The 169,716-nt window shown below is 57.9% G+C and carries 157 protein-coding genes, 2 rRNA genes and 1 pseudogene (2 of these 160 running past the window's edge); 55 read left to right on the forward strand and 105 right to left on the reverse strand.

Annotated features, from left to right (window positions below; all coding sequences use genetic code 11):
* Positions 1-1,300: the 5' portion of a ShlB/FhaC/HecB family hemolysin secretion/activation protein gene (locus JFT81_RS06100; protein WP_201226518.1), read on the reverse strand. 428 nt of this gene lie to the left of the window's left edge; the window shows 1,300 of its 1,728 coding nt (coding positions 1-1,300); the start codon lies at positions 1,298-1,300; its stop codon lies off the left edge, out of view.
* 421 nt (positions 1,301-1,721) lie between these two features.
* Here JFT81_RS06100 and JFT81_RS06105 point away from each other — a divergent pair, with 421 nt between their 5' ends.
* On the forward strand, positions 1,722-2,840 hold the full coding sequence (locus tag JFT81_RS06105) for an HlyD family secretion protein (protein ID WP_201226519.1): 1,119 nt from the start codon (positions 1,722-1,724) through the stop codon (positions 2,838-2,840).
* The gene (locus tag JFT81_RS06110) at positions 2,837-4,429 is read left to right on the forward strand and encodes a DHA2 family efflux MFS transporter permease subunit (RefSeq protein WP_201226520.1); all 1,593 of its coding nucleotides are present in this window, start codon (positions 2,837-2,839) and stop codon (positions 4,427-4,429) included. Before JFT81_RS06105 ends, JFT81_RS06110 begins: the two co-directional genes overlap by 4 nt.
* A 116-nt stretch (positions 4,430-4,545) precedes the next feature.
* On the opposite strand, the gene JFT81_RS06115 is transcribed toward JFT81_RS06110, so the two are convergent.
* Positions 4,546-4,986 carry a carboxymuconolactone decarboxylase family protein gene (locus JFT81_RS06115; protein WP_129391721.1) on the reverse strand — a complete coding sequence of 147 codons (441 nt, stop codon included), beginning with the start codon at positions 4,984-4,986 and terminating at the stop codon, positions 4,546-4,548.
* A 186-nt stretch (positions 4,987-5,172) separates the two neighbouring features.
* Here JFT81_RS06115 and JFT81_RS06120 point away from each other — a divergent pair, with 186 nt between their 5' ends.
* The gene (locus JFT81_RS06120; RefSeq protein WP_201204866.1) at positions 5,173-5,472 is read left to right on the forward strand and encodes a hypothetical protein; all 300 of its coding nucleotides are present in this window, start codon (positions 5,173-5,175) and stop codon (positions 5,470-5,472) included.
* A gap of 142 nt (positions 5,473-5,614) precedes the next feature.
* On the opposite strand, the gene JFT81_RS06125 is transcribed toward JFT81_RS06120, so the two are convergent.
* Both JFT81_RS06125 and JFT81_RS06130 read right to left on the reverse strand, forming a co-directional pair.
* A complete protein-coding gene (locus tag JFT81_RS06125; protein ID WP_201226521.1) occupies positions 5,615-7,186 on the reverse strand; it encodes a GGDEF domain-containing protein in 1,572 nt (523 codons plus the stop codon).
* 372 nt (positions 7,187-7,558) lie between these two features.
* Positions 7,559-8,224 carry a ribonuclease T2 gene (locus JFT81_RS06130; protein WP_201204870.1) on the reverse strand — a complete coding sequence of 222 codons (666 nt, stop codon included), beginning with the start codon at positions 8,222-8,224 and terminating at the stop codon, positions 7,559-7,561.
* 165 nt (positions 8,225-8,389) lie between these two features.
* Here JFT81_RS06130 and JFT81_RS06135 point away from each other — a divergent pair, with 165 nt between their 5' ends.
* Entirely contained in the window at positions 8,390-8,860 is a 471-nt protein-coding gene (locus JFT81_RS06135; RefSeq protein ID WP_201204872.1) for a hypothetical protein, read from the forward strand.
* A 6-nt stretch (positions 8,861-8,866) separates the two neighbouring features.
* On the opposite strand, the gene JFT81_RS06140 is transcribed toward JFT81_RS06135, so the two are convergent.
* Positions 8,867-9,721 carry a LysR family transcriptional regulator gene (locus JFT81_RS06140; protein ID WP_201204874.1) on the reverse strand — a complete coding sequence of 285 codons (855 nt, stop codon included), beginning with the start codon at positions 9,719-9,721 and terminating at the stop codon, positions 8,867-8,869.
* Positions 9,722-9,822: 101 nt separating this feature from the next.
* Between JFT81_RS06140 and JFT81_RS06145 the strand changes: the two genes are divergently transcribed.
* Together JFT81_RS06145 and JFT81_RS06150 are read left to right on the forward strand one after the other, a co-directional pair.
* A complete protein-coding gene (locus tag JFT81_RS06145) occupies positions 9,823-10,464 on the forward strand; it encodes an NAD(P)H-dependent oxidoreductase (protein ID WP_201204876.1) in 642 nt (213 codons plus the stop codon).
* A gap of 137 nt (positions 10,465-10,601) precedes the next feature.
* Positions 10,602-11,387, forward strand: coding sequence for a transporter substrate-binding domain-containing protein (locus tag JFT81_RS06150; RefSeq protein ID WP_201226522.1), 786 nt, complete (start codon positions 10,602-10,604; stop codon positions 11,385-11,387).
* A gap of 279 nt (positions 11,388-11,666) precedes the next feature.
* Here the strand turns inward: JFT81_RS06150 and JFT81_RS06155 are convergent, their stop codons facing one another.
* Positions 11,667-11,882, reverse strand: coding sequence for a hypothetical protein (locus JFT81_RS06155; protein WP_201226523.1), 216 nt, complete (start codon positions 11,880-11,882; stop codon positions 11,667-11,669).
* Between the two features lie 145 nt (positions 11,883-12,027).
* Here JFT81_RS06155 and pseH point away from each other — a divergent pair, with 145 nt between their 5' ends.
* Positions 12,028-12,579, forward strand: a complete 552-nt coding sequence (gene pseH / locus JFT81_RS06160; RefSeq protein ID WP_201226524.1) for a UDP-4-amino-4,6-dideoxy-N-acetyl-beta-L-altrosamine N-acetyltransferase — start codon at positions 12,028-12,030, stop codon at positions 12,577-12,579.
* Positions 12,580-12,585: 6 nt separating this feature from the next.
* On the opposite strand, the gene JFT81_RS06165 is transcribed toward pseH, so the two are convergent.
* The 3 genes from JFT81_RS06165 to JFT81_RS06175 all read right to left on the reverse strand — a co-directional run bounded on the left by JFT81_RS06165 (position 12,586) and on the right by JFT81_RS06175 (position 16,375).
* Positions 12,586-13,365: an EAL domain-containing protein gene (locus tag JFT81_RS06165; RefSeq protein ID WP_201204884.1), complete on the reverse strand. Its 780-nt coding sequence runs from the start codon at positions 13,363-13,365 to the stop codon at positions 12,586-12,588.
* A gap of 133 nt (positions 13,366-13,498) precedes the next feature.
* Positions 13,499-15,433: a methyl-accepting chemotaxis protein gene (locus tag JFT81_RS06170; RefSeq protein ID WP_201226525.1), complete on the reverse strand. Its 1,935-nt coding sequence runs from the start codon at positions 15,431-15,433 to the stop codon at positions 13,499-13,501.
* A 441-nt stretch (positions 15,434-15,874) separates the two neighbouring features.
* Positions 15,875-16,375, reverse strand: coding sequence for an Lrp/AsnC family transcriptional regulator (locus JFT81_RS06175; RefSeq protein WP_201226526.1), 501 nt, complete (start codon positions 16,373-16,375; stop codon positions 15,875-15,877).
* 119 nt (positions 16,376-16,494) lie between these two features.
* Between JFT81_RS06175 and JFT81_RS06180 the strand changes: the two genes are divergently transcribed.
* The 3 genes from JFT81_RS06180 (at position 16,495) to JFT81_RS06190 (ending at position 20,194) form a co-directional block, all read left to right on the forward strand.
* Positions 16,495-17,529: a histone deacetylase family protein gene (locus tag JFT81_RS06180; protein WP_201226527.1), complete on the forward strand. Its 1,035-nt coding sequence runs from the start codon at positions 16,495-16,497 to the stop codon at positions 17,527-17,529.
* Positions 17,530-17,580: 51 nt separating this feature from the next.
* Positions 17,581-18,633: an ornithine cyclodeaminase gene (locus JFT81_RS06185; protein ID WP_201226528.1), complete on the forward strand. Its 1,053-nt coding sequence runs from the start codon at positions 17,581-17,583 to the stop codon at positions 18,631-18,633.
* A gap of 145 nt (positions 18,634-18,778) precedes the next feature.
* Positions 18,779-20,194: an amino acid permease gene (locus JFT81_RS06190; RefSeq protein ID WP_201226529.1), complete on the forward strand. Its 1,416-nt coding sequence runs from the start codon at positions 18,779-18,781 to the stop codon at positions 20,192-20,194.
* An 86-nt stretch (positions 20,195-20,280) separates the two neighbouring features.
* Here JFT81_RS06190 and JFT81_RS06195 read toward each other — a convergent pair whose 3' ends face one another.
* Positions 20,281-20,643: a DUF6124 family protein gene (locus JFT81_RS06195; protein WP_201226530.1), complete on the reverse strand. Its 363-nt coding sequence runs from the start codon at positions 20,641-20,643 to the stop codon at positions 20,281-20,283.
* 481 nt (positions 20,644-21,124) lie between these two features.
* Here JFT81_RS06195 and JFT81_RS06200 point away from each other — a divergent pair, with 481 nt between their 5' ends.
* The 3 genes from JFT81_RS06200 to JFT81_RS06210 all read left to right on the forward strand — a co-directional run bounded on the left by JFT81_RS06200 (position 21,125) and on the right by JFT81_RS06210 (position 24,974).
* Positions 21,125-21,577 (forward strand): hypothetical protein, encoded by a 453-nt coding sequence (locus JFT81_RS06200; protein ID WP_347340478.1) that lies wholly within the window; start codon positions 21,125-21,127, stop codon positions 21,575-21,577.
* A gap of 367 nt (positions 21,578-21,944) precedes the next feature.
* Positions 21,945-22,154: a hypothetical protein gene (locus JFT81_RS06205; protein ID WP_150592446.1), complete on the forward strand. Its 210-nt coding sequence runs from the start codon at positions 21,945-21,947 to the stop codon at positions 22,152-22,154.
* Positions 22,155-22,472: 318 nt separating this feature from the next.
* The gene (locus JFT81_RS06210) at positions 22,473-24,974 is read left to right on the forward strand and encodes a tetratricopeptide repeat protein (protein WP_201226531.1); all 2,502 of its coding nucleotides are present in this window, start codon (positions 22,473-22,475) and stop codon (positions 24,972-24,974) included.
* Positions 24,975-25,221: 247 nt separating this feature from the next.
* Here JFT81_RS06210 and umuC read toward each other — a convergent pair whose 3' ends face one another.
* On the reverse strand, positions 25,222-26,499 hold the full coding sequence (gene umuC / locus JFT81_RS06215) for a translesion error-prone DNA polymerase V subunit UmuC (RefSeq protein WP_201226532.1): 1,278 nt from the start codon (positions 26,497-26,499) through the stop codon (positions 25,222-25,224).
* Positions 26,492-26,917 carry a S24 family peptidase gene (locus JFT81_RS06220; protein WP_201226533.1) on the reverse strand — a complete coding sequence of 142 codons (426 nt, stop codon included), beginning with the start codon at positions 26,915-26,917 and terminating at the stop codon, positions 26,492-26,494. The genes umuC and JFT81_RS06220 overlap by 8 nt, the downstream gene beginning before the upstream one ends.
* A 96-nt stretch (positions 26,918-27,013) precedes the next feature.
* On the opposite strand from JFT81_RS06220, the gene JFT81_RS06225 reads away from it, so the two are divergent.
* A complete protein-coding gene (locus JFT81_RS06225) occupies positions 27,014-27,694 on the forward strand; it encodes an SOS response-associated peptidase family protein (protein ID WP_201226534.1) in 681 nt (226 codons plus the stop codon).
* A 698-nt stretch (positions 27,695-28,392) separates the two neighbouring features.
* Here the strand turns inward: JFT81_RS06225 and JFT81_RS06230 are convergent.
* The 34 genes from JFT81_RS06230 to JFT81_RS06395 form a co-directional block, all read right to left on the reverse strand.
* A complete protein-coding gene (locus tag JFT81_RS06230) occupies positions 28,393-29,187 on the reverse strand; it encodes a DNA adenine methylase (protein WP_201226535.1) in 795 nt (264 codons plus the stop codon).
* A gap of 150 nt (positions 29,188-29,337) precedes the next feature.
* The gene (locus JFT81_RS06235; protein ID WP_201226536.1) at positions 29,338-29,880 is read right to left on the reverse strand and encodes a lysis system i-spanin subunit Rz; all 543 of its coding nucleotides are present in this window, start codon (positions 29,878-29,880) and stop codon (positions 29,338-29,340) included.
* Positions 29,862-30,425, reverse strand: coding sequence for a glycoside hydrolase family 19 protein (locus JFT81_RS06240; RefSeq protein ID WP_201226537.1), 564 nt, complete (start codon positions 30,423-30,425; stop codon positions 29,862-29,864). The genes JFT81_RS06235 and JFT81_RS06240 overlap by 19 nt, the downstream gene beginning before the upstream one ends.
* Before the next feature lie 48 nt (positions 30,426-30,473).
* Positions 30,474-31,523, reverse strand: a complete 1,050-nt coding sequence (locus tag JFT81_RS06245; protein ID WP_201226538.1) for a contractile injection system protein, VgrG/Pvc8 family — start codon at positions 31,521-31,523, stop codon at positions 30,474-30,476.
* A 90-nt stretch (positions 31,524-31,613) separates the two neighbouring features.
* On the reverse strand, positions 31,614-31,820 hold the full coding sequence (locus JFT81_RS06250) for a tail protein X (protein WP_201226539.1): 207 nt from the start codon (positions 31,818-31,820) through the stop codon (positions 31,614-31,616).
* Complete coding sequence (locus tag JFT81_RS06255) at positions 31,795-32,640, reverse strand: phage tail protein (RefSeq protein ID WP_201226540.1); 846 nt, start codon at positions 32,638-32,640, stop codon at positions 31,795-31,797. The genes JFT81_RS06250 and JFT81_RS06255 overlap by 26 nt, the downstream gene beginning before the upstream one ends.
* 10 nt (positions 32,641-32,650) lie before the next feature.
* Positions 32,651-35,461, reverse strand: coding sequence for a phage tail tape measure protein (locus JFT81_RS06260; protein ID WP_201226541.1), 2,811 nt, complete (start codon positions 35,459-35,461; stop codon positions 32,651-32,653).
* Between the two features lie 151 nt (positions 35,462-35,612).
* Positions 35,613-36,212, reverse strand: a complete 600-nt coding sequence (locus JFT81_RS29575; protein ID WP_201226542.1) for a phage tail assembly protein — start codon at positions 36,210-36,212, stop codon at positions 35,613-35,615.
* Positions 36,213-36,226: 14 nt separating this feature from the next.
* A complete protein-coding gene (locus JFT81_RS06270) occupies positions 36,227-36,730 on the reverse strand; it encodes a phage major tail tube protein (protein ID WP_201226543.1) in 504 nt (167 codons plus the stop codon).
* Positions 36,731-36,743: 13 nt separating this feature from the next.
* Positions 36,744-37,910, reverse strand: a complete 1,167-nt coding sequence (locus JFT81_RS06275; RefSeq protein WP_201226544.1) for a phage tail sheath family protein — start codon at positions 37,908-37,910, stop codon at positions 36,744-36,746.
* Between the two features lie 105 nt (positions 37,911-38,015).
* Positions 38,016-38,441 (reverse strand): tail fiber assembly protein, encoded by a 426-nt coding sequence (locus JFT81_RS06280; RefSeq protein WP_201226545.1) that lies wholly within the window; start codon positions 38,439-38,441, stop codon positions 38,016-38,018.
* Positions 38,442-38,450: 9 nt separating this feature from the next.
* Positions 38,451-40,052: a phage tail protein gene (locus JFT81_RS06285; protein ID WP_201226546.1), complete on the reverse strand. Its 1,602-nt coding sequence runs from the start codon at positions 40,050-40,052 to the stop codon at positions 38,451-38,453.
* On the reverse strand, positions 40,045-40,653 hold the full coding sequence (locus JFT81_RS06290; RefSeq protein ID WP_201226547.1) for a phage tail protein I: 609 nt from the start codon (positions 40,651-40,653) through the stop codon (positions 40,045-40,047). The genes JFT81_RS06285 and JFT81_RS06290 overlap by 8 nt, the downstream gene beginning before the upstream one ends.
* Before the next feature lies 1 nt (position 40,654).
* Positions 40,655-41,542 carry a baseplate J/gp47 family protein gene (locus tag JFT81_RS06295; RefSeq protein ID WP_201226548.1) on the reverse strand — a complete coding sequence of 296 codons (888 nt, stop codon included), beginning with the start codon at positions 41,540-41,542 and terminating at the stop codon, positions 40,655-40,657.
* Entirely contained in the window at positions 41,539-41,865 is a 327-nt protein-coding gene (locus tag JFT81_RS06300; RefSeq protein WP_201226549.1) for a GPW/gp25 family protein, read from the reverse strand. The genes JFT81_RS06295 and JFT81_RS06300 overlap by 4 nt, the downstream gene beginning before the upstream one ends.
* A 5-nt stretch (positions 41,866-41,870) precedes the next feature.
* Positions 41,871-42,122, reverse strand: coding sequence for a hypothetical protein (locus JFT81_RS06305; RefSeq protein ID WP_123451158.1), 252 nt, complete (start codon positions 42,120-42,122; stop codon positions 41,871-41,873).
* Between the two features lie 56 nt (positions 42,123-42,178).
* Positions 42,179-42,760: a phage baseplate assembly protein V gene (locus JFT81_RS06310; RefSeq protein ID WP_201226550.1), complete on the reverse strand. Its 582-nt coding sequence runs from the start codon at positions 42,758-42,760 to the stop codon at positions 42,179-42,181.
* The gene (locus JFT81_RS06315; RefSeq protein ID WP_201226551.1) at positions 42,757-43,269 is read right to left on the reverse strand and encodes a hypothetical protein; all 513 of its coding nucleotides are present in this window, start codon (positions 43,267-43,269) and stop codon (positions 42,757-42,759) included. Before JFT81_RS06315 ends, JFT81_RS06310 begins: the two co-directional genes overlap by 4 nt.
* Positions 43,262-43,927, reverse strand: a complete 666-nt coding sequence (locus JFT81_RS06320; protein ID WP_201226552.1) for a hypothetical protein — start codon at positions 43,925-43,927, stop codon at positions 43,262-43,264. Before JFT81_RS06320 ends, JFT81_RS06315 begins: the two co-directional genes overlap by 8 nt.
* On the reverse strand, positions 43,924-44,244 hold the full coding sequence (locus JFT81_RS06325) for a hypothetical protein (RefSeq protein WP_008087648.1): 321 nt from the start codon (positions 44,242-44,244) through the stop codon (positions 43,924-43,926). Before JFT81_RS06325 ends, JFT81_RS06320 begins: the two co-directional genes overlap by 4 nt.
* A gap of 2 nt (positions 44,245-44,246) precedes the next feature.
* Positions 44,247-45,242 (reverse strand): major capsid protein, encoded by a 996-nt coding sequence (locus tag JFT81_RS06330; protein ID WP_201226553.1) that lies wholly within the window; start codon positions 45,240-45,242, stop codon positions 44,247-44,249.
* Between the two features lie 62 nt (positions 45,243-45,304).
* A complete protein-coding gene (locus JFT81_RS06335; protein WP_008087650.1) occupies positions 45,305-45,649 on the reverse strand; it encodes a head decoration protein in 345 nt (114 codons plus the stop codon).
* Positions 45,646-46,800: a head maturation protease, ClpP-related gene (locus tag JFT81_RS06340; protein WP_201226554.1), complete on the reverse strand. Its 1,155-nt coding sequence runs from the start codon at positions 46,798-46,800 to the stop codon at positions 45,646-45,648. The genes JFT81_RS06335 and JFT81_RS06340 overlap by 4 nt, the downstream gene beginning before the upstream one ends.
* Positions 46,797-48,278 (reverse strand): phage portal protein, encoded by a 1,482-nt coding sequence (locus JFT81_RS06345; RefSeq protein ID WP_201226555.1) that lies wholly within the window; start codon positions 48,276-48,278, stop codon positions 46,797-46,799. Before JFT81_RS06345 ends, JFT81_RS06340 begins: the two co-directional genes overlap by 4 nt.
* Entirely contained in the window at positions 48,278-48,484 is a 207-nt protein-coding gene (locus JFT81_RS06350; protein ID WP_201226556.1) for a hypothetical protein, read from the reverse strand. The genes JFT81_RS06345 and JFT81_RS06350 overlap by 1 nt, the downstream gene beginning before the upstream one ends.
* 1 nt (position 48,485) lies before the next feature.
* Entirely contained in the window at positions 48,486-50,510 is a 2,025-nt protein-coding gene (locus JFT81_RS06355; RefSeq protein ID WP_201226557.1) for a phage terminase large subunit family protein, read from the reverse strand.
* 4 nt (positions 50,511-50,514) lie between these two features.
* Positions 50,515-51,105 (reverse strand): terminase small subunit, encoded by a 591-nt coding sequence (locus JFT81_RS06360; RefSeq protein WP_201226558.1) that lies wholly within the window; start codon positions 51,103-51,105, stop codon positions 50,515-50,517.
* 167 nt (positions 51,106-51,272) lie between these two features.
* Positions 51,273-52,274, reverse strand: a complete 1,002-nt coding sequence (locus JFT81_RS06365) for a hypothetical protein (RefSeq protein WP_201226559.1) — start codon at positions 52,272-52,274, stop codon at positions 51,273-51,275.
* A 206-nt stretch (positions 52,275-52,480) separates the two neighbouring features.
* Positions 52,481-52,819 carry a phage holin family protein gene (locus JFT81_RS06370; RefSeq protein ID WP_201226560.1) on the reverse strand — a complete coding sequence of 113 codons (339 nt, stop codon included), beginning with the start codon at positions 52,817-52,819 and terminating at the stop codon, positions 52,481-52,483.
* 190 nt (positions 52,820-53,009) lie between these two features.
* Positions 53,010-53,492: a hypothetical protein gene (locus tag JFT81_RS06375; protein ID WP_201226561.1), complete on the reverse strand. Its 483-nt coding sequence runs from the start codon at positions 53,490-53,492 to the stop codon at positions 53,010-53,012.
* On the reverse strand, positions 53,485-53,823 hold the full coding sequence (locus JFT81_RS06380) for a hypothetical protein (RefSeq protein ID WP_201226562.1): 339 nt from the start codon (positions 53,821-53,823) through the stop codon (positions 53,485-53,487). Before JFT81_RS06380 ends, JFT81_RS06375 begins: the two co-directional genes overlap by 8 nt.
* Positions 53,820-56,519: a DUF5906 domain-containing protein gene (locus tag JFT81_RS06385; RefSeq protein ID WP_201226563.1), complete on the reverse strand. Its 2,700-nt coding sequence runs from the start codon at positions 56,517-56,519 to the stop codon at positions 53,820-53,822. Before JFT81_RS06385 ends, JFT81_RS06380 begins: the two co-directional genes overlap by 4 nt.
* A complete protein-coding gene (locus JFT81_RS06390) occupies positions 56,516-56,722 on the reverse strand; it encodes a TraR/DksA C4-type zinc finger protein (RefSeq protein WP_201226564.1) in 207 nt (68 codons plus the stop codon). The genes JFT81_RS06385 and JFT81_RS06390 overlap by 4 nt, the downstream gene beginning before the upstream one ends.
* A complete protein-coding gene (locus JFT81_RS06395; protein ID WP_201226565.1) occupies positions 56,715-57,203 on the reverse strand; it encodes a phage regulatory CII family protein in 489 nt (162 codons plus the stop codon). The genes JFT81_RS06390 and JFT81_RS06395 overlap by 8 nt, the downstream gene beginning before the upstream one ends.
* Positions 57,204-57,621: 418 nt before the next feature.
* Here JFT81_RS06395 and JFT81_RS06400 point away from each other — a divergent pair, with 418 nt between their 5' ends.
* The 8 genes from JFT81_RS06400 to JFT81_RS06435 all read left to right on the forward strand — a co-directional run bounded on the left by JFT81_RS06400 (position 57,622) and on the right by JFT81_RS06435 (position 61,778).
* Positions 57,622-58,320, forward strand: a complete 699-nt coding sequence (locus tag JFT81_RS06400; RefSeq protein WP_238344752.1) for a S24 family peptidase — start codon at positions 57,622-57,624, stop codon at positions 58,318-58,320.
* A gap of 333 nt (positions 58,321-58,653) precedes the next feature.
* The gene (locus JFT81_RS06405; protein ID WP_201226566.1) at positions 58,654-59,220 is read left to right on the forward strand and encodes a deoxynucleotide monophosphate kinase; all 567 of its coding nucleotides are present in this window, start codon (positions 58,654-58,656) and stop codon (positions 59,218-59,220) included.
* A gap of 10 nt (positions 59,221-59,230) precedes the next feature.
* Positions 59,231-59,509: a hypothetical protein gene (locus tag JFT81_RS06410; protein WP_201226567.1), complete on the forward strand. Its 279-nt coding sequence runs from the start codon at positions 59,231-59,233 to the stop codon at positions 59,507-59,509.
* The gene (locus JFT81_RS06415; RefSeq protein ID WP_201226568.1) at positions 59,506-59,889 is read left to right on the forward strand and encodes a hypothetical protein; all 384 of its coding nucleotides are present in this window, start codon (positions 59,506-59,508) and stop codon (positions 59,887-59,889) included. The genes JFT81_RS06410 and JFT81_RS06415 overlap by 4 nt, the downstream gene beginning before the upstream one ends.
* Positions 59,886-60,128 (forward strand): pyocin activator PrtN family protein, encoded by a 243-nt coding sequence (locus JFT81_RS06420; protein WP_201226569.1) that lies wholly within the window; start codon positions 59,886-59,888, stop codon positions 60,126-60,128. Before JFT81_RS06415 ends, JFT81_RS06420 begins: the two co-directional genes overlap by 4 nt.
* 60 nt (positions 60,129-60,188) lie before the next feature.
* A complete protein-coding gene (locus JFT81_RS06425; RefSeq protein ID WP_073473053.1) occupies positions 60,189-60,539 on the forward strand; it encodes a hypothetical protein in 351 nt (116 codons plus the stop codon).
* A 41-nt stretch (positions 60,540-60,580) separates the two neighbouring features.
* Positions 60,581-61,393 (forward strand): DUF2303 family protein, encoded by an 813-nt coding sequence (locus JFT81_RS06430; RefSeq protein ID WP_201226570.1) that lies wholly within the window; start codon positions 60,581-60,583, stop codon positions 61,391-61,393.
* A 118-nt stretch (positions 61,394-61,511) separates the two neighbouring features.
* Positions 61,512-61,778 carry a pyocin activator PrtN family protein gene (locus JFT81_RS06435; protein ID WP_201226571.1) on the forward strand — a complete coding sequence of 89 codons (267 nt, stop codon included), beginning with the start codon at positions 61,512-61,514 and terminating at the stop codon, positions 61,776-61,778.
* Between the two features lie 36 nt (positions 61,779-61,814).
* Here the strand turns inward: JFT81_RS06435 and JFT81_RS06440 are convergent, their stop codons facing one another.
* From JFT81_RS06440 to JFT81_RS06450, 3 genes are all read right to left on the reverse strand, one after another.
* The gene (locus JFT81_RS06440) at positions 61,815-62,414 is read right to left on the reverse strand and encodes an HNH endonuclease (RefSeq protein ID WP_201226572.1); all 600 of its coding nucleotides are present in this window, start codon (positions 62,412-62,414) and stop codon (positions 61,815-61,817) included.
* Positions 62,401-63,798, reverse strand: coding sequence for an AAA family ATPase (locus tag JFT81_RS06445; RefSeq protein WP_242485557.1), 1,398 nt, complete (start codon positions 63,796-63,798; stop codon positions 62,401-62,403). The genes JFT81_RS06440 and JFT81_RS06445 overlap by 14 nt, the downstream gene beginning before the upstream one ends.
* Before the next feature lie 88 nt (positions 63,799-63,886).
* Positions 63,887-64,987: a site-specific integrase gene (locus JFT81_RS06450; protein WP_201226573.1), complete on the reverse strand. Its 1,101-nt coding sequence runs from the start codon at positions 64,985-64,987 to the stop codon at positions 63,887-63,889.
* A gap of 102 nt (positions 64,988-65,089) precedes the next feature.
* Here JFT81_RS06450 and dusA point away from each other — a divergent pair, with 102 nt between their 5' ends.
* Together dusA and JFT81_RS06460 are read left to right on the forward strand one after the other, a co-directional pair.
* The gene (gene dusA, locus JFT81_RS06455) at positions 65,090-66,109 is read left to right on the forward strand and encodes a tRNA dihydrouridine(20/20a) synthase DusA (RefSeq protein ID WP_201226574.1); all 1,020 of its coding nucleotides are present in this window, start codon (positions 65,090-65,092) and stop codon (positions 66,107-66,109) included.
* 75 nt (positions 66,110-66,184) lie between these two features.
* Entirely contained in the window at positions 66,185-66,556 is a 372-nt protein-coding gene (locus tag JFT81_RS06460) for a DUF2388 domain-containing protein (RefSeq protein ID WP_201226575.1), read from the forward strand.
* Here the strand turns inward: JFT81_RS06460 and JFT81_RS06465 are convergent, their stop codons facing one another.
* Positions 66,557-67,390, reverse strand: a complete 834-nt coding sequence (locus JFT81_RS06465; protein WP_201204893.1) for an undecaprenyl-diphosphate phosphatase — start codon at positions 67,388-67,390, stop codon at positions 66,557-66,559.
* Positions 67,391-67,962: 572 nt separating this feature from the next.
* On the opposite strand from JFT81_RS06465, the gene JFT81_RS06470 reads away from it, so the two are divergent.
* The 3 genes from JFT81_RS06470 to JFT81_RS06480 all read left to right on the forward strand — a co-directional run bounded on the left by JFT81_RS06470 (position 67,963) and on the right by JFT81_RS06480 (position 71,417).
* Positions 67,963-68,703, forward strand: a complete 741-nt coding sequence (locus tag JFT81_RS06470; protein ID WP_201204895.1) for a winged helix-turn-helix domain-containing protein — start codon at positions 67,963-67,965, stop codon at positions 68,701-68,703.
* Between the two features lie 271 nt (positions 68,704-68,974).
* Positions 68,975-69,631 (forward strand): helix-turn-helix domain-containing protein, encoded by a 657-nt coding sequence (locus JFT81_RS06475; protein WP_201204897.1) that lies wholly within the window; start codon positions 68,975-68,977, stop codon positions 69,629-69,631.
* Positions 69,632-70,022: 391 nt separating this feature from the next.
* A complete protein-coding gene (locus JFT81_RS06480) occupies positions 70,023-71,417 on the forward strand; it encodes an undecaprenyl-phosphate glucose phosphotransferase (protein WP_201226576.1) in 1,395 nt (464 codons plus the stop codon).
* 575 nt (positions 71,418-71,992) lie between these two features.
* On the opposite strand, the gene JFT81_RS06485 is transcribed toward JFT81_RS06480, so the two are convergent.
* The 6 genes from JFT81_RS06485 to galE form a co-directional block, all read right to left on the reverse strand.
* Positions 71,993-74,071, reverse strand: coding sequence for a YjbH domain-containing protein (locus JFT81_RS06485; RefSeq protein WP_201226577.1), 2,079 nt, complete (start codon positions 74,069-74,071; stop codon positions 71,993-71,995).
* Positions 74,068-74,826: a capsule biosynthesis GfcC family protein gene (locus JFT81_RS06490; RefSeq protein ID WP_201226578.1), complete on the reverse strand. Its 759-nt coding sequence runs from the start codon at positions 74,824-74,826 to the stop codon at positions 74,068-74,070. The genes JFT81_RS06485 and JFT81_RS06490 overlap by 4 nt, the downstream gene beginning before the upstream one ends.
* Entirely contained in the window at positions 74,826-75,491 is a 666-nt protein-coding gene (locus JFT81_RS06495) for a YjbF family lipoprotein (RefSeq protein WP_201226579.1), read from the reverse strand. The genes JFT81_RS06490 and JFT81_RS06495 overlap by 1 nt, the downstream gene beginning before the upstream one ends.
* A gap of 11 nt (positions 75,492-75,502) precedes the next feature.
* Entirely contained in the window at positions 75,503-76,564 is a 1,062-nt protein-coding gene (locus JFT81_RS06500) for a polysaccharide biosynthesis/export family protein (RefSeq protein WP_242485558.1), read from the reverse strand.
* Between the two features lie 144 nt (positions 76,565-76,708).
* On the reverse strand, positions 76,709-76,945 hold the full coding sequence (locus JFT81_RS06505; RefSeq protein ID WP_201204907.1) for a hypothetical protein: 237 nt from the start codon (positions 76,943-76,945) through the stop codon (positions 76,709-76,711).
* Between the two features lie 230 nt (positions 76,946-77,175).
* The gene (gene galE, locus JFT81_RS06510) at positions 77,176-78,192 is read right to left on the reverse strand and encodes a UDP-glucose 4-epimerase GalE (protein WP_201226581.1); all 1,017 of its coding nucleotides are present in this window, start codon (positions 78,190-78,192) and stop codon (positions 77,176-77,178) included.
* Positions 78,193-78,583: 391 nt separating this feature from the next.
* Between galE and galU the strand changes: the two genes are divergently transcribed.
* Complete coding sequence (galU, locus tag JFT81_RS06515) at positions 78,584-79,417, forward strand: UTP--glucose-1-phosphate uridylyltransferase GalU (protein ID WP_008087693.1); 834 nt, start codon at positions 78,584-78,586, stop codon at positions 79,415-79,417.
* Positions 79,418-79,464: 47 nt separating this feature from the next.
* Positions 79,465-79,875 carry a mannose-1-phosphate guanylyltransferase gene (locus JFT81_RS06520; RefSeq protein WP_201204913.1) on the forward strand — a complete coding sequence of 137 codons (411 nt, stop codon included), beginning with the start codon at positions 79,465-79,467 and terminating at the stop codon, positions 79,873-79,875.
* Positions 79,876-79,895: 20 nt separating this feature from the next.
* On the opposite strand, the gene JFT81_RS06525 is transcribed toward JFT81_RS06520, so the two are convergent.
* The 8 genes from JFT81_RS06525 to JFT81_RS06560 form a co-directional block, all read right to left on the reverse strand.
* Positions 79,896-81,017, reverse strand: coding sequence for a GDSL-type esterase/lipase family protein (locus tag JFT81_RS06525; protein ID WP_201226582.1), 1,122 nt, complete (start codon positions 81,015-81,017; stop codon positions 79,896-79,898).
* Positions 81,018-81,125: 108 nt separating this feature from the next.
* Positions 81,126-82,172 carry an acyltransferase gene (locus JFT81_RS06530; RefSeq protein WP_201226583.1) on the reverse strand — a complete coding sequence of 349 codons (1,047 nt, stop codon included), beginning with the start codon at positions 82,170-82,172 and terminating at the stop codon, positions 81,126-81,128.
* 12 nt (positions 82,173-82,184) lie between these two features.
* Entirely contained in the window at positions 82,185-83,288 is a 1,104-nt protein-coding gene (locus JFT81_RS06535; protein ID WP_201226584.1) for a hypothetical protein, read from the reverse strand.
* Positions 83,279-84,511 (reverse strand): phosphoribosylaminoimidazole carboxylase, encoded by a 1,233-nt coding sequence (locus tag JFT81_RS06540; RefSeq protein WP_201226585.1) that lies wholly within the window; start codon positions 84,509-84,511, stop codon positions 83,279-83,281. Before JFT81_RS06540 ends, JFT81_RS06535 begins: the two co-directional genes overlap by 10 nt.
* Positions 84,508-85,620, reverse strand: coding sequence for a polysaccharide pyruvyl transferase family protein (locus tag JFT81_RS06545; protein ID WP_201204923.1), 1,113 nt, complete (start codon positions 85,618-85,620; stop codon positions 84,508-84,510). The genes JFT81_RS06540 and JFT81_RS06545 overlap by 4 nt, the downstream gene beginning before the upstream one ends.
* A gap of 15 nt (positions 85,621-85,635) precedes the next feature.
* Complete coding sequence (locus JFT81_RS06550) at positions 85,636-86,718, reverse strand: glycosyltransferase family 4 protein (protein ID WP_201204925.1); 1,083 nt, start codon at positions 86,716-86,718, stop codon at positions 85,636-85,638.
* Positions 86,719-86,758: 40 nt separating this feature from the next.
* Positions 86,759-88,987 (reverse strand): polysaccharide biosynthesis tyrosine autokinase, encoded by a 2,229-nt coding sequence (locus JFT81_RS06555; RefSeq protein ID WP_201226586.1) that lies wholly within the window; start codon positions 88,985-88,987, stop codon positions 86,759-86,761.
* 39 nt (positions 88,988-89,026) lie between these two features.
* On the reverse strand, positions 89,027-89,467 hold the full coding sequence (locus tag JFT81_RS06560) for a low molecular weight protein-tyrosine-phosphatase (RefSeq protein WP_201226587.1): 441 nt from the start codon (positions 89,465-89,467) through the stop codon (positions 89,027-89,029).
* Positions 89,468-89,760: 293 nt separating this feature from the next.
* Between JFT81_RS06560 and JFT81_RS06565 the strand changes: the two genes are divergently transcribed.
* Both JFT81_RS06565 and tal read left to right on the forward strand, forming a co-directional pair.
* Complete coding sequence (locus tag JFT81_RS06565; RefSeq protein ID WP_201226588.1) at positions 89,761-90,717, forward strand: cellulase family glycosylhydrolase; 957 nt, start codon at positions 89,761-89,763, stop codon at positions 90,715-90,717.
* 202 nt (positions 90,718-90,919) lie between these two features.
* The gene (gene tal, locus JFT81_RS06570; RefSeq protein WP_201149666.1) at positions 90,920-91,846 is read left to right on the forward strand and encodes a transaldolase; all 927 of its coding nucleotides are present in this window, start codon (positions 90,920-90,922) and stop codon (positions 91,844-91,846) included.
* Positions 91,847-92,043: 197 nt separating this feature from the next.
* On the opposite strand, the gene rssC is transcribed toward tal, so the two are convergent.
* Together rssC and rssB are read right to left on the reverse strand one after the other, a co-directional pair.
* The gene (gene rssC, locus JFT81_RS06575) at positions 92,044-92,526 is read right to left on the reverse strand and encodes an anti-sigma factor antagonist RssC (RefSeq protein ID WP_042560140.1); all 483 of its coding nucleotides are present in this window, start codon (positions 92,524-92,526) and stop codon (positions 92,044-92,046) included.
* On the reverse strand, positions 92,526-93,707 hold the full coding sequence (gene rssB / locus JFT81_RS06580) for a two-component system response regulator RssB (RefSeq protein WP_201149668.1): 1,182 nt from the start codon (positions 93,705-93,707) through the stop codon (positions 92,526-92,528). The genes rssC and rssB overlap by 1 nt, the downstream gene beginning before the upstream one ends.
* 275 nt (positions 93,708-93,982) lie before the next feature.
* Here rssB and JFT81_RS06585 point away from each other — a divergent pair, with 275 nt between their 5' ends.
* Positions 93,983-94,282: a PilZ domain-containing protein gene (locus JFT81_RS06585; protein ID WP_201226589.1), complete on the forward strand. Its 300-nt coding sequence runs from the start codon at positions 93,983-93,985 to the stop codon at positions 94,280-94,282.
* Positions 94,283-94,336: 54 nt separating this feature from the next.
* On the opposite strand, the gene JFT81_RS06590 is transcribed toward JFT81_RS06585, so the two are convergent.
* Entirely contained in the window at positions 94,337-95,026 is a 690-nt protein-coding gene (locus JFT81_RS06590; RefSeq protein ID WP_201226590.1) for a VacJ family lipoprotein, read from the reverse strand.
* 184 nt (positions 95,027-95,210) lie between these two features.
* On the opposite strand from JFT81_RS06590, the gene JFT81_RS06595 reads away from it, so the two are divergent.
* Both JFT81_RS06595 and JFT81_RS06600 read left to right on the forward strand, forming a co-directional pair.
* Positions 95,211-95,831: an HAD family phosphatase gene (locus JFT81_RS06595; RefSeq protein ID WP_201226591.1), complete on the forward strand. Its 621-nt coding sequence runs from the start codon at positions 95,211-95,213 to the stop codon at positions 95,829-95,831.
* A 108-nt stretch (positions 95,832-95,939) separates the two neighbouring features.
* On the forward strand, positions 95,940-96,203 hold the full coding sequence (locus tag JFT81_RS06600; RefSeq protein ID WP_201149674.1) for a DUF4404 family protein: 264 nt from the start codon (positions 95,940-95,942) through the stop codon (positions 96,201-96,203).
* Positions 96,204-96,287: 84 nt separating this feature from the next.
* Here JFT81_RS06600 and queF read toward each other — a convergent pair whose 3' ends face one another.
* Complete coding sequence (gene queF, locus JFT81_RS06605) at positions 96,288-97,118, reverse strand: NADPH-dependent 7-cyano-7-deazaguanine reductase QueF (protein ID WP_201226592.1); 831 nt, start codon at positions 97,116-97,118, stop codon at positions 96,288-96,290.
* A gap of 61 nt (positions 97,119-97,179) precedes the next feature.
* Positions 97,180-97,713, reverse strand: a complete 534-nt coding sequence (locus JFT81_RS06610) for a cupredoxin family protein (RefSeq protein ID WP_201226593.1) — start codon at positions 97,711-97,713, stop codon at positions 97,180-97,182.
* A 153-nt stretch (positions 97,714-97,866) separates the two neighbouring features.
* Here JFT81_RS06610 and JFT81_RS06615 point away from each other — a divergent pair, with 153 nt between their 5' ends.
* Both JFT81_RS06615 and JFT81_RS06620 read left to right on the forward strand, forming a co-directional pair.
* Positions 97,867-98,547, forward strand: coding sequence for a heavy metal response regulator transcription factor (locus tag JFT81_RS06615; protein ID WP_201226594.1), 681 nt, complete (start codon positions 97,867-97,869; stop codon positions 98,545-98,547).
* Complete coding sequence (locus JFT81_RS06620; RefSeq protein ID WP_201226595.1) at positions 98,547-99,896, forward strand: heavy metal sensor histidine kinase; 1,350 nt, start codon at positions 98,547-98,549, stop codon at positions 99,894-99,896. The genes JFT81_RS06615 and JFT81_RS06620 overlap by 1 nt, the downstream gene beginning before the upstream one ends.
* 108 nt (positions 99,897-100,004) lie before the next feature.
* Here JFT81_RS06620 and JFT81_RS06625 read toward each other — a convergent pair whose 3' ends face one another.
* From JFT81_RS06625 to JFT81_RS06635, 3 genes are all read right to left on the reverse strand, one after another.
* Complete coding sequence (locus JFT81_RS06625) at positions 100,005-101,249, reverse strand: lipoprotein-releasing ABC transporter permease subunit (RefSeq protein WP_201226596.1); 1,245 nt, start codon at positions 101,247-101,249, stop codon at positions 100,005-100,007.
* Between the two features lie 63 nt (positions 101,250-101,312).
* A complete protein-coding gene (gene lolD / locus JFT81_RS06630; RefSeq protein ID WP_201226597.1) occupies positions 101,313-101,996 on the reverse strand; it encodes a lipoprotein-releasing ABC transporter ATP-binding protein LolD in 684 nt (227 codons plus the stop codon).
* 7 nt (positions 101,997-102,003) lie between these two features.
* Positions 102,004-103,254 carry a lipoprotein-releasing ABC transporter permease subunit gene (locus tag JFT81_RS06635; protein WP_201226598.1) on the reverse strand — a complete coding sequence of 417 codons (1,251 nt, stop codon included), beginning with the start codon at positions 103,252-103,254 and terminating at the stop codon, positions 102,004-102,006.
* Between the two features lie 94 nt (positions 103,255-103,348).
* Here JFT81_RS06635 and JFT81_RS06640 point away from each other — a divergent pair, with 94 nt between their 5' ends.
* Positions 103,349-103,930 (forward strand): PilZ domain-containing protein, encoded by a 582-nt coding sequence (locus tag JFT81_RS06640; RefSeq protein ID WP_201226599.1) that lies wholly within the window; start codon positions 103,349-103,351, stop codon positions 103,928-103,930.
* Between the two features lie 13 nt (positions 103,931-103,943).
* The gene (locus tag JFT81_RS06645; RefSeq protein WP_201149038.1) at positions 103,944-104,666 is read left to right on the forward strand and encodes a glycerophosphodiester phosphodiesterase; all 723 of its coding nucleotides are present in this window, start codon (positions 103,944-103,946) and stop codon (positions 104,664-104,666) included.
* A 42-nt stretch (positions 104,667-104,708) separates the two neighbouring features.
* On the opposite strand, the gene sthA is transcribed toward JFT81_RS06645, so the two are convergent.
* Positions 104,709-106,103 carry a Si-specific NAD(P)(+) transhydrogenase gene (gene sthA, locus JFT81_RS06650; protein ID WP_007907752.1) on the reverse strand — a complete coding sequence of 465 codons (1,395 nt, stop codon included), beginning with the start codon at positions 106,101-106,103 and terminating at the stop codon, positions 104,709-104,711.
* A gap of 197 nt (positions 106,104-106,300) precedes the next feature.
* A complete protein-coding gene (locus tag JFT81_RS06655; protein WP_201226674.1) occupies positions 106,301-107,287 on the reverse strand; it encodes an FAD:protein FMN transferase in 987 nt (328 codons plus the stop codon).
* Between the two features lie 135 nt (positions 107,288-107,422).
* Here JFT81_RS06655 and JFT81_RS06660 point away from each other — a divergent pair, with 135 nt between their 5' ends.
* Positions 107,423-108,724 (forward strand): MFS transporter, encoded by a 1,302-nt coding sequence (locus JFT81_RS06660; RefSeq protein WP_201226600.1) that lies wholly within the window; start codon positions 107,423-107,425, stop codon positions 108,722-108,724.
* Positions 108,725-108,896: 172 nt separating this feature from the next.
* On the opposite strand, the gene JFT81_RS06665 is transcribed toward JFT81_RS06660, so the two are convergent.
* Positions 108,897-110,360, reverse strand: coding sequence for a glyceraldehyde-3-phosphate dehydrogenase (locus JFT81_RS06665; protein WP_201226601.1), 1,464 nt, complete (start codon positions 110,358-110,360; stop codon positions 108,897-108,899).
* A gap of 354 nt (positions 110,361-110,714) precedes the next feature.
* Here JFT81_RS06665 and mfd point away from each other — a divergent pair, with 354 nt between their 5' ends.
* Genes mfd through JFT81_RS06680 form a run of 3 tightly spaced genes read left to right on the forward strand, consistent with a single transcriptional unit; the run spans position 110,715 to position 117,443 of the window.
* On the forward strand, positions 110,715-114,164 hold the full coding sequence (gene mfd, locus JFT81_RS06670; RefSeq protein ID WP_201226602.1) for a transcription-repair coupling factor: 3,450 nt from the start codon (positions 110,715-110,717) through the stop codon (positions 114,162-114,164).
* 10 nt (positions 114,165-114,174) lie between these two features.
* Positions 114,175-114,741, forward strand: coding sequence for a CsiV family protein (locus tag JFT81_RS06675; RefSeq protein WP_201226603.1), 567 nt, complete (start codon positions 114,175-114,177; stop codon positions 114,739-114,741).
* Positions 114,742-114,752: 11 nt separating this feature from the next.
* Positions 114,753-117,443 (forward strand): DEAD/DEAH box helicase, encoded by a 2,691-nt coding sequence (locus JFT81_RS06680; RefSeq protein ID WP_201226604.1) that lies wholly within the window; start codon positions 114,753-114,755, stop codon positions 117,441-117,443.
* A 127-nt stretch (positions 117,444-117,570) separates the two neighbouring features.
* On the opposite strand, the gene JFT81_RS06685 is transcribed toward JFT81_RS06680, so the two are convergent.
* From JFT81_RS06685 to JFT81_RS06700, 4 genes are all read right to left on the reverse strand, one after another.
* A complete protein-coding gene (locus JFT81_RS06685) occupies positions 117,571-120,864 on the reverse strand; it encodes a DEAD/DEAH box helicase (RefSeq protein ID WP_201226605.1) in 3,294 nt (1,097 codons plus the stop codon).
* Between the two features lie 16 nt (positions 120,865-120,880).
* Positions 120,881-121,618, reverse strand: a complete 738-nt coding sequence (locus JFT81_RS06690; protein WP_201226606.1) for an S-methyl-5'-thioinosine phosphorylase — start codon at positions 121,616-121,618, stop codon at positions 120,881-120,883.
* A 12-nt stretch (positions 121,619-121,630) separates the two neighbouring features.
* On the reverse strand, positions 121,631-122,641 hold the full coding sequence (gene nagZ, locus JFT81_RS06695) for a beta-N-acetylhexosaminidase (RefSeq protein ID WP_201226607.1): 1,011 nt from the start codon (positions 122,639-122,641) through the stop codon (positions 121,631-121,633).
* A gap of 158 nt (positions 122,642-122,799) precedes the next feature.
* Positions 122,800-123,507: a TetR/AcrR family transcriptional regulator gene (locus tag JFT81_RS06700; protein WP_007910473.1), complete on the reverse strand. Its 708-nt coding sequence runs from the start codon at positions 123,505-123,507 to the stop codon at positions 122,800-122,802.
* A gap of 229 nt (positions 123,508-123,736) precedes the next feature.
* Here JFT81_RS06700 and lexA point away from each other — a divergent pair, with 229 nt between their 5' ends.
* A complete protein-coding gene (gene lexA, locus JFT81_RS06705; RefSeq protein WP_016775490.1) occupies positions 123,737-124,345 on the forward strand; it encodes a transcriptional repressor LexA in 609 nt (202 codons plus the stop codon).
* A 10-nt stretch (positions 124,346-124,355) separates the two neighbouring features.
* The gene (gene sulA / locus JFT81_RS06710; protein WP_201226608.1) at positions 124,356-124,829 is read left to right on the forward strand and encodes an SOS-induced cell division inhibitor SulA; all 474 of its coding nucleotides are present in this window, start codon (positions 124,356-124,358) and stop codon (positions 124,827-124,829) included.
* Between the two features lie 104 nt (positions 124,830-124,933).
* On the opposite strand, the gene JFT81_RS06715 is transcribed toward sulA, so the two are convergent.
* The 7 genes from JFT81_RS06715 to JFT81_RS06745 all read right to left on the reverse strand — a co-directional run bounded on the left by JFT81_RS06715 (position 124,934) and on the right by JFT81_RS06745 (position 133,343).
* The gene (locus JFT81_RS06715; protein WP_201226609.1) at positions 124,934-125,167 is read right to left on the reverse strand and encodes a hypothetical protein; all 234 of its coding nucleotides are present in this window, start codon (positions 125,165-125,167) and stop codon (positions 124,934-124,936) included.
* Positions 125,168-125,273: 106 nt separating this feature from the next.
* A complete protein-coding gene (locus tag JFT81_RS06720; protein ID WP_201226610.1) occupies positions 125,274-125,798 on the reverse strand; it encodes a DUF6586 family protein in 525 nt (174 codons plus the stop codon).
* A 144-nt stretch (positions 125,799-125,942) separates the two neighbouring features.
* Positions 125,943-128,576 carry a type I DNA topoisomerase gene (topA, locus tag JFT81_RS06725; protein ID WP_201226611.1) on the reverse strand — a complete coding sequence of 878 codons (2,634 nt, stop codon included), beginning with the start codon at positions 128,574-128,576 and terminating at the stop codon, positions 125,943-125,945.
* Positions 128,577-128,690: 114 nt separating this feature from the next.
* Positions 128,691-128,927 (reverse strand): DUF1653 domain-containing protein, encoded by a 237-nt coding sequence (locus tag JFT81_RS06730; RefSeq protein WP_092270764.1) that lies wholly within the window; start codon positions 128,925-128,927, stop codon positions 128,691-128,693.
* A gap of 97 nt (positions 128,928-129,024) precedes the next feature.
* Positions 129,025-130,200: an acetyl-CoA C-acyltransferase FadA gene (gene fadA, locus JFT81_RS06735; protein WP_007910465.1), complete on the reverse strand. Its 1,176-nt coding sequence runs from the start codon at positions 130,198-130,200 to the stop codon at positions 129,025-129,027.
* A gap of 32 nt (positions 130,201-130,232) precedes the next feature.
* Positions 130,233-132,380 carry a fatty acid oxidation complex subunit alpha FadB gene (fadB, locus tag JFT81_RS06740; protein WP_201226612.1) on the reverse strand — a complete coding sequence of 716 codons (2,148 nt, stop codon included), beginning with the start codon at positions 132,378-132,380 and terminating at the stop codon, positions 130,233-130,235.
* Positions 132,381-132,905: 525 nt separating this feature from the next.
* Positions 132,906-133,343 carry a hypothetical protein gene (locus JFT81_RS06745; RefSeq protein WP_201149028.1) on the reverse strand — a complete coding sequence of 146 codons (438 nt, stop codon included), beginning with the start codon at positions 133,341-133,343 and terminating at the stop codon, positions 132,906-132,908.
* 103 nt (positions 133,344-133,446) lie between these two features.
* Here JFT81_RS06745 and JFT81_RS06750 point away from each other — a divergent pair, with 103 nt between their 5' ends.
* Entirely contained in the window at positions 133,447-133,884 is a 438-nt protein-coding gene (locus tag JFT81_RS06750) for a universal stress protein (protein ID WP_201226613.1), read from the forward strand.
* A gap of 191 nt (positions 133,885-134,075) precedes the next feature.
* Here JFT81_RS06750 and JFT81_RS06755 read toward each other — a convergent pair whose 3' ends face one another.
* On the reverse strand, positions 134,076-135,998 hold the full coding sequence (locus JFT81_RS06755; RefSeq protein ID WP_201226614.1) for an ATP-binding cassette domain-containing protein: 1,923 nt from the start codon (positions 135,996-135,998) through the stop codon (positions 134,076-134,078).
* Positions 135,999-136,212: 214 nt separating this feature from the next.
* Here JFT81_RS06755 and JFT81_RS06760 point away from each other — a divergent pair, with 214 nt between their 5' ends.
* Positions 136,213-138,141 carry a transglycosylase SLT domain-containing protein gene (locus tag JFT81_RS06760; RefSeq protein ID WP_201149027.1) on the forward strand — a complete coding sequence of 643 codons (1,929 nt, stop codon included), beginning with the start codon at positions 136,213-136,215 and terminating at the stop codon, positions 138,139-138,141.
* Positions 138,142-138,323: 182 nt separating this feature from the next.
* On the opposite strand, the gene JFT81_RS06765 is transcribed toward JFT81_RS06760, so the two are convergent.
* Positions 138,324-140,108, reverse strand: coding sequence for an ABC transporter transmembrane domain-containing protein (locus JFT81_RS06765; RefSeq protein WP_201226615.1), 1,785 nt, complete (start codon positions 140,106-140,108; stop codon positions 138,324-138,326).
* Positions 140,109-140,364: 256 nt separating this feature from the next.
* On the opposite strand from JFT81_RS06765, the gene JFT81_RS06770 reads away from it, so the two are divergent.
* Positions 140,365-140,544, forward strand: a complete 180-nt coding sequence (locus JFT81_RS06770) for a PA1571 family protein (protein ID WP_201226616.1) — start codon at positions 140,365-140,367, stop codon at positions 140,542-140,544.
* Between the two features lie 156 nt (positions 140,545-140,700).
* Here JFT81_RS06770 and pdxB read toward each other — a convergent pair whose 3' ends face one another.
* Positions 140,701-141,843 carry a 4-phosphoerythronate dehydrogenase PdxB gene (pdxB, locus tag JFT81_RS06775; RefSeq protein ID WP_201226617.1) on the reverse strand — a complete coding sequence of 381 codons (1,143 nt, stop codon included), beginning with the start codon at positions 141,841-141,843 and terminating at the stop codon, positions 140,701-140,703.
* Between the two features lie 215 nt (positions 141,844-142,058).
* Between pdxB and JFT81_RS06780 the strand changes: the two genes are divergently transcribed.
* Positions 142,059-143,468 carry an MATE family efflux transporter gene (locus JFT81_RS06780; RefSeq protein ID WP_201226618.1) on the forward strand — a complete coding sequence of 470 codons (1,410 nt, stop codon included), beginning with the start codon at positions 142,059-142,061 and terminating at the stop codon, positions 143,466-143,468.
* A gap of 136 nt (positions 143,469-143,604) precedes the next feature.
* Here the strand turns inward: JFT81_RS06780 and tusA are convergent, their stop codons facing one another.
* Both tusA and rlmM read right to left on the reverse strand, forming a co-directional pair.
* Positions 143,605-143,856 carry a sulfurtransferase TusA gene (gene tusA / locus JFT81_RS06785; RefSeq protein ID WP_201226619.1) on the reverse strand — a complete coding sequence of 84 codons (252 nt, stop codon included), beginning with the start codon at positions 143,854-143,856 and terminating at the stop codon, positions 143,605-143,607.
* A 182-nt stretch (positions 143,857-144,038) separates the two neighbouring features.
* The gene (gene rlmM, locus JFT81_RS06790; protein WP_201226620.1) at positions 144,039-145,112 is read right to left on the reverse strand and encodes a 23S rRNA (cytidine(2498)-2'-O)-methyltransferase RlmM; all 1,074 of its coding nucleotides are present in this window, start codon (positions 145,110-145,112) and stop codon (positions 144,039-144,041) included.
* Between the two features lie 222 nt (positions 145,113-145,334).
* On the opposite strand from rlmM, the gene acnA reads away from it, so the two are divergent.
* Positions 145,335-148,076 (forward strand): aconitate hydratase AcnA, encoded by a 2,742-nt coding sequence (gene acnA, locus JFT81_RS06795; RefSeq protein WP_201226621.1) that lies wholly within the window; start codon positions 145,335-145,337, stop codon positions 148,074-148,076.
* Positions 148,077-148,439: 363 nt separating this feature from the next.
* Here acnA and JFT81_RS06800 read toward each other — a convergent pair.
* Positions 148,440-148,589, reverse strand: a pseudogene (locus tag JFT81_RS06800) (3'-kinase); the annotation flags it as partial.
* Between the two features lie 84 nt (positions 148,590-148,673).
* Positions 148,674-149,162 (reverse strand): SRPBCC family protein, encoded by a 489-nt coding sequence (locus JFT81_RS06805; protein WP_201205004.1) that lies wholly within the window; start codon positions 149,160-149,162, stop codon positions 148,674-148,676.
* Between the two features lie 197 nt (positions 149,163-149,359).
* On the opposite strand from JFT81_RS06805, the gene JFT81_RS06810 reads away from it, so the two are divergent.
* Together JFT81_RS06810 and JFT81_RS06815 are read left to right on the forward strand one after the other, a co-directional pair.
* Positions 149,360-150,280 (forward strand): ADP-ribosylglycohydrolase family protein, encoded by a 921-nt coding sequence (locus tag JFT81_RS06810; protein ID WP_201226622.1) that lies wholly within the window; start codon positions 149,360-149,362, stop codon positions 150,278-150,280.
* A 55-nt stretch (positions 150,281-150,335) separates the two neighbouring features.
* Positions 150,336-150,740 carry a lysozyme inhibitor LprI family protein gene (locus JFT81_RS06815; RefSeq protein WP_201226623.1) on the forward strand — a complete coding sequence of 135 codons (405 nt, stop codon included), beginning with the start codon at positions 150,336-150,338 and terminating at the stop codon, positions 150,738-150,740.
* Between the two features lie 99 nt (positions 150,741-150,839).
* Here JFT81_RS06815 and peaD read toward each other — a convergent pair whose 3' ends face one another.
* From peaD to JFT81_RS06840, 5 genes are all read right to left on the reverse strand, one after another.
* Positions 150,840-151,958, reverse strand: a complete 1,119-nt coding sequence (peaD, locus tag JFT81_RS06820; RefSeq protein WP_201226624.1) for a quinohemoprotein amine dehydrogenase subunit beta — start codon at positions 151,956-151,958, stop codon at positions 150,840-150,842.
* Between the two features lie 40 nt (positions 151,959-151,998).
* Positions 151,999-152,322 carry a quinohemoprotein amine dehydrogenase subunit gamma gene (gene qhpC / locus JFT81_RS06825; protein ID WP_064117830.1) on the reverse strand — a complete coding sequence of 108 codons (324 nt, stop codon included), beginning with the start codon at positions 152,320-152,322 and terminating at the stop codon, positions 151,999-152,001.
* A 1-nt stretch (position 152,323) separates the two neighbouring features.
* Entirely contained in the window at positions 152,324-153,754 is a 1,431-nt protein-coding gene (gene peaB, locus JFT81_RS06830) for a quinohemoprotein amine dehydrogenase maturation protein (protein ID WP_201226625.1), read from the reverse strand.
* An 82-nt stretch (positions 153,755-153,836) separates the two neighbouring features.
* Positions 153,837-155,417, reverse strand: a complete 1,581-nt coding sequence (gene peaA / locus JFT81_RS06835) for a quinohemoprotein amine dehydrogenase subunit alpha (protein WP_201226626.1) — start codon at positions 155,415-155,417, stop codon at positions 153,837-153,839.
* 467 nt (positions 155,418-155,884) lie between these two features.
* The gene (locus JFT81_RS06840) at positions 155,885-156,085 is read right to left on the reverse strand and encodes a hypothetical protein (protein ID WP_201226627.1); all 201 of its coding nucleotides are present in this window, start codon (positions 156,083-156,085) and stop codon (positions 155,885-155,887) included.
* A gap of 411 nt (positions 156,086-156,496) precedes the next feature.
* Between JFT81_RS06840 and JFT81_RS06845 the strand changes: the two genes are divergently transcribed.
* Positions 156,497-157,987, forward strand: coding sequence for an aldehyde dehydrogenase family protein (locus JFT81_RS06845; RefSeq protein ID WP_201226628.1), 1,491 nt, complete (start codon positions 156,497-156,499; stop codon positions 157,985-157,987).
* A 97-nt stretch (positions 157,988-158,084) separates the two neighbouring features.
* Here the strand turns inward: JFT81_RS06845 and JFT81_RS06850 are convergent, their stop codons facing one another.
* The 4 genes from JFT81_RS06850 to JFT81_RS06865 are packed head-to-tail and all read right to left on the reverse strand — an operon-like array spanning position 158,085 to position 163,666.
* The gene (locus tag JFT81_RS06850) at positions 158,085-159,380 is read right to left on the reverse strand and encodes an FAD-dependent monooxygenase (protein ID WP_201226629.1); all 1,296 of its coding nucleotides are present in this window, start codon (positions 159,378-159,380) and stop codon (positions 158,085-158,087) included.
* Entirely contained in the window at positions 159,377-160,054 is a 678-nt protein-coding gene (locus JFT81_RS06855; RefSeq protein WP_201226630.1) for a S8 family serine peptidase, read from the reverse strand. Before JFT81_RS06855 ends, JFT81_RS06850 begins: the two co-directional genes overlap by 4 nt.
* Positions 160,044-161,762, reverse strand: coding sequence for an ABC transporter ATP-binding protein (locus JFT81_RS06860; RefSeq protein ID WP_201226631.1), 1,719 nt, complete (start codon positions 161,760-161,762; stop codon positions 160,044-160,046). Before JFT81_RS06860 ends, JFT81_RS06855 begins: the two co-directional genes overlap by 11 nt.
* Positions 161,762-163,666, reverse strand: a complete 1,905-nt coding sequence (locus JFT81_RS06865; RefSeq protein WP_201226632.1) for a sigma-54-dependent Fis family transcriptional regulator — start codon at positions 163,664-163,666, stop codon at positions 161,762-161,764. The genes JFT81_RS06860 and JFT81_RS06865 overlap by 1 nt, the downstream gene beginning before the upstream one ends.
* Positions 163,667-163,931: 265 nt before the next feature.
* Here JFT81_RS06865 and JFT81_RS06870 point away from each other — a divergent pair, with 265 nt between their 5' ends.
* The 3 genes from JFT81_RS06870 to JFT81_RS06880 all read left to right on the forward strand — a co-directional run bounded on the left by JFT81_RS06870 (position 163,932) and on the right by JFT81_RS06880 (position 165,508).
* Entirely contained in the window at positions 163,932-164,537 is a 606-nt protein-coding gene (locus JFT81_RS06870) for a hypothetical protein (protein WP_201226633.1), read from the forward strand.
* Positions 164,538-164,546: 9 nt separating this feature from the next.
* A complete protein-coding gene (locus JFT81_RS06875) occupies positions 164,547-164,753 on the forward strand; it encodes a helix-turn-helix transcriptional regulator (protein WP_201205025.1) in 207 nt (68 codons plus the stop codon).
* An 83-nt stretch (positions 164,754-164,836) separates the two neighbouring features.
* Positions 164,837-165,508, forward strand: coding sequence for a hypothetical protein (locus JFT81_RS06880; protein WP_201205026.1), 672 nt, complete (start codon positions 164,837-164,839; stop codon positions 165,506-165,508).
* Positions 165,509-165,595: 87 nt separating this feature from the next.
* Here JFT81_RS06880 and mrdA read toward each other — a convergent pair whose 3' ends face one another.
* The 3 genes from mrdA to JFT81_RS06895 form a co-directional block, all read right to left on the reverse strand.
* Positions 165,596-167,488, reverse strand: coding sequence for a penicillin-binding protein 2 (mrdA, locus tag JFT81_RS06885; RefSeq protein WP_201226634.1), 1,893 nt, complete (start codon positions 167,486-167,488; stop codon positions 165,596-165,598).
* 222 nt (positions 167,489-167,710) lie between these two features.
* Positions 167,711-167,826 (reverse strand): 5S ribosomal RNA (gene rrf, locus JFT81_RS06890).
* 157 nt (positions 167,827-167,983) lie between these two features.
* A 23S ribosomal RNA gene (locus JFT81_RS06895) occupies positions 167,984-169,716 on the reverse strand; it runs 1,161 nt beyond the window's last position.

Consider the following 169,716-nt stretch of genomic DNA (forward strand, 5'->3'; position numbering starts at 1 on the left):
GGCCGGCGCGGTACTTGCGGAACTGTGCCTTGGGCAAGTTGTTGATCGACTGTTGCGAATCATCGTCGGCACCGAACCAACGCAGGCCTTGAGCGTAATTGATGTCCAGGTTCCACACCGCGCGGTCGAGCCAGAACAGATTGAGCCCGGCCTCGGCCACGGTCAGGGTCGGGCTCTGAATGCCCAGCCGAACATTTTCCAGATAGCTGTCGACGTCCTTGTGTGCCAATTGCAGGTTGGCGCTGAGCTGGCGGCTCTGGTCGCGCCACAACACGCGGTCGGCGCGCAGGCTGAGCTGGTCGGTGATGCCGGCGCTGTGAAAGGTAATGCTCGGCAACTTGAACGGTGCGCGGTATTCGGCATGGCTGGCGAATACGCTATAGGTCCAGTAACCGTAGGGGATCGCGTAATACAGGCTGGCGTTGCGGCTGTAGCGATCGCCCTGATTGAGCGTGTCACTGGCGCTGACGCTCAGCAGGTCATTGAGTTGCAACGGGCTGTCGAGGCTCAGGCTGACGGTGTCGCGATCACGGCCGGTGCTGGCGCTGCCGAGGTTATCGAAACCCGCGTTCAGGGCCCAGCGCGACGGCGTAGCACCACGACTGCGCAGGATGATTCGCGAGGCGCCGGGTTGGCTGCCGGGAGCGATGTCGGCGGTGAGATCGACCGAGCGCAAGCGGTTCAACTGATCGAGGCCCTGCTCCAGATCGCGCAGGTTCAGCGGTTCACCGAGCATGTTGGGGAACGCCCCGCCAAGGGACACTGGCAGGCTCTGATCGGCCAGTTCGATGGACTCGATGTAGCCTTCGTCCACCCGAATATCCAGCGACTGCCCCGCCGCCGGGGCGCTGACCAGGTACGGCCGGCTGGCAATGTAGCCCTGCTCGACGTAGATCGCGGTGATGGTCGCCAGCAGATGATTGATCTGGCCGACGCCCATGCACGGCGCCAGCAGCGGTTTGATTCGCGCGTTGAGTTTGTCGCTGTCGATCAAGGTGACGCCGCCGATGCGCGTACCGCTCAATGGCCAGCAACGCTCATCGGCGGCAACGGTGGCCGGGGTCGCCGGAGTGACGGGCGCCGCACCGAACGCGCCGCGCTCCAGTTGCCGGCGGCGCTGTTCCAGTTGCAGCTCTTGCAGATCGCGCTGCTGTTGTTGTTGCTGGCGCAGCACCTCCTGACCCGGCGCAGAAGGTTCGGCAGCTTCAATCGAGGAGGCACACACACTCAACACAAAGGCCGCCAACAGCGGGCAACGCGTGAAACGACGACGAAAAACAACGCGAAACGGATACGGCACGCAACTTCCTTGCGATCATCAAATGGCGTAATGCCATGTCATCAATAATCGTGATAGTCGGAGCCCTCCTACACAAATGCAAGACGCTTCCTACAGTGCTTACATTTCTTAAACAATTGCTTTCACAGGCTTTATTGCCCGCAACAAGGCCACGGCGCTGCACCCTATCAGGGTTTCCCCGAGGGCCCGAGACCCACCGGCGAGCATCAATCCCGCGCCAAATAAGCTGCATTGGCGCAACCCTGCCGGCAACAAACGCTTGTTGCACCATGCTCCAAAACCTGAGCCCTGCGCGCGAATCGTGCCGCTGCAGCGGCTCAAGCAAGCAACTGACGACCGGCGATATAAATAAATTGCCAGCAAATATTACCTGCGTCATATTACGTCCGTAATAACGACTCGTTTCCGCAGGTATTACGCCATGACCAGCATGCCCACCCTCGAACCCGATCTCGCTGTTGCGGCCAAGACCCGACCTCCCCTGCTTAAACGCCTGCTGATTGCCGCCGCCGTTTTGATCGCGTTGATCTTCGCCGCTGTGTACGCCGTGCATTGGTGGGGCACCGGGCGTTTTCTCGAAGAAACCGACGATGCCTACATCGGCGGCGACGTCACGGTGATCGAACCGAAAGTCGCCGGTTACATCGACGAAGTGCTGGTCAGCGACAACCAGTCGGTGAAGGCCGGAGATGTGCTGATTCGCCTCGACGCTCGTGACTATCGCGCCAATCTGGCCAAGGCTGAAGGTGCGGTCGCGGCCGAAGAAGCGCTGCTGGCCAACCTCGACGCCACACAACAATTGCAGCAAGCCGTGATCGGTCAGGCCCGTGCCGGTATTGATGCGGCGGGTGCCGAAACCTCTCGCTCGCGCGATGACAATGCTCGCTACAAACGCTTGGTGACGACCAATGCCGTGTCAGTCGAAAGCGCGCAACGTGCCGACGCCACGTTTAAAACCGCGCAAGCGCTGAGCGCCCGCGCTCAGGCCGAACTGCTGGCCGCGCAACGCCAACTGGCAGTGATAGATACACAGAAACAACAGGCCCGCGCCGCCCTCCAGCAAGCCCGCGCCGAGCGAGACCTGGCGCAGTTGAATCTCGGCTATACCGAACTGCGCGCCCCGGTCGACGGCGTGATCGGCAACCGCCGCGCACGGGTCGGCGCCTATGCGCAGGCGGGTTCGCAGCAACTCTCTGTGGTGCCGGCCAGCGGCTTGTGGGTCGATGCCAACTTCAAGGAAGACCAACTGGCGCGGATGAAACCCGGGCAACGCGTGAGCATCCGCGCCGACGTGCTGTCCGGGCAGGAATTCCACGGTCGTCTCGACAGCCTGGCCCCGGCCACCGGCTCGCAATTCAGCGTGCTGCCGCCAGAAAACGCCACCGGCAACTTCACCAAAATCGTTCAGCGTGTACCGGTGCGCATCCTCCTCGATCCGGCCGATGGCGTGCTCGGTCACTTGCGCCCAGGGCTGTCGGTGACCGCTGAAGTCGACACCCGCGCCCAGCCTGAAACCAGCGCCGTGGCTGTCGCGCCATGAGCGCCACCCTCACCGCCCCTGCGCAACCGTTCAACGCGGCGGACATGGCGACCGCGACCAAGGTGTTCGCCTTTGCGACCATGTGCATCGGCATGTTCATCGCCCTGCTCGACATTCAGATCGTCTCCGCGTCGTTGCGCGACATCGGCGGTGGATTGTCTGCCGGCACCGACGAAACCGCGTGGGTACAGACCAGTTACCTGATCGCCGAAATCATCGTGATTCCGCTGTCGGGCTGGCTGTCGCGAGTGTTTTCGACGCGTTGGTTGTTCTGCGCCTCGGCGGTCGGTTTTACCCTTGCGAGCCTGCTCTGCGGCATTGCCTGGAACATCCAGAGCATGATCGCTTTTCGCGCACTGCAAGGTTTTCTCGGCGGCTCGATGATTCCGCTGGTATTCACCACGGCGTTCTTTTTCTTTACCGGCAAACAACGGGTGATCGCGGCGGCGACCATCGGTGCGGTCGCGTCACTGGCGCCGACCATGGGCCCGGTGATCGGCGGCTGGATCACCGATGTATCGTCGTGGCACTGGCTGTTCTACATCAATCTGGTGCCGGGGATTTTCGTCGCCGTGGCGGTGCCGATGTTAGTGAAGATCGACCAGCCGGAGCTGTCGCTGCTCAAGGGCGCGGACTATCTGAGTATGGTGTTTCTCGCGCTGTTTCTCGGCTGCCTCGAATACACCCTCGAAGAAGGCCCGCGCTGGAACTGGTTCAGCGACAGCACGATCCTCACCACTGCGTGGATCAGTGGCCTGGCAGGTCTGGCGTTTATTGGCCGGACATTGTCCGTGGCCAATCCGATTGTGGATTTGCGCGCATTGAAGGACCGCAATTTTGCCCTCGGCTGCTTCTTCTCGTTTGTCACCGGCATCGGCCTGTTCGCAACGATTTACCTGACGCCGCTGTTTCTCGGCCGGGTGCGCGGTTACAGCGCGCTGGACATTGGCCTGGCGGTTTTCTCCACCGGGGTGTTCCAGATCATGGCGATTCCGCTGTACGCCTTTCTGGCCAATCGCATCGATTTGCGCTGGATCATGATGGTCGGGCTGGGCTTGTTCGCGGTGTCGATGTGGGAGTTCAGCCCGATCACCCACGACTGGGGCGCGGGGCAATTAATGCTACCGCAAGCGCTGCGTGGGATTGCTCAGCAACTGGCCGTACCGCCGGCCGTGACGTTGACCCTGGGTGGGCTCGCACCGGCGCGGCTCAAGCATGCATCGGGGCTGTTCAACCTGATGCGTAACCTCGGTGGGGCGATTGGCATTGCTGCGTGCGCCACCATTCTCAATGACCGCACCAACCTGCACTTCACGCGATTGGCCGAGCATTTGAACAGCAGCAATGAGGCGATGAATCAGTGGCTGGAGCAGGTCGGCGGCAACCTCGCCGCGCTGGGCCAGAGCGGCGATGTCGGCGTCACCGCCGGTCTGCATCAGCTGTGGTTGCTGACCTATCGCGAGGCGCAAACCCAGACTTACGGCGATACGTTTCTGATGATCATGGTGTGCTTCGTCATCGCCACGGCGATGGTGCCCTTGATGCGCAAGGTGCAACCACCGCCAGGGCCGAGTGCTGACGCCCATTGACGCTTGTGACTCTCGTAGGCGCTGTCGAGTGCAACGAGGCTGCGATCTTTTGATCTTGGGTTTTAGCAAGCCAGATCAACAGATCGCAGCCTCCGGCAGCTATCTACAGGGGTGGGTCAGGCCTGTGGGGTTTTGCGGAAGCCGACGGCCAGGCGGTTCCAGCTGTTGATGGTGCTGATGGCGACGGTCAGGTCGACCATTTCCTTGGGGCTGAACTGCGCGGCGACAACTTCGTAGTCTTCGTCCGGGGCGTGGGTCAGGCTCAGTTGGGTCAGGGACTCGGTCCACAGCAATGCGGCGCGTTCACGGTCGCTGAAAAACGGTGCTTCGCGCCATGCCGTCACGGCGAACAGGCGGCGTGGCGTCTCGCCGCCCTTGATTGCGTCGGCGGTGTGCATGTCGATGCAGAACGCACAGCCGTTGATTTGCGAAGCGCGCAGTTTGACCAGCTCAACCAAAGTCTTTTCCAGCGGCAGTTTGGAGACCGCCGTTTCCAGCGCGATCATGGCTTTCAGAGCGTCAGGGGAAGCGGTGTAGAAATCGGTACGAGCTTTCATGGTGGGTTTCCGGGGCGAGTGAATGTGTGACTACGTTAGTCCTCACCTCGGGTTCATCAAATAGCCAATATTGCCGAAGATCAGGAGGCCACTCGCGAACACCCGCGACCGCTCGTCAGCCGACCGGCACCAAGGGTTCTGCGCGTCAGACCAATATCAGGTAAATCCCCTTTCTGGAGACGTACCATGATGACGCGCAAACTCACCTCGATATTGCTCGCCGGCCTGCTGGCTACGGCATCGGCCGCCAGCTTCGCCGCCAATGACGGCGCTGATGCGACCGGCACCAAATCCGGCGCAACCAGCGGCTCGACCATGCCGCCGGACAACACCCCCGGTGCACCATCGGGTGGTAACAGTTCCGACGGCGCCGGTTCCGGCACTGGCACCAATGGCGGCGCCAGCGGCTCAGGTTCGGGGGCGGGTGGCGGCACCGGTTCGGCCGGCGGTGGCACTGGCGGTGCAGGCGGTGGCACGGGTGGCTGAACGAATAAGAGTCATCCGTGGTAATGCCTTCCTGTAGGAGTGAGTTTGCTCGCGATTGCGCAGTGTCAGTCACTGATGTGTTGAATGGGCTGACGCCATCGCGAGCAGGCTCGCTCCTACAGGGGGTTATGTTGAGTTTTGATCAGCGATCGGAGCGCAGCAGCTCGGCGATGCCACCGTCCATCGACAACACCGCGGCGCGGTTACGCCCGGCATTTTTCGCTTGATACAACGCCGCATCGGCCCGCTGGATAAACACTTCCAGACTGTCATTGCCGCTCGGAATAAATGAATAACAACCCAGACTCACCGTCAGATAACCGGTCGGCGAGCCACTGTGCGCAATGTGTTTGTCGATCACGCTGCGGCGAATCTGCCCGGCAATCGCCAAAGCACCGTTGATGTCGGTGTCCGGCAACAGCACCGCAAACTCTTCGCCACCGTAACGCACCGCCAGATCAGCCTTGCGCTGGCAACACGTCTTCACCACCTGCGCGACCTGCGTCAGGCAGTGATCGCCGGCCACATGCCCATAGGCATCGTTGTAGCGTTTGAAAAAATCGATATCGAGCATGATCAGACTGACCGGGCTGACCTGCCGCGCGCCCCGGGCAAACTCAATTTCCAGCGAACGCTCAAACAAGCGTCGATTCGCCAAGCCCGTGAGGCTGTCATGCGTCGCAATCTGCTCCAGCGCAAGCTGTGCCTTGCGCAGGTTCTTCTCGATCCGCTCGCCGTTGCGCACCTGATGAATGAACACCCAGCCGAACAGACCGACACCGAGGATCAGCAGCGCAACGATCACACTGGACTGAAACGCGCGCGCGTACCAACCCTTGAGAATGGTGTTTTGCGAGGTTGCAGCGGACACCACCAGCGGATACGAGGCCAATTGCCGATAGCCATACAAACGCGTAACACCATCGACCACCGAACTGATCATCGCTGTGCCGGCCGTGGCTTCGGGCAGCAACTTGCGATAAATCCTGCCATTGGCCAACGAACTACCGATCAGGTTTTCTTCGAACGGGCGACGCGCCAGCAGCGTGCCGTCGGTCAAACCGAGGAACATGATGCCGTCGTCATCGAGGCTGAAGCTCTTAAAAAACTGGTCGAAATACGACATCTTGATCCCGGCCATCAACACGCCCTGGAAGTTGCCGGCGCGGTCGTTGATACGTTTCGAGATCGGAATGATCCACTCGCCGTTCTCACGGCTGCGGATCGCCGGGCCAATGTGCGCCACGGTCGAGACGTTCTGCTGATGGAACTTGAAGTATTCGCGGTCGGCCACGCCGTTGCCGTGAGGCAAGTCCGAGTAGGACGTAATCACCCACTGGCCCTTGTTGTCGAACAGGAACATGCCGTGCAACTGCTCGAGTTGCTGCACTCGACGGGCGAAGGTTTTCTGCAAACGCGGCCGTTGTGCGGCGCCGTAACCATCGTCCTCGACCCAGTCGACCAGACTGGTCAGCACCAGATCCGCCGCCAGAAACGTGTCTTCGGCCTGCTGCGCCATCGCCCGCGTCAGGTTGCTCGATGCCACCTGCGCCACCGCCAGATCCTGGCGCCGCGACTGCTCCAGTTGCAGGTACAGCAAACCAAACAGGCACAGACACACCGCGACGATGAACAACGCCGCGGCTTTGCGCAGCGGCAGCCGTTTAAGGGAGCCTCCGGGAGCCTGGTGCGGATCGTGAATGGGGATTGGCAAAAGCGTGTCCTGAGCAGGTACGACAAGGGCAAAGGCCCGAAACCCTTAGTTTTTGTGAGCGTAGTTCACCGAGATGCACCGGGCAAACGCCAGCGGCCCGCCAAGTTGTATCGGCGCGCGGCGAATTTGGATGATTGTTTGAAGAAAATATTTTCGAACGCCGTATAAACAGTCATAAACCGCACGAGCGCAGACGCGAAGTCTGCCGAACTCGAGACTCAGCAAGATCTGCAAAGATGCAAGCAACGCTAGCGTGATCAAGCCAGGCCGCCAAAACCCTGTGGCGAGGGACAAGCGCCCCTGCCACAGGTTCAGTCTTCAGTCTTCAGTCTTTTCAGCCTTTAGTGCTCAGCCGATTGGCTGTGGGCCATGTCAGCGCGAAGGCGGCACACGGATATCGCCCGCCCGGCACTGGGTTTTCACGCCTTTGCCGCACGCGCCGAACTGCAGATCCTTGCCCATGCACACGCGCACTTCCGACAGTTCCGGGCCGCTGCATATCACTGCAATGCCGTTGGCCGGAATTCCCGGATTGGCCTTACGGAACAGGTCTGCAATCTCCTGCGCCTCGAAGTAGTACGAGGTGCTGAACGGTTGCAATTCATCAGGGATTTTCACCGCCGCGACGGCTTTATCCGCTTCGTCCAGATAGCCCATCGCGCCGAGGCCGCTGCACGTGCCGTGCTTGGACCATTCGTGATCAAGCAGTTTTTTGGTCGGGAACAACGTCAGGCCTTTTGCGGTTTCCGCTGCCGACAGCGTAGTCAGCGGCGGGCAGGATTCCGGCCAGCCACCACCGGCGTATTGCGGCCACAGGCCATGCAGGACAAAGCCATAGCCCTTGCTGGAACACTGCACATCGTCCTTGTGGGTCAGACAAAATGTCGGCGACCACGACAGCGTCAGCAAGTAGTAATCGAATACCCCCGCCACCGCTTCCGCTTGCACTTTGCTCGACTGCGATTGCCGCGCCGAACTCAAACCGATGCTACCGACCGTCAGCGCAATCACTGCCAAAATTGTAAACAGCTTTTTCATCTACCCGCTCCTTGGGACGCCTGCGTCCGTGGTTTTCGATCCTGACCAGTCTTGGTCAGAGGTGATTTGGACATGCTTGTGTTGCAAGTGCATGACGCAAGGCAAGGCCCTACGCCGTTGAAAGGTCTACGATTAATAAGCAGACATCAAATACAGGGATCCGAAATGAGTAAAGCAGACGAACTCGCCGCGAAGCTCAAGCAAACCCAACCTGCCCATGCGGACGCGGCGCTGGAGATCGATTGCTGGCCGGCGCAAGTGTATGCCCTTTACCACCGCATCGAAGGGTGGCTGCTACCGGTCACCGAAGTTGGCCTGAAAATCCGGCGTAATCCGACCCACGTTTGCGAAACATCGCCGGATGGCGAAGCGCATGATTACGCCATCGACCAATTGGTCATCGAGGCGAATAACCAAAGCCTGACATTTGATCCCATCGCACGGTTTACCGAGGATGGCGCCGGACGGGTGCAAATCACCCTGCCGGACCGCAACACTTACCTGTTGCGAACTGTCGATGAACACCAAGAAAGCCACTGGTGGCTGCAGACCGTTGAAACCGGGCAACAACTGGATGCCATCGCGTTGACCGAAAATAACTTGCTGCAGGCGGTGCAGGAAGGTCTCGGTTTGTAGGTGCGATTACTGGCGCCGTGCCGAGCAAAAATCGACGATTGCCCGTGATACCGCGTCGATCATCTGCGGGTCGGCGTGGCCCGCGCAAAATAGACGAAACTGTGCATCCGGCAACACCGGCAAGCCATGCTCTTCACCCAGCGCAACCAAACCCTGACCCAGTTGACTTGCCGCCATCGGTGCCAAGGCAAACCCCGACAAGGCTGCCGCGCGCAACCCGGCCGTGCTGGAACAGAGCATGGCGGTACGCTGCGTGAGGCCGGCCTGAGCCAAACGGGTCAACGCTGCTTCACGGTAAGGACACGGCTCGGGGAACAATGCCAGCGGTATGGGGTTGGGCAGTTGCGTGACCGGTTGTGCCGCCCACGCCCACACCAGCGGTTCCTGCCAGAGCAGCAGCCCCGACTCACCGGTGTCACACAGCGAGCCCAGCACCATCTCCAGATCACCCTGTTTCATCAGGTTCAATAACGTTGCGGGGATGTTTACCTGCACATCGATTTCCATGCCCGGATGTTGCGCTGCGCACTCCTGCAACACCCGCAACAGCCGTGCCTCGACAAAATCCTCGGAAATGCCAATCCGCACCCGCCCCTGAAACGGCGTACGTGTGAGCTGCGCCCAGGCGTCGCGGTTCAGCGCGAGAATCGTCCGCGCATACGCCATCAGGCGCTCACCATCCGGCGTCAGTCGTTGTGATCGCGTCGTGCGTTTGAGCAGCGGCTTGCCGACCTGCTCTTCCAGACGCCGCAAATGCCCGCTGACCGCCGATTGCGTCAGATGGAGTTTCTCGGCGGCACGACTGAAACCGTCCTCGTCGACGACGGTGACAAAAGTCTTGAGTAATTGCGCGTCAAACATAGTGAGATACGTGATCAATGGCGGGTTTATTTACGATTTATAGTTAGTAGCGCGCTATGTTGCAATGCCTCGCACTTTCTCCCCGTCTGCCGAGGCTCAACGTGACCACCCTTCTGCACATCGAATGCTCACCGCGCAAACAACGCTCTGCCTCGCGGGAGGTCGCTCGGAGTTTTATCGAGCGCCATCAACAACACCACCCGCAGACACGCGTCGAAACCCTGGATCTATGGAGCCTGCACCTGCCGGAATTCGGTGAAGAGGCGATGAACGCCAAGTATGCCGGCCTCAGCGGCGTTGCCCGGACAGCGACCCAACAATCGGCCTGGGAGGAACTCGAAGCGCTCGCCGCTCACCTGCACCGCGCCGATATGCTGGTGTTGTCGGTGCCGCTGTGGAATTACAGCATTCCGTACAAACTCAAGCACTTCATCGATCTGGTGTCGCAGAAAGACATCCTCTTCAGCTTCGACCCCGAGCGTGGCCCGCAAGGTTTGCTGCAAGGCAAGACTGCCGTGGTCACCTACGCCCGTGGCCTGGATTTTTCCGCGCAATCGACCACACCCGCCGAGCGTTTCGACTTTCAGAAACCCTATGTGGAGGCGTGGCTGGAATTTATCGGGATCCGTGATGTGCACGCGGTGATTGTCGAGAAGACCATTCTTGGCGCAGAGATGGACCGCGACGCGCGGCTTGGCGCCGTACAACAGGCGCGGGAACTGGCCGATCGCCTCGCTGGATAAAGCGGCTGCGCAACCCGCCAGCGACGAGACACCGTGTGCAGCGCGACTCGTCCCTGGCGTTCGGTGACGGCCCTGATGACACCTGCGCAAACCATTCACTACACTGGGCCACCTTCCTTTTCAGAAGCCCGAGCGCAATGACAATTCTAAAAAGCACGACGATTCTTTGCACCGCGCTGGCATTCGCCACCGCCGTTCATGCCGAGGAAAACACTTCGCACCTCGACAGCATCCAGCAACGAGGTCAACTGCGCGTCTGCACCACCGGCGACTACAAGCCTTACACCTTCAAGCGCGCCGACGGCGACTTTGAAGGCATCGACATCGCCATGGCTCGCTCACTGGCTGACAGCCTCGGGGTCAAGGTGCAATGGGTGCAGACAACCTGGAAAACCCTGATGCCGGACATGCAGGCTGGCAAGTGCGACATTGGCATGGGCGGCATATCGGTAACCCTGGAACGGCAGAAAAAGGCGTACTTCAGCAACACCCTCGACACTGACGGCAAGATCCCGCTGGTGCGCTGCGCCGAGCAAGCCAAATACCAGACCATCGAACAGATCAACCAGCCCAACGTGCGCCTGGTGGAACCGGCCGGCGGCACCAACGAAGCCTTCGTCCACGCCTATCTGCCCAACGCGCAACTGGCTCTACACGACAACGTGACAATCTTCCAGCAACTGCTCGATAACCAGGCCGACGTGATGATTACCGACGCCTCGGAAGCGCTGTACCAGCAGAAACTCAAACCGGGGTTGTGCGCGGTGAATCCGCACCAGTACATGCAGTACGGCGAGAAGGCTTACCTGCTGCCGCGCGATGACATCAGCTGGAAACTGTATGTCGATCAGTGGCTGCACCTGAGCAAGGTCACCGGCAACTATCAGAAGGTCATAGGTGAGTGGCTGGCAGTGCCGCAGTAAGGGTTTTCAGCGCTGCGCTGGCCTCGCTGTCGGGTGCGGCGGACATGACGATGAGTCTGCGGGTCGACGTTGGTGCGCCTCTGCTCCAGAGGCGTGTAGTGGTCGAGAAAATGGTCGGGGTCTTCAACCTGATATTAACCTTAGGCCCGCCACTAAAGCTGTGGCGAGGGAGCTTGCTTCCGCTGGGTTGCACAGCAAGCCCCGCTCTTTTTAAAAGAATGGGACTGCTACGCAGACCAACGGGGATAAATCCCCTCGCCACGGGTTATGCGTCACTGGTCAATCGTCATGCAACATCCCGGAGCTGTACTGGTTGAGGCTATTGCCAATACTGTTCCCGCCAAACTTCAGCGTCGTCGCATTACTGCGCCCGTCCGGTGACTGACAATCAGCCGAAAAACAACTCGTCGTGGTCAATCCACCGGCGCCCGAACAAGCGCTCAACACCGATACAGCTGCAGCAATCAACAGCACTTTGACGACATTGGCGCTCATGGGCACGGCTCCCCTCGGGATGAAAAAGCAAGACAACACGACCTTATGCCACCATCCTAGTACCACGCCCAAAACGGCAACATGAAACTTCACCGACCGACAGCGCGGGTTCAGCTTGAGAAAAACCGCGAGACCAGGACAGCCCATGCAATTCCTTCCCCTGACCGAAGCCAGCCCCGACATCCAGGCTCACGTGCGCACCCTGCGCAATCAGCCGGACGTGCGCAAATACATGTACACCTCTCACGAAATCAGTGAACAGGAACATGCCGATTGGCTGACGTCCCTGCACGGCAATCCGGGCCAGCAAGTGTTCGTGGTGATCAAGGATGAGCAAGCGGTTGGGGTTGTTTCGCTGAATGCGATCAACGTTTTGCAGAAAACCGCTGATTGGGCGTTTTATCTGGACGTTGGCTTACAGGGCAAAGGCCTGGGCAGTGTGGTCGAGTTCTGGATGCTCGATTACGCGTTTGATGTCGCCGGGTTGGAGAAGCTCAATTGCGAAGTGCTGTCGATGAATTCGGCAGTGGTGAAAATGCATCAGAAGTTCGGGTTTGAGGTCGAGGGTGTCCGGCGCCAGAACGTGGTGAAGGATGGCGTGCGAATTGATGTAGTTTTGTTGGGCATCACCAAGCCTGAATGGCAGAGCAGACGCCCGGCGCTAGCCGCTGTTATCGAACGAATCACGGCGGGCTGAAGGAGATCAGCCCTTCAGCCACGCCCCCGAAGGAATCTGAGCCAATGCCTTGAACGCAGGCTTGGCAAACCAGAAACCCTGCATCAGATAAATCCCGCAATCGGCGAGAAAGTCTCTTTCCTCCGCCTCTTCGATGCCCTCGGCGATCACCTCCACGCCCAGTTCTCGGCACATGGTCACAACGTTTCGCACGATCACCTGGCGAACACGATCACGGTGAATATCGCGAATCAGTGCCAAATCCAGTTTGATCAGATCCGGCTGAAAATCCGCCAACAGATTCAGGCCGGAATAGCCCGCGCCAAAATCGTCGATCGCGGTCTTGAAACCAAACTCCCGGTACTCACGCAATATCGTCATCAAATGCTTATTGCTTTCAACGTGCTCGCCCTCAACCGCCTCGAAAATCAGCCGATCCAGCGGAAAACCGTGAACGCGCGCCGCTTCCAGCGTGCTGCGAATGCACAGCTGCGGACGGTAAACGGCGTTCGGCAAAAAGTTGATCGACAGATACTCGGCCATCCCTAACTCGGCAGCCGAGGAAATAGCCCGCACCCGACACAGTTGATCGAATCGATAACGGTTTTGATCGTCTATGCGCTCAAGGACAGACAACGCCCCTTCACCATTCACACCACGAACCAGGGCTTCATGGGCAAAGATCGATTGGTCGCGCAGGTCGACAATGGGCTGAAAAGCGAAAGCGAATTCCATATCCGGTTCGCCGGTATCTTTACAGCCCTGGCAGCCTCGGGGAGCGCCAGATGGTTTTGCAAAGTCGGTCATGACACCCCCTGAAAACGAGTTACAACCTTCCATGGTCGTAAATTATTGAACCGAGTTACCGGCAAACGCCACTTGAATGGTAATCCTCGGCGCTTGGAACTTTGAATTCAGCGCAGGCTCATCGTTCACTTGATCAGGTGCGAAAATGCGCGGTCATTCGTTGCAGGTCCTGCCCCAGCGACGCCAGCTCGATCGTCGCTGTCGCACTTTCTTCGCTGGCGACCGCCGACTGGTCGGCCACATCACGCACACTGACGATGCTGCGATTGATTTCGTCGGCCACGGCACTTTGCTGCTCGGCAGCGGCGGAGATCTGCAGGCTCATTTCCTGGATCGTCCCGATGGACTGATTGATCTCGGTAATTGCCAACTCGGCCTTCTGCGCCAGCACCACCGTATCGAGCGTTCGCTCGCGGCTGGAGACCATCAGCGTAGCGGCCGCTTGCGTGCGTTGTTGCAGAGTGATGATCAGCGCTTCGATTTCCTTGGTCGAGTCCTGTGTGCGCTGAGCCAGCGAACGCACTTCATCTGCGACCACGGCGAACCCGCGCCCCTGCTCGCCCGCCCGCGCCGCTTCGATAGCGGCGTTCAACGCGAGCAAATTGGTCTGCTCGGCGACGGCTTTGATCACGTCGATCACTTTGCCGATCTGCTCACTGTCCTGAGACAGCACGTTCATCGCAGTGCCCAACTCTTCAATGGCCACAGACAATTCACTGATCTGCACAGTCGCCTGCTTCACCACTGCACTGCCGTGACGAGCCTGTTGATCGGCCAAGGTCGCGGCAGCGGATGCATCGGTGGTGTTGCGAGCCACTTCCTGCACGGTCGAGGCCATTTCGTGCATCGCCGTGGCAACTTGATCCACTTCACTTTTTTGCTGACGCACACCCGCGCTGGTCTGCTCGCTCATGGCCGAGAGTTTTTCCGCAGAAGTGGAAATATGCGTCACGCCATTGCCGATACCCTGCACCAGCATGTTCAGGTTTTGCGCCATGTCCTGCATCGCATTTTGCAGATCGCCCAACTCATCTTTACGGTTTGATTTGGCCTGTACCGTCAGATCGCCTTTGGCAATACGCCGGGCCAGATCAACCGTCAGCGCCAGCGGCGCAGTGATCTGGCGCGAAATGACCACCGAAGCAAACAGCCCGACCACCAGCGCCAACACGGTCAACAGCGCAATCTGGATAAAGGCTGAGTGCTGATCTTCACGCGCCAGGCGCTGCTGGGTGTCCATCAGGCCGTTCATGATGCTGTCCATCGCCTTGCTTTCCTGATCGACCTGCTGGCGCATGCTTTGCTTCTGCTCAAACAGCCCGGTCACTTCTACCAATACTTCGCGATAACGACGCATACCGGCGTGCGCTTCTTCCAACTGACTCGACAGAGTCGCCGGCAGGCTGGCACGCGCTTGGGTGATATCGCTCAGGAACGTATCGATGGTCTCCAACAGCACTTTTTTGTTCACCTCGTCGGGCACCGCAATGTAACGACGCAACATCAGGCGAAACGTGGTCATGCCGTAGCGCAAGTCGGCCACGCTGCGCAGTTCCCGAACGCGCTCGCTATCGGCAGACACCAAGGCACTGCTCGTGGTGCCTTCAAGCATGCCGGCAAAAGTCTGCGCGTACTTGTCAGACAGCGCACCCAGCGGTTTCAGGGCATCCGTCGTCGACTTATCGGCATCGATCAGCCGCTTTACCTTCTGATCATAGGCAACAATCGTGGATTGCAACGCCTTCAAGGCTTGCTGGTTTTCAGCGCGCGTCAGTGTTTCGAGCGCTTTGCTCACAAGGCCCTGCAAAACATTCAGCTGAACGCGATAAGCGTCGGCGAAAGCTGCATCGGCGGCCGCTTCGTACTGTTTCTCGGACAGACGCATATTTTGCGTAGCGTCATTCAGCGTGCCGATCAGACGCGTCGTGCTCAAGCGATCCACCAGCACGTTGTTACTGTTATAGCCAATGAAGGCTACCGCCAGAACAGCCAGCAAAAGAATGCCGAAACCGGTTCCCAGCTTGCGGGAAACTTTCATGTCACCCAGGAAATTCGATGCAACTGCCATATTCAGCCTCAAACGCCCTGACGCTAAACGCCAGGCACAAAAAATAGATCTCCGGCAACCGCAGTCACCGTCCAGACATTCAGGGGTCGTCATCCAAGGCGTGCTACGGGACGCTCCAGCTGTCCCGGAAATGCAAAATGCGCCTGCTGGTTGTCACGTCCGTAAGAGCCCGGCGCGAACATCGACAGACAACGCCAACACATCGCAGAAAGGAGATCTGGATGCAGGGTTTATCGATTCAGCAGAGGTGTCTGGGAGGGATGCTATTAACTTTGCGAAAACTTGTACAACTTTTTATTTTTGTACAATCGTTGAACTTTTGGAGCTGCGTGATGACGCATTGCCATCACGATTTGTGGCACATCGCTACTGGTGTAGGACGACGCTGAAAATACCGTTGAAAATGCCCGTCCTGCTGAGTAGATGACGGCCCCCGGCCGCTCAATCCCTGGTCGATTTGGGTATCGCAATTCGGCTACTGGTCTTGACCTCACGCAAAGCCAGGCTGGACTGAATGGACGCAATCCCCACCTGACGCCTGAGCACTTGCTCGATGAAGTCACTGTAGCTATCAAGATCTTCCGCCAACACTTGCAACACATAGTCGGCATCACCGGTGATTTTGTGACAGGACAGCACCTGCGGCAATTGCGCAATCACCGCCTCGAAAGCGTCCGGCGCGTGATCGGCATGCGTGGAAAAACGGATGTGCACGAACGCCATGATATCCAGCCCGAGCATGCGTCGATCAAGGTTGGCCTGATAGCCTTTGATGACTCCCGCCTCCTCCATTCTTTTGCGCCGCCGCCAACAAGGGGTAAGGCTCAACGACAGCCGCTCACTGAGTTCGGCGTTGGAAATGCTGGCGTCCTCCTGCAATAACTCAAGAATCGCCAGGTCGGTCTCGTCAAGGCTGATGCGTTTGGATATTTTTTTCTGCATGACGCCATTCCTGAGTAAAAACGCCCGAATAATCCACCAAACCGCGAACACAAAGCAAAGAAAGCGCAGCCCGGCCGGAACAGAATATTTGCACTGGCTCACATTAACGGATGCGCAGAATGTTTACAGTTTTCAGTGATTCCCACCGTTTGCACCACGGCACCGAATTGAAAGACGGAGTGATCAAGCCGTCGTTCGAGCAACCGAGTCGGGCCGACACCGTGCATAACCGCGTCAAACAGGTCGGCCTTGGGCAAATCGTCGAACCGCGCGCGTTTGACCGCTCGTGTTACGTCAACGCGCACAGCGAGCGCTACGTCAGTTTTCTCGAAAGTGCCTGGAGCGAATGGTGCGTAACCGGTCGCACTCACGACGCCTTGCCGCTGGTCTGGCCAGTGCGCGATCTGGCCAACGAAGAGGTGCCGACGTTCATCGACGGCAAGCTCGGGTTCTATGCCATGGACGCCGGCTCGCCCATTACCGCGACGACCTGGCAAGCAGTGAAAACCAGCGCCGACATCGCCCTCACCGGCCTGGCGCTGATTGATGAAGGCCACGACAGCGTCTTTGCCCTGTGCCGCCCGCCCGGCCATCACGCCGCGCGGGAATACATGGGCGGTTATTGCTACCTCAACAACGCCGCCATTGCCGCGCAACAAGCCGTCACCCAAGGCGCCAAACGTGTCGCGGTACTGGACGTCGACTTCCATCATGGCAACGGCACCCAGAACATTTTTTATCAGCGCAGCGACGTCATGTTTGTGTCGCTGCACGGTGAACCGGCGGTGTCCTATCCGTACTTCTCGGGTTACAGCCACGAAGTCGGCGCGGGTGTTGGCGAGGGTTACAACCTCAACTACCCACTACCGAAAAACACCACGTGGGAGAGCTATCGCAACGCCCTGCTCCACGCCTGCAAAAAACTCCAGCAATTCGCGCCTGAGGTACTGGTGATTTCCCTGGGCGTCGACACGTTCAAGGACGACCCCATCAGCCACTTCCTGCTGGAAAGCGATGACTTCATCGGCATCGGTGAGCTGATCGCCAGCGTTGGCTGCCCCACCCTGTTTGTGATGGAAGGGGGCTACATGGTCGATGAAATCGGGATCAATGCGGTCAACGTGCTGCATGGATTCGAGAGCAAACGCGCCTGACTCAGCCGTTTGCATTACAGCCTTTGAATGACAGAACCGGAGAATAAAAACATGACACTTTTTATTGATGTCGACGATGCTGCACGCCTGTTCAACCAGGTCGGGATCCGCCGCGCCCTCCGTGAAATGGCCGGCTACATCGAAGCGGACTACGCACGCTGGGCGCAGTTTGATAAATCGCCGCGTACGGCCAATCACTCAACCGACGGCGTGATCGAGTTGATGCCCACCGACGACGGCCAGCAATACTCGTTCAAATACGTGAATGGTCACCCGGACAACGGCCACAGGGATTTGCTGACGGTCATGGCGTTCGGTCTCCTGGCCGATGTCGACAGTGGTTATCCAACCCTGCTCAGCGAACTGACCTTGACCACCGCCGTGCGCACCGCCGCAACCTCCGCACTGGTTGCGCAATCTCTTGCTCGTCCTGGCGCAAGCTCGATGGCAATCATCGGTAACGGTGCCCAGAGTGAGTTCCAGGCGCTCGCGTTTCATGAAATGTTGGGCATCAGCGAAATCCGTATCTTCGATATTGATCGCGACGCATCACTCAAGTTGAAGCACAACCTCGCGGCGTTCCCTGACATCAAAGTGATTCTGTCCAACTCCGTGAAGGACGCGGTCAAAGGCGCGGATATCGTCACCACGGTCACCGCCGACAAAGCCTACGCAACGATTCTGACGCCTGAAATGATCGAGCCCGGCATGCACATCAATGCGGTCGGCGGGGACTGCCCGGGTAAAACCGAACTGCACGCCGACATCCTGCGCAACGCCCGGGTCATCGTCGAATTCGAACCGCAAACACGCATTGAAGGCGAGATTCAGCAATTGAATGCCGATTCTCCGGTAGTCGAGTTTTTCCGGATTGTGCTGGGTGAAGTGGCCGGACGCGAAAACGATACGCAGGTGACGGTATTCGATTCGGTGGGCTTTGCCCTGGAAGATTTTTCGTCACTGCGCTACCTCAACGACTTGGCTCAGGCACAGCAAATCGGTCAGCACATTCACTTGGTGCCGACGCCCGCCAACATCAAAAACCTTTTCCAACTGCTGGATCCGCAACCAGCCAAAGCCTCGCGTCTGCGCACCGTTAGCTAATCAGTAATGACCGCCCCCAAACCACTTGGCGAGGGGGCCATTCACCCTCCAGGCACCGCTGTGATTGGCCGCTGCCTCTCTAACAAGAACGCTCGCCACCTACTTTCTGCCAAAACTCAAAAACATAAAATCAAGAGGTTTTGCAATGAAATCGAATCCCTCCGGGCTGCTTGAACAGCCCGCGCTGCAGCGCACGCTCAGCAATCGTCACATCCAGTTAATGGCCATGGGCGGTGCCATCGGGACCGGCCTGTTCATGGGCTCCGGAAAGATCATCGCCCTCTCCGGGACGTCGATCATCCTCATCTACATGATCATCGGTCTGTTCGTGTTTTTCGTCATGCGCGCCATGGGCGAGATGCTCCTGTCCAATCTCAACTTCAAAACCTTCGCCGACTTCGCTGGCGCCTACCTCGGCCCACGCGCGGCGTTCTTCCTCGGCTGGTCGTACTGGCTGAGCTGGAGCGTGGCGGTGATCGGCGACGCCGTCGTCGTTGGCGGATTCTTCCAGTACTGGTTCCCCGACGTACCGGCGTGGCTACCCGCCGTCGGCATGCTGGCAACCCTGTTCGCCCTCAACGTACTGACCGTCAGGCTGTTCGGTGAGGTGGAGTTCTGGTTCGCGATCATCAAGATCATTGCCGTCGTGACCCTGATCAGCGTCAGCACCGTACTGATCGCCAGCTCCTTCGTCTCCCCCAGCGGTGTCACCGCGTCCCTGAGTCACCTGGTGGACAAACAGGCGGCGTTCCCTAACGGCTTGTTCGGCTTCTTCGCCGGATTTCAGATGGCGATTTTCTCCTTCGCCGGCACCGAGCTGATCGGCACCGCCGCCGCCGAAACCCGCTCGCCAGAGAAGACCTTGCCGAAGGCAATCAACTCGATTCCGCTGCGGATCATCCTGTTCTATGTACTGGCACTGACCTGCATTATTGCCGTGACCTCATGGCAACAGGTCTCCCCGGTCAAAAGTCCCTTTGTCGAACTGTTCCTCGTCGCCGGGTTTCCCGCAGCGGCCGGCATCGTCAACTTCGTGGTCCTGACCTCAGCGGCCTCCTCGGCCAACAGCGGCGTGTTCTCATCAAGCCGCATGCTGTTCGGGCTGGCCAATCAGGACAACGCGCCCGGCATATTCCGCCGACTGTCGAGCAACAGCGTGCCGCTGCTGAGCCTGGCGTTCACCACGTTATTGATGCTGGTGGGTGTGCTGGTGCTGTTCATCGTCCCGGAAGTCATGACCGCCTTCACCATCGTCTCCACCGTGTCGGCGATTTTGGTGATTTTTACCTGGTCGACGATCCTCGCTTCTTACATCGCGTACCGCAAAAAACGCCCGGACCTGCACGCGATGTCGGCTTACAAGATGCCCGGCGGCGTGCCGATGGCGTGGTTCTCGCTGGCGTTCTTGGGGTTTGTGCTGTGTTTGCTGGCGTTGCGGCCTGATACGCGGATTGCACTGATGGTCATGCCGGGGTGGTTTGTTTGGTTGGCGATTGCTTATCAGTTGACGCGGTTGAGGAAGCCTAAATCTGCGGTTGAGTCGGCGAGTCAGTTTGGCTAGATCTGCGAGCGAAAGCCGTCACCTGAAAAGTGACGGCTTTTGTTCCCAGTGAAAGAGCATTTCACCTGCCCATGGCGGGACAGGCTTTACGCCTTCACCTCAACGCTATCCAACGCCTGATTCACCGCCAACTCCCCCAACATCACCACCTGCGCAATGCCCAGCGCGGTTTTTCGGTGTGAAAGATCGAGCGTTGCGGCAAAGTTGATGAGCATTTCCGAGGCAGAACCGAGGGTTTCGCTGGCGTTGGCCAGCAGGGATTCCGTGTCGTACTTCGGATTGGCGAAGTACATGCGCTCGGGTTCATTGACGCTGCCCATGATGTGGCCGGGCGGGAGGAGATAGTGATCGAGGGCGCGCTCGGCGGCTTCGTGGAGTTTTTTCGAGTTGAGGGATTCGTAGGGGGATGCGGGATCGGTTTCTGGTGGGTTGGGTGTTGGTTTGAACATAGATGGAACCTCTAGCGCGATTACTAAAAGAAGCCATCACCCACGCTACCAAACGATGGGTGGCGGCCATACGCGGGTTGGTAGACCGGTCGCACTAGAACCCGGCGCCCACGAATGGGCCCCACGCATGACCACCATGAAATCCGAGTCCTGGCAAAGCGACTGAATATGGTGACACATGCATCTAGACACGAAGCGGGCTACCAAACCCGATCACTGGTTTGCAGTGATGCGGGGACGATAGAACGTGCGGGCTAGACGTACAAGCCGGGGGATTCTGTCTTACGTGTAGGGGGCGGCGCAAGGTTGTGTAGGGCTAGGGTTGTGCCAACCTGATTCATTTAAACAAGTACGAGCATTGCTGTTTAAATCGACGAAAAATGTCGTGTGCATAGTCGCCAGTCACTGACCAAAGCAAGTCTGATACAGTCGGCAGCGGTTAATTCGATGACAGGAAGTCAAACATGGCAAAGCCAGCCGCATGTATCACATTGAAACCCCAGCCCCTCATGTACGAGCAGAACTCAAAGTCGTTGACGGCGTTTTCACGATGAAAACGAGCAAAGCCAATTTGAATCGCACAATGACTGCAAAAGATCGATATGACATCTACTGGGCATTGTCCGATGCGTTTGTCGACAATGAGGTGGACTACGAATCTATCGCCCGACAGACCGAAGATTACGACCCGCTAGAAATAAAACGAATGCTCTACGAGGAAGTCGCCCCTGTCTGCCACACGAATTTTGACTGCGTGATTCCAATCATCTGGTTGGCATTTAACCGAGAGCAATTAAATTCAGACATCGCGCAAATGTTGGAAGCCCGAGCAAGTAGTCGCTTTCGGCGACAGATAGACAAACTGTTAATCCGCTGGCTTGAGTTCCGATACAAATACATCTGGAGAGAGATCTCCGCGCACTATCGAAAATGAACTGTTTTAGGCACGATCCGGTGTAGACCACGATACTCAGCCGACCAGCGTCGGCGTGTCATCACTAAGCATGGCCACATCGATCAAAGTGCGTAAGGCTCGCCCCACCTCATTCCTGATAAACTCCCCCACCTTCGCCCCTCTGATCCAGATTCCCCCAATGCCTCTACAACCCGCCCCACTCTCCCGTCGCTTCTCCGTCGCCCCGATGATGGATTGGGCGTAGCCCCTCGTTTGCCCCCCGGCCAGCCTGACTCATCCCTACAGCACATAATGCTTTGTAGCAATTTTTAAGCATGCAGCAACTACAGCCCACCACAAGCACTAACGGTACTATGCTATTTCTTTTTCGAAAGGAGGCGATGCTATGGCAAACGAATATTCGTTGTCGGATGTGCTGGAGAGGATTTACCAGAATCAGCTCGGCTTGGAAGCAGCCTTGATGGAGCTAACGCTACATGCTGAACAACAAGGTTTGGCCGAAGTCGGGGACAACGTTCGAGGGGCTCTGTGGGTGATCGGTGAAAATGCTGGCCATATCAAACAGGGGCTTGCCCGGCTCAGAGGCAAAGCTTAGCTAGATAATCAGCAACGCTACGCTGCGCACTGACCACGAAGCCCCCACTAACTCAGTTTCCCGGGACCAATCACTACGTTTGTACCTATTTTATAAGATTGACTCGGAATCCTCGAGCACGGGCTCCAGCCTACCTACAGCTGTTCAACGTAGGCAACACACCTAGTCGATCAATCTGCGTCAATTAGACAAAAGCAGTGTATTTGGTACATATAGCTTCACTGCAAGCACCTTCAAGTTGGTGATATCGTGTGGCCACTGCCATAGGATGCACAGGCACCTTTCAAATCGAGCAAAACTATTGATGGAGCAATATCAATGAAGAATATCTATATTAATGAGATTGTTAATATAGAGTCAATGGACTCTCAAGTTGCTCAGTTCACGCACCTTACCTCTTGCATACGATCTATACTTCAAATAGCCGCCATATCCTCTTTAGAACTGATAAAGAACCATTCAAAAACAGCAGATGAATTTCAAGACTTTGAACATCTAGCTGTGCGCTTCCAACATCCATCAGATGGTTTACCTGTAGAAGTATTAGACAAGGCTATCCCACTTATAAGAAGCCTGATATGCCCTGAATTTTTGCACGGTTGGTATGAGCGATCTAAAAGCAATGAAACTCCTTTTGTTAAACTAATAGATAGCTGGGTTCAGTTCAGAAACAAAGTATTTCATGGTGCGCCAGACCAAAATGATATCAGAGAATGGCAACCAAAAATGCTTTCAATATTAAAAACAAGCGTCGAAGTTTTCGCAGATGCAATACCAATTTTCTCCGGAGAAAAAAAAGAATTGGCGCTAGGCTCAAATTACGCCAACTTAGCCATTAGCACACCATTACAATATGAAAACAAACCGATTGTTATCACAAAAGTATCCGCAAAAAAGGGCGTATGGAAAATACAGGCTAAGCAGGTATGCTGGACGCAATCGCTAGACATACTACTCGACATTGAAAGCTCTAATGTATTCAGAGAACAAAGCATCGACCGCGGCAGCAAATTCAATTATACAACATTATTCTTAAATAACCGTCGGCACGGCATCTTACAGAATATCCCAACGAGGCAAACTAGAACTTTTGAGGGCAGAAAGAAAGAGCTCGACACACTATTAGAATGGATCAATGAACCTGAAGAATCGAAATCCTGTTTGATTTATGGAGATGGTGGCTACGGAAAAACAACGTTAACACTAGAGTTTCTAAACAACATCCTCGACGGCCATACACAAATAATATCACCACCCGAAATCATTAGTTACCACACAGCCAAAATGACAAAATGGACCGATCAGGGCATGGTCCACTGCCGTGGCATTTCTAGTGCTATGGGTGAAAGCGTTAGAGAGCTAATGTACTGCTTTCAAGATGTACTTGGTAAAGAGTGGTACAAAGTCGACGGCCTAGAATTGATCAACAAAGTGCAAACAGAGCTTTTAGCACAAGGTTATAAAAGGGATGACATCCTATTAATCCTAGATAATACAGAAACACTTACATCGTCTACCTCTGACACCGAGGAGCTAAACCGCTTTTTTGAGCAGGTCGCTAAAAGAATAGGGCGAATCATTATTACCTCCCGACGGAGAGAAGACCTTGGCGCCAAGCCGATAAAGGTTACTCAACTCGCAGAGTCCGAATCCTTGCTTCTCATTACTCGGCTTGCGAAAGAGTATGATGCAAAACCTATTAAACAAGCAGGCGAGCCTAAACTCAGAAAGGCTTGTGCACAATTAATGCATAAACCGCTCCTTATAGATGCACTAGTAAAATACATCGCCAGAACTCCCATCAGCATAGATGAAGCTCTTAACAATGTTCTCCGCAAAACAAACGACCAGCTATTAGAGTTTCTTTACGAAGATGCTTGGCAACGAATGAATGAGGGACAAAGAAACGTATTTTTTATATTAGTCCTAATAACCTGCCCAGCAGATGAATTTTCTGTGGGATATGCATGCCAAGAAGTCGGTATTCCTCACGACGAATTTATCAACGGTCTTGAAGAGACTTACTTTGCAAATCAATCGAAAAGGGGTAACACCTACCAACTTGAAATAGTTGATTTGGCTCGTCAATTTTTCCAGCAGCAATTAGGAAAACTTTCAAAGGAAACTCTTGACAGTGTGAAAGCCCATGCAGAATCGGTTGACAACTTCGCGAGAGAAAAAGAGACTATAGAGCGAGAATATAAAAACGATCGGATCTCTCAGGCTTTCAAGGTTCAATATGCCAAAGCAGCAAAAGTCGCTTCCGAAAAAGGCCAAATTGAAGATGCCAAAGATTACTACGAACTCGCGATCCAGGAAGACCCACTCAATTCTGCCTTACATGACAGATTCGCCTGGTTCCTACTTCACAAGGCACATAATATTGATGCAGCGTTAGCAATTTCGGAAAAATCGATTGAACTTGACCCAAAAAATCCTGACGCACTTATTACTATAGCTATTATCCATTATCGCCGACATGAGTTAGAAGAGGGTGATAGCTACATAGCCAGGGCTTTCGCAGAAGGAAAATCAGAATCTCTCTGCTTCCTAAGGATGGGGATCGGTCGTTATCACTCTGCACGAATCTCACAAGATCCTAAAGTTGGACTTGCTCTATTAGCGAAAGCGATTGAATACCTGAGAAAAGCGGATCGATCTTTAAACCCAGCAGATAACTACTCAATGAAAAACGCGAGTGATATTAAAAGATTTCTTGCAATGGCACAAAATCTCACTTATACGCTTCAAAGCGCAAAACCGATCCCCCTTAACAGGGCAATTCGCATTAAAGACCTTGGGGGATTTGACCCAGCTTAATAACCAGCCAATATTTATACATTGGCATCAAGCGCTTACCCTTACCCTCGTTATCAGCTCCCAAGCTAATAACGAGGGTTCGGTTCCCTTCACCCGCTCCATTATTTTCAGGGCCTCCAGCCTACCCCGCGTCAACAAGCTGCCTGTTTCGAACTTGCACAGCATCCGAACAGCCTGAAACCGCCACCAGCGCTTAGACGCCCTCCATCTAATTCGCGCCCCCTGTAACTGGCCGTAAACATCATCACTATTTACACGACACGACCCAAAGCTGGTCCAGATTTGTCGTGTAACTCTGGCTCATAATCTCTCGCCGCATGCCCCAATCTGGATTGCTAGGCACACTCGCGGCCCGGAGCGTCCCTCTACCCCATCGTCCGTTGATTTCGTCCAACACCGCCATCACCCTAGTCGCCTCAATCGGCTGAGATGTGGCGAACAGGTCGTCCGTGTATTCACCCGGCTGGCATAGATTCAGCAGCATGACTTCCGCTTTGCTGTAACTGAATCCAGGACTGAACACGCGGTCAAGCGCATCGACTGCAGCAGTCGTTAGGAGCCGAACGTCATCCGTTGGATAAGGCAGATCCACCACGACACCATTCGCATATTTAGCCTCATCGGGGTTAAACATTCCGGTACGGATGCTGACCCGGATCTTCTTGCATAGTGACTTTTGTGCCCGTAGCTTTTCCGATGCCCGCATCATGTAGGTTGCCACGGCCTCCTTAATCGGCGGCAGCTCCTTCAGTCTTTTGCCGAACATCCGGCTGCAGCAGATCTCCTGCTTTGGCGGATCCGGTTCATCCAGCTCCAGGCACGGCGTGCCGGCCAATTCCCGGGCAGTTTTCTCGATCACCACGCTGAAGTTTTTTCTCAATGTCCACGGGTCTGCCTTAGCCAGATCCATGGCGGTTTTGATCCCCATGCCGTCCAAATGCATTTTCATGCGCCGGCCTACTCCCCACACCTCCGCTACATCCGTGTTGCGCAGCACCCAGTCGCGCTTGATGGTGTCGCAAATATTCACGACACCACCGGTTTGCGCCTGCAGGCGTTTGGCTGTGTGATTGGCCAGCTTGGCCAAGGTCTTCGTGTGCGCGATACCGACACCGACCGGGATGCCCGTACAGCGCAGCACCTGGCTGCGGATCTTGCGGCCGAGAGCGTCTAGGCCACCAATGCCGGTAAGGTCGACGAAAGCTTCGTCGATGCTGTAGACCTCAACGGCTGGCACCATCGCTTCGATCAGCGTCATGACACGTTCGCTCATGTCGCCGTAAAGCGCATAGTTCGAAGAGAACGGGACGATGCCGTGCTGCTTGAGCTTGTGCTTGATCTTGAAGTAGGGCTCGCCCATTTTTACGTAGGGCTTTGCATCATAGCTCCGCGCGATGACGCAGCCGTCGTTGTTCGACAGCACCACGATAGGCACCCTGGCCAGGTCCGGGCGGAAGACGCGCTCACAACTGGCGTAGAAACTGTTGCAATCGATCAGACCGAATACCGGCGGCACTTTAGACATGGCTGCGCACGCTGCCGATGATGACGCCCCAGATAGCCAGCTCATCACCCTCCAACACATATCGAGGCGGGTACTTGGGGTTTTCTGACAAAAGGATCACGTCCTTTCCCCGAATGCACAGGCGCTTGCACAGAGGATCGTTGTTCAACAGCGCCACGACGATGTGACCATGGGCCGGCTCCAGCGAGCGATCTACCACAGCCAAGTCGCCGTCAAAGATTCCTGCCCCTTGCATGCTTTCCCCGGTGATTTTCACCAGGTAGACATGCGGGGCGCGGATGTTCAGCACCTCATCCAAGGAGATGTGTGCCTCAATGTGATCCGCCGCCGGCGAAGGAAAACCAGCCGGCACTTGGAACAGACATAAAGGCAGCTTCCGGCCACCCCCTGCAATACGGCCTAAAATGAAATAGCTCATGACGCACGACTTCCGACACTGTACGAATGTACAGTTAACTTTCAGATAGCCTTGCGGTCAATTTTTGTAAGAGATATCTGACAGGCGGGCGAAGCGATGTGCGGACGACTTACGCAGTACGAAGGCATTCATGACTTTGTGGCGGCGCTGAGCATGCCCAACGCATTGGTGAACAACACCGGCGATCAACCCTTCGAGCGATACAACGCAGCGCCGAGTATGCAGCTTGCCATCTTCCATCAGGAAGGTGAGCACCTCCACGCGGACATGGTGCGTTGGGGGTGGCGGCCACACTGGGCCAAAGACCGCGCTCCGCCAATCAATGCCCGTGTTGAAAAGGTGGCTCACGGTCCATTCTTCCGAGCGATTTGGCCGCACCGGGCGATTATTGCCATCAATAACTGGTTCGAGTGGGTCGACGAAGGAGGCCCGAAAAAGCAGCCTTACCTCATTCGACGGAAGGACAGAACACCGATTCTGTGTGCCGCAATTGGACAGTATCCCAGTGCCGAACATCCACCAGCAGAGCACGACGGCTTTGTGATCATCACGGCAGACAGCGCCGGCGGCATGGTGGATATTCACGACCGACGTCCGGTGACGCTTTCGCCGGAAATGGCTCGCGAATGGCTCGACCCGGCCACGCAAAAGGAGCGCGCCGAGCAGATAGCGCTGCTTCAAGGTGAGCCAACAGAAGCGTTCGAATGGTTCAAGATTGACCGTGCAATTGGAAACGTTCGAAACCAGGGCGCCGATCTTATACGTCCCATTCAATAGTAAGTGCTATCCGGCTAAACCTGCACGCTTCCAAACGTTACGCGTAACGATAATAACTATGTCAGTTTACCTGCGCATTTTTCGAAGCGTTACGCGCAACGATAATAACCATGTCAGTTTACCTGCGCATTTTCCGAAGCGTTACGCGTAACGATAATAACTATGCCAGCTTACCTGCGCATTTTTCGAAGCGTTACGCGTAACGATAATAACTATGCCAGCTTACCTGCGCATTTTCCGAAGCGTTACGCGTAACGATAATAACTATGTCAGTTTGGCTGCGCTTTTTTTCGAAGCGTTACGCGTAACGATAATAATTATGCGACCCCCGCCGGGGAAAACATTGTCTCGACCCATCATAAAAACCGACAACCGGTTGTTTTGTATGGAATTTTACAAAGCCAATTCCCAACAACAAAAATAATGAATATCCAACCTTTCCACCACAAACAAAAAATGCAATGGATTTTGCTAAAATTTCAATTCAAAGCTTGACGCATACTCCATTGAACCACTAACTTAAATACAGCATCACTCCACGCCTCCTAACACCGCGCAACTCGGCACGGCATGTTTCTTTGCGAGATTGAAAAATGAATATAGTTTTTCTTTTGACGATAATAGTTGAGCTACTTATCAAACTCACCGAACTTTTACAGCTCTGGGGAACAGGCTGCCCAGGATTCACATCGTGGTAGTCAAAACAATCCTCCCAACGACTCTGGCGCCCAGTTCATGATCACCAACTCGCCGCTCACCTCGGCTTTGCCTTGCCGCTGGTTGGTATTGGAGTAACGGATGTCCAGTGTCTCGAAGTGAAAGCCTTCGAACACACGGCGGATGTCGGGGTGGTCGTTGATGCTAACCATCACTTTGCCTTTGCATCGGCGCATGAAATCAGCCATCCGTTCGTAGTTCTCAAAGGGAAAGTCCACGCCGTACCCGGCGGTCTGCCAGTAAGGCGGATCCATGTAGTGGAAGGTGTGGGCACGGTCGTAGCGTTCTGCGCATTCAAGCCAGGGAAGGTTTTCGACGTAAGTTCCGGACAGGCGCTGCCACGCGGCCGAGAGGTTCTCCTCGATGCGCAGCAGGTTGATGGCCGGGGCAGTCGTCGCCGTGCCGAACGTCTGACCGGAGACCTTGCCGGCAAAGGCATGGTGCTGCAGGTAGAAGAACCGGGCGGCGCGCTGGATGTCGGTAAGGGTTTCGGGGCGAGTCATTTTCTGCCATTCGAACACCTGCCGAGAACTGAGCGCCCATTTGAATTGGCGCACGAACTCTTCGAGGTGGTTCTGCACGACGCGGTAAAGCGTGACCAGGTCGCCATTGATGTCATTGAGGACTTCGACCGGCGATGGCTGAGGCTTCATGAAGTACAGCGCGGCACCGCCGGCAAAGACTTCAACGTAGCATTCGTGTGGCGGAAAAAGCGGAATGAGGCGGTCGGCCAGGCGGCGTTTGCCGCCCATCCAAGGGATGATGGGTGTAGACATAAAAAGCAAGACCTTTACTGTATGGATAAACAGGTGCTAGGCTCGCCGCGCTTTGTGCACGGAGCAAGAGCCTTGGCTGGACTTGCAGGGACCATCTGCAGGGACGGCGGTCGATCCGGATGTTGACGCATCCGGATCGACCGCTCTTTTTCACTTCGGTGTTGAGACTTCTTTGGCGTAAGCCTGACAGGCCGCGAGGGCAATCAGCCCCCGGTCACCGTCATCGGTGATGCCGATAACTCGTTGAGCATGCGCTGGGTCAAGTTCGGCTCTTGTGGGGCCATGAACCACGCCGCCGGTGGCGGTGGTGGCAGGCATCGATCCATTGCCGGCGCCGGTGGTGGCGTCGAGTAGGACTGACAGGCGCAGATCAGCAGTGGCAAGACGGTCGCGCAGGCGACCTTGATCACGTTGGACATCGCTCAAGGCTCGGTAATGGGTTTGTTCACTGGTCGCCAGGCGCTGCTCGAGCGCGAGGCGTTTGTCATGTTCGGCACGCTGCTGCGCGGCCGAGGCCAGATTCAGTTGGTTGAGGGTTTCGGTGTGTAGTCGGGCCTGCTCTGCGAGCTGTTTGCCGTAGCGCCAATCCTGGACATGCCAGGTGATGGCCGTGGAACCACCGACCAAGACGACCAGCAGTACACCTTTGGCGACCAGTCGATACGGCGTCGGCATCAGTTCGCCGAGACGCATAACACCGCCCTCGCCCGTCCCCACAGTTCCAGACGATCCTGCAGGCCGTTGAGGCCGCCGTTGATCTTGCGGGTGATGGCATTGAATTCGTTTTGATCTGCCAGTGCGTTCAACCCGTTCACCGACCAGAACCAAGCGGCCGACTCGGCAGCCCACTGCGGCAGCTCAAGCAGCTCGGGAGTGCGCAGCAATCGCTCATCGCCGAACAGCGCCAAGCTGCAGCGCAGATAGTTGTCGTGACCGGTCACCTGGATCAGACCGCGACCGCGATACCGCTGGCCATCGCCGTCCGCAGCGGGAGTGTTGCCCAGTTTCGCGGCCAGGTTGCCGGTGTCGTATTTGCTCAGGTACTGGTCGCCGCCCAGTTCCCGTACGTATTGCAGCTGTCCCGACTCGTGACCGACTTGCGCCAGAAACGCAGCTTGCCGCTTCGGCGTGTTGATCTGCCGATGCGCCATGGCTGCGTTTAGGGCGGATACAAAAACGCCCGCTTGGCGGCGGGCGTTCGGCATGATGCGTTGTAGCTGTTGTTCCGTGATCGACATAAACACTCCAGACATAAAAAAGCCGCTCGATGGCGGCGATGGGTTGGGTTACTGCTTCTCGACGTTGACCACCTTCAGCGGCGGCTTGGCGCCCTTCTTTTTCTTGCCCTTGCTCTTGCCTTCCTTGCCGGCATTGCACTCGACCGTCGTCGACCAGCCGGATTGGGTGAATACCTGCTCCACCGAATCGGCGAGGTACTCGCCATCAAGTCCGACCTTGAAACCCTGGGCGATGATTGGCCGCTCGGCGAAGATGTCTGTTCGGCCTGTCATCTCGAAACGCACATCAGCGGTCGAACGATTGAACGCCGCAAGACGGGCTTTAGCCGCCGCCTTGGCCGCGCTCTCGTTCGGGTAGATATGCCGATCGGTATGCACCGCCGGCAGGCCATCCGGCGAGTCGTCGTTATCGACGTTGACGACCGCGAGCTTGCCGGTCTTTTTGTCCTGATGCTTGGTCGCAACAGCCTTGTGTGAGTTGCGATCGCCGAGACTGAATTGCCAGCGGCTGAGGTCGCTTTTTGTCAGGGTGATTGCACCGAAGGCCTTGCCGCTTGCCGTCTGCCCAGCTTGGCGCGGCATCACCAGCAGCTTTCCGTCGGCCACCTTGGCGGTGCAGTCGTATTGCTTGGCCAGCCGAGTGATGAAATTAAAATCGGACTCGTTGAGCTGATCTACTCGGGGCACCTTGGTCGACACCGGGCACACCGGTTGCCAGCCATTGCGCGCGGCAATGTCCGCAACAATCTTCGACAGCGGCACGTCCTCCCAGCTTCCACTGCGGATGGTCTTGCCGCTGCCGCGCATGTCGCTGGCCTTGCCCTTGATCACGATGGAATCCGGTGGGCCGGACACCTCGACCGAGTCCACCATGTAACGGCCCATGCGCGCCAAGCCTGTTTCGGTATAGCCCAGATAGACCTCGATCGAGCTACCGCGTCTTGGCAGTTGCACCTGACCGTCGCGGTCGTCAATGCGCAGCTCAAACTCGTCGGACTCCATCCCGGGTTTGTCCGAGGTGCGCAGCAACAGAAGCCGATCGTTGATCTTGGCCGTGACGTCGGCACCATCGGCGACGATTCGAAACATCGGGGTCATGGATTCTTTCCAAAAAAAAACCCGCACAAGGCGGGTTTTGAAGGGGTGTAGCTGCAAGTGTCGCAAGTGCAACACCATAAATGTAGCTCATTAATCCCACAGCGAGATGCCTTCTTGAGTCGGAGTTGGCAGATCCGGCAACGTGATCAGCACCCCGACCCGGTAGGGCTGAGGCTCATCGGCCAGCCCCTGATTGGCATCAAGCACCGCCTCGGTGCTGCCGTTGAGGTGGCCGTAGTAGTTGTGGCAAATGACATCGAGCATGTCTCCGTCAGATGTCCTGCATGTCATCGCCATAGCGCACAAACTCCAGAGTAAAGCCCTGCTTGCGAGGGATGCCGCCGTGCAACAGCGCGCTTTGTTCTTCGTTGATGTTCTTCAGGCACCACGTCCCGATCACCTCGCCGTACCCCGTGGTCAGGGTCAGCGGCTGAAGCCTGGCGCCGATCGAGCGCAACGTGTCGAGCTGCTTAAGCCCCCCCTTGAAGCCCGGGTAGATCGTGCCCTTGAGCGTCATTTTTTCTTCACCCATGCCCACGGCCTGCTGCGCCGGCCGGCGCGACAAACGCTCCTGCGAGGCCCAGCGGAATTCGGTCGAGCGGCTCAGCTCGTCGAATGCGGCCGTGTCCAGGTTGAAGAAGTACGGCTGAAGTTTCGGGTCGCGCGGCTGGATGATCATCAGGTGCGGGAACGGCTTCACCGCCTCCGGCGCCGGCGTGGCGTCCACGGCAAAGGCGCTGGTCGGCACGATGTTGGCCAGCTTTGGACTGACCTTGCCGGCGACGTTGTTGATCGCCGTCGCCGCCTTGCCCGCCTGTTCCTTCAGTGTGCCTAACCGCTCCTGTACCTCAGTGGCGGCGCGGGTCGCTCGACCGTACACCGCCACCACCTGACCGACCTTGGCTTGCGCGGCATCCACACTGCGCATCACCCGCTGAAGCTTGGCGCCGATCGCTGGCCCCACGAACGGGATATTTTCCAGCTCGGACGCCGCGCCGGTCAGCTCGCTGATGGCGCCGTTGACCGGCGTCAACATGCCTTCAGCGCTGCGCCGGCCGGTCTCGGCCGCCTCGGTCAGGTACTTGAGGCTTGATTGCATCTGTTCCATGTAAGCCATGAAAGCCCCTTTAAATATGCGGTTCGTCGTACAGCTTGGCGGCATTCTGTTTCGCCGCGTCGGCCATCATTCGCTGCATGTGCGGCATCAGATCCTGAGCCATTTTCTGCGGGTCTTTGACATCACCCTGCACCGTGACCGGCATGTTCAGCGAGTATTGAAACTGCTGATCGACTTTCGCCGGTACCGGCTTTTCTGGCTCCTTGGCCTGGATCGCCAAGGCCACCGATTTCAGCGGCTCGGTGATCGCCATCGAGCGCGCGGCATCTCCAAGCACCGGGCCTTGCGGCGGCACCTGCGCCATCATCAGCGGGGTCGTCGGTACCGGGGCTTTTTCCTCGGGCTTTTCATCCTCGCCACCGAACAACGACTTGCCCAGGGAACCGCCCAGCGCGGCGCCGCCCTGGCTGCCGAGGTAAGCCCCGATCAAGCCGCCGATCGCTGTGCCGATGATCGGCACCACCGAACCGATGGCCGCCCCTGCGGCGGCGCCGGCCATGGTGCCCGCCAGATTGCCGGCAGCCGCGCCGTAACCCTCGGCCTTTTCGTCCTTGGTCTTGGCGTTCTCGAAGGTGTCATAAGCCATCGAACTGGCTTCCATCAGCGAACCGCCGGGAATGAACTTCCCGACCTTGCCGACCTTGCCGGCCATCTTCATCACGGTGCCCAGCTTGGACGCCGCCGCCCCGGGAACCGGCGGCACTGGCGGAATCGGCGGCCGTGGCACGGGCACCGGCGGACGGGGTACGGGCGGACGCGTACCACCGGCACGGCGGCGGGAGCGTCTCGACCCACGCGAACGTCGACGCGATTCACCCGGCCCGTCCGCACCACCCGCACCGCCGCCGCCCATGGCACTGGCGTTGACGACAAACACCTTTTTGACTTCGTCGCCGCCTCCGCCTGACTCGCCGTCACCGTCGCCATCATCGCCACCTGAGGCCGCTTCCTTGGCCAGCGAAACCACTTTGAGGCCGGTGGCGATCAGGTTGAATTTGCCAGCTTTCTTGTCTTCGCCCTCGCCGCCCTCGTCGTCGCCATCGCCTTCGCCGTCGATGGGCACGCCCTTGTACGCGGCCACGGCTTTGAGGCCGGTTTCTACCAGCGACAGCGCCTTGCCGGCCTTGCCCTTAGGTTCGGCCTCCTTGTCGTCGCCATCGCCGTCACCGTCCTTGGCGTTGGTCACAAAGACCTTCTGCACCTCGCCGGACTTGCCGCCGCCCAAGGATCCGCGCGCCAGATTGAACAGGCCTTTGCCGATCTTGAACGAACTGAACAAGCCTTTTAGGGCGATCAGGCCACCGCCGACCGCGACAACGCCCGTCACCACCCCGGGCGCGCTGTCAGACAGCGACGTGATGCCCTTGGTGACTTTGGTTAGCGAATCGGCCACCAGATCCGTGACCGGCCGCAACGCGTCCCCCACGCTGCGCATGGCGTCGTCCATCGACTGGGCCATTTCGGCCCACTTCTGCGAGGACGATTGACGCCGCTCGGCAAGGTTCTTGTCGAGGATCCCGGTCGCATCGCGCGAATCGTTCTTGAGCTGCGCATACAGCGCCTTGTTCTGCATGTAGGCCGACAGCGCGGCCTTGACCTGCATGTCAGCGAACAGGTCGCCGGTGCGCAAGGACTCCTCCAGCGAGGCCATCATGGCCTTGGCCTTGTCCGGGTTGGCTTCCTTGCTGATCTTCGACGTCGCTTCAGCCATGGCCGCCGCGCGCTTCGGATCCGTCGCCTGAATGTACTTCTGCGCCAACGCCATGCTGGTTTCGAGCGTCGACATGCCGTTCTGCAAACCGGTCTGCATCGAGCCCTTATAGTCGATACCGGCCTTCTCGTACGCCTTCACGGTGTCGGTTGAGCCGATTTTACCCATCCAGTTTTTCAGGTTGTTGGCCGCCTCGTCCGAGCTGCCAGCCTGCTTCATCTGCACTTGCAGCATGGCGCCCAATTGCGTCACCGCGTCCATGCCGGTGATGCCGTTGCTCGCCATGTTGGCCAGCAGCTCGGGGAACCACTTGGCCATATCGGCCGCTTCAAAGCTGCCCGCCTGACCTTGATAGGCGATCGCTTCAAGCGCCTGCTGCATCTCTTTGGCGTCGGTGATCTTGGCGTTCTGTCCCAGGGCATTGATCATCTTCGCCGTGTCGACACCGCTGGAGCCCTGCCCGACGACAAACTTGGCCGCGACCGGCGCGTATTCCAGCGCCTTGCTAAGCTCCATACCGGCGCCGACCAACTGGTTAACCACGTCGGCCACGTCGTTGCGCGCCATGCCGGTGTCGCGGGAAGTGTCGATGATCTTGCGCGACATCTCCTGTTCTTGTGGCTTGTTGGCAATGCCGGCCTTGATCGCGATGTCCCGCACGATCGCGCCAAAATCAGCGCTAACCTTCGTCGGCACCGCCAGGGCACCGATCCCCACAACCGCCGCACCGGCAGCGCCATTCATGCCTTTAACGCCGGCATCAAGCTGCTGCTGCCCCCGGGCTTTCTGCTCGGCCTTGTTCGCCGCCCGGCCCATCGACTGATAGGCCTTCTCCAGCCGACCGACTTCAACACCCTGCTTTTTCAGGCTGTCGAGATTGGAATTCAACCGGCCCAGCAGTTTCGACGCGCCAGCCGAACCACTGTCATGCGCCTTTTTCCACTCATCGCGCAGGCGGATGGTGTCGCCGATCGCACGTTGCAAAACGCGCGCTTTCTTGCCTTCTTCTTCAAGGCGCTTGATGCGCCCGGTGACGTCCTTGAACGCGGCGCCGACCGTCGAACTGACAGCCCCGCCAATGACCAGCCCGAGGGCGAGTTTGTTCGCCATGTCATGGCCCCCATGTGCCCAGCCTTATCGGAAAGCGGCTCAGTCCGTGAGCCACCACACCATTTCCGCGAAGGGCATTGCCTGGATTTCGGCGGCAGAGAATCCAGTCTCCGCCGCCAGACGTTTTGCCGCCCCCTTGATCACGTTGGGGTTAAAGCCCGTCGTCGTTGTCCATGCGAAAATAGCCGGCCTGCAAGCGGCTGAAGTCCACCAGCTTGAGATTCTCCAGATCCGCCACCGGCGCACCGGACAACGCCGAGAACAGCACCAACTCGCGCTGTTCTGCGTCGCCGCCGGCCTCGCGGTTGGCTTCGCGCACGTCACGCACGGTCGGCGAACGTAAGGCGAGCTTGTCGACCAGCACGTCGTTGATCTTGCTCGGGCTCGAAAACGTCACCAGCGCCTGATCGGTGGTAACCGACAGCCACGCCGGTTTCGATGCGGAGTAATCGGTGTCAGGCGCCAGAGTCGAATAGGCCGTTTGCACACGGCGATAGTCCGTCAGTTTGAGCCCTTCCAGATCCTTGAGCCCGACCTCAGTCAGGCCGGCGAACATAATCAGCTCGCGCTGCTCGTCGTTGCCGTTCGACGCGTGATCAGCGGCACGCACCGCGCGTACCGAGGGTTCGCGCATGGTCAGCGTTTCGACGTTGACGCCGTTGGCCTCACTCGGACGCGTGAGCGTGATCACGGCGCCGTCAGCGGTGATCGACAGCCAGGCCGGCAGTGGTTTATCAGTTACGTGAGTCATGTGGTTCTATTCCCTTAGAGGCCGAGCGCGGCGCGTACTTCCGCCAGTTGATCTTTGCCGTCGACGATTTGAATGCCGGCGACCATGTCGATTTCGTACATCAGGCGTCCGTCGATTTCGAGCTTGTAATAGGTGACCGCGACGGCGTGCTTGATCTCGGCCGCATCACCGGCCTTCCAGTCGCCCAGGTCGACCTCTTTGAGCAGGCCGCGCAAGGTGGCAACGACTGCCGTCACCGCGCCCTTCTGGCCACGGAAGGCACCCCGGAACGTCGCATTGAAGGCGGTGCCATCGGCGAGGCCGAAGTACTTAAGCGACTCACGGCGAACGCCCTTGGTGACAAAGCTCGCCTCCATCTTTTCAAGACCCTGATTCATCTCGATCGAGCCGGCCATGCCACCGCCGCGATACTCGTCGGTCTTGGTGGTCATCTTGGGCAGCGTCAGGCTCGGCACGTCGCCGGCAAAGTTCACGCCGTCGACAAACAGGTTGGTGTTAAACAAAGTCTGAGGAATCATTTGCTAGGCCCCCTTAGGCTGCTTCAAGCACTTCGGTCATCCATTGATCGGTGACCTCGAAAAGGAAATTCGGGTTTTCTGCCGGCGGCACGTCGGTGAAGCGGATGCGCCAATACACCTTGCCTTGGGCGATCTGGCTGGCCGTGTTCAGCTCGGTGTCCGGGAACACCTCAAAGTTGATGATCGCGCCCTGGGCTTTCAGGTCGGCCATAAATGCGTTGAGGCCGTTGGTCACGTCGCTGACGTAGGTCTTGGTGATCGAGCGATCGACCGCCCACTTGTGCCCGGCCTGTACCGCATCCATCAGGATGAACAGCGTGCGCACGCGGGTGACGAAAGCCCATTTCGGATCGCTCGACAGCGTGCGGTTACCCCACAAGCGATAACCGTCGTCACGGATGATCGTGGCAATATTGGCGTTATTGAGCAGGTTGGCCCGGCACGTCTCGTCGCCGTCCAGGTACTCGACCGCGCGGCCGGTGCCGGTGATGCCGGCGAACTCTTTGTTCGACGGCGAGGCCCAGAATCCGTACTCGGCATCCGTCCACGCAAACAGGCCCGCCGCCCAAGCCGAGCCGGGCGCGTCGATCGTCGCGCTGGTGACGGTGTCCCAGAACTGCACGCCCGGGTCGACCATGTACAGGTTGCGGCTGCCGAAGTTCTCGGCGTAGGCCATGGCGGCCTCATCGGTGGTACCCGGGCCGTCGAGGATGGCGATGGCTCGCAGCTTCTGCGCCACGCTGTCGATCGCCGTGGCCACCGCTTGAGTTCTGGTATGACCCGGCGCAATCAACAACCGAGGCTGTGCGTTGTACAGGCTCTTGCCGTCGATCAGCGCTTGCAGGCCGGTACGCTGGCCCGAGACCAGAACGCCGCCGATGATCGCCGAGGTTTGCAGTGCAGCGTCTTCAAGCTTGGGCACGCCGATGGCGACGATCACCGCCTTGGCTTTGACGTAGATCGCCTGACAGGCCTTGGTGATAGCCGAGTCAGCACCAAAGGCGGCGATCGCTTCGCGCTCGGTGGTGATCAACTTCAGTTCGCCGGCCTTGGCCGTACCGCCGCCGAGGATGCCCGGGGTGAAGGTGTCGCAAAGACCGATGATCGAAGACGACGGCAGCGAAATGGTGCGCGCGCCCGTCTTGATTTCGGTGGTCGTAACGCCGTGAAAGAAACTCATAAAGTCCAATCTCCAGAAACGAAAAAGCCCCGCATCCGCGAGGCTGTTGTGGGGTGTTCGTGTTACGCGTAACGGAAAAGAAAACGCCCCGTCAGTGCGGGGCGTCTATTGAGGCGGCTCGGTCACCCACAGCGGGGCAATCGGGCGATGATCAGCGAGCGGAAATTGCTCCCCTTGCGGCCAGTCGCGCAACTGCCGACGGTACGCCTGCAGCTCGGTATATTGCTCGGCGGTGATCGAGGTCGGATCACCCTGCTCGATCTCGTCGCGATTGCGGACCACCAGCGGATCAGTCAACGCCAATTGAACATCACGCCACATACGCTCAGCAGCAGCCAACTCATCAGAGGTAGGCAATTGCGGATTAGCCAACACGGGGACGCCATCATCTCCCCACTCAATAACCTTGCCCTCGCCCTGCCCAGCGAGCAGCTCGGCGTGATACTTGGCCGAGATTTCAATCACGTCCGCCGGCATGACGGCGTGAACTGCGGGGTCATAGAAACCGCGCTTTAGCTTCGAAGAATACATACCTACCCCTTAGTAGCCGATGGCAAGCCAGTTATGCACCAATGTGGCGGCCTGCGGGTTGTAGATGTTGAACCCGGTCAGCGTCTGCGTATTCACGCCCGTCATGTAATAGTTGGCTGGAGATGTCAGCCAGAACCCCAGAGTCACGCCCAGGCATGCATTAGGGAACGCCGTGTAAAACACCACCGGGTTGTTGCCCACAGTCGTCGACGCCGCTTTCACCCCCCACTGAATAATCAGTCCGCCGAGCCAACTCGGAAACGCGATATACCCATTGGCCCCCCGATTCACGGAGAAGCCGAATCGCAGTTTTTTCGGCGTGACGATCGTGGCGTCATCAACGCCCGCGTCTGTCAGCGCCTGCGTCGCGATCTTGGCTGTGCCGAGCTTGATCTCGGTGGCCTGCGTCGCCAATGCAGCGAGCGCCGCAATGTCGATGTTTCCCTGATTGATTGGCGCGTTCCAGGCCTTAAGACACCAGACCACCGCCAAGTTGCGCGGGCGGGTTTCGGTGCCGCCTTTTGCTGCTCCCGGCCCGAACACATTGGACGTAACAGTGGCCGGCAACACCCCGGCCCCAGCGGCTCTATTAGTCGGACTCAAATTACTGACTGCACTACCAACCACGTTGCCAGCTGTAGGGTTAGGCGTTGACCCAGACTCAGCAGAGAGGACCGCGTGAAAGTGGTCGACGAATGACTGATCTTGATAACTCCCGATCCCCCGCCCGGCATCCACACCGCGCCCATGATCCCAGCCACGCAGGAACTCGCCGCGCGATTCCGGCAAGCGGAAATTGCCGGCGCCCTCGTCGCCTTTGTTGAAGGCCGTGCCGAGGAATGCCGCCAGATCGGGATAGGCGGCAATGCTCTTGACGCTGCCGTCTAGCTCCAGAAACCCGGGCGCGACCTTGTCCACCGGAAACGCGACCATTGCACCCACCGGCAACGCCGAAGCCTGGGCAATCATCGCCTCGATCTCGGCCTTGGTGTAGCTGTCCTTGATCCCCATTTTCGCCAGCGTGTCGGGGTTGTCGCCCGAGACCACAATCCCGCGATCGTTGACCTTGACCCGCGTGTATTCGCCGGGCGTCTTGTTCTTCGGCAGCACTTCCAGAATGGCCGCGTCGACGTAGGCGCGCGAGGCCAGGACAATCGCCGGATCGATCTTGAGCGTGATGTTGCCGGTGCTGGTGACGATGAAATTCATCCGCACGATTTGCGTGCGGCCCGAGCCTTGCGACAGCAGCGGCTTGAAGCTCGGCGCGCAGTTGGCCACCGCCACCAGATCGCCGTCCGCATCGTACAGGCCGATTTCGCGGATCCACTTACCGCCCTCGTCGGCCGGGATAACCTGCTCGGCGATGATCACCGCCGGATTCACCGGGTCGATCTTCAATTGGTTCAGCGGCTTGCGGCGCCACTCGTTGATCAGTTTGGTTTGACCGACTGACGGCACCGGATTGGGCGGGTTTTCCAAGCCGGCCGGGTTGGCATCGCCAACGCCCATTTGGGTGATTAGCCAGGGAATGCCGAGCGCGTCGGCGTTCGCCTGCTTGGCCATCCCCACGTTCGTGAGGATCGCGAGAAACTGCGAATTCGCATCAATCATAATAAACGTCCAGGGTGTCTATGGTGTGTTCGCGACCGACCACGCCGAAGCTGCCGGTGACCTCGATGTCACGCATGACGGGTGGGTAAACGTCGATTTCGTCGCCTTCGTAGAGGGACACGGCGATATTCAAATCACCTTGTGTTTCGAGGCTGATCGCCAATCCGGTCAGTTGCCGCGTGACGGGCTTGGCGTCGTCGATCAGGCGTTCAAGCTCCTGATACATTTCCTCAGTGATACCGGTGTCGAGCACGCCGACCTTCAAGGCGAAGGTGCCCGGTACGCCCTCGGGCACGGTCTGGAACCACTCGATAATCTCGATCAGATAGCCCAGCGGTTCGACCACCCGACGCAGCGCGCCGATCGTGCCCTTGTGCTTGTGGATGTAGAACGATGCCTTGATGGCCGCGCGCTTGGTCGCCTCAGGCCATCGGTAGTCCCAGCGATCGACCGACCACGCCCACGCCAGATGCGGCAGCAGATGAACCGGACAGGTTTCGGCGTTGTACAGCTCACGCAGCGGGACAATCGTCTTCTCGAAAAAACCGGCCTCCATGGCCCGTTCCAGTTGCGTGCTGTTGATCGGCAGAAAGCTCTTCATGTCAGCCCGCCATCGTCAAGTTGTAGCCCGCGCAGTACGCCGCCTGCTCTTTGGTCGGGGCCAGATCCACCCAGTCGGGCAACTCCACCCGGGAAACGCCGGCAACGTGCAATTGCGCGTCGATCGCGGAACGCGCGACCTCCACACCCAGGCGCTTGCGGGGATTGATCCACGCCGCGAGCCGGGCTTTGGCTTCCGCCAGACTGGCATCCATTTCGGGGCCGGCGCCAGCCATGTGCAGAATGGCGTCAATGCGGTAATCAATGATTTCCGCACTCTTGACCGTGACCCGATCGCCGACCGGGCGCACGTCGTCATCGTTTAGCTCAGCCCGCACCGTGGCCAACAACTCAGGACTGGCCACACCGCGCCCATCACCCTCAGAACTCAGCACCGTTACCGTAACGTAGCAAGGCGCCGGGCTTTCGGCTGACGCATCCGCCACCAGCCCCGAGGCATTGCGTGCGTGCAGGATGTAGCTGTTACGCGGGCCGGCCGTGGTCAGGCCTTCATAGGCCAACTGGATGCGCTCGCGAAACGGGTCGTCTTCTTCCTTGACCTCGGGCACCGGTGGTACCGCTTGCAGATCCGCCGCCTGAATAACCAGGCGCTTCAAATTGACGTTGGCCCCGAGGTGATCGAGGTCGCCGGCAATGGCGTACGCCAGCAACAGGCCCTTGCCGGCGTCGTTGACCCGGGCGCGATTGCCGACCTTGATATAGGCGCCGGTCTCCAGAACCTTGACCACCGGATCACTCTCCAGCGAGGCCGTCCAGTTGTCGCCCATGTACCCGCGAAAGACCCCTAGCGTGTCTTGATAGGTGTCCTCGAAGTCGAGCGGCTCCAGAACGGTCGGCGCCGGCAACGCCGACAGATCCACGATATTCATACGGCCACCTCTAGCGTGACGCTGTCGCCCAGGTACTGACCGGCGATTTTCAGATTGATTTGCCCGCCGATCACCGAAACGACGCTCACCCGATCCAGCTTCAAACGCGGCTCCCAGCGGCCCAGCGCGCGCGCGACTTCCGCCTGCACGGAGCTGATCCAGCCCTTGTTAACGGGCAAGTCGATAAACCGCCGTATCTTGCTGCCGTACTCGGGACGGTGCCGCCGGCTGCCCAGCGGCGTGCCCAGAATGTCGGGGATCGACTGGCGCAAGTGAGCGATGCCGGAAATGGGTTGGCCGGTGTGGCGATCCATTCCGATCATCTATGTCACTCCAACGGTTCAAGTTCGGGATGCGCCTTCAGGAAGCTGACAGCCTGCTCATCGGACGCCGACACCTCGACCTCGTGCTTGGCCACCGCCAGCGTGCGATCCGTTCCAGGGATGCACAGCGTGCGCGAGGTATAGACTTTGTCGCGAAACTTCAGCAGCAAATCCGGCGCGCGCAGTGGAGCGGTAACAGGCTGGCGAATCGTCGACGGTAATTGCTCCTCGACAGACTGGTCATTGATCTTGGCCATGGGTTTTCTCCAGGTACAAAAAAGCCCGCACGCGGCGGGCTGGATGAATGTTTGGGTTAGTGCTTGTGGTGGTTGTCACTGTCGCCGACGGCCATTATGTTGCCGGCGCCGTCGATGTTGCCCGTTACGCGTAACGGGCCATCAATATTGACCGGACCCTTGATGTTCACGGTGCCCTCAAGATCGATCGTTCCCGACTTCACTGTCACCGCGTTATCCGTTACGACGACGTCCGTGCCGCCGACCTTGATCGTCACCGTGCCACTCGGCAGGGTGATGGTGTAGGACTTGGCCTGCCAGTCGTAGACCAGCGAGCCGCCATCATCGAACCGCCAAACCTCGACGTGATCGCGATTGTCCGGTGGTGGACCGGCATTGCCGTATAGGCCAGGCACGAACGTGCCTTGCGAGACGTCCCCGCTGGCACTGATCAAGGTGCCCTGCTCGCCCATGCTTGGCGCGCGCCAGTGGCGTGCCTTGCCGGCGGCGATGCTGTGCCAACGCACCCAGGCGCTTGTCCACTCGCCATCCGACACCCGACACGCCGGTGGGGAGGCGGCCAGATCCACCGCCACCACATAACAAGCCTTGACCACCCCTGCCAGCATGCGGTCATGTTGGGCCGATGCGTAACTCACGGTTCTTGCTCCGCATCGACAACCACCTCAACGGCGTAGTCTTCCAACAGGAGTTCACCCGGATGATCATCTGGCCATGGCCATTGTTCGGTGCCGAGGTAAATCTGTTGGTTCCACTCCACCAGCCAGACCGTATAACCATCGAGCTGCGGCTGGGTCCAGTCCTGCACTGCCTGGACAAACTCGGCGGGTTCGACAGCCAGGCCCCACGTCTGGGCGCGCAGCAGCACGGCCAATTGAGTCACCAATTGCACGGCCTGTTGGTGATGGTTCGGCTTGATCGGGTCGACGATGACGCGCGCCTCGAACTTGCAGACCAGCGAGGTTTCGCCGGTGCCGATATCCGTACCCGGCTCAATCTCGGCCAGTTCCAGAAATACCGCCGGCAGCACCACGCGATCCGCGATGTTCGGCCAGGCAGTGACGGCCTGCACGCCCGGCAAGTGGGTACGCAGATGCTGTTCTACCGCCCGATAAAGCTGGTCCAGGCTGAACGGTTCGTCAGACATTGCCGATCCTCTTAAGGTACTTCTGCAGCTCGTAGTTGAGTTCCTGCTTCAGGATTTCCAACAGACGTTCATCTGCCTTTTTGACCCAACTGTCGAAATGCGGCCGGGCTTGCTCCAGCGACACTTTGGCCTTAGCCAGTGGGAAACGACTGCCGTGTTCGGCGACCCAGCCAGAACTCGCCCCGCGACCGGGGGAGACCGTGCTGTCGGGATAGTCGTCCCCGTTGAAATGCTTGCTGGCTGTGCGGATCCAGATGTCGGGTTTGTTGCCGTAGACCTTCTTGAGGAAAGCTCCTTGGTAACGCCGCCCCGCCACTGACACGCCGCTACCGGTTTGCCGCGCCCGACCTATCCGGCTGGACTCGATGGCGTTCAAACCGAACCACAGTTTGCCGCTCGCGGCACCGCCGGAAACCGGATAGCTGCGCAAGCGTTGACGCACCGCCGCGACAGCAATGCGCTCTGAGCGGCTAACAGCCCGGGCAATGTGCGTGCGTAACCAGCCAAGCGTCTTGTTGATCGCACGCCGATGCGCCGCCGCTGCTGCCTTAGGCACCACCGCCGCGAAGTCTTGAAACGCCTGAAAGTCTGTGGCCGAAGACTGGATGGAGATCATCCCGCCGCCGGCCGAGGGTTTGAAATAGCTGCCGACGCTCATGGACGCAACCTCAGAATCAAGGCGACCAGACCGTCGCCGCTCGGTTCGAGCTGAATCAGGTCGTAGTCGCCGCCGCCATCCAAAGCCGGCAACTCGACGCTGACCAGCATGCCCTGTTCCAGACCTTGCGAATCACTGACGCGGATCTCGAAGCGAGGCTCGCGCAGCCCGGTGTTGAGCTTGCCGAACTTGGGTTGCAGCCAGGGCGCGGCAAACATGCCGAACACTGGCTCTTCGCGACCCTCGATCCGTGCGGTATCACCCAGCGTCTCGAACACCACCGCGTCTACCTCGGCGACCAGGTCGCGAAAGCCCATGGTCAGAGTTCCAGCAGGATCTGGGCACGCGGTCGAGTGCACAGGTGCAGTGGGTTGGACTGGGCTTCACCGGCCATGCCTTTGTTGAAGGGCAGCGGCTCGATCATGCTGTAGTACGGAATGCCCTGAGTGTTGACCGTTTCCATGTAGTCGGCAGGTGCAAACACGGAGATATACAAGTCCGGCACACCTTCGGGAACCAGCAGCGCCTTGTCGTCGTGGACAAAGGAAACGCCGGCGACCTTGCCACGGTAGCGCTCCCAGATGATGCCGCCGAACTCGAAGCTTTCCCGGGCGTCGCCACGCAGCGCTGCCGCTTGCTGACTGTTGAGGTAGGTCTCTTTGACCGACTTGTGAACAATCAGCTTGTTCCAGAAGTTCTTGCCGCAGAAAGCGCGCGAACCGGTACTGGTCACGCTACCCAGCGCATCCTCCTGCATGTCCAGCGCCTCACCGCACATGACGCGCAGCTCGGTATCGGCCTTAGTCAGCCCCATGGACATCTTCTGACGCTGCACACCGAAGCGCTCATAGAGATCCAGCAGTACGGTCTGGCCATCGGCGTCGAGGATCTGGCCGTTGAGTGCGCCCATGCGCTGGAACTCATGCGTCGCGTCCAACTGACGACGCGCCTTAGCCAGACGCGCATTGACCACGTCCTGCACCGCCTGCAGCTCAGTACGAGTGCCGAAGGCGCGGATGCCTTGGATCTCATCCGCCTTGATGGTGAAGCGCTCCGGCAGGTGCACGGTGTTAAACGGGATCAGGTTGCGCTTGCTCGCAGCAACCACCAGGCCAGAACCACCGCGCTCACCGGCCGGCACCAGTGCCAGGGTGTCACCATCCTTTTCAATCTGCACGGTCAGCGTGGTAATGCCTTCCTCGCGGAACAGGCCCAAGGCGCTGATGCGGCCAGGCAGGTAAGGTTGATCATTGAGTGCAGCGGTCAGCGAGGTAACGGTGAATGCTTCGTCATCAAAAATGGCGATATCGGCCATGGGTACTCTCCAGAAACGAAAAATCCCGCACGCGGCGGGATGCATAAAAAAGAAGGATCGACTTAGCGGACGATCACGAAGTGAGTGGCCAGGGCTTTCTCGGCAGCCAGATCGAGGCCGGTCAAATGCGCTTCGCTGACTTCGGCCAACCGCACCACCGCGCGACCGCGACGCACCACATCGGATTCGCCAAGCGGGCCGTAGAGAATGGCGACTGCGTTTTCAGTGCCGTCCTCAGCAGTCGGCTCGTAGGGTGCGAATTCGCCGGAGGCGGTCACCAGCCCGAGGATTTGTCCGGGCCACAATTCTGGACCGGCAGCGACGTTGATCGCTTCACGCGAAATATTGCCGGCGCCTTCGGAAAGCAGGAATTCACCTGCGTGGATCGGTTCCTGTTTGATGGTCATGCTCGTGCTCCTTTCGCGCTTTGCGCGGTTCCAGTTTGGGCCGCTTGGCGAGCAGCCCAAATCGAGTTGGGATCAGGTTGTTTGGCCAGCACCTTGGGCGCCAGGTCGTCCGCCAGCGGCAGACTGTTGTCGATTTCGAAACCCTTACCGCTGGTGACAATCTTGTCGAACAGACGCGCCCGCACCGCCGGCGCATCCAGACCTGCCGCGACATACTCGGCGCTGAATTCAGGCAGCCGCGCGGCCACGCAGAGGTCGTTAATCGTTTTGGCGCGTGCCAGACCCGCCAAAACGATCTCTTCACTTTCAAGCTGGGTGGACTTGAGCAGCGGCTCGATCAGGTTGCTGATGCCCGCCGCCGTGCAGCGCTGACTGACCATCAATGCCAACTTGGCCGAGTCTACGACGGGCGGCACCGGCGGCGGTTCGACAGGATCAAGATCCGGATCCGGTTCGGGTTCCTCGTCGAGCTGGGCCAGCAAATCAGCCGGTGCGTTCTGGAATCGTTGCAGCACCGCGCCCTGACCGAGGCACGCTTTGACCTTGACGCCGTCGCCCACTTCATCGGCCAGCCCCAATGCCACCGCTTCGTTGGCGGTCAGCCAGGTTTCAGCCGCCACCAAACGCCGCAGCTCCACCTCATCAATGTCGGGCGCTTTGGCCTTGTACGCCGCGATGATCGCTTCCATGGTCTGGTCGAGAACGTCGGCCACCTTGCGGAAGTCATCAGCATCACCGGCGGCGTAAGTCCATGGGTTATGGATCATCAACATCGCGTTGGAAGCGATCACCACGCGATGGGCACCGCACACAGCCACACTGGCCGCACTCGCTGCCAGTGCATCGACCCGGCCGGTGCAGCGCTCGCCCAGCCGCGACAGCGCGTTGTGCATGGCCAGACCGTCGAACAGGTCACCGCCGATACTGTTGAACGCGGCGACCACCGGCGACACACCATCATCCATGGCGCGCAGATCCTGCACGAACTGATTGGCGGTGATACCCCACGCGCCGATCTCGCCATAGACAAAGACTTCGATCACTCGCTCGGCGGCCTCGCCGCTGGCATGAACGGCGTACCAGGTCTTGTCCTTGACCTCGACGCGTTTGCCGGCGCGGTTGTAAATACGCGGTTTCGCGTTCTTGCTCATGGTTGCTCCTTGTCGTCGGTGTCTTCGACGGCATCCAGGGTGTTGTAGTTGAGGCCCAGCTCTGTGGCCCGCTTCAGATCGGCGGCGTTTTCCAGATCGACCGTTTCGGCGTCATAACCCGTGCGCAGGACCATCTCGCTGCGCGACGAAAAACCGGCTCTCACCTCCATCGCTCGTGCTTGTACGTCCTGAACCGGCTGGATATAGGCCCAGCCTTGCGGTACCCAGCGAGTGCGAAGGTACTGGCGGCGCTTCTGTGTGTAATCGTCCAGCACCAGAACACCCGACAGCACCGCCATGTCCATCCACGCGGCCCGTACCGGGCGGCAAAGTTGATGCACATACACGCTGAATTGCAGTTGTTCCAGGCGGCGCCGAAACTCGTTGAGCACCACACGCAGCGCCCGGTCATTGATCCCGCGCATGTCACCGGTGAGAATTTCGTAAGGCGTGCCGGACCCCGCTGCAGCAGCCATCAGTTGCTGCCGCATGAAGTCCGGGTAGTTGTTGCCGGCGTCTGGTGGTTTGGAGAACTCAACCTCCTCACCTGCCCCCAGCTCCTGCATGGTGCCGGGTTCGAGCGCGACCATAGGGGTGAAGCCGTCGCGGTCCAGATCCAACAAGGCGCCGGTGACTGGATCGCGTGGTGTCTGCCCCGACTCCGGCGCCGGCCGCTTGATGAAACCGGCAAACAGGTTGGCCACCTCTTGGCGGAACAGCACCGCGTCGTCGTAGTTGTCGAGACTGCGCAGGCGCTTGAGCACCGGCGACAATCGCGGGACACCGCGCAGTTGGCCAGGCTCGACCGGCTCAAAGATGTGCAGCACCTGCGCGGCTGGTACACGCACAAGTTGGTTGTAGCCAGCATTCAGCGAGGCAGCATCGCGCGGATGCGAAAGGTACATCCAGTACGCCACCCGCTTACCACCGGGGGTGAACTCGATGCCGGCGCGGATGACGTTACCGTTTTTGGTGCTCTCGAATTTGTCGTGCGGCACAAATTCCGGTGCGAGGATCTGCAGCTGCAGCGGTACCGCCAGACCTTCATCCAGACTGCGAGGACGCAACCGAACGAAGCATTCGCCCGATGTTTCCACAGTGCGCGCCACTAGCGCCTGCTGGCCATAAAAGTCGGTGCGGTCATCCGCATCAGACTCATCGACCCAATCTCCCCACAGCTCCTGCAGTAGTTTGCGCAAGGCATCATCGTCGGTCGTCGGCCGAGGGGTGATCCCGGTGCCGATCAGGTTGCTGACGCGCTTGTCGATGACGTTGAAGGCATACGGATCATTGCGAACCGCTGCCCGGGAGCGCGACCGCAAATTGCGCAGTGCCGGGGTGTTAATGCTGTTGATCCCGTTGTCGGGAGCGTCCCAGCCAGCGGATCGGCGGCCTTCACCAGCGCCTTCGTAACTGGCCTTGATGTTGGACGGCAGCACAAATCCGTTACGGGTCAGCGTTGGAAATTGTCGGGCCATCAGACCCCCTTCCCTGCATGGTACAGCCGGACCACGCGCGAACGTGGTCCGGCGGTGCTGGCCAGCGACGAGCGAATTTCTTCGCGCGCCTTGAGCAGTTCATCGACCGTGCGGTACTCCACGGTACGGTCGGTGTAGCGCACAGTTTTCTCACCGCGAGCAATGGCCGCCTCAACCGCGTCGAGGTGCTTTTTTGTAAAGGACATATCAGCGTCTCTTCAGGTAGCCGCTGGCAGAGCTGCGGCGTTGAGGGGATGCAGCAGCCGGTCGCGGAGTCGCGACTGGTGCGGCAGGTTGCGGTGCGGGTTGCGCAGTCGCTGCGACCGGAGTTGGTTGCGCTGATCTGGCGACACGTTCGCCCTGAACGGGCTTGATGCCTGTGGCGTCATCAAACAAACCGGCCTGTGCCAGTGACTGTCGGACCCGCTCCCAATCGTGTTCCTGATATCGATTGATGCCCAAGTAGTGAGCCATGGCCAGGCAGTACACCATCAGGTCGAGCGCTTCGTTGCGCTCGGCCTTGCCCTTGACCCACTCTATGCGCTTGTGACCGCGCACGTAGCGGGCGACCTTGCGTTCGGCCACGCACTGGGCGAAGAACTCGTCCGGCAGGTCGTTGGCAAAGTGCAGTGACCCCGGCCCATCCGGGAACGGGTAACGGTTGTAGATCCAGTCTTTGGCGGTGTCGGTGCCGACGAACCACAGCTCGGCGCCGTTGCGTTCGGTCTGGCCTTTCCACGTCACGTCGACCATGGACGGGCGCTGAGCGATCACCGGTCTACCCGGCTTGCTTGCGCCCTTGATGGCGAAGACGTTGCGCCAGCGACGGACGCGGCAGAACTGATAAACCTCGTCGGTGTGGTGACCGCCGGAGTCGACGCCGGTGGCGAGGATTGCCAAGCCGACGCCACAGGGATGCCGGTACCGCGCCTTGAGTTTTTCGTCCAACACCGCCCAGGTGCGCTCGTCGGCCGGGTCGCCCCAAATGATCTGGTGATCCACAACCCAGCGTTCCATGCCGACGCCGAAGCCCATCACCATCAGTTCCAAGCGGTTGGCCTGGACGTCGACAGCGCCGGTAAGCATCAGTACACCGACCGGCATCGCGCCGAGGGTGTAGGTTTCGAGACGCGCCCGAGCGATCAGCACTTCCGCCTTGGTCTGCTCGAGCGCGCTGTCCCAAACCTTGGCCAGACGAGTGTTGTAGAACACCTGCATAAGGCTAGTGTCGCCTTGTGACTGGGCTTTCTTCGCGTCCTCGAACTCGACGGCGAGCGAGGCCCAATCCATCCAGCCGGTCGGCGAATACAACGCACTGAGATGAAACCCGACGGTCTTACCATCGCCACGACCATGCGCACGCCATTCACCTCGGGCGAGCATGTCGCTTTTGTGGTGCTCCTCGATCAGCACGTCACACTCAGGGGCGGCGCACTCGTAATGCACGGTGGCGTAGTCCGCGCTGTAGTGCAGCCGTTCCCACTCCAGTACCTGCATATGACCGCAGGTAGGACATGGCACGTAGTAGTGACGCTGGTCGCTGGACTCGAACAAATCGGCGATACGCGAGGCGCCTTTGATCGTCGGCGAGCTGGAGAAATAGATCTTGGCGTTGCGACCGAAGTTGGTCGCCCGAGTTTCGGCCAGCCGGATGGGATCACCCTCCTGGCCAACATCGTTTTCCCAGCGATCGACTTCGTCGCCGTAGATGTATCGTGCCGACAGCTCCGACAGGTTGGCCGCAGAACCGGCGGTGGTGACGTACAGCGAACCACCTTCGAATTCCTTGGTGTCCATCGTATTGCGCGCATCCCGTGAGCGGCTCGTTGCCACGCGCTCGCGCAACACCGGGGTGGCCTTGATGGTCTTGCTGATCCGCCCCGAAACCCGCTTGGACAATCCAAGGCTGGGCAGCAAGGCCAGGATGTTCGATGGGGCCATGTGGATCAGCCCACCCATCCAGTTCAGCGCGATCTGGGTTTTCATCAACTGCGAGGCCACCATGGTGACCACCCGCCTGCAGGGGTGAGCCGGTGACAGGCAGCGCATCGGCTCGCGGGCATAAGGTGTGCGTGAGGTGCGGTACTGGCCGGGCTCCGGGGCGCCAGTGTCTCGCGGTATTCGCATGTACTCGTCGGCCCACTCATCAATCCAAAGATCTGGATCGGGGCGCAGTCCACGGAAGTAGTTCTCACGGTACACCTTTGCACCGTCAGAAAATTCCGTGTGCATGGTTTCAATCCGATGTCAGGGCATGTTCAAGATCTGCTGAGGAGAGGCGCTCGGCCTCTTCCAGCGTTCGTCGAATTGTCGCGGTTAGGTGCTTTTCGATCTGCCAGGGATCCGTCATTGCCGCCAGGTCATACGACAGCTGAGGCAGCGGGCCGAACAACTGATCGCGCAACAAACGGCCGGCGTCGTAGGCGCCGGTCTCCACGGCCTCCCTTGACACCAAAGAACCTTGCGCTTTGCCCAGTTCGATCTCGGCCAGTTTGGCCATGTTGTGCTCGCGTAGCGCGCGGGACTTTTGGTAGTCGGGATGCTTGCCGTCGACGGGTATCAGTTGCGGCGGCGCAGCCATGGAAGTCGGCTCGGTCAGAGGGGACAGTTGGCTGTAAACGTCACGCTGAATCCGATCCTGCTGGTGACGTTCGGCGACGGCGGCCTTGCTAGGGTCGCTGGTTTTATCGAGCAGCGCCTCCGTTGCCTCAAGATCGATTTTGCCGTTTTCGGTAAGCACCAGCCGATCTTGGCTGGCCAGTTTGGAAACATAGGACTTGGCCCAACCGCGCCGGGCCGCAAACTCCGTTTTGCTGATAACAGTCATGGTTAATTTCTCCAGTTCACCCCGCGAGTTCACCTGTTCACCCCCAGTTCACCTCAGTTCACTAAGCTGGTGAACCGCCCGCTAACACAATCCCGCGGGTTTCCGACCCCGTACCATGCAGATATCCCTAGGGTCCCCAGCCAATTTTCGCGCTCTACTAACAACAATTATTTGAAACCTTTCGCTTCCCTTTTCAGGCAAAAGCGCTCTTCAGCATCTCCTATCACTTGGGCGAAGTGCTCATCAAAAAACCCTCTCATATACAGCTTCATGTCGGGAACCAGTGGCTTTGGGAATCGAATGCACTTTTCCAACATGACGGTAAACTCTTCACACATCAAAATTGTTCTGTACACAACCATACCAAGAGCGGGCATAAGTGGAACCAGAATATTTGCATTCTTCTCATTTTCCGTCCAAATATCCATCTGATCGAAAGGCTTCAATGAACTATTAACTAGATAACCATCATCCGATGAGAATATTGTCTGCACTTGAGAGCCGTTGTGAATGATGTTATCTCGAAAACTCTTTACCAGTAAAAAAAAATCAATATGTTGCAAATAGAAATCAGCCCATACCGGCGGCAACCCAAATCTATACTGCAAGTCATGTAAAGTCGTTCGACGACCTTCATACCAAATCATGTCACCAAATGATTTCCGCAGTTTTTTCTTAGGAGACACGAAAGTTTCAAGCAGCTCAATCATCTCCCAAAGTTTCGCCGCAATCTCCTGTAGCAAATCCATCATGCTCCGACATACAGAAAAAAGGTACTCAATCTCAGTTATCACCATACGACCATCGCCAGATCCCAAGGAAGCTTTGGTCGCATGAATATGGGAAATTTTTGCAAGGCTCGCCGACACGTTGAAAAAATCATCCCGTAGCCCCATCAGAGGTTTTTGGATTTCTAAATAACTGGCTCTTTGCGCAATAAAATCCAAAAAATGCAAATGCAAGTCAGTCTTGAGCTCTGCGTGGCGTCCATAATAAAACCCTTCAGCAGGCCAAGCCTTAGTTTCGATAAACTTACCTTCGCCAATGGACATCCACATCCGCCAATCACCTGCGTCATAGAACATGGCAGAGCTGAAAAATCTTCCCGTTGCTTCGGACAGATCAAAAAAAGGGATTTCGTTCAGCCCAACAATCGATCCCATTGCCATATTGCTTCTCCATAAGCCAAGTGAGTGAACTGAATATGATCGCCATCCCACTTAAACCTTCATGATTCGTAGGTTTTTTATCGCGAACTAAAAGACAGACATCAGCATACAAACCTCGTGAGGGAGAAACCAGAAGTTCCGTAAACAGTGTAAGGGGCGGTTCTCGCGGAGGATCCGGAAAATCGGCCCCCTGGACGGCCTCGCTTCTAGGTGTGGTCGGCCGACGCCGACTCGGAAACACCCAACCTCTTGGCGACCCAGCGCTCGTACAACCCGATGGCAACATCCGCGCCGGCCATTGCCGTCAGGCAACCCAAGGCGCCGGCCGTCCAGAGCGTCATGCCCCCCGCGATCATCAGCATCATGGCCGAGACTCCGCAGACAATGCAGGCACCGGATCGAAGCGCAAGCCGGCGCATCAACACCCAGCCCCGGGCACCATCCTTATCTGCTCGCCACATCTCACCGGATACGCCGCCGACCAGAGCCAGGACGATCACCAACCAGATCGGCATTTCTGCCAGCGCTTGCTGCTCATTTGTCATGTTGTGCCTCACGTGAAGGAGCATGCCGAACACAAAAAGAAAACCCTGCCATAGGGCAGGGTTTTCAATGTCGCGGCATACGCCAGGACGAAGTGCACAGCACGTGCTCGGGGAAGCGCCAAGGCGCAGAATCCATATCTTGGGGACTTTTTACCCCCTGAGTACGGAACCGAAAAGGGGGCATTTTCGGTTATCCAACTTGACGCAACTTTGACGCAACTTTGAGGAGACCTTGAGGTAAAGCGCCCCGACCAACGGTAAGCCACTTGCGTGCGTCCTTGCGCTCGGCCAGTACCTCAAAGAGTCGGACATGAAGGCGGTGCACAAGATCGTAGTAGGTTTGCTTCGCCTTTGAGACGTAGCCCAGTTCGTGCATCTGCGCTGCCCATGTCGGTGCAGGGTCAAAGCCATAACGCATAACCGCCAACTGTTGCAGCCTTTCACCCCGACCATCTTGCCGGGCAATCTCGGAAAGGGCGGCTCCGATTTCCTGCGCAATTGCATCTGGACCCGCACCAGCGCCAAGAAGGATCCGGGAACCGGGTGTGCCCCGCGGCGCACAACCGCCCCACTCCATGATCGTCGCCATCGGGCTACCCATGCCTCCGGCTTCACCGGCATGCCGGCATTGCTCGCCCCAATGGTTCAGCAACAACTCCATCGTCTCAATCATTGCCCTGCCCCCGTAAAACCCAACCCGACACAGAAAATCCGCAACCCGACACAAAGCCAACACAGATAAATACCTTTAAATTCAATGCTTCAATCAAGCTTGAGTTGAGTGTGTTGGGTTTGTTGGGTTTATCAGTCTTCGCATAAGAAAAAATTCCCTCCGTTGAATTCGTTGCAAAGAACGTCATGCATGCGCGTGCGCGACACAAAACCCAACACACCCCACACAACACCCGCGCAGGCATGTAATTCGGGCACTCAAATTGTGCGGGGTATTCAAAATCAACCCGACACACACCCAACACACCCAACACACTTTTGAAAATAGTCATGCTGCAAGCGCCTTGATGTGATCCCAGCTGTCCACGTGCCAGCCCGCCAGCTTGGCCTTCGCCCGCCAGTTCTCCACCTGTTTGCCCAGCTCTGCCGCCTTGAGTGATGGGGGCGGGGAAGCATCCAGATCCACAGGAAAGAAAAACGCGCCGAAGCGACGGTTATTGCCGTCAGTCCAGGGTATCGCCCGCGTTTTATCCACCTCGGAACTGATGAATAGAGAGAACTTGGTCTGACTCATCACGTGCTCTTTGTTGCGCTGGCACCATTCGAGAAACAACGAATAGAGGTCAGTCGAAAGACACGGCCCCCAAAGCCCATGCCCCAGCTCGCTGTACTTCCACAGATGCAAGAATGTTTGCCAGCCGGCCCGACTCAAGGCCACCAAACGCTCACGCGCCTCGGTCGATGGCGGCCGCGTGCGCTGGTTGAAGTCCCCTAGATCGATCGACAATAACCAACCGTAGAGCGCCGCCACCCCACCCTGCTCCAGTTCACGACCAATCGCCTTTTGCCTTGCGACTGGCAGGGTCTCCATAGGCCACATGACCAGCATTCGTCGATCACTGTCGCTGATTGGCCACGGAAGAATCTCGTTGCTGAGAAACACCGCATTCATATGGTTGGCTTCTTCCCAGCCATTAATGAATTTCGACTCCATCCGCACCGTTTTACCAGTGATCAAGTGCTTGATCTTGCCCACCTGGTTGTAACGTTGATCGCGACTGACGACCTCTTCAAAGACCGACCACAATTTGCGGCTTTGCCACGCGTTGAAACTGCTTTCCAACTGCGTCTGACCAACAGTCGCCGCGTATTGGCCATAAAGCATGCCGAGCGCGTCAGCGAACAACAGGCTCTTGCCCGAACCTTCCATAATCGAATGCATCAACACAGCGGTGTCCATCTTGGCGCCCAAGTGCTGCAGCGGATACGCCAGCCAGCGAGTTAGCCAATCGGTTGCCGCTTCATCATGGTTACAAAGAAATGAGATCAGCCAACGCAGGTTGGCACACGCTGCATCATCCCTGACTGGCTCAAGCGGCAACCCATCAAAGGTATTGATGTACACCGCAGGATCCTTCGTCATGGTCGGATCAAACACGATGTGTTCAACATCGACGGTGCGGCGCTCGCTGCTGTTCAACCACAACGGATAAGTGTCTCCCAGAGCCATCTTCACCGCGCCCTCGGCTATGCGCCGCTTCTTTTCGCGATCCCAAACGTCTTTGGTGCCATCGATGTAAACGTAGCGATCAGTTGGAGACATCCCGAATGCGCCGCCTTTCTTCCCAGCCATGCGGCGCGCCTGCTCGATGTCGCGAACATGGTCGTCAGATATCAGCCTCTTTCCAGTGTCGTCCAACCAGGCTTTGGCCAGAGGCTTGCCCACACGAGCTTCGAAGGCGGACTTCTTCATTACCTTCGATTGTTCGCAATCCCACACGTGCGTGGTGCCCTCGACCAACGCAAAACGACGAAGAATATGGTCCAGCGTTATAACCTCCCCCGCCCCCCTGTCAGGAGCAGGAGCGGCCTCGCTGGACGGACATGTTTCGTTGGAGATAGGCCCGCTCAATTCGCCGGATGGGGTCTGGGGAAGATCATACGGATCTGGACGGGCAGCGTGCTGCATGCCCAACATTCGCGCAGCATCCTTCACAGCCTTCGACTGGTCGCCGCCGTGCTCGAGTAAGCAGAACACTTCAAAGGCATCGTTCTGATGTCCGTTCGCGAGAGGATCAGCACCGTGGTGCGAGTAAACCTTGCCCTCACTGATCGTTACCCCTGGCAGACCGGTGCTGCTTTGAGGGTACAGCCATTTACTGCCTCGCTTGATGTACCCATGGGCGCGAAGAAGCTCCGCAACATCGTGACAACGGTTGAATTCATCAATCACCGAGGGTCGTCTGCCGCCACCGAGTGCAGGACGCTTTGGGGCTTTGACCGGTGGCGTCGGTGGCGCAACCACCCATGGACACGCAGCTTCAGCATCTCGCTTAAAAAACTCCCAATTTTGCCAAATGGTAAGCAGTTCGTGGGTCAGCGTCGGCAGCCCCTCAGTGGCACTTGGTGCAGTTTTCCATATATAGGGTTTGCCGGTACCGGGATGTATCGAGGGTGGGAAAACGTCTTGCACCAATCCCGCACGTAATTCAAAGACCGTGAAGCGTTTGAACGGCTCGGCTTCGGCTCGCGCAGCAGCTTCTGCGGCGAGATCACCTTGCTCTTTCGCAGCTTTGGCCTTGTCCATCAGCTTTTTGAAAATCGAGCCGTAGGGGTCTTTTTCATTCGGCCATGAAAGTGAGTGACGCGTGAGTTCGATGCCTTCCGGCACCTTGAACACAACCCGGAATCGCAGCGGATTCCCGACGATAGTCGGGAACACCACTGCCATCGCATCAAGATCAAGGCCCAGCAGTTCATACAGAACATGTCGCGTCCATTGAACGTCATCAACATCCAATGAGCAAACGCGGCTCGGCCCCAGTACGACGCCGAGATTGTGATTAGGGTTTCGTTGCCAGAACGCCTCGGCTGTCTCGGAATCGGTGATATAGCCTCCGGGCTTATTCCACCCTAGGCCTTTCGGGGCCTTTTCACCTGGATCTATCGATACGAGTGCCAAATCAAAAGTACTGATGTAGCGCTTTGCCCATGTAGCGATGGCTGTTCCTTTGCCCGATTCACTCATCGCCGAGCCTCCCGCAACTCCTGACAAGAGACACAGGTTTCGCAACCTTCAACCTTCTGCTGTCGAAGCAACGGGATTGGTTCGTCGCAGTCGTCACAGAACTGCGCGCTAACGCGGCTCGTTGGCATGCGGCGACTGCGATGAATAGCAACATCAAGCAGGTATTGCGCCTGCTCGTTTGCGCGGTCGATATCATCAGCCATTGATGCGATCCTCCATCGCCTGACGAGCACCCGCCATGATGCCGAGGACTTCGCGAATCACATCCATTCCGTACTTTTCGAGATCCACGACTTCATGAAGCTCCCAGACGTTGTCCGCCGCGCCGTCGTGCATCTTGGCCACGAATTCACCGGTTTCCCCGAGTAGCTTACCAACCGCTTTCAAGGCATCACGGGTTGCCGGTACGGGCACGGGCTGGTACCAAACCGCACCTGCTGGTCGCATCAATGCGTCCAGCAGGCGAGGATCAGCGGTCAGCCTGATCACTTCCTCAAGCTCATCTGGATTCAGCCAGCGGCGTTCTTCATCGAGCTTTAGTTTCTTCTGGAGGGTGTCGTTGTCCAACACCATTTCAAAGGCAAGGGCGGTGATTCCGCCCTTGTAGTCACGACCAGCGCGATAAATCGCTTGGCGTAGTGGCAGGACCGGACCAGCGTCCGGCAAAAGATCTGTGCGACTCATAACCGTAAATCCCCTGTTTACGGTGTAGCAATAGCCTAGGGCAAACCCTATCCTATGACCACGACCGATGTGCATGTGCTGTGTATCGTCGTAGTCGGGCTGGGGGATTCTTTGGTGAGAGGCCCCAGCTCGACACCTTTTAAGCTGCCGACTTAAGATCGGCCGCTTCTTTCTCTTGGGTGTATAGGCATTCGATTGCCTTACCCGTTACGTATCGAACATCTGCACCTTTCGCGGCGCGATTGATAGTCGGCTGTGTTGTTCCTACGCGATCTGCAATAACTCTCTGGGACAAACCAGACCGCAGCAGCTCCGCAAGCATTTCTTGGATAGTCATATCGTTCACCGATGCGCTTTCGCATTGACCGCAACAATACACAAACGTATTGAATGATTCAATACACTTGCCGATACGTTTTTGAATCAAGGCATAGAAAAAGTGATCGGAGACCGCATCGCCCAGCGCATGCAGGAATTGGGGCTGTCAGAAGGCGAACTCGGCCGACGCTCCGGTGTTCCGCAACCGACAATTCATAGAATTGTGACGAACGCGGTAGCCAGTCCACGCCATGAAAATATCGAAAAGATCAGCAGAGCCTTGAAGGTCAGTAGCAACTGGCTTTGGAAGGGAGGCGAACACAAAGACCCGATTATTGATCAGGGCGCTCCATCTGCGAATGAAACTAACGTCGAACCTGGGCCAGCAATTAAAGGCTACGTCCCTCTAATTTCATGGGTTCAAGCCGGCGCATGGTGTGAGATTGAGGACGTTAGAACCCTTGATGATGCAGAGTTATGGCTGCCATGCGCCGCTTCCCACAGCAGCCAAAGCTATGCCCTTCGAGTACGCGGACTGTCCATGTTCAATCAACATGAACGGAGGTCCTTCCGAGACGGAGACATCATTTTTGTTGATCCCGCGAAAGATGCGGAAAATGGTTCTCTCGTGATTGCAAAACTCTTGGATAGCCAAGAAGCAACATTCAAGCAGTTAGTCATGGAGGGCAGCCGCCGGTTTCTAAAACCGTTGAATCCAGCATGGCCGGAGCCAATCATTGAGTTAGGGTCCGACGCCATAATTTGCGGCGTAGTATTCTCGAAGCTCGAAATTTTCTAATACATTCCACAAAAAAAGCCCCGCAGCGATGCGGGTTTTTTTTGGCACAAGCAAAAATCAATTCAAATACGTATTGACTCAGTCAATACGTATTTGTATCGTTTGCATCGTAAATCTCTCACCAAAGAGTACGATCATGCGAACCACACAGCACAGCAACACTCGCTGCCCGGTGTACCTACACCCTGCAGCTTGCACTAGCCCAGCAGCCGTTGAAGCGATTCAAAAGCACACCGGCCTACTGGTAATTGTCACGCCGCCGGGCACTCGCTTGGCACCTTCGAAAGCAAATGTCGTCGCTCACAAACCCGAACCATTCGGGGGTGATGCAGCATGAAGCCTCTATTAATCGGCCTCGCTGGCGTTGCTCGTTCTGGCAAAGACACAGCCGCGCAGCATCTGGTCAACCATCATGGGTTCCAGTCCTACGCATTCGCCGACCCGCTCCGTGACGGCTTGATGAATATCCTCAACTTGAGTCCGTGCGATTTCGAAGGAGAGCAAAAGGAACGAGTTCTACCGTGGCTGGGTCGCTCTCCACGCTACCTGATGCAGACACTCGGCACCGAGTGGGGCCGTGACAAAGTGCACCCCGAGTTATGGCTGCTACTGGCTTCGCAAAATCTCGACCTAATGGCCCGTACCTACGACACCGCTCGCGGCTTCGTAGTCAGCGACCTGCGATTCGAGAATGAAGCGTCATTCATCCGCCAGCGCGGCGGAATTGTGATCCATATCCAGCGCACCGCAGCAAATGCCGTGGCGCCGCATCGTAGCGAAGGCGGCATCTGGGGTACCGAGGGCGACTGGTTCCTACCGAATGACGGGACCATTGAAGCCCTTCAAATCAATCTCAACGAGATTGTGGACACGCTACACACACGCGCAGCAGTCGTCTGAGGATCGCACAATGACGAACCGCACCCTCGACGAAACAGCCGCATTGCTCGGACTCAAGCCCCGCGCCTTCCGCGCCAGGTTGCGCGAGCTGGGCATTCTCAACAGCAGTGGCGATCTAGCCAGCCAGCACCGTGATCGCGGCTATCTGTATTCGGATCCGCGCAGCACCCTGATTCCATCCCTCAACAAGTGCCGTCATTACTCCGTGGTGATGGTGAAGGAAGAAGGGATTGAATGGCTGGCCAAGAAACTTGGAATCATCATCACCAAAAAGGACGCCGCTGCATGAAAACAAACAACCTCAATGCCTACACGCAAGCCCTCGGCGCCCTGAAGCTGATCCCGATCTACTTGAACTGCCCGGGGGTAGTCAGCCGCGCAACGCTCGTTGGCGCCTCGACGGAAGCCATCCAATTACTAGAAAGCATGCCCGTACTAAGCACCGAGCTGGCCGAGGTATTTCGCTGCGTCAACAACGTGATCCTTGACGGGCAAGTCGCCTACGTTACGCCGACCAACTCGCCTGAGTTCCCATTCGGCGCGGTGGTGGCCGACGCCAAGGGCAACATCTGCGCGGCTGCCATGGGCAAAAGTAAAGAAGGCCTCGCCGAGCTGATTCGCCTCAAGTTGCTGCCCCCATCGGAGGGGTACGGGGAGAGCGCAGCGTGAGCAACACACTTGAACAATTGCGACGTCAGTTCGCTACTCCATGCCCGACCTTGGCAGCAGTTCGGGAACAGTACTTCGCACACATTCGCACCGACCGCTACCTACTGGCCGAGATCAAGGCAGGTCGTATCGCGCTGGTCGTGAAGCGTTTGCACGGGTCGGCTCGCGCACAACGAGTGGTGTACCTGCACGACCTGGCCGAGTTCCTCGACACCCAAGCGGCAAAGCAAGCGGCTTGATTTCAACGGTCGCCTCTGCCGTCCAGAGGCAAACAAATCGCACATCAATAGGCACAGCACATGAAACCTACGGATACGGCCGAATTCATCGGCGAACTCAACGCAGGCGTCTTCGCCAATCAGATCGGTCACGCCCTTTCTGAAGTGGCATCTGGAGTTGTTGATAACGGCAAAGTCGGCTCGGTAACTCTGACCTTCACCTTGAAGCAGATCGCCAACAGTCATCAAGTCACCGTCAATCACAAGCTCGCCTACAAGGTGCCTACCAAACGCGGCAGCCGTACCGAGGACACCACCCTCGACACCCCGATGCACGTCAATGAGGGCGGTCGCCTGACTTTGTTCGCCGAAGCCCCGCGCGCCGGTCAGCTATTCAACCGCGACGACGCACCGATTCACGCGAAGTCCTAAACCGTTCGATTCCAAACCTCTCACCAAAGGAAGTCGATTCAATGGAAGCCAAAGCAATTCAGTTGATTCAGGACACCGCCGTTTTGGCCTATGCCAAGCCGCTGGATACTTTCACCCCAGCGCTGGTATTGCCGTCTGATCAGAAGATCCACAGCATCGAGAAATTTCAAGCCGCTCGTAGCCGGTTCCGTGGCGCGCTCACTACTCACTCGCTGCTGGACTTCGGCAATTACGTAATGACGCAAAGTGCCGAGGTTGTCGCGTCTGGTTTTGTGGACGCCGAAGCAATGTCGTGCACAGTCATTTTCAACCTGGGCGACACCAAGTCACCAGGGCACGGCGACTTCACCGCCACCCTGAACTTGAGAAAAACTGCTGCCTTCCGGGCGCTGGAACGTGCAGCCTCAATTCAGTTCGCGCAGAAAGAACTCAGCGACTGGATCGAGGATTGGGCAGCGAATCTCCAAGCCCTCGCGGCAGATGATAGTCCCATCGATTTGCGTAAAGCCGCGAGCGCCATTCGCTCCATCAGCATCGAGCAAGCACGCAAGAGCGAACACGTCGTCGGCGACCTGAGCTCTTCTCGTTCAGCGATGGACCAGATCGAGGCTAAGTCCTCAGAAGGTTTACCTGCCGAATTCCTGTTCACCGTAGAGCCTTATGAAGGGCTAAAAGTCCAGATCATCCGCCTGCGTGTAGCCGTTCTCACCGGCGGAGACAAACCCCTGCTGCGTCTGCGTTGGATTGGAGAAGAACAGCTACGCGAAGACTTGGCACAAGAATTCAAGGAAGTCGTGCAACACGAAGTCGGGGGCGGCGCGCATCTGACTATCGGCAATTTCAACCTGGGCTAACCAAACCAATGCCTCCTCTCCGCCGGCCTCTCACCAAGTATCACGGCGGAGGGATCTACTGAGGTACACAGCACATGACCACAATTCAAATTAGCGTACTGATGAATGAGGAGGTCGTATGAATACGCTTTTCTTGCTTATGGCTCAGTATAACGCACAAGCAGTAATACCATTAGATAAGGTATGCAGTGATTATATGAATCTAACCGTTGAAAAATTCAAGTCAAAACGACTTAGCGGCGAAATAGATATTCCGATAACCCGACTAGGTGCACAAAGTCAAAAGGCGGGCCTAGGCATTCATTTAAGCGATCTTGCAAATTATATTGATCGCCAGCGAGAACTGGCAATCACAGAGCAGAACAAGCTATTTGGAAGAAAGTAATAAACATTCAACCCAGCCAATGGACTGGGTTGAAACTTAAATATCTACATGCCCTTCACTATAAAATCTTTCAGATTTTTGAACCAATTCAGCATCGTTAACGAACTCATCGCATCGACCAAATCTTCTAAAAAATCTATTCAGGTTGCATATGTAAATCGTATAACCACCCTTATCAGAACACTCAATATAAACCCTGTTAGCTCTCATAATGTTTTCGTCATACTCATCATAATGCGGATGCATGATTCTAAACGCTGCAGGGTTAACTGGATAATTCACTCGATTTGCAACCAGCACAGGCTCCACCAAAACTTCACGTTTGCCCTTATACTCGTTGCAATCTGGGCATATGACACACATATTTTTTGGCTCGAACATAAATCCCAAATGCTGAGACTTAGGAACAATGTGCTCGACCGGCGCTCCAAAAGCAGAGCGCTGAGAAACAGCGCCTTGACAGTAAACACATGTCAATCGTTGAACATCGCGATAATGATTTCTCACTTCACATCTTACAGATTCGAGGTCCGCGTCATTCCAACTTGTATGGCTAAAATCAGGATCGCTGGTTTTTGCCTCAATTATCGCCAACGACGCGTCACTCAACACCACGGGCGCGTTAATTATTGGCATATTTTTTACACACATCGGAGACTGACTGAATGAGCTCTTTGACGGGATCATTTGACTCTACCTGCTGATTCAGGTCCTGAAGTCTAGCCAACTCTTTTGCCGCATCTGCATCGACACATTTATTTGCCTTTACTTTCGCAAGCAAATTGAATGCGAGACGTGATATGTACTCATTCATAATACCTGGGGCATCGAACAGCTCTGCCAGCTGGTAATCTGCGGATCGGTGGTAAAACTCTTCAGCACGATAAACCTCACGCTTTGACAAAGAAGTAATAAAGCAGGCTTTATCTCTAAGTCTTGCGATGATTTGAGGGGAATGAGTAGCGACTATGAAATGACATCTTCTATATGCCGAAAAAGAGGTTGTGAGCAGCATCATGAACTGCTCCTGCCATCTTGGATGCAAACTAATTTCAGGCTCATCTATCAGAACTATCGAACCATCAGTGATATGACCCGCAATCCCTAGCATGAGCACCATCAAGCATTGTTCACCTGAGCTTGCTCTTTTGAGAGACATCTCGCCGTAACCAATTTTTTCGAGCTTAAGATCGATGAGACGCATCAAACCAGTATTCACTAATACTAGCATAGCCTTGATATAGGAATCGTTAGCTTCTCTACCATCCAAAGACGCAGAACCGCCCGAAAAATTCACCGTTAACTCTACGGCCTTTCGCTTCGTCAACATCCTGTGAACTTTCACAATTGCGTTAAACACTTCAGGCCGCTTCGAAACAGGAATCGACTCTAAAACCTGAAAGTACCTCTCATCAATTTGTATTTCATAATCACTCAATAAGCTCTGCAGATCAATCGCAAGACCTTTATCGCTTACCCTATTAGGGTCATATTCCTCGTAAGTTTTGGCTGCTCTTATATACCCCGGCTTAAAGATAAAATCTACCACCGGCCGAAAATTCAACGAGTCAAATACACCGAGTAAATTATGATTACTCTCTCGAGCAAGCAATTTATCGATCAACCCTTTTGCTGCGGATGCGATTAACGATACAGCGGAGGAAGGCTGATACATTCCCTCCCCACGCATACCTACATATCTATAGTTCGACTGTACATCTGGGTGAGGTCTTTTCTTGGGGTTGGGAAACTTATCAAACGGACTGGTAGATACCGCTATAACCTTTGACTCCTTATCGGATTCAAAACGACTCGAAAAAATGACAGAACCATCTTCTGGATCAACAAAATAAGCGTAATCAACGACTTTAGCTTTTACGATATCAGCTAACAACCGACTTTTACCTACGCCGTTTTTGCCCACTATTACTGAAAAAACATTCTCATTTTCACCTAGCTCGCCAGGTTTCATCAATGCAATCGAATGTCCGTCATGTTCAAACCACTCAACCCTAGACATTAAGCCCCACCCTCCATGTTTTAAAACAGAGTATTGCCATACATGTCATTTTGCAATCACGAAAAAACGTTGATTGAATGCCCGCCATTTACTCACATGAGGCCAACAATTGAGGCAACCATCTCCAAGACGAATAGATATCTCCCCGCCCTTTCAAATGCGTGTAACGACGTAGAGAGTTCCAATCTCTGTGCCCTGAAACGCTGGAAACCCTCGGAATATCCCAGTCCATCTCAAATAACCGACTCACCCCTTCATGTCGCAGGTCATGAAAATGCAGATCCTCGATGCCAAGCATCGGACATGCCCGAGTGAATGAGGCCGACACCGACTTCGCGTTGTAAGGGAATATCTCCCGCTCAACCTTTGGCATGCTCTGGAGAATTGCCCAAGCCTCGTCTGGCAGATGACACCAAACGTCGTTGCCGATCTTCTGCCCGGGGTTTTTCATATCGCGCACCAGGACAGACTGCCGAGACTCGTCGAGATCATCCCACCTGATCCGGGTTATCTCTTCCTGCCGGCGCGTCGAGAAAAGCGCAAAGGCGATTACCTTCGGCATGTCGATCTGGGCTTTGCGACGCTCCTGCATTTCAAAGAAGTGCGCCATAAGCTTGTCCAACTCCTCAAGCGTCGGCCGACGGTTACGCTCCTTGCTCTTGCTCACCATGCCGAGTTTGCGTAACACCTTGCGCGCGTCGGGCATTGCCAACGGATCCACCTCATAACCCCAAGCCGGCCGCGCAACGGACAGCACCGCACCGAGGTGCGACAGATCGTTGCCGACCGTCTGCGCCTGAACGCCGCCGCCCTCTTTGCTCATCCGCCATTGTGCGAACTCCACCAGTTTCTGACTGGTCAGCGCCGAGTCGTCGAGATCACCTAACCAGGTATCCTTGATCGCATTGAGTGTTGCGTTCTTTGTTTTACCCAATGGCCTGATCTTTTCGTACTCGTCCAAGTACTGCTCGATCATCTTTCTGATCGTCACACCCTTGCGGTTCGCTCGCTCGATTGCACCAGGCTCGGCCAGCTCCGTCTCACGCCGCTTGATCCATGCCTGGGCGACCTGCTTACGGTCGAAGGTTTGGCTTTCCTGATAAACTGTGCGCCCATCCCGATTGATCCGTATCTGCGCCGTGTAGGCCGTCGAGTTGTCCTTGCGCTTACGTGATGTGATCGTGCCCATTTCCAGTTGCTACATTGCCGAATTCACTTGCTACATTGTAGCAACCGCTTTCGAAAAACAAGGAAAAATGGGTAAAAACCGCTGTATAAAAGACCAGTATCAATGAATCTCGAAAAACCTGAAGCGCCCGTAAACACTAGACCCAACCGCTCCGAGCCGTCTCGCCGCTTCAGCGTGGCCCCGATGATGGATTGGACTGATAGGCATTGCAGATACTTCCTACGCCTCCTATCGAAGAACGCCCTGCTCTACACCGAAATGGTCACCACCGGCGCGCTGCTCAACGGCGATCACGAACGTTTCCTCCGTCACAACGAAGCCGAGCACCCTCTCGCGCTGCAGTTGGGCGGTAGCGTTCCGTTGGATCTGGCAGCCTGCGCCCGTATGGCGCAGGAGCACGGCTACGACGAGGTGAACCTAAACGTCGGCTGCCCAAGCGATCGTGTGCAGAACAACATGATTGGCGCCTGCCTCATGGGTCACCCGCAACTGGTGGCGGATTGTGTAAAGGCGATGCGCGATGCGGTGACGATTCCGGTCACGGTGAAGCATCGGATCGGTATCAACGGTCGGGACAGTTACGCGGAGCTGTGTGATTTCGTCGGCACCGTCCGCGATGCCGGGTGCACCAGTTTCACTGTGCATGCGCGGATTGCGATTCTTGAGGGCTTATCGCCGAAGGAGAATCGCGACATTCCGCCGTTGCGCTATGACATTGCTGCGCAGCTGAAGGCGGATTTTCCAGAGTTGGAGATTGTGCTGAACGGCGGGATCAAGACGATGGAGGCTTGCCATGAGCATTTGCAGACGTTCGACGGTGTGATGCTGGGGCGTGAGGCTTATCACAATCCGTATTTGCTGGCGGAGGTGGATCAGCAGTTGTTTGGCAGTTCGGCGCCGGTGATCAGCCGTGCTGAGGCGTTGGCGCAGCTGCGACCTTATATTGCCGAGCATTTGCTGGCGGGTGGATCGATGCATCACATCACCCGCCATGTGCTGGGCCTGGGCACGGGTTTCCCGGGGGCACGTAAATTCCGTCAGTTGTTGTCGGTAGATATTCACAAGGCCAAGGATCCGTTGGCGTTGCTGGATCAGGCTGCGGAGTTGCTGGAAGGCCGTTGATTGAAGGTTTGAATAGGCGGGCAATGCATGAGCGTTGCCCGTAGTTTTGTTTTGCTGACAGGATGTCTTTTGGGTATGCCCGCGTTTAACTTCTCCGGTTTCAAGCGTTACGCCTTTCTCGCCTTGTTTAGCCTTACCTCCAATGCTTATGCGCATTGCGATGGCTTTTGCATGGGCCAAACCGAGACGCCGTGGCAAGTTACGCAGTTTTCCGGCTTTTCGATCATGGTGCTGTTGCTGACGCCCTTCTCGGCGACCAATAACACCACCGAAAGCTTTAAACGCGTTTACTCCGCTGAAGAGCAGGAGGACGCACGTCTCTACCTCGCCAGCGACGGCATGCTGCAGGCAGCGTACTTCACGTCAGCGTTACAGCGTTTTCGCCAGGAGTCGCCCGACAGCGAGTTAAACGACCTCGCCGTCGCCGCGTTGATCAGCAGTCAGTAATCAGCTTGCCGCCGCCGCCGTCCAGTTGACCCAACCAAACGCCCACGTTGCCAGAATCAGCAGGCCGAACGCGATTCGATACCAGGCGAACGCGGCGTAGCTGTGGTTGGCAATAAACTTCAGCAATCCGCGCACGGCGATCATGGCGAAGATGAATGCGGTGACGAAGCCGAGGGCGAAGACCGGCAGGTCGCTGTGCTGGAACAGGTCACGGTATTTGTAGCCGGAATACACGGCGGCGCCGACCATGGTCGGCATGGCGAGGAAGAACGAGAACTCAGTGGCGGCTTTGCGCGACAGGCCGAAGAGCAGGCCGCCGATGATGGTCGAACCGGAGCGCGAGGTACCGGGAATCATCGCCAGGCATTGTACGAAACCGACCTTCAGTGCGTGGGACCAGCGCATGTCGTCGACGTGTTCGACGCTGATCACATGATTGCGCTGTTCGGCCCACAGCATGATGATGCCGCCGACCACCAAGGCCACGGCGACTGTGATCGGGTTAAACAGGTATTCGTGGATGGCGTCCGCGAATAACACGCCCAACACCACGGCGGGCAGAAAGGCGATCAGCAAGTTCAGGGTGAAGCGTTGCGCATTACGCTCGGTGGGCAGGCCTTTGACGATGTCGATGATCTTTGGTCGAAACTCCCAGACGACGGCAAGGATGGCACCCAGTTGAATAATGATGTTGAAGGCCATGGCGCGTTCACCGCCAAAGTCGAGCAAGTCGGCGACGATGATCTGGTGACCGGTACTTGAGATGGGCAGGAACTCGGTCAGGCCTTCTACTGCACCTAATATCAACACCTGAAAAAGAGTCCAGAAATCCATTAATCCTCCGTCAGAGCGCTCTTGGCGAGCGACCGGGCTATAACACTCAGGGGTTGAGTATCAGAAGTTAAACAATTGGTTTATTTGAAGATCAAAAGATCGCAGCCTGCGGCAGCTCCTACATTTGAAATGCATTCCCCTGTAGGAGCTGCCGCAGGCTGCGATCTTTTGACTTTGAAAGAATAGGGCTTATGAATTGCCACACTCAAGCCATGTTAGTAATCGTCGGCTGACGATCTAAACGAAGAATATTTAGGCCTTGCGCAGAAAAAAACTTGCCCCGCCAACAAACTGTGATCAATATCACACTATTCAGAGATGGCCAGACAGTGGCAAAAGGACATAAACAAAGCCATCGCAATAGACTCAAAATAGTGGCACCATTGCATATAGCCACCATCTAGTGACTAGTTCACCACCCCGAGAAAATCAACTAAAAGCTTGAAAAGCTTATTTATTGTTAGAAAACTCGGGAGACACGTCTAAAATCCGCGTAAATGTTACCAATTGTCAGTCACAGATGAGAACCGGTGCTTTAACATCCCGACGTCAGCACTAATTCGAGTCAATGCATGATGCTCTCAGGGAACTTAGCGACTAGAAGCCCGCGCCCGACAAACGACGAACCCGGTGTTCTCACTTTGGGTCGTACCCGTGGCGTGGCTGAACATTTTAGAGCGCTGGTCGCCAAGCACGTGCGAACTGATATGGCACTTGAGGCCGATGCGTACGCTAGTTCATATCAGCACAATGAACACTCTGGTTCGTATCGCGCCATCTTCCTCGTCATCGACAGCCCACAGGCCCTCGAAGACAATCTCGCGCTGGTGGAGAACCTGCGCAGCGATAACTTGAAACCGATCATTTGCGCGGTCATTACCGGGCGAGGCGCCTTCAACAAGATCAAATACTATCTTGCCGGGGCGGATGTCTGTATCAAGCTCAATACCCTTTCCGATGATGGCGCCGACTTGCTGGGCGAGTTCTTCAACAGTGAAGAATGGCAACGCGAGATCAACCTGACGCTTGATCCGACACGCATCTGCTTGATGGATGCCAGCCGGAAACTCGACATCTCATTTGCCGAGATGAAGATCCTGGAAGCGTTTGCGCAAACCGGTAATCACATTCTCAGCCATGATGAAATCGCCGGCATCATGGGGCTCAATACCAATTTCTACGACCCTCGAGCGCTGGAAAAATCGATCAGTCGCTTGCGTGGAAAAATCAAGGACATGTATGGTACAAACGCGATTCAGAGTATCCGCGGTTATGGCTATCGCCTGCTGCGGGGCCTGATATCGACTGCCTGACTCAAGGGCAGCCACCCTTTTGCATACGTACGAAGGATCGTCTGATGCAACCATATAGCCCTAGTTGTACTTCAAGCCTACCTATAAAAAAGCAATTGAATGAGCGCGACACCATAACAATAAACTTAACAACATAGCAGCAGATCGAGTGGAACTTATCGAGGGCCATTTCGGGCCCAGACCCTGCCTGTCGATTACTTCCAAGGAAGCAATTGCTCGCCTGCCGATTTACCTTTTAGCCAATTTTTGGTACGCAGTTAAGGAGAGAGACATGGAAACTAGTACAACCCTCCCCAGAAAATATTTTGTCGTCGTGACTCACAGTACAACGTCCCAGCGCGAACTTGAGAACCTCTTGTCCAGCGAGCGCTTCAATTCATTTGGCACGTCTCAGGCGCAAATGTTTGTTGAAGGTGTTGCTTCGCCCTCCTCCACTCCGATGGTGATGGAGTTCACATATCCCAGCGTCAGTCGAAAGAACGTCGCCCGCAGTATTGAACATGATACCCAGCGAATATTGGCCACTCTTGAGTCCGAATGGCTGGCCGCACAATCGACCAATCCTTTCCAGAGCATTCCGGTCATAACCGGCGAAAGCCAGACACCAGTGGCCATCGAAGCTGATATGCCTGCCAGCGAAACCTGGCATCTCGATGATGATCAGGGCGCACTGGTAAAAGACGATGTCGAGATCAGCCTTACGGGCCTGGAAACAGCGCTGGTCAGAAAAATGCTCAACCATGAAGAGCGTGTTGTCAGCCGCGACGATTTGATTCTGAGCATCGGTCGAGAGCCGGAACAATACCGTGGCCTGGAAATGTGCCTGAGTCGCCTTCAGGACAAATTCAAAAGCGCGAGTAACGGTGAGCGCTTGTTTCGCGCCGTCAGAAATCGCGGTTACTGCTTGATCCAGGAAATCGTCGCGTAATCTCACCCGACACCTGCAAACACAACAAACAGAAAAAGTGCGATTATAAAAACAACAAGAGCACTCTGTTTGGCTACACCTCCCTCATCAAGATTCCAACTCCCTGCTTCGACCCCTCCAACAGTAACAAATACAACATCATTTATTCACCCTTTGCTCTGCGACCATTTCTAACACTCTAATATTTAATTATTAAAAAGTTGGCACTTTGCCATCTTGTTAGAACTCGTCAGACACCATCCCCGCCAATAAATTAGTCTATTGACTGACGACAGTTCGACCTCTCGACGTTGTTACCTCAGGACACTTTCTACAACAAAAAAAATAAGTCTTCCTAACAACTCGGCTTTCAACTGTTGAAACCTGAATGGACGTCTTTTGGGGATATCGTATGGATCTTTCTCTTAGTATCAATCGAAACACGGGCCTCAAGGGACTGACCTTTTGGGGCCAATGGGCGCTGGCACAGGGCTTTGTTGTAACTCTGTTGTTCATACTCGCTGAACAGCACACCGGAACCGTCGCGTTCTACTACAGAATGTGCGCAACACTGGCGGTACTGGCCTCGGTGCCGGCTTACACCTTTAGCGGTGTTTATCGAAAACGTGACAATTATCTGACTGGCCTGGGTCGCCTGTTCATGGGTTGGGCGATGACCATGGCGGCACTGGCGTTCATTGCCTTTGTCTGCAAGGCCGATGAGTTGTTTTCGCGGCAAGTGATCCTGAGCTGGGCGGTGTACGGTTTCCTCGGTCAGGCACTGTTGTATGCGCCGCTGCATGCGTTTTCGAAGTTCTATCAGCGCTCGCGTAAAAGCGAGCACAAGACCCTGATTGTCGGGACAGGCGAACTGGCGCTGGGCTTGGCGAAGAAGCTCAGCCAACTGGAAAACCTGCCGTTGGTAGGGTTGGTCAGCAACGGCGATGTGCCTTCACTGAACGCGGATGCACCACGCATTGTTGGCGATCAGGAAGCGTTGCTGGAGCTCATCGAGGCGCATGACATCCGCCGCTTGTACATCACCCTGCCGCTGTGCGAAGCGGCGAAGATCGAAGCGATGTACGTCGATCTGCTGGGCGCCAACGTCGACGTGGTCTGGGTGCCGGATTTGAACGCGCTGACGTTGCTCAATCACTCGGTGAAAGTCGTGGATGGCCTGCCGGCGATCTACTTGAACGAAAGCCCACTGACCAGCCGCCCGACGGCTGCGCTGAGCAAAAGTCTGGTGGAAAAAACCGTGGCCCTGCTGGCGATCATTGCGTTGAGTCCGGTGCTGGCGATCATTGCGCTGGCGGTGAAGCTCACCTCGCCTGGCCCGGTGCTCTTCAAACAGGATCGCCACGGCTGGAATGGCAAGGTGATCAAGGTCTGGAAGTTTCGCTCGATGAGCGTGCACGATGACCGCGATGTGAAACAGGCCAGCCGTAATGACTCGCGTATCACGGCTGTCGGTCGCTTTATCCGTCGCACTTCGCTGGATGAATTGCCACAACTGTTCAACGTGCTGCAAGGGCATATGGCACTCGTTGGCCCGCGTCCGCACGCTGTCGCGCACAACCATTTCTACTCGGGGAAAATCCTTGCCTACATGGCCCGTCACCGGATTAAACCGGGGATCACCGGCCTCGCTCAGATCAGCGGTTGCCGGGGTGAGACGGATACCCTCGACAAGATGCAGAAGCGTGTGGAGATTGACCTGCAGTACATCAACAGCTGGTCGTTGTGGCTGGATCTGAAGATCCTGGTCAAGACGCCGTTTACGTTGTTGTCGAAGGATATTTACTGAGATCGAAGTTGCACTGCGCATGGGGACGAAAGTCCCCTTTTTTGTGCCTGGGATTTGGGCTCGACGCACAAGCCTGTCGGAGCTGGCTTGCCAGCGATGGCGGTGGGTCAGGCGACATCAATGTTGAATGTGCCGGCCTCATCGCTGGCAAGCCAGCTCCCACAGGGATTTGGGCGTGGCGTGGATTCTGGTTCCTCCACATAACGACTGCGGTGGGTCAGGCAACAGGGATGTCGACTGCTCGGACGCCTTCGCGAGCAGGCTCACTCCTACAGGGGATTTGTGGTTGGCTGAGGATCTTTGACGCGACAGATAGCCAATGTGGGAGCGAGCCTGCTCGCGAAAGCGCTGGGTCAGACAACGATGATGCTGACTGTATTGACGCCTTCGCGAGCAGGCTCACTCCTACAGGGGATTTGTGGTTGGCTGAGGATCTGTGACGTGACAGATGGCCAATGTGGGAGCGAGCCTGCTCGCGAAAGCGCTGGGTCAGGCAACGATGATGCTGACTGTATTGACGCCTTCGCGAGCAGGCTCGCTCCCACAGGTTACGGGTGTGCCTGAAGGATCGAATGTTACTCGGTGATCTTCTCGAAGTTGCGGTAGAACATGTCGCCTTCGCGGCTGTCGGTCATGGAGTGCAGCTGGAAGCTGCGGTTGAGGCGTGCGCCACCGTCACGGGTCAGCGGCGCCCACACCAGGTTGGCGCGGCGCATGGTCGACATGCTCATCATTTCGTCGAACGGAATCGACAGATACAGGCCCTTGTCGAAACTACCCTCGCCATACTCGGCACTGCCTGCGGTGGTGATCGTCGCCCAGGCGCCAAAGCGTACGCCATTGAAAAACTCGCGCGAAATGTCGACCGTCCCGCCCCAATCCCCGGCCAGATAACGTCCCACGCTGACGGCCGCCAACGTATCGAACGGCAAATCCGTATACCCGGTGATATGCCCGGTCACCACCGAGTAATCGCGCAGCGCAAACCCTTGATCAAAATCACGCTGGCGCACCCAGTTGATATCCGCGCCCACCGACCAGCGTTCACCGGTCGGACGGAACAACACCTCGCCGCCCACACCGGCAAACATCGACTCCAGATAACCGCCATACACCATGCCATACAGGTCTTTATCCAACTGCTCGGCGTGGCTGACCTGGAACAGCGGCATGGTCGTATTGGACGTGGTCAGGTACTGACGCAAATCCGTGCGCACACGCGGCAAACCGCTCGGCGCGTCGTAGGTGAATTTGTCGAAGTTGTTGACCAGGTTGGCACTGAGCAACCCGTTCCACCAGGTGTTGCGATTGAAACGATACTCGGCGTCGGCGTCGGCAGTGAATTGATAGAGCAAACCATCCGGGCCACCGACGTTCTGCTTGAAACCCAGCCCCACGCCATAACTGAAGTGTTGCGGCGCTTCGGTGTAGAGGGTTTTCTCGTTGTGCGGCATCGCCGGGTTGATCTCGGTGGTGCGGTGCAGCGACTCCAGCGGTTCCTCGTTGTTGATCACTTCGCGGAAGGTCTGGCGCGGCACGCTGGTCTCTTCCAGCGGCAGGTCGTAGCGCTTGTTGACCACGGTGAACCAGTCGATATCGTCGTTGACGCTGTTGTCGAGGATCCGACTCGCCCGGCCAACAGCCTTCGGCGCGTGGAAGTAACGCTGCTGCTCGCCATAGACGATCAGCTCGGAATCACGCTGCGCAATGCGCTCGACTTTGTAGCCGGCATTCTGCTGCAAGCGCTGCGATACGTTGGCCCAATCGACCTGTTCCATCGACGTAGTCGGCACCTTTGCCGGCAGCGGCTCAGGCGTCGGATCGTAGGTCTTGGCCGGCGCCTTGCGGCTGACGAAATTGGTGTGGAACGTCACGCCGAACATCGCCGTGTTGCCCCGCTCCCACGCCGCACTGAGGTCGATCGAATCAGTCACCTTGAACATCGCACCGAAGTTGATCGGCGAGTCCTGATTGATGATGTTGTCTTTGGGCTCGTGCTTGTAGTCGTTGCCTTCGTATTCGAGTTTCAGGCTGAGGCGATCCCAGGGCGTCTGGTAACTCACGCCGCCGAAGAATGATGGCTTGCCGCGAAAGTACGAACCCGAGTTGACGTCACCGGTGCCTTCAAGGGCTGGCCGGGTATCGAAGCGATCACTGACATAGCCCAGCGGGTTGTCGATGTCGCCGCGATTACCGAGGTAACCCCAGGCAATCCCGGCACTGAAATCGAAGTTGTCGAAGCGCTTGTTGGCGACGAAAAATTCGCTGGAGAACAAACCCGTACCGCCGACGTCTCGCATGCCCAGGGCGAAGTCGGGCAACCAGTGGCTTTCCTCCCACAGCCGGACTTTGACGTCGACCGCCTTATCCTTATAGCTTTGGCTGCCGCTCAGGGCCTCCGAACCGTAAGGCCGGTTGGTGATCGCGGTGTAGCGAAACGAGCCTTCGAGCCAGTCCAAAGGCTGCAACGAAACGCTATAGCGACTGTACGGCTCGGTGCGGTTGGCGTTGACGCTCAACTCGCCCGCCGGGGCCATGCGCGCCGTCGGCGTCTGCAACAGACCGGTGCCACCAAAGTCACTCTGAGTAATACGTGGCTCTGCGTGAGCCAAACCACACGGCAATAACAACACAGCTGCAAAACGTAACTTCAACGAACCACCTCGGCCAGCTGCGTGGCAATAAATTCGGCCAACTGCTGATTCAGCTCAGGGATAGGCGGATCAAGATCATCATTTTTTACCGGCACCAGAATCTTGCTGCCGGCCACGGGAAAGTGCCCGCTCTCGCGATTCCAGTGGGCAATGCCGACGCGCTGCGCAGCACCGTTGGGCTGGATCAGCCACAGGTAATCGGCCTCGGCATCGGCCAGAATCGAACAGCCTTGCAGATACTCACGGGCCTCTTGCAGCGGTTGATACGGCAAGTGGCATGGCTCGGCGACCGCGCCAAGAACCTGCACTTCATCCACCCGCGTTGGGTAGATCAGTCGATCGCCATCGTCGAGGCGGATGTTGCGCGCGAAACCCACCTCCAGCGCCACCGGATCGAGATCCGCGACCTGGCGCCCGGTGACCGGCATCTGCCGCACTTCTTCGGCGATACGCTGCGCCAACGCTGCACGACTCGGTCTGTCGAACAACATTGCCATGCGCTGCAACACGTCGAGATCAAACAACACGCCGACCTTGAGCCGCGTCTGCTGCTCCACCAGCGACTGACGCAACAAGGCGCCCGCCAGCCAATACCCCTCGGCGTTCGGTACGGCCTCGTTGATCACATCGAGCAAGCGCCCACCCGCCGGCAACTCGACCGGCCCGGGATTAGCAACATCGCCCGACACGATGACGGCCGCCTGGCTGACACTCGCGACCAGCATCAGGCCCGCCGCCAATATGCTCAGGCGCATCACGGCAGGTGCCTGCGATCAGGGGTCAGTTGCACGACCCTGACGCGCAACTGCGACGTCAGTTGCTGCTCGCTCTGCAAAATGAAACCGTCACGCGGGTCGACCCAGTAACGATTGGTCGCGCTCAGGCCAATGGCCGGGGCGTCAATCTGCTCATCGACACGCAGCACCGTGTACTCCTTGTCGAGAATCTGCAGGGTCTGTTCCGAACGGCGGGAAAAGCGGCTGTTAACGATCACCCCGACTTCCTGACCCTTGTAGAGATCAATCCAGCGCCGCGTGGTGAAACCGTCCACGACGTGCTGCAGACCTTGTTTGAACGGCGAGTCATCGGACAGCCGCGTGCCATCGAGATCGCCTTCCAGGCCCAGGCCGATGCTGCGCACGGCGAGGCCATTACGCAGCAGCAGGACTTGTTTGCCGGAGGCGACCCAGAACTGCAGGTCTTCACGCTCACGCACCAGCGCCAGTACCCCGGAGCCGGACGGTGTGGTCAATTTGAGTTGCGGATAGTTGACCCCGGCGACTTCGGCCGGCGTTACCTCCACTTCATCCGGGCCAACGACCGCTGCCTTGAGGTTGTTCAACGAAGCACTCATCAGCGGGTTACAGCCACACAACATCAGGGCCGCCATCAGGCAGACGCCAACTTTCAACGTGTTCACAGTCGGCGACCTTATTTGCTGTTGTTACTGTATTCGCTCCAGTTCTTCGCAGCGGAAGCGCCCGTGCCGACAATCGATGCCGAAGGCACCAATTGACTGATCAGACGGTTCCAGCGAGTCACGTTGGCAGGCCCGACATACACCACGTCCTGCGGGCGGACTTCGAAGTGCGAGGCCAGCGCCATGGCGGTCGGCGATTCGGCTTCCAGCTGATAGATCTTGGCCGGTTCGACATCGAGGTTTTCCACGCCACGAATGACGTACACCGCGTTGCCGTTGGAGGTGGTCTGGCTCAAGCCTCCGACCGAACCGAGGACATCGGTGAGATTCATGGTCGCTGTCTTGAAACTCAGCGCGCGCGGTTGGTTGACCTCGCCCATCACGTAGATGCGCTTGTTGTCGTTGTACGGCAGATAGAGCTGGTCGCCCCCCTTGAGGTAGACGTTTTGCAACTTGGAATCCTGCTGATTGAGCGAATCGAGATTCAACGGATAGGTGCGTCCGCTACGCGTCAGCAACAGCCCGGACAAATCGGCGTTGTTGGTATCGATACCGGCCGAACCGAGCGCCTCGACCACACTCAGCGGGTTGGTGGAAATTGCTTGCGGGCCGGCCTTGGCCACGGCGCCGGTGACCACCACCTTCTGACTGGCAAACCGCAGCACGGCAACATCGACTTGTGGCTCGGCGATGAACGCCGACAGTCGCTGCTCGATGTCCGAACGCAGTTGCTGGATCGTCCGGCCGGCGGCCTGGACTTCCTTGATGAACGGGTAGTACAGCGTGCCGTCGGAACGCACCAGACGGCCGTTGGCATCGATCTGTTGTTGCGCGCCCGAGGGTGCGGTCAGCTCAGGGTGATCCCACACCGTGATGTACAGGACATCATTGTTGCCAATACGGTATTCGGCAGGTGTCACCAACAGCTCCGCCGGCAACGACTCACGCTTTTGCGTGGCGCGGTTCATGGCGATCAGCTTGGGCGTAATCGGGATCAGCTCGACCCGGCTGCTCTCACTGGCGCCCTGGCGGGTGATGCTGCCGGTGCTGAGGTATTGACCGGGGGAAAACATGCAACCTTGCAAAGCGAGACTTGCCAACATTAAAAGATAAACACTACGAGTCATAATGGCACTACGCTATTCAAGGGCGAATCCAAAAACAAAGTCACCCGACTTGCGTCGGGCGACCTTGTACTGCACTAACAAATGTTCCTGTTAGTTGTGCGTGCCGGTGGTGCCGGTGGTACCCGTCGTACCGGTGGTACCGCCGTTGGCACTGCCACCACTGTTAGACGCCGCTACAGCACTGGCAACCATTGCAGTACTGGCTGCAGGCGCTTGAGAAGCCGCTACATTGCCACCTACATTGGTTACCGCTGTCAGCGGTGCTTCAGCAGCGGCAGCCCAGTTGCTCAACATCGACAACAGGGCAATTGCCATCACTTTTTTCATATCAACTCCTTTCTAACATTCGATCTGTTAAAAACTGATCTGTGCTAGAGGTGGTAGCGTTCAAGTCCGCAAAAAGCGCGAACAAGATCCGTTGTTCTTTCACAGTCTTACGCAACTGATAAAAGTCGAACGGCAGGTTTATATCTACGGACTTGCAAAAGGCATTGCCAGTGTAATTTCCCGACGTTATCTAACAACCTGACTGAAAATAACATTGGACTAAATGGCCATCATCGCAAGTAACCATTGGGATGATTTGATTGCCAGCGCCACGTGTCGGTGACCATGTCCTGCAAACTGCGCGTGGCTTTCCAGCCGAGTTCTTTGGCAGCCTTGGAGGCATCGGCCCAGCTCTCGGCGATATCACCGGAGCGGCGCGGCATCATGCGATACGGCACCGGTTGCCCACACGCCTGCTCGAACGCGTGCAGCACTTGCAACACGCTGTAGCCATCGCCGGTGCCGAGGTTCCAGGTGTGAATGCCGGTGCGTCCGGCGATCGACTGCAAGGCCTTCAAATGCCCGTCGGCCAGATCGACGACATGGATGTAATCGCGCACACCCGTGCCGTCGACTGTGGGGTAATCGTTGCCGAAGATCGACAGCTCTTGCAGGCTGCCGACCGCTACCTGGCTGATATAAGGCACCAGATTGTTGGGAATGCCGTTGGGATCTTCGCCCATGTGACCGCTGTCGTGAGCACCGATCGGGTTGAAGTAGCGCAGCAAAGCGATGCTCCAGCGCGGCTCAGCCTGGCTCAAGTCACGCAACACGTTCTCGACGATCAGTTTCGACTGACCGTAAGGATTGGTCGGGATACCCGTGGGGAAATCCTCGCGAATCGGCATCTGCTCAGGCTCGCCATACACGGTCGCCGAGGAACTGAACACCAGGCGAAACACCCCCGCTGCCGCCATTGCCTGACACAGCGTGATGCTGCCGCTGACGTTGGTCTCGTAGTACTCAAGCGGCTTGCGCACGCTCTCGCCGACCGCCTTCAGACCGGCAAAATGCAGCACTGCTTCGATGCTGTGCTCACGGAAAATCCGGTCAAGCAGTGCCCGGTCGCAGACATCGCCACGGATCATCCAGGCACTCTTGCCGCAGATGGTTTCAACGGCGTGCAATGCGCCTTCGCTGCTGTTGCAAAGATTATCCAGTACGACAACTTCATAACCTGCTTGCAGCAGCGCGAGTGTGGTGTGCGAGCCGATATAACCGGCGCCACCCGTAACCAGAATCTTCATAGCGAGGTCCGTCTTTGGATGAGTGACAAGTAGCGTGTCAAGCCTGACTTGCTGAAGATGTGTTGCACTCCACACAAATAAGGCGACAACAATCGAAAACAAAACTAGTTCAATGACTGGCAATAAATATTTTTGCAGGTCACACTGTATTGCCCGCTACTTATTAGCACTCCCTGTGCACTCATCACTATCAACAGATACCGACTAAAAATAACTAATAACGCACTGACCGACATCTCATAACATTGTCGGGTTAAACCGCGATGGTTGATTGCCATTAACAACCTGACTCAGGTATTAAAGCAATCGTTCAATACGCATTGAAACTTGCACGCACTTCATTAGTGCACGCAATCGTTGCCTGTGTTCCATGACTGTCCAGGATACTTTTATGATTCGTAAATGTTTGTTCCCCGCTGCCGGCTATGGCACGCGTTTCTTGCCGGCCACCAAAGCCATGCCTAAAGAGATGCTGCCAATCGTCAACAAGCCGTTGATCGAGTACGCCGTTGAGGAAGCGCGGGACGCCGGCCTGCAACACATGGCCATCGTCACCGGCCGAGGCAAGCGTGCGCTGGAAGACCATTTCGACATCAGCTACGAACTCGAACACCAGATCCGCGGTACCGAGAAGGAAAAATTCCTCGCTGGCACCCGCGAACTGATCGACACCTGCACTTTCTCCTACACCCGCCAAGTGGAAATGAAGGGCCTGGGCCACGCGATTCTCAGCGGCCGCCCGTTGATCGGCGACGAGCCGTTCGCCGTGGTACTGGCCGATGACCTGTGCCTGAACCTGGAAGGTGACGGCGTCCTGACGCAGATGATCCAGCTGTACAAGAAATTCCGCTGCTCGATCGTCGCCATTCAGGAGGTCCCGGCCGATCAGACTCACAAGTACGGCGTAATCGCCGGCGAGCTGATCTCCGACGGCATCTACCGGGTCAACAACATGGTGGAAAAACCGGCGCCGCAGGACGCGCCATCGAACCTGGCGATCATCGGTCGCTACATCCTCACGCCAGATATTTTCGACCTGATCGCCGACACCCAACCGGGCAAGGGCGGCGAAATCCAGATCACCGATGCGCTGATGAAACAGGCGCAGAACGGTTGCGTGCTGGCCTACAAATTCAAAGGCATGCGCTTCGATTGCGGCGACGCCGAGGGTTACTTGCAGGCGACCAACTTCTGCTACGAAAACGTCTACCTCAAGGGCCGCTGAAACGGCTCCAGAACCCGACGCCCACTTTTCACTTCAGGCAGGCAACCATGAACATTGCACAACATTCCGTAGAGATTGAACGCGAGGTGGGTAACCTTGGGGTGATGAGTTGGCTGTCACGCCATCAACCGTTGCCCAGCGCCAACGAATCCTGGCTGGGCACGATTCTGCTCGTGGAGCGCATCGGCGTGTTTCCCGCGTCCGGCGATATTCGCCGCACGCTGCGCAACCCCTATCCCCTGCTCGCCCATTTGAAAAGCCTGTACGCCGAGCAGGCACTGGAAATGGACGACTGTGATGGTCTGAAAGTGATCTTCAGCGACTGGCGCTTTCGCGTGCGCATCTGCTGCAGCGACCCGGCGGTGATCATCAACGTGGAAACCCGTTGCGATACACGCTTGATGCCACAGAAGCTCAAGGAACTGCTCGATCAGATCGACACGTTCACCGACGCCTGAACTGTCCCCTTCCTACAGGGCTAGTTATTGCAGCGCACGTTGGCGCCAGTGATCCAGGCGTAGAAGTAATCGGCAATCACCTTGCCGCCCGTGGCCGGCACGGGATGAATCTTGTCCGGGCCGATCATTGCCGCCGCGTAACGTTTGACGTTGGGGCCAAACGCGCATTGCAGGTTCGCGTACCCCAGACGGCGCTCACGCGCCCACGGCTCAAGCACCTGCGCATACGCCGACATCGGATAAGCGCTGGAGCGCGTGGTGTCCTGGCGCATGATCAGGTTGATGCTCGCCTGCGGTTGAATCTCGCGCAGCATGCCCACCAGCCCCTGAACGTTCTGTAGATACTGCGCTGGCTTCACGCCGAAGCCTTGGTCATTGCCACCGAGCATGATCAGGTAAACGTCCGCAGGGATCTTCGATACAGCGGCTTTCCACTGAATCTGCCACTGCGGATCCTGGTGATAAAAGTCTGCGGAGGCGGCACCGGATGCCGCCAGTTTCGAAACGCGCACGCCCTTCTGATCATTGCTCATCCACAGGCCGAACAACGTCGGTGCGCCCTTGACCACTTCCAGTCTGAAGGACCAGTCCTGCGCCGATGACAGTCCGGCCAGCGGCACTTCCTGAACGCCCGAACCTTCAAGCTTCAAGGGTTGCCAGTCTTGCGAGGTTGACCAGCGATAGCGGATCTCGCTGGATTCGCCGTTACCCAGGTAAAGCAGTTTTGCCTGGCTGACCGTCGTGTCGATCGCCGGCGTAGGACTGGCATCGACCTGCAACCATGCGCCCGACTTGCCCGTCACGGTGCGGCTGTCCGGGCTCGCCTGCCCCAGGCCTGAAACCTTCCAGTCGCCGCCAAAATACTTTTCACTGCTGCGGGTGTATTTGAAGTGGGTACCGCCCAGTGCCGCGCCATGGTTGAAACCGACGTAACCCGGCCCGGCAAAACCGACCTTTCCGGCCACGCGCTGCACCAGTTTGTTCAGATAGAAATCCTGTCCGGCGCTGTAGCTGTCGCCGATCACCGAGACGGACAAAACCTTACCGGCCTTGCCTTCACGCCACTGCGCAAAACGCTCACGGGCGTCGCCCACCTGAACCACCGACGCTGCAACGGGTTGCGCGTCATCTACTGCCAACATGCAAAATTCCTTTAGTCTGAAATGGCCCCTTCGCGAGCAGGCTCGCTCCCACAGTGGATCTGTGCAAGTCACACCATCCCCGTGGGAGCGAGCCTGCTCGCGAAGCTTTTAGCTGTTTTGCGTCTGCACCACCGGAACGATGGGCGTCGCCGATTTTCTGCTTGCCGCGCGCTCGCCGAGGAACAGCACCGAGGTGAAGTTGAAGCGACTGAAGATCAGCGACAGCACCACCGGCCCCAGCAGGCCGAAGGTCAAGCCGCCCAACACCAGCAGGCTTTCATCCTTTATGCCTAAACGCCCCAGCACAAACCGCGACGTCGCGGCGAACAGCACGTGGAACAGGAAAATCGCATAGGAATACCCACCGAGCCAGGTCAGCGCCTTCGAGCGCATATCACTCGACAGCAAAGCGATGCACGACACGCACCCCACGGTCAGGCCGATCAGGCTGCGACGATCAACAATCAATTCACGATCAATCGCCGCCACATACAACAGCGTCAGTGAAATCAACACAAACACCAGCGGCCCGATCACTTTGAACCGCTGTTTCAAAGCGTCGACGTTCTCCTGCCCAATCATTCCCGCGACAAAAAACGGCAGCAGATAGACGGCGCCATTAATCCCGAACGCGTCGAACTTGAAGGGCGGCAGCAGAAACAGTACCGCTGCAAAAACGAACAACCCATACAAGCGTGTTGCCGAACGCAGCATCCCGCGCCATTCCAGCAGCCCGACGAACATGAAAATGATGAACACCGCCTGCAAGAACCAGAAGTGGTTGATCGGCAGCCAAAACGACAACAACGCGTCGATCACGCCGACATCCTTGTTCACCCCGGGCCCCACCGCCTGCAACACCGAGAACGGCACACCGACGCAAAACAACGGCACAATCAAACGCCGCACCTTGCCGCTGAAAAACGCGGAAAAGTCATTGCCGCGAATTTTGTAGATGGAATAGATGTACCCGGAAATAAAGGTGAACAGCGGCATGCGCACGTACACCATCGAATCGGCGATCACCCGGAACGGCGAGCCGATATCGATCTTCAAACCACCGCCCAACGGCCCGATGACGTGATAGAGCACCAGCAGCAGGCACGCCAGGCCGCGCAGGGTTTCAATCTCCAGGGACTTTTTCTTGCTCGACATAAAGCACCTGCCTCAATTCAGAATTCTTGATTCAACCTGCACCGGTTTGTTCGCCCGCAACATCAATCCCAAACCGACGAACAGCACCGGCACCACCATCGAGAAGTGTCGGGCGAACGAGCCGAAATCCGGCTCGAACAAGCCTTGCACCAGCAGAAACGCCAGCGGAATCGCGATCAATTCCTTGGGTTTGGTCTGGATCGGCGCGCCCTTGTAATCGGTCGAGGTGATGACTTTGAACAGCAGCAGCGCGGTCATGATCATCAACGCAACGAAGATCACCTGGCCCGGCCCGGACAACAGAATCAGCTCCACCGGAAACGACAGCCGGAAGAAGATGATCATCGAGTCCAGCGCCTGCGAAACGAAGTCGCTGCCGCTGAGCCACGAGACAATCAACGATTTCGAGCCCTCTTCACCCGCCGTGCGCAGCTCGTTGTTGCTGGCGCGAATCGACGACACCGGAAAACCCAGCGCGAGCTGGATCGACATCGCCACGGCCAGGTAGAACAGGAACAGCATCAGGAAGAAAGTCGTGCGCGATACGTACTTCTTCATCACGCAGACGCCGACCCACGACAGTGAGAACAGAATCCAGTAGGGCCTGATCAATACACCGTAGATCACCGCCGAAAAGAAAAATCCGCCGCGATATTTGCGCGTCAACGAGCTGAGCAAAATGCTCAACACCGCGACCGACACAATGATTTCCTTGGTCAGGTTTTCCAGGAAGAACGAGCGAACGATGCCCCACAGACACAAGGTGCCGAAGATCGCCAACGGCATGCGCCGAAACACCACCACCGGAATCGCCGTGAGGAAAAAATTGCAGAACATGCCGTAGGCCCAGGCATTGGTCAGGTTGATCCCGGTGGGCCGCAGCAGGAACGCCGAACACTCGTAGGAGGAGCGATCCGGCGAGAACGGGTTCCAGAAGTTGCAGTTGTCGGCACGCGCGTAGGACGACCACAAGGTCATCGCATCCGGCCCCGGATCACGGGGGATCAGCAGCGGCATGGCCACCGACAGAAACAGCCCGGTGAAGAGGATCAGGAACGAAATCGACGAGTCGAGTTTCTTGCCTCGAAACTCGATGCACGGCAGCTTCAGGCCCATGACAGAGCGGCCTTTTTCGCAGCGGTTACACGGGTCAACACGGCAATCACGCCGAGCTGCACGATGATCGCAAAGACGTTGCCCCACGCGGCGCCATAGATCGAATAGTGCTTGATCAACACATAGCTGACGGGCACCGAGACCAGCAAGCAAATCGCTGCACTGGCCAGCGATACCCGACTGTTTTTCGAGGCAATCAATCCACCCCAGACGATGTCGCCAATCGCGCGCAAGGCAAAGGAGAAAATCAGTACGCCAAGGATCGCGTTGTCCGGGCGCGGAACGCTGGTGGCGACGTAATCGAGCACCACGTTGAAGAACAGATAAATCGCCACTGCCACCGCAGCCGACACCACCAGCGAGCGCATCACCCACTTGTTGATGAACAGTTGCTTGACCGTGAACGCTTGTTGATCGGCCTGAAAACGCTTGGCCAGTACCGGAATGCCCACCACCGCCACCACCGCATACGACAAAGCTTGCAAGGTGTTCGCCGCCGACCACGCATACACGTATTTACCGAGGCTGGCGTAGGGTTCCAGGTCGATGATCAGGAAACGCTCGGCGTACTGACTCAGCGCAATCAGCCCGGTGCCGAGATAGAACGGCAACCCGGCCTTCCACACGGTGGCCGTGGCCAAGGTGCCGGCGACGCGCCCATTGTGCACATTCACCACGATCAAATAACCGGCGATGATCACCATCACGTTCGCGGCGACCCACAACCACAAGACACTGGCGATACCCGACACCCAGCCGAGCATCATCCCGCCCACCGCCAACACCGCCCACAGGCCGGTCTTGATGAAAAACAGCAACGCACCGGCCGTGGCTTTCTGCGCGGAAAATACGAACGAGTTGATCTCGAACGACAGGTGTTCGGTGAGCAGCACCAGCGTTACACAGAGGATCAATGCAGCGGTCGCTTCAACTGTCTGGAACAGCGAATAAATCAGCACCGTCACCACCGACAGCACTAGCCCCACGGCCAGGTACAGCAGCAGGACTTTGTCGACGACCCGGCGCGAACTGCCGCCCACGCTGATCAACCGATTGATCTCGGAACTGAAGCCGACGCTGTAGAACTTCGAGGCGATCAGCGAAGCCGCGACCACTACGCCATAAAAGCCCAAGGCCTCATAACCGAGGTAATGAGTGATCGCCAACACCAGCAAAAACTTCGCGCCCAAGGCTCCGCCGCGAAGCAACAGCCGAAATATCATCGAACGACACCTTTGATGATGTCGTCCATGGCCACGGTTTTCGCTTCGATCTCACGGCAGGTATCGGTCAGGCGCTGGCCGAAATTCGACAGCGCATTCGGCGCGTAAACCGTGTTGATGATGGTGTCGACATTGATGTCGCCGCCGTTGATCACCCAGTCTTCTACGCCCATGTCCTGATAGGCGCCGAAGCCTTTGCGCTCATAGCTGATGTGGTACGCCGGCACGCCCGACAGCAGCGATTCGATAGCGCCGTGCAGCCGCACGGAGATCACCAGATCCGGCTGATATTTGGCAATCGTCGCCTTCAACGACAGCAAATCTTCAGTAATGCCCAGCTCGCGATAAAACGCGCCGTCATCGTTGCCGCGCACCGCGCTTTGTACGGCGCAGACCACTTTGCTTTTGTCCTTCAGGCGCTGCAGCAGCACCTTCAGGTTGGCGACATAGGCGAGCTTCTTTTCCTTGCTCCACTCCGGCGGCTTGCGCAGCACCACGCACACCGTTGCTGGTGACGAGGCGCAGCGGGTGAACTTGGGTTGCTGAAGAATTTTACTCGCCAGCGACTGCACCGCCAGATCCGGCGCGCGGTAGACGTTTTCACAGGCGTCGAAGATCGCCGAGGAACGATTGTCGCGCACGAACACCGCATCAGCGTTGGCGTAGTGCTCGACGATCTTGCTGCTCTCGCCGTGGAACGGGCCGATGCTTTGCGGCAGATACACCGACGGCACTTTGCTGAGGATCGCGGTTTCCAGTTGCTTGGCGTGGCCGAGTTTCAATTTGATGTGCTCGAAGGCGCTTTTCGAGCGCATGTAGCCGCCGCCGACGCCGACGATCAAATCGGTTTTCTTCAACAGATCGGCAAGGCCAGCGTAGGACTGGTTGAGAAACACCGCCTGCTTGACCCGGCCCAAACCCTTGGCCGCCATCACTGGCGCGTCAAAACGCGGATGCGGCAAGTAACTGAAAGAATCTGGATCGGAGGCCACGACACTGATCGCGGTGTCCTCACCAAAATTGCGCTGCACCAAGGCAATCGCCAGATCGACGAGCAGGCCGTCACCGGAGTTGGACGCACTGTAGCCATGCAAAATCGTTACGTTCATAAGCTTGAGTTCTACTTAATAAGTGGGGGCGCAATACAGGTCGTAGGTCTGGCGAATCATCAACGCGGCGCTGAAACGTTCGCGGACGATGCTGCGACCTTCGTTGCCGAGGTCGAGCAAGCGCGGCTTCTGGATTTTCGCCAGCACATCGGCCAGCGCCTGGTGATCGCCGGAGGGAAAGACATAGCCGGACACTTCGTTGGTGACCAACTCGGGCAGCGACGTGCAATTGCTCGCGATCACCGGCAAGCCCATGGCCATGCCTTCGAGCGGCACCATGGCAAACCCTTCCCAGCGACTCGGCACGATCAACGCATCGGCTTTTTGGTACAGCGCCTGCACTTCGCTCGGCGTGACCCACGGCAAATATTCAACCGCGGCCATCGGTGGACACTCGACCGAATCTTCATTGACCGCGCTGCCCACCACCGTCAGTTTCAGGTCGTTGCGCTGCACCTTGGCGAACGCCTTGAGCAACACGTCGAAGCCTTTCTGATAATCGAGACGGCCGACGAACAGCAGATGAATCGGCTCGGGGCTGCTGGCTTTCGGCGCGTCATCCTTGCGATGGATGCCGTTGTAAATCAGCTTCATGCGCTTGCGCTCGATGCCGAAACGCGCGGCTTTATCGAGCTCGTACTGGCTGACGCAAATGATCACGTCGGTGACTTTCTGCAGCACTCGCTCGATCCACGCATAGACTTTCTGCTTGATCGGCGAGCTTTCCATCAGGAATGAAAATGCATGCGGGCAGTAGACGATTTTCGGCTTGCGCCACGGGCGCAACAGCACGCACACGCAACGCCCGATCACCCCGGAAAAGGTGCTGTGCAGATGCACCACATCGGGTTTTTCCTTGAGCATCACCTGGGTCAGACGCCAGGCGAAGCGCAGCAGCGACGGCACATTGCGCCCGGTGCGAGCGAAGGTGCGGATCTGCTGCGCTTCGATGCCGTGCAGCTCTTTTTCCTGATCCTGCGGGACCAGATACACCAGCTCGTAGTTCGCCGCGTCGCCCTCGGGGGACGCCGATATCGTGCGAATAACGGTCGCGACGCCACCTTTGATCGTCTCGGCCACGTGCAGTATTTTTTTCACAAATCACCCACTTCAAACAGGAAAAAACAGTCGCTGACAGTCAGGATTTGTCGGACGCGTATTCGTAGTTGTAATAGCCGTAGCCGCCATTGCCGTAATAGCTCGCGGCACGCTTCTCGACGCCGTTGAACACTGCGCCTTTCAACTCGATGCCGTTCTGCGCGAAGCGGCGGATGGTCAATTCGATCTCCTTGGCCGGGTTCACCCCGAAGCGTGTGACGATCAGGCTGATGCCGGCTTCACGGCCAACAATCGCTGCATCGGTCACGGCCAGCAGCGGCGGCGTATCGATGATCACCAGGTCGTACATTTCGCTGAGTTGCGCCAGCAGCTCGCGGAAGTTGGCGTGCATCAGCAGCTCGGACGGGTTGGGCGGCACCTGACCACGGCTGATGAAGTGCAAATTGTCGACTTCGACGCGGTTGATTGCCTGCTCGATGCTGCAACGCTTGACCAGCAGATCGGACAAACCGTTGGTGATCGGCGTGTTGAGGGTTTTGTGCAGATGACCTTTGCGCATGTCGGCATCGATCAGCACCACGCGCTGACCACTTTGCGCCATCACCGCAGCGAGGTTGGAAGACACGAATGTCTTGCCGACCTGCGGGCTCGGCCCGGAAATCATGATGCGGTTGTTGGTCGAATCGAGCCCGGCGAAATGCAGGCACGTGCGCAGGCTGCGAATCGACTCGATGGACAAATCCGTCGGGTTGCGCAGCGCCAACAGATACGCCGGTTTATCGACACCGTCACGGGCGCGACCTTTTTTGCTGTCCTCTTCCTGCTGCAACGCGCTGTAGGGAATCGACGCGTACACCGGCAAGCCCAGTTGCTCAATGGCTTCGGGGCCTTCGAGGCCGCGACTCAGGGATTTGCGCAGCAGCACCAGCGCCACGCCAATGAAAGCGCCGAGCAGCGTTGCGATCAGCACGATCAAGGCTTTTTTCGGTTTGACCGGGCTGGTCAGGTCGACGTCCGCAGTGTCGATCAGGCGCACGTTGCCCACCGCACCGGCGCGGATGATGTCGAGTTCCTGGGACTTGTTCAGCAATTGCGTGTAGATCTGCGAGGCGACTTCAACGTCGCGGGTCAGGTTAAGCAATTCCTGTTGCGTGGCGGGCAGATCACCGACCTTGCCTTCCAGCGACTTCTGCTGCTGGACCAATTCACCGAGCTGGCTCATCAGTGCGCGATAGGCCGGGTGCTGTTTGGTGAACTTGCGATCCATCTCCGCCTGCTGCATTTTCAGCTCGGAAATCCGCGTTTCCAGCGCTACGGACTGGCCGAGCACCGATTGCGTTTCCAACGAGATGTTCACGGTCTTGCCGTGGGTCTGATAGGCGTTGAGCGCATCGCTGGCCTTGGCCAGATCACGCTTGACCTGCGGCAATTGGCTTTGCAGGAAGGCCAGGCTCTGGGCGGCTTCGGCTGAAGTGCGTCGTACATTCTGATCAACGTACAGCGACGCGATCTTGTTGAGAATCTTCACCGCTTCCGCAGCATCACTGCTGGCCAGGGCCAGACGAATGATCCCCGACTCCTTGCCCTGTTCGGAAATATCCAGCGCGTCCTGATACCCCTGAATGGTCACGATCCGTGGATTGCGCACCACTTCGAAACGGGTGCCGGGGTTAGCCAGTAACTGGGTGATTTGCCCTTCTACGCCGTCCTGCGCGAACGCTTCACCGACGACGCCGTCGACCAGCAGGTTGTCGTTGTCATCGAGCAACTGGAAGCGCTTCTGTTCACCCGCAATCAGGGTGAGTTTCTTGCCCAGCAGTTCTTTGGGCAGATTGAGCCGGGCAAATTCCAGACGCTCACCGCCCCAGGCGTAACTGCTCAGGCCGAAGCGCGGCGCGGCGACGCTGGTATCGGTTTCGCCGCGGTAACGCCGGGCGAGAAAGCCACCGATGACCGGGAACGTGTTGGGCGTGACATCGATATCCAGGCGCAGGTCGTCAACGGTTTTACCGATGACGGCGCGGGACTTGATGATGCCGATTTCGGTCACCGATGGCGATTGGCCGCCGAGCATGCTGTTGAGGTCGGAGAACCCGAGCATGTCGTTCTTTTTCGGTTCGACCTGCACCAGCGCGTTCGCCAGGTACACCGGCGTCGCCAGAACGGCATAGGCAACACCGGTGACCATAAAGGCCCCGGTCAATGCGCCGATCAACCACTTCTGATCGATCAGACTGCCAAATATGCCGAGCAGATCAATACTGTCTTGATCGTTGTCACGGGTGCCGATTACGGACGGTAACTGCATAAGTCTGTTCTTACCATTCATTGATCTGAAGAATATTCATCAACGCGCCAAGCGTTGCGCCCATGAGCTGACAGCATCTTCAATCAATGCATGGGCATGAATAAAAGCGGCCTTGCCTTGACGATACGGATCTTGTATTTCGCGCTCGCTTTGCCACTTGCCGAGTAGAAACACTTTGCCCCTCGCGTGAGAGGCAATCTTCAATACTTGATTTACATGCTGTTTTTCCATGACCAGAATCAAGTCCGAGTCATTGATGATGTCCGAGGTCAGTTGCCGCGCCTGGAACGCTTCGGCACAGTGTCCGTGGTTTTCGAGAACTGCGCGGGCCGAAGCCTCGACGCCCTCGCCGACTCTGGCCGACAGGCCCGCAGAGGACACCGTGATTGCCGAGGCACCCAGCGCATTACGCAACAACAGTTCTGCCGTCGGACTTCGGCATATATTGCCCACGCAAACAACAAGGATCTTTCTGAACAAGGTTTTACTTTCCTCTGTCATGTCAAACGGCCAACATCCCGAGGGCATTTGAATGAACCCTCAAGATCTTCCTGCACTCAGAAATAGATTCGCCCTGTTAGTACCGGAGCATTAAGTACCACAGCGTTTAAAAGCCCCCCAACCACAATTAGCGGACTAAAAATAACTGTGATTTTCAGCTGTTTGATTTCCGACAAAAAATAACATTCGTGCACTAAGTGCCATCATCCCTATCGAAACTTGGGTAACGAGATATTTGTTCGTAGTTGTCACTTCTCTTCGGGAGAGCAGACATGAAATCAGTCCATCTCAAAAAACTCGGCGCGCTGGCGCTGATGGTGCTGGGTGCAACGACTCAGGTGCACGCCAGCGAAACGTTTCCCAACCTTCCGGCCAAGAACATCGGCGTTCAGGTGAAGATTCAGAACTTCTCTGCCGCTGACGCCGCGCAAATCAAATCGGCAGGCTTCGGTTTTGTACGCTTCGGCGTGTGGAGTGACAGCCTGAGTGCCAAGGCTTATCAGAAACAGGTCAGCGATGCGTTTGCAGCGGCCCAGTCTGCGGGCCTGCCGGTCTTGCTGACGGTCCGTGCGATCAAACCGTTGCCCGCAACCTCAAGCGCCGAGCTGGCCACCGCCGGGGAAGGCTTCGCTAAAGCCGTGACAGGGCTGCAGCAGTCGTACAGCGAGCAACTGGTAGCGATCGAGCTTTGGAATGAGCCCGACCTGGAAACGTACTGGCCGACACGCAATTTCGACACGACGTTTGTGCCGTTCATGAGCGGCGTGTGCAAGACCCTGCAGGAGCAACCACAATCGACCCCGGTGATCGGTTACGGCTTCGCCCGTCCACCCAGCGCTGGTTCAGCGTCCACCGTGGCGCTGAGCCGCATCGTCAGCGAATACCCCAAATGCTTGAACGCCGTGTCCTATCACCCGTATGGCATGACGGCCACGCAGATCAGTAATGCGCAGAACTTCATTCAGCAAAACTTTCATCTGCCGGGGGTGATCAGTGAATGGGGCATCTCGGCGCTCGCGTCCAACGGCGGCGCTGAAGGGCAAGCGAGCAAGATCGACGCGTTTATCGGCGATGTTAAAAAACTCAAGATCCCGCTGACCTCCATCTATGAATGGAAAAACAGTGATACGGGCAGTAATGATCGCGAGAAGAACTTCGGCCTGCTGACCTCTGACGGCCAGCCGAAACCGGCACGCCTGTCGGTCGAAGCCCTGTTGAACGCCGAATAGTCCCCGCGCAACCGGTCTGTACGCAGGTCGGTTGCTTTGAACCTGTTGGCGGTTTTGGCATCGTATTTATCGATAGCGCGCCCCACCTTTCAAACAATCGTTCTCAGGTTGTTGCCACAGGGGCCATCGATACACGTATGTACCCTTGAGTGGCTGTCAGCGCTCGGGTAATGTCATCAGACCCATAGGATAGAGCACGCCCATGACTTCCAAGCTGGAACAACTCAAACAGTTCACCACCGTTGTGGCCGACACCGGCGACTTCGAAGCGATCTCCCGGGTCAAACCGGTCGACGCCACCACCAACCCTTCCCTGCTGCTCAAAGCTGCAGCCATTCCGGCGTACGCCGAGCTGCTGAACGCCTGTGTCAGCGACTGCAAGGGCGATGTCGGCCTGGCCAGCGACCGTTTTGGCGTTGCGGTAGGTCAGGAAATTCTCAAAGTGATTCCGGGCCGTATCTCCACTGAAGTGGATGCGCGCCTGTCGTTCGACAAGGACGCCGTACTCAAGCGAGCGCATCGCCTGATCGAGCTGTACGACAAGGCCGGCATTGGCCGCGACCGCGTACTGATCAAGATCGCCTCGACCTGGGAAGGTATTCGCGCTGCTGAAGTGCTGGAGAAGGAAGGCATTCAGACCAACCTGACCTTGCTGTTCTCCTTCGCCCAGGCCGCCGCCTGCGCCGATGCCGGCGTGTTCCTGATTTCGCCGTTCGTGGGCCGCATCTACGACTGGTACAAGAAAGCCAACGGCAACGACTACACCGGCGCTGATGATCCGGGCGTGCAGTCGGTGACACGCATCTACAACTACTACAAGGCCAATGACTACAAGACCGTGGTCATGGGCGCGAGCTTCCGCAACCTCAACCAGATCGAGCAACTGGCCGGCTGCGACCGCCTGACCATCAGCCCTGACCTGATCGACAAGCTGGCGGCCGATACTGGCAAGCTTGAGCGCAAACTGGCGCCAGGGCATGCCGGTGAAGCGCGTCTGAACCTCAACGAAGCGCAATTCCGCTGGTTGTCGAACGAAGACGCCATGGCTACCGAGAAACTGGCCGAGGGCATTCGTCAGTTTGCTCGCGACCAGGAGAAGCTTGAGGCGTTGCTGCAGGCCAAGCTGTGATTTGAGTTAGCGACATGCAAAAAGGGCGAACCTCGTGGGTTCGCCCTTTTTTGTGGCTGCTGGGAAATTCTTGGTGATCTTGCGGCCGCTTTCGCGAGCAGGCTCGCTCTCACAAGGGATCCATGATCGACGCCGCATCAGTGTGGGAGCGAGCCTGCTCGCGAAGAGGCCAGGCCAGACACCATCACTTCATAAGATCAATGTCTTTCGAGGGCATTGACCAGATCATGAAACGCTTCACGATTGGAGTCGTTCAGGCCCATGAGGATCTTGTGCGCTTCAAGCACCTTGATTCGCACAACCTCTTCCGACTGATCCTGATCCGGCAGGTCGTCCAGGCACTCCGGGCAAGGCACGGGGTGGTTGACGATATTGAACACCTGCTCGAAACCCATCGATTGCAACAGACGGGTGATGTCATCGTGGGTGGTGACGACGGTCGGCAGCAGGCCGACCTTCTGCCGCGACAGGATCGACAACTTGGCCAACAGGCCCAATGTCGTGCTGTCGATGCTGCGGGTTTCGGTCAAATCGATCACGATCGCGTTGAAATTCAACGCGGTGAAGATTTTCTCAATAGTCGCATCCAACGCCGAACACAGGGTCAGGCGAACTTCACCGACGAACTTCAGGACGAAGGTGCCATCCTGCTCGGCGAACTGGATTCTACCGGTACTCATTAAAGATTCCTGCTCAACACCAACAGGGCGATATCATCCGGCATCTCCCCTAGCGTGGCCAATCCAAACACTTGCCGCAGACCATCCAGGCTGCCGCCCGCTGACTTCACCCGCTGGGGCAAAGCAGCTTCTTTTTCTTTGAGCGTGGGTTCTGGCAAAAGGTCCAGAATGCCATCCGACATCAGCGTCAGGCTGAACGTCGGCGGCAGCTCAAGCACGTGGTCTTCGTAGGTGGCTTCATTGAAGAGCCCCACCGGCAGACCACGTCCTTCCAGATAACGAACACTGTCAGGCGTGTACAACACAGGCAACGGCAGATGGCCGCCGATGCTATAGGTCAACAAACCGGTCTCCTCGTCGATGACTCCACCGACCATTGTGACGTGTTTACCCAGCTTACAACTGATCAGCCCCCGGTTGATATGACCAAGGACTTCCGAAGGCTTGAATTCCGGCAATGTGCCGTTGCGCTTGGATTCGAACAACAGGCGCGTGGTCATGAATTTCAGCAACACGGTAACAAAGGCTGAAGAAGCGCCATGACCGGATACATCCGCCAGGTAGAACGCAACCCGGCGCTCGTCGACACGGAAGTAGTCGACAAAATCACCCGACAGGTACAGCGACGGGATGATCTGGTGAGCAAACTTGAACTCGTCAATGCTCCACGGGCTTTCCGGCAGCATGTTCATCTGCACCTGGCGACCGGCATTCTGGTCTTCCTGGAGCAGGTTCAGGCTGGCCGCGAGCTCGCGGTTGGCCTTTTCCAGCTTCTCGCGGTAGCGCTGGTTTTCCAGCAGCAGGCGCGCACGATCCAGGGCCCGACGCACAGAGTGCTCGAGCACGGCCAGATCTTCTAGAGGCTTGATCAGGTAGTCCGCCGCGCCCAGGCGCAGGGCCTCGACCGCGTCGTTCATCACACCGGCACCCGAAACGACGATCACCGGTGTTTGCGGCGACAGCTCGGTGACCTGACGGATAAGTTCGAGACCGCCCATCTGCGGCATACGCAGATCGCAGATGACCAAGTCGGGCTTGTCTTGCTCGAATACCTGAAGACCCTGTTGGCCATTGCTGGCCTGCAGGACGCTGAAACCACTGTCTTCCAAATAGGCCGCGAGGCTCGCGCGCACTACTTCGTCATCATCGATTATCAGCAGCGTGGCACTGGTTTTTGGCATGTGGGCAAACGGCGCCAGAATTAGGTTGGCGTAGTTGGCGAGGCATTAGGCCCGGCGCAGACTACTGGATTCGCTTTCTAGCCTCTCTGCTGCACCGCTTTCGAGCAATGGCTCCGAACGCGAGTGCACCAGAGGTGCCCTTCTAAGGCGCAGACGGTACTCCCATCCGCGGGGCGTTTCAAGCATGCGCCGATGGTCGCTTGACGACTTTACTTGTCAAATCACCGAGAGTTATAAGAACAGCTCAAACCGTAACCCAATGGAAGGTTGAAGCCATGAGTCAAACCGGTCGGGACTACAGCGAAAAGCGCGATTTCATCCGTATGCGGGTCGATGCCGACGTCGTGCTGATTCATGAAGGCGATCAGGTTTCTGCCGTCTGCATCGACCTCTCCAGCAGCGGCATGCAGGTCGAAGCCCCCCGGCAATTCACAGTAGGCGACCGTTTGAGCGTGCGCATCGATTCCGAACACGCAGCACTCAGCGGCCTCGAAGCCGAGACCGAAGTAGTCTGGGTCAAGGCCAAGGACGGCAATAGCCAAAGGCTTGGCCTGACCATCCTGAAGATGAAATAGCCACTCACAAAAAAGGCGACCCTGAGGTCGCCTTCCTGTTTTTACCGGTCGAGATTAAAAATCGTCTTCGACCTGACCATCCTTCACCTTGAACTCGCGGTTCTGCAGGTAAGCGTTGCGGATGAAAGTGTACTTGTCGCCGCTGATCAGCTTCTCGCTCGACAGCAGGCTGGCGCGGGTGTCGACGATGTTCAGGCCGAAGATCGAGTTACGCACTGGCACGTCGTTGATGTAGCGGTACATACCGGTGTAGCTGTCGACATACTTGGAAGGCGCATCACGCAAAGTGCTTGGGCCCATCAGCGGCAGCATCACGTACGGGCCGCTGCCGACACCCCAGTAGCCGAGGGTCTGGCCAAAGTCTTCGTCGCTGCGGTGCAGGCCCATTTTGGTGCCGACGTCGAAGAAGCCGAGCAGACCGAAGGTGGTGTTGAAGATCAGGCGCGCGGTGTCGACGCCGGCTGCTGCCGGTTTGGCCTGCAAGATGTTGTTGGCAAGGTTGGTGACATCACCGACGTTGCGGAACATGTTGTGGATGCCGTCTTCCACGAATTGCGGTGTGACGAATTCATAGCCCTGCGCCAAAGGCTTCAGTGCGTAAGTGTCGACAAAATCGTTGAACTGGAAGATTGGGCGGTTAACGCTTTCCCAAGGGTCTTCTTCCGTTGCCGCCTGAGTGGCAAACGGAGCCAGCAACAGGCCGGCACATACACAAAGCTGAGCGAGCGGATTGCTCCAGCGCATAGAAAACTCCTTGGAATTGTACTGTCGCGGGCAACGAAGCTCGCGGTTCAAGGGCGACAGTATAAGCGTAAACGGCTTTTTGGGCAGTCCACCTGAATTGTGCCTGTAGGACGCGTCCTGCGAGGCCTGTCATCCAACTGTCACTGACCAGCCCTAGCCTTGACGCTATTTCAGGGACGTCTCCATGTCACAGGCCGAAATATTGCCCCTCGCTGTGCCCAGCCTGACTGCCGTGTTGTTCGGACTCAGTGGTTGTCTGGTGGATTTTGGCGCCCGCACCCGACAGCTCACCAGCGTCTTGCCTGAACACGCCGAAGCCACTCCCGGTGCGCTGGACAGTTTGCACAGCCTGCAACGCCAGCAGATTCCCTGCGCCTGGATTGACGAACTGCCCCCTGCCCTCGCCCTGCAGCTGTCGGCTGCTTTGCCGACTTGGGTGAAACCGTCGCAACATTCAGCAACAAACAATCCATGGCCCGCCCCCAGCGCCTGTTGGCAAGCGCTGATGGGCTTGAACGTCGATCGTCTGGACGGCTGCGTCCTGGTCAGCGGTGAGCCGCGACTGCTGCAAGCCGGCCTGAATGCCGGGTTGTGGACCATTGGCCTGGCCTCATGCGGTTCACTGTGCGGCCTGGCGCCGGCCGAATGGCAGGCCTTGACGCAGAAAGAACGCGAACAGCGGCGCGGCAAGGCGACCGTGCAGTTATTTGGCCTCGGCGTGCATTCGGTGATCGATCACCTGGGCGAGCTCGACACCTGCCTGGCGGACATCAGCCTGCGTCGTTGCAAAGGCGAAAAGCCCTGATCGGGATCATGCAGGTTGAACGAGAGTGGATTAATCTAAAGGTCAGCCATAGACCTTTGGCGCGCGGCTGCGGTCAATGCCAGTGCCTCTCGATAAAAGGAAAACACCATGCCCGCCCAAGAACTGCAAAAACAGCTCGATACTCTGCGCGAGCAGCTGGATCAGAATCCACCGCTGTCGGAAGTTGAGCGCGAGGATCTGCATGCGTTGATGGCGCAGATTGAATCGGAAATAAAACTGGAAACCGCCACGCAAGATGCGAGCATCGCCGACGGCGTGAACCTGGCGGTTGATCGCTTTGAACTTGAACACCCGGCCATCGCCGGCACCCTGCGCAATATCGTCAATGCGCTGGGCAGCATGGGGATCTGATTCCCAAAATCAAAAGATCGCAGCCTGCGGCAGCTCCTACAGATATTCAATGTAGGAGCTGCCGCAGGCTGCGATTTTTTGATCTTACTGACGCACCAACCGATGGTTCGGCAGTTGCACGTTTTCGGTGCTGCGATACGGGTTGATGTCCAGACCACCGCGACGCACGTAGCGTGCAAACACCGTGAGCTTCTCAGGTTTCAGCAGCCGCTGCAGATCAAGGAAAATCCGCTCCACACACTGCTCATGGAAGTCCGAATGCTGGCGGAAGCTGACGATGTATTCCAGCAAGCTCGCATGATCCAGCGCTGAACCACGATATTCCACCACCACCGTGCCCCAATCCGGCTGACTGGTGACGGGGCAGTTGGATTTCAGCAAATGGCTGTACACCGTCTCCTCGACGATCCGCGAATCATCGCAACGCAGCAGTTCCGGACGCGGATGCGCGTAGTCGCTGACGCTGATATCCAGATCATCGATGCACACACCCGGCAGCGCCACGACGCCTTCGGCCTCAACTTCTTTGAGACTGCGAACCCGTACGCCTACCGGTTTGCCGGCAGCGGCGGACAGATCTTTGACCAGCGTCGTTTCCAGCGTGGCGATGTCGGCAAACGGCGTCTGATTCAGCGAGTTCAGGTACAGCTTGAACGACTTCGACTCGATGATGTTCGGCGAATCCGCCGGAATGCTGAATTCGCCGATGGCGACCACCGGTTTGCCGGATGGCAGCAGCCACGACAGCTCGAAGCAGTTCCAGAAATCCACACCTTTATACGGCAGGGTTTCGGCGGTCAGGCCCAGTTCGGCCCATTTCGCGGTGCGCGGAATCGGGAACAGCAAGGACGGCGTGTACGTGGCGATGTATTCGCTGGATTTGCCCAGCGGCGAATGTTCGGCTGCGGGATGCATGGCGGAAACCTGACTGAAGAATCAGCGGATTCTACCAGCCTTTGCCCGCGCCTTTGAGTGCTTACTGACTGACAGTCAGTTTGCCGACCATGCCCGCCTGATAATGACCGGGAATGTTGCAGGCAAACTCCAGACTGGTGGCCTTGCTGAAGGTCCAGGTCAACTCGGCGGTTTTGCCCGGTTCGACCAGCACGCTGTTCGGGTCGTCATGCTTCATGCCATGGCCCATCGCGCCGTGATCCATGCCCGCCATATCGTGAGGCATTTCCTTCACGCCAGTAGGCGTAAGCATGCCGCTCTGCTGCATTTGCAACATTTCCTGCTGATGTTTGGCATGCATCGCTGCGTCGCCAAGGTTGAATTCGTGCAGCAACTGACCTTTATTCACCAACACAAAGCGAATCGTCTCACCGGCCTTGATCTGAATCGCCTTCGGGTCGAACGACATATCGCCCATCACCACTTCAATACTGCGCGTGGCCTTGGCAGCCGGCGCTGGCTGGCCGAAGTCATAGGTGTGCGCTGGCGCGGCTGACACTGGCGCACTCAACGCCAACAGACATGCGGTCAAAGCCAGGGATGTGCGCAAAAACATGGTCGTACTCCAACAAGATAAGGTTCAGCCTGTGGGAAACTTTAGCCGGCCCGTGCTGGCATCCACCTGACAGGCAGATTACAACTTTGTCAGTTTGGCGCCTGGCGCCGGCTCTCACGGTATAAAGCTTTCATTCCTGCAACCGAGTCCCCCATGAAACTGTTGATCGTCGAAGACCAAGCGAAAACCGGCCAATACCTGCACCAGGGCCTGACGGAGGCCGGATTCAATACTGAGCTGGTGGCTGACGGCAACAGCGGCCAGCAACTGGCGTTGAGTGGTGAATACGCGTTGTTGATCCTCGACGTGATGCTGCCGGGGCGTAATGGCTGGCAGATTCTGCACGCGGTACGCAGCGCCGGGCTCGATACGCCGGTACTTTTTCTCACAGCCAAAGACGCTGTGGAAGACAGGGTTCATGGCCTCGAACTCGGTGCCGACGATTATCTGGTCAAACCGTTCGCCTTCTCGGAATTGCTGGCACGAGTGCGCAGCCTGTTACGTCGCGGTAGCGCCTTGCCTCAGGAAACCAGCCTGCAACTGGCTGATCTGCGTCTGGACCTGATCCGCCGCCGCGTCGAACGCTCGGGCCAGCGCATCGACTTGACCGCCAAGGAGTTCGCCCTGCTGGAGATGCTTTTGCGGCGTCAGGGTGAAGTACTACCAAAATCGCTGATTGCATCGCAGGTCTGGGACATGAATTTCGACAGCGACACCAATGTCATCGAAGTGGCGATCCGCCGTTTGCGTCTGAAAGTCGACGACGAATTCCCCAATAAACTGATCCACACCGTGCGCGGCATGGGTTACGTGCTTGAAGAGCGTTGCGCCTGATGCGCCGTTTGTCCCTGAGTTCGCGCCTGGCCCTGCTGTTTGCTGCTTGCACCGCTGTGGTTTCGCTGTTCGCCGGTATCTTGTTCAACCGCGCCAGCGAAGCGCACTTCATCGAGCTCGACCAGCAACAACTGGACGGCAAACTGATCGGCCTGCGCCGCGCCTTGCAGGATGTGCAACCCGGTGAAAGTGCCGCGAGACTGGCCGACGAACTGAGTCGTCAGGCCGATCTGTCGCTGCGCATCACCGGCAGCGACGGCCAGCGTTGGTATGACAGTTCCATTCAGATTCCTGCGAACTTGCCGCAACAGCCCGGCCTCGCGACCATCAGCAACGATGACGCCGAATACCGCGTGCTCAACGCCCCGCTCTACCCGGATAAAACCGACTCGCCGAACTTGACGTTGCTGCTCGACATCACCCATCACCAGCACTTTCTGCAACGCATGCAGCACCTGATCTGGCTGACCGTCGGCCTTTCAGCGCTGGCCACCGCATTACTCGGAGCCTGGGCCGCACGCAGTGGATTACGGCCCTTGCGGCGCATGAGCGCGGTGGCCCGTGGGATTTCCGCACATTCGCTCAACGCCCGACTGCCGGAAGCGCAAATTCCACCTGAACTTGCGGAAATGGCCCACAGCTTCAACGCCATGCTCGCCCGCCTCGACGACTCTTTTCAGCGGCTTTCGGCGTTTTCGGCCGACATCGCCCATGAACTGCGCACGCCGCTGTCGAACCTGCTGACCCACACTCAGGTCACCCTCACCCGCCCACGGCCGATCGAGGATTACCGCGAAGCGCTGCACAGCAACCTCGAAGAACTGCAATGGATGGCGCAACTGGTCAACGACATGTTGTACCTGGCCAAGGCTGACCACGGTTTGTTGATGCCCAAGCGCCAACCGCTGGAGCTGGCGGATGAAACGGATGTGTTGCTGGAATTTTTCGCGCCGCTGGCGGAGGACGCCGGGGTCACGCTGACGCGTGATGGCAATGCGCGGATCGAAGGTGACCGCAATATGTTGCGCCGCGCTTTGTCGAACCTGCTGGATAACGCGTTGCGGTTTACCCCGGCTGAGGGTTACGTGAGCTTGCGGATCGTTGATCAACCGAGCGCTGTGCGCGTTTCAGTCGAGAACAGCGGTGAGGGAATTTCTGCGGAGTTGCTGCCACGACTGTTTGACCGGTTTTATCGGGCGGATCCGGCGCGACAGGAAGGTAGCAGTGAGCATGCGGGATTGGGGTTGGCGATTACTCAGTCAATCGTCCGCGCCCATGGTGGGCAGATTCATTGCGAATCAGCAGATGGATGGACGCGGTTTGTGATTGAGTTGCCCAAGGGAGATTGAGGCCAGCAGTTCCGGCCCCTTCGCGAGCAGGCTCGCTCCCACATTGGATCTGCGTGGTTCACAAATACCCTGTGGGAGCGAGCCTGCTCGCGAAAGCGGTCTAAACGATTACGAATATCTCAGGGCGTGAGCCGGCTCGATCTTCGCCGCTCGCCACGCCGGATACACCGTCGCCAAAAAGCTCAGAATGAAACCCGCCGAGCAGATCAACAACACATCCCCGGCCTGCAATTCCGATGGCAGATTGCTGACGAAATACACGTCCGAACTGAAAATGTGTTGCCCGGTGACGCGCTCGACCCAGCCGACCATCTCACTGACATTCAGCGCGGCGATCACGCCCAGCACGCCGCCGATGATAGTGCCGACAATCCCGATCACCGTGCCCTGCACCATGAAGATCGCCATGATCTGCCGTGGCGTGGCGCCGATGGTGCGCAGGATAGCGATGTCCGCGCCTTTGTCGTTCACCACCATGATCAGGGTTGCGATGATGTTGAACGCCGCCACCGCGACGATCATCAGCAACAACAGGCCGATCATGGTTTTTTCCATCTTCATTGCGCTGAACAGGCTGCCCTGAGTATGGGTCCAGTCGTCAGCCTTGAAGTCGGCACCGAGACCGCTGGCGATGTCCGAAGAGACTTTCGGCGCAGCGTACAAGTCTTTGACGGCCAGACGCACGCTTTGCACCTGATTCGGTTCCCAGTGCTGCATGGTCGCGGCATCGGCAACGTGGATCAGGCCCATCGAGCCGTCCAGCTCTGCGCCAACCTTGAACACGCCAACCACGTTCAAGCGCTGCATGCGCGGGGTAATGCCACCCGGTGCGGTGCTGACTTCCGGCACAATCAGGGTGATCTTGTCGCCGACATTCAGGCGGAAACGCCGTGCGGTGATTTCACCGATCACCACACCGAACTCACCCGGTTTCAAGTCGTCGAGACGACCCTGCACGATGTGCTGAGCAACGATCGAGACTTTGCCTTCCTGTGCCGGATCGACGCCGCTGATCTGGATCGGCTGCATCAAGCCCTTGTAGGAGAGCATGCCTTCCATCTCGGTGAAGGGCACGGCAGCGGTCACTTCGGGATTTTTCATCGCGGCGGCGGCCACTGGCTGCCAGTCATCAATCGGCTTGACGCCAACGATGGTCGCGTGGGGCACCATGCCGAGGATGCGCGAGCTCATTTCGCGCTGGAAGCCGTTCATCACCGACAACACCACGATCATCGCCAGCACGCCAAGGGCGAGGCCGATCATCGAGGTCATCGAAATGAACGAAACAAAGCGATTGCGGCGCTTGGCTCGGGTATAGCGCGCGCCGATAAAGATCGATAACGGTCTGAACATTCGCTGGGGCACCGTATAAAAATAAAAGACCCGAAGCCTTTTCAGGCGTCGGGTTTCGACCAATCAGATAGGGGTCAAGCGACCTTCCTGCAGATGCAGGACGCGATCCATCTGACGGGCCAGGTTCATGTCGTGGGTCACCACCAGAAACGCGGTGCGCATCGAAGTGCTGAGTTCCAGCATCAAGTCCTGAATGCCCTGGGCAGTGTGCGAGTCGAGGTTGCCGGTCGGCTCGTCGAGCATCACCAGGCCCGGTTTGTTAACCAAGGCGCGGGCGATGGCCACACGTTGACGTTCACCACCGGACAATTCCGCCGGCTTGTGCTCCAGACGATGGCCCAGCCCCACCCGCTCCAGCAATGCCGTGGCGCGCTGACGGGCCTCCGGGATTGGCGTCTTGCCGATCAACAGCGGCATGCAGACGTTCTCCAGCGCAGTGAATTCCGGCAGCAAATGGTGGAACTGATAAACGAAGCCCAGCGCGCGGTTACGCAGCAGGCCACGCTTTTTCTCGCTCAACGCGGACAATTCCTCACCGTCGAGCCAGACACTGCCCGTCGTTGGCGTGTCGAGGCCGCCCAGCAGGTTGAGCAAGGTACTTTTGCCCGAACCCGAGGTGCCGACAATCGCCACACGCTCACCCGGATTCAACTCCAGTTGCAGACCGGCCAGCACTTCTACCGACTCAGGGCCTTCCTCGTAGGATTTGCCCAGGTTGCGGCAGCTCAAGATTGCTTTTTCACTCATGCCCGACTCACTCATAACGTAGCGCCTCCGCCGGCTGGGTGCGCGCGGCACGCCAGGCTGGGTACAGGGTGGCGAGGAAACTCAGAACCAACGCAGCGGCGCAGACCATGACAACGTCCTGGCTCTGCACTTGCGAGGGAAGATAATCAATGAAATACACGTCAGCATTAAGGAATTTGTGGCCGATCAGCCCTTCGAGGGCGGAGATCGCGGCGCTGACGTTAAGCGCGGCGAAAATCCCCACCACCGCGCCAATCGCCGTGCCGACCACGCCGATCACCGTGCCTTGCACCATGAACGTGCGCATGATCGTGCCCGGCGTCGCGCCCAATGTGCGCAGAATGGCGATGTCGCCCTTCTTGTCGTTCACCACCATCACCAGTGTGGAAATGATGTTGAACGCGGCAACGGCGACGATCAGCAGCAACAGCAACCCGATCATGGCTTTTTCCATGCGGATCGCCTGGTACAGATTGCCGTGGGTACGGGTCCAGTCGCGGGCGTAGTAATGATCTTCGCCGAGTTGCTGGGCGATGTTCCACGCTACACGCGGCGCCTGGAACAGGTCGTCGAACTTCAGGCGGATGCCCTGCACCTGATCAGGTTTCCAGCGGTGCATCTTCGCCAGATCCTGCAGGTTGGTGACGCCCAGATAGCCATCGAGCTCACCGGCGCCAACATGGAAAACGCCGACTACGGTGAAGCGCTTCATGCGCGGGAACATCCCGGCCGGGGTCACGCTGACTTCCGGTGCGACGAAGGTGACCTTGTCACCAATGCCCACGCCGAGCTTGGTCGCAGCCTTGTCGCCGATGACGATGCCGAAGCTGCCCGGCGTCAAATCGTCGAGTTTGCCCTGCTTCATGAAGTTGTCGATGATCGACACATTGCGCTCGAGCGCGGGGTCGATGGCATTGAGCAACACTTTGGACACCTGACCTTTATTGGTCAGCAGGCCCTGCATCTGGGTGAACGGCGCAACGGCCGTCACCTGCGGGTTCTGCTTGACCTTGGTCGCCAGGCTTTGCCAATCGTTGATCGGTTCGGTGGATTCAATGGTCGCGTGGGGCACCATGCCCAGCACGCGGGTGCGCATCTCATGATCGAAGCCGTTCATCACCGAGAGCACGACGATCATCACGACCACGCCAAGGGCGAGCCCGATCATCGAAGTCAGGGAAATGAATGACACAAAATGATTGCGACGCTTTGCACGGGTATAACGCGTGCCGATAAATACGAAGAGAGGTCTGAACATGTCGGGGCTTGTTCGGAGGGAAAAGGAACGTCCTTGTGGCGGGGGTCGATAACCAGCTTTACACTCAGACCACCGCCGCTACCATGGGTTCGCCATGTCGACATTAGATGAAGAAGATCGCCGCGAATACTACCGTATCGAGGACACGATCGCACTGGAAATTCGGCCCCTGTCCGCTCCCGAAGCCGCAGGCCAGGAAGTGTTGCAGGATGCTTCCCCACTGTTCAACCTGCTCAGCGAACTGCACCTGAGCGAATTCGAGTCGCAACACCTGTTGCGCCAGATCAGCGAGCGCGACCGGGCCATCGCCGCGTTCCTGAAATCCCAGAACAAACGTATCGACCTGCTCAGCCAGGTGGTCGCCCTGACCGTGCTGGGCCAAATTGGCGAGCCACAGCCGGTGATCATCTCTGAGGGGGGGATCGACTTTCAGCACCCGACACCGATCGCCACCGGCGCACACCTGTCGATCAAACTGGTGCTGATGCCGCAGGCGCTGGGCCTGTTGCTACGCGCCCGCGTCACCCATTGCGACCCCAAGGGCGAGGGTTACGACGTCGGCACCGAGTTCGAACACTTGACCGATGCCCAACGCCAGTTGCTTGCCCGCTATATCTTGCAGAAGCAGGCCCAGGAACGACGTCTGGCCCGCGAACAGAACGAATCTGGCATTTAAATAAGGAAGCACCGTGACCCTCATCTACGGCCACCGCGGCGCCAAGGGCGAAGCACCGGAAAATACCCTGACCAGCTTTCAGGAATGTCTCAAGCACGGCGTGCGCCGTTGCGAACTGGATCTGCACTTGTCCAAGGACGGTGAGTTGATGGTCATCCACGACCCGACCCTCAAGCGCACCACCGAACGGCGCGGCAAGGTCGTCGAACACACTGCGGCGGATCTGGTGACCTACGACGCACGCAAGGGCGGCCCGGGCTGGATCAAGCCATGCCCGATTCCAACGTTGGAAGAGTTGTTCGAGAAGTGCGATTTCGAGCACTGGCAGCTTGAAGTCAAAAGCGCTTCACGCACCCGCGCGGCAACCACTGTGCTGGCCATTCGGGAGATGGCTCAGCGTCATGGCCTGCTGGACAAGGTCACAATCACCTCGAGTTCGCGGGAAGTATTGAAAGCGGCGCTGGATCTGGTGCCGGACGTGTCACGCGGACTGGTAGCCGAATACGCCTGGCTCGACCCGCTGAAGGTCGCCCAGAGTTATGGCTGTGAGATTCTTGCGCTGAACTGGACGCTGTGTACGCCGGAACGCCTGCAGAAGGCGCAGCGTCAGGGGCTGCATGTGTCGGTGTGGACCGTCAACGAGCCTGCGCTGATGCGCAGACTCGCCGACTTCGGCGTTGACAGCCTGATTACAGACTTTCCCGGTTTGGCCACTGCCACGCTCGAGAGTTGCTGAAATCGGTCTCCCCGGCCGGCTCAGGCCACCGGCCGGAGCCCGTCAAAAAAGCCGGTTGAGGCCGTCGTACGCCGCTACCCGATAGGCTTCGGCCATGGTCGGGTAGTTGAACGTGGTGTTGACGAAGTACTTCAACGTGTTCAATTCGCCCGGCTGGCTCATGATCGCCTGACCGATGTGCACGATCTCCGACGCCTGATAACCAAAGCAGTGAACGCCCAGCACTTCCAGGGTTTCACGATGGAACAGGATCTTCAGCATGCCTTGCGGCTCGCCGGCGATCTGCGCACGCGCCATGCTCTTGAAGAAGGCCTTGCCGACTTCGTACGGCACTTTGGCCTGGGTCAGCTCCTGCTCGTTCTTGCCGATCGAGCTGATCTCCGGAATGGTGTAGATGCCGGTCGGCACGTCATTCACAAAGCGCCAGCTGTTGTTATCGACGATGCTGCCAGCGGCCGAACGGCCCTGATCGTGGGCGGCACTGGCCAGGCTTGGCCAGCCGATCACGTCACCGGCACCGTAGATGTTCGGTACACAGGTGCGATAAGCCTCATCGACTTCGATCTGGCCACGGCTGTTGACCTTGACGCCGATGTTTTCCAGACCCAACTGGTCGGTGTTACCGGTACGGCCGTTGCACCAGAGCAAGGCGTCGGCCTTGATTTTCTTGCCGGACTTGAGGTGCAGAATCACGCCGTTGTCGACGCCTTCAACGCGGTCGTAATCTTCGTTGTGGCGCACGGTGATGTTGTTGTTGCTGAAGTGATAGCTCAACGCCTGGGATATTTCCGAGTCGAGGAAGCTCAGCAACTGACCACGGTTGTCCACCAGCTCAACCAGTACACCAAGACCACTGAAGATCGAAGCGTATTCACAGCCGATCACGCCAGCGCCGTAAACGATCAGTTTGCGCGGGGTGTGGCCGAGGCTGAGGATGGTGTCGCTATCGTAGATACGCGGGTGGTGGAAATCGATGTCCGCCGGGCGATATGGACGCGAACCGGTGGCAATGATGATGTGCTTGGCCACCAGTTTTTCGACCACGCCGTTGGCGCAGACGACTTCGATGGTTTGTTCATCGGCGAAGCTGCCGGTGCCGAAGAACACGTCGACGCGGTTACGGGCGTAGTAGCCGGTGCGCGAAGCGACTTGTTTGGAAATGACCTTCTCGGCGCTTTTCAACACGTCCGGGAAGGAGAACCAGCGCGGCTCGCCAATCGCCCGAAACATGGGGTTAGTGTTGAACTGCATGATCTGCCGCACCGAGTGACGCAGTGCCTTGGACGGGATGGTACCGAGGTGGGTGCAGTTGCCGCCGACCTGACGACGGCTGTCGACCATCGCGACCTTGCGCCCTGCTTTGGCGGCGTTCATTGCCGCGCCTTCTCCCGCCGGGCCGGAACCCAGCACCACCACGTCGTAGTTGTAGACAGCCATGCGTACTCCTCAGAACAGGCCGCGGTGCCAGCGGCACCTGCGGCTAAATCACGCCGAACGGCGGCGCGAAGGAACAATTGGGGGTCAATCAAGAACCCGGACACAGTCTATAGAAGCGTCAACGCCGCGCACATTAACCCTTGGTCGCGTCGTAGGCTACTTTTGCCTGCACTACAACGCCAGCTTTCGTATTGCCCTCAGTCAGTTTTTGCGCCACTGAGCCGCTCGAAAGCCTTGCTGGTGCGGATGACGAAACCTGTATCGGCACGAATGACAAAGAATGCACCTATGTCATGTTTTTCGGCATAGTCCCACGCCTTTTCGGGACCAAGAATAAGCAACAGCGTCGATAGTCCATCGGCCATCAACGCTGAAGGATGAATCACCGTGACTGACGCCAGGTTGTGTAGGACTGGTGCACCGCTACGCGCATCGAACGTGTGGGAATAGCGCCGACCATCCTGCAGGAAATAGTTTCGATAGTCGCCGGAGGTGGAGACGCCATAGCCGTCGACGTTGATGATGCGCTCGGCGACCTGCTGATCGTCACGCGGTTCTTCCAGAGCGATTCGCCAGGGTGAGCCATCGAGCTTTTTGCCCTTGGCCTTGAGTTCGCCGGTGGCTTCGGCGAGGTAATCGTCGATACCCATGGCGTCGAGCCGGGCCGCGATGGTGTCGACGGCATAACCTGCGGCGATGCTGTTGAAATCGACTTCGACAGCAGCGTCCTTGCACAACTGCTCACCATTGATGTGCAGATGCCGATACCCAACCCGCTGTAGCACTTCGGCCAGAGCGGCGGCATCAGGGACTTTCTCTTCACGACCTTGCGGGCCGAAACCCCAGAGATTCATCAGCGGCTCGACGGTGAGGTCGTAGGAACCGTCGCTTTGCACTGACAGTTCTTCGCCGACGCGGATCAATTCGAGCACCGATGCGGGCATCGTCTGACAGCTATTGGCGGGCAAAGCATTGAAGCGTTCGATGTCTGAATCATTGCGGTAGGTGGACAGCTGCCGATCGACTTCAGCGAGGATGCCTTCTACTTCCCTGCGAACTTGCGATGAATCGGGACCACCTGCATGACGCACGTACTTGATCGAATACGTGCTGCCCATGGTAGGGCCACCGAAACTCTCGATCGAATCGCCATTGCCACAACCGGCCAATACGCCAGCCAGCATCACAAACCCGCCCCATCGTCCAATGAACAATTCTTCATCTCCCCGTAAAACCGCGCCAGCCATTATGAATCAAAGGGCCCGCTCGCTCCCAACGGATGCAACGCGCTTCTAAAATCCAATAAAGAGTATCTAAAAATGTCCACTTCCACGGGCAAAGGCAAAGCGATCTTTCGCGTTGTCAGCGGCAACTTCCTCGAAATGTTCGACTTCATGGTCTACGGCTTCTACGCCACGGCCATCGCCAAAACCTTCTTCCCGGCCGACAGTGCCTTCGCTTCGCTGATGCTCTCGCTGGCCACTTTTGGTGCCGGCTTCCTGATGCGTCCGCTGGGGGCGATTTTCCTTGGTGCCTACATTGACCGTCATGGTCGCCGCAAGGGCCTGATCATTACGTTGGCGCTGATGGCCGCCGGTACGGTGCTGATCGCCTGCGTTCCCGGCTACGCCACACTCGGCGTTGCCGCGCCACTGATCGTGCTGTTTGGCCGATTGTTGCAAGGCTTCTCGGCGGGCGTCGAACTGGGCGGTGTCTCGGTGTATCTGGCGGAAATCGCCACACCGGGCCGCAAGGGCTTTTTCGTCAGTTGGCAGTCCGCCAGTCAACAGGCGGCCGTGGTCTTCGCCGGCCTGCTCGGCGTCGGCCTCAACCACTGGCTGAGCCCGGAACAAATGGGCGATTGGGGCTGGCGCGTGCCGTTCCTGATCGGCTGCATGATTGTGCCGGTGATCTTCGTGATTCGTCGTTCACTGGAAGAAACGCCGGAGTTCCAGGCGCGTAAACACCGCCCTACCCTGCGCGAAATCGTCCGCTCGATCGGCCAGAACTTTGGCATCGTCATCGCCGGCATGGCATTGGTAGTGATGACCACCGTGTCGTTCTACCTGATCACCGCCTACACGCCGACCTTCGGCAAGGCCGAGTTGCACCTGTCGGACTTCGACGCGTTGCTGGTGACGGTGTGCATCGGTCTGTCGAACTTCTTCTGGTTGCCGGTGATGGGCTCGGTTTCCGACAAGATCGGGCGAAAACCCCTGCTGCTGGCGGCGACGATTCTGGCAATTCTTACGGCTTATCCGGCGCTGTCGTGGCTGGTGGCGAACCCGAGCTTCAGCCATCTGCTGATGGTCGAACTGTGGTTGTCGTTCCTCTACGGCTCGTACAACGGTGCGATGGTCGTGGCGCTGACCGAAATCATGCCGGTAGAAGTTCGTACCACCGGTTTCTCGCTGGCCTACAGCCTGGCGACGGCGACCTTCGGCGGCTTTACGCCGGCGGCGTGTACTTATTTGATTCACGTGCTGGACAACAAGGCTGCGCCGGGGATCTGGCTCAGCGGTGCCGCGGTGCTGGGGTTGATTGCGACGCTGGTGTTGTTCCGTGGCAACAAGCACGCCCTGCGCACTGCGCAAGCGGCCGTGCCCGGCGGCGCCCGATAGGACGCCATCACGAGCAAGCTTTGCTCCTACAACGGGATTTGTGAACGCCACCTATCCAATGTAGGAGCAGAGCTTGCTCGCGAAGGGGCCAGCAGCGACAACACACCTCTAAAAGGCACACAAACAAAAACGCCCCGACCAAAGTCGGGGCGTTTTCATTTGCAGCTAAGGCTTAGCGCGGGAATGCTGGCGGGTTAACCCCGGCCATGTCTTCCATCACGCGGATAACCTGGCAGCTGTAGCCGAACTCGTTGTCGTACCAGACGTACAGAACAACGCGGTTGTCCTGAACGATGGTCGCTTCAGCGTCGACCACACCGGCGTGGCGCGAGCCAACGAAGTCGGTGGAGACCACTTCCTGCGAATTGACGAAGTCGATTTGCTTGTGCAGATCGGAGTGCAGCGCCATGTAGCGCAGGTACTCGTTCATCTCTTCACGGGTGGCGGCTTTCTCAAGGTTGAGGTTGAGAATGGCCATCGACACGTTTGGCGTCGGAACGCGGATCGCGTTACCGGTCAGCTTGCCGGCCAGCTCAGGCAGGGCCTTGGCAGCAGCGGTAGCAGCACCGGTCTCGGTGATAACCATGTTCAGCGCGGCGCTACGGCCACGGCGATCGCCCTTGTGGAAGTTGTCGATCAGGTTCTGGTCGTTGGTGTACGAATGAACGGTCTCGACGTGACCGTTGATGATGCCGAACTTGTCATTCACAGCTTTCAGCACCGGCACGATGGCGTTGGTGGTGCAGGAAGCGGCGGAGACGATCTTGTCATCAGCGGTGATTTCACCGTGGTTGATACCGTGAACGATGTTCTTCAGCTTGCCTTTGCCAGGTGCGGTCAGAACAACGCGGTCGATACCCGGGCACTGCAAATGCTGACCGAGGCCATCAGCGTCACGCCAAACACCGGTGTTGTCCACCAGCAGCGCGTCTTTGATGCCGTACTGGGTGTAATCCACCTCGGTCGGGTTCTTCGCGTAGATCACCTGGATCAGGTTACCGTTGGCGGTGATGGTGTTGTTTTCTTCGTCGATGGTAATGGTGCCGTTGAACGAACCGTGTACCGAATCGCGACGCAGCAGGCTGGCGCGTTTGGTCAGGTCGTTGTCGGCGCCTTTGCGCACGACGATGGCACGCAGACGCAGACCGTCGCCACCACCGGTTTTCTCGATCAGGATGCGCGCCAGCAGACGGCCGATACGACCGAAGCCGTACAGTACAACGTCGGTGCCTTTGCGGGCCGAAGCGTTTTGCTGGCCAACCACGTCAGCCATTTCTTCACGCACAAACTGCTCGGCACTGCGGCCATTGCCTTCGCTGCGGAATTTGAACGCCAACTTGCCCAGGTCTACCGAAGCCGCGCCGAGCTTGAGCTCGCTCATGGCTTTAAGCAGAGGGAATGTTTCGTGGACGGAGAGTTCGCTGTCGTCGGAAGAGCGGTGGCGCGCAAAGCGGTGAGCTTTGAGAATCGCGATGACAGACTGGTTGATCAGGCTGCGGCCATAGATCGAGCTCACCACGTTGTTATTGCGGTAGAGCTGACCGATAAGCGGAATCATCGCTTCTGCGAGTGCTTCACGGTCGATCCATTCACCAAGACACTGGTCGGGCTTCTGAGTCACGGTAACCTTCCACATGTAGGGGCAGAAAAAAGGGGCTACATTATGCCGCTCGCAACCTCTTGTAGCAATGTGCGCTTGTCGCGAAAACGGTAACAAAATTCCATTCGAAAAAATAACGCTCCTCGCGAGCCCAGTAAAACCGGGGCTTCCAGCGCAGTCAATTTTTCGACGACTGTTAGACGATGTCTGTAACCCTCCGTAACACCGAGCACTTTCGGCACTACATAACCACTAAAAAAGTGCTCGTTTTTATGGTTACCACTACATTTCGCCGAAACAGCGAAGATAGACGTAGTCTGCAACTGACAGGCAGTACCCGACGCCGCTACAATTACCGACTTTGTCGCAAAGCCTGGAGCTCAACCTTCCGTGCCTGTTCTGCGTCTACCGCTACTCCCTGCCGAAGCAGGTAAACAGCATTGGGGCAATTTGCCCGGTGCTGCCCTCAGCCTGGCGATTGCCGAGGCTGCCAGCGCTGCCAAGCGCTTCACCCTGCTACTGACCGCCGACAGCCAGAGTGCCGAACGGCTGGAACAGGAGCTGAGTTTCTTCGCCCCGGATTTGCCCGTTCTGCATTTCCCCGACTGGGAAACCCTGCCTTACGACCTGTTCTCGCCGCACCAGGACATCATTTCCCAGCGCATCGCCAGCCTATATAGGCTGCCGGAGCTGGAACATGGCGTGCTGGTGGTGCCGATCACCACGGCATTGCACCGATTGGCGCCGACCAAGTTTCTGCTCGGCAGCAGCCTGGTGCTCGATGTCGGGCAGAAGCTTGATGTCGAACAGATGCGCTCGCGCCTCGAAGCTAGCGGCTATCGCTACGTCGACACGGTTTATGAGCACGGCGAGTTCACCGTGCGCGGCGCGTTGATCGATCTGTTCCCGATGGGCAGCAAACTGCCGTATCGCATCGACCTGTTCGATGACGAAATCGAAACCTTGCGCACGTTCGACCCGGAAAACCAGCGCTCCATCGACAAGGTCGATTCGGTCAAGCTGCTGCCCGCCCGTGAGTTTCCCCTGCAGAAAGACGCGGTGACCCGCTTCAAGGCGCGCTTTCGTGAGCGTTTCGATGTCGACTTCCGGCGCTGCCCGATCTTTCAGGACCTGAGCAGCGGCATCACCCCGGCCGGTATCGAGTACTACCTGCCGCTGTTCTTCGACGAAACCTCGACCCTGTTCGATTACCTGCCGCAAGACACGCAAGTGTTCTCGCTGCCCGGCATCGAGCAAGCCGCAGAGAATTTCTGGAACGACGTGCGCAATCGTTATGAAGAGCGGCGCGTCGACCCATCGCGTCCTTTATTGCCACCCGCGGAATTGTTCCTGCCGGTGGAGGACTGCTTTGCTCGCCTGAAGAGCTGGCCGCGCGTGGTCGCCAGCCAGCAAGACGTCGAAAGCGGTGCCGGTCGCGAGCGCTTCCCGGCGCAAGCCCTGCCCAATCTGGCGATTGAAGCCAAAGCCACGCAACCGCTGGCGGCACTGGCAGGTTTCCTCGATGAATTCCCTGGGCGCGTGCTGTTCACTGCCGAATCCGCGGGTCGTCGCGAAGTGCTATTGGAGTTGCTCGAACGTCTGAAGCTGCGGCCGAAAACCGTGGACAGCTGGCCGGATTTCGTTGCAAGCAAGGATCGCCTGGCGATCACCATTGCCCCGCTCGACGAAGGCCTGATGCTCGACGAGCCGGCGCTGGCACTGATCGCGGAAAGTCCGCTGTTCGGTCAACGCGTGATGCAGCGTCGTCGCCGCGAGAAGCGTGCCGACGGCAACAACGATGCAGTGATCAAAAACCTTACCGAGCTGCGCGAAGGCGCGCCGGTGGTACACATCGATCACGGCGTCGGCCGCTACCTCGGTCTGACCATTCTGGAAATCGACGATCAGGCTGCCGAATTCCTCACCCTCGAATACGCCGAGAACGCCAAGCTCTATGTGCCGGTGGCCAACCTGCATCTGATCGCGCGCTACACCGGCAGCGACGATGCGCTGGCCCCGCTGCACCGCCTCGGCTCCGAGACCTGGCAGAAAGCCAAGCGCAAAGCCGCCGAACAAGTGCGTGACGTTGCCGCTGAACTGCTCGATATCTATGCCCGTCGTGCCGCTCGCGAAGGTTATGCGTTCGCCGACCCGAAAGCCGATTACGCGACGTTCAGTGCCGGTTTCCCGTTCGAAGAAACGCCCGATCAACAAACCACCATCGAAGCTGTGCGTGCCGACATGCTCGCGCCGAAACCGATGGATCGTCTGGTCTGCGGCGACGTCGGTTTCGGCAAGACCGAAGTGGCGATGCGCGCGGCATTCATCGCCGTACACGGTGGCCGCCAAGTGGCGATTCTGGTGCCGACCACCCTGCTCGCCCAGCAGCACTACAACAGCTTCCGCGACCGTTTCGCCGATTGGCCTGTGACCGTGGAAGTGATGAGCCGCTTCAAGTCGGCCAAGGAAGTGAATGCGGCGATCGCCGATTTGGCCGAAGGCAAGATCGACATCGTCATCGGCACGCACAAGCTGCTGTCCGATGACGTCAAAATCAAAAACCTCGGCCTGGTGATCATCGACGAAGAGCACCGTTTTGGTGTGCGTCAGAAAGAACAGCTCAAGGCCCTGCGCAGCGAAGTCGACATCCTTACGCTGACCGCCACGCCGATTCCGCGCACGCTGAACATGGCGGTGTCGGGCATGCGCGACCTGTCGATCATCGCCACGCCGCCAGCGCGACGCCTGTCGGTGCGCACCTTCGTCATGGAGCAGAACAAGAGCACGGTCAAAGAAGCCCTGCTCCGTGAACTGCTGCGCGGCGGCCAGGTTTATTACCTGCACAACGATGTGAAGACCATCGAGAAATGCGCTGCCGATCTGGCCGAACTGGTGCCGGAAGCACGCATCGGCATCGGTCACGGACAGATGCGCGAGCGCGAACTCGAACAGGTGATGAGCGACTTTTACCACAAGCGCTTCAACGTGCTGATCGCCTCGACCATCATCGAGACCGGCATCGACGTGCCGAGCGCCAACACCATCATCATCGAACGCGCCGACAAGTTTGGCCTGGCGCAACTGCACCAGTTGCGTGGTCGTGTCGGCCGCAGTCACCACCAGGCTTACGCGTACCTGCTGACGCCGCCGCGCCAGCAAATTACTTCGGACGCGGAAAAGCGTCTGGAAGCGATCGCCAACACCCAGGACCTCGGCGCCGGTTTCGTGCTGGCGACCAACGACCTGGAAATCCGTGGCGCCGGCGAACTGCTCGGCGACGGCCAGAGCGGGCAGATTCAAGCCGTCGGCTTTACGCTGTACATGGAAATGCTTGAGCGCGCGGTGAAGTCGATCCGCAAGGGCGAGCAACCGAATCTCGATCAACCGCTCGGCGGTGGCCCGGAAGTCAATCTGCGCGTGCCTGCGCTGATTCCGGAAGACTATTTGCCGGACGTTCACGCGCGTCTGATTCTGTACAAGCGCATTGCTTCGGCAACCGATGAGGAAGGCCTGAAGGATCTGCAAGTCGAGATGATCGACCGCTTCGGTCTGTTGCCGGAACCGACGAAGAATCTGGTACGCATCACGGCGTTGAAGTTGCAGGCCGAGCAATTGGGCATCAAGAAAGTCGATGGTGGCCCGCAAGGTGGACGTATTGAGTTCGAAGCGCAGACGCCGGTCGATCCGATGACGTTGATCAAACTGATTCAGAGCCAGCCAAAACGCTACAAATTCGAAGGCGCCACGATGTTCAAGTTTCAGGTGCCGATGGAACGCCCGGAAGAGCGCTTTAATACTGTAGAGGCGCTGTTTGAGCGCCTCCTCCCGAAATCTGTTTGAAGGACGCCAAATGCGCCTGTTTCGTTCACTGACCTTGCTACTCACTCTGGTGGCGCCTTCGGCCTTTGCCGATGACCTGTATCAGGTCGAAATGATTTTGGTACGCCAGAATGCCGTGCCAGCCATCGTCAGCCGTGCCGCGCCAGAAGATTGGGCTGCCGGTGCCCAGCGTTTGGGCGACGACAGCAAGCGCACACCTGCGCTCAATGACATTGTGACCAAGCTCACTGCCAGCGGCGACTACAGCGTACTGATGCACAAGGCCTGGCAGCAGACCCTCGGTGAGTCGCCGGCAAAAGTCGCGGTCAGCGAAGGTCAGGAGCAATTCGGCCAGTTCCCGATCGAAGGAACGCTGGGGATGAAACTCGGCCGTTTCACCGACGTGAGCGCCGACTTCTGGGTCAATCAGATCGACGCTAACGGCATGGTCACCGCCAGTGAACGCCTGAAACAGGACAGCCACACCAAGAACGGCCAACTCAACTATCTCGACAACGGTCACCTCGCCCTGCTGATCAAGATCACTTCCCTGACCGCGCCTGCGCCACGGGAAGCGCCTGAAGCGATTCCGGACTGATCGAAGTCCTTATGAACCCGCCGCTGAGTAAACCGTTGGCACCCTCCTGGGTCAGCCGATTCAAAGAGCAGAGCCTGGAGCGTGGCCGCCGCTACGCCTTGGAAAACCGGGTACGCATCGCCCAGGTCGGTGATGCGACGATTACCGCCAGTTGCGAAGGCTCTGGCGGTAACGTCTACCGTCAGACCATTCATCTTCGTGAGTCAGCCAAAGGCACCCTGCTGCTGGTCGATGCCGGCTGCACCTGCCCGGTTCGCACCAACTGCAAACACTGCGCAGCGGTGCTGCTGAAAATTCAGGAAACCCTCGAATACCCCGCCGCCGCCAAAGACGCCGAGTTGCTGGAAAAACTTCAGGCCGTGCTGGAAAACCGCAGCCCGAAAGCGCCGCCGCAAGTGCTGGTCGACAACGTACAACCACTGCCACGCCTGTGGCTGGCCAGCGTCGAATTCAGTGCTTTCGAACCGCGCAACGGCAAGATGCAGCGCTACATTCAACATCGCGCGGCGCTGTCGTTCAGCTATCTGGACGAATACGTCAGCGGACAGAAAAACAGCGACATCCTGATTCGTCAGGAGACCCAGACACTACGGATAAAACGCCACCCGGAAGTCGAACAGTCCTACCGCGAACAGTTACGCATCCTCGGTTTCCGCATCGCTACGCGCCAAAGCAAAGCGCTGCCGGAAAGCGCTGGTGAGCTGTATGAAATGGTCAACGACAGCGCCTGGCTGACCTTCACCCTCAACGATCTGCCGAAGCTGCGCAGCCAAGGCTGGGAATTGCAGATCGACGAAGAATTCGGCTTTGACCTGACCGCCGTGGATGACTGGTACGCCACGGTCGAACAGGCGCCGGAACGCGATTGGTTTGATCTTGAGCTGGGCATCATCGTCAACGGTGAGCGCCTGAGTCTGCTGCCGATCCTGCTCAACCTGATGCGCTCACACGCGGAAATCCTCAACCCGGAACGCCTTGCGCGCCGTCGCGACGACGAGCTGATTCTGGTCAACGTGCCGCAACGCAACCTTGAGCACGGGCCGCTGCAGGTTGCTCTGCCACTGGGTCGATTGAAACCGGTGCTGGCGACTTTGGGCGAGTTCTATTTGCAGGAACCGGGCGAAACCACGCTGCGCTTGAGCAAGGCCGACGCTACGCGACTCAACTCGCTGGAAGGCCTTCCGCTGCTGTGGGAGGGTGGCGAGCAGATCCGCACATTTGCCCAACGCCTGCGCGACATTCGTGATTTCAGCGCGCAGGCGCCAGAGGGCTTGAACGCGACGCTGCGCCCGTATCAGCTCGAAGGTCTGAGCTGGATGCAATCGCTGCGGCAACTGGAAGTCGGCGGGATTCTCGCGGATGACATGGGCCTGGGCAAAACCCTACAGACGCTGGCGCATATTCTCAGCGAGAAAAATGCCGGGCGCCTGGACCGTCCGTGCATGGTAGTCATGCCAACCAGCCTGATCCCCAACTGGCTCGATGAGGCGGCGCACTTCACGCCGCAACTGAAAGTAGTGGCGCTGTATGGCGCCAGCCGCAAGAAGCACTTCGACCACCTGGCTGATTTCGATCTGATCCTCACCACTTACGCACTGCTGCCCAAGGACGTCGAACGTCTGGTGAAGCAGCCGCTGCATGTGTTGGTGCTGGATGAAGCGCAGTACATCAAGAATCCGAACAGCAAAGCCGCTCAAGCCGCGCGCGAACTGAATGCCCGTCAGCGTCTGTGCCTGAGTGGCACGCCGCTGGAAAACCACCTGGGCGAGCTGTGGTCGCTGTTCCACTTCCTGCTGCCGGGATGGCTTGGCGACGTCAAAAGCTTCAATGCCGATTACCGGGTGCCAATAGAAAAGCGCGGCAGTGAAGTCAGACTTCAACACCTGAACGGTCGGATAAAACCGTTTCTGTTGCGCCGCACCAAAGAACAAGTGGCCACCGAACTGCCGCCAAAGACCGAAATCATTCACTGGGTCGATCTCAACGAAGCCCAGCGCGACGTGTACGAAACCATGCGCTTGGCCATGGACAAGAAAGTCCGCGACGAGATCACCCGCAAAGGCGTGGCGCGCAGTCAGATCATCATTCTTGAAGCGCTGCTGAAACTGCGTCAGGTCTGCTGTGATTTGCGCCTGGTCAACGACGGGACCCTGCCCGCTCGCGGCAGCACCTCGGGCAAGCTCGACAGCTTGATGGAAATGCTTGAGGAGTTGTTCGAGGAAGGTCGGCGGATTTTGCTGTTTTCGCAGTTCACCTCGATGCTGTCACTGATCGAAGATGAATTGAAGAAACGCAATGTCGCCTATGCGTTATTGACTGGCCAGACCCGCGATCGGCGTACGCCGGTGAAGGAATTCCAGAGCGGCAAGCGTCAGATCTTTCTGATCAGCCTGAAGGCCGGCGGTGTTGGCTTGAACCTGACAGAAGCGGACACGGTGATTCACTACGACCCGTGGTGGAACCCGGCGACCGAGAATCAGGCGACGGATCGCGCTTACCGGATTGGTCAGGAAAAACCGGTTTTCGTTTACAAGATGATTGCCCGGGGCACGGTGGAAGAGAAGATTCAGCACCTGCAAAAAGAAAAATCCGACTTGGCAGCAGGCGTGCTGGATGGGCGCAAGGCTGGGGACTGGAAGTTGCAGAGCGATGATATTGAAGCGCTGTTTGCGCCGTTGCCGGACAAGCGCGAAAAGCGTTGAGATGTTTTTCGCCTGCTAATTAGCTATCGCGAGCAAGCTTTGCTCTACGGGTGGACGCCGCTGATCCCTGTAGGAGCAAAGCTTGCTCGCGAATGGCTCACCTCGGTCTAACGGTTAAAACCCAGGCTCAACCCTTGGAAACAGGCAGCGGCGCAAACAGCGCCTCGATGTCACTCTGCTCCATCTTCCAGCCACCCGTCGTCCCGCCTTCCAGCACTGCACCAGCGAGTGCTGCCTTCTCCTGCTGCAACGCCTGTATTTTTTCCTCTACCGTGCCACGAGCAATCAGCTTGTAAACGAACACCGGGTTGTTTTGCCCGATTCGATACGCACGATCGGTTGCCTGATTTTCCACAGCCGGATTCCACCAAGGGTCAAAGTGGATCACCGTGTCCGCAGCGGTCAGGTTCAAACCGGTCCCCCCGGCCTTCAGACTGATCAGAAACAGCGGCACCTTGCCGCCCTGAAAATCCTTCACCGGCGTGCGCCGATCCTTGGTTTCACCGGTCAGCAACGAATAGGCAATGTCACGCTGCTGCAATTCTTCCTCGATCAAGGCGAGCATCGAGGTGAACTGCGAGAACAACAGGATCCTGCGTCCTTCGCCAAGCAGCTCTTCAAGCATCTCGATCAAACTGACCAGCTTGCCACTGCCGGAACGTAGCGCCTTCGCCGTCAGCGGCATGTTGAGCAAGCGCAAGTCGCAACAGACCTGCCGCAGTTTGAGCAAGGCATCAAGAATGATGATCTGACTGCGCGCCACACCACTGCGAGCAATTTCATCGCGCACTTTTTTGTCCATCGCCACGCGAACGGTTTCATAAACATCGCGCTGGCCATCGCTGAGATCAACCCAATGGATAATCTCGGTTTTCGGCGGCAATTCGGTGGCCACCTGATCTTTTTTACGGCGCAGCAAAAAGGGTTTTATCCGCGCCGTCAGATGCTGCATGCGCTCGGCATTGCCGTGTTTTTCGATTGGTGTGCGGTAATCACGATTGAAGGATTTGCTGTCGCCCAACCAACCAGGCATCAAGAAGTGGAACTGCGACCACAGCTCGCCCAAGTGGTTTTCCAGTGGCGTACCGCTCAAGCACAAGCGCTGACGGGCTTGCAGATCACGGGCCGCCTGAGCCGCTTTGCTGAGCGGGTTCTTGATGTTCTGCGCCTCATCGAGAATCAGCACGCTCCACAGTTGCGGCTGCAGAACCTCAAGATCCCTTGCCAGCAAGGCGTAAGTGGTCAACACCAGATCGTATTCTGCAAAACTGGCGAAGTCTTTTTTCCGTCCGGTGCCATGCAGCGCCAACACCTTCAACTGCGGCGTGAAGCGCTGCGCCTCGTCCAGCCAATTGGAGATCAGGCTGGTGGGCATCACGGCCAGTGCCGGAAGATCAAACCGCCCCGCCTGCTTTTCCGTCAACAGATGAGCCAGGGTCTGCAGGGTTTTCCCCAGCCCCATGTCGTCGCCAAGAATGCCGCCAACTTCCAGCTCACGCAGGGTTTGCATCCAGTTGAGGCCTTCGAGCTGATACGGTCGCATCTGCGCGTTGAGTCCGGCCGGCGCGGCAACTTGCGCATGAGTTGACTCACGCAGGCGCTGGGCAAAATTTCGCAGGCGCTCGCCGCCCTGCCAATCGAGCGACACACCGTCAAGCAAACTCAGTCGCGCTGCATCGGGGGCACTCAAGCGCAATTTATCGCCGAGATGATTGCCCAGATATAACTCGCTGAGCGTGGCCATCAGCGGTTTGACCCGACCGAAAGGCAGCGCGACTTTGCCACTGATTTTATTGCTATAACGACCAGCGCCCAACTCCACCAACAGCAGTTCATCATCGCCGCGCTGAGCGAGTTTCGCTGGATCGAGAAGCAGCGGCTGAGTGCGTAATAGATGCAGAAAAATCGGCAACAGGCTGTGGCGTTCGCCGTTAACGACAATCCCCAATTGCAGATCAAACCACTGCCGTCCCGACTCTTCCTCAACCTCGGCATACCAATGCTCGATCGGCTCTACGTTGAAATGAAAGCCAGGCCTGACGTCAACCTGCCACCCTGCCTCGCGCAGCACGGGAATCCCGTTCTGCGCAAATGCGAGCCAAGCTGAATCATCGGACAAATTAAACCGCTCACCCGGATGATCAACGCCACTTTTACGCGCTGACTTCTTCAAACCGTATTTCTGCAGTTGCTGACGCAATGCTTTTTCGGCGGCAGGCTGACGTTGAACACGCAGGGTTTCAACGCCAGAAAGGATCAACACTTCCGGGTTGCGATCTTCGGCAGGATGCCCGTCATAGGTGAACAGTAATGCCGCACGGTGTTCCGCTGGGTAACGCCAGGGCTTGGTGCTTTCGATACTGACAAGTGTCAGATGAGCCTTGGGCAACACATCGTCGATGATTCGTTCCGACAGCTTGTGTGGTGGGGCCACTTGAGTTGCCGCGCTCATCCGATGACTGAACTGCATTGCCTGACGGGCGGGAATTTCCGGTGCCAACGCCAGATGACAAGCGAGTTTCTCATCGAGCTCATTAAACAGTGGGCCGATTTGTTGCCGCTCGCGATCCAGATAATGAAGCGGCTCGAGCGCAAGCACGGTTTCTGCCGACGCCTCATCGCTGCTCCACTGCGGGCGAAAACTGCCATTGGCTTGCTCGGCCCAGGCGAACTGCGCGCTTCTTCTTGGGCCCGCATTCAGCGGCTGCAACGCTTCAAAATCCAGAAACAGTCGCGACGTTCGCAACAGCATTTCGAGCAACTCGGCGCCACTGCTGCCGTCTAGCGGATAGCCGCTGTAATACGCATGGTGGGAGTGCATGGCCACCAGCAACCGCGCAATCCGCAAATCGAGCTCGGTCAGATAACCGGGCTGACGCATTAACAGGTCTGATAGCGAGAACAACGGTTTAACGTCGCGCAGTTCGCCACTCTTGAGTTGGTAGACCTTGAAAATTTCTACCAGCCATTTGCCTGTAACCGGCGTTGCCTTGAGCTTGTAAAAAAGCCGGGTACTGGCCGCTTGCGAGGTTTCTTCAGCAGGCTGGGTCGCCACAGGAATACTGGAGAGCCAGTGCTCCAGTGATCGACTGAGTTGAACCGGGGCATCACTTTCAGGCGTTTTGTCGGCGCGAGCCTGCAAGTGAAAGAGTACCGCCGCACTGTGCTTGCAGTTGATCTCGACCGGGCAGGAGCAAAAGCAACGCAGACCGAATTGCTCGCGATGATCTTTAACCAGATAGATGACCTGTTGATAAACGTAATTTTCAGATCCGGCGCAGGCCGCCTCTATCATTTCGTCATCGACTGACTGAATTTCTATCCGATCCTCAACGGCGTAATCGCGAGCCTTGGCCAGAGCATTTCGGCTGAATGCCTCAGTCCACGGCAGCGAGTGAAGCTGTTCGATGATGATCGTCATGAGGTTTATCTGTCCTTCAACCCGCCAGCACCCGCGCCAACGTCGACTTCACCTTGCCCATCCCGTCATGCAGCGCCTGCTCGATCTCGGCCATGGTGATCACTTCCGTGGTCTTGCCCGCTGCCGGGTTCACTACCAGCGACAAACAGGCGTAGTCCAGTTCCAGTTCGCGAGCCAGCACCGCTTCCGGCATACCGGTCATGCCGACGATGTCGCAACCATCACGCTCCAGACGCACGATCTCCGCCACAGTCTCCAGGCGCGGGCCTTGCGTGCAGGCGTAAACGCCCTGATCGCTGAACTCACAACCTTCAGCGGCCAGCGCTGCAATCAATTGCTGACGCAGCGGTTCGCTGTAGGGGAAGCTGAAGTCGATGTGCGTGACATGCTCCAGATCATCGGCGAAATAGGTGTGCTCGCGACCACTGGTGTAGTCGACGATCTGGTGCGGCACACAAAAATGCCCGGTGCCCATGGCCGGGTGAATCCCGCCGACGGCATTCACCGCGATAATCGCTTCGGCGCCGGCCTGCTTCAGCGCCCACAGGTTGGCGCGGTAATTGACCTTGTGCGGCGGAAAGCGATGCGGGTGGCCGTGACGGGCAAGAAACAGCACTTCCTTGCCGGCGTATTCGCCAATCTGCACATCGGCCGATGGCGCGCCATAAGGCGTGTCCACCGCCAGCGATTGACGAATGCTCAGGCCTTCAAGCTGGGTCAGGCCGGTGCCGCCGATGATTGCGTAAACCGTCATAGCGAAAATTCCTTAATCGATCAGTTGAGCGTCTTTGAGCGCGCCGATGGCGGTGAGCCAGCGCGGATCCTGGCGATAATCGGTGCTGGCAAACGCCTGACCGCGCATGCGCGCGATGCGGGCAGATGGTTTGACCTTCATGCGCTGGGCAGCACTGAGGGCAAGCTCGGCAGCAGCGCGGTCGTTGCACACCAGGCCCATGTCGCAACCGGCCGTGAGTGCAGCTTCGATACGACTGGCGGCGTCGCCAACCACATGGGCGCCGGCCATCGACAAGTCGTCGCTGAAGATCACGCCGTCGAACTGCAACTCGCCGCGCAGAATGTCCTGCAACCAGCGACGGGAGAAACCGGCGGGCTGCGAATCGACTTGCGGATAGATAACGTGGGCCGGCATGACGGCGGCCAGTTGCTTGCTGAGTCTGGCGAATGGCACCAGGTCATTGGCACGGATTTCGTCGAGGCTGCGCTCGTCGTTCGGGATCGCGACGTGGGAGTCCGCCTCTGCCCAGCCGTGGCCGGGGAAGTGCTTGCCGGTGGCGGCCATACCGGCACTGTTCATGCCGCGAATAAACGCACCGGCAAGCAATGCTGCACGTTCAGGATCACCTTCGAACGAACGGGTGCCGACCACGGCGCTGCGCTGGTAATCCAGATCGAGCACCGGGGCGAAGCTCAAGTCGAGGCCGACGGCTAATACTTCGGTCGCCATGATCCAGCCGCACTGCTCGGCGAGGTATTCGGCATTCGGGTTGTCGGCGATGGCGCGCATGGCTGGCAAGCGAACGAAACCTTGACGCAGACGCTGCACGCGCCCGCCCTCTTGATCCACGGCCAGCAGCAGATCCGGACGAACCGCACGGATGGCTGCGCTGAGTTCACGCACCTGGCGCGGATGCTCGATATTGCGCGCAAAAATGATCAGGCCGCCCACTTCGGGCTGACGCAACAAATGGCGATCTTCGGCCGTCAGCCAGGTACCGGCGACGTCCACCATCAACGAGCCTTGCAGGCCAGCAGTCATAGAGATTCCTTGAAAACGAAAAACCCGATCCACAGTAAATCGCCACCGTGAGCAATGCTCGACAGGTTGGCAATTTCCATGGAGATCGGGTTCAGAACGAGAGTCGGCATGGGCGGCTAGCTTAGCGGATACAAGCTGCCGCGCCCACCCGTGCGCGGTTAAACCTTGGCGGCGACCGGCGTTGATTTGCTGCGCGGGCGCAGTTGTGCGGTGGCCATGGCCGCGTCGGTAACGCCGGTTTCAGCGCGCATGCCCGCCGCGAGGAACGGCACCATCAGACGCATGACTTGCTCAATGGAAGTGTTGACGCCGAAATCGGTCTCGGCGATCGCGCGCAAAGCCTTGATACCGGACATGCTGAACGCGGCGGCACCGAGCATGAAGTGCACGCGCCAGAACAACTCGATGGGCGGAATGCGAGGCGCAGCTTCGTTGACCAGCAACATATAGCGGCGAAATACCTTGCCGTACATGTCTTCCAGATAACGCCGCAAGTGGCCTTGGCTCTGGCTGAATGCGAGGCCGAGCAAGCGCATGAAAATCGACAGGTCGTTGCCGCTGCGTGGCTGCACCACAAGGGCTTGCTCGACCAGTATTTCCAGCAGTTCTTCGAGGGTCGGCTTGTTTTCAGGCTTGGCCTGACGGCGCTCCAGCTCTTTATCGAGACTGATGCAGAACGGCCCGAGGAAACGCGAAAAGACCGCCTGGATCAGCGCTTTTTTCGAACCGAAATGATAATTCACCGCTGCCAGGTTGACGCCAGCCTTGCTGGTGATCAAACGCAATGAGGTTTCAGCGAAACCTTTCTCCGCGAACAACTGCTCGGCAGCATCAAGAATGCGTTCAACGGTTTCCGACTGGGCCATGGCTACTCCGCCTGACAAACACTTGTTTGAAACATACGTTTCAGCCTGTGCGTTGTCAAGCCTGCCGGTTCGTTTTGGGAATGGTCGGTCAGCTATTTAACCACACAAGCCCGATGCATTAATAAGCACAGCGGCCGACCGTCTGGCGGCCTGCAAAAAAACGGGCATTGCCAAGACCGTTTCACTGTATATAATCCCAGTCACTGTATAAAAAGACAGAGCGATCAATATGCTAAAGCTGACGCCACGCCAAGCCGAGATTCTGGCCTTTATCAAACGCTGCCTCGAAGACAACGGCTACCCGCCAACCCGCGCGGAAATCGCTCAGGAACTGGGCTTCAAGTCGCCCAATGCTGCTGAAGAGCATCTCAAGGCCCTCGCTCGCAAGGGTGCCATTGAAATGACCCCTGGCGCCTCTCGCGGCATTCGCATCCCTGGTTTCGAGGCCAAGGCCGACGACTCGACGCTGCCGATCATTGGCCGAGTCGCCGCCGGTGCGCCAATTCTCGCCCAGCAGCACATCGAAGAATCCTGCAACATCAATCCCACCTTCTTTCATCCGCGCGCCGACTATCTGTTGCGTGTACACGGCATGAGCATGAAGGACATCGGCATTTTCGACGGTGACCTGCTCGCGGTTCACACCACCCGCGAAGCGCGCAACGGTCAGGTTGTCGTCGCCCGGATCGGCGATGAAGTGACTGTCAAACGCTTCAAGCGTGAGGGCAGCAAGGTCTGGTTGATCGCCGAAAACCCTGAGTTCGCTCCCATCGAAGTCGACCTGAAAGATCAGGAACTGGTGATCGAAGGCTTGAGTGTCGGCGTCATCCGCCGCTAAAGGAGGCTTTATGCAGTTCCCACACACACCTCAGCAAACACAACTGCCGTTGTTCGAAGCGTTTCTGGCGCAACCGATGGCGCCGATCCTGAAAGAAGTGGTCGAGCGTCCCTGGAATGTCGAACCCGACGTATTCAGTGAGCTGTCACTGCGTGGTGCCGCCGGGAACTGCCTGAACCTGCTTGCCCCGATCCTGCGCGAACTTAGCGAGGATCAGGATGCACGCTGGCTGACACTGATCGCGCCACCTGCGAGCCTCACACAAACGTGGTTGCGCGACGCTGGCCTGAATCGCGAACGCATCCTGCTGCTCCAACCACGGGGCACGCAAAGCGCTCAACAATTGGCGTGCGAAGCCCTGCGTCTGGGTCGCAGCCACACTGTCGTGACCTGGCTCAACCCACTGAACGCAAGTTCACGGCAACAGTTGATCAGCGCTGCACGCACGGGCGACGCTCAAAGCCTGAACATTCGACTAGGTTGATTTGATTTACGAGTGACGTGCGCTGCGTGAGGCGCAGGGCTTCTCCAGGGACAGAGAAGCCGATCTGATGCGGTAAAGACAGAAAACCGAAAAGCAGGCGCGGATCAATGAAGAACCCGCGTCCCCTCATCCTTATCAAACTCACCTTCGATCATTCGACCTGCCATCTGCACGCCGACGCTCAACATCGCTTTGGCGATTTCCACGTGCTGGCCCTGAAGGAAAGTCTTGGCATCCTCGGAGAAATCCAAAGTCACCAGAGAACCCTCGTCCTCAGCCCTGCGCAGTTCGATTCGGCCGTCTGGTAGCTCTACAATTTCTAGAAAGGACGTTGGCATATAGGTCTGTTCTCCACGAAAGGCAGGGATTATATAGACATCATTCAGGCTTCGCTCGGGATCTTGACCAGCAGCATGTTTCAGATTGCCACCGTGTCAATCACGCTCAGCACTCATTCAACCCTTCGCGAAAACGCAGCGCCAAGCCTTTGAGGTTCTGCCGCCAGCTCTCCATCTCCTCCCGACTCAACTCTTCTGGTGTCTCTTCCTCGTCCAGATTTACGGCCTGAATCAGTGGCTGTGTCACATCGCCCTTGGGCTTGTGCGGCACACGTGGCGGTTGAAACAACGCCGAATGCGCCGCCAGCAGTTTTGCCAGCCAGGTTTCACAGTTGCCCGCCAGCTCGATCATTTCAGCCAGCTCGGGAATCGCGATCGAATCCAGTACTTCACGGGTCAGCAACATCTCTGCGCGCGGCGCGTTGGCCTGCGGCAAACGGTAGAAACCAGCGATCTCATGGCAAAGACCCAGCAAAGCTCCGTACAAGTGAAACAACGCTGATTCACGCCCGGCCTGAATCAGCGCCAGTGAGTTCATCGCCCGCCCCTCTTCAGCGCGCGCCAAGGCTTCCAGCGACAGTCCGGCGAAATAGATCTTCTGATTGGTACGGGTATAGAGTTCGTGAGCCATGACGGCGCTCTCCACAACGAAATAATTGCTTCACACAGGCCGGACAGTGTCGTGGATCAGCCGAGTACACCGCAAGCACAAAACAAAAAGGCCGCATGAAAACCCGAGGGTTCTCATGCGGCCTTTTCAGTATCGGACTAGCGCTTACTCAGCCTTGGCCTTTGCGCTGCGCTTGTCTTCAACCGTCCACTTGCCACCGTCGTAGTAAGCCTTCCAACCGGTAGGCTTGCCGTCAACTTCGGTCTGCACGTATTGCTCCTTGGTCTTGCGGCTGTACCGGATCACCGCTGGCAGACCGTCAGGATCTTTCTTCGGCGCATCGCACAGGAAGTGGTACTTCGGATCGATCTCATCCTTGTGCGGCACAATCTCGATCACCAGCGGAGCACGAGTCTCGCGGTTTTTCGGGAACTGGCTGGCGGCGAGGAACAGACCGGACGCACCGTCGCGCAGGATGTAGGTGTCGTTGACCTTTTCGCATTTCAGCTCAGGCATCTTCACCGGATCCATCTTCGGCGGCGCCGCATCACCGCTCTTCAGCAGTTTGCGGGTGTTCTTGCACTCAGGGTTGGTGCAACCGAAGAACTTGCCGAAGCGGCCAGTCTTGAGTTGCATCTCGCTGCCGCACTTGTCGCATTCCAGGCTCGGACCTTCGTAGCCTTTGATGCGATAACTGCCTTCTTCGATTTCGTAGCCGGCGCAATCCGGGTTGTTACCGCAGATGTGCAGCTTGCGCTTCTCGTCAAGCAGATACGCATCCATCGCCGTGCTGCAGATCGGGCAGCGATGCTTGCCCCGCAGCACCAGCGATTCCGACTCACCTTCGTCGTCCGCAGCGATCTCATCGCCCGGCACCAGATTTACGGTAGCCTTGCAGCGCTCTTTCGGCGGCAGGCTGTAGCCCGAGCAACCCAGGAACACGCCGGTCGAGGCCGTGCGGATCTGCATCGGACGACCGCAAGTGGTGCACGGAATGTCGGTCATCACCGGCTGGTTGGCACGCATGCCGTTTTCCGGATTCTCGGCTACTTCGAGCTTCTTCTTGAAGTCACCGTAGAACTCGTCCAGCACACTCTTCCAGTCGCGCTCGCCTTGAGCGACGTCATCGAGGTTCTCTTCCATGCCGGCCGTGAAGCCGTAGTCCATAAGATTGGAGAAGCTCTCGGACAGACGCTCAGTAACGATGTCACCCATCTTTTCCGAGTAGAAACGACGGTTGTGCAGGGTCACGTAACCGCGATCCTGAATGGTCGAAATAATCGCTGCATAAGTCGAAGGACGACCAATGCCGCGTTTTTCCATTTCTTTAACCAGGCTGGCTTCAGAGTAACGCGCCGGCGGCTTGGTGAAGTGCTGGGTTGGATCAAGCTTGATCAGCTTCATCACATCGCCCTGCGCCATATCAGGCAGAACGTCGTCGTCGCCAGGCTTGGCAATTTGCGGCATGACGCGGGTGTAACCGTCAAACTTGAGGATGCGGCCCTTGGCGCGCAGCTCGAAGTCGCCAGCACCTACGCTGACCGTCGTCGACAAGTATTGCGCCGGCAGCATCTGGCAAGCGAGGAATTGGCGCCAGATCAGCTCGTAGAGACGCTCGGCATCACGCTCCATGCCCGCCAGCTTGCTCGGAATGGTGTTGGCGTCGGACGGACGAATCGCTTCGTGAGCCTCTTGTGCGCCTTCTTTGCTGCTGTACACGTTTGGCGTTTCCGGCAGGTACTTCTTGCCGAACTCGTCTTCGATATAAGCACGCGCCATCGTCACGGCATCGGCCGAGAGGTTGGTCGAGTCAGTACGCATATAAGTGATGTAGCCGGCTTCGTACAGACGCTGGGCCATCATCATGGTTTTCTTCACGCCGAAACCCAGGCGGTTACTTGCAGCCTGTTGCAGAGTCGAGGTGATGAATGGTGCCGACGGCTTGCTGCTGGTTGGCTTGTCTTCGCGCTTGACGATGCTGTAGCTGGAAGACTTGAGCTTCTCCAGCGCGGCCATGGCCTGGGCTTCGTTGAGCGGTTTAAAGGCCTCGCCCTTTTCGCGAGCCACTTCGAAACGTACGGTCGAGCCTTTGGTGGTGCCGAGATCGGCATGCACTTCCCAGTACTCTTCCGGGTTGAACGCACGAATTTCGCGCTCACGCTCGACCACCAGTTTAACGGCAACCGATTGCACACGACCGGCAGACAGGCCACGGGCGATCTTCGCCCACAGCAGCGGCGAAACCATGTAACCCACAACGCGGTCGAGGAAGCGACGCGCCTGCTGAGCGTTGACACGATCGATGTCCAGCTCACCCGGCTGGGAGAACGCTTCCTGAATCGCCTTCTTGGTGATTTCGTTAAACACCACGCGCTTGTAGCGGCTGTCATCACCACCGATGGCTTCGCGCAGGTGCCAGGCAATGGCTTCCCCCTCGCGATCCAAGTCGGTTGCGAGATAGATGGTGTCAGCATCCTTGGCGAGCCGGCGCAGCTCTTCGATGACTTTCTCTTTGCCCGGGAGGATCTCGTACTTGGCTTTCCAGCCATGATCGGGATCGACACCCATACGCGAGACGAGCTGCTTGCGCGCTTTCTCTTTCGGCGAGAGCACCGGACCTTCGCCCGCAGCAGCCTTGCCGCGCTTGGCGGCTGGCTCTTTGCTGGCGCTAGCCGAACCGCTGGTGGGCAGGTCTCGGATATGGCCGATACTCGACTTCACCACGTATTGGTTACCCAGATACTTGTTGATGGTCTTGGCCTTAGCCGGGGATTCCACAATGACCAGCGATTTGCCCATGGATCAGAAAATTCCTGAATTCTAGAAGTGAAAGGCGGTTGGCGCCTGACGCGGCACCGCTATATATAGTTGATACAAGGTGAGGTCAAGCACAGGGTTCTGTGCGCACTCGCCTTATGGCTTGGAAAAAAGGCTCGGTTCGGCTTGCACCAAAGCAAAGCGCGGCACCTGCTCGCCGTCAACCTCGACCGACTCGAGAAACATACTCAGAGGACGCACCCAAAAGCCGTAATCGCCATACAGGGCTTGGTAAAAGACCACTTCTTCTTCAGTCTCGGAATGCCGCGCAACATTGAATACACGGTACTGCGGACCTTTGTAATGTTGGTAGAGCCCAGGTTGTATCGGCATGCTTCGGCCCTCACTCAAATTTTTTCAAAAAAAAAACAAAAAAAACCACAAAAACAAAAACCGGGGCACTTGGCCCCGGCTTCCATCAACGAGACGCTTAAACGCGTTCGAAGACGGTGGAGATGCCTTGGCCGAGACCAATGCACATAGTAGCCACCCCGAAGGTGCCGCTATTCTGCTTCATCACGTTCAGCAAGGTGCCGGAAATACGGGCACCGGAGCAACCGAACGGGTGACCCAGGGCGATCGCGCCGCCATGCAGGTTAACCTTCTCGTTCATCTTGTCGAGCACTTTCAGATCTTTCAGCACTGGCAGAGCCTGCGCGGCGAAAGCTTCGTTGAGCTCGAAGAAGTCGATATCGTTGATGCCAAGACCCGCACGTTTCAGGGCTTTTTGTGTTGCCGGAACTGGACCATAGCCCATGATTGCCGGATCCACACCCGCCACTGCCATCGAACGGATCACCGCCATCGGCTGGATACCCAGATCCTGCGCACGCTGCGCCGACATCACGATCATGCACGAAGCACCATCGGTGATCTGCGACGAAGTACCAGCAGTCACGGTGCCGCCCTTTGGATTAAAGGCAGGCTTGAGGGCCGCCAGACTTTCCAGGGTGGTTTCCGGACGAATGGTTTCGTCGTAGTCGAACAGTTTCAGGAAACCGTTCTCGTCATAGCCCTGCATCGGGATGATTTCGTCTTTGAACTTGCCTTCCACAGTGGCCTTGTGGGCCAACTGGTGGGAGCGCACGCCGAAAGCGTCCTGCTGTTCGCGAGTGATGCCGTGCATCTTGCCGAGCATTTCAGCGGTCAGGCCCATCATGCCCGAGGCCTTCGCGGCGTACAGCGACATGTGCGGGTTCGGATCGACACCGTGCATCATGCTCACGTGACCCATATGCTCGACGCCGCCAACGACGAAGACGTCACCGTTACCGGTCATGATTGCTTGTGCAGCAGTGTGCAAAGCGCTCATCGACGAGCCGCACAGACGGCTGACAGTCTGGCCGGCAGAGGTGTGCGGGATCTGGGTCATCAGCGACGCCATGCGCGCGATGTTCCAGCCCTGCTCCAGGGTCTGGTTGACGCAGCCCCAGATCACGTCCTCGACTTCAGCAGGATCGACCTTGGCGTTGCGTTCCAGCAATTTGCTGATCAGGTGCGCCGACATGTCTTCGGCGCGGGTGTTGCGGTGCATGCCGCCCTTGGAGCGGCCCATCGGAGTACGACCGAAGTCGACAATCACGACGTCTCTTGGATTCAAGCTCATAAAATTTCACTCTCGCTCAAAAGTTGGGACGCTTAACCGAAGAACCGTTGGCCGGTTTTGGCCATTTCACGCAGCTTCGCGGTCGGGTGGTACAGCGCGCCCAAATCAGCGTACTGGTCAGCCAGGGCAACGAACTCGGCAACACCGATCGAATCGATGTAGCGCAGCGCACCGCCACGGAATGGAGGGAAACCAATGCCGTAGACCAGACCCATGTCGGCTTCGGCGGCAGTTTCAACGATGCCGTCTTCCAGGCAACGCACGGTTTCCAGGCACAGCGGGATCATCATCCAGTTGATGATGTCTTCGTCAGTGACTTCGCGCTGCTCGTAAACGATCGGCTTGAGCACTTCCAGCACCGATGGATCGGCGACTTTCTTCTGCTTGCCTTTCTTGTCAGCCTCGTAAGCGTAGAAACCCTTGCCGTTTTTCTGGCCCAGGCGCTTGGCTTCGTACAGCACGTCGATGGCCGAACGACGGTCATCCTTCATGCGGTCCGGGAAACCTTCAGCCATCACGTCACGACCGTGGTGACCGGTGTCGATGCCGACCACGTCCATCAGGTAGGCCGGGCCCATTGGCCAGCCGAATTTTTCCATGACCTTGTCGATACGGACGAAGTCCACACCGGCGCTGACCAGCTTGGCGAAACCGCCGAAATACGGGAACAGCACGCGGTTGACCAGGAAGCCCGGGCAGTCATTGACGACGATCGGGTTCTTGCCCATTTTCTTGGCGTAGGCAACGGTGGTGGCTACAGCCAGCTCGCTGGACTTCTCGCCACGGATCACTTCCACCAGCGGCATCATGTGCACCGGGTTGAAGAAGTGCATGCCGACGAAGTTTTCCGGACGCTTGAGGGCTTTGGCCAGCAAGCTGATGGAAATGGTCGAGGTGTTGGATGCGAGGATGGTGTCCTCTTTGACCTGGCCTTCAACTTCAGCCAATACGGCTTGCTTGACCTTCGGGTTTTCGACCACAGCTTCGACAACCAGATCGACGTGACCGAAGTCGCCGTAGGACAGGGTCGGACGAATGGCGTTGAGCACTTCAGCCATTTTCGCAGCGGTCATGCGACCTTTATCAACGCGGCCAACCAGCAGTTTGGCGGCTTCGGCCAGACCCTGCTCGATACCGTGCTCGTTGATATCCTTCATCAGGATCGGCGTCCCTTTGGAGGCCGACTGATAAGCGATACCGCCGCCCATGATGCCGGCGCCGAGTACGGCAGCCTGCTTCACGTCTTTGGCGATTTCGTCGTAGGCCTTGGCCTTTTTCTTCAGTTCCTGATCGTTCAGGAACAGACCGATCAAGCTCTGCGCAGCAGAAGTCTTGGCCAGCTTGACGAAACCGGCAGCTTCGACTTCCAGCGCCTTGTCACGACCGAAGTTCGCGGCTTTCTGGATGGTCTTGATCGCTTCAACCGGCGCCGGATAGTTCGGGCCAGCCTGACCCGCAACGAAACCTTTGGCGGTTTCGAAAGCCATCATTTGTTCAATGGCGTTCAGCTTGAGTTTTTCAAGCTTCGGCTGACGCTTGGCCTTGTAGTCAAACTCGCCGGAGATGGCGCGCTTGATCAGTTCAAGGGCCGCTTCCTGAAGCTTCTCCGGGGCAACCACGGCGTCGACGGCGCTGACTTTCAGAGCGTCTTCAGGGCGGTTTTCCTTACCGGAGGCAATCCACTCGATGGCGTTGTCGACACCGATCAGGCGCGGCAGACGCACAGTACCGCCGAAGCCTGGGTAGATGCCCAGTTTGACTTCCGGCAGACCGATCTTGGCCTTGGTCGACATGACGCGATAGTCAGCCGCCAGGCACATTTCCAGACCGCCGCCCAGAGCGATGCCATTGATCGCGGCAACAGTCGGAACGTTGAGGTCTTCGAAATCGCTGAAGATCTTGTTGGCTTCGAGATTGCCAGCAACCAGCTCGGCATCCGGCAGCTTGAAGTTCTCGACAAATTCGGTGATGTCGGCGCCGACGATGAACACGTCCTTGCCACTGCTGACGATCACGCCCTTGATCGAAGCATCTGCCTTGATGGCGTCTACCGCCTGACGCAGTTCGTTCAGGGTTAGACGGTTGAACTTGTTGACGGACTCACCCTTGAGGTCGAATTTCAATTCGACGATGCCACTTTCAAGAGCTTTAACCGTGATGGCTTTACCTTCGTAAATCATCAACTGATCTCCACGATATGGAAGCTGAACAGTACACGTCGGACGCAGGCGAATGGCTTGGCAGGACGTTTTTTCGTCGATGCTAACGCCAATCCACCCGGCACACCCGCCAACGCGATAGTCGGGATTCTGTAGGAGCGGTCAGTAAGACAAACGCTCAATTCATACGCCCGTTTGATTTGGGTACGTCACCTTCACGGAATTTCCGACAATTGTCAATCGCCCAAAATACGGGTTGAAATGCGACTTTGCGGTCACATCCGTACCACGAAGACCCGCAACACGCGTCTGCATGTAACGTCATTCATAGAATCAATAGTTAGAAAATTCGCCCTAATTCACGCCGCGCCATGTTTAACAGGCTACGCTGGCTGGACGACAGGGGAATACGCTGATGACTTGAAGCGAAATCAACTGAAAAAATTACCGGCCTGCCTGGCCAACCCCGCCCGATGAATCATGTCGGGCTTTTTATTGCTCGTCTGCCGGACGCTCCCCACCGTTGCAGTGGGAAAAGTCCGCGAGTCATGCCAGCGCTTTCAGCGTGGCGTCGATATCCTGCAAAACCGTGGCTTCGCCCTTCTCGCCCCAATACAGGGCGATCATTTGTTTATCCGCCTCGACCTTGAAGACATTGTCCGGCAATTTTTCGAAATGATTGAGCAGCGCGCGGTCTTCGCAGACTTCCTGCCATTGATTGACCCACACGCCCGGCGATTTCTGCCACCAGGTCCAACATGCCGGTTGCTTGCCACGACGTGGCCGATGGTACTGCGCGCACGGGTTCGGCGGCTCTTGAGAGAGCCAATGCGGCCACTCCTGAGGCGCCAGTTGCATAGCCAGGCCAATACGCCGTGCCTCCATGCGCAGGGCGATGCGACCGCTTTGCGCACGCGATGGACGCAACCAAGCCAGCGGACTTAAAACCACCAACAGGATTGACACCACCAACCAGACCGTCATATCTCTACTCCCAATTCTTGGTGAGCGCATTGTGTCACTTTGGAACCAATGCGCTTGAAACCAGCCATACTTAACAATATTGAAACCTCAGGAGGAGCACCTCATGCCCTACCACCACATCCTGGTCGCTGTAGATCTGACTGAAGAGTGCGACCCTGTTATCCACCGCGCCCGCGAGCTCTCGGTGAGCAATGGCGCAAAGCTGTCTCTGGTGCATATCGTCGAGCCGATGGCCATGGCGTTCGGCGGCGACGTGCCGATGGATCTGTCACAACTGCAACAGCAGCAATTCGATCAGGCCAAAGAGCGCCTCGAGCGCCTCAAGCTCAAGTATTCCGAACTCGAAGGCGCCAACTGCCACTTGACCTATGGTCAGCCACGTCAGGAGATCCATCATTTCGCCAAGGAACAAACGTGCGATCTGATCGTGGTCGGCAGTCATGGCCGCCATGGCCTGGCGCTGCTGCTCGGCTCCACCGCCAACGACGTGCTGCACGGCGCACCCTGCGACGTACTGGCCGTACACCTGACAAAACGCTGAAACACACTGATCATTGTGGGAGCGAGCCTGCTCGCGAAGGCGTCGACACAGTCAGCATTAATGCTGCCTGAGACACTGCATTCGCGAGCGGGCTCGCTCCCACATTAATCTGCACCCGCTTGTAGATCGCATTACATATGAAAAGCCCGGCGCTCATCACTGAACGCCGGGCTTTTTCACATCAGAGACAATCAGGCATCCAGCTCGGCCCAACGCTCCATCAAGGCATCCAGCTCAGCCGTCAACTGTTCCAGAGACGCAATCACCTTGGCCGTTTCTGCCGCAGGGCGCTGGTAGAAACCGGCATCCGCCATTTCAGCTTCCACCGCAGCGATCTGCTGCTCCTTGGCGTCGATGTCGCCCGGCAACGCTTCCAGCTCGCGCTGCAGCTTGTAGCTCAGCTTCTTCTTCGCCCCCGGAGCGGCAGCGGCAGATTCAGCCACCGCAGCAGGCTCAGCCGTTACCACTGCCGAATTCAGGTCAGCCTTGCCGGATTTGCTTTCAGTCACGCCCAGCAGACGCGGCGAGCCGCCCTGACGGATCCAGTCCTGATAGCCGCCGACGTATTCACGAACCTTGCCTTCGCCTTCGAAGACCAGCGTGCTGGTCACCACGTTGTCGAGGAATGCCCGGTCGTGGCTGACCATCAGCACGGTGCCATTGAAGGTCAACAGCACTTCTTCAAGCAGCTCCAGCGTTTCCACGTCGAGGTCGTTGGTTGGTTCGTCGAGCACCAACAGGTTCGCTGGTTTGCTGAACAATTTGGCCAGCAACAGACGCGCACGCTCACCACCCGACAGCGCCTTGACCGGCGTGCGGGCACGCTGCGGGCTGAACAGGAAGTCGCCGAGGTAGCTCAGCACGTGGCGGCTCTGACCGTCGATATCGATGAAATCGCGACCTTCGGCAACGTTGTCGATAACGGTCTTTTCCAGATCCAGCTGATGACGCAACTGGTCGAAGTAGGCCACGTCGATGCGCGTGCCCTCTTCCACTTTGCCAGAGGTTGGTTGCAGACCGCTGAGCATCAGTTTCAGCAGGGTGGTCTTGCCGGTACCGTTGGCGCCGAGCAGACCGATACGGTCGCCGCGCGTCAGCACCATCGAGAAATCCTTGATCAGGAACGGGCCGCCCGGGTGAGCGAAACTCACGTTCTCGAGCACCATCACCTGCTTGCCGGACTTGTCGGCAGTGTCCAACTGAATATTCGCCTTGCCGGTGCGCTCACGACGCTCGCTACGCTCAACGCGCAAGGCTTTCAGGGCGCGGACGCGGCCTTCGTTACGGGTGCGACGCGCCTTGATGCCCTGACGGATCCAGACTTCTTCCTGGGCCAGCTTCTTGTCGAACAGCGCGTTGGCGGTTTCTTCAGCGGCCAGCGCGGCTTCTTTGTGCACGAGGAAACTGGCGTAGTCGCCGTTCCAGTCGATCAGGCCACCGCGATCCAGTTCGAGGATGCGCGTGGCAAGGTTTTGCAGGAAGGAACGGTCGTGCGTGATGAAGAGCACGGCGCCCTGGAAATCTTTCAGCGCTTCTTCGAGCCAGGCAATTGCACCGATGTCCAGGTGGTTGGTGGGTTCGTCGAGCAGCAGCAGATCCGGCTCGGACACCAGCGCCTGCGCCAGCAGCACGCGACGACGCCAGCCGCCGGACAACTGCGCGAGGGTCTTGTCGGCCGGCAGTTGCAGGCGGCTCAGGGTACTGTCGACCAGGGTCTGCAAACGCCAGCCATCACGGGCTTCGAGGTCTTGCTGAACGTGCATCAGCTTGTTCAGGTCTTCTTCAGTGACGCAGTTCTGCGCAAGGTGATGGTACTCGGCGAGCAACGCGCCCACGCCATCGAGGCCTTCGGCAACCACGTCGAACACAGTCCGATCGTCGGCCACTGGCAATTCTTGCGGCAATTCGCCGATTTTCAGACCGGGGGCACGCCACACGGAGCCGTCGTCAGGCTTTTGATCGCCCTTGACCAGCTTCATCATGCTGGACTTGCCTGTGCCGTTGCGGCCGATGATGCACACCCGCTCACCACGGGCGATCTGCCAGGACACCTTGTCCAACAACGGCATAGCGCCGAACGCAAGGGACACATCGCTGAATTTGAGCAGGGTCATGAGCTTCTCCAAAAACCGGGCGCGCATTCTACCTGAGTTAGGGCATCAACAGGCCGCCAATTTGTCTGTGGAAGCACTCTGCACAACATTTGTTGCGAACTTGTGCTGCAAGGCCCGCAAAGCTTTCGCCGCTTGCTGGCAAAAGGCTAAGCTACAGACAATTCAGTGCTGACCGAGGTCGGCACTTGTCATGATTTCTCTGCCCGGATGTCTCATGCGCAGTCGCCTTTTCAGTGTTTTGTCCTGCTTGCTACTTACCGCCGCTGCCGTTCAATCCGCCCAGGCGGTGGACCTGTCCACCCAACGCCAGTATTACGATGAAGCCAAGCGCGCCCTCGCCAAAGGCGATACCGGCCCGTACTTCCGTTACAGCCAGGCCCTGGCCGATTATCCGCTGGAACCGTATCTGGCCTACGACGAGCTGACCGCGCGCCTGAAAAGCGCGAGCAACGCCGAAATCGAGAAATTCCTCGCTGAACACGGCGATCTGCCTCAGGCCAACTGGATGAAGTTGCGCTGGTTGCGCTGGCTCGCCGACCGTGGCGACTGGGCGACCTTCGTCAAATATTACGACCCGAAACTCAACTTCACTGAACTGGACTGCCTCAATGCGCAATACCAGATCAGCAGCAACCATAAAGCCGAAGGTTATGCCAACGCCGAAAAGCTCTGGCTGACCGGTAAATCACAGCCCGCGGCCTGTGATGCGCTGTTCGGCGTCTGGGCCGCTGATGGCCAATTGACCGAACAGAAACGCTGGGAACGCACCAAGCTTGCCGCTCAAGCGCGCAACTATCCTTTGGCCAACAGCCTGGTCAATGGCTTGACCACCCTCGCCCCACGCGGTCGCCTGTTGGTCGATGTCGCGCAAAAACCCGAGTTGCTCAACCAGCCTTCACGCTTTACTCCAGGCGATGAACCGATGTCCGACGTGGTCAGCCTTGGCCTGCGCCGCCTCGCCCGCCAGGATCCGGACAAGGCCATGGCGCTGCTCGACGGCTATGCCAGCAGCATGCATTTTTCCCGCGATGAAAAAGTCGCGATTGCCCGGGAAATCGGCCTGACCCTGGCGCGACGTTTCGACAGCCGCGCGCTGGACGTGATGACCAAATACGACCCCGAGCTGCGCGACAACACTGTTTCGGAATGGCGCCTGCGCCTGCTGCTGCGCCTGGCTCGCTGGGACGATGCCTATCAACTGACCAAACGTCTGCCGCAGGATCTGGCCACCACCAACCGCTGGCGCTACTGGCAGGCACGCAGTCTGGAACTGGCGCAGCCACAGAATCCAGAGGCGCAGACCCTGTACAAAAACCTCGCCCGCGAGCGCGACTTCTACGGTTTCCTCGCCGCCGACCGTTCGCAATCGCCGTATTCGCTGAACAACAAGCCACTGGTGCTCAGCCAGGCGCTGATCAACAAAGTGCGCAATACACCTGGCGTTCGCCGCGCACTGGAATTCCATGCCCGCGGGCAGATCGTCGACGGTCGCCGCGAGTGGTACCACGTCAGCCGCCACTTCAACCGTGACGAAATGGTTGCCCAGGCGAAGCTCGCCTACGACCTGAAATGGTACTTCCCGGCGATCCGCACCATCAGCCAGGCGCAATACTGGGACGATCTGGACATCCGTTTCCCGATGGCCCACCGCGAAACCCTCGTGCGTGAAGCCAAGGTGCGCGGTCTGCATTCGAGCTGGGTGTTCGCCATCACCCGCCAGGAAAGCGCCTTCATGGACGACGCACGCTCCGGCGTCGGCGCCAGCGGCCTGATGCAGCTGATGCCCGGCACCGCCAAGGAAACCGCGCGCAAGTTCAGCATCCCGCTGGCCTCGCCGCAGCAGGTGCTCGATCCGGACAAAAACATCCAGCTCGGCGCCGCTTACCTGAGCCAGGTACACAGCCAGTTCAACGGCAACCGCGTCCTCGCCTCCGCCGCTTACAACGCTGGCCCCGGCCGTGTACGTCAATGGCTGCGAGGCGCCGATCACTTGAGCTTCGACGTGTGGGTAGAAAGCATCCCGTTCGACGAAACCCGTCAGTACGTGCAGAACGTGCTGTCGTACTCGGTGATCTACGGCCAGAAACTCAACTCGCCGCAGCCGCTGGTGGATTGGCACGAACGCTACTTTGACGATCAATAACCGGTAATGCCGGTTACGCAGGAGCTGCCGCAGGCTGCGATCTTTTGATTCAGCTTAAAAAAATGCCCGCATTCTCATGCGGGCATTTTTTTAGATCAAAAGATCACAGCCTTCGGCAGCGCCTACAGGCGCCTGGAGCTGACGGTGCGTTAGCGGCTCATGCCCGATGCGAGCACTGTCCATCAGAGTTGATCAGCGGTTACTTTTCCATCATTGAACTGCAACGCCGCCAGCCGCGCATACAGCGGATTGCTGGCAATCAATTCCTGATGAGTGCCGATAGCGACGAGTTGGCCCTGATCCATCACCGCGATGCGGTCGGCATTTTTCACGGTGGCCAGGCGATGCGCGATGACCAGCGTGGTGCGGTTCTGCATGAGGCTGGGCAACGCTTCCTGAATCAGGTGCTCGCTCTGTGCATCGAGGGCGCTGGTAGCTTCGTCCAGCAGCAGGATCGGTGCATCCACTAACAACGCGCGGGCAATCGCCAGGCGTTGGCGTTGACCACCAGAAAGGCCGAGCCCGCCATCACCCAGATGGGTCTGATAACCGTCGGGCATTTTTTCGATGAAGTCATGGGCGTGAGCAATTTTCGCCGCGTCCTTGACCTGCGCCAGCGTCGCCCCCGGATTGCCGTAACGAATATTTTCTTCAACACTGCCAAAAAACAGCGCTGGCGACTGCGACACCAGAGCAAAGTGGCGGCGCAGATCCAGCGGATCGAGGCGGGTCAGTGGCACGCCATCGATAAGGATCTGCCCTTCCAACGGATCGTAAAAGCGCAACAACAGGTCATACACCGTGGATTTGCCCGCGCCGGAGGGCCCCACCAACGCCAGTGTTTCACCGGGTCTGATGGTCAGATTGAGGCCGTTTACCGCATAGCTTTCAGGGCGCGACGGGTAGGAAAAGCGTACATCCTGCAATTGCAATTCGCCCCTGACGCGCTCCGGCAATGTCATCAGCCCCGTGACCGGTGGCTGGATGATATTTTGCGAACCAAGCAGCTCCGCGATTCGCTCCGCCGCGCCTGCTGCTCGCTGCAATTCGCCGATGACTTCACTCAGCGTGCCGATCGCGCTGCCGACGATCAGGCTGTAAAAGACAAATGCAGCCAGTTCGCCACCGGTGATGCGCCCGGCGATCACGTCCATGCCGCCGACCCACAACATCACCGCGACAGCGCCCAACACCAGCACGATCACCATGGTGATCATCCATGAACGCTGAAAGATACGTTTGCGTGCCGTGTCGAAAGCGTCTTCAACGGTCGCCGCAAAACGTCGCTCGTCCTGTACCTGATGGTTATAGGCCTGCACGGTTTTGATCTGACCGAGGGTTTCCGACACATAGCTGCCGATGTCGGCAACGCGGTCCTGGCTCAGGCGAGAAAGATTGCGCACGCGCCGGCCAAAAATCAGAATCGGTGCGACCACGAACGGCAAGGCGATTACCACGATGCTGGTGAGTTTTGCGTTGGTGACGAACAGCAGGATGACACCGCCGATCACCATCAGCAGGTTGCGCAGGAACATCGACAGCGACGAACCGATCACCGACTGCAGCAGCGTCGTGTCGGCGGTCAATCGCGACTGAATCTCCGAACTGCGGTTGTTCTCGTAGAACCCTGGGTGCAGATAGACCAGATGATTGAATACCTCGCGCCGGATGTCGGCCACGACGCGTTCGCCAATCCAGGACACCCAGTAAAACCGTGCGAATGTGCCAACTGCCAGGCCCAGCACCATCAGCATGAAGATGCCAATGCTCTGGTTGAGCTGGTGCGGCGACTGGGTCATGAAACCCCGGTCGACCAGCAGTTTGATCCCCTGCCCCATCGACAACGTGACGGCGGCGGTGACGATCAACGCCAGCAGCGCACCGATAACTTGCCAGCGGTAAGGGGCCAGAAATCGACTGGTCAGGCGCAGGGCGCGACGGTGCCTTGAAGAAAGCTTCGGGGTCATTCAGGTACACATCCGTGTTGATAAAAGGGCTAGCCTAAACCTTCTATGGGGTGGAACTCTGTAAATCACAATGAGTCAGGTTAAATATGCCCCCAAAGACTAGGCCATAGTTGCTATTGGTCTAACGTCCCGGTTGAGACGAGCGGTCATTTCTGCTGGACTGGTGTGACCGTACGTGACAGACCGAAAGGCGTTGTCACAGCCTGGTCACGTGGCGGTTTTAATCTATCAATACAACCTGATGAGGAGACAGGCCATGTCCTTGCAACACAGCAGCGATGACAAGATTGAAGTGATCCGCACCAAGCCCGGCCAGACTCTGGGTTGCTCGATTATCGATGAGCAGGGCCGTGAAGTACCGATCACTGAAGACATGATCCAGAACGCTTGCCGCGAACTGGAGAAGCGATTGGTCAAGCCTGCCGAACAAAAGTGATATAGCCACCGTCTTCCTGACCCGGCCCCTTTTTGGCCGGGTTTTTTCTGCCTGCAGATCGGGGATTTGTGGTGTGGCTTTCGCGAGCAAGCTTTGCTCCTGCAGGGTCTCTGTACGCCGTGAGCTGACTTGCCAGCGATGAAGCCACCTCGGTCCCTAAACAGCCACCGCGCCGAGTGCTGTCACAATCTGCTGCAACGCCGGCGAATCGCCTTCGATCCGCACCTTCAGGCCTTCAATTTCGCGCCGAACCGGGTACTGCTTGCGCAGCACATCAAACGCCGCACGCTGTTCAGCGACATTGCCTACAAGGCTGCGGCGGAAATCCGCGTCATCGCGGCGCGGGTCGTACACGCCACGACACAACATCGCCAGCGCCCAGGCCGGATCGCTGTCGGCGTGCAGGGAAACTTCCGACAACCACGGCGCCGGCAGCAATTCACTGAGCTGGATGCTCGCCGGTTGGCCGATAAATTCGCAGTAAGCCTGATAGATCTGCGCCGTTCCACGCTGCTTGCCATCGAGGCTGTAACCGGCAATGTGCGGCGTGGCCAACACGCAAAGCTCGGCCAGCGCGACGTCAACCTCAGGCTCTGCCTCCCAGACATCGAGAACAGCCTGCAAGTCTTCACGTTCCAGCAGCACTTTGCGCAACGCGGCGTTATCGACCACAGGGCCACGAGCGGCATTGATCAGCCATGCACCGGGCTTGAGTTGTTGCAAACGCTGCTGATCAAACAGGTGCCAGGTCGCACCATCGCCACTGCGGGTCAACGGCGTGTGCAGACTGATCACATCACACTGCTCGATGATCTGTTCGAGGCTGACGTAGTCGCAGCCTTCAGTCGCCTGACGCGGCGGATCGCAGACTTTCACGTTCCAGCCCAGGCCTTTCAGGACCTTGATCAGCCGACCGCCGACCTCACCGGCACCCACAACGCCGTAGGTGCGTTGAGTCAGATCGACGCCTTCGATTTCGGCGAGGGTCATCAGACTGCCGAGTACGTAATCGACCACACCGCGGGCGTTGCAACCAGGTGCACTCGACCAGGTAATGCCGGCCTCATTGAAATAGTCGAGGTCCAGGTGATCGGTACCGATGGTGCAGGTCCCGACGAAACGAACCTTGCTGCCCTCAAGCAGCGCCCGGTTGATGTTGGTCACCGAACGCACAAGCAACACGTCCGCCTGCTCGACCGTCGCACGGTCGATGGAACGGCCCGGCACCCGGCGAATCTCGCCGAAACCGGCAAAAAAAGCATCGAGCAGCGGAATATTTTCGTCGGCAACAATCAGCATGGCAGGCTCCTTGGGCGGATCGGCAGTTTAGGTGCTGATGCACGGTTGGGCCAGCAAGGCTTTAAATCAACATTCAAAAGCGACACCGCGACAATCGTTGTCCTTTGACGGTTCGATTACCGATTACAAATCCGCAACAGGGATTTTTCCTGACCAAGGCGTCAGCGGCGTAGAATGCGGCGCCCTGCGCATCAACATCTGTGGACGCTCTGCCTGTGAATTCTGTTACTGACCAACCTCTCGCCGCCTCCCTCAGCCGCCCCGCGCGGATTCGCCTGGAGTTCAAGAACCTGCTGGGCCTGGCGCTGCCGATCATCATCGCGCAACTGGCGACCACGGCCATGGGCTTCGTCGATGCGGTGATGGCCGGGCGCGTCGGGCCCAAAGACTTGGCGGCAGTGGCATTGGGCAACTCGATCTGGGTGCCGGTGTTTCTGCTGATGACCGGTACCTTGCTGGCGACCACACCGAAAGTCGCCCAGCGATACGGCGCCGGTACGCACAGCGAAATCGGTCCGATTGTCCGTCAGGCCTTGTGGCTGGCCCTGGTCGTCGGACTGATCGCGACCGCCATGCTGGTCGCCGCCGAACCGGTGCTGCACTTGATGAAAGTCGATCCCGAGCTGATCGGCCCCTGCATGCAGTACCTGCACGGTATCGCCAGCGGCTTGCCGGCGGTGGCGTTTTATCACGTGCTGCGCTGCACCAGTGACGGCATCGGCCGTACCCGCCCGGCGATGGTCCTGGGTCTTTGCGGTCTGGCGCTGAACATTCCGCTGAACTACATCTTCATTTATGGTCACTTCGGCGTGCCGGCCATGGGCGGCGTCGGCTGCGGCTGGGCCACGGCGATCGTGATGTGGGTGATGGCGCTGGGTCTGGCCGGTTATGAGCGCTGGGCGCCGGCTTATCGTTCGAGCGAACTGTTCAGCCGTTTCGACTGGCCGCAATGGGCGGTGATCAAACGCCTGCTGTCGATTGGTCTGCCGATTGGCATCGCGGTGTTTGCCGAGTCGAGCATTTTCGCGGTGATCGCCCTGCTGATCGGCAGCCTCGGCGCGACGGTGGTGGCCGGCCATCAAATTGCGCTGAACGTCAGCTCGTTGGTGTTCATGATTCCTTACTCGCTGGGCATGGCGGTGACCGTGCGCGTTGGTCAGGCTCTGGGCCGCGAAGAGCCGCGTGAGGCGCGCTTTGCTGCGGGCGTCGGCATGGCTACCGCATTGGCCTACGCCTGCCTGTCGGCCAGCATGATGTTGCTGCTGCGCGAGCCGATTGCGGCGATCTACACCGCTGACCCGACCGTGATTCACATCGCGGCGATGCTCATCGTGTATTCGGCGCTGTTCCAGTTCTCCGATGCGATCCAGGTCACCGCTGCCGGCGCGCTGCGCGGTTATCAGGACACTCGCGTGACGATGATCCTGACCCTGTTCGCTTATTGGGGCATTGGCTTGCCGGTGGGTTACGCCCTCGGCCTGACCGACTGGCTTGGCGAACCACGCGGCCCGAGTGGTTTGTGGCAGGGCCTGATCGTCGGCCTGAGCTGCGCGGCGTTGATGCTATCGATCCGCCTGACTCGCAGCGCACGCAAGCGCATCCGGATCAGTCGCTCGATGGGCTAAAACCCTTACGCGGGACGAAAAAAGTGGGAGCGAGCCTGCTCGCGAATGCGGTGTGTCAGTCACCCTTATCAGTGACTGATGTAGCGTATTCGCGAGCAGGCTCGCTCCCACATTTGGTTTTACGTTTGCCTTGGGCTCAAGCCTGCTTTTTGCGGATCCAGTACAGATAAGTACCGGCCTCTTCGTGCTGGCCCACCAGTTCGTGGTCGAGAAACACACAGAACTTGGGAATGTCGCGACGGGTCGAGGGATCCGTGGCGATCACCTTAAGCAGGCCGCCGGGCACCAGATCACGGATGTGCTGGTGCAACATCATCACCGGCTCAGGGCAATTGAGGCCGGAGGCGTCGAGGGTGCCGTCGACCGGCGTGTCGATCATTTCACTCATGATTCACTCCTGAAACTGGCCGGCATTGTCGCGCATTGCCGGGTATTCGGTCATCTGTGGCTTTACATCATCTCCCCTGTGGGAGCGAGCCTGCTCGCGAAGGCGTCGTATCAGCCGACATCATTGCTGTAGCGGACAGCGCTTTCGCGAGCAGGCTCGCTCCCACAGGGTTTTTCAGTGTTTCAGCGGGATTTGGTTTTCTTGATGTCGTGTCGGCGCAGGTGGCAGGTGACTTCTTCGCGGTCGTGATACAGCTGCTTGCAGCCGATATCCACCTTGATTCCGCGCGCCTTGAAGCCGTCGGCAATGCGCTCAAGCAGGCGTTTCACTTCGGCATAACGCTGCTTCATTGGCAGTTTCAGGTTGACCACTGCCTCCCGGCAGTGCCCCTCGCCGATCCACTCTTCGAGCATCGCCGCGTTACGTGCGGGTTTCTCGACGATGTCGCAGACCATCCAGTCCACCGGCTGCTTGGGCTTGAAGGTAAAACCATCGGCCATCAAGTGTTGCACCAGGCCAGTGTCCATAAGGCTTTCGGCCATCGGGCCGTTGTCGATCGCGGTCACCAGCATGCCGCGATTGACCAGTTGCCAGGTCCAGCCACCCGGTGCGGCGCCGAGGTCAACGCCGGTCATGTCGCTGTGCAGGCGGTCTTCCCACTGATCACGCGGGATGAAGTGGTGCCAGGCCTCTTCCAGCTTCAAGGTCGAACGGCTTGGCGCCTCACGCGGGAACTTCAGGCGCGGAATGCCCATCGGCCACATTGCCGAGTTGCCGGCATCGGCCATACCGAGAAACACTTCGCGACCACTTTTGAAGGTCAGCAACAGACGTGGCTTGTCGGCGTCGTCGACCAGTTTGCCGGCGCCGGTCAGGGCCTTGCGCAGCGGGCCTTCGAATTTCTTGCAGAAGTTCGACAGTTCCTTGCCGTCGTTGGTGTCAACGACTTCCAGCCACAGACTGCCGCACAGCGGAAATTCGGCCATGTGCGCGAGGATCACGCTGATACGGTCGGTTTCCGGCAGATCGATAAACACTCCGCGCGCCCATTGGCGCGGGAAGATCAGCTCGGCGAAACGCTGACCGCGCATCAGGCGCTCGGCGCCATCTTCTTCGGTGCAGACAAACTCGGCGCAAGCGGTGGCTGCTTTGGCCTTGGCGTAGCCGGCCACGTTGAGTTGAGCGGCGAGGTCGGAAATCTCCGAACAGACTTCGCCTTCGAAACCTGGCCGGCAATGCATGAATAGGGTGTTCATTCTTACTCCTGGGCAGAGGGCGGACATTCGGCCCCTGCGCGATGCTCAAGCCTTGCGTTGCAGCAAAACCTGTCACGAAAACCGGCGCATGATAGCCGATGTCGGAACCTTGGACTTGCCCATAGAGTCCAGTTATTAGCCAGCTACCTAAAACAGGGCTAGGTTTAAAGCTCTATTCGTCCCCTCAATCCGTAGCCGTGCGGATTCAAAGGAGTGATCGTAATGCCGTCCCTCGATAGTCTGAAAACCCTTAAAACGCTAAAAATCGACGACAAGACCTACCACTATTTCAGCTTGCCGGATGCCGCGAAGTCCCTTGGCAACATCGACAAACTGCCAATGTCGCTGAAAGTTTTGCTGGAAAACCTGCTGCGCTGGGAAGATGAAAAAACTGTCACCGGCGCCGACCTCAGGGCCATTGCGGCCTGGCTCAAGGAGCATCGCTCCGATCGGGAAATCCAGTACCGCCCGGCCCGCGTCTTGATGCAAGACTTTACCGGCGTACCCGCCGTGGTCGACCTCGCCGCCATGCGCGCGGCCATGGCCAAGGCCGGCGGTGATCCACAGCGCATCAATCCACTGTCGCCGGTTGATCTGGTGATCGACCACTCGGTGATGGTCGACAAATTCGCCAGCCCGAGTGCGTTCGAGCAGAACGTTGACATCGAGATGCAGCGCAATGGCGAGCGTTACGCCTTTCTGCGCTGGGGCCAAAGTGCTTTCGACAACTTCAGCGTGGTGCCGCCGGGCACCGGCATCTGCCACCAGGTCAACCTCGAATACCTCGGCCGCACCGTGTGGACCAAGGAGGAAGACGGCCGCACTTATGCCTTCCCCGACACCCTCGTCGGCACCGACTCGCACACCACCATGATCAACGGCCTCGGCGTACTCGGCTGGGGCGTCGGCGGGATCGAGGCGGAAGCGGCGATGCTCGGGCAACCGGTGTCGATGCTGATTCCGGAAGTGATCGGCTTCAAGCTCACCGGCAAACTTAAAGAAGGCATTACCGCCACCGACCTGGTGCTGACGGTCACGCAAATGCTGCGCAAAAAAGGCGTGGTCGGTAAATTCGTCGAATTCTACGGTGACGGCCTTGCTGATCTGCCGCTGGCAGACCGCGCAACCATCGCCAACATGGCCCCGGAATACGGCGCGACGTGCGGTTTTTTCCCGGTCGACGACGTGACCCTGGAATACCTGCGCTTGTCCGGTCGGCCGGCGGAAGTGGTGAAACTGGTCGAGGCGTACACCAAGGCCCAGGGTCTGTGGCGTCTACCCGGTCAGGAACCGGTGTTCACCGATAGCCTGGCGCTGGACATGGGCAGCGTCGAAGCCAGTCTCGCCGGGCCGAAGCGTCCGCAGGATCGTGTCTCACTGCCAAATGTGCCGCAAGCTTTCAGCGACTTCATCGATCTGCAATTCAAACCGACCAGCAAGGAAGAAGGACGCCTTGAAAGTGAGGGCGGCGGTGGCGTCGCCGTGGGCAATGCCGATCTGGTCGGCGAAACCGATTACGAATACGAAGGCCACACTTATCGCCTGAAAAACGGCGCGGTGGTCATTGCAGCGATCACCTCGTGCACTAACACCTCCAACCCGAGCGTAATGATGGCCGCCGGGCTGCTGGCGAAAAAGGCTGTGGAAAAAGGCCTGACCCGCAAACCGTGGGTGAAGAGTTCGCTGGCGCCAGGCTCAAAAGTGGTCACCGATTACTACAAGGCTGCGGGGTTGACGCAATACCTCGACCAGCTCGGTTTTTCACTGGTGGGCTACGGCTGCACCACCTGTATCGGCAACTCCGGGCCGTTGCCGGAGCCGATCGAAAAAGCCATCCAGAAAGCCGACCTCACCGTCGCGTCGGTACTGTCCGGCAACCGCAACTTTGAAGGGCGTGTGCATCCGCTGGTGAAAACCAACTGGTTGGCCTCGCCACCGCTGGTGGTGGCTTATGCGCTAGCCGGTAGCGTGCGCACTGACATCAGCAGTGAACCGCTGGGTAATGATCAACAGGGCAATCCGGTGTACTTGCGCGACATCTGGCCGAGCAGCAAGGAAATCGCTGACGCCGTCAGCCAGGTCAGCACGGCGATGTTCCACAAGGAATATGCCGAAGTGTTTGCCGGTGATGAACAGTGGCAAGCCATCGAAGTGCCACAAGCGGCGACTTATGTGTGGCAAGACGATTCGACTTACATCCAGCATCCACCGTTTTTCGATGACATCTCCGGCCCGTTGACAGAGATAAAGGATGTCAAAGGTGCGCGGGTGCTGGCCCTGCTCGGCGACTCGGTGACCACCGACCACATCTCCCCTGCCGGCAACATCAAGGCTGACAGCCCGGCCGGGCATTATTTGCGCGAAAAAGGCGTGGAACCACGGGACTTCAACTCTTACGGCTCACGTCGCGGCAACCACGAAGTAATGATGCGCGGCACCTTTGCCAATATCCGTATTCGTAACGAAATGCTCGGTGGTGAAGAAGGTGGCAACACGATCTACATTCCGACCGGCGAGAAACTGGCGATCTACGACGCGGCCATGAAATATCAGGCCTCGGGCACGCCGCTGGTGGTGATTGCCGGGCAAGAATACGGCACCGGTTCCAGCCGCGACTGGGCGGCCAAGGGCACCAATCTGCTCGGTGTCAAAGCGGTGATCGCTGAGAGTTTCGAGCGGATCCACCGTTCCAACCTGGTGGGCATGGGCGTGTTGCCGTTGCAGTTCAAACTCGATCAGAACCGCAAGAGCCTCAACCTGACCGGCAAGGAAACCTTCGAGATTCAGGGGCTGACCGGGGTCGAGTTGACGCCGCGAATGAACCTGCCGCTGGTGATCACCCGTGAAGACGGACGTCAGGAGAAAATCGAGGTGTTGTGCCGGATCGATACGCTGAACGAGGTCGAGTACTTCAAGTCGGGCGGGATTCTGCATTATGTCCTGCGCCAGTTGATCGCCTCATAACGCCTGGATCCCCTGTGGTGAAGGGGATTTATCCCCGTTGGGCTGCGCAGCGACCCTGTTTTCCCCTTAAAGAACGGGCCTGCTGCGCAGGCCAACGGGGATAAATCCCCTCGCCACAAGTTCTTCCGTGGTTTTCCGGGGACGAAAAAAAACCCGCCGAAGCGGGTTTTTCCCAAGACCATTATCGACTCCCTGTCGGCAGCGATCCTTGCAATGGTCGATCATCCTTGATCCTGAAACACTCCCTGTGTCTCAGTTGATGTGTGTAGATTACCCACGGGATCCAATCGGTAATAGTCGACATAGCTACCATCGCGTGTAGGACATTCGCCATAGCAGCCCTTCCGAAAACCCCTAGGCATGTCAGGCATCGAGCATGGGCGCGGCGATTTTCGCGACTTTCAACTGCCCTGAGGCGTGCTCCAGCGCGTCATCCTCCAGGAACGACGCAGCGGACAGGCCGGCAAACGCCAACACCCATTGCAGCATCCTCCGGCGATCGAACCCGAACGCACCGGCAACAAACGGCTGCCGGGGGTAGTGATTGGCGCGCCGTCCGGGATGAGCGCCCCGCGTTTCAGTCACGGTTGGAAAATATCAGCCACCGTCACGCTCGCGAGCCTTGGCGCTTTCGGCAAGAAACTGTTCGAGCCGGCTCAACTGTTCCTCCCAACCACGACTGTCCATGTAATACGCCGCTTTCTGGCGGATGTCGGGGATATGCGCGAAGCCCGATTCAGAGACTTTGAGCAACGTGCCGCTGTCGTAATCCGTCAGTTCAAACCTGACCAGCGTCGTCGGCTCCTGGGAATAGTCGATCTTCGGATCGACCGCATATGGATGCCACCGAAACGAGAACAACTGCTGCGGCTCCACCCGCTCGATCAGCACATTCCACAACACGTGTTCATAACCGGGATACGTGACCTGCCCCTGCGTCCATTCACCGGCAATAAAGCGCCGCCCCTCCAGCGCCACACCAAACCACTGGCCAAACGCCTCGGCATCGACCAATGCGCGCCAGACATGTGAGCGCGGTGCCTTGAGCATGATTTTGCGTTCGAAACTATTGGGTACTGGTTTCATACGTCACCTCCTGTTTTGAACACTAGGCCTGTATGACCACATGTCCAATGTGAAGTTGTATCAAACCGGTGCAGCCATTCATCTGAAAGGAAACATCCGGCGGCATTTACCGAGCGCTGCCCCGGCAGTTTCAAGCGTCACCCAGGCAATGAAACTGTTACCTTTGCCCGCGAAATAGAATCAGACAAGGACGAATCATGCAGCCATCCCTTCCCGAACGTTATCGCGGTGCCCTGCTCGGTCTGGCTTGCGGCGACGCAGTGGGTACTACGGTTGAGTTCAAACCACGCGGTTCATTCCAACCGTTGACCGATATGGTCGGTGGTGGCCCTTTCCACCTGAAACCGGGGCAATGGACGGATGACACTTCCATGGCGCTGTGCCTGGCGGAAAGCCTGCTGACAAAAAACGCCTTCAACGCCGTTGATCAGATGGGGCGTTACCTGAACTGGTGGCAATGGGGTTATCTGAGCTCGACCGGCGAGTGTTTCGATATCGGCACGACGGTCAGTCAGGCATTGGCGAAGTACCAGCAGACCGCTGAACCCTTTGCCGGATCGACCGACCCGTATACCGCTGGCAACGGTTCGCTGATGCGCCTGGTTCCGGTGGTGTTGTTTTACTTTCCGGATGCCCGGCAGATCCGAAAGTTCGCCGCCGACAGCTCGCGAACAACCCACGCCGCCCCTGCCGCCATCGAGTGCTGCCAACTGTTCGCCGAGCTGATCGGCAAGGCTCTGCTGGGCGCTGCCAAAAGCGAACTGCGCACGCTGCCACCCGCCTCCTTCAGGCAACCGGAAGTCGCGGCGATTGCACGTGGTGATTACCTCGGAAAATCGATCCGCGAAATCCGTGGCAGCGGTTACAGCGTTGAATCCCTGGAAGCCGCGCTATGGTGTTTCCATCACACTGACAGCTTCGCCGCAGCGATTCTGCAGGCCGCCAACCTCGGAGATGATGCCGATACCACGGCCGCCATCGTCGGCCAGTTGGCCGGTGCCTATTACGGCGTACGGGCGATTCCCGCCAACTGGCTGGAAATGCTCCATGAAGGCGAAGAAATTGCAGCGACCGCAGATCGTCTTCTGACAGCCTCCAGACTGCGAGTACCTGAATAGAGGCGACACAAGCGCTACACTGCTTGGCACCTACATTCGACACAGAGAGATGCCCATGTCCCCGCGCCTGCTGCTGGCCCTGACACCCTTTCTATTCGCCTCCTTCGCCCACGCCGCCGTCGACTGTGCCAACGCCAGCGACCAAGCGACGATGAACCAGTGCGCCGGGCAGGATTACAAAGCCGCCGACAACGAGTTGAACTCGGTGTATCAGCAGATCACCGGGCGGTTGAAGGACAACCCGGACGCCAAGAAGCTGCTGGTCAGTGCGCAGCGGGCGTGGGTCGGGTTTCGCGATGCCGAGTGCAAGTTTTCGGCGTCCGGGGTCACGGGCGGGAGTGTTTATCCGTTGATTTACGCCAATTGCCTGACGGGGGTGACCAAAGTGCGGGTCGAGGCGCTGAAAGAGTATTTGAAGTGTGAGGAAGGTGACATGAGTTGCCCGGTACCCGGAGCCTGATTTTTCGGCGGTTTTGAGGGGCCTCTTCGCGAGTAAGCTCGGCTCCTTCTTTGTAGGAGCCGAGCTCGCTCGCGAAGGCGTCAGAACAGCCGCCGCAAATTACCGGACAAAAATCTGCGCCGTGGTAATCGCCATATCCCCCCCAGGCAACTTGATACTGCCGGTCTGCTTCATCGTCTCGGCATCAAAAATCGCCACGTCATTAAACGTCCCGGCCAGGTAGATCTTGCTGCCGTCCTTGTTGAACGAAATGCAATAGTAGGAATGCTCCAGCGTCGCCGCCTGAATCAGCTTCTTCTGCTTGATGTCGTACTTGGCCAGGCGGTTGAGTACCCCGAACATCAGGTTCGGATCCTTCGGCGAACGCATGCCGCTGAAGTAGATTTCGGTCAACGGGCCGAAGTCAGTGGTTTCGGTCTTGCCGGTTTTCAGGTCGATACTGAACAGGCCATACAGATACTCGGCGGTCGCCGGGTCCTGCTGCTTGTCCTTGAATTTCGCTGCGGTGTAGAGCAGTGAAAAATCATGGCGGTAAGTCTGCTGGTTCCACACATACAGCACGTCTGGCGCGCTGTAGTTCGCCCGTTTCCAGTGGCGGCTGGGGATCAGCACGTCGAACTTGCCACTCTTCACATCAACTTTGTAGACGTCGGCGCCCGCGACGTAGAGCGTGCCGTCATCGCCGCTTTGCATGATGGTCAATTGCCGTGGCGCCGGAAAACTGCGCACGGGTTTGGCGTTCATGCCGGCATCGGTGGCGTAGACATCCAGGCGCGGCTGTTTCACCTCGTAACGGTCATTAAGCATCTGCGTCGGGTTGGCAATGGTGTACAGCTCTTTGCCGTCATGGCTGACGGTGAAGGCAAACATCGAGCGCGCCTTCTCGCCGGGTTGCTGGGTGATGCTGGCGTGGAACACTTGTTTGCAGCTATCGAGTTCGACCCCATAAACGTCGGCGTAATGATTGTTCAGCACATACGCGGTCTTGCGATCCGGTGACAATTGCACGGTGCCGGGGCCGAAGGCGTCGGGCATCTTGCAGGTCTTGTACAGGCTGTCGGTGGCCAGATCGAGGACGTGCAGGTTGTTCGGGTAATTGGTGGTCACCATGTACTCGTGACCGTCTTTCAGCGCGGTGTTTTCATCGGCCAGAACCGAGAGCGAACAGGCGCTCAGAACCGCGATTGCGGCCAGGCCGCAGGCTTTGATGCTGTGCATGCTGGAATCCTTTTTCTTGTACGCGGTTTTCTTAAAGGCATCATTTGTCTTTCGGGAAGACCGTGCCCAGGTTGCGCCAGTTGTCGTTGGACGCTTGGGCATCCTTGTTCCAGTCCGGGTAGGTGCTCATCATGTCCGGCACCTGCGCCGGCCACCAGCACGGGTCGGAGCAGCCGTAGAGGTCAGCTTCCATCGGCTGGCACAACGACGACACGCCGCCGAACGCATCGATTTCCCAGCCCGGGTCGGTGGTCGAGGCGCAGCCCGCCACCGAACTCATCGCCACCACTTCTTCGATGCGGTTTTCCTCCGCGGCCTGATCGAGCTTCAACGCTTTGTTATTGATTGCCTTGAGATGTTTCATATCAGTGAGCCTTGCGCGGAGTGATGTAGCTGCTGATAAACGCAGGGTTATTGGCCATGATCCGGGTGTAGACCTCGATGCCGAAGTCGACCCAGTCACGCATCAGTTCGCAGTAGTGATAGGTCGGGTGGGTCGGGTCGCCGTAGCGCGCGTAGCTCTCGTGGTAGCAGCCACCGGAGCACAGGTTGCGGATCTGACAATCCTCACAACCGGTGTTGGTGCGATCCAGACGCTGCGACAGAAAGTCGTTCAATTCGACTTGCTTCACACCGCTGTGGACGTTACCGAAGGTCGGCAACGTTGAGCCGGTGAAGCGGTGGCACAGGTTGAGTTCGCCCTTGTGATCGACCGCCAGCATCTTCAACCCGGCGCCACACGGCAGGGCTTTTTTATGGCCCTCGTGGATGTCGGTGATCAACTGGTGCAGGTTGGAGAAACCGATGTTGCGGTGCTCCAGCGCCGCTTCCAGATAACGTCGACCGAGGCGCTTCATGCTGGCAAAGACTTCGATCAGTTCCTCACTGCTGAGGTTGAAACTGCTGATATCGCCTGACGTTACCGGGGCAAAACCGACCTCGGCAAAACCCAGTTCATTGAACAGGTGATCCCAGATGGTTTCGACGTCGGTGACGCCGGTGGTCAGGGTCACGCGCGCACCGACCGGGCGGCTGTTGTAGCGCGACAGCAGCATCTCGGCCTTGCGCCGCACCACGTCATACGTGCCCTGCCCACCCACGGTGATGCGGTTGCGGTCGTGCACGGTTTTCGGCCCGTCGATACTCACCGACAGCCCGAAGCGGTGAGCATTCAGGTAGTCGACGGTGTCTTCGGTCAGCAACGTGGCATTGGTGGTCATCACGAATTCGACGAACTTGCCGGCCTCGGCAAATCGCTTTTCGCAGTAATCGACCATGTACTCGATCAGCTTGCGGTTACTCAGCGGCTCGCCGCCGAAAAACACCACGGTGAAACGCTCTTCATCCGGCGATTCACGCAGGAGCATTTCCACTGACGCAATCGCGGTTTCGACGTCCATCTTCTTGCCGGCGGATGGCTTGTCGAGATCTTCCTTGTAGCAATATGTGCAGCTCAGGTTGCAGCCGGTGTTGACGTTGAGCACCACGGTGTTGATCGCGGTGCGTTCGACGCGTTTGACCGCGATGTCCGGGGTCAGCGGCGAACCGTCGCTGACCAGTTCCAGCGAGATCAACTCGCGCAGGGTTTCGTTGATTTCTTCGCCGTTGAAGCGTGCCGCAAGGCGTTCGATCAGGTCTTCCGAGGAGCAGCCGGGGCCGCGCAACGTATCGATGATGGTGCCGGTCAGCTCGTCGCTGGCGAACAGCGAACTGCTCGGGATATGAAACAGCATGCGGTCGGCATCGACGTGCACTTCGTGCAGATTGCGTTCGACCAGATTCAAGATAGCGCCCATTGCAAACCTCCTGTGCAGGCCCCGCTTGGCGGGGCTTGCGGTCATTCCGAAAAGTGTCTGAAGCGATGCAGCTCAGGACAACTCAAGGAATGGGTGGATTGTTCCAGCGTTGCACGGTGACGATCAGGTGGCCCTCACCGGTCAGGGCTTGCCCTGCGTCGTCGACGGCGGCGATCACCTTGAGATTGCCGGCATTGTTAGTGGACATCTTGCGCGTCGGATTCGGCCCGGCATCGCCCGGCGTGAACACGCCCGCGTCGGTCTGCATGGTGCCGGCGAACTTGACGTCCTCGTCCTCTTTGGCGCGGTCGTCGAAGGCTTCGACCTTCCACTGCGCCGGGAACACACCGATGCGATACGGCTTGCCGTCGGCGCCCTTGCCCCAAGCTACGGCGTCGAAACGTCCCTGCACCTTCGGCGTCGAACCACCGCCCTCGCCAATCCGCGCGACCGAAAATTCCGGCACCACTTTCACCGCGGCAATCTTGCTATACACCGACAGGCTCGGACCTTTCAGCGCGCCCACGCTGACGGCGCGCAGCCCCGGCTGGGCATTGGCGGTGGCTTTGACTTTGACCTTGATGCGCTCGGCGTTCTGTTCGATCACTTCGACGATTTCCACACCTTTGCCGAAGTTCGGCTTACCGCTGAGCCCGCTGCCGATCAGGGTGATTTCGGTCTCACTGCCGGCCTTCACATAACCCGGCTGCACCGCGAGCAAACGCTGCGAGCCTTGCCTGGCAGCGACGAAATCAAGACCCCGCTCATCGTGTTCAGCGTCGAACATGCGTCCCTGCATAGCGTTGCCTTGCGCAGCGAACACCTGGCGCATCGTCACGCCATCAACATTGACGTTGCCGCGCCATTCGTAGCCGCTGTAGAGGATCGCGCTGCCGTTGCCATTGAATGCACTGCCGTCGGCGTACTGGCCTTTGACGCTGACCTTGAAGGTGTCGTTGCCGTCGGCGCTCACGCTCATCACGCCAGCAAGTTCACCTTTGCCTGGGAGGTGGCCGCTGAAGCTCCAGTCACCGACCAGCGCTTCAGCTTTCGGCGCGGTTTTCAGCCATTGCTGCCACGCCGGGTTGTCTAGCGGATAGCGCTTGGCCAGCAGCGGCACCATGTCTTTGCGAGCGATATCAAACCAATCACGATCGCGCGCCAGCGCCTGATACTCCAGCGACGGCCATTGGCCGAGGTGGAAGTTGACCAAACGCTCCCATTCCTGCGCCGGACGCCGCTGTAGCGCCACCCGCGCACCGGAGTGGCAGCGGCCGCACATCTGGCTGGTTTTCTCGTCGAACTGCTCGACCGTGTTCAGCCGCCGTTCGAGCGCATAGCGCACGCCATCGGTTTCACTTGGCGCCAGGCCTTGGGTGTCCGCCAGGTACTTGACCAAAGTACGGCGGTCGTCATCGCTGATCTGCAGACCGTGCATGGTCTGCATCCGCGCAATGCTCATCAGCCAGCCTTCCGGAGTCTTGCGCTGGTGGCTGATGCGGCTCAAGGCGTTATCGGCTTCAGGGGTGTGACAGCCCTGACAGGTTTCCTTGAGGATGGTCTGGGCATCGCGGGCTGCCAGGCTGTAAGGCGAATGCAGGGCCACGCAAGCGGCCACGGCCAGCAGGCTGGCGCTCATGCCTGATCGGAGTCTTCTCTTCATCAACGTCGAACCTCGCACGGTGCTTTCTTATTGTTGTCGCTTATCGTTTTTATGGTTTCTGCCGTCGGCGGCGGGCCGCGAACGGAGGCAAGAGAAACGTCTGCGATGAGCAATACACGGAGCGTGCCAGCTTGCGGATAAGCTTTTCAATCAAGCATTTACGTGAAGAGCACTGAGTTTCAGAGACAGCGGAGGTCGACCGGCGTCCAATTTCGCGACACCTGTTGCAGAGTGAGACAAGCATAGTTGTTGCGCAGTGGGGATGGTGAGTCAGCGAACAGAGTTGTCCGGGTGAACCTGATATCGCCCGCAAGATTCGCAGCACATCGGGCACGTCCCTCGAGGGCGCTCTTTGGCTGCTGACTCCCTGGACTTACGCTTGATGGCTTCGACCCGGTTCCCCCACCAAAGCGCAAACGCGGCAAGCAAAATCATGCTGAGCGACCACAGGGTAATGATCAGTATGATCATGATTTATCCTCCAGCAGAGCCATGCCAAAAGAAGCAAAAAGTATGAAAAAACTGCTGACAGCCATCGCTGCACTTGTTCGGATCGTATGAGCATCGCTCCACTGGCCAATTACCAGCGAAGCAGCCCCCGTCACCATGAATCCAGTACCAATGCCCATCATGAAATTGCTTGTCCATCGAATGCTGTTGTTGTTCATCGACATCCTTGTGAAGAATTGAATCTGCCGATTCCATGGCAGGAAAACTGAAAAACGGCTGCGATAAATCCATCAGCCCTCGGTGCCGAATGACTGCGCATCAACCCTCGATACGCCGCTGGATAACGAACTTAGCCCGAACCCTTTGAATACACCAGACACCCTAAACCGGCAGATCAGCGACCCTTCCTACAGCAGTTCGGCCACTGTTTGTCCGGAGCCTGCCGGGCCTGGTCCGATCCGTATCTTGCATCTCATGGCCTGTCGCTTTTTGAGACAAATTCACCACTTCGCTCGCTCTGTCATTCACCGCACATGCCCAACTTCAAAGGCTTGCGTGACGCGTTGGCGGATTTGGCACAGCCATTGCGAAAGCCCTCTTTACGACAACGAACAACAAGAGGCTTCGCCATGTCCCTCCCGTATCTGCTTCCTGCCACCTCGGCTTTCATCCAGCGCCCGCCGCGCATGTTGATCGGCGGCGATTGGGTCGAGGCCGCCGACGGCCAGACCATGCCGTTGCACAACCCCGCCACCGGTGAAGTGTTGTGCGTGGTACCGCGGGCCACGCCGGATGACGTCGACCGTGCCGTACTCGCCGCACGTCAGGCGTTCGACGATTCCGCTTGGAGTCGCACACGTCCGCGTGAGCGGCAGAACCTGTTATGGAAACTCGCCGAGCTGATGCAGCGCGATGCCGAACAACTGGCACAGCTGGAATGCCTGAACAACGGCAAAAGTGCTGCGGTGGCACAGGTGATGGACGTGCAATTGGCCATCGACTTTCTGCGTTACATGGCTGGCTGGGCGACCAAGATCGAGGGCTCCAGCGTCGAGGTGTCACTGCCGTTGATGCCGGGGGATGAGTTTCACAGTTTCATCCGCCGTGAGGCAGTCGGTGTGGTCGGCGCCATCGTCGCCTGGAACTTCCCGTTGCTATTGGCGTGCTGGAAACTCGGCCCGGCGCTGGCCACCGGTTGCACGGTAGTCCTCAAACCCGCCGATGAAACACCACTGACCGCACTGAGACTCGCGGAGCTGGTGCTGGAGGCAGGTTATCCGGAAGGCGTGTTCAACGTGGTCACTGGCACGGGAATCACCGCCGGTTCGGCGCTGACGCATAACCCATTGGTCGACAAGCTGACCTTCACCGGCTCCACGGCCGTCGGCAAACAAATCGGCAAGATCGCCATGGACTCGATGACCCGCGTGACCCTGGAGCTGGGCGGCAAATCGCCGACCATTGTCATGGCCGACGCCGATCTGAAAACCGCGGCGGCCGGCGCGGCCAGTGCGATCTTCTTCAATCAGGGCCAGGTCTGCTGCGCAGGCTCCAGGCTGTATGTGCAGCGCAAACACTTCGATAACGTCGTCGCCGATATCAGCGACATCGCCAACGCCATGAAACTGGGTAACGGTCTTGATCCGAGCGTGGACATGGGCCCGCTGATCTCCGCGCGCCAGCAGGAGCGTGTGTACAACTACATCGAAATGGGCCGCGAAAGTGGCGCGACCATTGCCTGTGGCGGCGAGCAGTTCGGGCCGGGGTTTTTCGTCAAACCGACAGTGATTGTCGATGTCGATCAGAAGCACTCGTTGGTCCAGGAAGAGATTTTCGGCCCGGTGCTGGTGGCGATTCCATTCGATAATGAAGCCGATGCGTTGCGCATGGCCAATGACAGCCCGTATGGCTTGGGCGCGAGCATCTGGTCGAATGATCTGGCGGCGGTGCACCGGATGATCCCGCGCATCAAGTCAGGATCGGTGTGGGTCAACTGCCACAGTGCGCTGGATCCGGCGCTGCCATTTGGCGGGTACAAGATGTCCGGGGTCGGGCGCGAGATGGGCTATGCGGCGATCGAGCATTACACTGAATTGAAGTCGGTGTTGATCAAGTTGTGATTGCCTCACCCTCAAGTCCGCTTTCGTAAGCAAGCTCGGCGCCTACAGATCCCCGTTTTTGTAGGCGCTGAGCTTGCTCGCGAAGAGGCCAGCCGAGTCAAGGCGAATATCCCTGACTCAACAACCATGCCCTGATCACCCTGCCCTGCGCTTCATTCAATCCCGCCAACACCTGCTCCGCCGGCTCGGCTTGCAACCGCCTCACCAACGGCGCCAGCTCAACCCCCTGCACATGCCAAACCCCCAACGGCTGATCCGTTGTAATCACCACCTCGGCTTCATCGACAAAACCATCCCGCAACACCGGCATCCGCGCAATCCGCAACGCTGCAAAATCCGCCTCGGCATGCGCCACCTGATTATCCGGCCACTGTCGCCGCGCCTGCCAAAACGGCCGTTCATGCCAGCGCTGTTCATCGGCATAAAAGTCGCGGCCGATCCGCGCGAAACGCCAGAACAACTGCTCCACTCGCTGCTGATGAAAGCGTTGCGCCAACGCCGCCCGCTCAGGTTTGCGCAGTAGCGTGTTGATCACCACTGGCGCCTGCAACGCCGAAGACAACGACTGGAAAATCCCGTTGCCCGACAGTGGGTCCACCGCCATTGCCGCATCGCCGACACGAATCCAGCGTTCACCGCATAGCTGTGGAGAAAGAATCGCGGTACTGCTGCGCGCGTGCAGTTGCAGATCGGCTTGCGCTGTATCGCCGAAAAACGCCTGGGCGACATCCGAGGCCTCTCGGCGTTGGCGACAATAATCGAGCAGGTGCGCCTTACCCGGTAATCCGGCGCTGGCCACGTCCACCGTCCATTGCCAATAACACTGCCCGTCGGCCCGGCGCGCCATCCACGCCCAGCCGTCCTCGAGACTCTCCACGGCGCTGGCGGTGGTACCCGGCGCTCCTTGCCAGCGATTGAGCAGACTGACCGTCTCCGGCCCGCGCAGGCCTTTGCCGAGCGCCGGCGCCTGGCGTCCGCGCGCCTCCACCAGAAAGTCCGCGTGCAGCGTCGCGCCACCGTCCAGTTGGATCCGGTGCCCATTGACCGAAGGTTGCACACTCAGCACTCGCCCTTCGATCAGCTCAACGCCGGCCCCGCGCAAAGCTTCACGCAAACCGCGATCAAAGGTTGGCCGATCCAATAAATATTCGATGTTTTGCGCGTGCTGTTGGCCGTTCCAGTTCACCTGTCGCTGCGAGGGCAAGGTCGCCTCCGCCAACGCGTGATGCAAGCCGGCACCGCTCAGTGCCTCCAGCACACGTTGCGACACACCTTCCAGCGCCGCGAAACGTCGCCATTCGCTGACCAACATCACCTCGTAGCCCAATCGTCGCAGCCCTAAAGCAACGGCCGCCCCCGCCGGGCCGGCGCCGAGAATCACCAGGGCAGTCATGGCCCGAGTCGCCGCTCAGGCCCACGATAGCGAGCGTTTTGCTTCAGCCACTCGACGACCTCGGCATTGCTCGCGCCAGGCTGCGCCAGTAGCAACCCGGCGATGTGCCCGCTCAACGCCGCACACCCGAGACTGGCCCCCGACTGCCCCGGATAAGTGCCATGCACACACGCCGCGAAATCCGCCTGCGCACTGTCGAGCCATGACCATTGTTCGTCGGTACAACGCGCATCGCCGGTCACCCGCAGCACCTGCGGATAGCTCGCCGGAAATACCGCCGCGCCCTGTGCCGGGCTGGATGCGCAGAGCATCACGCCGCGTGCCACAGCCGCCGCACAGGCTTCGCGCAACAGGCTGCGATCCTGACGCAGGCCGAGGCTCAGATTGATCAGCCGAACGCCCTGCGTGACCAGCCAGTCGATCGCCGTGGCGATCTGCAACGCGCTGGTCACGCCGCGTTGATCAAACACCTGCGCCACGCAAATCTGCGCGCCCGGCGCACGATGGCTGATCGCTTCGATCACCGCGCTGCCATGGCCCAGCGGATCGTCACGCAGATCACTCTCGGCCAAGCCGTCCTCAAGCAACGAAAAACGCCGCCCGACGATCACCTGTACGCGCTGCGCCGCCGAGTGGCCGCTGTCGACCACACCGATACGTAACTCAGGCTTCATGCAGCACCGTTTTCGAGGTCAATACGCCGTCAAGCAATTCAAAGCGCAGATCGGCGTCCGCCAGCGTCGACGGTCGGTGGCTGATGAGGATGCGCGTACGCCCGGCAAACAAGCGGTCGATGGCCTCGATCACTTCCCGCTCGGTGGTTTCATCGACGGCCGAGGTGGCTTCGTCGAGCACCAGAATCAACGGATCCTGCAACAAGGCTCGGGCAATGGCGATGCGTTGCTTCTGCCCGCCGGACAACTGCTGGCCACGCTCGCCCAACGGGCTGTCGAGACCTTCGGGCAGCGACGCAATCAAGCTGTCGAGTTGCGCCAACCGCGCGACTTCAGCGACGGCTTCACGACTGGCATCCGGCACCGCGTAAGCAAGGTTATCCGCGAGACTGCCGCGAAACAGCACGATGTCCTGGCTGACCACGGCGATGCGTCGACGCAGTTCGAACAGATCCAGTTCGCGCAGATCCACTTCGCCGAGCAGCACCCGCCCCGACTGTGGGTCGTGATGTCGTTGCAGCAGGTCGATCAGGGTCGATTTGCCAACCCCCGAGCCGCCGCTCAACGCCACTTTCAAACCGTAGGGAATCGTCGCTTCGATACCGCGCAACGTGCTCGGCCGGCCCGGATGACTGAAATGCACATTGTCGAAACGCAACTCGCCCGAGACCGGCACTGGCTGCGGCGAAACCGGCGAGCGCACCGTCGGCTCTTCGCCACGCAACTCCATCACTCGACCCAGGCTGACGGTCATCCGTTGAATGGCGACATACAATCCCAACAAACTCTGCACCGGCCCAACCGCCATGCCCAGATAGGTGGAAAACGCGATCAACGCGCCCAATTGCCAAGCGCCCTGTACCACCCAATAACCGCCGATCAAAAACGCACAGGCACGGGACAGCGAGGTCAATGTACCCGGCACTGCCTGAGTGAAAAACTCGGTGACTTGCAGGCGCAGCAACTGATTCATGTAGCCCTGCCCCAGGTTCTCCAGACGCCGTGCCTCACGCTGTTGCTGACCGGCCGACTGGATGAATTTCATCACCGGCAGCGTCTCGACCATGAACGACGACATGTCCGCCGAACGTTCGCGCAACTGGCGTACATCGCGCTCGACCTTGCGCCGCATCCAGCGCAGCCACAGCACGTCGAGTGGGATCAGCACCAGCGCCAGCAGCGAGAGCTTCCATGACAGCGTGAACAGCATGGCGATTGCCGCCACCAGCCCGATCACACTCGATACTGCCGAGAACAATGAGTCCACGGCAAAGCGCTGAATCTCCGCGACATCACCATCAAGCCGCGACATCAGATCGCCGATGCGCCGCTGCCCGTAGAAGCTTGGCGACAGGGTTTGCAGATGCCGATAAAGGTCATCGCGCAGGGCAAACAGAATCCTCCCGGACAGCCGTGTGTGCAGATAACGATTGATCCCCGACAATGCCGTACCGAGTAATCCGGCGATGATCATCAACACAGCGATCGTCACCAGCATCGGAAAATTGCGCGCCAGCAGACCATCATCGATCAGCAGTTTGACCAGCCATGGCTGCACCAATACCAGCAACGAGGCGCACACCGACAGCCCGAGCAACCCGGCAATCGCCAAGCGCTGCGGGCGAACGAAACCGTACAGCCAGCGCAACGCCGCTTGCAGTGCGGCGGGGTCGCGACTGTCGATCAGCCGAACAATCAGGCGCTGCATCAGACGCGCAACTGTTTGAGTTTGCGATACAGGGTCGCGCGGCTGATGCCGAGTGCCTCGGCGGCGGCCGAGACGTTGCCCTGATGGCTGTCGAGAGACTGGCGGATCATCTCCAGTTCGTTCTCGCGAATACTGCCGGGCTGGGGTTTTTCGCTGGCAGCGAGTTCGTCGAGCATGCTGTCAGGCAGGTGATCGAGTGTCAGCAGTGTCTCGCCCGGTTCACGCATGGCCAGCGCGGTACGCAAGACCATTTCCAGTTGGCGGATGTTGCCCGGCCAGTGATACGCGCCGAGCAGGCGGTCGAGGTCGTCGTGCAGCATCACGTTCGGTGCGTCGAGTTTGCTTAACAGTCTTGCGACCAGCGCGGCGAAATCCTCACGCTCACGCAGGGCCGGGAGCATCACACTGATACCGTTGACGCGATAGAACAGGTCTTCGCGAAACTGTTTGTCAGCAACCCGTATTTTCAGGTCACGGTGCGTGGCGCAGATCAGCGCGACATCGATGTCCTGCTCTTCGCCAGCACCGAGCGGCGCGACTTTGCGATCCTGCAACACCCGCAATAAACGCGCCTGCAAAGCCAGCGGCATGTCGCCGATTTCGTCGAGGAACAGCGTGCCGCCGTGAGCCTGCTGGAGGCGGCCGATCATGCCGCCACGGCGCGAACCGGTAAACGCGCCCTCACGGTAGCCGAACAGTTCCGACTCGATCAGGCCTTCGGGAATCGCCGCACAGTTCACCGCGACAAAGGGTTTGTCGCAACGGCTACCAGCCATGTGCAGGGCGCGGGCGATGACTTCTTTACCCGTGCCGGTTTCACCGAGCAGCAACACTGGCAACTCGTTGGCCAAGCCCTGACGGGCCATGCGCAAGGCACGGGCGTAGCGGGCATTGTTGCCGGCCAGCGCTTCGAGATCCGGTTGTGGTTTAGCGGCTTTTGCCACGCTGCGCGGTGGCCCGCCGAGGTTGACCGAACGCGCCGGGGCACGCAGGGTCTTGTAGAAAAACTCACCTTTGGCGGTTTGCAGACTGCCGACGCCGCCCTGTTGCAAACGACTGAGCAATTGCACGCCATCGACACCCAGAAACTCTTCACAACGCCGCCCGACCAGCGCCGAGCGCTCGGCCCGCAGCAATTGGCAGGCCTGCGCGCTGACCGCGAGAATCTGTCCGCCAAGACTGACCGCCAGCAAGCCCTGCCATGGCGATTCGAGATACTGCCGACGACTGTGAAATGCCAGGACGATCTGCTCGGGGAAGCTGTTGTTGAATACCCGGCTCTCGATCTGGCTGACCGCCATGCTCAGCAACGCGGTGCTGTCATGGACGCGCCCGAGCGGGCCTTCACGGGTCAGGTCAAGGACGCCAAGAATGTCACCCTGCGGGCAATGGATCGGCACTGAGGTGCAGGAGAAATCGCTGAGGCGATCAAGGTAATGTTCGCCGCAATCGATCAGCGTCGGCCGGGCCTCGACCAACGCGGTACCCAAAGCATTGGTGCCGCGCGCCGCTTCGCTCCAACAGGCGCCAAGGGTGATGTCTTGCAGGCCGCTGCCCTTGAGTCGGTCGGCACGTCCTTCGACCGCAAGAATGGTCGCATCGGAGTTGGCGAGGATGATCAAACCTTCCTTGCCCTGACGCTCGGCGAGGTAATCGATGGCCGGCATCGCTGCGTCGATCAGCAGTCGATTGCTCGCCAGCAGCACATCGAGGCTGGCGCTCGATTCGAGGCTCAGTTCGTGTTTGCCGTTGAAATGCACACCGTGGCTCAGGCTGCGACGCCACGAAGCATCGATCTCCGCACGCAGCACACCATCGGGCACCTGACCCTCCAGATGCAGCTTCTCCCGGGCGAGCCGGGCCTGGGGGTGAGACTTGGGATCGGTGGTTTTTATTAGAGTCATCAAGCGCTCCGCAGCGGTCCGCTCGGCGCTTTTATGAGTTCAGCGCCCTGACGGCAATCTTTACGTTAACGTCAGGACGATGGCAAGCACTGTGGGGCACTTGTGTTCCGCCAGGTGAATGAGCCCGGATCTTATCCATCTCCTGAGAACGCCCGAAAAGCTGCTGTGCAGGGCATTGCAGATGCCTTTAAGCACAATTAATTATTGCAAATCGATAATTTAGCATCGAAAATCAATCACTCTTACGACACAACCAGGAATTTTCATGAGTACTCGCATCAACGGCGTGGCGCTGCAGCGCATGCATTGGGTCGGACTGCTGGCAGCGATCCTTGTCTGGATCCTGGGCGCCACGGAGGTCGGCGGTAGCGCTACGCTCTGGATCTCTAAAACGGACGAAATGCTGGCAGCCTTGCTCTATGCGTTTGCTGAAAACTCGCCGCAATTACTTGACCCGTTTGTCGAAGGCGCGCTGCTCAATCCCGACACTTGGCTATCGCCGCTGGTCACTGCGCTAATCGTCTTTCTGGACTTCCTGCCCGTTGCGTTATCGGCCTACGCGTTATGGCTGACAGGGCTGTTTTTCCTGCGCTTGTCGCGCGGTGAAACCTGGACCGAACGCAATATCAGGCTCTTGTGGCGAGTCGGAGTACTGTGCATCATTTCTCCGGCAGCCTACCCGCTGGTAGAGACCTTGCAGGGTTTGACGTTGTCGATAGATCTGCCACCTGGGGAGCGGATTTTTCAATTCTCGATCGGCCTGTCTTCCTCTTCCGCCTACGAGATTGTCAAAGGCGTATTGCTCTGTTTGTTTTCAATTATCATGCGAGATGCAAAAGTACTCAGCGATGAGCAAAGTCAATACATATAGAACAATAGAATGACCATTATCGTCCGCCTTGACGTTGTCATGGCCACACAAAAAATTCGCTCGAAAGAGCTGGCCGCCCTGCTCGGGATCACCGAGGCCAATCTGTCATTACTGAAAAATGGCAAGGTCAAAGGCGTGAAGATAGCAACGCTCGACAAGCTTTGTGCCGCGCTCGATTGCCAGCCAGGCGATCTGCTGGAATTCCAGAAAGACTGAGCCTGCTCATGGCGGCGAGTTGTTTTTGGCAAGTCCCAACCGTTTAACTGTTACTCAATTCTTGGTTGTAAGGTTTCTATTTCATGTCCCGTTACTATTCCTGCGCGCTGTTATGGCTGACGGCGTTACTCAGCGGCTGCGCCACACAATTAGAAGTGGCACTCAATGCAACACCTGATCCGGACTATCAATTTGACCGCAAGGCCACTGTTCTTGTGACGTCTGCCAATGGCAGCGATGAAAGCGCACTGAATGCCCGCTACTATCTTCGAGACATGGTGAATGCGTTAAAAGAAAAGGGCTTTCAGGAGGTCTATACCGACACTGATCTACCCCAAAAGCATGCTCCGATCAAAATGACCGTCACCCTCGATGTCAGCAGCCGACAGGTGTCTTACCGCTATACCGCTACCGATTATGGGCAGGTGGCAACCAGCACCTCGACTGTGTGCAAGAACAGTAAGAAAAAAGATGACCGGCTGACCTGCACAAGCACGCCAAACACCACTTATGGCCCGGTAGGTACCTCGGAGCGAACCGGCTATACCACCCTCAGCACGTTCATTGCGACTGCCAAGGATGAAGTGAGCAAACGTGCGGTCTACCTGCTGCGGGCTTCGTCCTATAACGAAGACTGCCAGCCAGCCAAGGTCGAAACCTTCCTGGTAGAGCAAGGGCTGCAGAACCTGAATTTCGAGGACCGCGTACAACGCAACTACAGCGTCACAATGCCCGAGGGCTATCGCTGCAAATAGTGCGTTGCCCGACGAATCGTAACTCGCAGCTTCCAGCACCTGCTCAACTTGCATGAGCCAGTGCCAGGAAGCCGTTGCCGGTTTCAGTTAGACGTGCGGATCCCCCGGCGCTTTGCTAGGCGCGGCGTATTGCGGCTTGAGGTGGCCGTCCTGATCAAGTAGCCAGGCGTCCATGATCTGTCGCACCACGGGACCGGCGACGCGACCACCGGCCTCGCCGTTCTCGATCATTACCGCAATCGCGATCTTCGGATGTTCGGCCGGTGCGAAACCGACGAACAAGGCGTTGTCGCGGTGGCGCTCGAGGGTCTTCTCGCGGTTGTAGCGTTCGCCCTGTTTGATCGCCACCACTTGTGCCGTACCACTCTTGCCGGCGATACGATATTGCGCGCCTGCCGCTGCCGCGCGAGCGATGCCGCGGGCGTCGTGCATGACCATCTGCATGCCGTGGTTGACCTGCTCCCAGTCACGCGGATCCTTGAGCAGGATATTCGGCATCGGGTGCTCATCCACCGGGGCTACGCCATCGACGGTCTTCGCCAGGTGCGGACGGTTCCATACGCCTTTGTTGGCGATCAGAGCCGTGGCTTGGGCCAATTGCAGTGGCGTGACCTGCATGTAGCCTTGGCCGATGCCGAGGATTACGGTCTCGCCGGGGAACCAGGCCTGACGACGCGTGGCGCGCTTCCAGGCCTGGGACGGCATCAGGCCGGCCGACTCTTCGAACATGTCCAGCGAGACCTTCTCGCCAAGCCCGAACATCGCCATGTAATCGTGCAGACGATCAATGCCCAGCTTGTGCGCCAGATCGTAAAAGTAGGTGTCGTTGGAGCGCATGATCGCCGCGTCCATATCTACCCAACCGTCGCCGCTGTGGTTCCAGTTTCGGTACTTGTGATCAAAGTCCGGCAGTTGGTAGTAGCCCGGATCGAAGACCCGGGTCTGCGGCGTCACGACCCCGGCATCGAGCCCGGCGATTGCCACTTCCGGCTTGATCGTCGAGCCCGGCGCATAGAGGCCACGCAGTACGCGGTTGAACAGCGGTCGGTCGATAGAGTCACGCAGCGCCGAGTATTCCTTGGAGCTGATACCGGTGACGAACAGATTCGGGTCGAAACTCGGGTTGCTGACCATGGCCAGCACTTCACCGGTGGACGGGTCGAGCGCTACGACTGAACCTCGACGATCACCCAGTGCGGCCTCGGCGGCTTCCTGCAGTTTGACGTCGAGGCTGAGGACGATGTTTTTGCCGGGCACCGGATCCGTGTGCTTGAGCACCCGCAGTACACGACCCTGCGCGTTGGTTTCCACTTCCTCGTAACCGACGTGACCGTGCAGCTGTGGTTCGTAGAAGCGCTCGATACCGGTTTTGCCAATGGATTGAGTACCGCGGTACTCCACCGAGTCGAGGGTCTTGGATTCTTTTTCGTTGATTCGGCCGACATAGCCGATCGAATGGGCGAAATGAGCGCCGAGGGGATAGTGACGAACGAATTGTGGTTCGACATCGAGGCCGGGCAAGCGGAACTCATTGACTGCCAATACGGCAATCTGCTCTTCCGTCAGCTCATAAAACAATGTCACCGGCGTGAACGGATGACGGGACTGCTTCATGGCTTTGTCGAACACCGTGCGGTCTTCAGCGGGCAGGTGCAGAAGGCTGATGACCTCGTCCAGCTCCTCATTGACATCAGTGGCGCGCTCTCGGGTGATCGTCAGGTTGTAGCTGGGACGGTTGTCCGCGAGCAGCACGCCATTGCGGTCGTAGATCAAGCCGCGTGTCGGCGGGATCGGCAAGACGTGCACACGGTTGTTTTCGGAGATGGTCGAGTGATAGTCAAACTCAACCACTTGCAGAATGTACAAGCGTACGACCAGCGCGCAGCTGACGGCGAAGACGAACAAGGCGCAGGCAATCAACCGTTTGTTGACCAGACGCTTCTCTTTTTCGTGATCCTTGATCGGGATGGGTTCAGGCATTTCTACAGCAACTCTTTGACATAAATGAGTGCCGATCCGTGGGCATGACATCAGTCCGTTAAAAAACGAGCTGCACCATACCAAAAACTGCACGGTCACTTCAGAACGATTTGCTCCAATGGCAGCGCGTGCGACGGTTGGGGCCGTCATAAGGTGAAGAAGACTTTCCTGCAGGCAAAACAAAACCCCAACTGCTTTCGCAATTGGGGTTTCGGAATTTAATCTTGACGATGACCTACTCTCACATGGGGAAACCCCACACTACCATCGGCGATGCATCGTTTCACTGCTGAGTTCGGGATGGGATCAGGTGGTTCCAACGCTCTATGGTCGTCAAGAAATTCGGGTACCGAATCGTGGCCAGATGGCCTCGCTTCAGCAAATTGGGTATGGGATAGTTTTCGGTGTTTTGTGAACATCAAACTTTCGGTTCGTTTCGTCTTCACACACCGCAATCTGATGCTCTTTCGAGTACTCAAATTGCTTGGGTGTTATATGGTCAAGCCTCACGGGCAATTAGTATTGGTTAGCTCAACGCCTCACAGCGCTTACACACCCAACCTATCAACGTCGTAGTCTTCGACGGCCCTTCAGGGAACTCAAGGTTCCAGTGAGATCTCATCTTGAGGCAAGTTTCCCGCTTAGATGCTTTCAGCGGTTATCTTTTCCGAACATAGCTACCCGGCAATGCCACTGGCGTGACAACCGGAACACCAGAGGTTCGTCCACTCCGGTCCTCTCGTACTAGGAGCAGCCCCTCTCAAATCTCAAACGTCCACGGCAGATAGGGACCGAACTGTCTCACGACGTTCTAAACCCAGCTCGCGTACCACTTTAAATGGCGAACAGCCATACCCTTGGGACCGGCTTCAGCCCCAGGATGTGATGAGCCGACATCGAGGTGCCAAACACCGCCGTCGATATGAACTCTTGGGCGGTATCAGCCTGTTATCCCCGGAGTACCTTTTATCCGTTGAGCGATGGCCCTTCCATACAGAACCACCGGATCACTAAGACCTACTTTCGTACCTGCTCGACGTGTCTGTCTCGCAGTCAAGCGCGCTTTTGCCTTTATACTCTACGACCGATTTCCGACCGGTCTGAGCGCACCTTCGTACTCCTCCGTTACTCTTTAGGAGGAGACCGCCCCAGTCAAACTACCCACCATACACTGTCCTCGATCCGGATAACGGACCTGAGTTAGAACCTCAAAGTTGCCAGGGTGGTATTTCAAGGTTGGCTCCACGCAGACTGGCGTCCACGCTTCAAAGCCTCCCACCTATCCTACACAAGCAAATTCAAAGTCCAGTGCAAAGCTATAGTAAAGGTTCACGGGGTCTTTCCGTCTAGCCGCGGATACACTGCATCTTCACAGCGATTTCAATTTCACTGAGTCTCGGGTGGAGACAGCGCCGCCATCGTTACGCCATTCGTGCAGGTCGGAACTTACCCGACAAGGAATTTCGCTACCTTAGGACCGTTATAGTTACGGCCGCCGTTTACCGGGGCTTCGATCAAGAGCTTCGCGTTAGCTAACCCCATCAATTAACCTTCCGGCACCGGGCAGGCGTCACACCCTATACGTCCACTTTCGTGTTTGCAGAGTGCTGTGTTTTTAATAAACAGTCGCAGCGGCCTGGTATCTTCGACCGGCATGAGCTTACGGAGCAAGTCCTTCACCCTCACCGGCGCACCTTCTCCCGAAGTTACGGTGCCATTTTGCCTAGTTCCTTCACCCGAGTTCTCTCAAGCGCCTTGGTATTCTCTACCCAACCACCTGTGTCGGTTTGGGGTACGGTTCCTGGTTACCTGAAGCTTAGAAGCTTTTCTTGGAAGCATGGCATCAACCACTTCGTCATCTAAAAGATAACTCGTCATCAGCTCTCGGCCTTAAGATCCCGGATTTACCTAAGATCTCAGCCTACCACCTTAAACTTGGACAACCAACGCCAAGCTGGCCTAGCCTTCTCCGTCCCTCCATCGCAATAACCAGAAGTACAGGAATATTAACCTGTTTTCCATCGACTACGCTTTTCAGCCTCGCCTTAGGGACCGACTAACCCTGCGTCGATTAACGTTGCGCAGGAAACCTTGGTCTTTCGGCGTGGGTGTTTTTCACACCCATTGTCGTTACTCATGTCAGCATTCGCACTTCTGATACCTCCAGCAAGCTTCTCAACTCACCTTCACAGGCTTACAGAACGCTCCTCTACCGCATCATCCGAAGA

The organism is Pseudomonas sp. TH43, assembly GCF_016650635.1.
Taxonomy (GTDB): Bacteria; Pseudomonadota; Gammaproteobacteria; order Pseudomonadales; family Pseudomonadaceae; genus Aquipseudomonas.

Bases quoted from the DNA above. Each gene is read 5' to 3' on its own strand.
- JFT81_RS06585 (WP_201226589.1), top strand. From the start codon at position 93,983: ATGAGTCAAACCGGTCGGGACTACAGCGAAAAGCGCGATTTCATCCGT.
- peaB (WP_201226625.1), bottom strand. From the start codon at position 153,754: ATGGGCGCTATCTTGAATCTGGTCGAACGCAATCTGCACGAAGTGCAC.
- JFT81_RS06620 (WP_201226595.1), top strand. From the start codon at position 98,547: ATGCGCCGTTTGTCCCTGAGTTCGCGCCTGGCCCTGCTGTTTGCTGCT.
- JFT81_RS06335 (WP_008087650.1), bottom strand. From the start codon at position 45,649: ATGACCATCAAACAGGAACCGATCCACGCAGGTGAATTCCTGCTTTCC.
- pdxB (WP_201226617.1), bottom strand. From the start codon at position 141,843: ATGCTGATTGTTGCCGACGAAAATATTCCGCTGCTCGATGCTTTTTTT.
- JFT81_RS29575 (WP_201226542.1), bottom strand. From the start codon at position 36,212: ATGACTCACGTAACTGATAAACCACTGCCGGCCTGGCTGTCGATCACC.
- JFT81_RS06595 (WP_201226591.1), top strand. From the start codon at position 95,211: ATGTCACAGGCCGAAATATTGCCCCTCGCTGTGCCCAGCCTGACTGCC.
- mrdA (WP_201226634.1), bottom strand. From the start codon at position 167,488: ATGCCTGAACCCATCCCGATCAAGGATCACGAAAAAGAGAAGCGTCTG.
- JFT81_RS06610 (WP_201226593.1), bottom strand. From the start codon at position 97,713: ATGTTTTTGCGCACATCCCTGGCTTTGACCGCATGTCTGTTGGCGTTG.
- JFT81_RS06840 (WP_201226627.1), bottom strand. From the start codon at position 156,085: ATGAACAACAACAGCATTCGATGGACAAGCAATTTCATGATGGGCATT.
- JFT81_RS06115 (WP_129391721.1), bottom strand. From the start codon at position 4,986: ATGAAAGCTCGTACCGATTTCTACACCGCTTCCCCTGACGCTCTGAAA.
- lexA (WP_016775490.1), top strand. From the start codon at position 123,737: ATGCTAAAGCTGACGCCACGCCAAGCCGAGATTCTGGCCTTTATCAAA.
- JFT81_RS06465 (WP_201204893.1), bottom strand. From the start codon at position 67,390: ATGGATTTCTGGACTCTTTTTCAGGTGTTGATATTAGGTGCAGTAGAA.
- JFT81_RS06405 (WP_201226566.1), top strand. From the start codon at position 58,654: ATGAAGCCTCTATTAATCGGCCTCGCTGGCGTTGCTCGTTCTGGCAAA.
- JFT81_RS06360 (WP_201226558.1), bottom strand. From the start codon at position 51,105: ATGACTGTTATCAGCAAAACGGAGTTTGCGGCCCGGCGCGGTTGGGCC.
- peaD (WP_201226624.1), bottom strand. From the start codon at position 151,958: ATGCACAGCATCAAAGCCTGCGGCCTGGCCGCAATCGCGGTTCTGAGC.
- peaA (WP_201226626.1), bottom strand. From the start codon at position 155,417: ATGAAGAGAAGACTCCGATCAGGCATGAGCGCCAGCCTGCTGGCCGTG.
- qhpC (WP_064117830.1), bottom strand. From the start codon at position 152,322: ATGAAACATCTCAAGGCAATCAATAACAAAGCGTTGAAGCTCGATCAG.
- JFT81_RS06535 (WP_201226584.1), bottom strand. From the start codon at position 83,288: ATGGGCCTGAAGCTGCCGTGCATCGAGTTTCGAGGCAAGAAACTCGAC.
- JFT81_RS06235 (WP_201226536.1), bottom strand. From the start codon at position 29,880: ATGCGTCTCGGCGAACTGATGCCGACGCCGTATCGACTGGTCGCCAAA.
- JFT81_RS06755 (WP_201226614.1), bottom strand. From the start codon at position 135,998: ATGACCCTGCTCAAATTCAGCGATGTGTCCCTTGCGTTCGGCGCTATG.
- JFT81_RS06565 (WP_201226588.1), top strand. From the start codon at position 89,761: ATGAAATCAGTCCATCTCAAAAAACTCGGCGCGCTGGCGCTGATGGTG.
- JFT81_RS06855 (WP_201226630.1), bottom strand. From the start codon at position 160,054: ATGAAGCCTGAGTTACGTATCGGTGTGGTCGACAGCGGCCACTCGGCG.
- JFT81_RS06180 (WP_201226527.1), top strand. From the start codon at position 16,495: ATGTTTACAGTTTTCAGTGATTCCCACCGTTTGCACCACGGCACCGAA.
- JFT81_RS06525 (WP_201226582.1), bottom strand. From the start codon at position 81,017: ATGTTGGCAGTAGATGACGCGCAACCCGTTGCAGCGTCGGTGGTTCAG.
- JFT81_RS06290 (WP_201226547.1), bottom strand. From the start codon at position 40,653: ATGAAGAGCTTTCTGCCGATCAACAGCACGCAACTGGAACGGGCCATG.
- JFT81_RS06530 (WP_201226583.1), bottom strand. From the start codon at position 82,172: ATGTCGAGCAAGAAAAAGTCCCTGGAGATTGAAACCCTGCGCGGCCTG.
- JFT81_RS06665 (WP_201226601.1), bottom strand. From the start codon at position 110,360: ATGTGGAAGGTTACCGTGACTCAGAAGCCCGACCAGTGTCTTGGTGAA.
- JFT81_RS06305 (WP_123451158.1), bottom strand. From the start codon at position 42,122: ATGGCCAAGATCAATGACCAGTCTGTCGAGGAGCAATTACCGTCGACG.
- JFT81_RS06505 (WP_201204907.1), bottom strand. From the start codon at position 76,945: ATGAAAAAAGTGATGGCAATTGCCCTGTTGTCGATGTTGAGCAACTGG.
- JFT81_RS06625 (WP_201226596.1), bottom strand. From the start codon at position 101,249: ATGTTCAGACCGTTATCGATCTTTATCGGCGCGCGCTATACCCGAGCC.
- JFT81_RS06675 (WP_201226603.1), top strand. From the start codon at position 114,175: ATGCGCCTGTTTCGTTCACTGACCTTGCTACTCACTCTGGTGGCGCCT.
- JFT81_RS06395 (WP_201226565.1), bottom strand. From the start codon at position 57,203: ATGAGTCGCACAGATCTTTTGCCGGACGCTGGTCCGGTCCTGCCACTA.
- lolD (WP_201226597.1), bottom strand. From the start codon at position 101,996: ATGAGTGAAAAAGCAATCTTGAGCTGCCGCAACCTGGGCAAATCCTAC.
- JFT81_RS06480 (WP_201226576.1), top strand. From the start codon at position 70,023: ATGGATCTTTCTCTTAGTATCAATCGAAACACGGGCCTCAAGGGACTG.
- JFT81_RS06865 (WP_201226632.1), bottom strand. From the start codon at position 163,666: ATGACTCTAATAAAAACCACCGATCCCAAGTCTCACCCCCAGGCCCGG.
- JFT81_RS06850 (WP_201226629.1), bottom strand. From the start codon at position 159,380: ATGACTGCCCTGGTGATTCTCGGCGCCGGCCCGGCGGGGGCGGCCGTT.
- sulA (WP_201226608.1), top strand. From the start codon at position 124,356: ATGCAGTTCCCACACACACCTCAGCAAACACAACTGCCGTTGTTCGAA.
- JFT81_RS06760 (WP_201149027.1), top strand. From the start codon at position 136,213: ATGCGCAGTCGCCTTTTCAGTGTTTTGTCCTGCTTGCTACTTACCGCC.
- JFT81_RS06275 (WP_201226544.1), bottom strand. From the start codon at position 37,910: ATGAGTTTCTTTCACGGCGTTACGACCACCGAAATCAAGACGGGCGCG.
- JFT81_RS06220 (WP_201226533.1), bottom strand. From the start codon at position 26,917: ATGAGCTATTTCATTTTAGGCCGTATTGCAGGGGGTGGCCGGAAGCTG.
- JFT81_RS06875 (WP_201205025.1), top strand. From the start codon at position 164,547: ATGACCATTATCGTCCGCCTTGACGTTGTCATGGCCACACAAAAAATT.
- JFT81_RS06175 (WP_201226526.1), bottom strand. From the start codon at position 16,375: ATGCAGAAAAAAATATCCAAACGCATCAGCCTTGACGAGACCGACCTG.
- JFT81_RS06870 (WP_201226633.1), top strand. From the start codon at position 163,932: ATGAGTACTCGCATCAACGGCGTGGCGCTGCAGCGCATGCATTGGGTC.
- JFT81_RS06315 (WP_201226551.1), bottom strand. From the start codon at position 43,269: ATGTCTGACGAACCGTTCAGCCTGGACCAGCTTTATCGGGCGGTAGAA.
- JFT81_RS06355 (WP_201226557.1), bottom strand. From the start codon at position 50,510: ATGCACACGGAATTTTCTGACGGTGCAAAGGTGTACCGTGAGAACTAC.
- topA (WP_201226611.1), bottom strand. From the start codon at position 128,576: ATGGGCAAATCGCTGGTCATTGTGGAATCCCCGGCTAAGGCCAAGACC.
- galE (WP_201226581.1), bottom strand. From the start codon at position 78,192: ATGAAGATTCTGGTTACGGGTGGCGCCGGTTATATCGGCTCGCACACC.
- JFT81_RS06230 (WP_201226535.1), bottom strand. From the start codon at position 29,187: ATGTCTACACCCATCATCCCTTGGATGGGCGGCAAACGCCGCCTGGCC.
- JFT81_RS06470 (WP_201204895.1), top strand. From the start codon at position 67,963: ATGATGCTCTCAGGGAACTTAGCGACTAGAAGCCCGCGCCCGACAAAC.
- JFT81_RS06225 (WP_201226534.1), top strand. From the start codon at position 27,014: ATGTGCGGACGACTTACGCAGTACGAAGGCATTCATGACTTTGTGGCG.
- JFT81_RS06860 (WP_201226631.1), bottom strand. From the start codon at position 161,762: ATGCAGCGCCTGATTGTTCGGCTGATCGACAGTCGCGACCCCGCCGCA.
- JFT81_RS06500 (WP_242485558.1), bottom strand. From the start codon at position 76,564: ATGTTTTCCCCCGGTCAATACCTCAGCACCGGCAGCATCACCCGCCAG.
- JFT81_RS06260 (WP_201226541.1), bottom strand. From the start codon at position 35,461: ATGGCGAACAAACTCGCCCTCGGGCTGGTCATTGGCGGGGCTGTCAGT.
- sthA (WP_007907752.1), bottom strand. From the start codon at position 106,103: ATGGCTGTCTACAACTACGACGTGGTGGTGCTGGGTTCCGGCCCGGCG.
- JFT81_RS06600 (WP_201149674.1), top strand. From the start codon at position 95,940: ATGCCCGCCCAAGAACTGCAAAAACAGCTCGATACTCTGCGCGAGCAG.
- JFT81_RS06845 (WP_201226628.1), top strand. From the start codon at position 156,497: ATGTCCCTCCCGTATCTGCTTCCTGCCACCTCGGCTTTCATCCAGCGC.
- fadB (WP_201226612.1), bottom strand. From the start codon at position 132,380: ATGATTTACGAAGGTAAAGCCATCACGGTTAAAGCTCTTGAAAGTGGC.
- JFT81_RS06410 (WP_201226567.1), top strand. From the start codon at position 59,231: ATGACGAACCGCACCCTCGACGAAACAGCCGCATTGCTCGGACTCAAG.
- JFT81_RS06815 (WP_201226623.1), top strand. From the start codon at position 150,336: ATGTCCCCGCGCCTGCTGCTGGCCCTGACACCCTTTCTATTCGCCTCC.
- JFT81_RS06700 (WP_007910473.1), bottom strand. From the start codon at position 123,507: ATGGCCCAGTCGGAAACCGTTGAACGCATTCTTGATGCTGCCGAGCAG.
- JFT81_RS06555 (WP_201226586.1), bottom strand. From the start codon at position 88,987: ATGCAGTTACCGTCCGTAATCGGCACCCGTGACAACGATCAAGACAGT.
- JFT81_RS06245 (WP_201226538.1), bottom strand. From the start codon at position 31,523: ATGACCCCGATGTTTCGAATCGTCGCCGATGGTGCCGACGTCACGGCC.
- JFT81_RS06440 (WP_201226572.1), bottom strand. From the start codon at position 62,414: ATGCCAATAATTAACGCGCCCGTGGTGTTGAGTGACGCGTCGTTGGCG.
- JFT81_RS06240 (WP_201226537.1), bottom strand. From the start codon at position 30,425: ATGTCGATCACGGAACAACAGCTACAACGCATCATGCCGAACGCCCGC.
- dusA (WP_201226574.1), top strand. From the start codon at position 65,090: ATGAATCTCGAAAAACCTGAAGCGCCCGTAAACACTAGACCCAACCGC.
- JFT81_RS06170 (WP_201226525.1), bottom strand. From the start codon at position 15,433: ATGGCAGTTGCATCGAATTTCCTGGGTGACATGAAAGTTTCCCGCAAG.
- nagZ (WP_201226607.1), bottom strand. From the start codon at position 122,641: ATGACTGCTGGCCTGCAAGGCTCGTTGATGGTGGACGTCGCCGGTACC.
- JFT81_RS06150 (WP_201226522.1), top strand. From the start codon at position 10,602: ATGACAATTCTAAAAAGCACGACGATTCTTTGCACCGCGCTGGCATTC.
- acnA (WP_201226621.1), top strand. From the start codon at position 145,335: ATGCCGTCCCTCGATAGTCTGAAAACCCTTAAAACGCTAAAAATCGAC.
- JFT81_RS06635 (WP_201226598.1), bottom strand. From the start codon at position 103,254: ATGTTCAGACCTCTCTTCGTATTTATCGGCACGCGTTATACCCGTGCA.
- JFT81_RS06655 (WP_201226674.1), bottom strand. From the start codon at position 107,287: ATGCTGGCTGGCGTATTGGCCGGTTGTGGCAATGGCGATTCGATCGAG.
- JFT81_RS06255 (WP_201226540.1), bottom strand. From the start codon at position 32,640: ATGGCTTACATGGAACAGATGCAATCAAGCCTCAAGTACCTGACCGAG.
- JFT81_RS06715 (WP_201226609.1), bottom strand. From the start codon at position 125,167: ATGCCAACGTCCTTTCTAGAAATTGTAGAGCTACCAGACGGCCGAATC.
- JFT81_RS06190 (WP_201226529.1), top strand. From the start codon at position 18,779: ATGAAATCGAATCCCTCCGGGCTGCTTGAACAGCCCGCGCTGCAGCGC.
- JFT81_RS06165 (WP_201204884.1), bottom strand. From the start codon at position 13,365: ATGACCGACTTTGCAAAACCATCTGGCGCTCCCCGAGGCTGCCAGGGC.
- JFT81_RS06110 (WP_201226520.1), top strand. From the start codon at position 2,837: ATGAGCGCCACCCTCACCGCCCCTGCGCAACCGTTCAACGCGGCGGAC.
- JFT81_RS06385 (WP_201226563.1), bottom strand. From the start codon at position 56,519: ATGAGTGAATCGGGCAAAGGAACAGCCATCGCTACATGGGCAAAGCGC.
- JFT81_RS06415 (WP_201226568.1), top strand. From the start codon at position 59,506: ATGAAAACAAACAACCTCAATGCCTACACGCAAGCCCTCGGCGCCCTG.
- JFT81_RS06690 (WP_201226606.1), bottom strand. From the start codon at position 121,618: ATGACGGTTTACGCAATCATCGGCGGCACCGGCCTGACCCAGCTTGAA.
- JFT81_RS06345 (WP_201226555.1), bottom strand. From the start codon at position 48,278: ATGGCCCGACAATTTCCAACGCTGACCCGTAACGGATTTGTGCTGCCG.
- rlmM (WP_201226620.1), bottom strand. From the start codon at position 145,112: ATGAACACCCTATTCATGCATTGCCGGCCAGGTTTCGAAGGCGAAGTC.
- JFT81_RS06590 (WP_201226590.1), bottom strand. From the start codon at position 95,026: ATGCGCTGGAGCAATCCGCTCGCTCAGCTTTGTGTATGTGCCGGCCTG.
- JFT81_RS06445 (WP_242485557.1), bottom strand. From the start codon at position 63,798: ATGTCTAGGGTTGAGTGGTTTGAACATGACGGACATTCGATTGCATTG.
- JFT81_RS06280 (WP_201226545.1), bottom strand. From the start codon at position 38,441: ATGTATTCTTCGAAGCTAAAGCGCGGTTTCTATGACCCCGCAGTTCAC.
- JFT81_RS06805 (WP_201205004.1), bottom strand. From the start codon at position 149,162: ATGAAACCAGTACCCAATAGTTTCGAACGCAAAATCATGCTCAAGGCA.
- JFT81_RS06545 (WP_201204923.1), bottom strand. From the start codon at position 85,620: ATGAACGTAACGATTTTGCATGGCTACAGTGCGTCCAACTCCGGTGAC.
- JFT81_RS06425 (WP_073473053.1), top strand. From the start codon at position 60,189: ATGAAACCTACGGATACGGCCGAATTCATCGGCGAACTCAACGCAGGC.
- JFT81_RS06210 (WP_201226531.1), top strand. From the start codon at position 22,473: ATGAAGAATATCTATATTAATGAGATTGTTAATATAGAGTCAATGGAC.
- JFT81_RS06810 (WP_201226622.1), top strand. From the start codon at position 149,360: ATGCAGCCATCCCTTCCCGAACGTTATCGCGGTGCCCTGCTCGGTCTG.
- JFT81_RS06640 (WP_201226599.1), top strand. From the start codon at position 103,349: ATGTCGACATTAGATGAAGAAGATCGCCGCGAATACTACCGTATCGAG.
- JFT81_RS06365 (WP_201226559.1), bottom strand. From the start codon at position 52,274: ATGGCAATGGGATCGATTGTTGGGCTGAACGAAATCCCTTTTTTTGAT.
- JFT81_RS06490 (WP_201226578.1), bottom strand. From the start codon at position 74,826: ATGCGCCTGAGCATATTGGCGGCGGGCCTGATGCTGGTCGCGAGTGTC.
- JFT81_RS06320 (WP_201226552.1), bottom strand. From the start codon at position 43,927: ATGAGCGTCGGCAGCTATTTCAAACCCTCGGCCGGCGGCGGGATGATC.
- JFT81_RS06300 (WP_201226549.1), bottom strand. From the start codon at position 41,865: ATGATCGGAATGGATCGCCACACCGGCCAACCCATTTCCGGCATCGCT.
- JFT81_RS06750 (WP_201226613.1), top strand. From the start codon at position 133,447: ATGCCCTACCACCACATCCTGGTCGCTGTAGATCTGACTGAAGAGTGC.
- JFT81_RS06120 (WP_201204866.1), top strand. From the start codon at position 5,173: ATGATGACGCGCAAACTCACCTCGATATTGCTCGCCGGCCTGCTGGCT.
- JFT81_RS06285 (WP_201226546.1), bottom strand. From the start codon at position 40,052: ATGATTGATGCGAATTCGCAGTTTCTCGCGATCCTCACGAACGTGGGG.
- tal (WP_201149666.1), top strand. From the start codon at position 90,920: ATGACTTCCAAGCTGGAACAACTCAAACAGTTCACCACCGTTGTGGCC.
- JFT81_RS06720 (WP_201226610.1), bottom strand. From the start codon at position 125,798: ATGGCTCACGAACTCTATACCCGTACCAATCAGAAGATCTATTTCGCC.
- tusA (WP_201226619.1), bottom strand. From the start codon at position 143,856: ATGAGTGAAATGATCGACACGCCGGTCGACGGCACCCTCGACGCCTCC.
- JFT81_RS06205 (WP_150592446.1), top strand. From the start codon at position 21,945: ATGGCAAACGAATATTCGTTGTCGGATGTGCTGGAGAGGATTTACCAG.
- rssC (WP_042560140.1), bottom strand. From the start codon at position 92,526: ATGAGTACCGGTAGAATCCAGTTCGCCGAGCAGGATGGCACCTTCGTC.
- JFT81_RS06435 (WP_201226571.1), top strand. From the start codon at position 61,512: ATGAATACGCTTTTCTTGCTTATGGCTCAGTATAACGCACAAGCAGTA.
- JFT81_RS06270 (WP_201226543.1), bottom strand. From the start codon at position 36,730: ATGATTCCTCAGACTTTGTTTAACACCAACCTGTTTGTCGACGGCGTG.
- JFT81_RS06680 (WP_201226604.1), top strand. From the start codon at position 114,753: ATGAACCCGCCGCTGAGTAAACCGTTGGCACCCTCCTGGGTCAGCCGA.
- rssB (WP_201149668.1), bottom strand. From the start codon at position 93,707: ATGCCAAAAACCAGTGCCACGCTGCTGATAATCGATGATGACGAAGTA.
- JFT81_RS06430 (WP_201226570.1), top strand. From the start codon at position 60,581: ATGGAAGCCAAAGCAATTCAGTTGATTCAGGACACCGCCGTTTTGGCC.
- JFT81_RS06460 (WP_201226575.1), top strand. From the start codon at position 66,185: ATGCCCGCGTTTAACTTCTCCGGTTTCAAGCGTTACGCCTTTCTCGCC.
- JFT81_RS06685 (WP_201226605.1), bottom strand. From the start codon at position 120,864: ATGACGATCATCATCGAACAGCTTCACTCGCTGCCGTGGACTGAGGCA.
- JFT81_RS06375 (WP_201226561.1), bottom strand. From the start codon at position 53,492: ATGATTGAGACGATGGAGTTGTTGCTGAACCATTGGGGCGAGCAATGC.
- JFT81_RS06745 (WP_201149028.1), bottom strand. From the start codon at position 133,343: ATGACGGTCTGGTTGGTGGTGTCAATCCTGTTGGTGGTTTTAAGTCCG.
- JFT81_RS06770 (WP_201226616.1), top strand. From the start codon at position 140,365: ATGTCCTTGCAACACAGCAGCGATGACAAGATTGAAGTGATCCGCACC.
- JFT81_RS06130 (WP_201204870.1), bottom strand. From the start codon at position 8,224: ATGAAAAAGCTGTTTACAATTTTGGCAGTGATTGCGCTGACGGTCGGT.
- JFT81_RS06660 (WP_201226600.1), top strand. From the start codon at position 107,423: ATGTCCACTTCCACGGGCAAAGGCAAAGCGATCTTTCGCGTTGTCAGC.
- umuC (WP_201226532.1), bottom strand. From the start codon at position 26,499: ATGTCTAAAGTGCCGCCGGTATTCGGTCTGATCGATTGCAACAGTTTC.
- JFT81_RS06295 (WP_201226548.1), bottom strand. From the start codon at position 41,542: ATGAATATCGTGGATCTGTCGGCGTTGCCGGCGCCGACCGTTCTGGAG.
- JFT81_RS06330 (WP_201226553.1), bottom strand. From the start codon at position 45,242: ATGGCCGATATCGCCATTTTTGATGACGAAGCATTCACCGTTACCTCG.
- JFT81_RS06540 (WP_201226585.1), bottom strand. From the start codon at position 84,511: ATGATATTTCGGCTGTTGCTTCGCGGCGGAGCCTTGGGCGCGAAGTTT.
- JFT81_RS06475 (WP_201204897.1), top strand. From the start codon at position 68,975: ATGGAAACTAGTACAACCCTCCCCAGAAAATATTTTGTCGTCGTGACT.
- JFT81_RS06370 (WP_201226560.1), bottom strand. From the start codon at position 52,819: ATGACAAATGAGCAGCAAGCGCTGGCAGAAATGCCGATCTGGTTGGTG.
- JFT81_RS06135 (WP_201204872.1), top strand. From the start codon at position 8,390: ATGAGTAAAGCAGACGAACTCGCCGCGAAGCTCAAGCAAACCCAACCT.
- JFT81_RS06450 (WP_201226573.1), bottom strand. From the start codon at position 64,987: ATGGGCACGATCACATCACGTAAGCGCAAGGACAACTCGACGGCCTAC.
- JFT81_RS06350 (WP_201226556.1), bottom strand. From the start codon at position 48,484: ATGTCCTTTACAAAAAAGCACCTCGACGCGGTTGAGGCGGCCATTGCT.
- JFT81_RS06250 (WP_201226539.1), bottom strand. From the start codon at position 31,820: ATGGCGATGACATGCAGGACATCTGACGGAGACATGCTCGATGTCATT.
- JFT81_RS06325 (WP_008087648.1), bottom strand. From the start codon at position 44,244: ATGGGCTTTCGCGACCTGGTCGCCGAGGTAGACGCGGTGGTGTTCGAG.
- JFT81_RS06155 (WP_201226523.1), bottom strand. From the start codon at position 11,882: ATGAGCGCCAATGTCGTCAAAGTGCTGTTGATTGCTGCAGCTGTATCG.
- JFT81_RS06200 (WP_347340478.1), top strand. From the start codon at position 21,125: ATGTATCACATTGAAACCCCAGCCCCTCATGTACGAGCAGAACTCAAA.
- JFT81_RS06380 (WP_201226562.1), bottom strand. From the start codon at position 53,823: ATGACTATTTTCAAAAGTGTGTTGGGTGTGTTGGGTGTGTGTCGGGTT.
- JFT81_RS06880 (WP_201205026.1), top strand. From the start codon at position 164,837: ATGTCCCGTTACTATTCCTGCGCGCTGTTATGGCTGACGGCGTTACTC.
- JFT81_RS06195 (WP_201226530.1), bottom strand. From the start codon at position 20,643: ATGTTCAAACCAACACCCAACCCACCAGAAACCGATCCCGCATCCCCC.
- JFT81_RS06390 (WP_201226564.1), bottom strand. From the start codon at position 56,722: ATGGCTGATGATATCGACCGCGCAAACGAGCAGGCGCAATACCTGCTT.
- JFT81_RS06185 (WP_201226528.1), top strand. From the start codon at position 17,581: ATGACACTTTTTATTGATGTCGACGATGCTGCACGCCTGTTCAACCAG.
- pseH (WP_201226524.1), top strand. From the start codon at position 12,028: ATGCAATTCCTTCCCCTGACCGAAGCCAGCCCCGACATCCAGGCTCAC.
- JFT81_RS06340 (WP_201226554.1), bottom strand. From the start codon at position 46,800: ATGAGCAAGAACGCGAAACCGCGTATTTACAACCGCGCCGGCAAACGC.
- JFT81_RS06105 (WP_201226519.1), top strand. From the start codon at position 1,722: ATGACCAGCATGCCCACCCTCGAACCCGATCTCGCTGTTGCGGCCAAG.
- JFT81_RS06765 (WP_201226615.1), bottom strand. From the start codon at position 140,108: ATGACCCCGAAGCTTTCTTCAAGGCACCGTCGCGCCCTGCGCCTGACC.
- JFT81_RS06730 (WP_092270764.1), bottom strand. From the start codon at position 128,927: ATGCCGATACAACCTGGGCTCTACCAACATTACAAAGGTCCGCAGTAC.
- galU (WP_008087693.1), top strand. From the start codon at position 78,584: ATGATTCGTAAATGTTTGTTCCCCGCTGCCGGCTATGGCACGCGTTTC.
- JFT81_RS06140 (WP_201204874.1), bottom strand. From the start codon at position 9,721: ATGTTTGACGCGCAATTACTCAAGACTTTTGTCACCGTCGTCGACGAG.
- queF (WP_201226592.1), bottom strand. From the start codon at position 97,118: ATGCATCCCGCAGCCGAACATTCGCCGCTGGGCAAATCCAGCGAATAC.
- JFT81_RS06615 (WP_201226594.1), top strand. From the start codon at position 97,867: ATGAAACTGTTGATCGTCGAAGACCAAGCGAAAACCGGCCAATACCTG.
- JFT81_RS06520 (WP_201204913.1), top strand. From the start codon at position 79,465: ATGAACATTGCACAACATTCCGTAGAGATTGAACGCGAGGTGGGTAAC.
- fadA (WP_007910465.1), bottom strand. From the start codon at position 130,200: ATGAGCTTGAATCCAAGAGACGTCGTGATTGTCGACTTCGGTCGTACT.